Source organism: Pelorhabdus rhamnosifermentans, from assembly GCF_018835585.1.
Lineage (GTDB): Bacteria > Bacillota > Negativicutes > UMGS1260 > UMGS1260 > Pelorhabdus > Pelorhabdus rhamnosifermentans.
The window spans coordinates 1-230,686 of the sequence record NZ_JAHGVE010000001.1; the positions used below are offsets into that span (position 1 = coordinate 1).

General features: G+C 41.7%; 230 protein-coding genes, 1 tRNA gene, 1 pseudogene and 2 other annotated features (1 of these 234 cut by a window edge). Of the genes and pseudogenes, 216 read left to right on the forward strand and 16 right to left on the reverse strand.

Annotated elements, in window-relative coordinates; all coding sequences use genetic code 11:
• The 3 genes and pseudogenes from Ga0466249_RS00005 to Ga0466249_RS00015 all read left to right on the forward strand — a co-directional run.
• Window positions 1–348 (forward strand): annotated as a pseudogene (locus tag Ga0466249_RS00005) (thiamine pyrophosphate-dependent enzyme); the annotation flags it as partial.
• Window positions 345–878 carry a 2-oxoacid:acceptor oxidoreductase family protein gene (locus tag Ga0466249_RS00010; RefSeq protein ID WP_215827382.1) on the forward strand — a complete coding sequence of 178 codons (534 nt, stop codon included), beginning with the start codon at window positions 345–347 and terminating at the stop codon, window positions 876–878. The pseudogene Ga0466249_RS00005 and the gene Ga0466249_RS00010, both read left to right, overlap by 4 nt.
• A gap of 222 nt (window positions 879–1,100) precedes the next feature.
• Window positions 1,101–1,307 carry a hypothetical protein gene (locus Ga0466249_RS00015; protein ID WP_215827383.1) on the forward strand — a complete coding sequence of 69 codons (207 nt, stop codon included), beginning with the start codon at window positions 1,101–1,103 and terminating at the stop codon, window positions 1,305–1,307.
• A gap of 57 nt (window positions 1,308–1,364) precedes the next feature.
• On the opposite strand, the gene Ga0466249_RS00020 is transcribed toward Ga0466249_RS00015, so the two are convergent.
• A tRNA-Ser gene (locus Ga0466249_RS00020) sits at window positions 1,365–1,455 on the reverse strand.
• 174 nt (window positions 1,456–1,629) lie between these two features.
• Here Ga0466249_RS00020 and Ga0466249_RS00025 point away from each other — a divergent pair.
• From Ga0466249_RS00025 to Ga0466249_RS00110, 18 genes are all read left to right on the forward strand, one after another.
• Window positions 1,630–2,289 (forward strand): nucleoside triphosphate pyrophosphohydrolase family protein, encoded by a 660-nt coding sequence (locus Ga0466249_RS00025; protein ID WP_215827384.1) that lies wholly within the window; start codon window positions 1,630–1,632, stop codon window positions 2,287–2,289.
• Window positions 2,290–2,451: 162 nt separating this feature from the next.
• Complete coding sequence (locus Ga0466249_RS00030; RefSeq protein WP_215827385.1) at window positions 2,452–3,483, forward strand: glycosyltransferase family 4 protein; 1,032 nt, start codon at window positions 2,452–2,454, stop codon at window positions 3,481–3,483.
• A 101-nt stretch (window positions 3,484–3,584) separates the two neighbouring features.
• Window positions 3,585–4,748 carry a non-hydrolyzing UDP-N-acetylglucosamine 2-epimerase gene (wecB, locus tag Ga0466249_RS00035; protein ID WP_281422550.1) on the forward strand — a complete coding sequence of 388 codons (1,164 nt, stop codon included), beginning with the start codon at window positions 3,585–3,587 and terminating at the stop codon, window positions 4,746–4,748.
• A gap of 146 nt (window positions 4,749–4,894) precedes the next feature.
• Complete coding sequence (locus Ga0466249_RS00040) at window positions 4,895–5,107, forward strand: AtpZ/AtpI family protein (protein ID WP_215827386.1); 213 nt, start codon at window positions 4,895–4,897, stop codon at window positions 5,105–5,107.
• A gap of 28 nt (window positions 5,108–5,135) precedes the next feature.
• Window positions 5,136–5,525, forward strand: coding sequence for an ATP synthase subunit I (locus Ga0466249_RS00045; protein ID WP_246588349.1), 390 nt, complete (start codon window positions 5,136–5,138; stop codon window positions 5,523–5,525).
• A 21-nt stretch (window positions 5,526–5,546) separates the two neighbouring features.
• The gene (gene atpB, locus Ga0466249_RS00050) at window positions 5,547–6,215 is read left to right on the forward strand and encodes a F0F1 ATP synthase subunit A (protein WP_215827388.1); all 669 of its coding nucleotides are present in this window, start codon (window positions 5,547–5,549) and stop codon (window positions 6,213–6,215) included.
• A gap of 53 nt (window positions 6,216–6,268) precedes the next feature.
• Window positions 6,269–6,520 (forward strand): F0F1 ATP synthase subunit C, encoded by a 252-nt coding sequence (atpE, locus tag Ga0466249_RS00055; protein ID WP_215827389.1) that lies wholly within the window; start codon window positions 6,269–6,271, stop codon window positions 6,518–6,520.
• Between the two features lie 76 nt (window positions 6,521–6,596).
• Window positions 6,597–7,100 carry a F0F1 ATP synthase subunit B gene (gene atpF, locus Ga0466249_RS00060; protein ID WP_215827390.1) on the forward strand — a complete coding sequence of 168 codons (504 nt, stop codon included), beginning with the start codon at window positions 6,597–6,599 and terminating at the stop codon, window positions 7,098–7,100.
• The gene (locus Ga0466249_RS00065; protein WP_215827391.1) at window positions 7,094–7,666 is read left to right on the forward strand and encodes a F0F1 ATP synthase subunit delta; all 573 of its coding nucleotides are present in this window, start codon (window positions 7,094–7,096) and stop codon (window positions 7,664–7,666) included. Before atpF ends, Ga0466249_RS00065 begins: the two co-directional genes overlap by 7 nt.
• The gene (atpA, locus tag Ga0466249_RS00070; protein ID WP_215827392.1) at window positions 7,663–9,192 is read left to right on the forward strand and encodes a F0F1 ATP synthase subunit alpha; all 1,530 of its coding nucleotides are present in this window, start codon (window positions 7,663–7,665) and stop codon (window positions 9,190–9,192) included. Before Ga0466249_RS00065 ends, atpA begins: the two co-directional genes overlap by 4 nt.
• Before the next feature lie 6 nt (window positions 9,193–9,198).
• Entirely contained in the window at window positions 9,199–10,065 is an 867-nt protein-coding gene (gene atpG / locus Ga0466249_RS00075; protein WP_215827393.1) for an ATP synthase F1 subunit gamma, read from the forward strand.
• Between the two features lie 24 nt (window positions 10,066–10,089).
• Complete coding sequence (gene atpD, locus Ga0466249_RS00080) at window positions 10,090–11,499, forward strand: F0F1 ATP synthase subunit beta (RefSeq protein ID WP_215827394.1); 1,410 nt, start codon at window positions 10,090–10,092, stop codon at window positions 11,497–11,499.
• 3 nt (window positions 11,500–11,502) lie between these two features.
• Window positions 11,503–11,916, forward strand: a complete 414-nt coding sequence (locus tag Ga0466249_RS00085) for a F0F1 ATP synthase subunit epsilon (protein WP_215827395.1) — start codon at window positions 11,503–11,505, stop codon at window positions 11,914–11,916.
• Window positions 11,917–12,064: 148 nt separating this feature from the next.
• Window positions 12,065–12,820 (forward strand): YwmB family TATA-box binding protein, encoded by a 756-nt coding sequence (locus Ga0466249_RS00090; protein WP_215827396.1) that lies wholly within the window; start codon window positions 12,065–12,067, stop codon window positions 12,818–12,820.
• A 30-nt stretch (window positions 12,821–12,850) separates the two neighbouring features.
• A complete protein-coding gene (gene murA / locus Ga0466249_RS00095) occupies window positions 12,851–14,116 on the forward strand; it encodes a UDP-N-acetylglucosamine 1-carboxyvinyltransferase (protein ID WP_215827397.1) in 1,266 nt (421 codons plus the stop codon).
• Window positions 14,117–14,222: 106 nt separating this feature from the next.
• On the forward strand, window positions 14,223–15,215 hold the full coding sequence (spoIID, locus tag Ga0466249_RS00100) for a stage II sporulation protein D (protein WP_215827398.1): 993 nt from the start codon (window positions 14,223–14,225) through the stop codon (window positions 15,213–15,215).
• Between the two features lie 48 nt (window positions 15,216–15,263).
• A complete protein-coding gene (locus tag Ga0466249_RS00105) occupies window positions 15,264–15,914 on the forward strand; it encodes a M23 family metallopeptidase (protein WP_215827399.1) in 651 nt (216 codons plus the stop codon).
• A gap of 117 nt (window positions 15,915–16,031) precedes the next feature.
• Window positions 16,032–16,181, forward strand: a complete 150-nt coding sequence (locus tag Ga0466249_RS00110; protein WP_215827400.1) for a sporulation transcriptional regulator SpoIIID — start codon at window positions 16,032–16,034, stop codon at window positions 16,179–16,181.
• Window positions 16,182–16,207: 26 nt separating this feature from the next.
• On the opposite strand, the gene Ga0466249_RS00115 is transcribed toward Ga0466249_RS00110, so the two are convergent.
• Window positions 16,208–17,356 carry a YkvI family membrane protein gene (locus Ga0466249_RS00115; RefSeq protein ID WP_215827401.1) on the reverse strand — a complete coding sequence of 383 codons (1,149 nt, stop codon included), beginning with the start codon at window positions 17,354–17,356 and terminating at the stop codon, window positions 16,208–16,210.
• A 103-nt stretch (window positions 17,357–17,459) separates the two neighbouring features.
• Window positions 17,460–17,698 (reverse strand) — a binding site (T-box leader).
• 197 nt (window positions 17,699–17,895) lie between these two features.
• Window positions 17,896–18,152 (forward strand) — a binding site (T-box leader).
• Window positions 18,153–18,233: 81 nt separating this feature from the next.
• Between Ga0466249_RS00115 and Ga0466249_RS00120 the strand changes: the two genes are divergently transcribed.
• The 4 genes from Ga0466249_RS00120 to Ga0466249_RS00135 all read left to right on the forward strand — a co-directional run bounded on the left by Ga0466249_RS00120 (window position 18,234) and on the right by Ga0466249_RS00135 (window position 22,525).
• Window positions 18,234–19,205: a bile acid:sodium symporter family protein gene (locus Ga0466249_RS00120; protein ID WP_215827402.1), complete on the forward strand. Its 972-nt coding sequence runs from the start codon at window positions 18,234–18,236 to the stop codon at window positions 19,203–19,205.
• A gap of 54 nt (window positions 19,206–19,259) precedes the next feature.
• Window positions 19,260–20,375, forward strand: coding sequence for an iron-containing alcohol dehydrogenase family protein (locus tag Ga0466249_RS00125; RefSeq protein ID WP_215827403.1), 1,116 nt, complete (start codon window positions 19,260–19,262; stop codon window positions 20,373–20,375).
• 411 nt (window positions 20,376–20,786) lie between these two features.
• Window positions 20,787–20,948 carry a hypothetical protein gene (locus tag Ga0466249_RS00130; protein WP_215827404.1) on the forward strand — a complete coding sequence of 54 codons (162 nt, stop codon included), beginning with the start codon at window positions 20,787–20,789 and terminating at the stop codon, window positions 20,946–20,948.
• A 41-nt stretch (window positions 20,949–20,989) separates the two neighbouring features.
• A complete protein-coding gene (locus Ga0466249_RS00135) occupies window positions 20,990–22,525 on the forward strand; it encodes a recombinase family protein (protein WP_215827405.1) in 1,536 nt (511 codons plus the stop codon).
• 125 nt (window positions 22,526–22,650) lie between these two features.
• On the opposite strand, the gene Ga0466249_RS00140 is transcribed toward Ga0466249_RS00135, so the two are convergent.
• Both Ga0466249_RS00140 and Ga0466249_RS00145 read right to left on the reverse strand, forming a co-directional pair.
• The gene (locus Ga0466249_RS00140; RefSeq protein ID WP_215827406.1) at window positions 22,651–23,220 is read right to left on the reverse strand and encodes a hypothetical protein; all 570 of its coding nucleotides are present in this window, start codon (window positions 23,218–23,220) and stop codon (window positions 22,651–22,653) included.
• Window positions 23,221–23,315: 95 nt separating this feature from the next.
• The gene (locus Ga0466249_RS00145; RefSeq protein ID WP_215827407.1) at window positions 23,316–23,777 is read right to left on the reverse strand and encodes a hypothetical protein; all 462 of its coding nucleotides are present in this window, start codon (window positions 23,775–23,777) and stop codon (window positions 23,316–23,318) included.
• A 327-nt stretch (window positions 23,778–24,104) separates the two neighbouring features.
• On the opposite strand from Ga0466249_RS00145, the gene Ga0466249_RS00150 reads away from it, so the two are divergent.
• The 103 genes from Ga0466249_RS00150 to Ga0466249_RS00660 all read left to right on the forward strand — a co-directional run bounded on the left by Ga0466249_RS00150 (window position 24,105) and on the right by Ga0466249_RS00660 (window position 135,236).
• Entirely contained in the window at window positions 24,105–25,280 is a 1,176-nt protein-coding gene (locus Ga0466249_RS00150; RefSeq protein WP_215827408.1) for an ATP-binding protein, read from the forward strand.
• Between the two features lie 177 nt (window positions 25,281–25,457).
• On the forward strand, window positions 25,458–25,625 hold the full coding sequence (locus Ga0466249_RS00155; protein WP_376769287.1) for a sporulation transcriptional regulator SpoIIID: 168 nt from the start codon (window positions 25,458–25,460) through the stop codon (window positions 25,623–25,625).
• 159 nt (window positions 25,626–25,784) lie between these two features.
• Complete coding sequence (locus Ga0466249_RS00160) at window positions 25,785–26,816, forward strand: rod shape-determining protein (RefSeq protein ID WP_215827410.1); 1,032 nt, start codon at window positions 25,785–25,787, stop codon at window positions 26,814–26,816.
• A 69-nt stretch (window positions 26,817–26,885) separates the two neighbouring features.
• Entirely contained in the window at window positions 26,886–27,635 is a 750-nt protein-coding gene (gene flgF, locus Ga0466249_RS00165) for a flagellar basal-body rod protein FlgF (protein WP_215827411.1), read from the forward strand.
• Between the two features lie 54 nt (window positions 27,636–27,689).
• Window positions 27,690–28,478, forward strand: coding sequence for a flagellar basal-body rod protein FlgG (flgG, locus tag Ga0466249_RS00170; protein ID WP_215827412.1), 789 nt, complete (start codon window positions 27,690–27,692; stop codon window positions 28,476–28,478).
• Window positions 28,478–29,440, forward strand: coding sequence for a flagellar basal body P-ring formation chaperone FlgA (gene flgA / locus Ga0466249_RS00175; RefSeq protein ID WP_215827413.1), 963 nt, complete (start codon window positions 28,478–28,480; stop codon window positions 29,438–29,440). The genes flgG and flgA overlap by 1 nt, the downstream gene beginning before the upstream one ends.
• Before the next feature lie 50 nt (window positions 29,441–29,490).
• Window positions 29,491–30,078 (forward strand): flagellar basal body L-ring protein FlgH, encoded by a 588-nt coding sequence (locus Ga0466249_RS00180; protein ID WP_215827414.1) that lies wholly within the window; start codon window positions 29,491–29,493, stop codon window positions 30,076–30,078.
• Between the two features lie 29 nt (window positions 30,079–30,107).
• Window positions 30,108–31,211 carry a flagellar basal body P-ring protein FlgI gene (locus Ga0466249_RS00185; protein WP_215827415.1) on the forward strand — a complete coding sequence of 368 codons (1,104 nt, stop codon included), beginning with the start codon at window positions 30,108–30,110 and terminating at the stop codon, window positions 31,209–31,211.
• Between the two features lie 23 nt (window positions 31,212–31,234).
• A complete protein-coding gene (locus tag Ga0466249_RS00190; RefSeq protein WP_215827416.1) occupies window positions 31,235–31,624 on the forward strand; it encodes a rod-binding protein in 390 nt (129 codons plus the stop codon).
• 98 nt (window positions 31,625–31,722) lie between these two features.
• Complete coding sequence (locus Ga0466249_RS00195) at window positions 31,723–33,144, forward strand: phosphodiester glycosidase family protein (RefSeq protein WP_215827417.1); 1,422 nt, start codon at window positions 31,723–31,725, stop codon at window positions 33,142–33,144.
• An 86-nt stretch (window positions 33,145–33,230) separates the two neighbouring features.
• Window positions 33,231–33,542: a biotin/lipoyl-containing protein gene (locus Ga0466249_RS00200; RefSeq protein WP_215827418.1), complete on the forward strand. Its 312-nt coding sequence runs from the start codon at window positions 33,231–33,233 to the stop codon at window positions 33,540–33,542.
• Between the two features lie 5 nt (window positions 33,543–33,547).
• Complete coding sequence (locus tag Ga0466249_RS00205; RefSeq protein WP_215827419.1) at window positions 33,548–35,332, forward strand: SpoIVB peptidase S55 domain-containing protein; 1,785 nt, start codon at window positions 33,548–33,550, stop codon at window positions 35,330–35,332.
• A gap of 113 nt (window positions 35,333–35,445) precedes the next feature.
• Window positions 35,446–36,213 (forward strand): MlaE family ABC transporter permease, encoded by a 768-nt coding sequence (locus Ga0466249_RS00210; RefSeq protein WP_215827420.1) that lies wholly within the window; start codon window positions 35,446–35,448, stop codon window positions 36,211–36,213.
• 35 nt (window positions 36,214–36,248) lie between these two features.
• On the forward strand, window positions 36,249–37,007 hold the full coding sequence (locus Ga0466249_RS00215; RefSeq protein ID WP_215827421.1) for an ABC transporter ATP-binding protein: 759 nt from the start codon (window positions 36,249–36,251) through the stop codon (window positions 37,005–37,007).
• Window positions 37,004–38,284, forward strand: coding sequence for an MlaD family protein (locus Ga0466249_RS00220; RefSeq protein WP_215827422.1), 1,281 nt, complete (start codon window positions 37,004–37,006; stop codon window positions 38,282–38,284). Before Ga0466249_RS00215 ends, Ga0466249_RS00220 begins: the two co-directional genes overlap by 4 nt.
• A 96-nt stretch (window positions 38,285–38,380) precedes the next feature.
• Window positions 38,381–39,688 (forward strand): TolC family protein, encoded by a 1,308-nt coding sequence (locus tag Ga0466249_RS00225; protein WP_246588314.1) that lies wholly within the window; start codon window positions 38,381–38,383, stop codon window positions 39,686–39,688.
• A gap of 122 nt (window positions 39,689–39,810) precedes the next feature.
• A complete protein-coding gene (locus Ga0466249_RS00230) occupies window positions 39,811–44,229 on the forward strand; it encodes a translocation/assembly module TamB domain-containing protein (RefSeq protein WP_215827423.1) in 4,419 nt (1,472 codons plus the stop codon).
• 28 nt (window positions 44,230–44,257) lie between these two features.
• Entirely contained in the window at window positions 44,258–44,899 is a 642-nt protein-coding gene (locus Ga0466249_RS00235; protein WP_215827424.1) for a sigma-70 family RNA polymerase sigma factor, read from the forward strand.
• Window positions 44,900–45,069: 170 nt separating this feature from the next.
• Window positions 45,070–45,639, forward strand: a complete 570-nt coding sequence (locus tag Ga0466249_RS00240) for a hypothetical protein (RefSeq protein ID WP_215827425.1) — start codon at window positions 45,070–45,072, stop codon at window positions 45,637–45,639.
• Between the two features lie 19 nt (window positions 45,640–45,658).
• Window positions 45,659–47,437 (forward strand): BamA/OMP85 family outer membrane protein, encoded by a 1,779-nt coding sequence (locus Ga0466249_RS00245; RefSeq protein WP_215827426.1) that lies wholly within the window; start codon window positions 45,659–45,661, stop codon window positions 47,435–47,437.
• Window positions 47,438–47,647: 210 nt separating this feature from the next.
• The gene (locus Ga0466249_RS00250; protein WP_215827427.1) at window positions 47,648–48,778 is read left to right on the forward strand and encodes a hypothetical protein; all 1,131 of its coding nucleotides are present in this window, start codon (window positions 47,648–47,650) and stop codon (window positions 48,776–48,778) included.
• Window positions 48,779–48,880: 102 nt separating this feature from the next.
• Window positions 48,881–49,354, forward strand: coding sequence for an OmpH/Skp family outer membrane protein (locus Ga0466249_RS00255; protein ID WP_215827428.1), 474 nt, complete (start codon window positions 48,881–48,883; stop codon window positions 49,352–49,354).
• A 68-nt stretch (window positions 49,355–49,422) separates the two neighbouring features.
• On the forward strand, window positions 49,423–50,379 hold the full coding sequence (locus Ga0466249_RS00260) for a hypothetical protein (RefSeq protein WP_215827429.1): 957 nt from the start codon (window positions 49,423–49,425) through the stop codon (window positions 50,377–50,379).
• Window positions 50,380–50,431: 52 nt separating this feature from the next.
• Window positions 50,432–50,878: an OmpH/Skp family outer membrane protein gene (locus Ga0466249_RS00265; protein WP_215827430.1), complete on the forward strand. Its 447-nt coding sequence runs from the start codon at window positions 50,432–50,434 to the stop codon at window positions 50,876–50,878.
• Window positions 50,878–51,903, forward strand: coding sequence for a UDP-3-O-(3-hydroxymyristoyl)glucosamine N-acyltransferase (gene lpxD / locus Ga0466249_RS00270; protein ID WP_246588355.1), 1,026 nt, complete (start codon window positions 50,878–50,880; stop codon window positions 51,901–51,903). The genes Ga0466249_RS00265 and lpxD overlap by 1 nt, the downstream gene beginning before the upstream one ends.
• Window positions 51,904–52,019: 116 nt before the next feature.
• Window positions 52,020–52,655 carry a YjbH domain-containing protein gene (locus Ga0466249_RS00275; RefSeq protein ID WP_215827432.1) on the forward strand — a complete coding sequence of 212 codons (636 nt, stop codon included), beginning with the start codon at window positions 52,020–52,022 and terminating at the stop codon, window positions 52,653–52,655.
• Between the two features lie 11 nt (window positions 52,656–52,666).
• Window positions 52,667–53,527 carry a lysophospholipid acyltransferase family protein gene (locus tag Ga0466249_RS00280; RefSeq protein ID WP_215827433.1) on the forward strand — a complete coding sequence of 287 codons (861 nt, stop codon included), beginning with the start codon at window positions 52,667–52,669 and terminating at the stop codon, window positions 53,525–53,527.
• Between the two features lie 222 nt (window positions 53,528–53,749).
• Window positions 53,750–56,053 (forward strand): hypothetical protein, encoded by a 2,304-nt coding sequence (locus Ga0466249_RS00285; RefSeq protein WP_215827434.1) that lies wholly within the window; start codon window positions 53,750–53,752, stop codon window positions 56,051–56,053.
• A gap of 28 nt (window positions 56,054–56,081) precedes the next feature.
• A complete protein-coding gene (locus Ga0466249_RS00290; RefSeq protein WP_215827435.1) occupies window positions 56,082–56,861 on the forward strand; it encodes an amino acid ABC transporter ATP-binding protein in 780 nt (259 codons plus the stop codon).
• Between the two features lie 91 nt (window positions 56,862–56,952).
• Window positions 56,953–57,822 (forward strand): UDP-3-O-acyl-N-acetylglucosamine deacetylase, encoded by an 870-nt coding sequence (gene lpxC / locus Ga0466249_RS00295; protein ID WP_215827436.1) that lies wholly within the window; start codon window positions 56,953–56,955, stop codon window positions 57,820–57,822.
• Between the two features lie 4 nt (window positions 57,823–57,826).
• Window positions 57,827–58,279 carry a 3-hydroxyacyl-ACP dehydratase FabZ gene (gene fabZ / locus Ga0466249_RS00300; RefSeq protein ID WP_215827437.1) on the forward strand — a complete coding sequence of 151 codons (453 nt, stop codon included), beginning with the start codon at window positions 57,827–57,829 and terminating at the stop codon, window positions 58,277–58,279.
• Window positions 58,280–58,443: 164 nt separating this feature from the next.
• Window positions 58,444–59,268, forward strand: coding sequence for an acyl-ACP--UDP-N-acetylglucosamine O-acyltransferase (gene lpxA / locus Ga0466249_RS00305; RefSeq protein WP_215827438.1), 825 nt, complete (start codon window positions 58,444–58,446; stop codon window positions 59,266–59,268).
• A 5-nt stretch (window positions 59,269–59,273) separates the two neighbouring features.
• Window positions 59,274–60,077, forward strand: a complete 804-nt coding sequence (locus Ga0466249_RS00310; RefSeq protein ID WP_215827439.1) for an LpxI family protein — start codon at window positions 59,274–59,276, stop codon at window positions 60,075–60,077.
• Between the two features lie 90 nt (window positions 60,078–60,167).
• Window positions 60,168–61,313: a lipid-A-disaccharide synthase gene (gene lpxB / locus Ga0466249_RS00315; RefSeq protein ID WP_215827440.1), complete on the forward strand. Its 1,146-nt coding sequence runs from the start codon at window positions 60,168–60,170 to the stop codon at window positions 61,311–61,313.
• A complete protein-coding gene (locus tag Ga0466249_RS00320; RefSeq protein ID WP_215827441.1) occupies window positions 61,310–63,049 on the forward strand; it encodes an ABC transporter ATP-binding protein in 1,740 nt (579 codons plus the stop codon). The genes lpxB and Ga0466249_RS00320 overlap by 4 nt, the downstream gene beginning before the upstream one ends.
• Window positions 63,050–63,076: 27 nt before the next feature.
• Entirely contained in the window at window positions 63,077–64,354 is a 1,278-nt protein-coding gene (locus Ga0466249_RS00325; protein ID WP_215827442.1) for a 3-deoxy-D-manno-octulosonic acid transferase, read from the forward strand.
• A gap of 28 nt (window positions 64,355–64,382) precedes the next feature.
• Complete coding sequence (gene lpxK, locus Ga0466249_RS00330) at window positions 64,383–65,546, forward strand: tetraacyldisaccharide 4'-kinase (protein ID WP_215827443.1); 1,164 nt, start codon at window positions 64,383–64,385, stop codon at window positions 65,544–65,546.
• A complete protein-coding gene (gene kdsB, locus Ga0466249_RS00335; RefSeq protein ID WP_215827444.1) occupies window positions 65,543–66,274 on the forward strand; it encodes a 3-deoxy-manno-octulosonate cytidylyltransferase in 732 nt (243 codons plus the stop codon). The genes lpxK and kdsB overlap by 4 nt, the downstream gene beginning before the upstream one ends.
• Window positions 66,271–67,095 carry a 3-deoxy-8-phosphooctulonate synthase gene (gene kdsA / locus Ga0466249_RS00340; protein ID WP_215827445.1) on the forward strand — a complete coding sequence of 275 codons (825 nt, stop codon included), beginning with the start codon at window positions 66,271–66,273 and terminating at the stop codon, window positions 67,093–67,095. Before kdsB ends, kdsA begins: the two co-directional genes overlap by 4 nt.
• Before the next feature lie 12 nt (window positions 67,096–67,107).
• Window positions 67,108–68,073: a KpsF/GutQ family sugar-phosphate isomerase gene (locus Ga0466249_RS00345; RefSeq protein ID WP_215827446.1), complete on the forward strand. Its 966-nt coding sequence runs from the start codon at window positions 67,108–67,110 to the stop codon at window positions 68,071–68,073.
• Window positions 68,073–68,636, forward strand: a complete 564-nt coding sequence (locus tag Ga0466249_RS00350; protein WP_246588315.1) for a KdsC family phosphatase — start codon at window positions 68,073–68,075, stop codon at window positions 68,634–68,636. The genes Ga0466249_RS00345 and Ga0466249_RS00350 overlap by 1 nt, the downstream gene beginning before the upstream one ends.
• A 15-nt stretch (window positions 68,637–68,651) precedes the next feature.
• A complete protein-coding gene (locus Ga0466249_RS00355) occupies window positions 68,652–69,539 on the forward strand; it encodes a lysophospholipid acyltransferase family protein (RefSeq protein WP_215827447.1) in 888 nt (295 codons plus the stop codon).
• Window positions 69,540–70,106, forward strand: coding sequence for an LPS export ABC transporter periplasmic protein LptC (gene lptC / locus Ga0466249_RS00360; protein WP_215827448.1), 567 nt, complete (start codon window positions 69,540–69,542; stop codon window positions 70,104–70,106). It abuts the gene before it with no gap.
• On the forward strand, window positions 70,103–70,843 hold the full coding sequence (locus tag Ga0466249_RS00365; RefSeq protein WP_215827449.1) for an LptA/OstA family protein: 741 nt from the start codon (window positions 70,103–70,105) through the stop codon (window positions 70,841–70,843). The genes lptC and Ga0466249_RS00365 overlap by 4 nt, the downstream gene beginning before the upstream one ends.
• A gap of 34 nt (window positions 70,844–70,877) precedes the next feature.
• The gene (gene lptB, locus Ga0466249_RS00370) at window positions 70,878–71,597 is read left to right on the forward strand and encodes an LPS export ABC transporter ATP-binding protein (protein ID WP_215827450.1); all 720 of its coding nucleotides are present in this window, start codon (window positions 70,878–70,880) and stop codon (window positions 71,595–71,597) included.
• Window positions 71,598–71,606: 9 nt separating this feature from the next.
• A complete protein-coding gene (locus Ga0466249_RS00375) occupies window positions 71,607–72,695 on the forward strand; it encodes an LptF/LptG family permease (protein WP_215827451.1) in 1,089 nt (362 codons plus the stop codon).
• Between the two features lie 24 nt (window positions 72,696–72,719).
• Window positions 72,720–73,979, forward strand: a complete 1,260-nt coding sequence (locus tag Ga0466249_RS00380; RefSeq protein WP_215827452.1) for a DUF3084 family protein — start codon at window positions 72,720–72,722, stop codon at window positions 73,977–73,979.
• 66 nt (window positions 73,980–74,045) lie between these two features.
• Entirely contained in the window at window positions 74,046–74,867 is an 822-nt protein-coding gene (locus tag Ga0466249_RS00385; RefSeq protein ID WP_215827453.1) for an undecaprenyl-diphosphate phosphatase, read from the forward strand.
• Window positions 74,868–75,233: 366 nt separating this feature from the next.
• A complete protein-coding gene (locus tag Ga0466249_RS00390) occupies window positions 75,234–76,406 on the forward strand; it encodes an S-layer homology domain-containing protein (RefSeq protein WP_215827454.1) in 1,173 nt (390 codons plus the stop codon).
• 411 nt (window positions 76,407–76,817) lie between these two features.
• Window positions 76,818–77,504: a Crp/Fnr family transcriptional regulator gene (locus Ga0466249_RS00395; RefSeq protein ID WP_215827455.1), complete on the forward strand. Its 687-nt coding sequence runs from the start codon at window positions 76,818–76,820 to the stop codon at window positions 77,502–77,504.
• 393 nt (window positions 77,505–77,897) lie between these two features.
• Window positions 77,898–79,184, forward strand: a complete 1,287-nt coding sequence (locus Ga0466249_RS00400; protein WP_215827456.1) for a porin — start codon at window positions 77,898–77,900, stop codon at window positions 79,182–79,184.
• A gap of 121 nt (window positions 79,185–79,305) precedes the next feature.
• Window positions 79,306–80,901: a peptide ABC transporter substrate-binding protein gene (locus tag Ga0466249_RS00405; RefSeq protein WP_215827457.1), complete on the forward strand. Its 1,596-nt coding sequence runs from the start codon at window positions 79,306–79,308 to the stop codon at window positions 80,899–80,901.
• 37 nt (window positions 80,902–80,938) lie between these two features.
• Window positions 80,939–81,871, forward strand: a complete 933-nt coding sequence (locus tag Ga0466249_RS00410; RefSeq protein ID WP_215827458.1) for an ABC transporter permease — start codon at window positions 80,939–80,941, stop codon at window positions 81,869–81,871.
• A gap of 3 nt (window positions 81,872–81,874) precedes the next feature.
• Window positions 81,875–82,786: an ABC transporter permease gene (locus Ga0466249_RS00415; protein ID WP_215827459.1), complete on the forward strand. Its 912-nt coding sequence runs from the start codon at window positions 81,875–81,877 to the stop codon at window positions 82,784–82,786.
• A gap of 12 nt (window positions 82,787–82,798) precedes the next feature.
• Window positions 82,799–83,803: an ABC transporter ATP-binding protein gene (locus Ga0466249_RS00420; protein ID WP_215827460.1), complete on the forward strand. Its 1,005-nt coding sequence runs from the start codon at window positions 82,799–82,801 to the stop codon at window positions 83,801–83,803.
• Window positions 83,803–84,828, forward strand: a complete 1,026-nt coding sequence (locus Ga0466249_RS00425; protein WP_215827461.1) for an ABC transporter ATP-binding protein — start codon at window positions 83,803–83,805, stop codon at window positions 84,826–84,828. Before Ga0466249_RS00420 ends, Ga0466249_RS00425 begins: the two co-directional genes overlap by 1 nt.
• A 42-nt stretch (window positions 84,829–84,870) precedes the next feature.
• Entirely contained in the window at window positions 84,871–85,287 is a 417-nt protein-coding gene (locus tag Ga0466249_RS00430; RefSeq protein ID WP_215827462.1) for a RuvC family protein, read from the forward strand.
• Between the two features lie 149 nt (window positions 85,288–85,436).
• On the forward strand, window positions 85,437–86,780 hold the full coding sequence (locus Ga0466249_RS00435) for an S-layer homology domain-containing protein (protein ID WP_215827463.1): 1,344 nt from the start codon (window positions 85,437–85,439) through the stop codon (window positions 86,778–86,780).
• Window positions 86,781–86,950: 170 nt separating this feature from the next.
• Window positions 86,951–87,850, forward strand: a complete 900-nt coding sequence (locus Ga0466249_RS00440) for a TP0624 family protein (RefSeq protein WP_215827464.1) — start codon at window positions 86,951–86,953, stop codon at window positions 87,848–87,850.
• Between the two features lie 262 nt (window positions 87,851–88,112).
• On the forward strand, window positions 88,113–89,141 hold the full coding sequence (locus tag Ga0466249_RS00445) for a porin family protein (protein WP_215827465.1): 1,029 nt from the start codon (window positions 88,113–88,115) through the stop codon (window positions 89,139–89,141).
• A gap of 94 nt (window positions 89,142–89,235) precedes the next feature.
• Window positions 89,236–90,156 (forward strand): hypothetical protein, encoded by a 921-nt coding sequence (locus Ga0466249_RS00450; RefSeq protein ID WP_215827466.1) that lies wholly within the window; start codon window positions 89,236–89,238, stop codon window positions 90,154–90,156.
• 147 nt (window positions 90,157–90,303) lie between these two features.
• Window positions 90,304–91,851 (forward strand): LptA/OstA family protein, encoded by a 1,548-nt coding sequence (locus Ga0466249_RS00455; protein ID WP_215827467.1) that lies wholly within the window; start codon window positions 90,304–90,306, stop codon window positions 91,849–91,851.
• Between the two features lie 26 nt (window positions 91,852–91,877).
• Complete coding sequence (locus Ga0466249_RS00460) at window positions 91,878–92,885, forward strand: bifunctional heptose 7-phosphate kinase/heptose 1-phosphate adenyltransferase (protein ID WP_215827468.1); 1,008 nt, start codon at window positions 91,878–91,880, stop codon at window positions 92,883–92,885.
• Window positions 92,872–93,339: a D-glycero-beta-D-manno-heptose 1-phosphate adenylyltransferase gene (gene rfaE2, locus Ga0466249_RS00465; RefSeq protein WP_215827469.1), complete on the forward strand. Its 468-nt coding sequence runs from the start codon at window positions 92,872–92,874 to the stop codon at window positions 93,337–93,339. Before Ga0466249_RS00460 ends, rfaE2 begins: the two co-directional genes overlap by 14 nt.
• A gap of 15 nt (window positions 93,340–93,354) precedes the next feature.
• Window positions 93,355–94,395 carry a lipopolysaccharide heptosyltransferase II gene (waaF, locus tag Ga0466249_RS00470; protein WP_215827470.1) on the forward strand — a complete coding sequence of 347 codons (1,041 nt, stop codon included), beginning with the start codon at window positions 93,355–93,357 and terminating at the stop codon, window positions 94,393–94,395.
• Window positions 94,392–95,429: a lipopolysaccharide heptosyltransferase II gene (gene waaF, locus Ga0466249_RS00475; protein ID WP_215827471.1), complete on the forward strand. Its 1,038-nt coding sequence runs from the start codon at window positions 94,392–94,394 to the stop codon at window positions 95,427–95,429. Before waaF (Ga0466249_RS00470) ends, waaF (Ga0466249_RS00475) begins: the two co-directional genes overlap by 4 nt.
• An 8-nt stretch (window positions 95,430–95,437) precedes the next feature.
• A complete protein-coding gene (locus tag Ga0466249_RS00480) occupies window positions 95,438–96,202 on the forward strand; it encodes a glycosyltransferase family 2 protein (protein WP_215827472.1) in 765 nt (254 codons plus the stop codon).
• Entirely contained in the window at window positions 96,193–97,335 is a 1,143-nt protein-coding gene (locus Ga0466249_RS00485) for a glycosyltransferase (protein WP_215827473.1), read from the forward strand. Before Ga0466249_RS00480 ends, Ga0466249_RS00485 begins: the two co-directional genes overlap by 10 nt.
• A 14-nt stretch (window positions 97,336–97,349) precedes the next feature.
• Entirely contained in the window at window positions 97,350–97,913 is a 564-nt protein-coding gene (locus Ga0466249_RS00490) for a D-sedoheptulose-7-phosphate isomerase (RefSeq protein ID WP_312889675.1), read from the forward strand.
• A complete protein-coding gene (gene rfaE1 / locus Ga0466249_RS00495; protein WP_215827475.1) occupies window positions 97,900–98,919 on the forward strand; it encodes a D-glycero-beta-D-manno-heptose-7-phosphate kinase in 1,020 nt (339 codons plus the stop codon). The genes Ga0466249_RS00490 and rfaE1 overlap by 14 nt, the downstream gene beginning before the upstream one ends.
• The gene (gene rfaD, locus Ga0466249_RS00500) at window positions 98,916–99,887 is read left to right on the forward strand and encodes an ADP-glyceromanno-heptose 6-epimerase (RefSeq protein WP_215827476.1); all 972 of its coding nucleotides are present in this window, start codon (window positions 98,916–98,918) and stop codon (window positions 99,885–99,887) included. Before rfaE1 ends, rfaD begins: the two co-directional genes overlap by 4 nt.
• Window positions 99,881–100,387: a D-glycero-beta-D-manno-heptose 1,7-bisphosphate 7-phosphatase gene (gmhB, locus tag Ga0466249_RS00505; RefSeq protein WP_215827477.1), complete on the forward strand. Its 507-nt coding sequence runs from the start codon at window positions 99,881–99,883 to the stop codon at window positions 100,385–100,387. Before rfaD ends, gmhB begins: the two co-directional genes overlap by 7 nt.
• A 23-nt stretch (window positions 100,388–100,410) precedes the next feature.
• The gene (locus tag Ga0466249_RS00510; RefSeq protein ID WP_215827478.1) at window positions 100,411–101,424 is read left to right on the forward strand and encodes a glycosyltransferase family 9 protein; all 1,014 of its coding nucleotides are present in this window, start codon (window positions 100,411–100,413) and stop codon (window positions 101,422–101,424) included.
• Between the two features lie 36 nt (window positions 101,425–101,460).
• Window positions 101,461–102,516 carry a glycosyltransferase family 9 protein gene (locus tag Ga0466249_RS00515; protein WP_215827479.1) on the forward strand — a complete coding sequence of 352 codons (1,056 nt, stop codon included), beginning with the start codon at window positions 101,461–101,463 and terminating at the stop codon, window positions 102,514–102,516.
• Window positions 102,489–103,508 (forward strand): lipopolysaccharide heptosyltransferase II, encoded by a 1,020-nt coding sequence (gene waaF, locus Ga0466249_RS00520; RefSeq protein WP_215827480.1) that lies wholly within the window; start codon window positions 102,489–102,491, stop codon window positions 103,506–103,508. Before Ga0466249_RS00515 ends, waaF (Ga0466249_RS00520) begins: the two co-directional genes overlap by 28 nt.
• 2 nt (window positions 103,509–103,510) lie before the next feature.
• Complete coding sequence (locus Ga0466249_RS00525; RefSeq protein ID WP_215827481.1) at window positions 103,511–104,497, forward strand: glycosyltransferase family 8 protein; 987 nt, start codon at window positions 103,511–103,513, stop codon at window positions 104,495–104,497.
• 103 nt (window positions 104,498–104,600) lie between these two features.
• Window positions 104,601–105,731 carry a glycosyltransferase family 4 protein gene (locus Ga0466249_RS00530; RefSeq protein WP_215827482.1) on the forward strand — a complete coding sequence of 377 codons (1,131 nt, stop codon included), beginning with the start codon at window positions 104,601–104,603 and terminating at the stop codon, window positions 105,729–105,731.
• Window positions 105,732–105,750: 19 nt separating this feature from the next.
• On the forward strand, window positions 105,751–106,863 hold the full coding sequence (locus tag Ga0466249_RS00535; protein ID WP_215827483.1) for a glycosyltransferase family 2 protein: 1,113 nt from the start codon (window positions 105,751–105,753) through the stop codon (window positions 106,861–106,863).
• A 57-nt stretch (window positions 106,864–106,920) separates the two neighbouring features.
• Window positions 106,921–107,769, forward strand: a complete 849-nt coding sequence (locus tag Ga0466249_RS00540) for a glycosyltransferase family 2 protein (RefSeq protein WP_215827484.1) — start codon at window positions 106,921–106,923, stop codon at window positions 107,767–107,769.
• An 8-nt stretch (window positions 107,770–107,777) separates the two neighbouring features.
• Window positions 107,778–109,148 (forward strand): O-antigen ligase family protein, encoded by a 1,371-nt coding sequence (locus Ga0466249_RS00545; protein WP_215827485.1) that lies wholly within the window; start codon window positions 107,778–107,780, stop codon window positions 109,146–109,148.
• Window positions 109,141–110,166: a lipopolysaccharide heptosyltransferase II gene (gene waaF / locus Ga0466249_RS00550; protein WP_215827486.1), complete on the forward strand. Its 1,026-nt coding sequence runs from the start codon at window positions 109,141–109,143 to the stop codon at window positions 110,164–110,166. Before Ga0466249_RS00545 ends, waaF (Ga0466249_RS00550) begins: the two co-directional genes overlap by 8 nt.
• 22 nt (window positions 110,167–110,188) lie before the next feature.
• Window positions 110,189–111,250, forward strand: coding sequence for a dTDP-glucose 4,6-dehydratase (rfbB, locus tag Ga0466249_RS00555; protein ID WP_215827487.1), 1,062 nt, complete (start codon window positions 110,189–110,191; stop codon window positions 111,248–111,250).
• Between the two features lie 4 nt (window positions 111,251–111,254).
• Entirely contained in the window at window positions 111,255–112,148 is an 894-nt protein-coding gene (gene rfbA / locus Ga0466249_RS00560) for a glucose-1-phosphate thymidylyltransferase RfbA (protein ID WP_215827488.1), read from the forward strand.
• Window positions 112,148–112,699, forward strand: coding sequence for a dTDP-4-dehydrorhamnose 3,5-epimerase (gene rfbC / locus Ga0466249_RS00565; protein ID WP_215827489.1), 552 nt, complete (start codon window positions 112,148–112,150; stop codon window positions 112,697–112,699). The genes rfbA (Ga0466249_RS00560) and rfbC (Ga0466249_RS00565) overlap by 1 nt, the downstream gene beginning before the upstream one ends.
• Before the next feature lie 10 nt (window positions 112,700–112,709).
• Window positions 112,710–113,549, forward strand: a complete 840-nt coding sequence (rfbD, locus tag Ga0466249_RS00570) for a dTDP-4-dehydrorhamnose reductase (RefSeq protein ID WP_215827490.1) — start codon at window positions 112,710–112,712, stop codon at window positions 113,547–113,549.
• A 230-nt stretch (window positions 113,550–113,779) separates the two neighbouring features.
• Window positions 113,780–114,487 (forward strand): polysaccharide biosynthesis/export family protein, encoded by a 708-nt coding sequence (locus Ga0466249_RS00575; protein ID WP_246588316.1) that lies wholly within the window; start codon window positions 113,780–113,782, stop codon window positions 114,485–114,487.
• Window positions 114,488–114,502: 15 nt separating this feature from the next.
• Complete coding sequence (locus tag Ga0466249_RS00580; protein WP_215827492.1) at window positions 114,503–115,846, forward strand: GumC family protein; 1,344 nt, start codon at window positions 114,503–114,505, stop codon at window positions 115,844–115,846.
• Between the two features lie 20 nt (window positions 115,847–115,866).
• The gene (locus Ga0466249_RS00585) at window positions 115,867–117,243 is read left to right on the forward strand and encodes a sugar transferase (RefSeq protein ID WP_215827493.1); all 1,377 of its coding nucleotides are present in this window, start codon (window positions 115,867–115,869) and stop codon (window positions 117,241–117,243) included.
• A gap of 671 nt (window positions 117,244–117,914) precedes the next feature.
• Window positions 117,915–119,438 carry a glycosyltransferase family protein gene (locus tag Ga0466249_RS00590; protein WP_215827494.1) on the forward strand — a complete coding sequence of 508 codons (1,524 nt, stop codon included), beginning with the start codon at window positions 117,915–117,917 and terminating at the stop codon, window positions 119,436–119,438.
• Window positions 119,439–119,442: 4 nt separating this feature from the next.
• Entirely contained in the window at window positions 119,443–120,114 is a 672-nt protein-coding gene (locus Ga0466249_RS00595; RefSeq protein ID WP_215827495.1) for a DapH/DapD/GlmU-related protein, read from the forward strand.
• Window positions 120,115–120,182: 68 nt separating this feature from the next.
• On the forward strand, window positions 120,183–121,508 hold the full coding sequence (locus tag Ga0466249_RS00600; RefSeq protein ID WP_215827496.1) for a glycosyltransferase WbsX family protein: 1,326 nt from the start codon (window positions 120,183–120,185) through the stop codon (window positions 121,506–121,508).
• 121 nt (window positions 121,509–121,629) lie between these two features.
• Window positions 121,630–122,667 (forward strand): EpsG family protein, encoded by a 1,038-nt coding sequence (locus tag Ga0466249_RS00605; RefSeq protein WP_215827497.1) that lies wholly within the window; start codon window positions 121,630–121,632, stop codon window positions 122,665–122,667.
• A gap of 33 nt (window positions 122,668–122,700) precedes the next feature.
• Entirely contained in the window at window positions 122,701–123,834 is a 1,134-nt protein-coding gene (locus Ga0466249_RS00610; protein WP_215827498.1) for a glycosyltransferase, read from the forward strand.
• Between the two features lie 20 nt (window positions 123,835–123,854).
• On the forward strand, window positions 123,855–125,309 hold the full coding sequence (locus Ga0466249_RS00615) for a B12-binding domain-containing radical SAM protein (protein ID WP_215827499.1): 1,455 nt from the start codon (window positions 123,855–123,857) through the stop codon (window positions 125,307–125,309).
• A 27-nt stretch (window positions 125,310–125,336) separates the two neighbouring features.
• The gene (locus tag Ga0466249_RS00620) at window positions 125,337–126,170 is read left to right on the forward strand and encodes a glycosyltransferase family 2 protein (protein WP_215827500.1); all 834 of its coding nucleotides are present in this window, start codon (window positions 125,337–125,339) and stop codon (window positions 126,168–126,170) included.
• A gap of 92 nt (window positions 126,171–126,262) precedes the next feature.
• Entirely contained in the window at window positions 126,263–127,330 is a 1,068-nt protein-coding gene (locus Ga0466249_RS00625) for an ATP-grasp domain-containing protein (RefSeq protein ID WP_215827501.1), read from the forward strand.
• 10 nt (window positions 127,331–127,340) lie between these two features.
• The gene (locus tag Ga0466249_RS00630) at window positions 127,341–127,970 is read left to right on the forward strand and encodes an HAD family hydrolase (protein ID WP_215827502.1); all 630 of its coding nucleotides are present in this window, start codon (window positions 127,341–127,343) and stop codon (window positions 127,968–127,970) included.
• 2 nt (window positions 127,971–127,972) lie between these two features.
• A complete protein-coding gene (locus Ga0466249_RS00635; protein ID WP_215827503.1) occupies window positions 127,973–129,748 on the forward strand; it encodes a thiamine pyrophosphate-binding protein in 1,776 nt (591 codons plus the stop codon).
• A 32-nt stretch (window positions 129,749–129,780) separates the two neighbouring features.
• Window positions 129,781–130,650 (forward strand): NAD-dependent epimerase/dehydratase family protein, encoded by an 870-nt coding sequence (locus Ga0466249_RS00640; protein ID WP_215827504.1) that lies wholly within the window; start codon window positions 129,781–129,783, stop codon window positions 130,648–130,650.
• A 13-nt stretch (window positions 130,651–130,663) separates the two neighbouring features.
• Entirely contained in the window at window positions 130,664–131,071 is a 408-nt protein-coding gene (locus Ga0466249_RS00645; protein ID WP_215827505.1) for a sugar 3,4-ketoisomerase, read from the forward strand.
• Between the two features lie 16 nt (window positions 131,072–131,087).
• Window positions 131,088–132,185, forward strand: a complete 1,098-nt coding sequence (locus Ga0466249_RS00650) for a DegT/DnrJ/EryC1/StrS family aminotransferase (protein ID WP_215827506.1) — start codon at window positions 131,088–131,090, stop codon at window positions 132,183–132,185.
• Window positions 132,186–132,188: 3 nt separating this feature from the next.
• Window positions 132,189–133,640, forward strand: a complete 1,452-nt coding sequence (locus Ga0466249_RS00655) for a lipopolysaccharide biosynthesis protein (protein WP_215827507.1) — start codon at window positions 132,189–132,191, stop codon at window positions 133,638–133,640.
• Between the two features lie 225 nt (window positions 133,641–133,865).
• Window positions 133,866–135,236 carry a phosphohexomutase domain-containing protein gene (locus Ga0466249_RS00660; RefSeq protein ID WP_215827508.1) on the forward strand — a complete coding sequence of 457 codons (1,371 nt, stop codon included), beginning with the start codon at window positions 133,866–133,868 and terminating at the stop codon, window positions 135,234–135,236.
• A gap of 5 nt (window positions 135,237–135,241) precedes the next feature.
• Here the strand turns inward: Ga0466249_RS00660 and Ga0466249_RS00665 are convergent, their stop codons facing one another.
• From Ga0466249_RS00665 to Ga0466249_RS00675, 3 genes are all read right to left on the reverse strand, one after another.
• Window positions 135,242–135,547 carry a hypothetical protein gene (locus Ga0466249_RS00665; RefSeq protein ID WP_215827509.1) on the reverse strand — a complete coding sequence of 102 codons (306 nt, stop codon included), beginning with the start codon at window positions 135,545–135,547 and terminating at the stop codon, window positions 135,242–135,244.
• Window positions 135,548–135,980: 433 nt separating this feature from the next.
• Entirely contained in the window at window positions 135,981–136,238 is a 258-nt protein-coding gene (locus tag Ga0466249_RS00670; RefSeq protein ID WP_215827510.1) for a Txe/YoeB family addiction module toxin, read from the reverse strand.
• A complete protein-coding gene (locus Ga0466249_RS00675; protein ID WP_215827511.1) occupies window positions 136,231–136,488 on the reverse strand; it encodes a type II toxin-antitoxin system Phd/YefM family antitoxin in 258 nt (85 codons plus the stop codon). Before Ga0466249_RS00675 ends, Ga0466249_RS00670 begins: the two co-directional genes overlap by 8 nt.
• Before the next feature lie 640 nt (window positions 136,489–137,128).
• Here Ga0466249_RS00675 and Ga0466249_RS00680 point away from each other — a divergent pair.
• The 27 genes from Ga0466249_RS00680 (at window position 137,129) to ppdK (ending at window position 165,701) form a co-directional block, all read left to right on the forward strand.
• Window positions 137,129–138,766 carry a histidine kinase N-terminal 7TM domain-containing protein gene (locus Ga0466249_RS00680; protein WP_215827512.1) on the forward strand — a complete coding sequence of 546 codons (1,638 nt, stop codon included), beginning with the start codon at window positions 137,129–137,131 and terminating at the stop codon, window positions 138,764–138,766.
• Between the two features lie 21 nt (window positions 138,767–138,787).
• Window positions 138,788–139,468: a response regulator gene (locus Ga0466249_RS00685; protein WP_215827513.1), complete on the forward strand. Its 681-nt coding sequence runs from the start codon at window positions 138,788–138,790 to the stop codon at window positions 139,466–139,468.
• Window positions 139,469–139,705: 237 nt separating this feature from the next.
• The gene (locus tag Ga0466249_RS00690; protein WP_215827514.1) at window positions 139,706–139,933 is read left to right on the forward strand and encodes a hypothetical protein; all 228 of its coding nucleotides are present in this window, start codon (window positions 139,706–139,708) and stop codon (window positions 139,931–139,933) included.
• Window positions 139,926–140,723: a tyrosine-protein phosphatase gene (locus tag Ga0466249_RS00695; RefSeq protein WP_215827515.1), complete on the forward strand. Its 798-nt coding sequence runs from the start codon at window positions 139,926–139,928 to the stop codon at window positions 140,721–140,723. The genes Ga0466249_RS00690 and Ga0466249_RS00695 overlap by 8 nt, the downstream gene beginning before the upstream one ends.
• Window positions 140,724–140,754: 31 nt before the next feature.
• Window positions 140,755–141,417, forward strand: coding sequence for a polysaccharide biosynthesis/export family protein (locus Ga0466249_RS00700; RefSeq protein ID WP_312889676.1), 663 nt, complete (start codon window positions 140,755–140,757; stop codon window positions 141,415–141,417).
• A gap of 47 nt (window positions 141,418–141,464) precedes the next feature.
• Complete coding sequence (locus Ga0466249_RS00705) at window positions 141,465–142,925, forward strand: GumC family protein (RefSeq protein ID WP_215827516.1); 1,461 nt, start codon at window positions 141,465–141,467, stop codon at window positions 142,923–142,925.
• Between the two features lie 2 nt (window positions 142,926–142,927).
• Window positions 142,928–143,620 (forward strand): CpsD/CapB family tyrosine-protein kinase, encoded by a 693-nt coding sequence (locus Ga0466249_RS00710; protein WP_215827517.1) that lies wholly within the window; start codon window positions 142,928–142,930, stop codon window positions 143,618–143,620.
• A 29-nt stretch (window positions 143,621–143,649) separates the two neighbouring features.
• Window positions 143,650–145,560 (forward strand): polysaccharide biosynthesis protein, encoded by a 1,911-nt coding sequence (locus Ga0466249_RS00715; RefSeq protein WP_215827518.1) that lies wholly within the window; start codon window positions 143,650–143,652, stop codon window positions 145,558–145,560.
• A 53-nt stretch (window positions 145,561–145,613) separates the two neighbouring features.
• Complete coding sequence (locus Ga0466249_RS00720) at window positions 145,614–146,822, forward strand: DegT/DnrJ/EryC1/StrS family aminotransferase (protein ID WP_215827519.1); 1,209 nt, start codon at window positions 145,614–145,616, stop codon at window positions 146,820–146,822.
• 3 nt (window positions 146,823–146,825) lie between these two features.
• On the forward strand, window positions 146,826–147,479 hold the full coding sequence (locus Ga0466249_RS00725) for a sugar transferase (RefSeq protein ID WP_512699359.1): 654 nt from the start codon (window positions 146,826–146,828) through the stop codon (window positions 147,477–147,479).
• 10 nt (window positions 147,480–147,489) lie between these two features.
• Complete coding sequence (locus tag Ga0466249_RS00730) at window positions 147,490–148,137, forward strand: acetyltransferase (RefSeq protein ID WP_215827520.1); 648 nt, start codon at window positions 147,490–147,492, stop codon at window positions 148,135–148,137.
• A 23-nt stretch (window positions 148,138–148,160) separates the two neighbouring features.
• The gene (locus Ga0466249_RS00735) at window positions 148,161–149,408 is read left to right on the forward strand and encodes a glycosyltransferase family 4 protein (protein WP_215827521.1); all 1,248 of its coding nucleotides are present in this window, start codon (window positions 148,161–148,163) and stop codon (window positions 149,406–149,408) included.
• A gap of 25 nt (window positions 149,409–149,433) precedes the next feature.
• A complete protein-coding gene (locus Ga0466249_RS00740) occupies window positions 149,434–150,744 on the forward strand; it encodes a nucleotide sugar dehydrogenase (protein ID WP_215827978.1) in 1,311 nt (436 codons plus the stop codon).
• Window positions 150,745–150,786: 42 nt separating this feature from the next.
• Entirely contained in the window at window positions 150,787–151,926 is a 1,140-nt protein-coding gene (locus Ga0466249_RS00745; protein WP_246588362.1) for a glycosyltransferase family 4 protein, read from the forward strand.
• A 22-nt stretch (window positions 151,927–151,948) separates the two neighbouring features.
• Entirely contained in the window at window positions 151,949–152,872 is a 924-nt protein-coding gene (locus Ga0466249_RS00750; RefSeq protein ID WP_215827523.1) for a glycosyltransferase family 2 protein, read from the forward strand.
• Window positions 152,873–152,945: 73 nt separating this feature from the next.
• Window positions 152,946–154,139 carry an O-antigen ligase family protein gene (locus tag Ga0466249_RS00755; RefSeq protein WP_215827524.1) on the forward strand — a complete coding sequence of 398 codons (1,194 nt, stop codon included), beginning with the start codon at window positions 152,946–152,948 and terminating at the stop codon, window positions 154,137–154,139.
• A gap of 35 nt (window positions 154,140–154,174) precedes the next feature.
• Window positions 154,175–155,023, forward strand: a complete 849-nt coding sequence (locus tag Ga0466249_RS00760; protein ID WP_215827525.1) for a glycosyltransferase — start codon at window positions 154,175–154,177, stop codon at window positions 155,021–155,023.
• A 9-nt stretch (window positions 155,024–155,032) separates the two neighbouring features.
• Window positions 155,033–156,451, forward strand: coding sequence for an MATE family efflux transporter (locus tag Ga0466249_RS00765; RefSeq protein WP_215827526.1), 1,419 nt, complete (start codon window positions 155,033–155,035; stop codon window positions 156,449–156,451).
• A 33-nt stretch (window positions 156,452–156,484) separates the two neighbouring features.
• Window positions 156,485–157,579, forward strand: a complete 1,095-nt coding sequence (locus Ga0466249_RS00770; RefSeq protein WP_215827527.1) for a glycosyl hydrolase family 28-related protein — start codon at window positions 156,485–156,487, stop codon at window positions 157,577–157,579.
• A gap of 105 nt (window positions 157,580–157,684) precedes the next feature.
• Complete coding sequence (rfbB, locus tag Ga0466249_RS00775; RefSeq protein WP_215827528.1) at window positions 157,685–158,743, forward strand: dTDP-glucose 4,6-dehydratase; 1,059 nt, start codon at window positions 157,685–157,687, stop codon at window positions 158,741–158,743.
• A gap of 4 nt (window positions 158,744–158,747) precedes the next feature.
• The gene (gene rfbA / locus Ga0466249_RS00780) at window positions 158,748–159,623 is read left to right on the forward strand and encodes a glucose-1-phosphate thymidylyltransferase RfbA (RefSeq protein ID WP_215827529.1); all 876 of its coding nucleotides are present in this window, start codon (window positions 158,748–158,750) and stop codon (window positions 159,621–159,623) included.
• 34 nt (window positions 159,624–159,657) lie between these two features.
• Window positions 159,658–160,209: a dTDP-4-dehydrorhamnose 3,5-epimerase gene (rfbC, locus tag Ga0466249_RS00785; RefSeq protein ID WP_215827979.1), complete on the forward strand. Its 552-nt coding sequence runs from the start codon at window positions 159,658–159,660 to the stop codon at window positions 160,207–160,209.
• A 28-nt stretch (window positions 160,210–160,237) separates the two neighbouring features.
• A complete protein-coding gene (gene rfbD, locus Ga0466249_RS00790; RefSeq protein ID WP_215827530.1) occupies window positions 160,238–161,065 on the forward strand; it encodes a dTDP-4-dehydrorhamnose reductase in 828 nt (275 codons plus the stop codon).
• A gap of 83 nt (window positions 161,066–161,148) precedes the next feature.
• The gene (locus Ga0466249_RS00795; RefSeq protein WP_215827531.1) at window positions 161,149–161,577 is read left to right on the forward strand and encodes a VanZ family protein; all 429 of its coding nucleotides are present in this window, start codon (window positions 161,149–161,151) and stop codon (window positions 161,575–161,577) included.
• A 151-nt stretch (window positions 161,578–161,728) separates the two neighbouring features.
• Window positions 161,729–162,022, forward strand: coding sequence for a hypothetical protein (locus Ga0466249_RS00800; protein ID WP_215827532.1), 294 nt, complete (start codon window positions 161,729–161,731; stop codon window positions 162,020–162,022).
• Window positions 162,023–162,203: 181 nt separating this feature from the next.
• Window positions 162,204–163,043: a pyruvate, water dikinase regulatory protein gene (locus Ga0466249_RS00805; protein ID WP_215827533.1), complete on the forward strand. Its 840-nt coding sequence runs from the start codon at window positions 162,204–162,206 to the stop codon at window positions 163,041–163,043.
• A complete protein-coding gene (gene ppdK, locus Ga0466249_RS00810) occupies window positions 163,044–165,701 on the forward strand; it encodes a pyruvate, phosphate dikinase (protein ID WP_215827534.1) in 2,658 nt (885 codons plus the stop codon).
• Window positions 165,702–165,823: 122 nt separating this feature from the next.
• Here the strand turns inward: ppdK and Ga0466249_RS00815 are convergent, their stop codons facing one another.
• Together Ga0466249_RS00815 and Ga0466249_RS00820 are read right to left on the reverse strand one after the other, a co-directional pair.
• The gene (locus tag Ga0466249_RS00815) at window positions 165,824–166,129 is read right to left on the reverse strand and encodes a type II toxin-antitoxin system RelE/ParE family toxin (protein WP_215827535.1); all 306 of its coding nucleotides are present in this window, start codon (window positions 166,127–166,129) and stop codon (window positions 165,824–165,826) included.
• The gene (locus Ga0466249_RS00820) at window positions 166,122–166,409 is read right to left on the reverse strand and encodes a type II toxin-antitoxin system Phd/YefM family antitoxin (protein ID WP_215827536.1); all 288 of its coding nucleotides are present in this window, start codon (window positions 166,407–166,409) and stop codon (window positions 166,122–166,124) included. Before Ga0466249_RS00820 ends, Ga0466249_RS00815 begins: the two co-directional genes overlap by 8 nt.
• 205 nt (window positions 166,410–166,614) lie before the next feature.
• On the opposite strand from Ga0466249_RS00820, the gene deoR reads away from it, so the two are divergent.
• The 10 genes from deoR (at window position 166,615) to Ga0466249_RS00870 (ending at window position 175,368) form a co-directional block, all read left to right on the forward strand.
• Window positions 166,615–167,550, forward strand: coding sequence for a DNA-binding transcriptional repressor DeoR (deoR, locus tag Ga0466249_RS00825; RefSeq protein ID WP_215827537.1), 936 nt, complete (start codon window positions 166,615–166,617; stop codon window positions 167,548–167,550).
• A 145-nt stretch (window positions 167,551–167,695) separates the two neighbouring features.
• Complete coding sequence (gene deoC / locus Ga0466249_RS00830) at window positions 167,696–168,340, forward strand: deoxyribose-phosphate aldolase (RefSeq protein ID WP_215827538.1); 645 nt, start codon at window positions 167,696–167,698, stop codon at window positions 168,338–168,340.
• A 14-nt stretch (window positions 168,341–168,354) separates the two neighbouring features.
• Window positions 168,355–168,759, forward strand: a complete 405-nt coding sequence (locus tag Ga0466249_RS00835; protein WP_215827539.1) for a cytidine deaminase — start codon at window positions 168,355–168,357, stop codon at window positions 168,757–168,759.
• Between the two features lie 26 nt (window positions 168,760–168,785).
• On the forward strand, window positions 168,786–169,961 hold the full coding sequence (locus tag Ga0466249_RS00840; RefSeq protein ID WP_215827540.1) for a NupC/NupG family nucleoside CNT transporter: 1,176 nt from the start codon (window positions 168,786–168,788) through the stop codon (window positions 169,959–169,961).
• A gap of 27 nt (window positions 169,962–169,988) precedes the next feature.
• Complete coding sequence (deoB, locus tag Ga0466249_RS00845) at window positions 169,989–171,173, forward strand: phosphopentomutase (protein WP_215827541.1); 1,185 nt, start codon at window positions 169,989–169,991, stop codon at window positions 171,171–171,173.
• Between the two features lie 25 nt (window positions 171,174–171,198).
• A complete protein-coding gene (locus Ga0466249_RS00850) occupies window positions 171,199–172,500 on the forward strand; it encodes a pyrimidine-nucleoside phosphorylase (RefSeq protein WP_215827542.1) in 1,302 nt (433 codons plus the stop codon).
• 465 nt (window positions 172,501–172,965) lie between these two features.
• Window positions 172,966–173,325 carry a hypothetical protein gene (locus Ga0466249_RS00855; protein ID WP_215827543.1) on the forward strand — a complete coding sequence of 120 codons (360 nt, stop codon included), beginning with the start codon at window positions 172,966–172,968 and terminating at the stop codon, window positions 173,323–173,325.
• Window positions 173,326–173,859: 534 nt separating this feature from the next.
• Window positions 173,860–174,057 carry a helix-turn-helix domain-containing protein gene (locus Ga0466249_RS00860; protein ID WP_215827544.1) on the forward strand — a complete coding sequence of 66 codons (198 nt, stop codon included), beginning with the start codon at window positions 173,860–173,862 and terminating at the stop codon, window positions 174,055–174,057.
• Window positions 174,058–174,400: 343 nt separating this feature from the next.
• Window positions 174,401–175,015, forward strand: coding sequence for a hypothetical protein (locus Ga0466249_RS00865; RefSeq protein ID WP_215827545.1), 615 nt, complete (start codon window positions 174,401–174,403; stop codon window positions 175,013–175,015).
• Between the two features lie 146 nt (window positions 175,016–175,161).
• Window positions 175,162–175,368 carry a hypothetical protein gene (locus Ga0466249_RS00870; protein WP_215827546.1) on the forward strand — a complete coding sequence of 69 codons (207 nt, stop codon included), beginning with the start codon at window positions 175,162–175,164 and terminating at the stop codon, window positions 175,366–175,368.
• 70 nt (window positions 175,369–175,438) lie between these two features.
• Here the strand turns inward: Ga0466249_RS00870 and Ga0466249_RS00875 are convergent, their stop codons facing one another.
• Window positions 175,439–176,110: a LexA family protein gene (locus Ga0466249_RS00875; protein ID WP_215827547.1), complete on the reverse strand. Its 672-nt coding sequence runs from the start codon at window positions 176,108–176,110 to the stop codon at window positions 175,439–175,441.
• Window positions 176,111–176,360: 250 nt separating this feature from the next.
• Between Ga0466249_RS00875 and Ga0466249_RS00880 the strand changes: the two genes are divergently transcribed.
• The 6 genes from Ga0466249_RS00880 to Ga0466249_RS00905 all read left to right on the forward strand — a co-directional run bounded on the left by Ga0466249_RS00880 (window position 176,361) and on the right by Ga0466249_RS00905 (window position 182,561).
• On the forward strand, window positions 176,361–177,722 hold the full coding sequence (locus Ga0466249_RS00880; RefSeq protein ID WP_215827548.1) for a PTS transporter subunit EIIC: 1,362 nt from the start codon (window positions 176,361–176,363) through the stop codon (window positions 177,720–177,722).
• Window positions 177,719–178,807: a DUF871 domain-containing protein gene (locus Ga0466249_RS00885; RefSeq protein WP_215827549.1), complete on the forward strand. Its 1,089-nt coding sequence runs from the start codon at window positions 177,719–177,721 to the stop codon at window positions 178,805–178,807. The genes Ga0466249_RS00880 and Ga0466249_RS00885 overlap by 4 nt, the downstream gene beginning before the upstream one ends.
• 103 nt (window positions 178,808–178,910) lie before the next feature.
• Window positions 178,911–179,819, forward strand: coding sequence for an N-acetylglucosamine kinase (locus tag Ga0466249_RS00890; RefSeq protein WP_215827550.1), 909 nt, complete (start codon window positions 178,911–178,913; stop codon window positions 179,817–179,819).
• A gap of 39 nt (window positions 179,820–179,858) precedes the next feature.
• Window positions 179,859–180,770: an N-acetylmuramic acid 6-phosphate etherase gene (gene murQ / locus Ga0466249_RS00895; RefSeq protein ID WP_215827551.1), complete on the forward strand. Its 912-nt coding sequence runs from the start codon at window positions 179,859–179,861 to the stop codon at window positions 180,768–180,770.
• A 54-nt stretch (window positions 180,771–180,824) separates the two neighbouring features.
• Entirely contained in the window at window positions 180,825–181,715 is an 891-nt protein-coding gene (locus Ga0466249_RS00900) for a Cof-type HAD-IIB family hydrolase (protein WP_215827552.1), read from the forward strand.
• An 84-nt stretch (window positions 181,716–181,799) separates the two neighbouring features.
• The gene (locus Ga0466249_RS00905; RefSeq protein ID WP_215827553.1) at window positions 181,800–182,561 is read left to right on the forward strand and encodes a transposase; all 762 of its coding nucleotides are present in this window, start codon (window positions 181,800–181,802) and stop codon (window positions 182,559–182,561) included.
• Window positions 182,562–182,692: 131 nt separating this feature from the next.
• Here Ga0466249_RS00905 and Ga0466249_RS00910 read toward each other — a convergent pair whose 3' ends face one another.
• Both Ga0466249_RS00910 and yicI read right to left on the reverse strand, forming a co-directional pair.
• A complete protein-coding gene (locus tag Ga0466249_RS00910; protein ID WP_215827554.1) occupies window positions 182,693–184,027 on the reverse strand; it encodes a glycoside-pentoside-hexuronide (GPH):cation symporter in 1,335 nt (444 codons plus the stop codon).
• A gap of 50 nt (window positions 184,028–184,077) precedes the next feature.
• Window positions 184,078–186,408: an alpha-xylosidase gene (gene yicI, locus Ga0466249_RS00915; protein WP_215827555.1), complete on the reverse strand. Its 2,331-nt coding sequence runs from the start codon at window positions 186,406–186,408 to the stop codon at window positions 184,078–184,080.
• Between the two features lie 217 nt (window positions 186,409–186,625).
• Between yicI and Ga0466249_RS00920 the strand changes: the two genes are divergently transcribed.
• From Ga0466249_RS00920 to Ga0466249_RS00940, 5 genes are all read left to right on the forward strand, one after another.
• Window positions 186,626–187,522 (forward strand): AraC family transcriptional regulator, encoded by an 897-nt coding sequence (locus Ga0466249_RS00920; RefSeq protein ID WP_215827556.1) that lies wholly within the window; start codon window positions 186,626–186,628, stop codon window positions 187,520–187,522.
• A gap of 87 nt (window positions 187,523–187,609) precedes the next feature.
• On the forward strand, window positions 187,610–188,569 hold the full coding sequence (locus Ga0466249_RS00925) for a CHAP domain-containing protein (RefSeq protein WP_215827557.1): 960 nt from the start codon (window positions 187,610–187,612) through the stop codon (window positions 188,567–188,569).
• Window positions 188,570–188,779: 210 nt separating this feature from the next.
• Window positions 188,780–189,715, forward strand: coding sequence for an alpha/beta hydrolase (locus Ga0466249_RS00930; protein ID WP_215827558.1), 936 nt, complete (start codon window positions 188,780–188,782; stop codon window positions 189,713–189,715).
• Between the two features lie 95 nt (window positions 189,716–189,810).
• Entirely contained in the window at window positions 189,811–190,050 is a 240-nt protein-coding gene (locus Ga0466249_RS00935) for a hypothetical protein (protein ID WP_215827559.1), read from the forward strand.
• 37 nt (window positions 190,051–190,087) lie between these two features.
• Window positions 190,088–190,369 (forward strand): HD-GYP domain-containing protein, encoded by a 282-nt coding sequence (locus tag Ga0466249_RS00940; RefSeq protein WP_215827560.1) that lies wholly within the window; start codon window positions 190,088–190,090, stop codon window positions 190,367–190,369.
• Window positions 190,370–190,611: 242 nt separating this feature from the next.
• On the opposite strand, the gene Ga0466249_RS00945 is transcribed toward Ga0466249_RS00940, so the two are convergent.
• Window positions 190,612–190,866 (reverse strand): hypothetical protein, encoded by a 255-nt coding sequence (locus Ga0466249_RS00945; protein ID WP_215827561.1) that lies wholly within the window; start codon window positions 190,864–190,866, stop codon window positions 190,612–190,614.
• Between the two features lie 254 nt (window positions 190,867–191,120).
• Window positions 191,121–191,831 carry a LexA family protein gene (locus tag Ga0466249_RS00950; RefSeq protein ID WP_215827562.1) on the reverse strand — a complete coding sequence of 237 codons (711 nt, stop codon included), beginning with the start codon at window positions 191,829–191,831 and terminating at the stop codon, window positions 191,121–191,123.
• A gap of 491 nt (window positions 191,832–192,322) precedes the next feature.
• On the opposite strand from Ga0466249_RS00950, the gene Ga0466249_RS00955 reads away from it, so the two are divergent.
• The 18 genes from Ga0466249_RS00955 to Ga0466249_RS01040 all read left to right on the forward strand — a co-directional run bounded on the left by Ga0466249_RS00955 (window position 192,323) and on the right by Ga0466249_RS01040 (window position 212,279).
• The gene (locus tag Ga0466249_RS00955; protein WP_215827563.1) at window positions 192,323–193,576 is read left to right on the forward strand and encodes a PTS galactitol transporter subunit IIC; all 1,254 of its coding nucleotides are present in this window, start codon (window positions 192,323–192,325) and stop codon (window positions 193,574–193,576) included.
• 21 nt (window positions 193,577–193,597) lie between these two features.
• On the forward strand, window positions 193,598–195,109 hold the full coding sequence (locus Ga0466249_RS00960; protein WP_215827564.1) for an FGGY-family carbohydrate kinase: 1,512 nt from the start codon (window positions 193,598–193,600) through the stop codon (window positions 195,107–195,109).
• A gap of 18 nt (window positions 195,110–195,127) precedes the next feature.
• A complete protein-coding gene (locus Ga0466249_RS00965; protein WP_215827565.1) occupies window positions 195,128–195,886 on the forward strand; it encodes a 3-oxoacyl-ACP reductase family protein in 759 nt (252 codons plus the stop codon).
• A 17-nt stretch (window positions 195,887–195,903) separates the two neighbouring features.
• Window positions 195,904–196,755: a class II fructose-bisphosphate aldolase gene (locus tag Ga0466249_RS00970; protein WP_215827566.1), complete on the forward strand. Its 852-nt coding sequence runs from the start codon at window positions 195,904–195,906 to the stop codon at window positions 196,753–196,755.
• A 12-nt stretch (window positions 196,756–196,767) separates the two neighbouring features.
• Window positions 196,768–197,811, forward strand: a complete 1,044-nt coding sequence (locus tag Ga0466249_RS00975; RefSeq protein WP_215827567.1) for a 2-hydroxyacid dehydrogenase — start codon at window positions 196,768–196,770, stop codon at window positions 197,809–197,811.
• A gap of 269 nt (window positions 197,812–198,080) precedes the next feature.
• Complete coding sequence (gene nifV, locus Ga0466249_RS00980; RefSeq protein ID WP_215827568.1) at window positions 198,081–199,217, forward strand: homocitrate synthase; 1,137 nt, start codon at window positions 198,081–198,083, stop codon at window positions 199,215–199,217.
• Window positions 199,218–199,243: 26 nt separating this feature from the next.
• The gene (locus Ga0466249_RS00985) at window positions 199,244–201,187 is read left to right on the forward strand and encodes an aconitate hydratase (protein ID WP_312889677.1); all 1,944 of its coding nucleotides are present in this window, start codon (window positions 199,244–199,246) and stop codon (window positions 201,185–201,187) included.
• A gap of 1 nt (window position 201,188) precedes the next feature.
• Window positions 201,189–202,193: an isocitrate/isopropylmalate dehydrogenase family protein gene (locus Ga0466249_RS00990; protein ID WP_215827570.1), complete on the forward strand. Its 1,005-nt coding sequence runs from the start codon at window positions 201,189–201,191 to the stop codon at window positions 202,191–202,193.
• A 313-nt stretch (window positions 202,194–202,506) separates the two neighbouring features.
• A complete protein-coding gene (locus Ga0466249_RS00995; RefSeq protein WP_215827571.1) occupies window positions 202,507–202,809 on the forward strand; it encodes a hypothetical protein in 303 nt (100 codons plus the stop codon).
• 60 nt (window positions 202,810–202,869) lie between these two features.
• Window positions 202,870–204,099: a hypothetical protein gene (locus tag Ga0466249_RS01000; RefSeq protein ID WP_215827572.1), complete on the forward strand. Its 1,230-nt coding sequence runs from the start codon at window positions 202,870–202,872 to the stop codon at window positions 204,097–204,099.
• 155 nt (window positions 204,100–204,254) lie between these two features.
• Window positions 204,255–205,634, forward strand: a complete 1,380-nt coding sequence (locus Ga0466249_RS01005) for a mannose-1-phosphate guanylyltransferase/mannose-6-phosphate isomerase (protein WP_215827573.1) — start codon at window positions 204,255–204,257, stop codon at window positions 205,632–205,634.
• Window positions 205,631–206,617, forward strand: coding sequence for a UTP--glucose-1-phosphate uridylyltransferase GalU (gene galU / locus Ga0466249_RS01010; protein WP_246588318.1), 987 nt, complete (start codon window positions 205,631–205,633; stop codon window positions 206,615–206,617). Before Ga0466249_RS01005 ends, galU begins: the two co-directional genes overlap by 4 nt.
• A gap of 23 nt (window positions 206,618–206,640) precedes the next feature.
• The gene (gene galE, locus Ga0466249_RS01015; RefSeq protein ID WP_215827574.1) at window positions 206,641–207,642 is read left to right on the forward strand and encodes a UDP-glucose 4-epimerase GalE; all 1,002 of its coding nucleotides are present in this window, start codon (window positions 206,641–206,643) and stop codon (window positions 207,640–207,642) included.
• Between the two features lie 26 nt (window positions 207,643–207,668).
• Entirely contained in the window at window positions 207,669–209,135 is a 1,467-nt protein-coding gene (locus tag Ga0466249_RS01020) for a phosphoglucose isomerase-related protein (RefSeq protein ID WP_215827575.1), read from the forward strand.
• Between the two features lie 88 nt (window positions 209,136–209,223).
• The gene (locus Ga0466249_RS01025; protein ID WP_215827576.1) at window positions 209,224–209,775 is read left to right on the forward strand and encodes a hypothetical protein; all 552 of its coding nucleotides are present in this window, start codon (window positions 209,224–209,226) and stop codon (window positions 209,773–209,775) included.
• Window positions 209,772–211,022 carry a type II secretion system protein GspD gene (locus Ga0466249_RS01030; protein ID WP_215827577.1) on the forward strand — a complete coding sequence of 417 codons (1,251 nt, stop codon included), beginning with the start codon at window positions 209,772–209,774 and terminating at the stop codon, window positions 211,020–211,022. The genes Ga0466249_RS01025 and Ga0466249_RS01030 overlap by 4 nt, the downstream gene beginning before the upstream one ends.
• Window positions 211,023–211,047: 25 nt before the next feature.
• Window positions 211,048–211,722 (forward strand): response regulator, encoded by a 675-nt coding sequence (locus Ga0466249_RS01035; protein ID WP_215827578.1) that lies wholly within the window; start codon window positions 211,048–211,050, stop codon window positions 211,720–211,722.
• Window positions 211,723–211,790: 68 nt separating this feature from the next.
• Entirely contained in the window at window positions 211,791–212,279 is a 489-nt protein-coding gene (locus Ga0466249_RS01040; protein ID WP_215827579.1) for a glycosyltransferase family protein, read from the forward strand.
• Here the strand turns inward: Ga0466249_RS01040 and Ga0466249_RS01045 are convergent.
• Complete coding sequence (locus Ga0466249_RS01045; RefSeq protein WP_215827580.1) at window positions 212,240–212,758, reverse strand: hypothetical protein; 519 nt, start codon at window positions 212,756–212,758, stop codon at window positions 212,240–212,242. The two genes, Ga0466249_RS01040 and Ga0466249_RS01045, sit on opposite strands and share 40 nt — an antisense overlap.
• Window positions 212,759–212,893: 135 nt before the next feature.
• On the opposite strand from Ga0466249_RS01045, the gene Ga0466249_RS01050 reads away from it, so the two are divergent.
• The 7 genes from Ga0466249_RS01050 to Ga0466249_RS01080 all read left to right on the forward strand — a co-directional run bounded on the left by Ga0466249_RS01050 (window position 212,894) and on the right by Ga0466249_RS01080 (window position 219,529).
• Window positions 212,894–214,867: an ABC transporter ATP-binding protein gene (locus tag Ga0466249_RS01050; protein WP_215827581.1), complete on the forward strand. Its 1,974-nt coding sequence runs from the start codon at window positions 212,894–212,896 to the stop codon at window positions 214,865–214,867.
• A gap of 176 nt (window positions 214,868–215,043) precedes the next feature.
• Entirely contained in the window at window positions 215,044–215,649 is a 606-nt protein-coding gene (locus tag Ga0466249_RS01055) for an RNA polymerase sigma factor (RefSeq protein ID WP_215827582.1), read from the forward strand.
• 22 nt (window positions 215,650–215,671) lie between these two features.
• Entirely contained in the window at window positions 215,672–215,896 is a 225-nt protein-coding gene (locus tag Ga0466249_RS01060; protein WP_215827583.1) for a DUF1659 domain-containing protein, read from the forward strand.
• A gap of 53 nt (window positions 215,897–215,949) precedes the next feature.
• Window positions 215,950–216,162 (forward strand): DUF2922 domain-containing protein, encoded by a 213-nt coding sequence (locus Ga0466249_RS01065; RefSeq protein ID WP_215827584.1) that lies wholly within the window; start codon window positions 215,950–215,952, stop codon window positions 216,160–216,162.
• A gap of 5 nt (window positions 216,163–216,167) precedes the next feature.
• Complete coding sequence (locus Ga0466249_RS01070; RefSeq protein ID WP_215827585.1) at window positions 216,168–216,308, forward strand: YvrJ family protein; 141 nt, start codon at window positions 216,168–216,170, stop codon at window positions 216,306–216,308.
• Between the two features lie 400 nt (window positions 216,309–216,708).
• The gene (gene recD2, locus Ga0466249_RS01075) at window positions 216,709–218,865 is read left to right on the forward strand and encodes an SF1B family DNA helicase RecD2 (protein ID WP_215827586.1); all 2,157 of its coding nucleotides are present in this window, start codon (window positions 216,709–216,711) and stop codon (window positions 218,863–218,865) included.
• On the forward strand, window positions 218,858–219,529 hold the full coding sequence (locus tag Ga0466249_RS01080) for a ComF family protein (RefSeq protein WP_246588369.1): 672 nt from the start codon (window positions 218,858–218,860) through the stop codon (window positions 219,527–219,529). Before recD2 ends, Ga0466249_RS01080 begins: the two co-directional genes overlap by 8 nt.
• A 22-nt stretch (window positions 219,530–219,551) precedes the next feature.
• Here the strand turns inward: Ga0466249_RS01080 and Ga0466249_RS01085 are convergent, their stop codons facing one another.
• Complete coding sequence (locus tag Ga0466249_RS01085) at window positions 219,552–220,148, reverse strand: HD-GYP domain-containing protein (protein WP_215827981.1); 597 nt, start codon at window positions 220,146–220,148, stop codon at window positions 219,552–219,554.
• A 187-nt stretch (window positions 220,149–220,335) separates the two neighbouring features.
• On the opposite strand from Ga0466249_RS01085, the gene Ga0466249_RS01090 reads away from it, so the two are divergent.
• The 15 genes from Ga0466249_RS01090 to fliD form a co-directional block, all read left to right on the forward strand.
• Window positions 220,336–220,743, forward strand: a complete 408-nt coding sequence (locus Ga0466249_RS01090) for a flagellar protein (protein ID WP_215827588.1) — start codon at window positions 220,336–220,338, stop codon at window positions 220,741–220,743.
• A gap of 147 nt (window positions 220,744–220,890) precedes the next feature.
• Window positions 220,891–221,193, forward strand: coding sequence for a flagellar biosynthesis anti-sigma factor FlgM (gene flgM / locus Ga0466249_RS01095; RefSeq protein ID WP_215827589.1), 303 nt, complete (start codon window positions 220,891–220,893; stop codon window positions 221,191–221,193).
• Between the two features lie 30 nt (window positions 221,194–221,223).
• Window positions 221,224–221,718, forward strand: a complete 495-nt coding sequence (locus Ga0466249_RS01100; protein WP_215827590.1) for a flagellar protein FlgN — start codon at window positions 221,224–221,226, stop codon at window positions 221,716–221,718.
• A 40-nt stretch (window positions 221,719–221,758) separates the two neighbouring features.
• The gene (gene flgN, locus Ga0466249_RS01105) at window positions 221,759–222,214 is read left to right on the forward strand and encodes a flagellar export chaperone FlgN (RefSeq protein ID WP_215827591.1); all 456 of its coding nucleotides are present in this window, start codon (window positions 221,759–221,761) and stop codon (window positions 222,212–222,214) included.
• An 11-nt stretch (window positions 222,215–222,225) separates the two neighbouring features.
• Window positions 222,226–223,731 carry a flagellar hook-associated protein FlgK gene (gene flgK, locus Ga0466249_RS01110; RefSeq protein WP_215827592.1) on the forward strand — a complete coding sequence of 502 codons (1,506 nt, stop codon included), beginning with the start codon at window positions 222,226–222,228 and terminating at the stop codon, window positions 223,729–223,731.
• 24 nt (window positions 223,732–223,755) lie between these two features.
• Entirely contained in the window at window positions 223,756–224,697 is a 942-nt protein-coding gene (gene flgL, locus Ga0466249_RS01115) for a flagellar hook-associated protein FlgL (RefSeq protein ID WP_215827593.1), read from the forward strand.
• 24 nt (window positions 224,698–224,721) lie between these two features.
• Window positions 224,722–225,159, forward strand: coding sequence for a DUF6470 family protein (locus tag Ga0466249_RS01120; RefSeq protein WP_215827594.1), 438 nt, complete (start codon window positions 224,722–224,724; stop codon window positions 225,157–225,159).
• Between the two features lie 12 nt (window positions 225,160–225,171).
• Window positions 225,172–225,564 carry a flagellar assembly protein FliW gene (fliW, locus tag Ga0466249_RS01125; protein WP_215827595.1) on the forward strand — a complete coding sequence of 131 codons (393 nt, stop codon included), beginning with the start codon at window positions 225,172–225,174 and terminating at the stop codon, window positions 225,562–225,564.
• A gap of 6 nt (window positions 225,565–225,570) precedes the next feature.
• Window positions 225,571–225,825, forward strand: coding sequence for a carbon storage regulator CsrA (gene csrA, locus Ga0466249_RS01130; protein ID WP_215827596.1), 255 nt, complete (start codon window positions 225,571–225,573; stop codon window positions 225,823–225,825).
• 240 nt (window positions 225,826–226,065) lie between these two features.
• A complete protein-coding gene (locus tag Ga0466249_RS01135) occupies window positions 226,066–226,878 on the forward strand; it encodes a flagellin N-terminal helical domain-containing protein (RefSeq protein WP_215827597.1) in 813 nt (270 codons plus the stop codon).
• A 271-nt stretch (window positions 226,879–227,149) separates the two neighbouring features.
• The gene (locus Ga0466249_RS01140) at window positions 227,150–227,962 is read left to right on the forward strand and encodes a flagellin N-terminal helical domain-containing protein (RefSeq protein ID WP_215827598.1); all 813 of its coding nucleotides are present in this window, start codon (window positions 227,150–227,152) and stop codon (window positions 227,960–227,962) included.
• Between the two features lie 224 nt (window positions 227,963–228,186).
• Complete coding sequence (locus tag Ga0466249_RS01145; protein ID WP_215827599.1) at window positions 228,187–228,999, forward strand: flagellin N-terminal helical domain-containing protein; 813 nt, start codon at window positions 228,187–228,189, stop codon at window positions 228,997–228,999.
• Between the two features lie 257 nt (window positions 229,000–229,256).
• The gene (locus tag Ga0466249_RS01150) at window positions 229,257–230,069 is read left to right on the forward strand and encodes a flagellin N-terminal helical domain-containing protein (protein WP_215827600.1); all 813 of its coding nucleotides are present in this window, start codon (window positions 229,257–229,259) and stop codon (window positions 230,067–230,069) included.
• A 71-nt stretch (window positions 230,070–230,140) separates the two neighbouring features.
• The gene (locus Ga0466249_RS01155) at window positions 230,141–230,497 is read left to right on the forward strand and encodes a flagellar protein FlaG (RefSeq protein WP_215827601.1); all 357 of its coding nucleotides are present in this window, start codon (window positions 230,141–230,143) and stop codon (window positions 230,495–230,497) included.
• An 18-nt stretch (window positions 230,498–230,515) separates the two neighbouring features.
• Window positions 230,516–230,686 carry the start of a flagellar filament capping protein FliD gene (fliD, locus tag Ga0466249_RS01160; protein WP_215827602.1) on the forward strand. Its footprint extends 1,950 nt past the window's final position, so only the first 171 of its 2,121 coding nucleotides appear in the window; the start codon lies at window positions 230,516–230,518; its stop codon lies off the right edge, out of view.

Sequence of the window (230,686 nt, forward strand, 5' to 3'; positions counted from 1 at the left end):
GAACTCGCCAAAGCCGCCGGAGCCACTTTCGTTGCCCGTGGGACAACCTATCACGCCCAGCAGCTCAGTGACGTCATTGCTGAGGCCATCGCCCATGACGGATTCGCCCTTGTCGAAGCCATCACCGCTTGCCCCATCGGGTTCGGTCGTCAAAACAAAAGCGGTTCAGGAGCAAATATGATGAAATGGCAGAAAGATCACGCCGTAGCCAAAGCAGCCTATGAAAAACTCGCAGCCGAAGAACAGGCCGACAAGTTTGCCATTGGCGTGCTTTATGAAAGTAAGGCTCCTGAATATACCAAAGAATACGACAAACTGATCGAACAGGCCCAGGGGGGAGCAAAATGAAACGATTAGAAATGAGATTATCCGGTTCCGGCGGTCAGGGACTCATCCTGGCAGGTATCATCCTAGCTGAAGCCGCCATACTAGATAAGAAAAACGCCGTTCAGTCCCAGTCCTACGGACCCGAAGCAAGAGGCGGCTCAAGTAAATCAGAAGTGCTTATTTCAGATGAAGCCATTCATTATCCGAAAGTAGTCAAACCGGACCTGCTTCTCGCCATGACGCAAGAAGCATTAGATAAATATGCCCATGACCTGCCAGACGAGGCCATGCTTGTCATTGATACAACCTTCGTTAAAGACATTCCGAATAAATTCACGAATGTCTATCAGCTGCCCATTACAGAAAAGGCCAAAGAAGTTTTAGGCAGAGCCTTGTTTGCCAATATCATTGCCATTGGGGCCATTGTAGCCCTGACAAAAGCGGTAAGCAAAGAGTCGGCCGTGAAGGCCGTACTGGCTCGGGTACCAAAAGGAACAGAAGCTAAGAATGAACAGGCTTTTGAACTCGGGATGTCACTGGTTAACGCGTAATCATTTTGCGGTTGCAGCGAGAACAAAGAGCAGGAGAATCGTTATAGAGATTCTCCTGCTCTTTTTTGAAAGCCTATGATGATTAATCTGATTCCTTCATAAGTAATCAGTAAATTGGGCAGGATTTCATGTAGAAAGCCAGAATAATAGCATGCAGAGGAAAAATGAAATTCTACTGATGATAAAATCAATGTTATAAAATGCGATAAAGGGGGTGCAAGTATGAAAATTGTGGAGCAAGTTTGCCGGATGAAAGCGAGTGCTAGTCTATTAAAAGCCGAATATCCTACGGAGAACTTATTTCAGATTTTCGTGAATGGACGTCTCCAAGATAAATCAACCTGCGTCATTGAAGGCGAAAATATTAATTTCGGATTTGATTGTCTTGTAGCGGGCGATGTGGTACAAATTTTTTACTGCTTGTCATAGACAACAAAAAAGCCTAACTCCTTATGAATAAGGAACTAGGCTTTTGTTTTCTTATAATGGCGGAGTGGCAGGGATTTGAACCCTGGCAGGCCTCACGACCTCTAACGATTTAGCAAACCGTCCTCTTCAGCCACTTGAGTACCACTCCAGTCACGCTTATTTAGTATAGCATGGACGAATAGGACTGTCAAGGATGAAAGCAAAGAGATAAGAAAAATTCTTTGAAAGTTATTAATAGAAAATTCGTAAGGAATAGATAAAAATGGTCTGATTTGTGATAAAATATTGAAGAAAATAAACCAATTGTCATGAGGGAGCTCCTATGAACCCAATTTACTTACCTAAACTCAATTATTTAACACCTACTTTTGATTCTACTTTGCTCAAAGCTGTAGAAGAAGCTGGTGAATTGGCTCGTGCCGTTTTGCAGTTCCTTCCTTATGATGAGTCAAATTTTGACAAGAAGGCCTTGTCTGCTCAAGGGAAGTCGCTGCTTTTAGCTGTGTCGCAAGAATTGCTTGATGTTGCGCAGACTTGTGTTACCATGATTTTTGTTATGGAAGATGAATATCATGTGGATGCCGATCAACTTATTCGCAGTCATCTTGCTAAGCTTACAGTAAAGGGCTATCAGTTTGACGAACGGCCTGTTTATCAGATCACAACGGTGGGGTGTTTTAAGTCGCTCCATTTACCGCGTCTTTATCTTGAAAATGTTACACTTTTAACAACCGTCTGCAAAATTCAAGAAGAACTTGGTGAACTGACGCAGTATGTTGGTAAAAAATCCGGTGCTTCGGGTGAGAGTCACTTTTTAGAAGAATCTGCTGTACTTGCTGGCTGTGCAGCAGAATTGCTTGATGTGGCGCAATGTTGTTTTACAATGATGTATATTTTAGCTGAACAGTATCATGTGAATATCGCTGAGGTTGTAGCTGAACATGTACAGAAATTAGAAAGAAAGGGCTATTTTGGCTCGTAATTGGAATGGCAGTCCAAGAATAGTCGAGAGAAGGGGTTTTGCGACGTAGACTTTGATTGACAAGGTTTCTTCGTTTTTGGTACAATAGGAACGTTGGTACCTGCCTGGATAAATTAATAGTTTATTCAGATTAGGTGCATTAGAAAAACGAGGTGCATGGATATGCAATCCTATGTTGTAGCTTTTATTCTGGCGCTAGTTATTACGTATTTCTTAACGCCATACGTAAAAAATCTGGCCATTCGACTCGGAGCCTTAGATGCGCCTGATGCGCGTAAAGTTCATAAAACTCCTATTCCTCGAATGGGGGGGTTGGCAATTTACGTTGGTTTTGTTATTGCCGTGCTTTCAAGTATGCATTTAAGTCAAGAACTTATTGGTCTACTTACAGGGGGGACAGTAATATTAATTGTCGGTATTATTGATGATATGGTACAGCTTTCAGCAAAAGTAAAGTTGCTTGGTCAGATTGCCGCCGCAGCTGTATTGATTTTATTTGATATTCGTATTGAATGGCTGACAAATCCTTTTGGGGATATGGTTTATGTCGAATATTTATCTATTCCAATTACCCTGTTTTGGGTTGTTGCCTTGACGAATACAGTCAATCTTATCGATGGTCTGGATGGTTTGGCTGCAGGTGTTTCTACCATTGCTGCAGTAACGATTTTGCTTGTTGCGCTTCAGGAAAATTCCCTTATTGTTGCTGTGCTTACGGCAGCGCTTGCTGGAAGTGCTTTTGGATTTTTGCAGCATAACTTTAATCCTGCGAAAATATTCATGGGAGATACGGGTAGCATGTTCCTTGGCTATATGTTAGCGGCAATTTCCGTGCTTGGTGCGGTAAAATCGGCTGCCACGATTGCTCTTATTGTGCCTATTGTGGCACTGGGCCTTCCTATTATGGATACAGCCTTTGCTATTATTCGTCGTTACAGCAATGGTCAACCCATTTTTAAACCGGATAAAGGTCATTTACATCATCGTTTGCTTGAAATGGGACTTTCCCAGAAGCAGGCAGTTCTTCTTATGTATGTGATTAGCGGTTGCCTGGGATTGAGTGCCATTGCTCTTACTGAAGTAAACAAAGGATTAGCCGCTTTGATCATTCTTGCTTTGCTTGCTGTGGCCTTTTTTGGTGCACGTAAAATTGGTGTGCTTAAACAGACAGGGTCGGCACAAACGCATTCTTGAGTAATAGCGCATAAAAGGATAATGGATAATAATAATTACAAATGGAATAATATGGACGGGCGCAAGTCCGTCCATATTACTTCAACGGGAGAGTGGTATGCTTGGCACGTCTCAAAATTATGACCGTTTTTGGCACCCGGCCTGAGGCCATCAAAATGGCGCCAGTAGTATTAGAATTGACGAAGTACCCTGAATTGATTCAACCTAGTGTGACTGTTACAGCGCAACATCGTGAGATGCTTGATCAAGTTTTAGGGCTGTTTTCCATTAAACCTGACTATGATTTGGATATTATGTCGGCGGGACAAACCCTGTTTGATATTACGACAAGGGCTATGCACGGTCTGGACAAAGTGCTAAAACAGGAAAAGCCTGATCTCGTACTTGTTCATGGCGATACAACAACAACCTTTGCTGGCGCTCTTGCTGCCTATTATCATCATATTGCTGTAGGTCATGTGGAAGCCGGGCTTCGTACAGGCAATAAATATTCGCCTTTTCCTGAAGAAATGAATCGTAAACTCACCGGGGCTTTAGCTGATTTTCATTTTGCACCGACAAGCCAGGCGCGACAGAATCTGCTTTTGGAGAATGTCAGCAAGGACCGGTTGTTTATTACAGGGAATACCGTTATTGATGCCCTAAAGGCGACAGTCAAAAAAGACTATGTTTTTGCCGATTCTATGTTGGCAGCGATTAACTATGAACGGCGGAGAGTCATTTTGATTACAACGCATCGCAGAGAAAACCTCGGCGAACCTATGCGTCATGTCTATCAGGCGCTGAAGGATATTGTGGCGGCTTTCCCTGATGTGGAAGTTGTTTTCCCTGTACATAAAAACCCGAAAGTTCGTGAAGTCGTTGAGGCCGAATTGGGTCATTTGGCGCGCATTCATTTGATTGATCCCTTGGATTATGAACCTTTTGCTAATCTGATTGCCCGTTCTTATCTTGTTTTGACTGATTCTGGTGGTATTCAAGAAGAAGCACCTGCATTAGGTAAGCCCGTTCTTGTCCTTCGTGATACGACGGAGCGTCCTGAAGCCATCGATGCTGGAACAGTAAAGTTAATTGGTACAGAAAAACAGCGCGTTTTTTCAGAAACCAAGCTTTTGCTGGAAGATCAGAGTCAGTATGATCAAATGGCAGGTGCTTGCAATCCTTATGGTGATGGTCAGGCTTCGCGGCGCATAGTGCGAAATATTTTGTATCGACATGGGTTGATTGCTGAAGCACCTGAACCGTTTGTTTGTTCAATAAAGTAAATAAGTTTCATGAATCCTTCTAAATTTTTAGAAGGATTTTTTTAATTGTGCAAAGAATTAGTATATAGCATTGCTTTATTGAGTGTTTAGTGATAGATTTTTTCTGTTAGGGGTATAATAGTTCTGCCAGAAAAAGGGATGACGCCATGGATAATCATCATCTTTTGAATGCGATTAGCCGTGTATCTACACTCGGAGTGACACTTGTTTCTTCCATTGCTGTTGGCATGTTTTTAGGGCATTTATTAGATAATTGGCTTAATAGTTCACCTTGGGGAATTATTGCAGGTATTCTGCTTGGTATTGTTGCTGGGTTTTATGGTATCTTAAAAATCGTTCTGGCTAATCAGGATAGATGATTGAAACTGGAAAGGAATTTGTGATGTGATGGTTTTTTGGCAGCAGAAAAAGGTCCAAGCCTATTGTATGGGTCTTGCAGTTTGGTCTGCTGTACTGATTGCCGGTATGTGGCTTGCAGGCCAGGAAGACGAGCTTCCCGGCCTTATTTTAGGTATGGTTACAAGTCTGTTTTATTTTTTCCTGCTTGTTTTGCGTGCGCAGCGCAGTGTTGTGCTTCCTGTTCCAAAGGCTGTGTCATCCATGCGTATTGGGTGGCTTCTCCGTTTGTTTTTTATTTTACTTATGTTGGTTTTGTCGCTGAAAATTCCTGTGTTTCATTTTGCGGCGGCTGTTTTAGGACTGTTTTCATTTCACATTTTTATGATGTTAACGGCCTGCTTGTTTATTTTAAAACAGCGGCTTTTACATAAAATTTAATGAGAAAGGGGTGAATTTTTAATGGGACATGAAATTGGGGCACATCATTTGGCACATTTCGCTGGGTTTACTATTCACATGGATACGATGTATATGACTTGGCTGACCATGGCGATTGTGATCCTTATTGCGCTCCTGGCTACGAGGCGTTTAAAGCTTGTACCATCTGGCTGGCAAAATGTATTGGAAATGGCTGTTGAAGCGCTTTTAAATCAAATCAAAGAGACGATGGGGCCCAAGGGCGTCTCGTTTGCTCCAATGATTATTACGTTGTTTTTATTTCTACTTGTTGGAAACTGGCTGGGTCTTGTTCCAGGGTTATCGTCACCAACGAGTGATTTAAATACTACACTCGGATTGGCTCTCATGGTCATCATTATGGTCCAACTTGTGGCTATTATGAATAAAGGATTAAGTGCTTACTTAGGTCACTTTATTAAGCCAATGGTACTTTTTCTACCAATTAATATTATTGAAGAATTATCTAAGCCAATTACGCTTTCTTTTCGTTTGTTTGGTAATATAATGGCCGGTGAAATTTTGATTATTGTGCTGGGCATGCTTGTGCCGTATGTTATTCCAACAGCATGGTTGGCGTTTAGCGTATTTGTCGGTGTTATTCAGGCTTTTATTTTTACAATGCTTTCCATGTCCTACTTGTCTAGCGGACTAAATGATGAAGGCCACTAAAAATTGATAATATAACCATGAGTATTGAAAGGTTAAAAAGGAGGAAGTTAACTATGGAACACGCAATTATGGTAGCTGCATCGGCGATTGGTGCTGGCTTGGCAATTGGTCTTGCTGCAATCGGTGCCGGTATCGGTGACGGTGTAGTAACAGGAAAAGCAGTAGAGGGAATGGCAAGACAACCGGAGGCAAAAGGAACGATTCTTGTGAATATGCTTATTTCGGTTGGTTTGATCGAGTCAATTCCTATCATTGCAGCTGTTATTGCTATTGTTTTAGTATTTGCTAATCCGTTTATTAAGTAATAAAAAGCAGCGGTATAGGGCGGCGGATTGAACATGTCTGTCGTCTGTTTTACCCGCCAAAAGAGGAGGGTCCTCAGTGGTTGAAATTGATGCGACGCTTGTTGCGCAGATTATAAACTTCTTGATTCTTGTGGCTATATTGACCAAAGTGGCGTATAAACCGCTTGTCAAAGTGTTGGCTGAGCGCCAGCAGCGCATTGAAAATAGTATTGCAGCCGCAGATAAAGAAAAAGCTTTAGCTGAAGAGTTAAAAGCTGAACATGAACGTCAATTAGCTAACGCTCGTACGCAGGCGCAGGCCATTATTGACAAGGCAGAGAAATTTGCCGCTGCCAAGCGGGATGAAGAAATAGAGCAAACTCGTTTGGAATGTGCTCGAATGCTGTCAAAAGCACAAGAGGAAATTACGCGGGAGCGTGATCAGGCTATTGCTGACATGCGCTCTGAAGTCGTTTCGTTATCTCTTGCGGCAGCTTCTAAGGTTATTGGTGAGAATATGACATCTGCAGCCAATGCAAAACTTGTCGAAGGCTTTATTAACAAGCTTGATGAAACAAAGCCAGGTAGTTTGCCATGTTAATGGAACAATTGGCGCAAAAATATGCGCAAGCCGTGTATGAATTGGCAAAAGAAAAACAACAATTAATTGCCGTGGAAGCGCAGCTGAGTATTGTGGATCAAACCATTAGTGGTCATAGCGAGCTTAGCACTTTCTTATATCATCCGCGTGTACCTATGGCAGCTAAGAAAGATTTAATAAAAAATGTGTTTGCCCAGGAAGTAACTGTAGATGTATTAAACTTTTTGTTGCTTATAGTAGATAAGCGGCGGGAAAATTTGTTGCCGCAAATTATTGAGCAATTTGTGGCACTGGCTAATGAAGAGCGTAATATTGCCATAGCTGAAGTAACGACAGTCTTGCCCCTTAGTGAACAGGCAGAAACGGCGCTTATTCAAAAGCTCACAAAAGTAATTGGAAAAAATATTCAACTTAAAAAGCACACAGATCCGTCCATTATTGGGGGCGTTATTGTACGCCTCGGTGATAAACTTATTGACGGTAGTGTAAAACGTCAACTTGATATGATGAAGTTTAAATTGCAGAGTTCTCAAGTGACGAAGATTGGGGTGACAAACGGAGTATGAAAATGAGGCCTGAAGAAATTACGGCTATCATCAAGCAGCAAATAGAAAATTATGAAGTCGACCTCAATGTCGATGACATTGGTACAGTGATTGAAGTCGGCGACGGTATTGCCCGAATTCACGGTTTAGCCAAAGCTATGGCTGGTGAACTGCTAGAATTTCCTGGCGGTGTTTTCGGTATGGTACTCAATTTGGAAGAAGACAATGTGGGCGGCGTGCTATTAAGTGGTGAAACAGCCATTAAAGAAGGCGATATGGTCCGGCGTACTGGGAAAATTATGCAGGTTCCTGCCGGCGAAGCTCTTGTTGGCCGCGTTGTCAATCCATTAGGTCAGCCTATTGATGGTAAGGGACCGATTAACACGACAGAGTTTCGCCCTGTTGAATTTAAGGCACCGGGTATTGCAGATCGTCAGAGCGTAAAAGAACCTTTGCAAACAGGATTAAAGGCAGTAGATGCCCTTGTTCCGATTGGTCGGGGGCAGCGTGAACTGATTATTGGTGACCGTGGTACAGGAAAGACAGCCATTGCTATTGACACTATTATTAATCAAAAAGGTCAGGACGTCATTTGCGTTTATGTGGCCATTGGCCAAAAGGCTTCAACAGTTGCGCGTGTTGTACATACTTTAGAAGCCCATGACGCAATGGAGTATACGATTGTTGTTGTAGCTTCGGCATCGGATAGTGCGCCACTGCAATATATTGCGCCTTATGCGGGTGTAGCTATGGCAGAATATTTTATGTATAAAGGCGGCCATTGTCTGTGCGTTTATGATGATTTATCTAAACAAGCCACAGCCTATCGGGCTATGTCACTTTTACTGCGTCGTCCACCTGGTCGTGAAGCTTATCCTGGTGATGTATTTTACTTACACAGCCGTTTACTCGAACGTGCGGCAAAATTGTCAGCCGAACTTGGCGGCGGTTCCATTACGGCTCTACCTATTATTGAAACACTTGCAGGCGATGTATCGGCTTACATTCCAACGAATGTTATTTCGATTACAGATGGTCAGATCTTCCTGGAAAGCGAACTGTTTTATTCTGGTATTCGTCCGGCTATTAATGTTGGTTTGTCTGTATCGCGTGTTGGCGGTAGCGCTCAGGTAAAAGCCATGAAGCAAGTGGCAGGAACACTTCGCCTTGATTTAGCCCAGTATCGTGAAATGGCTGCTTTTGCGCAGTTTGGATCAGATCTGGATAAATCGACAAAAGCCCTTATTGACCGTGGTGACCGCATGACAGAGATTTTGAAGCAGACGCAATATGCACCACTGCCTGTCGAGGAACAAGTCATTGTCATTTATATGGCTGTCAATGGATTTCTTGATGATGTGCCTGTGGAAAATATTACGAAGCTTGAACAAGATTATTTGAAGTTTATGCGGACGAGTTATGCTGAGATCGGCAAGTCCATTAAAGAAAAGAAAACCATTGATAATGACATAGCAACAGCGCTGAAAAAAGCCATTAAAGAGTTTAAAGATACATTCTTAAGTTTTGAACAGAATGCGGCGAGGTGATAAGAAATGCCTAGTACACAGGACATACGTCGCCGCATTAAAAGCGTAAAAAATATTCAGCAGATAACAAAAGCCATGAAAATGGTGGCTGCTGCCCGTTTGCGTAAAGCACAGGAAAAGGCACAATCCTCCCGTCCTTATACGACGAAAATACGGGAAGTGCTGACAAGCGTAGCGCAACATGTAAGCGATGTATCCCATCCGCTGCTTGAAAAAAGGGAAGCTAAAAATGTTTGCTACCTTTTAATGAGCGCCGATAAGGGACTGGCAGGTGCTTATTCATCGAATTTGATTCGCGAAGTTGTTCCATTAATCAAAAGGCATGAGGCTGTTAGCTTAGTGACAGTAGGACGCAAAATGCGTGATTATTTTCAGCGGCGCAGTTATGATATTGATCAAGCGTTTGCGGGATTTTCAGAAAAACCGGGCTATCAAGATGCCATGGACATTGCACGTTTTATGGCAGATGGTTTTTGTGCTGGTAAGTATGACGAGATTTACATGGCCTATACGCAGTTTATTTCGCCCATTCATCATGTGCCGACGGTTGTAAAATTGTTACCCATGGAAGATATGACGCAGGCAGAACAGGGTATAGCTGAATCTGCCAGTCAGTCTGAATATATATTCGAACCCAATGCAGCCGAAGTACTTGGTGAATTGCTGCCGAAGTATTTGGAATCTACCATTTATGGTGCCCTCCTTCAATCAGCTGCAAGTGAACTAGGTGCTCGTATGACAGCCATGGGGTCGGCTACAGATAATGCCCAAGAACTGATTTCCAAGTTAGAACTCAAATATAACCAAATCCGTCAAGCCACAATTACGCGTGAAATCTCGGAGATTGTCGGCGGGGCAGAAGCGATTAAATAGTTATTCAAAGGAGGGGGGAACCCTGTGAATATCGGTAAAGTAAAGCAAGTTATCGGTCCTGTTGTGGACATTGAATTTTCCCCCGAACAGCTCCCTGCCATTTATAACGCCATTAAAATTCAAGGCCAAGCAGGAGATGTTCAGCTCAGCGTTATAGCAGAAGTGATGCAGCACTTAGGTGACAATACCATTCGTGCCGTAGCCATGTCGTCTACAGACGGTATGACACGCGGCATGGAGGCCATTGATACGGGTGCTCCTATTAAAATCCCTGTTGGCAAAGGCACGCTGGGTCGGGTATTTAATGTATTAGGTGAAGCCGTTGACAATAATTCAGAGGCTGTTCAAGCGGATGATTATTGGCCAATTCATCGACCTGCTCCGTCATTCGAAGAGCAGGAAACATCTACACAAATTTTAGAAACAGGCATCAAGGTTGTTGACCTTATTGCGCCTTATTCTCGCGGCGGTAAAATCGGTTTGTTTGGTGGTGCCGGTGTTGGTAAAACCGTTTTGATTATGGAGCTCATTCATAATATTGCCACCGAGCATGGCGGGTTTTCCGTTTTTGCCGGCGTAGGTGAGCGTACGCGTGAAGGCAATGACTTATGGTCTGAAATGAAAGAATCCGGTGTTATTGATAAAACAGCTCTTGTGTACGGGCAAATGAATGAGCCGCCGGGAGCCAGAATGCGTGTCGGTCTGACTGGTCTTACCATGGCAGAGTATTTCCGTGATGTGGCAGGTCAGGACGTCCTGCTCTTTATTGATAATATCTTCCGCTTTATTCAAGCAGGTTCAGAAGTATCGGCCCTTTTGGGTCGTATGCCATCTGCTGTTGGTTATCAACCAACATTGGCGAATGATGTGGGCGCTTTGCAAGAACGGATTACATCCACCAAGAAAGGTTCCATTACGTCTGTTCAGGCCGTTTATGTGCCTGCCGATGACTTGACTGACCCGGCTCCTGCTGCGACATTTGCTCATCTTGATGCGACGACAGTACTTTCTCGTCAAATTGCTGAGCTTGGTATTTATCCAGCCGTGGATCCTCTTGATTCAACATCAAGAATCATGGACCCCAATGTGCTTGGTGATGAACATTATCGCGTAGCGCGGGGCGTGCAGAAGATTTTGCAGCGTTATAAAGAACTGCAGGACATTATTGCCATACTGGGTATGGAAGAATTGTCGGAAGATGATAAAATTACTGTTGGAAGAGCCCGAAAAGTTCAGCGGTTCCTAAGCCAGCCTTTCTTTGTGGCTGAAGTCTTTACTGGATCACCTGGTAAATATGTCTCCTTAAAAGAAACCATTCGTGGTTTCGATGAAATTTTAAGTGGAAAGCATGATGATTTGCCTGAAGCAGCATTTAACTTGGTAGGTTCGATTGATGAAGCGATTGAAAAGGCTCGCACTCTGAAGGGGGAATAGAAAGTGGCCAAAACGGTTCGCTTGGACATTGTGACTCCTGATAAGTTGGCTTATTCAGAAGATGTTACAATGGTTATTGCCAGAGCAACTGACGGCGATCTCGGCGTCCTGCCTGGTCATGTGCCACTGATTGCAGCCCTTGGCATTTGGCCGCTGCGACTATTCAATGATGATGGCGAGAAACAAATTTCACTTTGCGGCGGCTTTATTGAAGTACAGCCCGACAAAGTAGTTATTTTAGCAGGCTGTGCTGAACTGCCGGAAGAAATTGATGTGCCCCGTGCCGAGCAAGCCAAACGGCGGGCAGAAGAGCGCTTGGCTAAGCATGGCGGCGATGTGGACGTTACGCGGGCTGAGGCCGCCTTGTCGAGGGCCATGATGCGTCTCAAAGTAGCTGGCTTTCAATCACACAAATAAAAATGAATACCTTTTGTGCAAGCTGAACGTAACGTTCAGCTTGTTTTTTTTGTCCTCACGACAGGCTGCATATTCACTGAAAAAAGTGGCAACAATGATTTTATAGCGGCAAATAATAAAATTGAGGTTTATCGTGAGGAGACACTAGGTGAAAAAAGTGGCTTGGAAGTGGTTGAGCTTTGGCTTGATTGCAGTCTATATATGCATCATAGTTACTTATGGGGGACAGCAAAAATGTGCTTTGCCTGTATTAAGCAAAGCTTTGTCAACTACAGGGGCTGAAGTTGCTTTCGTAGATATTCAGGGGTGGGTAAAGCAAGAGCACTTAAGGATGGATGAAGCTGCACTGGAAGAGAATGTGCGAGAAAGTTTCGATAAACTTGGTTATAACGGGAACGATGTACAGATTGAAAAAAAACAAAACTCTTATTTTTGTAAGGTTCGTGGGGAACTTCGTGATCCGAATCTTGTGATTGTTGTTATGAGTCAAATGATTTATGCCAAAGGGATTCAACCTGCTGTGTCTTATACTGCCATAAATGCTGAGATACAGGGCCAAAATGCCTCTGGTGAGGAGTGGGAAAGAAAAATCGGCAAAATTTTAGCAGAAATTGGGCCAAGACCTCGGATAAATACTTGCCTCGTAGGCCGGCTTGATGGTAAACTAAACAAGAATAACTTGGAACATCGTTTATTTCTTGCCTTTCACAGCATACAAGCTGTAGTACAGGAACCGATGTTTGTTGATGATATCGCTAGTTTTACCGGATATACGCCAAATCTGACGGAATTCTTTACAGTGAATGAGCAAAAGGTAAATGTCCATATGGCTGTGCGGTATCATCCGTCTGAAGAGCGAACCTATGTAACCATTGGGACACCGGTGATTACACGGGGGTATTAGTCGTAACGAGTTGGTGTAGGAGGAACTTTTGTGGAGAAATTAGTTATCAAAGGCGGCAATAAGTTATCAGGAATTGTAAAAATTAGTGGCGCTAAGAACGCTGTGTTGCCGATTATTACTGCCTCGCTGCTTGGCACGACTCCCAGTAGACTGGAAGAAATACCAGATCTGGAAGATGTGCGTACAATCAGTGCAGTACTTGCTGCACTCGGCGTGAAAGTGGACGCCAGTGAAAAAGCAACCCTTACTATTGACAGCACTCATATTCGTACTTTAGAAGCTCCTTATGAGCTTGTTCGTAAGATGCGGGCCTCTTTTTTGGTCATGGGACCGTTGCTCGCCCGTTTTGGCCGGGCTAAAATTTCATTGCCTGGTGGTTGTGCTATTGGCACTCGCCCCATTGATTTACATTTAAAAGGCTTTGAAGCTCTTGGGGCTCAAGTGGAATTAGGCCATGGTTTTATTGAAGCCCGTGCACCGGAAGGTGGACTTATCGGCGCACGGTTTTATTTCGATTTCCCCAGCGTCGGTGCTACAGAAAATTTGATGATGGCTGCTAGTCTTGCGAAGGGGCAGACAATTATTGAAAATCCTGCTGAAGAACCGGAAATTGTTGATTTAGCCAATTACTTAAATGCCATGGGAGCTAAGATTCGTGGTGCCGGTACGAATGTAATTCGTATTAATGGCGTCAACGAACTTACGGGAGCTGTCCACCAAGTCATTCCTGATCGTATCGAAGCAGGTACCTATATGGTTGCAGCAGCCATGACGGGCGGTGAAGTGCGTGTTGAGAACGTCCTTATTGAGCATTTAAAACCGGTTATTGCCAAGTTAAAAGAAGCAGGCATTAAGCTTGAAGAAGATACCAGCGGCGTCTGGGTTCGTGCCAGCAACAGGGAATTCCGTTCTGTTGATATTAAAACGCTGCCTTATCCTGGTTTTCCTACGGACATGCAGGCGCAGCTTATGGCACTTATGACAGTGGCTAAAGGCACAAGTGTTATTACGGAAACGGTTTTTGAGAATCGGTTTATGCATGTTGATGAATTGAAGCGCATGGGAGCTAATATTAAGATTGAGGGACGCAGTGCAATCGTAGAAGGTGTGACAGGGCTTACTGGCTGCCAGGTTAAAGCAACAGATCTTCGCGCAGGTGCGGCACTTGTCCTTGCGGCTTTAGTTGCTGAGGGAACAACAGAAATTGGTTATATTCATCATATTGATCGCGGTTATGATGATATTGTTAATAAGTTACGTGGCCTTGGCGCTAATATTTGTCGCGTCGAGCGGTAAGCTTTACAGTAAAGTAATGATTAAAGAAAAACAACCTTCACAAGGGAGGTTGTTTTTTTTATACTTTTTGCATAATATTTAGGGATCAGAAGGGAGAGAGAATCTTGTGAGATCCCTAATTGGCGCCATACTGGCAATTTTAGTCTTAGTCATTATCATACCTGCCTTGGTTGTTCGCAGTACTACGCTGTTTACACCGTCACATTCTCTGAAAAGTCAGTTTGGCAAGCCTGAAACAGTCTTAATTAACGTTTATATTGCCGAGCAAGGCCGTAATACTGAGTTGGAGTTAGAGGACTATATTAAAGGCGTTGTGGCAGCTGAAATGCCAGCAGACTTCGAGCCGGAGGCTCTCAAAGCTCAGGCTGTTGCGGCCCGCACTTATGCCGTGAAAAATATGGTTCGGTTTGGTGGCGCAGGACTCGCCAGTCATGTCGGTTCTGACGTCAGCACAGATACGCGGGAGGGGCAGGCCTGGCAAAGTAGCGAGCAGTTAAAACAAAAGTGGGGAGCAAATTATAGTCAGTATGCCAGTAAAATCAGTCGTGCCGTCGATGAAACACGGGGGATCATTGTTACTTATCAAGGCGAACCGATTCATGCCGTATTTCATTCTACAAGTGGAGAACGTACAGCGAGTGCCAAAGAAGTCTGGGGATTTGATTATCCCTATTTAGTGAGCGTTTCCTGTCAGTGGGATCGACAATCACCACGTTATCGTGATGAAAAGAAATACAGCATTGCCGAACTGGAGCAGCGGTTAGGCAGTGATGCTGGCGTTGTCGCTGCTGTTCAGGGCGGTGGAGGAGCACCAGTTCAGGTGCTGAGTCTGACTGAGTCGGGACGTGTCGATCAGGTGAGATTGGGGACCAAGACCTTTAATGGTCAAGAGCTGCGTGATAAGTTAGCACTTCGGTCAACGAATTTTACTATTGAAGTTCAGGGAGACAGTTTCATATTCCATACTATCGGTTATGGTCATGGTGTGGGTCTGTCACAGTATGGTTCCAATGGTATGGCCAAAGAGGGCATGGATTTTAAAAAAATTCTTACTTATTATTATACAGGTGTTGCCCTTAAAAATATCTATGGATCTTAACTGTTTATATGGTGGCATTCCTGGGAACACTAGTAGTGAGGTGATTTTATGCCGTCTCAATCTGTCCTTTTTCGTAAAATTCTCGCTATTAGTATCTGCTTTTTGCTTGCATTGTTTTTATTAGGGGGAGCAGTTCTTCCGGCTTTTATTGCAAAAACGTCGCAGCAGCCTGTAATTCCTTCAACTGATACAATTAGCGAGTCATTGTCTGATCAGCCTGACACAGCAAGTACACAAGCAGCAACAAGCATTCTCCAAAATTCAGACCCAGAGCCTTCTCGTGCTATCGTCGCGGTCGTTGAGGACAAGCCATGGCTTCATGAAAAACCTCGTCTTCCCCTAGCGGGAAAATTACGACTAGCATATGGATGGGAGATTCATCCTGTTTTTGGTGACTGGCGGTTTCATACAGGTATCGATTTTGATGCGATGCCAAGTGAGGCTGTGACAGCTGTAATGAGTGGCATTGTGACATCCAGTTGTGAAGAGAAACATACAGGACTTACAGTTACCATTGAGTCAGGTCCCAGACAGTTTATTTATGGCAGTCTGGTCCGAACACCTCTCAAGGTGGGGGCTAAAGTAGCACAGGGAGAGGTCATCGGCTATACCGGTCAATGCACGGATGAACCTTATGACCATTTACATCTGGGTTTAAAAGTCGGGGAAGATTATGAGGATCCCCAAAAACTATTTTAAATACGACTTCTCAAAAAATGCATAATTTACGTCAGATAATGCTCTGACAAGTTACGTATTTTTTTTGTTTGTTTGCATATATATGATAGCAAAGTGGTCATGAGGGGAGTTAAAGAGATGAAAGACTATATTCGAAAACGTGTCTTAGACGTTTGTAGTCACATTTTGGAAAGCAAGCATACCGTCAGGCAGACAGCGGTCGTATTTGGCGTAAGTAAGAGTACTGTTCATAAAGAGTTACCAAAAGTGAACGGTGGAAGAATATAGTAAATTCAATGGTTTCTAGGTATTCGCTACGCTTCTTCGATTCCTTGGTCTTTTCGTAGTTTAGCATTCTTTCTGATTTTTATCGTCCCAACAATAATTTCAGGAAGCAACACAAATAATAATCCTATATAACCAACGGACCCGTATCCTTTGACAACGATATTAGTTAATCCAAATACAGAAATACCTGTGCATATTAGCAAAGTGATAAAAGAAATAGTGAGTCTACGGACCCTCAAGTTTTCAAAAATACCTTTTCCAACCCAAACCGGTTCGAATCGGGCAACTGTAGAAAACACGAGGGACACTGCGGTTCCAAGCAATGCAACAAATAGGATAATAGTGTACAAAATTTTTAACCACGGCAGGCTAAGTTGCGAGCAGACGAAATATACCGGGAGCGTCTGGTCGAGAACTTCTGGTGTAAAGCCTAACAGCATAATACAAATTACTACCAAAAAGATACCGTTTAGGAGCATGCCAAAGAGCATAAAAAGATTGCACTCTTTAGTCGTTTTAATGTTATGTGAGACGGAAATGATGGGTAGCACCGTAAAGGACTGGAAACCAACGTAGATCAGCATGAACCAAACTGCATCCCAAAAGCTTTGGCCAAAGGTTTCATTTGTAACCATGACTTGCTGGAAATGAAAAGCACCTACTTGCAGACCTAGTGCACAGAGTATGAATAAAGTAATGATTAGGAAGTAAGTCTTGTAATTTAAAACTTTAATAATTAAATCGCTCCCGAATATAGTCAAAAGTAATAAAATTAGTCCTACGATTACAATACCGATTCCATAAGGAATTCCTAAAGAACTCTTTAACAAGGAGCCTGAGCCTGCGATTGAAGTACTCACTCCACAGGCAATTAACACGATAAACCCAAATTCAAATACAATAGAAAAATATTTTTCATACGGATGAAAAAGAGCATCACCATAACTTTTATAATCATAAGTCTTATAATCCTTCGCTAAAACGAGGGCATTTCTATGTGCCCATCCCAAAAGTATCATGGCAATGATTGGTAGAAAGACTGCATACCAGCCATACTTTACAAAAAAATTAACTTCCTGGTTGCCAGTGGCGAATCCTCCGCCGCAATGCGTTGCAAACCAGACCGCAGCCATAGCAAATGATGTTCCTACAGATCCAGTTTTTTGAAATCCCATATCTATGTTCCTCCTAATTATTTGTTATTGGACTTTTGTGCAGAGCGAAGACAGGTAGATGACTGAGCGAAATAGAAAAGCCCCTATTGACACATAAAATGTCAATAGGGGCGATAATTATCGCGGTACCACCCTAATTTGGCTCATAACTCGACCAAAGCTAACTATATTGGCCAATACCTTAACGCGGATACTCGCTTTTGCCTAATTAAGTCTTTTATATTACTTTTTCAGCAAAAGAATTCCTGGGTGAGTTCACAAAAATTATCTGCACCGGCTTTCAGCAAGCACCGGCTCTCTGAGGCAAAATAGTCTTTGCTTTTTCCCAATCATCATTTTTAATAGATTAACTTTATACGAACTATTACACACCTGCAGGATTAAGTGTAACATTGTTAACATTGTCACAGGTATTGAGATTTTTGTCAAGGTGTTTTTTAATAGAAAAATAGGTTTGACAAATATATTTTCCTGTTGTATACTAAAAAAAGTTTACAGAGTTACAAACAATTTGGTAAGAACAATAGAATATTGTAACATGAAAAGTGATGAAGGAAATAGTTGTATGTAGTATGTTTCAGAGAGCCGATGGTTGGTGCGAATCGGTAACAGAACGATACAATCGTCATTCCTGAACTGCGAAGCTGAAAAATTTAAGTAGGCTGCGCCGGTGTCTGCTCCTAGTGAGTGCAACCGTTATATTGCTAGGGTTGTTAGACCTGATGAGATGTAGTAGTCATTTTTATTGACGCTGCGAAAAAGGGTGGTACCGCGAGATTCATCTCTTGCCCCTTGATTTATTTAATCAAGGAGGTGAGAGATTTTTTATTTCCAGAAATCTAAGAAAAGCATTTCAAATGCAAATAATGGAGGAATAATGATGAATTTATTAGAAAAAATGGCAACCTTCGTGTGTGAAAAATTCACCTTATGGATTATAATTTTTTCATTAATGGCTTTTTTACAACCTGAATCATTTAAGCCAATTGCTTCTCATATTTCTTATCTTCTTGGCTTTATTATGCTGGGAATGGGGCTTACGATGTCACTTCGTGACTTTGAACTAGTATTTAAATATCCCAAAGAAGTTTTTTATGGTGTAGCATTTCGTTACTGTATAATGCCTCTGATCGGCTATAGTGTAGCTAAGTTGCTAGGTTTACCGCCCGCATTAGCAGCTGGTGTGGTTTTATTGGGTGCCTGTCCAAGTGGTACGGCTTCTAATGTTATGTCTTTTATCGCTAAAGGGGATACGGCTTTGTCCGTAACCGTGTCAAGCGTTAATACCATCCTGGCACCTGTGTTGACTCCGTATATATTTTTATTATTAGCTGGAACGCTTATTCCAATCGATGTAATGGCATTGTTTATTGAAATTGTAAAAATCGTCTTGTTACCAGTCGCTATCGGAGTGACGATTCGAATGATTGCCGGTCGGACAGTAGAGAGATTGAATAAGATTATTCCGGCTTTTTCAGTTGTTCTCATAATTTCGGTTGTAGCGGCTGTTGTAGCCGTAAATGCCGGAAAGCTAGCCGCTATGGGCATGGTTGTTATGTTAGCTGTGTTCTTCCATAATAGTTTAGGGTTAATACTCGGTTACGGTGCAGCCCGTGGGGTTGGAATGAGTGAGAAAAAATCTCGGGCAATTACCTTTGAAATCGGAATGGAAAATTCTGGCTTGGCCGTTGCTTTAGCGATGGCGCATCTTGATCCTATGGCGGCACTTCCTGCGGCACTGTGTAGTATCTGGCAAAATATTAGCGGCAGTATGCTGGCGGGCTATTGGGGAGCCAAAAGTGAAGTCATTGACGACACAACTGCTGAATTGGCTAAATTGGAATCTTAAATAGGATTTATGTTTATTGCATAATACAAACTAGGTATAGGAGAGTGAAATTTTGTGAATAATTTAATTGAATGTGTAAATTTTCCTGTTAAAGTATTTCGTGGGTTTAATGCATTAGATAATTTAGGGGATTTTTGTAAAACATTAGGTACAGCTGCATTTATTTTGGGTGGAAAAACTGCTTTAGCGAAGACTGAGCAGAAGATACACACCCAGCTTGAAAAGGCAGGAATTAAGGCTGCAGCTGCCCAATGGTATGGTGGAGAGTGTTCGCGGCGCAATATCAATACCTTAATTGAAGAAGTGGTGAAAAGCCAAGCTAATGTGATCATCGCCGTTGGTGGCGGTAAGGTTCTTGATACAGGTAAAATGGTATCTATGGAGTGCCATTTACCAGTTATAACGATTCCTACGATTGCTGCAACCTGTGCGGCTATTACTCCGTTATCTGTTGTATATAGCGATCAAGGTGAATTTGTTGAGATGGTCTGTTTTGAACAATGTCCGGTTGGGACGGTCATTGATACGGCTGTAATTCTTGATTCGCCTATTCGCTGGTTGGCGGCTGGTATGGGCGACACGCTCGCAAAATGGTATGAGTATCGTGTTAGCATAGAGTGTACTCAACAAACGAGTCTAACATTGGCAGCGCTTGCAAACGGCAAATTGTGTTACGATTTGGTCGAGAGATTTGGCGGTGAAGCCCGGCAGGCATTGGACAAGCGAGAATTCAATGAAGCATTGGATTCGACAGTTGATGCAATTATCTTATATGCAGGACTGGCTTCGATTTTTGGCGGAGAAAAAATTCGCTCTGCAGCTGCGCATGGTCTGCACAATGGTTTAACGAAAATACCAGCAGCGCACAAAGTCGGACACGGTTTGATTGTTGGTTACGGTAACTTGTGTTTATTGGCATTGGAAGACCGCTCGGATGATGAAATTATGGAAGCAATAAAAATTGCTGAACGTTGTGCTATTCCTACGACAATAAGTCAGATCGTTGCATTAACGAAGGAGGATCTTAAGGTAGTGGCTGCCGCGACTATATTGACTCCTGACATAAAGAATATGCCGTTTACAGTGACTGAAGACATGGTGATCAAGGCTATACAACGGGTCGACAATCTGGCAAGTAGCTTCAAAGTAGGAGAATGTTCTGAGCCATAAGATTTCTTGAGTGATGTGCAGATCGTTTAATTTAACACATTGCAGGTATGCTTGATAGCGGTGCCAAGAAAGTTCAGATCCCGATTACATCTGCAGTTGATTTGTGTACTGTCCCTTAGGAATTAATTGGACATTTTAACATTATCTTTTATCAGAGTGAGGAAGATGCTGTGTTTAAGGCACTGGGCGTTGAGTAAGCTTCGAATATAGGGCACTGGCCATGATTTTGGCTAGTGCCTTTTGAATGTTAATCAAACGAATAATAAGATCAGGTCTTAAGAAGATTATCAAGTTGAGTGTTAGTAATTCAGAGGTGCAGGGGATTTTAATTTATTTGCAGTCATATTTCTGGAATTGAAACGTATGATGTATTGAAGATTATGTGCAGTTCATTTGGGGGAGGAATATAAAATGAGTCTGAAAATTACATTTATTAATCCCAATTCAAACGATGAGGTGGACAAGTATTTGCCGAAAATCTTGGCAGAAGCGGTGCTCAATAAGATTTCCAATGAGCTTACTGATGTAGCTTCTGCTAAATATAATGAGTATGATGTAAAGCATTCAGCGTAAGAAACTGGATTTTAATTTTAACGGAAGGGGGGAGTCGTACGATGATTGGAAATGCTGAAAAGAAAAAAGTTGCTGCATACTGCCGGGTGTCTACGGAGAAAGAAGACCAGTTGCTTAGCCTACAGGCACAAAAAGAGTTTTTTGAAGGGTACGCCGCTAAGAATAATTTTGAACTGGTAGAACTGTATGCTGACGAAGGCATTAGCGGTACCAAGCTGAAAAATAGAACGGAATTTAGGCGTATGATGGCTGATGCGGAGCGCGGTAAGTTTGAATGCGTTTATGTTAAGGATGTTTCTAGGCTTGCTCGTAATGTCGTGGACTTTCTCCAAAGTATTCGCACATTAAAAGCGTTAAATATTAACTGCCGTTTTGTGACAGCTAATATGTCTAGTAATGACGGTGAATTGACATTAACCATACTGGCGGCGGTGGCGCAAGAAGAATCCGCTAACCTGTCTAAAAGGGTTAAGTTTGGGAAAAAACGTAATGCTGAAAAGGGGCGCGTGCCTAATCTTGTTTATGGTTATGATAAAACAATCGGGGAATATTTTAGCCTGACTATTAATGAGGCAGAAGCAAAGGTAGTCAAGGGGATATTCGACTTTTACGTGTATAAGCGGCATGGGGCAAATAAAATTGCTCAGCTATTAAATAAGGAAGGCTTAGTAACAAAGCGCAAGTGCCACTGGTCACAGCAAGCTATTTCCACAATCTTAACCAATCCACTTTATATAGGTAAAGTGATTAACGGTAAGGAGTCAGTCAAGGACTTTTTGACAGGTGAAAGGGTTAAGAATGATGAGGATAAGCAGTTTATCGTGGACAAGCCAGAGCTTGCCATTATTGAACAGGAAATTTTTGATAAGGCACAGGTGTTACTAGCTAAGCGAACAAAAAACTTTCGACTGACGAAAAATCGTCAGTCGAATAAGTACTGTTTTAGTACTATGATAAAGTGCGGCGATTGTGGCTATAGTTTTCGGAGAATGCATAGGAAGTATATTAAAGAATATACTCGGTGGTGTTGCTCAGGTCGCAATGCGAATGGCAAGGATTTTTGCAATAATCATACGGTCGTCGATGAACAGGAACTGCTTGATGAGATAAAAAATTATCTGGGTGGCTTGGTATCATCAAAGGACAAGCTGTTAAAACAAACCATTGCTGAATTTAAAAAGAAATATAAACCAAGTAATCATGAGTTATCAGAGTCGTATATTGTCAGTGAACTAACAAGGCTCAAAAGGGCCAAAGCCAAACAGACACAAATGTTTGAGGTGGATGCTATTACTATTGAAGAATTAAAGGAAAGAACGGCTGAATTAAATGGTGCCATTGCTAAATATGAAAATGAGCTTACGGTTTTGCAAGGGAATACCTCAATATTAGGTCGCATTGATGAGAGGGTCAAAAAGTATTGCAGTAGTATTCAAGCTGTACTATCCGCTGATATTATTGATAATGCTATGCTAAGAAAAGTTATTGATAAAATTGTCGTGACAGTAGAAGGAGAAATTCAAGTTTTTCTAAAACTATTTTCCGATCTGGAGATTAAACATGCTGCAGCTATATAAAAGTAACCCTATTGTCCTTTAATAATAAGACGATAGGGTTACTTGTTACATGGATGTCAACGGACGTTAAAATCCGTTGAACTTTCTTTTTTCTCAGATGCCTTCTAGTGACACATAGTCCCCTTCTAAGCAGAAGTATCAATGGAGTTTCCGATGGTTTCAGGTTTTTCCGCGTTGCTCGCGCGCGCTTTATTACCTAGATCATTATATGCAGCTCTCCATGCAGCGGTATATATGGCAGCAAATTTGTCAGTACGTGCGTTTTCAGCCGGGGTACCACTCATTGTCCAACCATTGGTCGGGCAATACGATGCGATTATATTTCCAGTGTTATCACGGAACTCTGCAAATGTTACTTCTCCTTTTTCGACCGATTTACGCGAGGCCGCGGCGATAATGCTTCTTCTGTCAGGAGAAACAACAGAGACAAAACTTTTTTCCAAACTCATAAATTCAAAATTGTTGTTCCCTGAAGTGCTGCATTTTCCGCTGGCAACGTCTTTTTTCGCAAGCTCGATGATCGCTTCCTTGTATTGCTCGTCACTCATTGTGGGAGTAGTCTTTGTACAGCAATCCAATCTGGAAAAATCGGGTTGAGGCAAACTAGTGGCTCTTGGTCTAGCCATGCCTTTAGCCATGCCTTTTGCTCCCAGAAAATATAACAATACTTCACTGTTTGTATCTTGAATATTCATATTTTACTCAGTCTCCTTAACAGTTATCGCTCAATAATGGGCCGGAAGATATTGAGCGATAGTCTTAATCCGGCTGAACCAAGTCGGTTGATAACTTAATAATTATAGTAAATGGTGAGCGTAACGCCTTGGTACCATTTTGCTGAATCATATGAGCTACTCACATTAGTACCCCTGTAGTAAAAAGACCAAGCTCCATTCCCACCAGTGATTCCGGTCGTGAAATTGGTTATGTTACCTGGACCCCAAGGTAAAGTAACATAGTCATTAGTCACGTTACTCTTTAAAGAAGCATTAATGGACAGAATTGCCCCCATCCCGCTGTGTTGTATAATTGTGTCTGCATCTACTCTTGCTTTCGTCACAATGGCACCTGTCGGCAAACCATAAACATTAAAAGTAATAGCGTTCGAGTTTCCGGTTGCACCTGGCGCAAGATACAAACTCATCGTGTCTCTTGAGGTAAAGGTTTTAGAAGCTGAAGAGGCAAAAACGGTTGTTGTCATGGCAACGACCATCATTAGCACAAGTAATATACTAAATAGTCTATTTCTCATTTTTTACCACTCCTTTATGTTTTCTGAATTCCGGTCCTATTAAATATATCGTAATATTTTTCCAGAAGTTTAGTATTTTGGAAAATTTTCTATTCGGTTTCCTAAAATAGGGTATTACTTTTAAAAAGAGAGAGTCAAGGTCATATTTGCACATATTGCATGAGAAGAATATCTAAGGATTAACCATAGAGCACTATGTCCCGCAGTTCGTGGATGAAATTTGGCTTGAGATAAAATCAAGATATAAGTATTTTTTGACGGGAATGTTGATATTTGATGAATATAAGGGTATAATTTCGGTAATAATCGTTTTGAGAGGGTGATTTTATGATAATAAATCCCTATACACCTGGAGCAGGATTAGTTCCAAATTATTTAGCCGGTCGTGATGATACGATTGAGGAAGCAAAAGAAGTTATTTCTTATGTTGCTCATGGATATCCTACTCGTTCTATTGTTTACTATGGGTTACGTGGTGTTGGAAAAACGGTACTTTTAAATAAAATTGAAGAGATTGCAGAAGAAAACGATGTATTATATGAGCATATTGAAGTATCAGAACGGTCTTCTTTTAAAATTTCTATTTCGTTAAATATACAAAAATTAATTAAGCAAATGAGTGTTAAGGAAAAAGCTAAAAATTATGTTCAAAAAGCAATGTCCGTATTAAAGGCTTTTAAAATTACTTATTCCCCAGAAGGGGAGGTAAGTTTTGGTTTAAATGAGGATGTGGCCCCTGCTGTAGGTGTATCTGATACCGGAAATTTTGCAAATGATCTTACCGAATTGCTTGTATCTATGGGAACACTTGCGAAAAACAGCGAAAGTTCGGTGTGCTTATTTATTGATGAAATACAATATTTAAAAGACGATGAATTTGAAGCATTGATTACTGCTGTACATAGAGTGAATCAAAAAGGATTGCCTGTTACATTGTTTGCAGCAGGATTGCCTAAAATTGCAAAGATTGCTGGCGATATTAAGTCCTATGCCGAAAGATTATTTAGTTTTATTTCTATAGATTCTTTAGAACCTAAGGCTGCTAAGTTGGCACTGGTGGAGCCAGCAAAAAAAATCGGCGTAACCTTCACAGATGAGGCGATTGATGAAATTTTAAGAATTACAGCGGGATATCCCTATTTTCTACAGGAATATGGCAAACAAGTTTGGGCTTTTATAAAAAATAAAAATATTGATATTACATCAGTACAGGAAGCATATCCAGTTTTTGAGAAAAGCTTAGATGATAGCTTTTTCAAAGTTCGTTATGATCGAGCGACATCAAAAGAAAAAGAATTTATGCTGGTAATGGTTGAGTGTGGGGAATTGCCCTGTACCATTGCCCAAATAGCTAGTAAGATGAATACTACTGTACAAAGAATTTCACCATTGAGAGCACAATTGATTTATAAGGGGTTTATTTATGCGACGAGCTATGGAGAAGTGGACTTTACAGTACCTCAATTTAATCAGTATCTAAAACGAATCCATAATAGTAAATAATAGAATTTTGATAGTATTGTTGCATTTCTTGCGGAGAAATGTATCATTTATGTTGAAAAATAGTTCTCATTACCTATTTAAAAATCACCTGTCTTGTACTACAATAGAAACAATTAGAGGGGTTAACGGTCTTTGAAAATAGACAGTTAACCCTTTTTATTACCGTTCACTTTTGGTATATCGTTCCATAAAGATATGATTGAAAGATTGCCACTTATTAATAAACGCTTGGCAGCGAAAGTTCGGGGCGTTTTAGAATTGAACAAAGCCGAACGACACATTCGTGGCGGTGAAGCCACGCGAAAAAAGTATCGCGAAAACAAAGAAACTGTAGAAAAGTCCTAGGAAAAGGGACTGAAAAATAGAGGGTTTTGACCAGATTTGTAGAAATAAAACATCACTTATGAATTAACAGTCAGTGGTTTTTTGCAAAATGTCTTATTTTGACTGTTTTTCTTTTTATAAAATAGGACAAGCACTGGACAAGACGAGAGGGGTTAAAGTATGTTTGGAATGTCAATGGATATTGGAGTCGATTTAGGGACTGCCAATGTTTTGGTTTACATAAAAGGAAAAGGTATTGTGCTGAGGGAACCTTCTGTAGTAGCTATTGATCGGGATACAAATCGTGTCCTTGCCATTGGGGAGGAAGCCCGTCGAATGTTAGGGCGTACACCAGGCAATATTATTGCCATCAGACCGCTTCGTGAAGGCGTGATTGCGGATTATGATACAACAGAAAGCATGCTGAGGCATTTCATTCAAAAAGTAGCTGGGAAAAGTAGCTTTTTTAAGCCCCGTATTATGATCTGTATTCCTTCTGGTGTTACGACAGTAGAAAAACGGGCCGTTTTGGAAGCTTCGATACAGGCTGGTGCCAGAAAGACATTTCTTATTGAAGAACCTCTTGCAGCAGCTATGGGAGCGGGATTGGATATTGCCGAGCCTTGTGGTTCCATGGTCGTTGATATTGGCGGTGGCACAACCGATGTGGCTGTGCTGAGTTTGGGAGGCATTGTCATTAGTGAGTCACTTAGAGTTGGAGGCGATAAATTTGATGAAGCCCTTGTTCGCTACGTCAAGAAAGAATATAATATCATGATTGGCGAACGGACGGCGGAACAAATTAAAGTCAATATTGGTACAGCTTACCCTACGGGGCGCGATGAAACCATGGAAATTCGTGGACGTGACCTTGTATCTGGTTTACCGAAAACCATGAGTATCAGTTCCAGTGAAACACGTGAGGCTTTAGCGGAATCAGTAGCTTTAATTGTTCATTGTGTCAAATCCGTTCTTGAGGGTACTCCGCCTGAACTGGCAGCAGATATTATGGATCGCGGGATTGTCATGACAGGTGGCGGGTCACTACTCTTCGGTCTTGATAAATTGATCAATCAGGAGACTGGCATTCCTACTTATTTGGCAGAAGATCCTTTGTCTTGTGTGGCTCTTGGCACAGGCAAGGCGCTTGACGCATTAGAAAACATTCAGGATAGTTTGACAACGCTTAACAAAGCAGGTGCTCGTTCATAATGTTTGGGAGCGCTTTAACGGGGGAGTCTTAGCATTAATGGACTTCTAGTAAAGAGAGGAGTGAGGTAGTTGATTCGTGGAATTTATACGGCAGCATCAGGTATGGTCGCAGAGTCCTTGCGTACCGATACCATTGCAAACAATCTTGCCAATGTGAATACAACCAGTTATAAACGAGATGTGGCCGTAACAGAGGATTTTGATACAATGTTAATGAAACGTATCGATGATGGTCCGAGTAGCCCCAGTACCATTGGTGAAATGGGTTATGGTTCCCTTGTGAATGAAACAGCGACGATTTATGATGAAGGTCAGATTAATCCCACCGGAAATTCTCTGGATTTGGCCATTAGTGGCAAGGGCTATTTCACTGTACAGACGCCGAATGGTCTTCAGTATACACGGAATGGTTCTTTTACACGCAGTGCTCAGGGAGAATTGGTGACAAGTGAAGGTTATCGCGTGATGGGGACGCGAGGTCCTATTCATCTGAATGGGAATCAGATAACCGTTGGCAGTGATGGCAGCGTAAAAGTGGACAATGTACAAACAAATCAATTGCAAATTGTTCAATTTGCCAATGACCGCACGGCACTGCGTAAGCAAGGTTCCAGTTTGCTCGCAGCGACAGGGGCTGAGCAACCCGCTCGGGCGACAGGTAGTGTGGAGCAAGGCGCATTGGAGCGATCCAATGTCAATGCAGTCGCTGAGATGGTTAACTTAATTACAGGATACAGAGCCTATGAAATCAACAGTAAATCCGTACAAGCTCATGATGCCCTGCTTGATAAGGCCGTCAATGAAGTAGGAAAATCTTAAGACAACACTGGATTGAAGTAACGAGTCATTAGCAGAAAAAGGGGACGATTTATTATGATGAGAGCTTTATGGACAGCGAGTTCAGGCATGTCTGCTCAACAAAACAATATTGACGTGGTTGCCAATAATTTGGCCAACGTCAATACAAACGGTTTTAAAACAGTACGTACTAATTTTCAGGATTTAATGTATCAAACTATGCGTCAGGCTGGGGCAGCGACAGGTCCTGATACACAAGTACCGACAGGTATTCAGTTCGGTAGCGGTGTTCGTCAGGCATCTACGCAGCGGATTTATACGGAAGGTACACCTGTTGCAACAGAAAGTCAGTATGACATGATGATTGAAGGCGACGGCTTTTTTCAAATTACCATGCCTGATGGTACAACGTCTTATACGCGTGACGGCAATTTTACTACGGATGGTCAGGGGCGTCTAGTTACATCTGACGGTTATTTTGTGCAACCGGCTATTGCCGTTCCATCCACAGCTACTGAAGTCGATGTATCTGCGGACGGACGGGTATCAGCAAAAATTCCCGGTCAGACAGATCCACAGGATTTGGGGCAACTTCAGATCGCACGTTTTATCAATCCGGCCGGGTTAGATGCTATCGGGCGTAATCTGTTAGTTGAGACATCCGCATCAGGCGCACCTGTTACAGGTAATCCCGGTGCAGATGGTGCCGGAACGATTCGATCCAAGTCTCTTGAAGGCTCCAATGTCCAAGTCGTGAATGAAATGGTCAATATGATTACGGCACAGCGGGCCTATGAAATGAATACCAAAGTTATTACCACCTGTGATGATATGCTGAGTCAGGCTGCTGCACTGAAACGATAATGAACAGGTTTTATAAAATCGGTGTTGCTTTGTTCTTGGAATTGTTATTTGCTGTGGCAGTGGCTTGTGCCTCCGTTACAATCTCGATACCTGAACAGGTCACCTTGGAATCAGCCAATTTGACCTTGGGTGATCTAGCAACACTTACAGGCGACGATGAAGATAAAATTCGTCAGCTCAGTCAGTGGCGATTGGGGAGTTCGCCGCCCCCTGGTCATTCTTTGACTCTGACACCGGAAATTATTACCATGCGTTTGGCAAGCAGTGCTATTGATTTGTCTGATATTACATGGCAGATTCCGTCTGCCATTACTGTAACGACAGCTTCTCAAATTCTTTCAGGAAGTCTTTTGGGTGATCAGGCTGTTGCTGCAGCCAGGCAACAGCTGGTTGGCGTCGATAGTGAGATCAAAGCGCAATCTGTGCAAGATGTTACTTTACCTGTTGGTGCAGTAGATTATAAAATTACTTTTCCCAGCGGTATTCGGTTTGTTGGACTCACAACCGCCCTGATTCCCATTTCTGTGAATCAGCAGCATGTTACGCAAACTGTTGTGAAATTAAATGTTACTATTTATCAATCAGTTGTGGTTACTGCGCGGGCTTTTCAACAGGGGGAGATAGTGAATCCCGCCGATCTCGTGCTTGAACGAAGAAATGTGGGGCCCATGAGTTCCTATTATACAGACAAGGCGAAGGCTGTCGGTCATGTTCTTACACATGCTATGGCGGCAGGTGCGGTGATTAATGATTCCGTGCTTGCCATGCCAAAAGTGATTAAGCAGGGTGATCTGGTATCCCTTGTGGCACGTAACGGGGATATTGAGGTCATGACAACAGGTCGGGCTTTGCAAAGTGGCAGTGTTAATCAGTTTATTCGGGTGCAAAACTTACAATCCAAAAAAATGTTATCTGGTAAAGTCATTGATTCGCATACAGTTGATGTCACGGCGACATATTAATTTTATGAATAACCTGTATTTTCAGCAGGACACAAAGTGAGGCGTAACGGATGGGTTTCCGAAAATATCGAAACGTTCTTGTAGTCTTGATGGCGGTCTGCCTGCTATTAGGCCCGCAGGTTGCGTCAGCTGATTCTTTATGGACAGATTCACCAAGCTTTTTTAGTGACAGGCGGGCTCATGCTGTGGGCGACAGTCTAACGATTTTAATTAGTGAGAGTACGTCAGCGGCGCGAAACGGGAATGCCAGCAATTCAAAATCAGGCAGTTCTTCTATGAATGCCGGTACAGGAATTTTCCATTTTATTGCCAGTGCCAGTGCCAGTGGCAGTGATGCTTTTTCAGCCAAGGGCTCGTTGACAAATACTAATACTGTAACAGGAAAGATTACGGTTCAAGTTACCGAAGTAAAGCCAAATGGCAATTTCATTGTTTCCGGTACGCAAAGTATTAATCAGAACGGCGAAGAACAAAAGATTACGATTACCGGGACGGTTCGTCCTGAAGATATTTCGTCTGACAATACGGTCATGTCGTCGAATGTAGCCGATGCGAAGCTGAAAATTGATGGTAATGGTCCGATCGCCAATAAACAACGCGAAGGCATTTTGACTCAAATTTTTAATTTTTTGTTTTGAGTTTTAAAGCAGGAAAAATGGGGGATTTTATGCGAAAATTTCTAGCAGTCTTGGTGCTCATTGTGGTTTGTTGCAGTATGTTACCTGTTTATGCAGCTCCGTCAACGCGTATCAAAGATGTAGCCAAAGTACAGGGCGTACGTAGCAATCAATTAATCGGCTATGGTCTTGTCAGTGGACTCAATGGTACAGGTGACGGAACGAAGATTATAGAGACTTTGCAGTCTATTGCCAGTATGCTGAAATCATTTGGCGTGAATATTACAACGGCGCAAATGCAGACAAAGAATATTGCGGCTGTCATGGTGACTGCGGATCTACCTCCCTTTGCCAAGCCGGGCGATACTATTGATATGAATGTTTCATCAATTGGGGATGCCAAAAGCTTGCAAGGCGGTGTATTGCTTCAAACACCGCTCAAGGCTGCCAATGGTGCAGTTTATGCTGTAGGCCAGGGGACCTTGGCTGTTGGGGGCTACTCTGTTGGTAGTGGCGGCAGCAGTGTTCAGAAAAACTTCCCCAATGTCGCTCGCGTGCCAGGTGGGGCTATTGTGGAGCGGGAAGTTCCCATGACATTTACGACGAACGGTGAATTGCGCTTATCACTTTCCCAACCTGATTTTACAACAGCCACGCGCATTGCCGAAAGTATTGAAGGCAAGTTTGGCTATATTGCTTCAGCGAAGGACCCAGGGACAGTTGTGATTAATATTCCTGCTGAATATGAATCAAATGTCGTAGCTTTTGTTTCAGCCATTGAAGACTTGCCTGTTTATCCGGACAGTGTTGCTAAGATTGTCATTAATGAACGAACAGGTACCATCGTCATGGGAACAAATGTCACCATTGATGAAGTCGCTGTGGCACAAGGCGGTTTGACAGTGAAAATTGAGCGAAACAATGATGTATCACAGCCTGCACCGTTTTCAAACGGAACGACAGCGCCAGTCAGCAATACTACCGTAAATGCCAATGAAAAAGATGGCCATCTGATTGTTCTGCCTGAAGCATCCAGTGTCGGCGATGTTGTGGGTGCCTTAAATGCAGTGGGTGCTACACCTCAGGATATTATTTCCATTTTGCAGGCCATGAAGGCCGCCGGGGCATTGCATGCCGACTTGCAAATCATTTAAGTGCGAGTAAGCAAGGAGGATTTATGAATATTAATACACAAGTGAGTAGCATACTAACAAATGTTCCATCACCTGCATCTGCGTCGCTTGCGACGGCTGTGTCAAATGGTACGGGCAGTGATTTTGCTCAGAAACTTGACCGGGCGCTTGGAGGTAAGTCGACTGCAGCAAGTGATAAAAAACTGAAAAGTGTCTGTCAAGATATGGAATCTGTTTTTTTGAATATGATGCTTACATCCATGCGTGCCACCGTTCCTAAGGATTCGTTACTTGGTGAAAGTAACGAAGATGATATTATGAAATCCATGTTAGATACGGAGTTGTCTAAAAACATGGCTCAGGCGGGTGGGGTGGGGATTGCTAGTCTTTTATATCGTCAGCTTTCACCGCAGCAATCCCTTACCAAGAAGTGAGAAGACCTAAAGAAGTAACCAGACACAGCTGTGTCTGGTTACTTCCCTAATAGGTGGAAAAAAGTAGATTTTTTATATTTGGTGGGAGGCCAAAAAAAATGAAAAAAATCGTGACGCGTCTCGTTGCACTTGGATTATTTTTACTTATTTTGTCGCAGACCGTTTTTGCCTTTGCAGCGCCTGCTTCACTGCAGAAGATGCGTTATAGTCAGGCAACTGACAAAGTACGTATCGTGCTTGATGTATCGGCTGTTCCATCTTATACAGTCGACACAACTCAAGACGGTCAGATTCGCATTGATTTGCCAGGGACAACGGTTGGGTCCGCTCTTGCGGCCTTGTCTTTTAAGGACGACGCTGTAGATTCAGCCAAATTAATTGCTGTGGATTCAGCGCATCAGCAACTGGTAATTACGCTGAAAAGTACTGTTGTGCCCAAAGTTTTTGTTCTTCAAAACCCTAACAGGCTTGTCATTGATTTAGTAAAAAACAATCGTGTAACGAAAACTGCATTGTTAGGTAAGACAGCTGCAACGGTTGCACCTGGTCTTACCTATACTTCCCTTGTACGTAACAAATCTTTTGGCCCTGTTGTGGCTTATATTTTAGATGCAGATTTAAGCAAGATTAAGGTGCAGCCGGCTCTCTCGAATGGCATGATTGCCGGATTAGAGTCTGTTCAGGATATGGCAGTTCATAATCAGGCCCTTGCTGCTGTAAATGGATCGTATTTTGCCCCGAATGGTGAAATTATAGGTTTGCTTAAAATGAATAATGTGATTGCAAGCATTCCCTATATTACGCGAACAGCTTTAGGTATAACGACAGATAACAAACTTATTTTTGGTCAAGTTGATTATCAGGGAAACATTCGTTTGCCTGATGGACGGGTGCTCGCCATTAATGGCATCAATTGCGAACGAAGTGAAGATGCTGTTACGTTATATAACTCTTATTATGGAAAGTCTACTCAGACCAATGAATTTGGCAAGGAGTACGTCATAACAAACGGAAAAGTCAGTGCTATTTCGCCGCAGGATACGCCGCTCAAGCCCGGAAGTATTGTCTTATCCGCTCATGGCGCGGCAGCTACCGTAATGGCAGGGCTGAAAGTTGGCGATAGTGTTGTCATTGAGCAATCTTTAGGACCAGACTTTGACAAAGTTCCCTTTGCTATCGGAGCGGGTCCCCTGCTTGTCAAAGATGGTAAACCCTTTTTAACAACGAAAGCCGAAGAATTTCCCGATGATATTGCTGTGGGGCGGGCACCACGGACAGCACTAGGTGTTACCAAATCCGGACATCTGCTGATGGTTGTTATTGATGGGCGGCAGGCGGCAAGTAAGGGATTAACACTTGTTGAATTGGCCGATTTCATGCAGGAACTTGGAGCTGATGAAGCCATGAATTTTGATGGTGGCGGTTCCAGCGAAATGGTTGTGAAAGGCAGTGTCATGAACAATCCGTCTGATGGTCAGGAACGGCTTGTTGGAGACGCGATCGTTCTTACTGCCAAATAATGATTTATGTTGCTAAAAGCGGCTAAACAGGTATAATGGAAAGTGAGAATAAAAGAATTAAGAAGCAGCATAAAAGTGAGGTGTTTATGATGAGGACCAGAAAAATTGCCCTTATCACTTTGCTAGTGTTAGCTTTGGCCATGACGTACGCAGCCGCAGCTTCATTGGTAGATCAAAAAGGCGTGCTCACAGGCAAGGTTTTGTCAGAAAGGTTGGTTGTAGCAGGCACAGAGGTGAAGGTGGGAGTTCCCCTTGTGATGATTGAAACGCCAGTCGGACCGGTACCCGCTACACGGGCCAATGTCAACGGAATCGTAAGAGAAGTGCTCGTTCATCCTGGCGATATGATTCATACAGGAGATGTACTCGTTCGCATCGAGCAGGTGCAGCGCAAATAGAAAGGATGATCCGTTTGTTTACCACGTTACGGGTGCTGTTCATAGGACTGCTGGCCGCATGGCTTTTTCCGCTGACGGCAGGATGGGCAGCACCTGCCATTTTGCCTATTAACGAATTGCAGGCAGGCATGCACGGCATAGGAAAAACAGTTGTTCAAGGTACGAAAATAGAGGATTTTGATGTAGAAATTCTTGGCATCATGAAAGGCAAGGGAGCAGCAGGCGGTGATTTGATCCTTGTTCGTACATCTGGGGATGTCATTAATCGCACAGGTGGTATTGCGCAAGGCATGAGTGGCAGTCCTGTTTATATCGGTGGTAAACTGATTGGTGCTATTGCTTATGGTTGGTCGCTAGCGGATCATAGGGTGGGTATGGTTACGCCTATTGCTGACATGCTAAAAAATCTCGATATTACAAAGCCCAGTGTGGAGCTGATTCCACCAACTGAGCCTGACATCAAGGATGAGAAGCTGGAAAACGCAAAGCCGCTTACGACTCCTCTCATGGTGTCTGGTTATAACAGTCAAACCCTCCAATACTTACAGACTCAGCTTGAACCTTTTCATCTTGTTCCATTTGAAGTGGGGGATGTTCCCGCAGGGACCCAATATGGAGCTATCGAACCAGGAAGTTCCATTGGCGTAGAGCTTGTGCGTGGGGACGTCAATATTGGTGCATTAGGGACAGTGACCTATGTTGACGGGGATAAATTTGTTGCTTTTGGTCATCCTTTTTTACAAAAAGGTTTTGTTGATTTTTTAGCGACAAATGCCTATATTTACACGACAGTAAGCAGCCTGGACAGTCCTTTTAAAGTCGGTACGACAGGTGATCTGGTGGGGACAATTAATCAGGATCGTGGTACTGGAATAGCTGGTCAGCTTCATCAATACCCCTATATTATTCCCTTTCGGGTGTCTGTGACTGATCAAGATTTGCAGCGTACAGTAGAGTCTGATTATCAAGTGGTGCGTGACGAAGCCCTTGCGCCTATTTTAGGGGCTACGGGTGTTTATAACACCATTCAAAAGGCTATGGATCGTGATGGTGGCGGAACAGCCAAGGTCAGCTTTGAAATTACAGGTCGCGGCCTTCCTGATGAAGGCGTGAAAAGAGAGAATCTATTTTACACTCCGGCTAAACTAAGTGAGATTTCCGTTGCCGAGCTTCACGAAGCGCTTGACATGTTGACAAACAATCGGTTTAATCCGGTTGATTTATTTGATGTTAAAGTAAATGTAACGGTAGAAAGTGCCCGGAAAACCGCAACGCTGATGTCAGCTAAGGTTGCCAGCAATGCGGTTGTAAAGCCAGGTGACAGTGTCAATATTGATGTCACCCTCAAGCCTTATCGCGGTGCAAGCATTGTTCGAACCATCTCGTATGTCGTGCCAAAAAATCAGTCGACGGGATCGCTCATGTTGGAAGTCCGTGGCGGCGGCATGGTCCCGCTTACACAGATGTTATTAAAACGTCAAGGCATTGATATGGACATGCTCAAGCCTGACAAAAAATTACGCAGTTTTTCCGATCAAATTGATGATTTTGTTCATCGTGACCGGAATAATGATCTTGTTGTTGAAGTTCTTGATACTGGCGCTGAATCCGGTGATACGACAGCTCCTTCATCAACAACAGCCAAAAATAATCATCAGCAAGCAAATTTGGCTCAGACAGCTGTCATGGATCAGAAACTAATAGGGAATGATAAAAAAGACAAAACCTCTCTGGCAACAGATTATGTCATTGATGGTGATGCGCAAGTTGTTTTGAATGTCAGTAAATAACACCCCGTTGGGGTGTTTTTTTTGTTCAGTCAAAAATTGCAGGAAAACTTGTTTGGCATAGGGAATAAATACAAAGTTCATTACTTGCATTTAATGTAGTGAGGATGGCCGTTATGGTGATAAAATTACTTGAGAAAATAGGGAAAGTAGTCCTAAATGTGCTTGAAGTGAGTGGGCGAACGGCCATTATGGTTCGCAGTTCTTTTGCTGTTGTACATACAGTAAAAGCCAAGCCCTTGTTGCGTCAGATGGCTCATCTTGGTGCGGATTCGCTGCCTATTGTACTATTGACGATGTTATTTACCGGCATGGTCATGACCGTACAAATTGCTCACGAATTTATTAAGTATGGTGCTCAATCATCTGTTGGAGGTGTTATTGCTATTGCCATGGGGCGTGAATTGGCTCCCGTTCTGACTGGTGTCGTTGTAGCTGGGCGTGTCGGTGCTGCCATTGCGGCAGAGATCGGTTCCATGAAGGTGACAGAACAAATTGATGCCCTGCGAGTGATGGCTGTAAGTCCAATTGCTTATCTTGTTGTGCCCCGGCTGTTAGCCTGTGTCATGATGATGCCTGTCCTCGTTATTTTCGGCAATGTTATTGGCACAATTGGCGGATATCTCATGGCAACGCAGTATGCCGGTATTACGCATTTTGCTTTTGTACATTCCATCCGGGTTTTTTGTATTCCAAATGATGTTATGGGTGGGTTAATTAAGGCCATGTTTTTTGGCGTGATTATTGCTCTTGTTGGTTGTCATAAGGGTTTGACAACGGAGAATGGCGCCGAAGGTGTTGGTAAGGCTACGACAGGTTCTGTGGTGACGGCCATTATTTTGATTTTTGTTAGTAACTATTTCTTATCACTCTTACTCTATTAACGGTTTTTAGTCCGTAAGAACAGCGAGGGGAAGCTATGATTCGGTTAGAAAATGTCAGTGTCACTATGCGTGGACGGGACATTTTAAAAAATATTAGCCTAACCATTGATACAGGTGAAATTATGGTGATTATCGGAGCGAGCGGTTCAGGTAAAAGCACCTTGCTTCGCTTGCTCATTGGACTTTTAAAGCCAACAAGTGGGAAGATTTATTTTGATGATCGCGAGATTACTTCTTTGACAGAAGACGAAATGAACCAGGTTCGCCTGCAAATGGGGATGGTTTTTCAATATTCGGCTTTGTTCGATTTCTTGACAGTAGGCGAAAATGTAGCTTTTGGTTTGCGTGAACATTCGACGAAAAATGAGGATGAGATTCAACAAATCGTGCGTCGTAAACTGCGGCTAGTCGGTTTGTTCGGTCATGAAAATGACTGGCCGAACGAATTGTCAGGCGGCATGAAAAAACGGGTGAGCTTGGCCAGAGCTGTCGCGAGTGATCCTCAGATCGTGCTTTATGACGAACCTTCAGCAGGACTCGACCCCGTTATGTCGGCTACGATTGATCGTCTCATTGTCAATACGCGGCGTCGTTTGTGCGTTACGAGTATTGTGGTTACACACAATATGGAGAGTGCCTTTACCATTGCGGATCGTATGGCCATGATTCATGATGGTCAAATCATTGCGCTGGGCTTGCCGGCAGAATTTAAAACAAGTGCCGATCCACTTGTTTGGCGGTTTATCCATGGTGTGAGAAAGGCTAAACTGGCGAAAGGGAGGGAGTCCCTGTGAGTTTAAATTCAGAAGCTAAAGTAGGAGCCGTTACTCTATCGGCTATTGTGTTACTGGCAGGCATGTTGTTTGGTCTCAGTCGTTTCAGTTTGGGCGACAAGGGCTATCCCGTTTATGCCATGTTTCATGACGTAAACGGTTTGACCCAGGGGAATCTGGTACGCTTTGCCGGAGTAGAAGTCGGCCAGGTAGAAACGGTAACCATTGCACCTGAGGGCATTAAAGTGCTCGTTCGTATTCATAAAGGCACCGAGATTCCTGACGGATCGCATTTTACCATTGGCACAGATGGTCTGCTTGGAGAAAAATTTATTAGTATTGTGCCACCTGCTGTGGGAAATGGGAGTACCATCGCAGCGGGCGCTATTGTATTTGGTGAAGATCCGCAGGGGATTGCCAACTTGATTAGCTCGGCTGACAGGGTGCTCGCTGATGTTCATGCCTTAGTACAGTCGCTTAATGATATTATTGGCGATGAAAAAGTCAAAGCAGCTCTCAAGGATTCAGCACTTAATATGAAGGTTATTACAGATAACTTCAATGTTTTATCAGCCAGTTTAGCGCGCATGGCAGTCAATAATGAGCAAGATGTTCATCTCATGGTAGCAAATTTGAAAGCCATGGCCGAAAGTTTGAATAGTGTTGCCGGACGGATGGATAGTATGGTGGCCCGCGTAGATAACAATGGACAGACAGCAGCCGACTTGACGGCTGCCGTCCATAATATTAAGCTGACGAGTGAGCGCATTGAAAATATGGCAAAGTCTTTCGAAGGTGTGGCAACAGATCCTAAAACAGCTCAGAATATCAAGGATACTTTGCAAAATGCCAGGGAGGCCAGTGAAAAGGCAAACAGACTTTTAGGTAAAGTCGGCGATATTCATACGACTGGTGGCTTAGATTTTTTCTATAATCCGCATACAGAAAAATATCGCAGTAATGCTGATTTTAAGGTTTACACATCGCCCCAGGATTTTGCTGTTCTTGGGGTGGACAATGTGGGGGAAACGAGTAAGCTGGACTTTCAGATAGGAAGCGAAAATGATGGTCTTGCCCAGCGATTTGGAGTTATAAGCGGTAAGGCCGGTGTGGGGTTAGACACACACCTCAGCGATGATTTACGTTTTTCCGTGGATGTCTATGATCCCAATGAAGTCAAAGTGAGACTTCGGACAGAGTACAAACTATCGGATAATATGGCTCTTGTGGGGCAAACAGACAGTGTCAATCGGCAGGCGGACAAAAATACTTATTTTGGCATTCGCCGCCTGTTTTAATCATTGACACCTTTTATGAAGAGCCCTATAATAAATCTGTATTGACTAAAGAGTCAGCAAGTCGTTGATTACATTCGGGGAGGATTAAAAATAGCAATGAAAGTGAAAAAACAATCTTTTGTAAAAAAAAGTATCGCCTTAATGCTGTTTAGCAGTACGCTGATGTGGAGTGCTTCAACCGTTTGGGCGGCACCTGTAGAAATTTCCTTGGATGACAGTGTAGCCTTAGCACTTAAGAATAATCCGTCAGTGAAAATGGCTGAGACGGATCGTGAGGCGGCAATCGAAACGCTTAACGAAGCTCAAACAGGCTATCAGCCAAAATTAAATTATACTTTTTCAGGCGGGCGTGCCAGTACGGCAGCGTCACAATCAACAAAAAATCAATACATAGTGAGTAATAAATTTGATAATAAAGTCAGTCTGACTCTACCGCTTTATACAGGGGGTTCTGTTGAAGGACAAGTTAATCAGGCTAAACTGGCCTTAAATAGCGCCGATTTAAGTATTGTGTCAACAAAGCAGCAACTTCGGTTAAATGCGACCAATGGCTATTATTCTATTTTGCAAACCAAGAGCCTTGTGAAGGTGAACCAGGAAGAAGTAAATGATTTAGAAGGCCATTTGAATAATGTACAGGCTCAGTTCGATGTCGGAACTGTCGCCAAGTCTGACGTACTTCTTTCTGAAGTCAATTTGGCGAATGCCAGGCAAACTTTGCTTGAGGCACAAAACAAATACGATTTGGCTGTAGCCAGTTTGAATAACATTATTGGTCTTCCTATGGGAACAGAGCTGAAAGTCAAAGAGGAATTACAATATAAGAAATTCTCTACGCCTGTGACGGAATGTGTGGATTATGCTCTTAAGCATCGCCCCGAGAGTCTGCAGGCTGACATTAGTATTGCGAGTGCCAAAGAAGGGATCAGTGTTGCTGAGAGTAACCAGAAGCCTGCTGTCAGTTTAGGCGCAAGTGAAGACTGGAATGATACACATCTGCTTGGTACAGATAATAACAATTGGTCTGTTGGCGTGACTGCCAGCTGGGACATTTTTGATGCCGGTCTTACGAAAGCTAAAGTCAGAGCGGCTACCTCTTCTGTAGACAAGTCAGTGCATCAAGCGAAGCAAACGAAAGACGGCATTGAACTCGAAGTTCGTCAGGATTATTTGAGTCTGAGAAATGCTGAAAAACGGATTGCAACAACACAGGTTACGGTAGATCAGGCATTAGAAAACTATCATATCGCGCAAGTTCGCTATGCGTCAGGTGTTGGTACAAATTTGGATGTTATGGATGCTGAGTCGGCTTTGACTTTGGCAAAAACCAATAATGTTCAAGCTTTATACGATTATAATACAAGTAAAGCACAACTGGACAAGGCCATGGGAATTGGTATCTAGTCGGTTTTAAAATGGAGCTCTCGCTTTTTTTGGCGAGAGCTTTTTTCATGTATGACACAGAGGAGGATGGGAGGGGGGACTTGTCGAATTATCTTTTAATCCGATTCATCAGGAGGTTTATTATGCAGAAGAGAAAGGCATGGCTATTTTTCAGCCTCATCCTTGCCGTGCTTGTCAGTGGTGCACTCATTTGGCATAACCAGAGTCAGCCAGTGCTGCAGAATATTACGACAGACATTGCGCAGCAACTTTCTAAGTCACTGGGGCAGCCTGTAAAAATTGGCAATATTGTTATAAATTCTCCGACGAGCATGACTCTTCAGCAGGTAGAAATTGAAGATTCAGAGGGCCAACCCATTTTAATAAGCCCTGAAGTGAAAGTTTCTTTTTCATTGTGGGAGCTTTTTTGGGGACATGAGCCCGCTATACATATGATTAAAGAAATTCAAATAGCTACTCCGCAGTTATTTGTTACTGAGGGAGCCGATGGCAAATGGAATGTTGATCAGCTTTTGAAGGAGAAGCCAGCAGATCAGCCTTCGCTGCGCAGTTTAATTGATATTGATCAAGGGTCCGTTAATCTAACGCTGCCCCAAGGAAGCTGGACGTTGGATCACTTAACAGGTAAGGTCAACTTAGAAAATGCATCGGCCGCTGCCGTTGATCTTGCTGGGGAGGTAAGCGGCAATGCCTTTACTGTGGTAGGTCGACTGAATGATGGCGGAACCCATCATCTGCGCATTCAGGCGCCCCTGATTGATTTGCAGTCCTTTTTACCTTTGTTGAGTGGTCAGTCTCAATTGGAGAAAATTCAAGTACATGAGGGAAAGCTAGCGAATTTTACACTGTCTGTAGTGAGTGAAAAAGATAAGCCGCTTGTTTTTTCCGGTGAAAGTGAACTGAAGGAAATTGCCGTTAGTCTTGATGGACGTGAACTTCAACAGATTCATGGTTTTGTTACCTTTACGCAAGATTGCCTGGATTTTTATCATACGGAGGCCACATTGGGTGACCAGCCCTTCGCCATTAGCGGGCAGGTGCTGTTCAATACGGATGAGCCTGTTATTCACTTATCCATCACAGGGGTGAATTTAGATCTATCCGCCCTTCCTTTGCCTATCGAAGCCGCAGGACAGCTCAACGTAGCCTTCCAAGTCGCAGGGCGCGTGTCTCAGCCTGTCATTGACGGCACAGTCAGTGTTCAGAATCTGAAGGCCGAAGGCTATGCAGTGAATCAAGGGCGTGCGCATATTCATTTAGCCAATCAAGAATTGTCTGTTCAACATTTGTCAGCCGATCTGCTTGGTGGAACTCTTACCGGGAATGGGCAGGTGGATTTAGCTAGCGCGACAGGTTCCCTGCATCTTTCAGGTCGCCATATTGATAGTGCTGCACTGGGCATTGCTGCCAATATTCCTGTTTCAGGCTATAGTGATTTTGATGCAGACGTAAGCGGTCCTTTCGATCCGGCTCAGGCGGTCGTGTCTGCGCAGGTAGCTATGACGGAAGGAACATTTCAAGCTGTGCCTTTTTATAACTTGCAAACGGCTTTTGTTAAAACCGCTGCCGGCGATATACTGATTGATCAGGCATCAGCCGTTGTAGCAGGGGGAAAGCTTTTAGCTCAAGGTACTGTCGGCAGAGATAATTTGGATCTTTCTGTCATGGCCCAACAGATTCAGGCCGATTCCCTGGCACCGAATTTTACAGATGCGTCTATTAAGGGAGCCGTTACTGTCAATGGGCATGTGACAGGAACTCGAACAGCACCACTTGTTGCAGCTCAATTTTCGGCTGAAAATGGCGAGGTATTGAATCAGCCTTTTGATACTCTTACCGGGGCGTTTACAGCAACATCTCAGCAAGTATCCATTGATCATGCAACGCTTACTTATAATCAACCCTTCTGGAAAAATCAAGCTGATTTCCGTATTCCTCCAGTTATTACGACGCACCAAGTCAGTGGCACCATGGGTCTTACAGGCGATCATGCTGTTCAGTTAGCCATTACAACGCATGCGGCACGAGCAGAAGATTTGGTGAAATTTTTAGCGCCTGATCAAGACATTACAGGCAATGTAGATGCCGATGTTTTGCTGAGCGGTCCATTAGCTAATCCAGATGCTAAGGTAGCTGCTTATTTTACTGATGGCAGTTATCGCGGCTATCTTGTGCGACATGCCGAAGCGTTGCTGGTACGTAAACAAGGGTTGACAAAGATTGATCGCTTGACGGTTCATTCTTTACCAGGCGACTTGGAATTGTCAGGAACAATCGATGACAATCAAGTCATGAATTTTGCTGTGGACATTAAAAATATTCGCATGAACCATTTGGGACTGGATTTTCCTTATCCTCTTACGGGCCGGGCGAATTTCTCCGGACAACTGACAGGAACGCCGGATCATCCTATTTTTGATGGACAGCTGTTAGCTCAAAAACTGACTGTCAAGGGTCAGGAAATTACCAATGTTTCAGGCTTTGTTTTGCTTGATGGTCAAGATATTCGGATACCCGCCTTAGAATTTCATCAAGGTGAGGGACTCGTCCAGGTAAGTGGCGGGATGAATCTTCAGAATAGAACCCTTTCAGGTACAGCGAATTTTAGCAACGGATCAGTTAGCCAATTGGCGCCCTTGTTTGATATCGCTTCAGATAAAGTCACGGGAAAGCTTAATGGCCAAATTCGGGCTTCAGGAAGTCTTGATAATCCGACGGTTTTTCTAACAGGCAATTTGACAGGGGGAACCATCAAAAATTATCCGCTTGATTCCGTCGATTTAGATCTGGAAATGGTAAATCATGTAATTTCAATTAACCAATTTGCGGCTAAGCAAGGGGCCGGACATTTAATTATTACGGGAACCGCTGATCTAAATGGTCCCGTGCATTTAAATGTATATGGAAGTAGCATTGACAGCGGCCTTTTTCCAGCTTGGCTGGATATGAATATTCCAGTTCATGGCGATGCTCTCGTTTCTGTTGAAGTCACAGGAGATATTAAAAATCCTACAGCTGCTGTTTCGGTAGGCGTCCAAAACGGTAGTATTGACAATCAAAAGTTTGATAGTCTCAATGGCAGTTTTATTGTTACAAATAAACTTATTGATATCAATCAGATTACCTTGACCAAGGATGCCTATGTGGTCAGCGCCACAGGCACCATTCCGATACAAAATACTAAGGAACAAGAGTCTCTCAGTCCGTCCTTTAATTTCCCGACTCATTTCAGTTCGATCAGTAACAGGCTGATTGGTAATAATGAAATGGACGTCAAGATCATGTTGGATCAGGCGGATCTCGGTATCCTGCCCTTTATGACGAGCCAAATTGCTTGGGCGGGTGGAGCTACGCAGGGGAATCTGGTAATTAATGGTACACCTAGTCAGCCGAAATTATTTGGTAACTTGGCTGTTCAGAAGGGAACTGTTAAATTTGCGTCATTAAAAGATGCTATGACCGATTTAACTCTTGATATTCACTTTGAAGGTGATAAAATAGTTATAAATACCTTTCAGGGGAAAATGGGTCAGGGTAACTTTACCTTGGCGGGGTCAGCCCTGCTGAAAGGAAAGACACTCACTGATTATGACTTGAAAATGAAACTCAATCAATTGGGTATCAGGCATACGAACTTTAACGGTCCTGTGAGTGGCGAACTTGCCTTAACTTCGGCAAGTGGTCAGCCCTTGCTCAGTGGGAAAATCCGGCTTGAGCAAGATGACATTGATATTCCGGCAATTCCGGAGATCAAACCGGCTGCTTTTGACTTGGCACTGAATGTGGATGTGGAAGCAGGAAAAAATTTGCGGCTTTATAATCCCTATTTGTATGATTTCAATGTAGATGGGAAGGTCAATATTGGCGGGAGTCTCAAGCGGCCCATGCCCACTGGAAAATTCACAGTTAGTCATGGTAAGTTGACCTATTTAACAGCGCCATTTACCATCGAGACAGGAACAGCGGAATTTGTTCCTCATAGCGGGCTGCTAATTCCAGTCATTCATCTCACTTCGAAGTATCAAATTCAACAAACGACGGTCACACTGGCTATCAATGGTCCTGCTACGGAAATGGATTTTAAACTGACATCAAACCCAGCGCTCAGTCAGCCGCAAATTATGTCGCTCTTAACCTTGCGTAATCGTTATTTCGATAAACAGTTTGTGAATGGACGGGATAACAATTTTGGCCGCGATCAAATGGATAGTCTGGTGACTTTTGGATTGGAATCGCAATTATTTAGTCCCGTTGAAAATTCACTCCGCTCAATCTTTGGGTTTGATGATTTTCATGTTGTCCATAACTATGATACAGTGAGCGGATCTTCCAGCCAATCATCCATTACGCAGGAAGTGTATGATCTTGAAGTAAGTAAATACCTTACAGATAAATTACTTGTCAATTATTCGATGGGCATTGATCATACCTCCCAAAAATTTGGTTTCCGCTATGAATTTAATCAGCAGTTTAGTATTGGAACCTCGCAGGATTCACTTCATCACTATAAAGTGGATGCCCTTGCAAAATATCAATTTTAGATCGATTTAATTAGATTGGATGATGAAAATGAATCTTCATGAATATTTGCAGGAATTAAATAAGATTGAACTTTTGTCACCTGATCTTGAGCAGAGTTTATGGCAATCTTATAAAGAGCAAGGGGATGTTCGCTCTCGCGGGCAGCTTATTGAGCATTATCAGCCGCTGGTATTTAAAGTAGTTGCCCGTTTTAAAGCCAGCGAGAACCTTGTAATGGATTTGATTCAGGAAGGGACCGTCGGCCTGATTGAAGCAGCAGAAAATTATGAACCTAAGCGGGGGATTGCTTTTAGTTTATATGCCGTTCATCGTATTCGCGGGCGTATGTTGAACTTTATTCAAAAAGAAGGCAAACAGAATTGTGCCTATATGGAAAGTCCCCTTGAAGCGGATACAGCGTCAGGCACATTGGGCGATTGTTTAGCAGATCTTTCACCAAGCGTTGCGCAGCAGGCAGAACAACATTTTCTTGTCGATGAACTGAAAACAGCTTTGCGCCGTCTGCCCCAAAAAGAACAGCTTGTTGTTAGCGGGATGTATTTAGAAGAACAGGAGCCGAAGGCATTGGCTAATACACTCAACGTGAGCACTTCCCATCTTTATCGGCTACAGAAACAGGGTGTGCGGCGTATTCGCGGCATGATGTCGAAACTTATGCAGAATTGGTAAAGATGAACTTGTAGAAACGCGTGAGAATGCAAAAAACAGCTGTTTGGTAGAGATTGAACGAGCAAATTATTGTTTTTACGCAGTAATGGATAAATATGACCGATTGTCAATCACCAGAATCTGGCCTCTTCCCAGGATTGTATAGAGTGGTTATAATAGAGGTGGTCCATATGGGTGAATTAAAAGGGAAAGTAGTTTCACATTTACGGTCGGCCCAACAATGGCTGCACCGAGCAGAACAGGCTTTTGACAGTGAAAAAGATACACGCGGCAAGCTGGATTTGATGCTGGCCCAAGCGGAGCTGCAGCATCTCCATGAGTCTGCCATCAAGGGGAAATCTGTTCCTTTGATTCGTCAGGCCCTTGCTTTTGCTTTAGCTGGCCTGCTTTTTTCCGGTGGTATTGGTGGCGCTTATTTTTATTTGCATCAAGGTAAGCCGTTGCAAGAAAAGTTAGCCCAAACAGAGGAACGCAAAGTGCCTCCAGCCATGCCAGCCCCTGTTTCTCCAACTTCGCAGCCAGTCCCTTCATCCCCTATGACTGTTCCAGAATCCGCATCCCGGGCTGTTTCTAGTGTGCCGCCCGTATCTACTGCGGAGGTTGTTCACAAAGAAACAAATGTAGTTGTTTCTTCAAGTCCTGCGGCAAGTGACAAGGAAGTGTCTGCTCAACAGGTCGTCAAGCCTGGAGAAATGAACCAACTTATTCGGGCGGCAGGAAAATCATTACGTGGTCAGTAACTTCATAAGGAGGTAATGCATGAATAAACGGCGCTATGGACAACTTGTTGTTGCAGCTTTTTTCTGCCTCGTTTTTGTAATCAATGCTATTGCGCCGGCACTGGCGGCCGATTTTACTGGTAAAACAGTAACATCTGTTACGGTTACAGGCAATACTACCGTTGCTGAAAGCACCATCTTATCAGCAATTAAGGTAAAGCCAGGGGACGTGTTGGCAAGTGCTGCTATCAAGCAGGATATGCAGTCTATTTATGATTTAGGTTATTTTTTTGATGTAGTCGTTAATTTTACGGAAGTGCCTGAAGGTGTGAAAGTCGTCTATACGGTGATGGAAAATCCACCGCTCAGTGATGTTGTTGTGAAAGGAAATACGAAAGTCACGACAGAAAAAATCAAGAGCTTGATTCAGGCTAAAACGAATACGATTATTAACACCAAATCATTAAATGATAATATGCGGGCTATTGAACAGTATTATCATGATCAGGGCTATATATTAGCCAAAGTCAGTGATCTCAGCGTCAGCCCGGCGGGTGTGCTTACTGTGACAGTGAATGAGGGCATGCTTGAGAACATTGTCATTAAAGGCAATGAAAAAACGAAGGATTATGTCATTACGCGTGAAATGACCATTAAACCTGGTGAACCTTTTAATGCCAAACTTGCTCGTCGCAGCATGCAAAAAGTGTACAACCTGGGTTATTTTGAAGATGTTAATATGAAACTCAATCCAGGCAAAGATCCTAATGCAGTTTCCTTAGAAGCTGATGTAGTGGAGCAAAAAACAGGTACTTTCTCCATTGGTGGCGGCTATAGTCAAAGTGATGGTCTTGTTGGTATTATCGAGTTAGGTGATAATAATTTAGGTGGTACAGGCGATAAGGCTAAGATTCACTGGGAATTTGGCGGTAATGCCAGCAGCAAGAACTATGAATTTGATTACACCCATCCCTGGTTGGATGATAAGCAAACATCGATTGGATTCAGTATTTACAACATGACCAATCAATACACCGATTATGGTCTGAGCACGAATGGTTCCTACGATGACCGCGCGACGCGGTCAACGTATGATAAAAATCGTAAGGGCTTTGAGGTGACATTGGGTCGTCCGCAAGGCGAATATTTGCAAAACTATATTACCTTTAAAAATCGTAAAGATTCGTGGGTTAGCCAGGTTTCCGGTCCGATTGATTACTCGAATCCGACCGCAACAGATGCAACTTACGGCAATTACGATAGTTATTTGAAGGACAACTTCGGATTGACACGCAGTGTTACGTTAACGCGCGTTTTTGATGATCGCGACAACGTGTTTAATCCGACGGAAGGCAGCCGTTTTCAGTTGAGCGGTGAATTTGCCGGCAAAGGTTTAGGCGGTGATTTTAATTTTAATAAATATACTGCTGAGGCACGTCACTATTTCAAGATTAATGACGATCATGTCATTGCCTTGCGTGTTGCAGGTGGCTATGCCACAGGTGATATTTCCGAGACTAACCAATTTTCTGTCGGCGGTTCGGATACACTGCGCGGCTATGATGATGATCAGTTTAAAGGAACAAAGATGCTGACATCTTCAGCAGAATATCGGTTCCCGATTGTGAAAAAAGTCCAAGGCGTTGTATTTGCTGATGCCGGTAATGCTTGGAATGGCGAAGGGTACAAGCTTAATGACTTGAAAACGAGCGTGGGTGTTGGTATTCGTGTATCTACCCCACTCGGTCCGATCCGGATTGATTTGGCAAAAGGTGAAGAAGGCAACAAAACGCACTTTAGTTTTGGTGGACAATTCTAAGTTACAAAGTTGAAAGTCAGGTCTATGACCTGACTTTTCTTCTAGGGGGTGACGGTTATCTTTGGAGTGAAGCGATGGGTACTACTTAGTTGCTGCTTGCTGCTTTTGATGGGATTCTCCGTAGTCCAGGCACAAAGCAGTGTTGTAGAAAGTCTTTCTGTCCAGGTCACGTCCACGACAGCGCCACCTCCAGACAAGGTGTCCAAGCGGATGGCTGACAGTATCGCTATGGTTGGGCAGCATATTTTGCTTGGTAAATCACTGGATGAAGTCAACTTAAATAAAGATTCCTACGAAAAAGTAATTCGCGAGGTTTTCGAACGGGTCCTTGTGGGATACTCTGTGCAAAACGTCACGATTATTCCAGACACGGAAACAGGCATCCAAGTGACGATTGAACCATGGGGCGATGTGGTTCATCAGGTGAAGATTGAAACAAATTTTATCGGTCTTTCACCAGAAATGCAAAATCTTGCAGCGAGTCAGCTTACTGCTTTATCAGGTAAAACCGATGATACTCTTGTTGGCTTACCTATTGATGCCGTCGATTGGGCAGGGAGTATTTTAAAAGACAATTTGCGGGAACTTATTGCTGATAGACTGCCGGAATTTAAGGCCGCTTTTGAAATTCAGTCAGGTCCTGTAACAGTCATCAAGATGACATTAAGTCCAGTCGGTGAAGTTATTCAAGCTGTCAATGTCTCTGTCGGGTCAAAAACCCTGCCGAACTTTTTACTGAGCGAAGCCGAGCAATCAGCAGATGAACTGGGTCAAAACTTACGGGGATTACCTATTTCCTTTGTACAGCGCCATAAAGATTACTTCGAACAAAAAATTTTACATGCAGTCACTGCCTTGCCTGTGACAGAGCGGTATGGGTTGGTTTTTAAGCCGGAAATCCTGCCAGCCAGCACGACAAGTATTACTTTGAACGCCAATACGACGAAATATAAATTCTTTGTTGAAGGCTATTTGGATATGGGACGTAAAATCGATAATACATCCGTGAAGATCCATGCAGGTAAATGGATAACACCAAAAGATGAAGTCTTTATGGAAGGCACTTTTATACCCGGTTCCGTACGATGGGTATTTATGCCTGGCTGGGGCCATCAGTTTACGAAGCAAACACAGGCCGGGTTTAAGTACAATATGACAGATGAGCGAAGTCAATTATTTATCGAGCAGGAACTGGGTCCCAATTATAGCCTGCGTATCGAACGAGTTCCCGCCGGTTCTTTTAATGAAGTTGGGCTGCGCTATAAAATTCATGAGTATCTTAGCGCTGAATATGTTTTCAATAGCCATGAAAGCTATCTCAGGCTTGTTGGCAGTCTTTAAGGAACGGAAGATAATGATTGAATGTCTGGCAGGTCCTTGCTATAATGAACTAGAAAAACAAGGTAAGTTTAATCTTGCTTAGGACAGAAAGAAGGGGTTTATATGTTAAAAAACAAAAAAATGGTACGATTGGTTTCCTTGGGAGTTGCCATACTATTCTTAATCGGTGTAGCAGGTATCGCTCTTACGCAAAGTGGTGGGAAAATGGCATTGGCATCAGGCAATCCATCCTCCAACATTGGCGTAGTCAATAGCAACTTAGTTTTTCAACAGCATCCTGATTTAGCCAAAATTGATCAGCAGATGCAAGACGAAGTGGCACAAGCAAAAAAAGATTTTGATGAGAAATCAGCCACAATGAATGACAAAGAAAAGCAAGATTATTATAGCCAGACGCAGCAGCGGCTGCAATTGAAACAGCAGGAACTGATTGCGCCTGTTCGTACTCAAATTGATAATGCTATTAAAGCCGTAGCAGATACGAAAGGGATCACCATTGTTCTTGATAAAAGCACCGTTGTATTTGGCGGTCAGGATCTTACGGATGATGTCATTAAGAAAATTTCCGGCAAATAACAGCACAGGAAAATTAGCCGAGCCGGTGTAAGCTGTGCTCGGTCTTCCTTTTAGAAAGTGGTGATTTGATGAAGGCCAAATTGTTTCCTGTTTCCTTTCCTCTTTTCACCTGCCTGCTGTGTCTTGGGGCCCTTTTACTTCTAAGCAGTTGTGCGTCCAAGACTGTGACCGAGCCGGTCCAGTCCGGGCTCAAGCTCGCCGTCATTGATATGGATAAAGCCCTACAGTCTCATCCGAAGTATCGGGAGCGAGCGGCTTTGCAGAAAGAGTTAAACACCTTGTTATCCAATCAGCAGGTTTTAGCGGAGCAGGCTGCTCAAACTGCGGTAGATCAAGAGGTGCCTGATCAGGCACCTCTTGATATGACGACTGGGTCGGATCAGCAGCAACAGCAATATCAAGCAAAAATGGCCGCGAAACATGCCGAACTCAATGCTGGTTTTAATGAAAAATACGCCGCTTTGCGTAAGCAGTCTTCTGATGAATACGATGCTTATAGTGCCGCGTTAGATAAAGAATATCAGCCTTCTATCTTTGACCTTCAGCTTAAGTTAAAAACTTTGCAGTTATCAAAAGAAGAGGGACAGGCCTTGCAAGATAAACTAGAGAAACTTCGTCAGGAAAAAAGTGATCAGCTGGCAGCTCGGCAGCAGCAGCTTTCGACCGCTTTGACGGCTAAGTTAGCAGAACTGCAACAACAGTCGACAGCTGAGATGGATCGTTATGGGCAGCAAGTAACAGCCGAGCTCGTCCCTGTTGCTCCGCCAGTTGCGCCAACGGCTGCTGACAGGTCTGTTCAAGAACCTCCTGCGGAGTCATCAGGTTTGTCATCTGATGAACTTCAAGCCATTAATCGTTTGAAAGCCAAAATCGCCGCACTCGAGGATTTTATGATTCAAGATATAGAAAATGACTGTGGAAAAATAGCACTAGCCAAGGGATATGAACTCGTTGTGACAAATGTGACTGCGAATATTACTGCAGACGATATTACCGCCGAAGTGATTAGTCAGTTTAGTAAATAAATAAATGGCGTATAATAGAGTTAAGTCACATTGGATTGGAGGAATCGTTTAGATGGGAATAAAATTTTCAGGAGTAATCGTCTCACTATTGCTCGGAACGACCCTGTTGCTTGGTGGTTGCGGCACTCAGCCTGCTATTGGCATTCTTGATGTCAATAAGGTTATGTCAGATAGTCCGCAAGTCAAGGCCTTGCAGGATCAATTGAATGCGAAGGGCAAGGAATTGAGCGATCAGTTAGAAAAAGATAAAACGACGATTAGTGAGGACGAATTTAAGAAACGTCAGGAAGCAGCTTATGGCGACTTTTTAAAAACCAAGCAAGATCTTGAAGGGCAGATTGATAGCAATATTAAGCAGACCTTAGAACAAGTTTCAAAAGACAAAAAGTTAAGCATTGTCATTTATAAAAATAGTATCGCGCAGGGCGGCGTAGATATTACAGATGACGTGATTGCTAAAATGCCGGCAGCACCAGCAACGCCAGCACCAGCAAAGTGATGAGAACATTACAAGAATTAGCTGATGTGGTGGGAGGGAATTTACAAGGTGACGGTTCGTTAATTATTGAAGGTGTTACCAATTTGGATGATGCGGGGGCACGGCAGATTACTTTTGCTGTGCCGCCTCATCTTGAAAAAGCCGTTCGATCTTCGGCTGGCGCTGTGATTATTCCGCCTGAAGCAGCGTCCAATTTTCCTAAACCCGCTATTATTGTAGAAAATCCCCGTGTTGCTTTTATGACTTTATTGGAATTATTTACGCCTAAGCCTGTGATAGAACCAGGGATTCATTCCAGCGCCGTCATTGGAAAAAATGTGTCCATGGGTAAGAATGTAGCCATTTTACCTCATGTTGTCATTGCTGATGACGTCGTGATTGGTGACAATGCCATTATTTATCCGCATGTTTACATTGGGCAGGGTGTGAAGATTGGTCGTTCAGTTTTAATTTATCCCAGCGTCACGATTCGTGAATTTTGTCAGATTGGTCATGATGTCATCATTCATGCCAATACAGTCATTGGCAGTGACGGTTTTGGCTTTGTCACAGTCAAGGGAAAGCATGAAAAGGTTCCGCAAGTGGGCAATGTTGTTATTGGGAATCGTGTAGAAATTGGTGCCAATGTCGGTATTGATCGGGCTACAACAGGCAGTACGATTGTTAAAGATGGTACCAAGATTGATAATCTCGTTCATCTGGCTCATAATGTTGTCATTGGTGAAGATTGTTTTCTTTGTGCCCAGGTAGGCATTGCGGGCAGTGCGCAAATTGGCAATCAGGTGATTTTTGCCGGACAATCAGGCTGCAATGGACATATTACGGTTGGTGATAATTGTATTTTTGCCGCTCGCTCAGCACCTATTAAGGATGTGCCTGCGGGTTCTTTTCAGGCTGGATTTCCAGCACGCTCTCATCGGGAATGGCTCAAAGTCGAGGCGGCTTTGTCGAAAGTTCCAGATTTACTTAAAAAGGTGAAGCAACTGGAGAAGCAGCTTCATGACCTCGAAAACAGGTTACCGTAGGAATTTTCAAACTTAACATTAGGGCCGTGGGATATTCCCATGGCCCGCTCTAATTCATTCATATTCCTGATTATTCCCTGTCCCCCTATTCCATTAATCCATGAAAGAGGTTGTTCATGAATAAAAATTTTATCAATAAAATGATATTTTCCTTAAGTATCGGACTGCTCATGACTGCCACGGCGACGGCCGCACCGAGTTTACAGGGATCTACCGGACTCATCAATACGCAGACAGCTGATATTTTGCAGGAAGGGCAGTTTACTTTGGGAGTGGATCATGTTCATGAGGGTACCGTGCAAAACGTCGCAGTGGGGGTTGTACCGCGTGTTGAAGTGGGTGTGGCAGATCTCCATTATATTGGACAAGCCGATAAAATGTTGTTCAATGCTAAATATTCACTATTGTCGGAACAGATGCTGTTACCCGGTTTATCCGTCGGTGTGGAAGATGCTTTTAACAAAAATCAGCGAACCTCCTATTTAGCAATAAGTAAAACCTTGCCTTTTGGGTTTCGTATTCATGCCGGCTATGGAAATGGACGTTATCATGGTATTTTTGGCGGATTGGAGAAAACCATTAATCCAATTGGTTTTACTGGTGCAAGTACCTTTCCAGCCACCACGTTAATTGCCGAATATGATGGCAGTGCCTTCAATTATGGTGCTCGGTTATCTATTATTCCCGGGCTTAAGATTGAGGGCGGTATTCGTAATCACGCTGGTTATTATGGAATTAACTTTACCATGTAGGAGATGGTTTTTTGTATACTTTCGTGATTATTTTTAGCCGCGTCATTTGCCTCTTACCCCATAGACTTCGGCGATGGATTGGCAATCTGCTTGGGCAGTTTTGTTGGCTCATTGTGCCGACTAAGCGCAAGAATATGGCAGTAAAGAATGCCGAGCTCAGTCTGAACATAACGAAAGCTGAAGCTACAGGCATTGTAAAACAAAGTGTCACCCGTTTTGGGCGGATGTTCATGGAAGTACTTTATTTGCCGAAAATCACGCCGGAAAAAATGCTTACGCATGTTTCAATGGTCGGTGTAGAGCATTTAAAAGCTGCACTGGCCGCAGACAAAGGCGTGGTTCTTGCAACAGCTCATAGTGGAAACTGGGAGATCATGGGGGCTGCCCTTGCAATGCTTGGGTTTCCCCTTGTTGCTGTTGTACAAAAGCAGACGAGTGCGGCCATGGATCGGTTTATTAACGACTATCGAACCTTGGCTGGCATGCATGTGACATATAAAAGTGGTGTCCGTGAAATGGTGCGGCTGCTCGGCCAAGGAATGATTATTGGTTTACTAGCTGATCAAGATGCCGGACAGGATGGTGTATTTGTAAATTTTTTTGGTCGTGAAGCTTCAACGCCGCAAGGCCCTGCTGCACTGGCCCGTTTAAAAGATGCCCCCATTATTCCGGCTTTTATTACCCAAGAGGCTACAGGAAATCACACTATTCATATTTATCCAGCCGTATGGGTTCATAAAACCGCGGATCGTGATGACGATATTGCTGTTGCAACACAGATTGTTACAACAACTGTTGAGCAGCACATTCGTCGTTATCCAGGGGAGTGGTTTTGGCTGCACAACCGCTGGAAAACAAAACGACCATATTAAAAGAAGTCAGAGGCATTGGCCTTTGACTTTTTTTATCTTCGGATTTATTCAATTTCCTTGTTTTACCTCGCATATTTACAGTCATAAGTATAGCTACTAATAGCGATTTGTGATATAATAGCATGGCGATAAAGTATATATAAAATTTATTAATAATATATATTTGCAAGTAGTGAAATGATATAAAAAAAGAAATGTCATTGGAAAAAGAGGTGTGACGTCATGAAGAAAGATATATTGATTCTCCTCATTGTGAGTATTATTATTGGCTCGATTGCGGCAGGTTCTCTCTCTATGGCGTCGAACGCCTATTTCTCCAAAACGCTGGGCAATTTGGTCGGTGATTCAGGTGAATATGATGTCATTATTACGGTGCGCGAAGAGATGAAGCAGGACAGCGCAGACTATATTCAAAAAATTATTCAAGATACCATGCCAAGTGCAATATTTAAAGAGGGTCCAACGCTTTCAGGCAAGACAAGTTTTTTTATTGGACTACCTGAATCACTTAAAACCAAAGAGACTTATGATAATTTGAATAAGATTTTTGGCAGCATTCCCGGCGGCAGTGCCGTTGGTGTATTAACGGAGCCGCGTCTTACCGTTCGCGGCGTGCCTGAGGGAGCCAAGAAGATGCTTATGGCCCGTATTGGCCAGATTGATGGTGTAAAATTTACCTTTAATGATGGCGGTTCGATTGGTGTGCTATTAACGAATGCAAATAAGAATAATTCCGTCACGCAACAGATCAAGACCCTCCTTGATCAGTATCAAGTCATCGAAATCAGCTTTCCTGTGGGCAGTGAACCTGCCAATCCAGTTCGGTCAGGTGAAAATATTGCCCGTGCCATGGAACAGAATCTCAAGCTCGAATTAGCACAGAATGTATCTACTGATGGTAAAAATGATGACATGACGTATATGGTGAGCACCATGATTGAGTTAAAACGATTTCTCACGGCCTATGCCTCTCAAGTTGTTGTGGCGCCTAGCAGTGGCAGCGTCTATCATAAAGGCGATATTCTCGTTTTTCAAGGCCGGGCAGGAGCCCCGCCTGCGTCCGGTGCAGCGCCAGACAAGAATAACGTAATTGTATCTGTGAGTGCTGTACGTAGTGATGGGAGTGCAGAAGGCAGTATTACGCAAGGCGATGCACTTGATCTGACGAATCTTGAGGCCTATTCACTTGTAAATAATGTGGTTGGTAATCCAGTCGGCGTGGCGACCTATCGTTCTCCGCGTAAAGAGCTCGGCAGCGCCCTGGGTGAGACAAGCAAGCTTGTCTCCCAAGTGCCGGGTTTTGCTCAAAATGCTCAAAATATGAGTAAAGTGGCGTTTGGCGTCCTTGATCAATACAACAAAAGCCTTAGTACCATGGATCAAACTCTCGCTGCCATTGAAAATGCGGGTAATACCATGCAAAATGCGACGCGCGGATTGGCGAATATCGATACGACAAGCCTTTCCTCTCAAGTCGATAACTCGGCTAAAGCCATGGGAACGCTTGTCAATACGTTGCAAGTCGTCAAACTTTTAAATGGTGATGTGAACGGGGCCATTAGTAACTTAACTACAACACAGCAGGGATTGAATAATGTAAAAAGCACCTTGAATGCCTTAAGTAACGTAGCAAGTGATGCCCGTCAGGCCAAAGTCGTTGTAGATGATGTCGTAAGTAAAGGTCAGGGAGCTGTTCAGACGCTAAGGTCTTTTGACGCCAACGGTGCCAGGAGCAACCTGAATGATATTAATAGTCAGCTAGCTCAGGTACAGCAGGTGAATATTCCGCTTGTTACAACGCAGCTACAATATATGGCGGCAGCCATACCCAATATGAAAGATGATGAAATCAATCATTCCGTTGCTCTTTTAGACAAGTTTATTGCGGGCCAGGTGATTCCTGGTGCACGTATTCAGATTCTGACCACGAATAATATCAGTACCGAAGCTGTCCAGCCCCTTGTTGAAAGTGAAGTCGGTCATAATAATGCCTCGCTCTATTCTACGGCTTTGGGTGTCATTGAACCCGATCCGCGTGGGCAGATCATGAGTGTGCTTGCCGAAGTAAAAGCCATTTTGGCAGGTCTTACAGCGATTGCTTTTACTGTTGTCTGTTTAGTACTGGATCATACAGCTTTGATGACGGTGTATAAGCGTCAACGTTTGGCCAAAAAGGTGCAGAAAAAGGGCATTTCAAGTATGATTCAGAGTGTGATCCTGTTATTTACTGCCAAGGAGCGTCGGTACGGCATGGCTATGGGGGCAATATTGCTTACAAGCATGTTTATCTTATCTGGTGGTGGCATCCCTTATCTGCCTTGGCTGGGAGTACCTGTTGTTGGTGCTTTCCTGGGCCTTCTTGTGGCTGTTTACACCGATAAGATGAATCCCGTTTCTAATGATGAAATTTTAGCCGGTGAAGCCCTTGGGTTATCGTTTCGTGAGATTATGCGCGAAATTGTTATTCCGAGTGGTCGTCCCGGTTTATGGCAAAAGTTGAATCAGCGCGTCATGAAATTCAAGTAAAATTCCGTAAAACAAGGGAGGGAAAATCATGCTATCTTTACAGCATCTTCGGAAAAACTTTGGTTCCTTAAAGGCCATAGACGATTTAAGTCTTACCGTTTCTAAAGGGCAGACGGTGGTAATCATGGGCCCTTCCGGTTGTGGGAAATCAACAACCATTCGAACAATTAACAGGCTGGTGGAACCTGATCAAGGTTCCATTCTTTTTAATGGCAAAGAGATGCTCACACTTGAGGCGGCTGAACTTAGAAAAATGCGTAAAAAAATCGGGTTCGTCTTTCAGCATTTTAATTTAATTAGCCGTTTATCGACTTTGGAAAATGTAATGCTTGGTTTGGTTATGGATGGATTGGATAAAGAAGAGGCTCGTGATAAGGCATTGCAGGCATTAGAAAAGGTTGGACTTACGAATCACCAGCATCATAAGCCAAGCGAACTTTCCGGCGGACAGCAGCAGCGTGTGGGGATTGCACGGGCTTTGGCATTTGAACCTGAGCTTATGCTGTGGGACGAACCAACGGCGTCTCTTGATCCTATTCTTGTACGCGAAGTGCTTGTAGTTATGGAAGATTTGGCGAAATATCAAGACAGTACCATGCTTGTTGTAACTCATGAGATTTCTTTTGCTCTCCATGTAGCTCAGCAAATTGTGCTTATGGATCAAGGCCGGATTGTGGAACAAGGACAGCCTTCGCAGGTCTTTTTAGCCCCCGCGTCAGCCATTGGTCAGCAATACAAACAACTCATTGAATACCAGCTGAATCAGACGGAAATCACGCTATATGGAAAGCAGCGAGCAGCAGTCTAGGAAACCTTTGCTTTGATGGTGTTTTGAATAATGGTTGCAGTAAAGCTGAATTTCCGGTAAAATGGAATGAGTTAATTGTCAGGAGGATACCATGCAATACCAAACTACACTAGCCGAAGAGGTAACTTATACCGGAATTGGACTGCATTCCGGATTGAATGTAACCATCGTTTTGCAGCCAGCAGCGGCAGATACAGGCATTGTTTTTGTCCGAGCCGACCTTGCTGGTCGTCCTTCTGTTACGGCATTCGCTGCAAATGTAACGAATACAATGAGGGCTACGACGCTTGAAAATGGAGCAGCTAAAGTTTTTACGATAGAACATCTCATGGCGGCTTTTTCCGGCATGGGAGTGGATAATTGCCTTGTCACCATGACTGCACCGGAACCGCCTGTTGCCGACGGCAGCGCCTTGACTTTTGTCCGGCTCATTCAGCAAGCAGGAATTATCGAGCTTACGGCGAAACGACAGATTCTAAAGGTAGCGGCAGAACAGACGGTCCGCGTAGCAGATAAGTTTATTACCATTTTACCTTATGATGGTTTGCGCATTACTTTTACTTCGATTAATGCTCATCCGCTGCTTGGCGTACAATTTGGTGATTACGAAATAACACCGGAACTTTTTTGTCGGGAAATTGCGCCAGCTCGTACCATTGGTTTTATGAATGAAGTAGCAGCCCTGCAAGCCCAAGGCCTTGCCAGGGGTGGCAGTCTGGAAAATGTCGTTGTTTATGATGAGAAAGATGTGCTGACACCGCTCCGGTTTTCTGATGAACTTGTTCGCCATAAAATTTTGGATGTTGTGGGTGATATGGCTTTGGCAGGCTGTGTACAGGGACATATTATTGCCGTGAAATCCGGTCATGCTCTGAACACCGTCTTGGCCAAACAAGTGCTTGCTGCTCACAAGCGGGAGTCGGGCGGTATTTTGTGGATGAGTAATAAGGAGGCAGAGTAAGGCTATGTTAAATTCCGAAGAAATTCAGCAAATTATTCCCCATAGGTATCCCATGCTGCTTGTAGATCGTATTGTTGAACTGGAACCATTGAAGCGGGCCGTGGGAATTAAAAATGTTTCTATAAATGAACCGTTTTTTCAAGGCCATTTTCCTGATAATCCGATCATGCCTGGCGTACTTATTTTGGAGGCCATGGCTCAAGTCGGTGGTGTCGCTATGCTTTACCCGGAAGAATATCGTGGCAAGCTGGCTTTTTTTGCCGGCATTGAAAAAGCCAAGTTTCGTAAAATGGTTGTTCCGGGCGATCAGCTCAGGATGGTTGTTGAAATCTTGAAAATCAAGGGCCTGATTGGGAAAATAAAAGCCGAAGCTTTTGTAGATGACCAAGTCGTAGCCGAAGGCGAATTTATGTTTGCTCTATCACATAAAAAAGCGGAAAAGCAGGTAAACAAGTGATATTCAGTTGAAAAGATGAGAAAATAGTCTCGTTTTACCTGAATAGCCTGAAATATCGCCCTAGGGGCTTAGCAACGGGGCGACTCATGAGTCGGATTATATAGTATTAAATAGCTACGTTCAGTAGTCGTTTTCAAGCAGAACTAGAAGGAGTTGATGTACGGATGAAGGCAGAACCCGTAGTCATACCCATCCGTAAAATACATGAAACAGCAGTCATTCATCCGGCCGCTCGCATTGGCAAAGACGTAGAGATCGGTCCCTATGTTGTCATTGGTGAGAATGTTGTTATTGGTGATGGAACGAAAATTATGGCTCATGCTGTTATTGATGGTTGGACGAGCATTGGTCGAGAATGTGTCATTTTTCCCAGTGCATCCATTGGTGCCGAGCCGCAGGATTTAAAGTTTAATGGCGAAAAAAGTTATGTCTTTATTGGGGATTACACCAAAATACGAGAATTCGCCACAGTCCATCGGGCCACAGGTGAAGGCGAAGAAACACGCATTGGCATGCACTGCCTCATGATGGCGTATACCCATGTTGCGCATAATTGTATTGTTGGCAATCATGTCATCATGTCCAATGCCGCGACGCTTGCCGGTCATGTTATAGTAGAAGATCGGGCCGTCATTGGCGGATTAGCTGGTGTTCATCAATTTGTCAAGATTGGTCGGAATGCCATGATTGGTGGCGCTACCAAGATTGTACAGGATATTCCGCCTTACGTGATTGCTGATGGCAATCCCGCCCGGGTGAGGGGACTCAATAATGTAGGTATGTCGCGGGCTGGTATTAGTCCCATGGCCAGACGCAACCTTAAGAAGGCTTATCGTTATCTCTATCGTTCTAATTTGAGCTTGCCTCATGCCATTGCTGTTATGGAACAAGAATTGGATTCTTGTGAAGAAGTAGAACATTTCTTGCGCTTCTTGCGCAACGCCGAACGGGGCATTTGCCGTGGTCGGCGTGACGAAACGGGAGAATAAAATTGATGAAAACAATTGGTTTATTGGCTGGTGTCGGAAGATTGCCTGTCGAATTTGCCCGTGCCGCTCGCGGCATGGGCTTTGCCGTGATTACCATGGCTGTTGTGCCTGGTACGGACAAAGAACTTTCGGCTGTTTCAGATAAATTTTTTGATATTTCTATTGGTCAATTGGATACAATAATGCTAAAGCTAAAGCAAGAGGAGATTCACGAAGTAACCTTGCTTGGTAAGGTTACGAAAGAGCTTATGTTTACAGGAAAACTCGCTCTGGATGAAAGAATCAAAAAATTATTAGCCGCTTTGCCTGATTATAGTGATGATACGCTCATGCTGGCTTTTGTACGCGAACTGGCTGCTGCTGGGATTCGCGTGCTTGATCAGACACAGCTCATTGCTTCACTCATGCCTCAGCCGGGTGTACTTACAGTACGCAAGCCAACGGCAGAAGAATGTACAGATATGAAATTTGGGTTTGCTATGGCCAAACATATTGGCGCTCTTGACATTGGTCAGACCGTTGTTGTCAAGAACAGCGCTGTTTTAGCTGTAGAAGCCATTGAAGGAACAGATGCCTGCATCAAGCGCGGCGGCAAACTTGGTTGTGGCGGCGTCATTGTTGCGAAGGTAGCCAAACCGAATCAAGATATGCGGTTTGATGTTCCTGGAGTGGGAATTGCGACGATTCATTCCATGCTGGAAGCAGAGGCCGTTGGGCTGGTCATTGAAGCAGGAAAAACGCTCTTGATTGATCAGAAGGCAGTTGTTAAGCTGGCTGATGCCCATGGCATTGCCATTGTAGCCATGTAAAACGAGGGCCGCAGATTCATTGATTCACTGAGAACGTCTTTTCTCTGTGTTTCTTTGCCTCTGTGGCCCTTCTATAGTGGGAGATGTCTTATGAAAATTATGATTTCAGTCGGCGAAGCCTCAGGTGATCTCCATGGTGCTCGTTTGGCTGCCGCTTTAAAACAACTACAACCGGATATTACGCTGCTTGGCATGGGCGGACAGGCCATGCGTGCCGCTGGGGTTGAACTTGTCTATGACATTGCTGATTTGGGTGTTATGGGTATTGTGGAGGTCATCAAGAATTTGCGGCGTCTATTTGTTTTACGTGATGAACTTGTTTGTGTAATGAAACGCGAACAACCAGATGCCCTTGTTGTTATCGACTATCCTGGTTTTAATATGAGGCTGGCAAAGAAGGCCAGGGAACTGGGCATTCCGATCATTTCCTATATTAGTCCGTCCGCCTGGGCCTGGGGCAAAGGCCGAGCCAAAGAAACAGCTGAAATCGTCGATCGTGTAGCAGCTATTTTCCCTTTTGAGGCGAAAGTTTATGAAGAGGCAGGAGCGAAGGTGACTTTTGTGGGGCATCCTTTACTGGATATTGTCAAGTCGTCCATGAGTAAGGCTGCAGCCTATGAATTGTTTGGGACTGATCCCAATCACCCTGTCGTACTGCTTATGCCAGGCAGCCGGGTGCAGGAAATTGATAAGCTTTTGCCTGATATACTTCAGGCAGCCGAATTGATTGCAAAGCAGCTGCCAAGCTGCCAATTTTATTTACCCATTGCTTCTACTATTGCACGAGACAGAATTCAGGGACAATTAGCCAAGCGTAGCGTTTCTGTTACGCTTACGCAGGAAAACACCTATGATTTAATGAATATAAGTAATCTGGCTATTGCTGCTTCAGGAACAGCCACACTGGAAACCTCTCTCATGAAGGTACCTACCGTGATTATTTATCGTGTCAATGCTCTGACTTACTGGATAGGTAAACGACTAGTAAAAATACCCCATATCGGTCTGCCCAATATCGTGGCAGGGCGGCAAGTGGTTCCGGAATTGCTGCAAGCGGATGTTACACCTCAGCGCATTGCTGCTGAGAGTCTGGACATCTTGTTAAATCCCAACCGTCTACAGCAGCTTCAGCTTGATTTAGCTGAGGTTCAAAGCAAATTAGGGGAGTCTGGCGCTGTAGCAAAAGCCGCTGCCGTGATACTCGAAGTAGCTAGTCAAAGTGGAGGAATTCAATGAAAACGTATGTCCGTTTATTAAATTATATCCGGCCCTATATGAAACGTGTCGTTGTGGCGATTATTTGCATTATCCTGGCATCCAGCGCCAACTTGTACGTCCCTTGGATCATTAAGGATGTCATTGATGATGTACTCACAAGCCGTAACATGACGATGCTCAACTTGATTGCAGTCGGAATTGTGATTGTTTTTCTGCTGCGCGGTATTTTTTATTACGGGCAGACTTATCTCATGTCATATATTGGTCAGAAAGTGATTATTGATATTCGGGAAGCCGTCTATCGTCACTTGCAGAAATTATCACTGGCTTATTTCGAGAAACGCCAGACAGGAACCATTATGAGTTATATTACAAATGATGTGGCAGCCCTGCAAAGCGCCATGGTGGAAAATGTTATTGAAATGGTAACAGAAGGCGTCACGCTCATTGGTTCCATGGCAGCGATGTTTTATATTGATTGGCAGCTTTCCTTGCTTACTCTCGTTACTATGCCGCTTGTGGCCAAAACCATTGAGATTTTTGGTGGAAAACTGCGTACGGCGAGTACCACTATGCAGGAACGGGCCGCCGATATTACAGCCGTCTTGCAAGAAACGCTCTCGGCGGTTAGAGTGATTAAGTCTTTTGTCAGAGAAGATTACGAGATTTCTCGGTTTAATCGGGAAAATTATTTTAATTTTCGGGCGCAAATGAAAACATCTCAGCTTATGGCAACATTAACACCGATTATTGAATTTTTAGCTGCGATTGGCGTCACCGTTATTATCTGGTATGGTGGACGGGAAGTCATAGATGGTAATCTTACCTCAGGTTCACTTATTGCGTTTTTAATTTATGTTGTCAATCTTTCGAATCCTATCAAACGGTTAAGCCGGGTTTATGGCAATATTCAACGGGCTCTTGCGGCAGCTGATCGTGTCTTTGAAGTGTTAGATACAGTGCCGGAAATTACTGATGCTGCTGATGCTGAGGCCCTGCCGTCCATTGAGGGGCAAGTAGAATTTGAGAATGTCGTTTTTGAATATAATCCAGGGGAAGTAGTCCTTGATCATATTTCTCTTGTGGCTCAGCCGGGTCAAATGATTGCTATTGTCGGTCCGAGTGGGGCCGGCAAGACAACTATTGCGAATTTGATTCCCAGGTTTTATGATCCCACAGCAGGCCGTGTGTTGATTGACGGTTATGATATCAAACGCGTGACGACTCACTCTGTTCGCGCTCAGATTGGCATTGTTCCCCAGGAAACCGTGCTGTTTAATGGCACAGTCTATGATAATATTCTTTATGGTGATCTGGCTGCGACAGAGGAGCAAGTCATTGCAGCTGCCAAAGCTGCCAATGCCCATCAATTTATTACGAATATGCCTGAAGGCTATCGTTCTATGATTGGCGAACGGGGTGCAAAAATTTCCGGAGGCCAGCGTCAGCGTGTGGCTATTGCCAGGGCCATCTTAAAAAATCCCCGTGTCTTGATTTTGGACGAGGCTACATCAGCCCTTGACACAGAAAGTGAAAATCTGGTTCAGGAAGCTCTGGATAAGCTCATGGTAGGGCGGACATCTTTTGTCATTGCTCATCGCTTATCAACAGTGCAGCGGGCCGATTTGATTTTGGTGATGGAAAGGGGCCTTATTGTGGAACGCGGTACCCATCAGGAATTGTTGGAGAACCGCGGCCTCTATTATAAACTGTATCAAGTGCAATTTTCCGATAAAAAGCAACCCGTTGCTTAACGCAAGTTGTGAAAAGGGGTATCAAGCGTGAGATTTTTTTATAACTTTCTTGCTTCTTTGTTTGTCCTGTGCGCTCTTCCGGTATTCTTTTGGCGTCTCATGAAAGAACCAGGGTTTGGCGAACGGCTGAAGCAATGGTTTGGTTTTTTACCGGCTGAGTCGCTGGAAAGTGTCGCGAAACAGCAGTGTTTATGGCTTCATGCTGCATCAGTCGGCGAAATAGTTGCTGCAAGTCCCATTGTCAAGGAGATGCGGGCGGCTTTTCCCACGCGGAAGATTCTTATTTCTACAGTCACCGTAACAGGTCACGAAATGGCTAAAAAAATCCTGCCTGATGCTGATAGTATTATTTTTTTTCCCTTTGATTTGCCTTGGCTGATCGAGAGCGTAGTGAGAAGAATCGAGCCCGCTCTGTTTGTGCTTGTCGAGACCGAGCTGTGGCCGAATTTTTTGCAGGCTATGGAAAAAAGAAAGATTCCTGTACTGATGGTCAATGGCCGCATTAGTGATAAAAGTATTAAACGGTACCACTACTTATTTTCATTGCTCAGGGAAATGATGCAGTCTGTCAGCCTTTTTTGCATGCAATCCAGCCAGGACGCGTCTCGTATTATTACTATGGGAGCGTTACCGGAAAAAGTGGTAGTGACAGGAAACACAAAATTTGATCAAACTTATACTGTTGTTACGCCTTTAGAGAAAAAACATTTATTAGCTAATTTAGGTTATAGTGAAGAAAATGATTTTCTATTTATTGCCGGCAGTACTCATGAAGGAGAAGAAGATCAGATTTTCGCGGCTTATTTACTTGCCAGACAGTCTGTACCTGCCTTAAAACTTATGATTGCGCCGCGCGACATACGCCGTAGTGCAGAAGTGATTAAAATTGCTGAGGGTTACTCGCTTTTCCCTATCCGGCGCACCGAACTTCCGGATAAAACGGGTGATGTTGTGCTGCTGGACACCATTGGAGAACTGGGGAGGCTCTATAGTCTCGGTAACATTATTTTTGTTGGCGGCAGTTTAATTCAGCGCGGTGGTCATAATATTCTAGAACCTGCAGCTCATGGCAAACCCATTCTTGTCGGGCCTCATATGTTTAACTTTAAAGAATCTTATGCGCTTCTCCAAGGGCGTGGCGCTTGTATGACAGTTCATGATAGTAAAGAGCTGGCTGAAAAGATTGTATTGCTTGTGCAGGATCGAGAGGCAGCTAAGAATATGGGGCGATCTGCTGCGGAAATTATGCGGGAAAATAGTGGGGCGGCCCGGAAAAGCGTCGAATATATGCGGCGTTATGTATAGTAATTTTTTTCCGACAGGAGAATGAGCCATGCAGTTTATGGATGAATTTCAACAATATTTATATACATTAGTCCATAGCAAGCACCCCAGTGGGTTTGATCGAATTTTATTGGGATGTTTACAAATTTTTTCCTATATATATGGGTTAGGTGTCATGATCACGCTGGTTTTATATCGCATTGGTCTGTTGAGACAGTTTCGGTTGCCCTGTCTTGTCATTAGTTTAGGCAATATTACTGTAGGCGGTACAGGGAAAACGCCTACAGCCCAAAAACTTGCCGCGCTCATTCGTGATATGGGTTATCGTGTTGCCATTTTAAATCGTGGTTATCGGGCCGACTGGCAAGGTGATATTGGGACTGTTTCAGATGGCCGTAAGCTATATATGACTGTCAGCGAAGCCGGGGATGAAGCTTATTTGCTTGCCAAGCATGTACCAGGGGCTGCTGTTGTTATTGGAAAAAGCCGCAGTCAAACTGGAGAATATGCTTTTGATAAACTGAAGGCCGATGTGCTTATATTAGATGATGGTTATCAGCATTGGCCGCTTTATCGCGACCTTGATATTGTACTTATTGACGCGCTCAATCGGTTTGGCAATGGCTACTTATTACCGCGTGGTACGCTGCGGGAACCTCTCACAAACCTTAAGCGTGCCCAGGCTTTTTTGCTGACCAAGGTGGACCAATCATCTGAGGGGGCCTGTGAAAGTATTCGCAGCGTGGTGGCGAAATACAATCAGCATGCGCTCATTATGGAAAGTGTTCATAGTCCCCAATATTTTTTAGAGATTCAGGAATGGTATCGCGGCACACGTGAAAAGAGCATTCCCTTGAGCCAAATGAACGGCAAAACCGTTTTATCCTTTTGCGCGATTGGCAATCCTTCGTCTTTTGAACAGACCATTACGGATATGGGAGCAGTTGTTGAACGGGGAATTCGCTATCCCGATCATCATAATTACACCATGCTGGAAATGCAGCATGTTATGGACCTTGCTGTCGAGCAGGAAGTGAATGCTCTCATTACGACGGAAAAGGATGCTGTCAAGATTCCCTCTGAATTTATTTATTCTGATCGTCCTCTGCCGCTCTATGTTCTTGGTATTGAAGTGAAGATTACTTGCGGTGAACAAGAATTTATGAACTTAGTCCAAAAATTAACGGATGAGAAAAGGAAGTTTGTCTTATGAATACACTGTGTATTATTCCTGCACGTTATGCCTCCACCCGCTTTCCCGGTAAACCATTGGCTGATATTGCCGGCAAACCCATGATTCAACACGTTTATGAACGAGCTTGCCGCGCGTTACTCCCGACAGATGTTCTTGTGGCAACAGACAGTGACGTGATCTTGAAGACTGTCTTAGCTTTTGGCGGACAAGCTGTTATGACCTCAGCCAATCATCCGACAGGAACAGATCGCTTGGCTGAAGTTGCGTCCTCGCGTCCTGACGTGGATGTCATTGTCAATGTTCAAGGCGATGAACCTCTCATTGATCCCCAGGTTATCGATGACTTAGCAGCTGCCTTCTTGCACGATGAACAGTTAGCCATGGCAACAGTCATGACGCCTTTAACGATTGAGGAGCAGCGCGATGCCAATGTAGTCAAAGTCGTCACTGATCTTGGGGGCTATGCCCTGTATTTTTCCCGGTCTTTGATTCCTTTTCCACGTCATGAAGCGAGGCTTCCCGTATATAAACATATCGGATTGTATGCTTACAGACGGGATTTTTTATTGAAATTTGCCTCGCTGGCACCGACGCCGCTCGAACAAACAGAGTCGCTAGAACAGCTTCGGGTGCTTGAGCATGGCTATAAAATCAAGGTGCTGCTGGTCGATCGTGCGCCTGTTGGTGTCGATACACCGGAAGATTTGGAGCGCGTCAATCAATTAATATTAGGAGGTACATTATGAATATTGTCAAAGTACAGGATATGTTGATAGGCGGTAAAAACCCTCTGGCACTTATTGCGGGTCCCTGCGTCATTGAAGATTTTGATCGGACCTTACAGATTGGCAAAACCATTAAGGCCTTAACAGATAAACTTCATATTTCTTATATTTTTAAAGCCTCTTTTGATAAAGCCAATCGTTCCTCCATGTATTCTTTTCGCGGACCGGGACTTACAGAAGGCTTAGCCATGCTGGCTGAAATCAAGCAGCAGCTAAAGGTACCTGTTGTCAGTGATATTCATTCCATTGAACAAGTGGCACCAGCTGCTGAAGTGCTTGACATGCTTCAGATTCCGGCATTTTTATGTCGTCAGACAGACTTAGTTTATGAAGCAGCCAAGACGCAGAAAGTCATTAATGTAAAAAAAGGCCAGTTTTTAGCGCCATTAGATATGAAAAATGTTGTCAAGAAGGTCGAAGAAGCAGGTAATCATAACTTGTTGCTTACCGAACGGGGCGTTAGCTTTGGTTACAATAATCTTGTGGCTGATATGCGTTCTTTGCCTCTCATGCGCTCACTCGGTTATCCTATCGTATTTGATGGAACGCACAGTGTTCAGCTGCCAGGTGGTGCCGGTACGACTTCAGGTGGTCAAAGTGAATTTGTGCCTTATTTGACACGTGCCGCTGTTGCTGCAGGGGTAGACGCGCTCTTTTTAGAGGTTCATGATCATCCGGCTGAAGCACTATCTGATGGACCTAATATGCTTGATTTTGCGCAGCTTGAAGCGCTGCTTACGGATGTGCTAGCCATTGACGAAGTGGTGCGTAAGCACAAATAAGGAGGGAATACCATGTTGGAACAGGCTCAAAGGGCGCTCGAAATTGAAGCTAAGGCGATACTTGATCTTATTCCCCGTCTAAACGGGGATTTTACTAAAACCGTTCAGGCTATTTTAGCTTGTAAGGGACGAATCATTGTCACAGGCATGGGAAAATCCGGTCATGTAGGCCGAAAAATTGCGGCTACCTTGGCTTCTACGGGAACACCAGCCTTTTTCATGCATCCCGCCGAAGCTATTCACGGTGATTTAGGCATGGTGACAAGTGCCGATATCATTCTGGCTCTGTCCAATAGTGGTGAGACAAGTGAAGTACTGGCTATTCTGCCTGTACTCAAGCGGATTGGCACGCCTATTATTGTTTTGTGCGGAAACTTTGATTCAACGCTTGGTAAAAATGCCGATTATTATTTAGATGCTGCTGTGGCCAGCGAAGCCTGTCCCTTAGGACTTGCACCTACGGCAAGTACGACGGCAGCGTTGGCTCTCGGGGATGCGCTGGCCATTTCTTTATTGAGCCAGCGCCATTTTACTCGGGATGATTTTGCCCTGTTTCATCCCGGTGGTTCACTAGGACGGAAATTACTGCTTACTGTGGCCGATGTCATGCACAGCGGCGAAGAAAATCCCCTTATTGCCAGCGATAAGACCGTTCAGGAAGCCTTGTTTGTTATGACTGACAAGGGGTTAGGTGCTGTGAATGTTGTCGCTGCCGATGGCAAATTACTGGGCATTTTAACAGATGGTGATATTCGCCGCCGTCTTGAAAAAGGGTATGAATTTTTAAAGCAGCCTGTGGCAGCATTCATGACGCAAACGCCTCAGACTATTCTTGTTGATAAACTGGCGGCTTATGCCTTACACCAGATGGAGCAGCATCAGCCCCGCCCCGTTACGGTCCTTCCAGTTGTTGACAGTGAAAATAAGGCTATTGGTATGATTCACCTTACTGACTTACTCAGGCAAGGAGTGGTATAATGACATTAAAGACCTCCCTGAGCCTTGAAGAGCGGGCCCAGTCTGTCAGAATGATTGTTTTCGATGTGGATGGCGTGTTAACAGATGGTCAGATGTTTTTCAGTCGTGACGGCGAGGCCCTGAAAGCCTTTCATGTGCGCGATGGTCTGGCCATATCTCTGGCACAGCGCGCGGGTCTCGGCGTGGCCATTATTACAGCACGCCAGAGTGAAATGGTCAGATTACGCGGTGCTGAGTTAAAAATCGGCGATATTTATCAAGGATCGCCGGACAAAGTGGTTTCTATGCAGGCGCTAATTGAGAAACATCAGCTTGATCTCAGTCAAATATGTTATATTGGTGACGACCTCAACGACTTGCCGCTTCTTATCAATGTGGGACTAGCCTGTACAGTAGCGAATGGCGCTGAGGAGGTTCAAGCTGTCAGTCATTTTGTGGCGGACAAACCCGGCGGACAGGGAGCCGTACGACAGATTATCGAAATGATCTTAAAATCACAAGGCAAATGGGAGGATCTCGTTGCGGCTTATCGCCGACCGGGGTGCATCGGTCTTTGCCAGTAAGGAAAGGACATCACTATGATAGGATCAGTCCAATATATTTTTTACAAACTTCTTAGTGCATGGATCTGCCTTTTTCCTTATTCCCTGCTGCTTGCTTGCGGCAGGCAGCTTGGCAAGCTTTATTACTGCGTCGCAGCCAAGCAGCGAAAACGGGCACTGCGCCAGATTCAGGAGCATTTAAATTTGTCGCCCAAGGCTGCGGAGCAGATCATTAGGCGAGTTTTTATTAAATTAAGCCAGACCTTTTTGGAAGTACTTTATATGCCTCGGTTGAATAAGCAGAGTGTCAGTAAGTATATGACAGTCGAGAACCGTCCGTATCTTGAAGAGGCGCTAGCAGAAGGTAAGGGCGTGATTTTACTTGCCGCTCATTTTGGCAACTGGGAGTGGCTTGGCGCGGGGCTTGCCTTGTTTGGTTTTCCTTTGACAAGCTTTGCCAAGCGTCAGCCCAATGAAGTGTATATGCGCATTCTTGCAGAACATCGTAGTCAAGCTGGAATAGAGATTTTTTACAGTAAGTCCCTTGATCTCATTAGTGCGGCTAAAGCTTTGAAACAGGGAAAGACATTAGGGTTTATCTCAGATCAAGATGCTGGACCCAAGGGGATTTTTGTCGACTTTCTCGGTCAAAAGGCGTCTACTCCCGCTGGAGCAGCTGTTTTTGCTAAAAAATTTCATTCTCCTGTTGTGCCTACCTTTATTGTGCGTCGTAAAACAGGGGGCCATCAAATTTTACTTGGTGAGCCCTTTTATTTTGAACCGGATGATACCATTCAGTCCTTTACACAGAAACTATCGACAATCACTGAGAACATGATCCGCGAATATCCCGATGAATGGCTATGGTTTCAAAAACGCTGGAATACGAAGGTTCCAGTTGTCGGGAAGGAAGGGGACGCCTAAATGAAACGGCAAACTATTCTTATGGGCGTTGCTTTTGTTTTGATTATTGGCAGTGGTCTGTACTATTTTCTCAAAGAGGAATCCATGGCGTCCCATCCGCAGCCTGCGCAGGATGCCGCTAAACAGCAGCAAGCAGCACTTTCTTTTGAGGGCAACAAGATTACGGAAGAAGAAAATGGTCGGCTCATCTGGGAACTGACGGCTGAGACTATTGAAGTGGACAGTGTGACACAGAATGTCACCTTGCATAAGTTAAATGGAACATTCTACTCAGCCGCTGGGACGACAATGACGATTACGAGTGAGACAGGCAATCTGGATTCTAAAACCAAGGATGTTGTACTTACGGGTTCTGTTCATGGTACAGCAAGCGACGGTGGCGACTTTACGGCAGCTCAGGCCACATGGCAAGATGAAACCAAGCTATTTCATGGCACAGGCGGAGTTCGGGCTGTCAAAGGCGGTACCATTTTGACGGGCGATGTCCTTGATGGCGATATGATGCTTAATAAAATGAAAGTATCGGGTCATGCCCATATTGTGAATAAAGGAGGTCAGATCGAATGACTTATGGTAAAATAAGAACAGTCCTCTGTGTAGGAATGTTTTCTGTGGCTTTCGTTTTGACTGGCGTTGGGGTAAATGGATCCTTTGCCGCCGGTGAAGGACAGCCCATAGAAGTTTCCGCTGACACCATTAATTACGATGCAGCGCAAGGCATCGTTGATGCGCAGGGCAGTATCGTCATGAAACAAAATGACGCTGTGCTTACAGGCAGTTCCGTTCATTATAATATGAAAAGTTTAGAAGGAATCGTTACTGGGGGGGTTAAAGCCGTCAAGGCCGATGCGGTTCTTACGGCAGACAAGGTAGAAACGCATAACAACACCCGCCTTGTTGCCACAGGCGCTCCGGTCCTTGTCAAGGGCGAAAGCACCCTCAAAGGTTCCCTTATTGATTATGATTCAGCGAAGCAATACGCCTTAGTGCCATCTGATGTGACACTTACGACGGCTGAAGGTACTCTGACAACAGATCATTTAGAAGCTTTTTTTGCTGAAGACCGGGCGGTCGGTGAAGGCGATGTTCATCTCGTTAGTTTGACCCGCCAAATTGATGCTACATCGGATCATATCGTTTATTATGGCATGCAAGGCAAGGGCAAGGCTGTTTTGACAGGCAATGCCAGGGCCGTGCAGGAAGGCAATGTTATTGTGGGAGATACGTTAACACTGAACATGGACAGCCAGTCGGCGGATGCTCAGGGCCGAACTAAAGTCATTATTATTCCGAAGTCAACATAAAGCGCTGCACGCAGCGCTTGAAAGGGTTAAAATTATGTATATAGAGACGAATAGCCTTGTAAAAACCTATGGCAAACGTAATGTTGTCGATGGCGTCAGCCTTAGGGTGGATCAAGGCAGTATTGTAGGACTGCTTGGCCCGAATGGCGCAGGCAAAACAACGACTTTTTATATGATTGTCGGTTTGGAACAGCCCAATCAGGGGGCAATTACTGTTGATCATGAAGATGTTACATTTCTCCCGATGTATAAGAGGTCGCGGTTTGGCATTGGCTATCTGCCTCAGGAAGCCTCGATTTTTCGTAAACTGACTGTGGAAGATAATCTGATGGCCATTTTAGAAACAACACCGCTATCAAGCGGGGAGCGCAGAGATAAGCAGGAAGCCTTGCTCGAAGAGTTTCATGTCGCGCATGTGCGGAAAAGCTTTGGTTCAGAGCTTTCCGGAGGAGAGCGGCGACGCGTAGAAATTGCGCGGAGTTTGGCTACAGATCCCGCTTTTATTTTGCTTGACGAACCCTTTGCAGGCGTTGATCCTATTGCGGTGGCAGATATTCAGCAAATCATTGGTTATCTGAAAGAGCGCGGGATTGGTGTACTCATTACCGACCATAATGTGCGGGAAACACTGAGTATCGTTGATAAGGCTTATATTTTAAATGAGGGACAGATACTAATTTCCGGCGATTCAGCGACGATTGCCGATAGTGAGATTGCCAAGAAGTTTTATCTTGGTGAGAACTTCAGCCTGTAGGAGAATTTTATGCGCATACTGGACAAATATATTATCAAAGAACTATTGGGACCGTTTGTGTTTGGCATTGCCGCTTTTTCCAGCGTGTTTATCGGGACAAGTACGCTGTTCCGCATTGCCCAATATGTAACAAAATATGGCGCTTCCATGTGGATAGTGACACAATTGTTTGTATACAGCCTGCCTCCTATTGTCGTACTTACTTTCCCCATGAGTATGCTGCTTGCTTCATTACTGTCGTTTGGCAGACTTTCTGGCTCAAGTGAAATTACGGCGATGCGTTCCGGAGGTATCAGCTTTTATCGCTTGGCAACGCCTGTTTTTATTGTGGCGTTTGGTGTCAGTATTTTTGCTGTTATTTTTAATGAATTTGTTGTGCCTCAGGCCAATGAACGATACAATCATCTTGTACATTATGAAATTGAAAAGAATACGGCACCGAAGTCGCAGGAACATATTATTATTAAAGATATTCAAAGCGATGTTTTGCAGCGGCTGACTTACGCCAAAAAATTTGATGCGGATTCGAACACTCTTGTCGGTGTAACAGTACAGGAATTTGAAAACGGTAGTGTGACGCGCGTGGAAAATGCTGAAACAGCTACCTGGCAGGCGGACCGCTGGATTATGCACAATGGAACGATTCACGATATTTCGGGGGCAAACAATATATCACGGGTGCTCACGTTTACCGAGCAAGTGCTACCTGTCAATCGTGATCCGAAGGCCATTACACGTGATCAGAAGAAACAGGAAGAAATGTCAATGAAGGAATTAAAGCAGGAAATTCGTTTGCTCAAGAGTCAGTATATACCTACTGCTACTTATGAAGTAGAACTTCATCAGCGTCTGGCTATTCCGCTTGCAAGCTTTGTTTTTGCTCTCATTGGGACACCCCTTGGACTTCAGCCCCATCGGTCCAGTTCATCCATTGGACTCGGACTCAGCATTATTATTATCTTCATTTATTACGGGATTATGACGGTGTCAACGGCGCTTGGGCAGGGCGCAGCGATTTCTCCTGTCTTGGCGGCTTGGCTGCCTGATATTATTGGTATTTTTGCAGGGATCTATCTTATCCGTAAATCAGCAAAATAATTGTAGGAAAAAGGAGGGGTTTTGATGTTTGGCGTGGCACTAATTTTTATCATTGCCGTTATGGGTGGATTAATTGCCTATATCGGGGATAAGCTAGGGACAAAAGTCGGCAAACGCAAACTCTCCATTTTCGGTCTCAGACCAAAGCACACATCCATTCTTGTCACCATTATTACAGGCATACTCATTGCTGGCTCCACGCTCAGCTTGCTCGCGTTGAGCTCACATAATGTGCGTACCGCTTTGTTTGGCATGGAAGCTCTCAAAGCTGAACTTGCTGATTTATCACAGAACGTAGCCCTGAAAACAAATGAACTTGCTGCAAGTCAGCAGGCTCTGGCAGTCAAAACAGCAGAATATACGGCAGTCAATGATAAAGTAGCTGAAACAACAGCTAAATTATCAGCTGTGAGCGATGAGCTGAGTAGCGTCACGGCGGAACGCGACCGGACAGCACAGGCTTTAAGTTCGCTGCAGCAGCAGTTTACTGAGGCTGAAGGCAATTTACAAGTGTCCCAGCAACAAATTGCGGTCCTCCAGGATACGAAAAAGCAATTAGATAGTAAGATTGTTACCCTGACAGATGCGAAAGAAGCCATGCAAAAAGACGTTGATCGTTTAAATGAGCTTACAGCCAATTTACGTGATGGGTTGCAGAATGTTCGCAGAGGTACGGTCATTTATCAGGCGAATGAAGTCTTGGTTAATTCTACTATCCCTGCCGGTCTATCTGAAAAAGCAACATCCGATGCCCTTACAAATATTATTTATCGTACAAACCAGGATATTATTAGTAAACTGAATGTGAATGATAAAAATCTGCAAGTTCTATGGATTTCACAGATTGATTTTGATCAGGCTATCAGCCTGATTGCGTCGGCACCGCAAGAGATGATTGTGCGTATTTCCTCCGCAAGTAACGCCGTTTATGGCGAACCTGTCCTAGGAAAACTGGAACTGTTTCCGAACAAACTGATTTATCCGGCTGAAAGTATCATTTATAGTGAAATTCTCGGGCAGACTGCGAATCAGCAGCAAGCAGAAGATGCTGTGCTTGCTTTTCTGCATCACGTGAATGAAGTGGCTAAACAACAGGGCATCTTGGCTGATCCGCTGCAAGGAACAGTCGGCGCTATTAGCGGTGCTCAACTTTACGATGCCGTGGCTAAAGTGAAACATGCCGGCAGTAATGTACAATTGCGCGCCATCAGTGACGGCCCCATTTATTCAGCGGGTCCTTTAAAGATTGAGATTCAAGTGTTGCCGGTTCCTTATGTTCCTTAAGCGGATGCAGTAATTCAGTCAGTCTGTGCCCGTTTATATATAAACAATCAAAGGTGGGAAATTATTTTGACGATTTTTCAGACCGTTGTTTTTGCACTTATTCAGGGCTTGAGTGAACTCTTCCCAGTCAGTAGCGTGGCTCATGGAGTTCTTACGCCTTATTTATTCGGCTGGAGCCTTGATCCTGAATTTCTAAAAGAGCATTTTATGCCGTTTGTTGTCATGCTTCATTTAGGAACGGCTGTAGCTCTGTTGATCTTTTTCGGCAGTGAATGGATCAGCATTATTCAATCTCTTTTTACAGGAAATAGCAAGTATCGTCGATTGCTCAAGTTAATTATTGCCGGTACCGTTCCTGCGGCTGTTATCGGTTTTATTTTTGAGAAAACGATTCGTCATATGTTTAGTGATGTTACAAATGCCGCCGCTTTTTTAGTTATTAACGGCTTTTTGCTCTACTGGGGCGAAAAATTGCGCAATCGCGGTAGGAAAGAAATTGAAGAATTAAGCTACGGACAAGCAGCTGTTGTGGGCTTTTTTCAGTCCCTTGCCTTGATACCTGGATTTTCACGTTCGGGTGCCAGCATGACAGCCGGTTTTTGGATGGGACTCAAGCATGAAGCTTCTGTTCGTTTTTCATTGCTCCTGGCTACACCTATTATTGTAGGGGCTGCAATTTTGGAAGTTCCTAAATTGATGCACACCAATGTGGCTGGTCTTTTTGCTATTTCTTTGACAGGTGGTGTCATATCAGGCATTGCCGCTTTCATTAGTGTTTGGCTTTTGATGCGCTGGTTCCATACGAATGAAATTACTGCCATGCGCCCTTTTGCAATCTATTGCTGGCTTCTTGGTGGCGGTATTGTTATCTCCAAACTCTTTTTCTGATCTATAACTGTTTACCAATCTTGGCAAAAAGTACAAGCAACGAATTCTGCTATTCAGGCAGGATTCTTTTTTTTGTTGTTGAATTATACATTATGTAAAGCTAATAAGCTTTATGCAACTTGCTTGTTAATCGATTTTATGCTTGTTTTTCCAATATTTACACTGAGTTAATAAGCAGGAGTTTTTAAAAGAAAGTAGAATTTATGTAAACTAAGAGCTGTGAAAAGCGACAGCTCCGGAGAGAGTGCTGAAGGTCGAAGAGTTTAAGGAAACGTGGATACTTAAACGAACGTTCGGCTCGGGCTGTACTCATTTCTGAAGGTGACTGACTGGTCATCCGCTGATTAAAATTTAGGGGGATTTTTTGTGAAAAAGAGTTTAGTAAAATTAGCTATCACTTCCGCTTTAGTTGTTTCCTTTGCTGCACCTACTTTTGCTGCAACAGCGACTGTTAATCCATTCTCTGATGTTCCTACCAATAATTGGGCTTATGGCGCTGTGAATCAACTTGCCAAAGCAGGTATTGTAACCGGTTATGCTGATGGTACATTCAAAGGCGACAAAACCATGACACGTTATGAAATGGCTGCAATTGTTGCTAAAGCAATGAACAAAACGATGTCTGCCGACCAAAAAGCCATTCTAGACAAATTGGCTATCGAATTTGGCGCAGAACTAGGCACTCTTGGTGTAAAAGTGGACGGTATGCAAAAACAACTCGATAACCAAGTAAAAATTTCTGGTGATGCTCGTGTACGTTACTTCAATGTCAAAGATACGAATGATACGACAGATTACCGTGCTCGTGTAACTTTTGACGGCAAAATCAATGACAACCTGAAATTCAATGCTCGTCTGACAGGCGGTAGTAACAATGTCAATGGTACTGCTGGCACAGTGAAACTGGATACAGCCAATGTGAACACGAATTTCCTTGGCATGAATACGACCCTTGGCCGTGAAGATTTTAAATTGGGCGCAGGCTATTTAGCTGATACACAGATGAATGGTGTCATTGCTAAAACAGGCGACTTTGCTTTCTTCGGTGGTACTGCAACACAGAACGTTGATAGCACGAAAGCTGAGCGCGTCTATGGTGCCGAATACAAAACAAATTTCTTAGGTGCCGCTGTGACTGCTGATTACCTGAAAGACACAACAGCTAAAACAAGCGTATATGGCTTGAATACTTCCTTTGGTCTTATTGACGGTGTCACTGCCAATGCTGAATACTACAGAAACACTTCCGCCTCTGCTGATAATACAGCGAAAGCTTTCGGCGTAAAATTCAATAGCCTGGGTCTTTCTGCTACGTATCGCAATGTGGGTGCCAATGCTTTCAATACCCTGTCTACGTTAGATGGTGTAACAGGTGTGGCTCAGCTTCCTCAAACAACGGGCTTCAAAGGTATGGAATATCAATATGATCAAGCTCTTGATAAAAATGCAGCCTTGACTGTAAAATATCAAGACTTCAAAGATCAAGCAGGCAACAAAATTGATAATCGTGCCAGTGCCGTTGTCAACGTAAAATTCTAAGCAATAAAATCAGCAAGCGAAAATTATTGAATTGAAAATTGAATAGTTAACGAAGTAACAAAAGAACAACGGGGGCTTTAGCCTCCGTTGTTTTTTTGTTAGTTTATTTTGTCATGTGAATTCATTTCGGATATTATTCAAAATTGAATCATTAAGATATATTGTATACTCGTAAATGTGTAGCCTGTGATACAGTTTTTTCTTTGTATCTAAAGTATAATTAACAAAAAACTTCTAGCACGTCCTAGTTTGTCTTGTAAGTATCCCGGTAATGATACGTTAAGCCGCCCTATAAATGATAAAGGGTTATTCGCTGAATCATTAGGTAGGTGAAATAGAAGAGATACAATCTTATATGAAACGCAATAGGCTAGAGCAGTTGCGTTAATTATAAGCTAGGATGTGAATAACATGTACCAAGATTTATTTGTTGAGGAACAACAGGCTTTTATGAGAAACTATTTCCTTAATAACTTATCAAAGTGTGGCATCGTAAAAAAGTATAAGAAAAAGCAGTTTATTGCTGCCGTATCCCATTATTTATCTATTGCTATCGTTGTCAAGGGGCAAGTGGTAGTAAGCATTATTAGTTCGGAGGGGCAGGAAAAAATATTATATACCCTCATTCCTGGCGAATGTTTTGGGGAAATGAATTTATTTTCCAATAGTCTTTTGAACTATATGATTAGGGTAAAAGAAGATGCGGAAATCTCTTATGTTAGTAAAGCCGTTTTTTCGGAATTTGCAAAGAGCAATCCTGTCGTATACCAATATTTTATGAATGTAATGATAATAAAATTCAGAATTGTACTTCTCCAAATGACGAGTAATGTGTTTAATGATTCCATCGGTAAAGTGGCGGATGCTTTAATTAGGCTTGTTTCAACTTCTAATTCTTTGGAGGCTAATGGGACAAGTAACAGGATTTCAGTTAATTTTACACAAAGCGAGTTGGCGCGTATTGTTGGCTGTTCTAGAATAACGATTACTCGGATATTGAATCAGTTTGTACAGGAAGATCTGATTAGTATGAATCATAAAAAAATTGTTATTAAAAAATTTGATGATTTAGCTAAATATATTGTTTGCGTACAGTAACTTGTTAAGATTTAAGTGTATATAATCATGAGATCTAAAGGATCAGTGAGATTTAGCACTTAGTTGAAATTAAATTTTGCTAGTGATTCTAAAATGAATAATATAATAAGGTAATTGTTGTGATTGACTTAACAGAGTCGTTAAGAGGTCATATTTCATTCATGAGATATGGTCTCTTTATTTTTAATTGGGAGTTCTAAAAAACCATAGTTAAGCTTACTTTCGGCAGTTAATAGAAATTTTGCGCTTTCATAAACTGCTGTGGTTATAAATAATCAAGTATGGGGGAAGAGCTCCAATACACATATGAGAGAAGGGGGTTAATAAATACAATCGTGCAGAAACAATAGAATGAATCTACATAGCAAAAAAATTAGTCCGAGGGGGAGAAGAATGAAGAAAAGTTTCGTTTTAGTCTTTATTTTAGTCTTTATGTTGGGTCTTGGCGGTACTGTATTTGCGGCGGCGAATCCATTCGAACTTGTTCCTATTAATCATTGGGCGTATGCGTCAATCAACAGTTTGGTTCAAGACGGTATATATAAAGATTATCAAGATATTAACTTTCAGAAGGACAGGACATTAACGCGCAATGAATTAGCGACTCTTGTTGCTAAAGCGATGGCGAATGAAAAGAAAGCGACTGCTGAACAAAAGGCAATCATTGATAAATTGGCGGCAGAATTTAAGCCGGAGCTTGAAAGCATCGGTGTTCACGCGAATAGCGTTGCCGCTGAAAATGTAAAATTCTCCGGGTTATACCGTCTCCGTTATCAGTCGTTAAAAGATCAGACAACTAATACAAGCATTTTGCATCAATTTTACAGTAGGATTGAACTTGATGCGAATGTCAATATAACGGATGGCTGGACTGGCAACTTCGCTTGGGAAGCTTACAAAAATTTCTATAATGATGCAGGTAAAACGAACGGTACCTTTTCCAGCGCGTGGGGTACTACCTATAATGGAGCTAACGATGTCACGCTTGCTAGTGTAACCGGGCCAGTGGCTGGCACTATAATGACAGTCGGTAAATTCAACAATACGTTTGGTTCCGGATTGATTTTCGATGATTATGTAAGTGGCGTTAAATTTGAATTTGGTAAAAAGTTAAAAACAAAATTGCTATACGCAGAAGCAGATTCTAACATTGAAGGCAATACGCCATCTTCTACTAGTTATCTTTATAAATTGAACAAAGTTACTTCAGCTGAATTTAACTATGCTTTAAATGAAGCGACTAGCTTAACGGCGTCGTTCCAAAATTGGCAGTCTAAAACCGCCGGGATTGATGACATGCGGGTATATGATCTGAATATAACTTCCGCTCTTAATCAAGATTATTCAGTGTACGCGACCTATGATAAAACGAGCGCTGATACTGGCAATAAAGCGTATGTGCTGGGCATATCCTACAAAAATGCCGACAAAAATAAAGCTGGTTCATACGGTGCCTGGCTCGACTATGAATACTTTGAGAAAAATACGGCTATTGATACTACCAATTGGATGTCGCCGGGCCAAAAAGGGTTTGCGGCAGGCTTTAACTATATTCCGGCAAAAAATATCAAATGGACGAATGTTTTTGTTTATGGCAAAGCGTTGGCTGATAATGATTTAAGTCAAACAACGGGTGAGAAGCAGCAATTTTTTCGGACGCAGTTATATTTTTACTTCTAATTATAAAAAAATTTCTCTTTTATGTAAAACTAATGGCGACAATTGATGCCGTTAGTTTTACATTTGTCACTAATAGAAGACTAGAAATATTTTATTGTGAAAATAGCAGGAGGCGTTTTGCATGATATTCAAAAAGTGGAGTGTACTGGCCATCATGATGGTAATGTTGGGGACAATACTGGCCGGTTGCGGCGGATCAGCAAGCAACGAACAAGTCATGCGTGTAGTGATCGGAGGTGAGCCGGAGACGTTGGATCCGGCTAAAATGACTGGAGTGCCTGAAGGCAACTATGCGCAGGCCATGTTTGAAGGCTTAACAGAGCTCGATGCGCAGGCGCTGCCTGTTGCGGCTGCGGCGGAAAAATGGGAAATTTCGCCGGATGGACTAAAATACATTTTTCACTTACGGGCGAATAAGTGGTCGAACGGCGATGAAGTAACAGCAAAGGATTTCGAATACGCCTGGAAGCGTCTGCTAAATCCGACAACAGCAGCGGAATATGCGTATATGCTGTTCCCAATCAAGGGAGCGGAAGCCTATAACAGTGGTAAAGGCAGTAGTGATGCTGTTGGAGTAAAGGCTGTAGACGATCATACATTGGAAGTTAACTTAGAAAGACCGACTTCATATTTCTTAGCATCACTAACTCACTCATCCACTTATCCCGTAAATCAGAAGGTTGTTGAAGCCAATAACGAATGGGCTACTGATGTGAGTACGCTAATTGGCAATGGACCTTTTAAGGTTTCGGAGTGGGTCCATGGCAGCAAGCTGGTTATGGTAAAAAATGATCAGTATTGGAACAAGGATAAAGTAAAACTGGCAAAATTAGAATGGACACTTGTGGAGGAAATGGGAACGGCATTGTCAATGTTCGAAAATAATCAGCTTGATTTTGCCTATGAGCCGCCGATGACTGAAGTAGAGCGGCTGAAAAAGGAAAACAAACTGCAATTTTCAAAAATTGTTGGTACCTATTACTATGAATTTAATAACAAAAAAGCGCCGTTTGACAATCCTAAAGTACGAAAAGCTTTTTCTTTAGCAATTGATCGCGCGACGTTGGTAAAAAACGTATTGCATGATGTACATAAACCGGCCTATGCGTGGATACCGTTCGGTTTTACCGATCCCACGAACAAGAAGGATTTTCGTGAAGAAGGGGGTGCTCTTTTCAAAGAGAATATTGAGGAAGCTAAAAAACTTTTAGCAGAAGCGGGCTATCCGGACGGACAGGGTTTGCCGCCGATTACGCTACTTTATAACACGAATGAAAATCATAAAGCCATTGCGGAAGCTGTTCAGGAGATGTGGAAGAAAAATCTGGGTGTTAATGTGGAATTGCAAAATCAGGAATGGAAGGTATATCTTGGAGCGCGTAAATCAGGTGATTTCCAAGTAGCTCGTGCGGGGTGGAACGGCGACTATGCCGATCCCATGACTTTCGGGGACGATATCGTGACGGCGAGTGGCAATAACTATGGAAAATATAGTAGTCCGGCGTATGATAAATTTATTGAGACTGCCCAAAATTCCAATGATCAGACCGTGAGAATGCAAGCGCTGCATGACGCGGATAAGACGGTAATGGATGATATGGGAGTCATGCCGATTTATTTTTATACTGACTATTATTGCCTTAATCCCAAGGCAAAAGGTCTTATTGCGTCGCCGACTTCTATCTATAATTTTAAATACGTAACGATTCAAGAATAGTCGCCGTAGCTTCCGTTATATAAAAAGGAGAGAAGTCATGATTAGTTATCTATTGAAACGCATTTTGAATTCCTGCGTTGTTTTGTGGTTGGTCATTACGATTACTTTTTTCCTCATGCACGCTATTCCTGGGGGGCCATTTACGACGGAAAAAAACCTGCCACCAGCCATCATGCAAAATATTGAAGCACGTTACAAATTGAATGACCCGTTATGGAAACAATATACCGATTACCTGGTAAACCTGACGAGGCTTGACTTAGGGCCGTCATTTAAATATCAAGGACGGACGGTCAATAATATTATCGCTCAAGGGTTTCCCGTATCCTTCCATTTAGGGATGAACAGCATCGGGATTGCCGTGCTGCTGGGTATTCCGGCTGGGGTTATGTCAGCCTTAAAACATAATCAATGGCAGGATCGGGCCATCATGTTACTGACGACTTTCGGGGTGGCAGTGCCCAGTTTTGTATTGGCTGCTGTTCTGATCCATGTTTTTGCCATTAAACTATCATTATTACCAGCTGCGATGTGGAATGGCTGGCAATTTCAGGTTTTACCTTCCCTCGCATTGGCTGGTATGCCTACTTCTTATATTGCTCGTTTAACCCGCTCCAGCATGTTGGATGTGCTTGGGCAGGATTATATTAAGACGGCCAAAGCCAAGGGTTTAACGTCCTACGTCATTATGTATCGGCATGCGTTGAAAAACGCATTGATTCCGGTAGTTACCTATATCGGACCCATGGCGGCCGGTATTTTGACAGGAAGCTTCGTTATTGAGACACTTTTTGCTATTCCTGGATTGGGCCGCTATTTTGTAACAAGCATTTATAACCGGGATTATACCGTTATTCTTGGCGTGACCGTCTTTTACAGCTTTCTAGTCATCGCGCTCAACATGATCGTTGATATGATCTATCCGGTGCTGGATCCACGAATTAAATTGGGCGGTAATCAGGAGGAATAGAACATGCAACTGACATCAGAATCGTTCATACCCATTAGGCGAGGTTATGTGGAACAAAATACTACCAGGCCTAGTCTTACTTATTGGCAAGACGCCTGGTTACGCTTGAAAAGAAATAAAACAGCGATGCTGGGTTTATTTCTTATTATTGTGTTGTTATTCGCTGCTATTATTGGCCCCTTATTTTCAGCTACTTCTTATTCTGATCAAGATCTGTCGCTGGCCAATCAGGCACCAGGCAAGGCCCATTGGTTTGGCACGGATAATCTGGGCCGCGATCTTTTTATTCGCGTATTGTACGGAGCTCGCATTTCTCTGTCGATTGGAATTGTTGCAAGCTTGCTTAACTTTACTATTGGGGTGGCCTATGGTGGGATTGCCGGATTTATCGGCGGACGAACAGACCGTCTTATGATGAATCTTGTTGATATTTTATACAGCGTGCCTGTGCTCTTGTATGTCATATTACTGATGGTGGTATTAAAACCCGGGTTGACCAATATTTTTATTGCCTTGGGAATCGCCTACTGGTTGCAGATGGCCCGAATTGTTCGCGGACAAATACTGGTCATTAAGGAGCAGGAATATGTATTGGCGGCTCGTACGATTGGTGCTGGAAAATGTCGAATATTGTTAAGACATTTGATTCCTAACAGTATGGGGGCCATTATTATCACCATGACGTTGGCCATTCCAGATGCCATATTTACCGAAGCCTTTCTCAGCTTTATCGGGTTGGGTGTATCGGCACCCATGGCAAGCTGGGGGGTGCTGGCTTCTGAGGGCGTAAATAGCCTAAGATCTTATCCCTTTCAACTGTTTTTTCCATCACTGGCTATCAGTATAACTATGCTGGCCTTTAATTTTCTGGGCGATGGGTTGCGTGATGCCCTCGATCCCCGCATGCGGCGTTAAGGAGGAGAAAGCATGAAACCGATACTCGAAGTGCAGGATTTAGCAGTAACTTTTAATACTTATGCAGGAGAAGTTAGGGCGGTTCAGCAGGTTAGCTTTGCTGTTCATCCCGGTGAAGCCATTGGCATTGTAGGTGAGTCAGGCTGCGGAAAAAGTGTGACTGCTCATTCCATCATGGGACTGATCCCTCATCCGCCAGGGCAAGTGGTGGGTGGAAAAATATTATTTAATAGTACGGATCTACTGGAACTGTCGGAGCAAGCCATGATTAAAATACGCGGCAATGAGATCGGAATGATTTTTCAAGACCCCATGACTTCTCTTAATCCGGTGTTGACAGTGGGGAAACAGATTACGGAGAGCCTAAAATTGCACAAAAGGATGACTAGCGGGCAAGCTATGGCTAAAGCAGTGGATTTACTGCAAGTTGTGGGCATTCCTGCCGCGGAAAAGCGATTAAAGGATTATCCCCATCATTTTAGCGGGGGCATGCGTCAACGGGTGATGATTGCCATGGCCTTGGCATGCAATCCTAAATTACTTATTGCCGATGAACCAACTACTGCTTTGGATGTAACCATCCAGGCCCAAATTTTGGATTTAATCAAAGATTTGAAGCAGCAATTTAATACGGCGGTGATTATGATTTCTCATGATCTGGGTGTCATAGCCAGCCTGTGCAATCGCGTGATTGTGATGTACGCTGGTAAAGTAGCGGAAGCCGGCTCTGTTTACGATGTTTTTCACAACCCGCAGCATCCCTATACCTGGGGCTTATTAAAGTCGCTGCCCCGACTGGATGCTGATCAAAAAGCGTCCTTGTCAGTTATTGATGGGCAGCCACCTGATCTTTTGCAGCCGCCTAATGGGTGTCCCTTTCATCCACGCTGTCCTCATGCCATGAAAGTCTGTACCGAATGCTATCCGGATACAACACAATTGAATGATGAGCATAGTGTGAAATGTTGGCTGCAACATCCGGCTGCGCCGAAATCCGAGCGGGAGATGGTTCGATAATGAGGACGGAAACTTTGCTGGAAGTACGAAACTTAAAGAAACATTTTGCCGTTGCCACTAATTTTTTTGGCCGGACTACTGCTCAGTTAAAAGCAGTGGATGATGTCAGCTTTTCTATTGCAGCCGGAGAGACTTTGGGATTGGTTGGGGAGAGCGGCTGCGGTAAGTCAACAACGGGACGAACGATCATCGGTCTTTATCAGCCTACTGCGGGCCAAGTATTGTTTAAAGGGCAAGAACTGTTAGGAATGGGAGCTCAGAAAAATTTGTACCGGGAAATCCAGATGATTTTTCAGGATCCTTACGCATCCCTCAATCCACGTATGACAGTGGGGGATATTGTTGGCGAACCGCTCGATATTCACCATTTAGCGCAAGGAAAAGCACGGACAAAGCGCATTCAGGAACTGCTGCAGTTGGTTGGTCTTAATGCGGAGCACGCCAACCGCTTTCCCCATGAATTTAGTGGCGGACAACGTCAAAGGATCGGTATTGCCAGGGCATTAGCTGTTAATCCCAGTCTGATTATTTGTGATGAACCCATCTCGGCGTTAGATGTTTCCATTCAGGCCCAGGTAGTTAATTTATTGGAAAATTTGCAGCGTGAATTAGGATTAACTTATCTGTTTATCGCTCACGATTTGGCTATGGTCAAGTATATTAGCCGCCGGGTGGCAGTCATGTATTTGGGGAAGATTGTTGAACTAGCTGAGACTAACGAATTATATAGCAGTCCTCGCCACCCTTATACCCAGGCGTTGCTATCAGCCATTCCCATTCCTGATCCTGAAATGGAAGCGAAACGGGAGCGTATTTGTCTCCAAGGGGATGTTCCGAATCCGATCCATCCGCCTTCCGGGTGCCACTTTCGCACTCGCTGTCCCTATGCGATGCCTGTTTGTACTGAAAAAGAACCTGATTTTGCTGAGGCGGGTAATGGACATAGCGTTGCTTGTCATTTAATCACTGGATGTGCTAAACATAAAATTTTCCATAGAGTGATTGAACCTGTTATACTTAATTGAGGGCATATGGGTTAAATAGTTTAATCAGCAGAAGGTGAAAAAATGAGTGATATCATCGTTGCCATTGATCCGGGACGGGAAAAATGTGGTTTAGCTGTGTTACATAGGCAGTGCGGTGTGCTTGAAAAGGCAGTTATTGCGTCAGGTCAGCTGTTAGAAACGTTGCAGGATTATTGTACGCGTTATGATGTTGAAGTCGTTGTACTCGGTAATGGCACAAGTTCGGCTGAAAAAGCAGTGTCAATTCGCGATTTTTTGCATAGAATGTGTGCTAGAAGGATATCTTTGCAGCTCATAAATGAATATAAAACGACAGAATCCGCCCGCATTCGTTATTGGCGGGAAAATCCGCCCAAAGGCTGGCGGCGTCTGCTTCCTTTGACCATGCAAGTACCGCCTGTCCCTGTGGATGACGTGGTGGCTGTACTGCTTGGCGAAAAATATTTTAATTTATTTTAAATTTTTTGCTGGAAAAAGAGGAATACTCTTCCTCATATAGAATAGTTATGAAAGAGCCGGAAAGTATGGATGATTTGTGAGGAAACATGGCAACTCCCAAAAAGTCCTCCTCATGGCTCGAAAATGATATTTTTAGGAGGAAACAATTTATGAAAAAGAAAATCGCTCTTGGCCTTGCTTTAGCACTTGCTACAAGCGTAGGCACAACCGCTTTCGCAGCGGCTGCAAATCCTTTCACTGATGTCCCTACAAAACACTGGTCTTATGGTGCTGTTCAACAACTTGCTAAAGCAGGAATTATTGACGGCTACAACGACGGTACGTTCAAAGGTGACAAGACCATTACTCGTTATGAAATGGCTGTTCTTGTTGCTAAAGCAATGGCTAAAGAAGACAAAGCGGATGCTGCACAGAAAGCTACTATCGACAAACTAGCTGCAGAATTCTCCAGCGAACTTGACAACCTTGGCGTTCGTGTAACGAATTTGGAAAACAAAGTGGGTAACATTAAATGGGATGGTTATGCTCGTATTCGCGCTGAGCAGACTCCATCCGGTTCAAATCCTACTGGTGAAAAAGATACGGTTGGCAGAACTCGTGTTCGTTTGAATATGACGGCTCCACTTGATACGGATTGGACTTTCAAAGGCCGCATCCAGTATGATTCACAAGATAACAATAATTTAAATTCAGGCGCAGCTGCAAATGATAATGGTAAAATTGATTTTGCATCCGCTTATGTTACTGGTAAAGCTTTTGGTTTAGACACCATTTCTGTTGGTCGTGCTCCTGTATGGTTAGGTCAGGGCTTTATCTCTGATGATAAAGGCAGTGCAGGTGGTGTTGCTCCAGACGGTATTATTATCGGCAAGAACATTGGTGTAACAAACTTGCAGATCGGTTACAACCGTTCTAACGCGCTCTATAAAGCTTCTTCTGCTCTAAGGCCTTATGGTCTTCCAACAGATCTTACTACAGAATTTGCGGGCTTTACTGCTCCAATTGGAAGCACACTGATTTTTGATGCTTCTTATTTAAAAGATAAAGATAGCCACTATTACAAGACTACTGCTGCTGGCTTGACTTATACTGGCCTGCAAAACTTCACAATTAGCGGTGAATATGGTGAAAACAAATCAAAAGTTGTAAAAGATATTCTTAAAACAGGTAAAGCAAAGGCTTATCAGGCAAAAGTAAAATGGATGGGTGCTGATAAGAGCAAAGTCAATACTTGGGGAACTTGGGTAGCTTACAATAAATTTGAAGCTGGTTTCGATCCAGCTGATTTCACCACGACTGATTTCACCACCTATCAAACTGCGAATTTACAAGATGGTGGGCTGAAAGGCACTGAAGTTGGTGTAGAATATGTACCATTTAAAAATAGTATCTTAACTTTCAAATATGAAGGTTATAAAACTAGTGATATTAAAGCGAATGATTTCAATGCTAACAGTAAAGGCTATATTGCTCAGTTGGAAGTATTCTTCTGATCTTAATCAACAACCGGAACCTAGGAATTTATTCCTAGGTTCTTTTTTTGACTTTTTTAGATTCCTTGCCGACAGCTAGCGTGGGATTTATAGCCTCTCTTCTGTTGTTTTTTGCAGGAATTTTTTTCTTGTACCAGAATAATTCTATAGGAGTAGAAAGGGGAATGGTTATGTTTCGAAAAAATATGATTTGTTTGTTGGCTATCCTGCTTGTTCTTGCGTCTTTCAACGCATTCAGTTTTGCCGCCGAAAATGAGAAGGCCGTTACTCTCGATGACTTTGCTCATCCTGGACATGGTATAGAATCTGTTGCTGAGGGGCATGGCATGATTGATTGGCGACAGGGCGTGATTGAGGTACAAGGCTCTGGCACCGTTCTCGCTGAGTATGCTGCTATGCCGCAAGCTAAGATTATTGCCAGACGAGCGGCTATTGTGGATGGTTATCACAATTTGGCGCAAGCTGTCAAAGAGGTTCAAATTGATGCCCAGTCAACCATGAAGAATATTCAGCTTGCAGACGATAACGCTCGCATGAAAGTGGCAGCACTGATTCAAGGTGCTAGAATTATCAGTGAAAATCAGGCGGAAAATGGTGAGGTTACTGTTGTTATGGCGCTTGATCTTTATGGTGACAACAGTCTGAATAAAATCATTATGGAGAGTTCTCAAAATGTTAAACAGGCATCGATTCCTCAGCCTACTGTACCTATGAATATTTCCGATAGAGTAACAGGGCTTATTGTAAATGCGCGTGGATTAGGTTTGGAACCTGTGATGGCTGTGAAGATTTACGACCAGTCAGGACGCGCTGTTTACGGCAATCAATATGGTGATATCCAATACCAAATCGCCCGAGGTTTGGCTGAGTATGTTTTTACTGATGAAGATAGACAAACTGTTACGGCTGAAAAATCTCGTGCAGGCAGCGCACCGCTGATAATAAAAGCGTTAGGGTTGCGTGATAACAATTGCGACCTTGTTATCAGTAATGAAGATGGCGATAAAATTCTGGCAGCCAATAGCGGAAGAAACTTTATTCAAAAATGTGCTGTTGTTTTAGAAAAATAGCTATATTATAAAAAGAATAAGTGAATTATTGAAAAACTGCTAAAAGTTAGCAGTTTTCTTTATGTTAGAACTTGATTTAATATAAAATTAACAGTATAATTAAGTAAATATTTCCGCAATATCCACTTGGTGGAATTTGCAGAGATATGCATAAAGTGTGGTCAAAGGATAAAGGAGAGTAAGGAAACGTGGATACTTACGTATATCTTTATGCGGCGGCCTTGCTAAATGCACAAAAAACACATTTAGGGAGGAATTAAAAATGAAAAAGTCTCTTCTCGCAACAGCCGTGGCAGCAGCCATGGTACTTTCAACGTCAGCTGTTTTTGCAGCAACAGCTGATCCGTCACCTGTAACCATTGATGGGAGTGCAACTATTCAGTATCGTAATAACACAAATGATGCAGATGCTACTGCACCTAAGAAACCGAACAAAACAACGATTATTTTAAACTTTAACAATGATCTTGGTAATGGTTGGGATGCTTATGCTCGTGCTTCCATTCAGAGTTCAACGAGACAGATTGCAGATTTTAATACAAGTACGTATTCTAATGATTATGCGGCTTCACTTGATCAGTTTGGCTTTAAATATACCAATGGGGATAATCAGTTGAAAATTGGTCGTCAGTCCGCATGGGTTGGCGAAACGGGTCTGTTCTATGATACGACAGGTAAAGTCGGTAGAAAGATTATGGCTGATGGACTGACTTATACAGGGAAAGCGGATGCATGGAGTTATAAAGTCGTTGCAGTTCAAGAAAATGTAGATTATGGTGCACTAAAAAATGGTACGGTTATTGGTGACAGTAAGAATAAGCTGTATGTGGGTCATGTCAATTATAACTTTACACCCGATTTTGTTTTAGGTACGACTTTTGCGAAATATAATTTAGATAAGAAGGCTTCTTATCAAGGGAGTGCTGATGCAAAAGATTCCAATTTATGGGCTGTCAATACTGCTTATACTTTGGGTAATGCTACGTTCTCTGCTGAATATGGCAAAACAAATTATGATATTAACAATAAAGCTTACGATTTCGGTATTGCCTATAACTTTGATGAGAAAAACTCCATTTCAGCTACTTATTTCAAAGTAGAAGATAATGGCGATATTAATCATTACACGACCTTTGATCCGAATGCGAAAGGCATGTATTATAGCTTTACGCATAAATTTAATAAAGCTACTTCACTGAATTTCTTCTATGATGATGCAAAATATATTACTGGTACTGATGCTGATAAGAATTATACTTCCTTCCGTACCACCCTCAACTACAATTTCTAATCTTAGCACAAGACAAAAATCCTGCCGAGTTTCGGCAGGATTTTCTTTATTTTTCCCGAAATAATATCCCTATGAAGTACAAGGGGGTTTTTTCATGAGTCGAAAAATAATTGCGGCAGTTTTATTATTCTGCTTGTTATTCACAGTAGGTGCTTTTGCTCAAGGAACGAGTACGGAATTGACTGCTCTTGACAAATTGACGAGTATTGAAAAGGTTTATTATGGTGCGGAACAAACAGGCTCGTTAGTGGAACGGACGAACAGATTGGAAAAGGATGTTTATGGAAATATAACGAAAGATGCGCTCATGGTCAAAGTGGATCGTTTGTATGACCACACCAAGACAAATTCATCCACGAATCCGTCGTTTATTTTAAAACTGAATGCTGTCGAATGGAGTCTCATGCATAATGTGACGACTCAGCCTGGCAAGGCTAGAATAGAAGATCTGGAAAAAACTTTGACAGGCAGTCCCAGTCAGGGAGCCTTTGACTATCGATTAAATTCTTTGCTTAAGCTGGCTTATAGTGATAGTCATGTTGATGTAGGTGATGCCTCGATCCGGCAAGACAGTTTGATTAAGGTAAAATTGGTAACGCCGCTTAGCAGTAAGGATAGTCGGCCTGGAGACAGTTTTACTTATGCTGTTTCAGAGGATGTCTTTGATAATGGCTTACTTGTTATTGCCAAGGGGGCTATGGGGCAGGGAAGAGTCAAAAAAGTAGATCAAGCAGGTAATTTTGGTCGTGATGCGAAATTAGAATTGTCTTTTGATACGGTGGAAGCAGTAGATGGTACAGTCCTGGATACGTTGCTTGGTGATAAGGCCAAAGAAAAAACCAATTCCATGGCGACAGCAGCCGGTGCATCAGCTGCAGGAATGGTGATACTCGGACCTGTGGGAATTTTGGGCGGAGCGTTCGTACATGGTCACGATGTGGTGATGCCTGTTGATACGGAGCTCTATATTCAAACCAAAACAGAGGCACATGTTTACGGAATTCGACTTAAATAATTGTTTTTCAAAAGTGGGCTTAGTAAAAGCCCACTTTTTTGCGCTTTATTACCAGTCTGGCTATGGCAGGAAAAAGGAGATTGGTGTAGAATCATAGTGATGTAGTTCCATCTTAAATGGGTTAGGTGGAGAGGAATAGGAGATAACATGAGAAAACAGTCCAAACAAGTTGTTGCAATCGCAGTTGCCTGCGGCTTTTTATGGGGAAATAGCTTGAGTGGTGAGGCAGCTGAAACGATCACAGCTGCTGAACAGACCCGGACTCAGCCTTTAACCAATCAAGAGCCTGTAGCAATAGAAAATACAGTCCAACCCGATCCGCAGTCCAGTCCTATAGATAAGAAGACAGCCGAAGTAGCGAAGGCCGACACTGCTAAAGATACCCCAAAAACTAAAAAAGCTAAGACTCAATCAGATGCTCCTGTGACGATAACAGCAGATGAATTATATATGAGCGATTCCACTGGCGATGTTTATGCCAAAGGCAATGTCAAAATGGTTCAAGGCAGTCAACAGCTTCTGACAGATTTGCTTAATGGCAATACGAACCAGCAAGAACTATGGATTGCAGGACAAGCTGATTACACAGATACGGCGTTTAAGGCTCATCTTGACGCGATGGATACACGTTATAATTATCAGACAAAAGAAGGAACGATGGCAGCTGTCAAGGGAAAAGTGGATCGCGATATTATTTCTGGCGAATCAGTAGTCATGGCGCCAACGGAGATATTGATTCATAATGGTACGGTGACTCGTTGTCCTGCTAAGGTGCCTGATTATCACATGAGTGCTGAGCGCATTGAAATGTGGCCTGGAAAAAAGATGGTCGCTTATAATGCGAAGTTTTGGCTTGGAAATATGGTTATTTACAGCTTGCCTGTGTACGAGCAGTCTTTAGAACCAGGTGCACAGGGTAACAATGCTTATCCTACGATTGGCTATAGCAGTCGCGATGGAGTTCATATTCGACAAAAATTGGAAATGCCTGTAGCCAATAAATTTTATGGCTTTGTTAATCTGGATTTTTATACGCATGGCGGGTTTAAACCCAATGGGGGAGTTTCTTATCGGCAGTCAGCGTATTCAGTTGGTGTTATAGACGGATATTATCGTGATGATAATGGTAATTGGATTAAGAAACAGCCGGAATTTGATTTTAATCTTTATTCTCATCGCATTGGTTCTTTGCCCATTAGTTATACTTTTAATGCCGCCTATGGTCAGTGGATCGATTCGTCAAAAACAAGCTGGCATAAAGAATACAATCTTTATTTTAGTCATGATGTTATTCATTTAAATGGCAGGAATGATTTATCTTTAGGTACTGGTGTAGGAATGATTCATGAAAGTTACGATAATTCAACGATTCATGATTTTAAATTTGATACAACGCTGACGCATACCTTTAATGATCGTTGGAGCACTTGGCTGGGATATCATTATACAAAAACCCAGAATAGTTTGTTTGCCTATGATCGACCGGATATGGCCCGTGAATTGGATACGGGCTTTAGCTATAAGATTGACAATAAGAATACCTTCAAGTATAGTCAAAGTTATGATTTGAATAATAAGCATCTCTATGACCAGGATTATACGTGGGTGCATGATTTGCATTGCTGGGTAGGTTCGCTGACTTATCGTGCGAAACGGGATCAGTGGAAATTTGATGTTGCATTGAAACGTTGGTAGATGACGAACCCGAAAGGGAGATTTTTATGAAGCGAATATTTTTAGATCTTATTGATCACATGAAAAACAAAAAAATTATGGTTATTGGCGATATGGTTGCCGATTCTTATTTAGAGGGCAAGATTTCGCGTATTTCCCGCGAAGCACCTGTACTCATTTTAGAGCATACCGGTGAAAAAGTGGTGCCAGGCGGTGCTGCCAATGTCGTGCATAATGGAGCGACATTGCTTGGTAAGGTCTATGCTGTTGGAGTTATTGGCCTGGATTCGGCAGGTGAACTTTTGAATCAAAGACTGCAGCAAGTGGGCGTCAATACGGATGGGTTTATTATTGATGAAGAGCGACCGACTATTTCCAAGCAACGGATTATGGCGGGCGGACTCGCCACAGTGAGACAGCAAGTTGTCCGAATTGACAAGGAAAGCAAGAAACCGCTATCTTCTCATACAGAGCAAAAGCTTCTTGAGTATATAAGAAGAACTTTACCTCACATGGATGCAGTTGTCATGAGTGATTACGGCAGCTATACCGTATTTGATACACTAAAGAAAAACGTGATTGATTGGTGCAATGAACGAAGCATTCCTTGCATGGTGGATTCACGGTATGATATTCTTTCTTATACAAATGTTACTCTTGTCAAACAAAACGAATCAGAGGCAGCAAATGCTGCTGGGCTACCCGATTTAACGGGGCAGCGGCTACAAGAAGCAGGCGAAAAATTGCTTGAGCAGCTTAAAGCCCGGGCTGTTCTGATTACACAAGGTGCAGAAGGTATGACATTATTTGAACAGCAAGGGAAACAGACGCATATTCCTGTTACGAATATCAGCGAAGTTTATGATGTGAGCGGCGCGGGGGATACCGTCGTTGTAACTATGATGCTGGCCATTGCTGCAGGTGCTGATTTTTTTGCGGCAGCGAAACTGGCCAATGTGGCTGCAGGTATTGTGGTGCGCAAATCAGGTACAGCGACGACAAATCCCTTGGAATTAAAGCAAGCGATAGGAGACCAATTTGATGAAACTCGTTGAGCGACAGACTGCGCAGGAACTAGTGCAGCAATTAAAAGCACAAGGAAAAACCGTTGTGTTTACGAACGGTTGTTTTGATATCCTCCATGCCGGGCATGTACGTTATCTCACGGCGGCTCGCGAGCTTGGCGATTGCCTGATTGTTGGACTGAACAGCGATCAATCTGTGCAACGTCTGAAAGGGCCCGCTCGTCCCATTAATCAACAGCAGGATCGGGCTGAAGTGCTTGCCGGTCTTTATGCCGTGGATTACATTGTTATTTTTTCTGATGAGACAGCCGAAAGTCTTGTGGCAGAGCTTCAGCCTGATATTTATGTCAAAGGCGGCGATTATTCTATTGAGCGTTTGCCAGAGGCAGCCATTGCTGCTTCGTATGGCGGAAAAACGATACTCATTCCGGAAGTAGCCGGAAAGTCTTCTAGCCGGATTATTGCCAAGATTGCTGGACAGTAAAGGCGGGAAAAATTCATGAAATTATCGTTAGGCAATGTTTTGGTTGTAAAAATGAGCGCTATTGGTGACGTTATCCACGCTTTGCCTGTTTCGTATGCACTCAAGGAAACCTATCCAGATACGAAAATTACGTGGGTTGTTGAACCGCCTGCTTATGGGCTGCTTAAAAATAACCCTTATATTGATGACATTATCATATTTGAAAAGGCAAAATTTCGCTCACTTCGAGGGCTGGTTACACAGCTGCCCTCGTTTTCTCATATTTTAAAACAAGGTCGGTTTGATGTGGCCTTGGATCTCCAGGGACTGGCGAAAAGCGCTGCTATGGCTTATTTAAGCAAGGCTCCCAAGCGACTGGGCTTTTGCAATATGCGGGAAGGCAGCCAGCTGATTAGTACGCCCGTTTGTGGTTCACATCAGCAGGGCAGCGTTGTTGAGCGGTATCTTGATGTAGTAAGAGCCTTGGGGTGCAGGGTGGACAAAGTTGTTTTTCCTGTATTTCCAACGGAAGAAGAAAAACAGCAAGCACGAATTCTTGCTCAAGAGGCCGGGCTTGATATAGATCAATCCTATATTTTGCTTGTACCTGGCGCGAATTGGCCGAATAAGCGGTGGCCTACGGAGCATTTTGCGTGTCTTGTGGACCTTATTTGGGGATCAGGCAAAGTCCCTGTTGTTGTGGGGGCCGGGAACGATCAAGTGTTGGTAGATGAAGTGATAGCGAAGGCCCGGCGCTCGCCCATCAGCTTAGTTGGAAAAACATCCTTAAAGCAACTCGCTTATATCATGCAGTGTAGCACTGCTCTTGTGGGTGGTGATACAGGGCCGATGCATTTGGCAGCCGGACTGAAGACACCTGTTGTCGCTCTCATGGGGCCGACCGATGTCAATCGAAACGGACCTTATGGTGCGGGCCATAAAACTTTGACGGTCAGTCATGACTGTGCTGGGTGTTGGCAGAGAAAGTGTCCTAAGATGCTAGATTGCTTGGCAGACATCACGCCAAAACAGGTTTTTGGGGCCCTTCAAACGATTATAGACAGGATAAAGCCATGACAAAATCTTTGGAAAACATTCAAAAAATACTTGTGATGAATTTGGCCTTTATCGGTGATGTCGTGTTATCAACACCTGTAACACGGGTGCTAAGAGAAGCCTATCCTCAGGCTGTTATGGATATGCTTGTCGTGCCTGTGACGGCAGAAATTGCTTCTGGAAACCCCTTTGTGAATGAAGTGCTTGTTTATGATAAACGGGGACAGCATAAAAAACTTGGACAGTTGCTGAAGCTGATTTGGGAGATACGCAGTCGTCACTATGATTTAGCTGTATGCACGAATTTCGCCGCACGCGGTGCGATGCTGGCCTGGATAGCCGGAATTCCTTATCGCGCAGGCTATGATCGACAGCATGCCAATCTGTTTCTTACGCATATAGCCAGTGGTGAACGGAGTGAAATATGTCATGAAGCAGAAAATTATTTGGCTGTGTTAAAACCGCTTGGAATTACAACGGCTGATACTACGCTTACATTTCAAGTACAGGAACAAGACAAGCTGAATCTTGCAGCCAAAGTGCCGAAACTGACGCTGGATCAACCGATAGCTGTCGTATGTCCTAGTGGCAGTTATCCGCGTAAAAGTTGGACAATTTCTGCCTATGCCGAACTTATTTGCCGTTTGGCGGAAGAAAGTCAGGTTGTGCTTATTGGGGGAGGCAGGGAAGCTGCTGAATTGAGTAAAATTAGTCAGGCCAGTGCTGATTTAGCCGGAAAAAACGTAGCTTCTGTGCTTGCTGGGGAGCTCAGTCTCGGCGAACTTGCTGCGCTGCTTCAACGTTGTAAGGTTCTCGTATCCATTGATACAGGGCCAATGCATATAGCTCAAGCTGTGGGAACGCCTGTTGTGGCTTTATTTGGCCCGACAGACCCGGCCATTTGGGGGCCAAGGGGGTTAGATGATCACGTTTTTTATGAGAAGCTTTCCTGCTCGCCTTGTTGGGGCAAAGGGGACTGTACGAAAAACCGCTGCATGACAGACATTGCTGCGGAAAAAGTTATTGAAGCTGCGTTGCGTCAGATTAGAAAGTAGGGACAAAGATGAGTTTGTCAGTCATTATTTTGGCGAAAAATGAAGAAAAAAATATTCAAGACTGCATTGAGAGTGCTTTGTTTGCCGACGAGGTGCTTGTTATTGATGATTTCAGCACGGATGCAACCGTTGAGATAGCTACGAAATTAGGAGCCAAGGTCTATCAGCATGCCATGGACGGAAACTGGGGAGCTCAGCAAACTTATGCGATTGATGTAGCGACGACAGACTGGATTTTCTTTTTAGATGCTGATGAGCGGATACCAGAGGTATTGCAGCAGGAGATCAAGGCAGCGGTTACGATCAATGAAAAATTTGCTTATCAAGTACCTCGTCTTAACCATGCCATGGGTGAACCTTTGTATCATGGCGGCTGGTATCCCGATTATGGTTTTCATCTTATGCCGCGCGAAAACTTTCGTGTCGAAGGCTTTGTTCATCCTCAGTTTGTTCATCCTTATCAAGCGCGTAAGCTGAAGAATCACCTAATTCATTACACTTATAGCAGTTGGGAGCAATATTTTAATAAGCTCAATAACTATACAAGGCTGGCTGCGGAAAAAAACTACAACAAAGGGAAGCACGCACTTTTTATAAGAGATATCGTGTTGCGGCCTTGTTTTGCTTTTATTAAAATGTACCTTTTGCAATCGGGCTGGCGAGATGGGCGGATCGGCTTTATTTTGGCGTCCTTTCATTTTTGTTATACTATGGCTAAATATGTAAAGTTGTATGCGTTGGAGTGCGATAAGGGGGCGAAAGTATGCGAATAGCCATCTTTGAATCCATTATTACAACAGGCGGACATGAGGTTGACTTTGATCGGCTCCTTGTGGAAGAATTGGCGCAGCAGGGACATGAGCCGATTCTTTATGTTCCAGAGGGCTTTCCCTTTCAGCATACCTATCACATTCCTATTCGTTATCTTAAAGGACCCGGTGTTTCTTATGCCGGGGCGAAAGGATTAAAAAAGAACTGGTTGAGCTTGGTCCGCGAACACCGCCGTTATCACTGGTTTGAACAGCTTTATCGAGCGGCTGTGGATAGAGAGTTCGATGCGATGATTGTGCCGACTTCGACATACCGGTATTTGAAGGGATTGCGTCGGACGAAACTAAAGAATTCACCTGTGCCGCTTGTGTTTATTGTGCATGGTGTAAATCCCGGTGAAAAACCGAAATTAAATAAAGAAATTGTCAATCTTACAGGCAATTCTACCGTTAAAATCGCTGTGATTCATTGTGGCGGGACGCTGTTTCCAAAGAAATATTCCGAGGTCTGTACAATTAAGCCGCCAACTTATTTGCCGAGGGACAGTGAACTTTCCGCCCAAGTAGCAGTCAAACCTGATTCGCCTTTGACGCTCGGTTTTTTTGGTCAGTATCGCAAGGAAAAAAATTTAGAAGCTTTGCTTGAGTTATTCTTAGAATGCAAGTTTGAACGACCTGTACAGCTGAAAATTCAAGGGGCTACAGTCAAGCCTGAAGATAGAGATGATTTTGATCGAATTATTGATGAGTATAACAAAGAGCAGCAGTTTAGCTTTTTGCATAAGGGACTGTTTGGCAGGGAGTGGCAGCAGGCTATTGCAGCTGTCGATGCGCTTATCATGCCCTATGCTGCTCCGCGTTACCGTTATCATTGGGGCGGTATGCTCTTTACTGCCATTGGTTTTCAAAAACCTGTGCTGTTATCGGAAGATATTAATCCGGAAGTTCTTGATGAATATGATATTGGCATGACTTTTGATGCCAATGATGCGGAGCAACTGAAATGCACGTTGGAAACCTTTGCGAATACGTATGACAGTAAGCAGTCTGTTTATCATAACGAATTGATCAGGGCTGGACAGGATTTTGCACCAGCACGGTTTGTTCAGCAGCTTGTCGAATTTGCTAAAAAATGAGGGGGGATTTACTCGTGATTTTATCAGTCCTTGAACAACATTTGGATACAATCAGTCAATTAAAAGGGTTGACTCAAGAAATAGCAACGATCGCCAAAACATGCAGCCAAGCTCTTAAGGCGGGCAAACGCATTTATCTGATGGGCAATGGCGGCAGTGCGGCAGACAGTCAGCACATTGCTGCCGAGTTTGTCGGCCGGTTTCAAATCGAGCGTCAGCCTCTGCCTGCGCTTGCTTTTACTACAGACACATCATTGCTTACGGCAGTAGGCAATGATTATGGCTTTGATGAAGTCTTTGCTAGACAGGTGAGAGCTTTTGTTCAGCCGGGCGATGTAGTGATTGGTATTTCTACGTCAGGAAACAGTGGCAATATCTTAAAAGCGATGGCTTGTGCCCAGGAGCAAGGCGGTGTGACGATTGCTTTTACAGGACAGGGTGGCGGAAAGCTGGCAAATTGTTGCGATTACTGTTTGGCTGTTCCTTCGCCTGTTACAGCCAGAGTGCAGGAGGCACATATTTTGATTGGCCATATTATCTGCCAGTATGTAGATGAGGTGCTTTATGGTGCTCAGTAAGAAAAGACAAGTCTTCGATTATTTTGCAAATTCCGTAGGTCAGTCACGGGTTACTGTAATTGGTGATATTATGCTTGATAAATATTATATGGGCGAAGTAAAACGTATTTCACCTGAAGCCCCTGTACCTGTTACACGTGTGATAGAACAGAAGAATGTTCTGGGTGGTGCCGGCAATGTGGCTCATAATCTGAGTCGACTGGGGTGTCAGGTACAGCTGATTGGCGTAGTGGGGCAAGATGAAAGAAAAACAACTTTGTGCCACTTGATGCAGTCCGTCGGCATGAGTGAAGACTATTTGATTGTAAGCAGTCGTCGGCCGACGACAACAAAACTGCGGGTAATTGGCGGCCATCAGCAGATGATGCGGCTGGATTTTGAAGATACAGACCTTTTATCAAATAAATTAGAAAATGCCGTACTTCATAAAGTAGAGCTTAGTCTGGAGCAAGGCGCGCAATGTCTGATTCTATCAGATTATGCAAAGGGTTTATGTACGCCTAGACTATGCCGAAAAGTGATCCGCCTGGCGCACGAGGCAGGGATTCCTGTTGTTGTGGATCCCAAGGGCGATAAGTGGAAAAAATATCAGGGTGCTGATTATATTACGCCCAATTTAAAAGAAGTAGGGGAAGCTCTGAAAAAGACGGTTCCTAATGACGACAATCCTGTCGTTGTTGCTGCAGAAACTATTCGCAAACGGTTTAGTATTGGTAACGTTATTGCTACGCGTTCGGAACATGGTATGAGCTTTGTGGGAGAGAACCAGATTTTTCATATCCCGACATTGGCTCAGGAAGTTTTTGATGTGTCTGGTGCAGGTGATACTGTTATTGCTGTGTTCAGCTGTGCTTTGGCAGGAAAATTGAATGTTTTTGATTCGTCTTATGTGGCCAATGTGGCTGCAGGAATTGTTGTAGGAAGAGTCGGTACTTATGCTGTATCACAGCAAGAATTGCTAGTGGCGTTGCATAAGATAGTAGCTGATAAGGAGGGCAAATTATGATTATTGTAACAGGTGGTGCCGGTTTTATTGGCAGCAACCTTGTAAAAGGTTTAAATGACAAAGGTGCTCAGGACATTCTTATTGTTGATAATTTAGGTCAGAGTGAGAAATTCCGAAATCTCGTTGGTCTGCGTTATAACGATTATCAGTATAAACAGGATTTTATTGAAAATTTAACAGCCGGCTGTTTTGACAACCAACCGATTGAGGCTATATTTCATGAAGGCGCGTGTTCCGATACGATGGAATATGATGCGAATTACATGATGAAGAATAACTATGAATATAGTAAGAAACTGCTGCATTTCGCGTTGAAACGGCGCATCCCTTTTTTCTACGCTTCTTCGGCGTCAACTTATGGAAGTGGAACAAATGGTTTTACTGAAGGAGATCATTATGAAGGGGCCCTTAATGTTTATGCCTTTTCCAAACTGATTTTTGATCGTTATGTGCGTCAAATTCTACCATCAGCTACCAGTCAAGTCGTGGGACTACGATATTTTAATGTGTTTGGGCCGCAGGAAAATCATAAGGGCAAAATGGCATCAACAGCTCTTCATTTTTATAACCAATTGAAAATAGGTGATAAAGTTCAATTGTTTTCCGGTTGTGACGGTTATGGTAATGGTGAACAGAAACGGGATTTTGTCTATGTCAAAGATGTTGTTAAAGTAAACCTCGAATTTTTTGAGCGTCAATTGCCCAGTGGAATCTATAACTGTGGTACAGGGACTGCCCGTACATTTAACGACATGGCGAATGCCGTGATTGCCCAGAAAAAAAAGGGGGAGATTGAATATATCCCGTTCCCCGAGGTATTGAAAGGAAAATATCAGAGTTATACGCAGGCTGATTTGAAAAATTTACTTGCTGCAGGATATACTGGCGGATTCCGTTCCCTTGAAGAAGCTGTAGCTGATTATATAAACCACTTGGATGAGAGTGCGGGGTACTACTCGTTATGCTAAAACGGGCCATTTTTTTAGACCGTGATGGCGTGATCAACATCGACAGGGGTTATGTTCATAGGAAAGAAGATTTCTGTTGGGTTGATGGTGCTATTGAGACGGTCCGTCAGTTTAATGAATTGGATTATCTGGTTTTTGTTGTAACCAATCAAGGCGGAATTGCACGGGCCTTCTATACGGAGCAGGATGTGCTTGACTTGCATAACTGGCTTCAAAGTGAACTCAACAAGCAAGGAGCACACATTGATCAATTTTATTACTGTCCTCATCATGTAGAGGGTAGTGTGCCGGAACATAGCCATGTGTGTAGCTGCCGCAAACCTGAGCCAGGGATGATTCTCGCAGCGGCTCAGGAATGGCCGGTGGATCTCAATCGATCGGTCATGATTGGTGACAAGCCTTCAGATATGGAAGCAGCCAAACGGGCTGGAGTCACTGGTTATTTGTTTTGTGGCGGCAATCTGTTTGAGTTTTGCCGAGAAAAAGTGTGGAATTCCTAATGAAGATGGATGGGGGAGAGAACTTGTTAGATGGAAAGAAAATATTGATAACAAGTTGTGGTGGTCTAGGTGATCTTTTGATGTTTACCCCAGCACTTAGAAAATTAAAACAAATGTATCCCCACCTTATCCTGACTTTTTTAACGAATGAGCATAACCGCGATGTTTTATCGGGATTAGCTTATATTGATAAAGTAGTTACTATTCAGCGGAAAAAGGCATTTGGGCGGTTGCGTGTATTACCTGATCTTTATAAACAAGATGTAATAATTTTTACTGATTGGCAGCCGCAACTGCTTGTTTGTGCGAAACTTCTTGGGGTGGAAAATCGTATTGGAATTCCGAAGCCCAATCATTCATTGAATAAATATTTTACAAAAATACTGAAAAATAATGTTATGCATTCGTCTCGTTATGCAGCAGAGACAAATGCCATTATTTTTTCAGAGGCTTTAGATTGTACGATTGATGGCGATATGACAAATTATGATATTTCATTGCCAACTGCAGACAATGTAAAGAGTGTAGATAATATGCTCATGAACTTGGGATTAAAAAGTGATTCAGTATATATTTGTCTGGCTCCTTTTACTGGTATGGAAGAAAGAAATTGGCCAGTTGAGCATGTGAAAAAATTTGTTGAACTTGTTCGAGATAACTTAGATATCCCTATTATTCTCATTGGGCCGTCACACAAAAAAGAAATAGCAAATTCTATTGATACTTTTAACCTTGTTGGTCAGACCTCTGTACTGGAAATGGTAGAACTTATTAAAAGAGCAAAGATCTTTATCGGATCTGATAGTGGTCCAATGCATATTGCTGGAGCGGTAGATACGCCGGTTATTGCGATGTTTAATAAGGACTTACCTTCTCGGTGGGCACCTAAAAATCATTGTAGGGTAATTAAGCTCGATATGCCTTGCTGTCCCTGTACGGATCAAGTGGCTCGCAGTTGTCAGACAGTAGAATGCATGAGAGGGATAATACCTGAAATGGTATTTCAGGTATTATCTGAGAACCTGAATAATGAGTAAGTTACAGGTTATTATGAAATATAGGAGAGATTTATATTGAATAACCCTAAAAATATTTTAGTCTATTCTCTCGTCAATATTGGGGATGTCCTTTTGACTACTAGCGCGATTGCTTTAGTCCGCAAAGCCTATCCAGAGGCCCGTATTACTGCTATGGTTCGGCCGGATTCAGCACCGCTTATGGAAAATAATCCGATTATTGATGAAGTATACATTTATAAATATCGTTCTAAAGAACGTTCAATTTCATCGATGCTTGCTGAGATTAAAAAGATAAAAAATAAACATTTTGATTTATGCTTTGCCTTTGATGGAAAAACTCGTTCTTGTTTACTTACATTTTTAGCGGGTATTCCTATTCGTATTGGCGGGCAAAAAATATTTGATGATAAGTTTAGTTGGTCCACACTTACCTTTACTCAGACGATCCCGATTGACCATGATTTGGCCGTTACGCCTCAAGCCTATACTTTTCAGGCAATTGTTAAAGGCTATACAGGACAGACAGAGGTAGAGAAACCTGTGATTGCTCGAATTACAGACGCAAATAGGAAGGTTGCCAGAGAATTATTAGCCGCTCTTCCAAAGAAAAAATATTCCATTGCACTCTGTGTAAAAGGAACATTTGAACTGAAAAATTGGCCAAAGCAGTATTTCGCAGAATTAGTGGAAAAGTTGAGCAACAGATATGACGCCAATTTTTATATTATTGGTGCGCCAGGGGATAGAGAATATGTCGATTCAGTGATTCAACTTTGTTCGGTACCCATTCAGAATTTTTGCGGTAAAACAGGATTAATTGATTTGGCAGCATTATTTGAGGAATCTGATTTGCTTGTTACAGTAGACACTGGGGCTATGCATATTGCTGCCACCACGCCTGTCCCCATTGTAGCGATGTATGGCTGTTACCCGCCTCCTCGCTGGAAACCGTTGACTGATAAAGTAACTACTTATCATTTAGGACTGCCATGCTGCCCTTGTCATATTGCCGAAAAGGATTGTCTTACTAAAGATTGCTTAACTGGAATCTCTGTGGATGAAGTTTTTAAGGGAGCATGCCAATGGCTAGATCGAAACGAATCCTTGTAACCAATCGTGCCGGTATTGGTGATGTTATTTTGTCGACATCAGTCCTACGGGGGTTAAAGGAAAAATTTCCTGACAGTCATCTCGCGCTGCTTGTGGGTACAAATGTTTTTGACTTGATGGTGGGGTTACCTTTTATTGATGAGGTAATTACGTATGAAAGAGATCAAGATAGTTTATTTCGCATTGTAAAGCAGGTTTGGCGCTACGATGTAGCTATTTGTCTGGATTTTACCTATCGTAGTGCGCTGCTCGCTTTCTTGGCAGCTATTCCGGTGCGTGCTGGATTGCGGCATAAAAGAGGGATATTTTTGACTCATGCTACGGAGCGGGATCCTAAGCAGGAAGAGATCTATGAACCTTATAATTTTGCCAATATTATTAAGCGAACTACAGGCATCGAACTTACAGGTGACTTGACAAAGCTTGAAGTAGGGGCGGCTACGGTTCAGGATCGTCAGAAAGTTGATACGTTATTTACTCAAGCAGGTATTAAGGAAAAAATGCCCGTTATTGCCATTGTTCCATTTAGTTCGGCCAATGCTAAGAATTGGCCCCTTGAGGCGATTCAGCAATTGATTGTTCAGTTAAAGGCTGAACATGATTATACGGTGGTGCTGCTTGGTGCACATAATGAACGAGATCAGGCGGCTGTTTTGCAAGGTGCCGAGAATTGGCTGGGTTTGACCACCCTAACTGAAATGGCCGAGATTTTAAGGCGGTGTCAACTATTTATTGGTCATTGCAGTGGGCCTATTCATCTGGCTGCTGCCGTAGGAGTGCCAATTGTAGCTTTATATGGGGCTACCTCTTCCCTGCATTGGGCTCCAAAGAATCATACGGCGGTTGTGGAGCATCCAATGTCGTGTACTCCCTGTGATGCCACGGGTTTTCAGTGCAGCCATAAACAGTGTATGAAGAGTATTACTGTAGAGGAAGTTCTGAAGGCGTGTGAAAAATTTGGAGTACTGCATGAGGTGCAAGGAGGTATTTGATTTTGCAAAATATTTTAAAAGAAGCTATTGTCGATAAAAAGGTTTTCAGATATTCAAAAGCAAATAATGATTCCATTAATTCGGTCCACATTGCTTTTGGAGTGGATGCTGGATATGTCCTCGGTATGGGAACAGCCATGACTTCCATTGTAGTTAACAATCCGAATATGGAGTTTATTTTTCATGTATTTGTTAGTTCAATTGATACTGATGATTTAAATCGATTAGAACACTTAGCGGAACAATATCAGTTGACGATGAATCTGTATTATGTAAATAATTGCGTTTTTAATCAAATGCCTACTTTTGGATATTATTCTCCTGCTATTTATAATCGTTTATTAATTGCAGAAGCCTTGCGTAATACTGCAGAAAAAGTTCTCTATCTTGATGCGGACATTATTTGTTTAGGTAATATCAAAGAATTTATTGAAACTGATCTGAGTGATCATATTATTGCTGTGGTTCACGATATAGAAAGTACTAGTATGAAACAAATTAAAAGCTTACAGTTAAAACAAGCTCGGTACTTTAATTCTGGTGTTATTTATCTCAACATAAAAAAGTGGAATGAGCATGATGTATCATCTCAAGCAATGGCGCTTATTCAGCAACATTATAGCGAGTTTAGCTGTCCGGATCAAGATGCACTGAACATACTTTTGGCAGAACATACGCTCTATGTTGATAGAAAATGGAATGTGATCTATGATTTAACAGGGAAATACGAAGAGCTACCTGCTGGTACTGTTTTTCTTCACTATACGGCTCGATTAAAGCCATGGTGCAAATGGTGTGTGCATCCGGTAAAGTCCTATTTTATTCAATATTATGAACAATCTCCCTGGGCTAGAATTTCTTTGCCTGATCCAAGTAGTTCTACAGAAATGAGACTTTGTGCCCGATTGCTGGCGCGTGAGCGGAGATATTCCGATGCGATATTTTGGTATTGTCGCTATCTGATTACGAAAATGAAAAACAAACTGTGAGTAGATAAGGTACCCAAAAAAGCAATAGTTATTATAATGCCACAACAGATTTGGACATGATTTTCAACAGCTTATAAATGCTGGGGATAGGGTAGGTGCTAGCATGAAGATATTTTTAGATGGCGTTTCTTTAATTAACAAAGATTTGGGAGGGGTAGGTTATTATTGTTACAATTTAATTAAGCATTTGCAGCAAGTGGATCGAGAAAATAACTATACTGTTATTTATAACAAATCGAAGCTAAAAACATTAGGCCTTATTAAGGCCCCAGAAAAAAAAGTATCTTATCCATATCGAAACATTTTGCGCATATTAGGACCACATTTTTTGTATCATGTACCACTTGAATGTTTTACAGGCAACTTTGATATTTATCATGGTACTGGTTATGTTTTTTTACCAACGCGCAAAGCGAAAAAAGTTATTACTGTTCACGATTTGGTTTCAAAGCATTTTCCAGAAATACTGACACCAAGTAATTTATATTTTCAAGAAAAGCAAGTTCCTTATTATGCCAATAAGGCTGATAGAATTATTGCAGTGTCACAAAGCACCAAAAATGATCTTGTGAATTTTTTGCAGATTAATCCCAATAAAATCGATGTTACTTATTTAGCAGCTGATAAAATTTATCAACCACTGGATATGGAAGACCCAAATTTTACAGTTATCCGAAAAAAATATTCGCTTCCCGAGAAATTTATTTTGCATATTGGAACACTTAATGAAAGAAAAAATATTCCAACTACATTACAATCTTTCTATCGATTATGCATCAAGGGCTGCGAACATGATCTGGTGTTAGTCGGCGGTAAGGGTAATGCCTATGATGATGTAATGGCGATGATTACAAAACTAAGACTGGAAAACAGGGTAAAGTATATTGGCTATACCGATATAGCAGATTTACCTTATTTATATAATTTAGCAGATTTATTTTTACATGTGTCAAAATTAGAAGGATTTGGACTTCCTGTATTAGAAGCAATGCAATGCGGTACACCCGTATTAGTTTCAAATGGGTCATCTTTACCGGAAATTGTCCAAGAAGCGGGCATAATGGCAAACCCGCTGGATGTTGATGATATTGAAAAGAAAATGGAAATAATTCTTCAAGATGAACAGTTGCGAAGGGAACTGTCTCTAAAGGGAATCAGGCAAGCTGAGAAATTCAGTTGGGAGAAAATGGCCCGTGAAACAATTGAGACTTATCAAAAGACATTGGCAGTGTGAGAGACAGGGGATGTAAAATATGATGAATAACTCCGTAATGGTGAGCGTCATTATTGTTACTTTTAACGGTTTAGATCATTTAAAAGAATGTCTGCCCCCTTTACAGATGCAGACATATCCAAAAGATAAATTTGAGGTAATAGTGGTAGATAATGGTTCGAGCGATGGCACAATCCAATATTTAAAAGAAAATTATTCCAACATCGTCGTGATTGAAAATCGAAACAATGAGGGTTTTGCCAAACCTAACAACCAGGCCGCTAATGTGGCTAAAGGGAAATTTTTAGCACTGCTTAATAATGATATGGTCGTGAAAGAGGATTGGATTGAGCAACTACTTGCAACGCAAACTCGTACAGGAGCAGAAGGTGTTGCAGGTATGATACTAAATCGGGACAAAAGTATCGAATATTCTGAAGGAAAAATTGATTGTTATGGCTATAGCTATCATTTTCATGATAGAGTAGCAGAAGAGAAAGAAGTTTTTTATGCTTGTGGGGGATCGCTGCTTATCAATAGGAATATTTATCTTTCGGTCGGCGGACTTGATGAAGATTTTTATCTTTATTACGAAGATACCGACTTATGTTGGCGGTTGTGGCTTTTAGGTTATCGCGTTGTGTTTTCTCCGAAGGCACAAAGCATTCATAAGCACAGTGCAACGGCAGGGACCTTTTCTAGATTGCAAATTGATCTCTATGCTGAACGGAATCATCTATGTATGCTATACAAAAATTATGACGAGCATCATGTGTATAAATTTTTATTTGGCGCAATTATGCTGAGATTTTTAAAAATCATGGAGATATTACGCATCGATAATTTATCTGAAGAGAAGATTATTTTGAAACCCTTATCATTCACTGAGCGAGTGAAAAAATTGATAACCTATTCGAAAATTATTGTTCGCCTATTGCGCAAAATGGATCGATTGGTCACGCAGATTTTAACGATCGCCAGTTTTCTATATCTTTTTCCTGTCATGCGAAAAAAACGTCAGGAACTTCAGATGCAGCGTAAACGGACGGATGTAGAAATCATGGAAAAATTTCATGTAAATTCTAGTTATTTTATCCGATCCCAGTATAAAGTATTGGATAAATATATAGAAAGTTGGAGAACACAAGGATAGGTGTTTAAAATTGCGGAAAAGCATTAAGAATACGTTTTAATGGGGATGGATTTCAATATGAGTAATCCTGCTATATCAGTAATTGTGCATACGCTTAATGAAGAAAAGAATATCAGAACTTGTCTGGAATGTTTGAAATGGGCTGATGAGATTGTCATTATTGACATGTACAGCGATGATGATACCGTACAAATTTCTCTTGAATACACCGATAAAATATTTATGCATGAGAGGATGCGTTATGTAGAGCCGGCACGAAAATATGGCTTAAATCAGGCAAAAAACGAATGGGTTTTAGTCGTTGATGCTGATGAACTAGTACCTGTAGAGTTAAGGGATGTACTATTAAAGATAGCTACGGAAAATAGGTATGATGCTGTTTCGATTCCACGGCGAAACTATTTTTTTGGCCATTATATGCTGCAGACAGGATGGAACGCGTTACAAGATCGGCAACTCCGTTTTTTTAAAAAACAATATATGCATTATACAAGTCATATTCATTCTTCTGTTCAGCTTAGTCCACAGGCAAAGGTTTATGATATCAAGGATGAGAAATGTTCGTTTATTCACTTTAATTATATAGATGTGGAACAATTTATCGATAAACTTAATCGATATACAACGATTGAGGCGGAAAATGGCTGGGATAATCGGGATGAATTTTCAAAAGGACGTGTGTATCGGCATATTTTTCGTGAATTTAAAAATCGATTTATCAGAGATAAGGGATATAAAGATGGATTTCAGGGATTCTTATTAGCTCTCTTGATGTGTACTTATCGGGCATCGGCTGGATTCAAACGGTACTTTATGGAAGAATATAACACGAAAAATGTTTCGGAAGAAATAATAATGCAGTATAATGAATTAGCTAAATTAGAAATAAAAAAATACTCTAAATGAGGGATTTCATGAAAATATTACCTATAACAATTATGCAGTACGAACCTGTTTTCAGAAAGATATTATGGGTATTAGAAATTTTGTGCATGGTTTATGTATTGCACCCAATCAATGCTATTGCTCCTATTACAGGGGCATTTGTTTTGACTTTCCTTATATTATTTCGTCCAAAATTAGAATTGACACCACTTTTTTATGGCGTTAGTTTTTTAGTTTTTTGGTTGCTGGTTTCAGCAGTGGCCAATTATAATTTGTTTTTCAATAAGACAGTTAGCAGATGGTTATGGATATTCGAATATTATCTTAGCTTTGTAGGCTGCTTAATATTGTTGCGCACAAAAGAAGATTTTATAAAATTGCTTCAATGTTTTACTGGTATGACATTGGTATTTGGTTTTTTTGGTTATTTGGAGTTGCTGTTTACGCCAAAATTGGACTGGTTGTTTCACTTATTTAGGGCAGATAATTTGCATGCATATTTTCAAGAATTTATCAGGGTAACATCTACACAAGCTTGGACAAATGTAGCTTTTGCCGGAACAATATTCGATCTGGGTGCTTTTTTGTGTTTGGCGGTTGCATTGAATTTATTTAAAGCAGACAGATATTACTCGGGGATTTTTTGGTTAGGATTAGCTGTTTGTGAATCAGTTTTGGTATTTTATACATTTGAACGACAGCCATTGGTTTTGCTTATTTTTGGATTTATAGGAGAGCTAATATATTGGACTATTATGAATGGTTCAAAATGGAAAATAGCGTTATTTACATGTTTTCTAGTTGGGACAATATTAACTGGAGTTCTCAGTTTTACGCCTGCGGGGAATTCTTTTAAGAGGCTTCAGTCGACTGTTATTTATCACGATCAAACAGCAGAATCTATCAAGCAAGATCCTAGTTCATATGGAAGGTTGAGGCTAACTTATATGGGATGGGTAATTATGCTTGATCATCCCTTGTTTGGCATTGGACTACACAATTTCCAATATATTGTACAAAATACTAAAAAATATAGTGATATCTATCCGGAAGCATTACCAGGCCATTATGATTCAAAGGTTAGCTCCTCTCATAATGTACTTACTCATGCTGGTTCGGATGCCGGTATTCCAGCAATGATTGCCGTCACGTTTATTACCTTCTGGAGTGGCTCTTTATTAATCAAATATTTTCAGGTTATTCGTGCAACTAGTATTTTAAGTGATGCGGCAATTGGAGTAATGGGGATGGCAATATTAGTGATATTGATAGTTCCATTTGATTATTCGCTGATTAATAAGGCGGAAGGAATGGCATTTTTTCTGATATGGGCGTTTCTAACATCATTCGAGAAAATTATTGTTGAAGCTTTATCGAAGGAAGCGATTTTCAATGAATAAAATTCTAGTCGTCAATCTTATGTACATCGGCGACCTCTTATTTGCTACGCCATTCCTCCGGAGCTTGCGGCAGCATTATCCTGAAGTTCAAATTTCCTTACTTGTAGATGAAAAAAATGCTGATGTCGTACGTTTTAATCCGAATATATCAGAGATCATCTTTATCGATAAGAAGGGGTATCATGGAAAAATTCAAAACTTCAGTCGCTTGATCGGTAATTTGCGCAGAAGGAACTATGATTTGGTCATTAATCTGCACCGCAATGAACGATCTTCGGCTTTGGCGGCTTTTAGTGGAGGAAAGCGAATTATCGGGTTTTCTAAGCCGGGGTTTAGCCTGTTTTTTGATAAGGTTGTTGAAGAAAGAAAAGATATCCATCAGGCTCAGGCTTATCTGGAAATTTTGAAGTCAGTAGATATTCCAATCGTTGACTGTGGGCTAGAGATGTGGGTCGATGAAAAATCCACTCAAGCGGCGGCAGCTATGTGGCAGCAGGCATTTCGGCAGGCAGATGGCAGTTATCCTGTGATTGGCCTTAATACAGGTGGAAGCTGGCCGACAAAAAGATGGACGGCGGATGGTTTTGCGCAGTTGGCGGATCAATTGCTTGATAAAGGATACGGTGTTTGTTTTTTCGGCGGTTCCATGGATCGACAAGATGTCGATGTAATTCTTCAAAAAGTGGAACGTGTTGCTTCACCTAGAATTGCTATTTTTACGGGCAAGACGACTTTGCTAGAAATGGCTGCACTTGTAAAGAAATGTGCAGTTGTTGTTACTGGTGACTCGGGTCCAATGCATATTGCTGTTTCCCAACGGGTACCTGTGATTACACTTTTTGGTCCATCAGATCCTGTGCGTTATGCACCCTATCAGCAGCAGGACGCTGTTATTCTATCTGCAAGGGATTGTCTGCGGTGTGGATTGCATGAGTGTCAAGGACATGAGTGTATGAAAGAAATTGGTGTAGATGAAGTATTAAAGAAAATAAGTGAAAAGCTGACCAAAAACCATTGAAATTGTGAGAGGAGAAATTTACTTGAATACTATTTTAGTTACCGGCGGTGCCGGTTTCATTGGTAGCAATTTTATTCATGTGTTGCTAGAAACATGTCAAGATGTTCAGATTATCAACCTGGATAAGTTGACCTATGCGGGAAACTTGGATTCCTTACGTGATATTGAACATGATCCGCGTTATACTTTTGTTCAGGGCGATATTTGCGATGAGGCATTAGTTCGGCAGTTGCTTGCAGATGATCACCCCGATGCCATTGTTCATTTTGCGGCCGAGTCCCATGTGGATCGTTCCATTGACGGGCCTAGCGAATTTATTCAAACAAATATCCATGGTACCTTTAATCTGTTGGAATCTGTGCGACATTATTGGGGGGAATTGGATACTATCCATAAGAAGCAGTTCCGGTTTATTCATATTTCGACAGATGAAGTCTATGGTTCGCTAGGTAAAACAGGCTTTTTTATGGAAGAGACACCTTATGCACCCAATTCACCTTACTCGGCTTCCAAGGCATCCTCAGATCTTTTAGTACGGTCTTATTTTCACACTTATGGCTTGCCTGCCATTATCACGAACTGTTCCAATAACTATGGGCCTTATCATTTTCCTGAGAAGCTGATTCCGTTAATGATCTTAAATGCTTTGGAGGGAAAAAGTTTGCCCGTTTATGGTAATGGACAAAATGTTCGCGACTGGCTGTACGTAGAAGACCATTGCCGAGCGATTTTAAAGGTGCTAGAGAAAGGTCGACTTGGTGAGAAGTATAACATTGGCGGTCATAATGAAAAGACAAATCTTGATATTGTGCATACATTGTGTGATATTTTGGATGATAAGCGTCCACGTTCCGATGGCAAGTCTTATCGGGAACAAATTACTTTTGTCAAAGACCGTCCTGGGCATGATTTGCGTTATGCGATTGATGCGTCAAAAATGCAGCGGGAATTAGGCTGGGTTCCTGAAGAAACTTTTGAAACAGGAATCGTCAAAACTGTAGAATGGTATCTGAGTCATGCTGAATGGTGCAAACGTGTAACAGACGGTACTTACCAGCGCGAACGACTTGGGATAGGAGAGTGATTTTATGGCAGTGACCAAAGGCATTATTTTAGCTGGTGGGTCAGGTACACGACTTTATCCGATTACTAGGGCCGTTAGCAAGCAACTCATGCCTGTGTATGATAAGCCCATGATTTATTATCCTCTATCGACCTTGATGTTGGCAGGTATTAAGGATATTTTGATTATTACGACGCCTTATGATCAGGAAGCTTTTCAGCGTCTGTTAGGATCGGGAGAGCAATGGGGCATCAACTTGTCCTATGCGATTCAACCTAGTCCGGATGGATTGGCGCAGGCTTTTATCATTGGTGAGAAGTTTATTGCTGGTCAGTCGTGCGCCCTTGTACTCGGGGATAATATTTTTTATGGATATTCTTTTAGTCAGAAGCTGCAAAAGGCGGCGCAGCAAAAACAGGGTGCAACAGTTTTTGCTTATTGGGTGAAGGACCCGAAGCGGTACGGAGTTGTGGAGTTTAGTGCCGATGGGCAGGCCATGAGTTTGGAGGAGAAACCCGTACAGCCGAAATCACAGTATGCTGTAACAGGTCTCTATTTTTATGACAACCAAGTGGTAGATTTAGCGAAGTCGGTTAAACCATCAGCACGTGGCGAGCTGGAGATAACCGATCTCAACAGGCTGTATCTGGAACAACATGCGTTGCGCGTGGAAACATTAGGCCGTGGTTATGCCTGGCTGGATACGGGCACGCATGAATCTCTCATGCAGGCGGCGACGTATATTCAAACATTGCAGGATCGGCAGGGGCTGATGGTAGCTTGTCCAGAAGAGATTGCCTATCGCATGGATTATATCGGACGGGAACAGCTGATTTTGCTTGCCGATGTCATGAAAAAGAATGGCTATGGCAAATATTTATTGCAGTTAGCTGGGAATGAAACGAGGAGTGAGTCGTAGTGAATGTGATTCAAACGAAAATACCCGGTATGCTGATTCTGGAGCCAAAGGCTTTTGGTGATGCGCGGGGTTTTTTTATGGAAACATGGCGGCAGGAACGCTATGAAGCCGCTGGACTCAAGGACAAGTTTGTGCAAGACAATCTGTCTTTTTCAAGCAAGGGCGTGCTAAGGGGACTTCATTATCAGTATCCCCATTCGCAGGGAAAACTGGTCTCTGTTGTGCAAGGTGAAGTTTTTGATGTAGCAGTGGATATTCGGCAGGGTTCACCGACTTTTAGTCAGTGGGTAGGAGTATCTTTGTCAGGTGAAAATCATCGTCAGTTCTGGATTCCAGCAGGTTTTGCCCATGGCTTCTGTGTCACGAGTGACACAGCTTATTTTACCTATAAATGCACGGATGTTTATACACCGTCAGCGGAAGGCGGTATTGCCTGGAATGATCCTGATATTGGTGTTGAGTGGCCGCTCAACGATGTGCAACTTTCAGATAAGGATCAGGTTTATGCGAGGTTAAAAAACATTCCAGCCGAAAGATTGCCAAAGTTTTAAGGGGTGACATATGAAAATTTTAGTAACAGGCGCACAAGGACAATTAGGGAAAGAAATTGCTCGTCGAGGCAGTGAACACGAATTCATTCTTGCAGGGCGAGATATGCTGGATATTACGCAGGAAAGTGACGTACAGATATTGTTTCGTCAGGCGAAACCCGAGGTGGTGATTCATTGTGCTGCCTATACGAATGTGGATGGTGCAGAAGCTGACCCAGACGGGGCATTTAAGGTCAATGTGATTGGTTCGCAAAATATGGCTGCGGCCTGTTTAGAAACAGGTGCCAGATTAATCTATGTGAGCACAGATTATGTTTTTGACGGGGCAGCAAACAAGCCTTATCGGGAATTTGATCCGGTGAATCCGCAGTCTGTTTACGGTACAACCAAATGGCAGGGCGAAGAACTAGTACGGCAGATCTTGGGACGCCATTATATTTTGCGTACGGCCTGGCTTTATGGGGATGGCAATAACTTTGTTCGCACCATGCTCAGATTAGCAGATGAGCAACCTTTTTTGAAAGTTGTTCATGATCAAATTGGTTCACCTACGAGTACGGTGGATTTAGCGCGGGCTATTTTCAAATTGTTACAATCCGATGCTTATGGAACGTATCATGCAACCTGTCAGGGGCAATGTTCCTGGTATGATTTTGCCAAGGAAATTTTTCAGCAGGCAGGTAAAAATGTGGACGTTTGTCCCATTACTACGGCTGAATTTCCGCGCCCAGCGAAGCGTCCGGCCCATTCGGTACTTGATAATTATATGTTGCGTATGACCGTGGGCGATCCCATGCGAATGTGGCAGGAAGCTTTACAGGATTATTTAGCATTAAATAAAGTCAATTAATATCAGTTTTTATTACAAAGGCCAGCCGTAAAGGCTGTTTTTTATTATAAGAAAAATTTACGCATTTCTGCCGTTTTTGTAGTAAAATGTATATTGCTAATTATTTTAAAGGAAACCCCATAAAATACCATCTCTCTATTTCCTTGGAAAATAGGGAATTTGAAAGGGTTTTGTTATTTTATGCCGAAATATATTAAAAATGTAATCCAATGATTGAGGTGAATTTTATTTTGTTTTCGCGTAAAGTCATCGCCTTGTTGATTAGTGGTAGTTTAGTTATGGGAACAACTGCCCCAGTTTTTGCTGAAGCATTTTCTGCATCAGCAGATAGCACTTTTGGTCACATGCAGGATAGAAATGAACAAGCAGTTTTTAAGTATGAACTAACCAAATATGATGTGATTAATATTGTCATTATTGGGGTCGCTGATAATTATTTTAATGACATTATGATTGGGCCTGATGGCTATGTGAATTTGCCTTATGCCGGTAATGTCAAATTAGCGGGTCTCACCATTCAAGAGGCTACACAGTTGCTGAAATCAAAGTTAGGCGAGTACATAAAGATTCCTTCCATGTCGGTTATGGTGAAACAATATGGACCACGTAAGGTTTATGTGATGGGGGAAGTTGGTAAACCAGGAGTTTATGAATTAAGTCCTGATTATATGAATGTTTTTGCGGCACTTTCAAGTGCGGGCGGTATTACCAAGCGAGGTCGTCCTAAACATGTCGGTGTGGTACGTATGGAACAAGGACAGGTCCAGATGAAGGAAATCAATTTTGATAATTTTATTGAGAAACAAGATGCGTCACAAAATCCTATGTTACAAGATGGTGATATGATTTATGTACCGAAGTCTAATAAAATTGATCTCAATGAAGATGTCATGCCAATCCTTTCCGGTATTGGACTCTTTAAAGCAATGACTCGGTAAAAAGGGGAAAAGAACGTGGAAGAACAAGATACAATTGATTTGCGGGAACTCTTTAATATTATCAAAAAGTATAAGTTGCGTTTGCTGAGTATTGTTGTTGTTACAACATTAATTGCACTTGTTGTAGCATTTATTTTGCCCAAACAATATGAATCAAGTGTATTACTTCGTGCTAAGTCGCAAAAGCAAAATGGCATTTCGCTTCAGGCTGCGTCGGCATTGTCGATGTTAGGTGGTAGTGTGCCAAATGCTACGCAAAGCTATATAGAACTCATGAAGAGCCGTACAGTACTTGAACCTGTTATTGCGCAAATTGAATGGCCCAAGCAATCGCCAAAGGCTGCTGAATTTGCCAAGAGTAATTTGCAAATTCAAAATGCTAAGGGAACTGATTTAATTGAATTAAAGGCTAAAGGTCGGACTCCTGAAGAGGCACAAACAATTGCTGCAGGTGTTATTGATAATTTTCAGCAACTTTTGACAACACAGAGTCAGTCGGAACAGTCGCTCATGGTGAAGTTCCTGACTGGGCGTTTGGCTGAAGCGAAAAAAAATATGGAACAAGCTGAACAGAATTTAGAAGCTTTTCGGCAACAGGAAAAAGTATATATTCCAGATGAACAAGCCAAGGCAGCTATCAAGAAAATAACAGAATATGATCAGAAGCTTGCTCAGCTTAAGGTTCAAAACGATGCAGACCAGGCTAAGCTGCAAAGCGATAATGATCAGCTTGCCAAGCAGAATATTGCGCTTTCGCAATACGGATTATCGGATAATCCAGAAATCGAAAAGTTGCGTAGCACTATAGTAGAAAAGCAAATTGCGCTGATTGGTTTGCAGCAGAAGTATACGGATAAGCATCCCAATGTTATTTTAGCGCAAAAAGAAATCGAGAAATTAAATAATAAATTACAAAATCAAGTGGACGATTCAATTCAAGCAGGCACGAATACGTTAAATCCCATTCATGCTGGATTGATGAAAGATAAAGTTATGACAGAAACGGAATTATTAGCAGGCCAGGCATCTGTTGATGCAATTCAAAAGATTCAAGGTCAAAATGAGCAGGAAATCAGCCAGCTTTCCGCTAGCAGCTTGACTTATGTTGGGTTGCAAAGACAGGCCAGTATTACACAAGAAGTCTATACGGCGCTTGTTAAAAATTATGAGCAGGCGAAGATTCAGGAAGCTATGGAAAGCATGGATATTCAAGTCATTGATTCAGCTGATTTGCCCGATAAGCCTTCAGCACCGAATAAAAGGTTGATTACTGCAATTGGTGGAGTAATCGGGGTGCTCATATCTTTTGGTTATGCTATGGTTTTATATTGTAAAAGGTCACGAGTGAAACTGCAATAACGATGTGAGGGGGAATTTTGATGAGAAAGAGATTTCCAATGCTGCGAAAGCTGGCATTACTTATGGGTGATATGTCGTTATTGTTTATAGCTACTTATCTTGCTATTTTCGTTGTATCTTATTTTGGACGGCAGCAACTCATCCTAACAAGTTATTTAAACATGTCACCTATTATGGTGATTGCAGCTGGCATTTTATTTAATGTGAATGGACTTTTTTCCCTTTCACGAAAAAAGTATAGTGAAGTGCTACTGAGTTTAGTTGTTTCGATATTTAATTTGTTTATTATAATGATGGCGGCAAGCTTTTTTTTGAGGGAATTTGATTATTCGCGAAGTGTATTAGTGATTACTGCATTTTTTGAATTTACTTTTCTTGCCGCTTGGAAATATTTGTTTTGGCGTGTTGATAAATCGTCCATGCAGCCCAACAACGTACTCGTTGTTGGTAGTCAGTCCAAGAGTTTTCGTATTGTTGCACGCTTAACAGCGCAGCCACATTTGAACTATCATGTTCGCTATGTATGTACGGATTATAAAGAAGATTCGTGGAAAAAGGCAGCAATTGAGATTGACTTGGTGATTCTCTGTTCGGATATAGGATTGGAGGAAAAAGCAGCAATTGTCCATTTTTGCCATGTGCATGGTAAGCAGGTGTTTATCGTACCGGATTTTTATGACTTGTTTTGTAGTGGTTCGGAATTAGATAAGATTGACGATATCCCAGTTTTTCGTGCTCAGTATTTAAAACCTACATTAGAACAACGTTCATTAAAAAGAATATTAGACTTAGTTGTAGCGGGAACTACTATGTTATTTTTATGGCCTCTATTTCTTATCATTGCCATAGCTGTTAAGTTAGATAGTCAGGGTCCGATTTTTTATAGTCAAGTTCGTACGGGACGCGATGAGCGAGAGTTTTCTGTACTGAAATTTCGATCTATGCGGCAAGATGCGGAGCAACTAACGGGGCCGGTACTTGCAGCTGAAAATGATCCGCGGATTACAAGTATAGGAAGGTTTCTGAGAGCAACACGAATGGATGAATTGCCACAACTACTCAATGTCCTAAGCGGTGATATGAGTATTGTTGGACCGCGGCCTGAGCGCCCTGTTTTTGTTGAGCAATTTAAGCAAGAAATACCTGAATATCTATATCGTCATAATGTCAAACCTGGTATTACGGGGATGGCCCAGGTATATGGTAAATATAATACTACGCCGAATAATAAATTGATTTATGATTTAATGTACATACAAAAATGTAATGTGCTTACTGATTTGGTTATTATGTTACAGACGGTAAGAGTACTGGTTACTAAGAGCAGTACGGAAGGTATTGGAGTTCAGCAGAATAAACAAAATTTGTCAAGTTACGAGATCAATGAAATAGGCTGAGTATTAGTAGTTGATCATGATTTCTCAATTATTGGGGTTACCAGGTTTTTACGGGCTACAAGTCTGGTTAAGCTGCCGCAGCGTATAAGTTATCCGGGCTGACACTTGGAGGGCCTAAAAAAGATGCGGTTTTTAAAGAACAGGAATATGTGGATATTTGCAAACGAGTTGAAGCAGAAAGAAAGTTTAGTCTAGCTAAATGGAAATTTGGTATGGGGCTAATTAAACCTATTTGCAAGAGATAATAGAAATAGTTTCTTTATCTAATATAGCATTGTCGATTTTTGCATTAAAACTGAGCAAGGTTTTTTGTGCGCAATTTTTTGGTTTGGTAGTAACTTGGTTATAGTTGATAATTCTTACAAATGATCATGAAAATAGGGCCTCTGTTCAGTAGATTATTACATAGCGATTTCAACTTCTTTTTGGCAAAATTAGGGGTGAAGTCCTTTTTATATTCTTTAGGAGCCCAGTGTTTTCAATGTTTTAAAAATATGAGAATTACTCAATTGTTTATTTGTGAGTTATTTTGGACTTATAGGTGTGATTGATGTTTGTGCTGTGAATTGTTTTTTTTATTAATAATGACTTTATGTAGAAAAATTATTTTTCGGGGAGTGCAACGAAAAATAATTTAATTACAGGTTATATTGAATATTGGAGGTATAGCATTGACTGCTAAAATCACTAAAAAGCAAGTTCAAAATGATTTTAATAAACTCAAAGGTTGGGCCAAAGAATACTTTTCTAAAGAAGATTATTCGCAATCACTATGTATGATTGAAACAGCTAGTAAACTGATGTACACATTTAACTTGGTGTATACCGATGATGATATGGAAAAAATGCTTACAGATATAGCTTTTAAGGTAGTTAATAATAAACCTCAAAAAATTAAAAAAAGTAAAAACAAGAAAATAGTATTTTATGATTATTTTGCAATAGATAATAGAGGACTTACTCAGCAGTATATTAATGCATTAATTGATTTACAATATGAAATATTATTTATTACTTATGATGATCCTAATAAAACAAAATCCGAACGAATATTTATGCAACTAAATGAGTATAAAAAGGCTAAAATACATAGTATTAAAAATAAAAATTATATTGAAGCAGCAAATGAATTATTTAACGTAGTAAATGAGTATGGTGCATCTACTGTATTATTACATACAGCACCTTGGGATGTTACCGGAATATTAACTTGGTCGCTTTTCGAAGAAGTAGAAAAGTACTTAATCAATTTAACAGACCATGCTTTTTGGCTTGGAAAATGTTGTTCAGATTATATACTGGAATTTAGATCATATGGATATAACATCTCCAGATATTATAGAAATATACCTGACAATAAGCTGATTTTACTGCCATATTATCCAATACAGGATAATATGATCACTTTTGAAGGGTTTCCATTTGATGCAAAAGGCAAAAAAATAATATTCTCAGGTGGTGCTTTGTATAAAGTTTATGGTAGTAATGTTTTTTTTAATACAATTAAATATATAGTTACGAAACATAAAGATACAATTTTATTATACGCTGGAAGTGGTAATACTAAGCCGTTTAGGGATTTTATAAAAATAAATAAGCTTGAAGATAAAGTTTATTTAATTTCAGAACGTAAAGATATAGCTTATATTTTTAAAAATTGTTACTTTTATTTAGGAACGTACCCTATTAGTGGCGGGTTAATGACTCAATATGCTGTTGCTAATAAAAAAATACCACTTGCTTATACCGATCCTATCTTAAAATGTAATTTAATTGAGTCTTTATTTATTAATACTGACAATATACAGCTTACTCATACAAATCTAAAAGATTATTATATAACAATTGATAAATTATTGTGTGATTCTGATTATAAGAACACATTAGAGGAAAAAATGGATAATTTACTTATTACACCAAAAGAATTTGCTAATAGTTTATCTAATTGTTTACAATATAAATCAACTGATTTTTCATTTGATAAATTCGATATTAATATTGATGTATTGTCTAAATTATATTTTCAAATGGAAAATAACTATTTACATGAATATTATTTAATGTTTATTAAAAGCAAAAATATTAGGCTATTATTGCACTTTAAGAAAAATTTTATTTTTGGCACTTGGTATTTATCTAAAGAAAAGATAAGAAAGATGAATTTATTATTTGCTAAATATTTTGTTAGGGGTTAATAATATGAATTTATTATATCGCTATACATTTTACCAAGAAAATGGTTTTGTTATTAGCATACAAGATTTGTGGGTAAGCTTTTGGCGTAAGATTTTTAGCTATATTTTACAAAAAAAATGTCCTGGAATATTTGTGGCGCACTCTTCACGTATTCGGGGACTTTCACATATTAAAATTGGTAAGAATTTTTGTGCTGGAACTCATTTGTGGCTTGAGGCTATTACAAATTTCTGTGGTACATATCATAATCCACAAATAATTTTTAAGGATAATGTGATAATAAATGATTATGTTCATATTGCTGCTACTAATTATGTAGAAATAGGCAATAATGTATTGATTGCAAGTAGAGTTTATATTTCAGATCATAATCATGGAATTTATGCTGGAAGTAATCAAACAGATCCTCGTATTTCACCTAGTAGTCGCTCTTTAACATATGATAAAAAAGTAGTTATAGGTGATAATGTATGGATTGGCGATGCTGTCGCTATTTTACCTGGAGTTACAATTGGTGAGGGTAGTATTATTGGAGCAAATTCTGTTGTAACAAAAAATATACCACCAGCTTCTATTGCAATTGGTAATCCTGCACGGATTATTAAGCGGTTTAATTTTATAAAAAACGAATGGGAAAAGGTTAATTCGATCACAGCTTGTGATCGAAAACAGTGAAATTAATAATTTTATTATTAATTCAAGTAAGTAATTATATAGTTTTTTAGGGAAAGTTGGTACAAAGTATGAATTGTATAAAAAAATATATAAAGAAGATATTTTGGAATTTTCCACTTTTCACCGATGAGCTTAAGGAAAATATATATTATTTAATAAGAAGGGTATTATTTAACTCGCAACCACCATCTATAGCATTAGGTGCTAATGATTCAGGTATTTATGAACAATATGCAAAACAAATTTTGTCGATTCCAGAAGCATCAGAAAAAGAATATGTGCCGATAAATCAAAAACCATTCCAACGAACTGAGAAAGATCCTAAAATTATAGCATATTATTTACCTCAATTTTATTCATTTAAAGAAAATGATGAATGGTGGGGTAAAGGTACTACAGAATGGAATAATGTAAGTAGAGCGGTTCCACAATATCTCGGGCATTATCAACCAAGGCTTCCTGGTGAGCTGGGATTTTATGATTTGAGATTGAAAGACAATATAGCTAGACAGGTAGAATTAGCCAAGCTATATGGAATTTATGCATTCTGTTATTATTTTTATTGGTTTGATGGCAAAAGACTTTTAGATAAGCCACTTGATCTATTTTTAGAGTCAAAGGATATAGAATTCCCATTTTGTTTATGTTGGGCTAATGAAAATTGGACTCGGCGTTTTGATGGGAATTCTGGCGAAGTTATTATGCGTCAAAGTGGTACAGAGGAAAGTTATAAAGATTTTATTAGCAGTGTAATTCCTTATCTTCAAGATCAGAGATATATGGATATTGACGGAAAAAAAATACTTGTTATCTATAAACCGTCATTAGTTCCTAACAGTAAGCATGTTATTCAATTTTGGCGGGATTTTTGTAGAAAAAGTGGAATTGGTGAGATTTATATTATTGCGGTAAAAGAATCGGAATATGAAAAAGATCTTTTAGAGTTAGGGTATGACGCAGTGTCTGAGTTTCATCCAGGAACAGTTTTGTATGCTTGTTCTAACATAACTTCAGAAAAAAAATTTGTTCAAAAAAGTTTTTATGGACAAATTTTTGATTATAAAGACCTCGTTAGGAATCAAAGATATTTTGAATATGATACACCTAAGTTATATCGTTCAATTATGCCGATGTGGGACAATACTGCGCGACGCGTTAATAAGGGCCTAATTTTTGATGGCGCAAATCCTGATTTGTATAAGCAGTGGTTAGTGGATATTATTCGAGATACTAGAAATAGAAAAGATTTAGATGATAGTTTGATTTTTGTAAATGCATGGAATGAGTGGGGCGAAGGTGCCTATCTTGAACCCGATAGAGATCATGGATATGGCTTTTTGCAGGCAACCCGTAATGCTATTGAAGACACAAGAGAAGAGCAGAAAAGAATATAAACGTGCTTTCCTTTTAATTTAAGCTCTAAAAATTTATAAATGTTTAAAAATAGTCAGAAAGATATTTTAAATTGAGAAAAGTTTTAAAAAATGGTTAGTATTTTTGTCTAAAGGAGATACAATGTTTATATTTTTTCTTATTTATTCGATATTATTTTTGCTTTTAATTATAGGCATACATTTTCGGGTAAGTAAAGTTGATACTCTTAATATATTTTTATCTGTAGCATTGTTGTTTACTTTTTTTGCAAGTATTAGGTGGGGAATTGGGGCTGATTATTTTGACTATAGAGAGTGGTTTTATTTTCCGCCGGATTACGTAGAAGTTGGCTATAGCATAATAAGTGAAATAGTATATAAATTGTTTGATGCAAACTATCAGATGCTTATAATAGTTACATCAGTTCTTACAAACTTTATTTTTTTTGAATCATGTTGGAAATACAGTAATAAGCAAACGGCTCTTTTAGTAATTTATTTTTATATAACTATTGGAAGTTATTTCTTTTATTTAAACGGAATTAGGCAAGGTATAGCCATTGCTATTCTTTTCTTTGGTTTTAGATTTATTAAAGATAAAAAATTATTAATGTACATTTTAACATGCTTTGTTGCATATTTATTTCATGCAGCAGCGTTATTTGCTATTATTACCTATTTTGTCTGTGAGAAGATAACAAAAAAGAAAATGATAGTATTATATTTATTATCTTTGTGCTTTATATTTGTAGATATTGAAGGTATATTAGCAAAAATAAATATATTGCCGCCAGCATATCAATTATATATTGATGCAGGAGTAGTAGAAAGTTTTCATGAAAATACATCATCAATTTCTTTTTTGAAGCTTTTTATTCCTAACTTATTTTTTATATATTTGTTGAGTAGAGACTATTATCAAAAAGCAAAAAGCGAATTTACTTTTTATTTTTTATATATTTTTTTCTATAATACTGTAAGTATGATTCCAATTATTAATCGAATTATGTATTTTTTTGAACCATCTTTATTAACTTTGTTACCTTATATATATCAATATGAACCGAATTATAAGCTCATTTTTTGGTGTTTAGGGATATATTATTTTATTTTTTCTATTGTGACAATTATTATTTTGAAAACACATCAATGTTATCCATTTACCACAATATTTGGGTGAATTTAGATAAAGTTATTACTTTGGAGGAATTGTGTGAATAAAAACGGTAAAATTTCTGTAGCTTTTGCACGTGCATTTCATATTGATCCAGAACCTAGATTAATGAAGGCTGCTAAATGGATATTAGAAGAAAATAAACAAATTAATATACTAGCACTTGGTTGGGACCGTACAGGCAAAAGTAAAAAAAATGAAGTAGTTGATGGAGTAAATATTAAAAGATTTTTTGCTAAGGGAGAATATGGAAAAGGCTTTAAAAAAAATATATTAGGATTAATATTGTTTAATTTATATCTGCTTTATACATTTTTTATTAATAAAATAGACGTTATACATGCATGTGATCTGGATACTGCGATTCCTGCTATTATTGCTAGTAAGTTAAAAAGGACAAAATTGGTTTATGATATTTATGATTTTTATAGTGATAATCGAAATCTAGGAATATTAGATCCTATTGTTAGAAAATTAGAGTTGTGGATTATAAAAAAGGCTCATGTTGTTATAATTGCGGATGAAAGACGTATAAGTCAGCTAGGTCATTTAAGTGATGATATATTAAAAAAAATTATCGTTATTTATAATACTCCAGACGATTTATCTATTAATAATGATAATGGGAATACCAGCTTTTTAATTGGATATGTAGGAGTTCTTATACCTGATCGACGTTTGATAGAAGCGGCAAAAATTGTAAGCAATATAGAAAATATGAATATTTCTTTTGCAGGGTTTGGTCCATTAGAAAAAGATTTTGTAAGTATAAGTAATCAATATAATTGTATCAAGTATTTTGGTAAGGTTTCGTATGATAGAGCTCTTGAAATAGAAAAACAATCAGTGGCAATACTGGCAATGTATGATCCGAAGCTACCAAATAATAGATATGCAGCTCCAAATAAGCTTTGCGAAGCTATGATGCTTGGTAAACCAATTATTACATCAGATGGAACTTTATGTGCTGATATTGTAAGAGATGAAGGAATTGGATTTGTTATTCCTCATGAGGATATTAATGCAATGAAAGATACTTTTATTTATATTACTCAACATCCTGATGAAGTTAAAAATATGGGAGTAAGAGCTAGAGCTTTATATGATAATAAATATTCTAGCAATAAAATGAAAGAAGTATTACAAAATGCATATCAGCAACTTAATATTTAATAAATAAGGGGAATTAAGAAATGAAAATTGTATTATTAAATCCACCATTTAAACCTGAATACGGAAAATTTTCACGTGCATCGCGCAGTCCGGCTATAACCAAAAGTGGTACATTGTATTATCCTATATGGTTATCATATGCATGCGGTGTTCTTAGCGAAAATGGTCATGAAGTTCTTTTATTAGATAGTTGTGCAGAACAAATCGATTTGAGTGAAACTATAAAAAGAGTAACAGCATTTCAACCTCAGCTCATTGTTATTGATACAAGTACACCTAGTATTGATAATGATATTTTGTGTGCTAATCAATTAAAAGAAATTCAAACAAGACCTTTTATCTGCTTAGTTGGAACACATCCATCCGTATTAACTAATGCGGTTATGAATAGTAGTGCGCAAATAGATGCTGTAGCAAGACATGAGTATGACTATACATTAGTAGATTTAGCTTCATGTTTAGAAAAAAATCAATCGTTAAGTAATGTCTTAGGATTATCTTTTCGAGAAGATGATCAAATTATACATAATAATGATCGGCCATACATCGAAAATTTGGATAATATGCCATTTGTATCTCAGGTATATAAAGAACATTTAAACGTTCATAATTATTTTTTTGCTGCAGGCGAATTTCCCATGGTTATGATTATTACTGGACGTGGATGTCCGTCACGATGCTTTTTCTGCGTTTACCCGCAGACCTTTCATGGTCATAAATATCGTTTACGCAGTGCAAAAAATGTAGTGGATGAGTTTCAATATATAGCAGAACAAATGCCACATATAAAATCTATTGGTATCGAGGATGATACATTTACAGCCAATCCTGCTCGTGTAAGAGAAATATGCAAACTTATTATTGAACGTGGAATTAATAGTAAGTTAAACTGGTGGGCTAATACCAGGGTTAATCTTGATTATGAAACGATGGTAATGATGAAGAAGGCTGGGTGCCGACTAGTTATCCCAGGGTTTGAATCGGGTGACCAAGAAATTTTAAATAATATTCATAAAGGAATAAGGGTAGAGCAATCAATTAAATTTGTCGAAAATGCAAAAAAAGCGGGCCTTTTAGTACACGGGTGTTTTATGGTTGGTAACAAAGGGGAGACAAAGGAAAGCATGAAAAGGACGTTAGAGTTTGCTTTAAAATTAAATCCTGATACGGCACAGTTTTTTCCTTTAATTCCCTACCCGGGGACAGAAGCATTTCAATGGGCTAGAGAAAATGGATATTTGACTACGCAAAAATTTTCAGAGTGGTTAACTGAAGATGGATTACATCAATGCGTTTTGGATTTACCTAATTTGAAGAGTCAAGAGTTAGTCGCTTTTTGTAATGAAGCGAGAAAAAAATATTATTTGCGTCCTAGGTATATAATTTATAAATTGGGTCAAATGATTAAATCAAAAGAAGAATGTAAACGCACAATGAAATCATTTAAACAATTTTATAAATTTTTATTAAAATAAATATATGTCGGAGGTTAACATATCCGAATGCGAAAAAGCCTTTATGAAGATTATGATAATATTGTTTCTATTATAACTCCTGCCTATAATTCTGCTAATTGTATTTCTGCTACAATTGAATCTGTGCTAAGACAAACATATATAAAATGGGAAATGATAATTGTAGATGATTGTTCAGATGATTATACGATTGATGTTGTGCGCACGTATGAACGCTTAGATGACCGAATTAAGTTGATTCGTTTAGATAAGAACCAAGGGGTTGCTAATGCAAGAAATATTGGCATGAAATGTTCTAAGGGGCGTTATATAGCCTTTTTAGATAGTGATGATATTTGGTTGGAAAAAAAATTAGAATGTCAACTTGCATTTATGAAAGAACGGAATATAGGTTTTTCATTTACTCAGTATTGTCAATTTGTTGATGACGTGAAAAAGAGCAAACAAATTATTCATGTACCTGATCGCGTCCAATATAGAGATTTGTTAAAAGGAAATGTAATTGGTTGTTTAACAGTAATTATTGATCGTCAAAAAATACCTCCATTTAATATGAGAAAAGAATATCATGAGGATTATATTGCATGGCTAGAAATTTTAAAGCAAGGATTTGCTGCTTATGGGTATAATGAAGACTTAGCTAGATATCGCATTTCTAGTAGCTCTGTTTCAAGTAATAAGAAAAAAAGTGCATCATGGACATGGAATATTTACCGCAATATTGAAAAATTGTCTATTATTGAATCAATTTATTATTTTTTATGGTATGTTCTGAGAGGAATATCGAAGCATAGAATTACCCCAATAAAAGGGGGGATTTTGAAAAATAGCAGGCTAAAGATAAAGAAAAATTACAAATAACTAGGCTAGAAGGCTTAAGCTTTTAAAGCTAAAATACTGCCATGTAAAGACCATTTTGAAGAAAACGTAAGAATATAGAGGGAGGAATTTAAATGTCTAAAATTATAATAGCTGGTGCAGGTGGTGCACCAGCAGAAAATGTTATTAAATCATTAATAGAGGGCGATAAGAAGAATGAAGTTATTGGTATGGGTAGTGAACCCATGGACTTAATGCTTTCAATGGCAAGAAAAAAGTATTTTGTACCTTATGCAGTTGATGTAAACTATAAGAGTTCTTTGCTAAAACTATTAAACTCTGAAAAACCAGATTTAGTTCATTTTCAAAATGACATTGAGATAAGAGAAGCATCAAGAATGAGAGAAGATATAATTGACACTGGAACTAAAATATATATGCCATCTAAAGAAACAATTGAAATCTGTGTTGACAAATCTAAGTCAAGTTTAATATGGCAAAATGAAGGAATTAAAATACCAAAAACTATTGTATTAAATGAAGAAAAAGATTTAAAAAAGGCCTTTGAAACATTAGCAAATAAGCAAGGAAAAATATGGATAAGAGCTGCTGAAGGTGGTGGCGGCAAAGGAGCACTTCCAGCCGATAATTATGAGTTTGCAAAAATATGGATAGATAGATTTAATGGCTGGGGTAATTTTACTGCTGCTGAATTATTAGCTACAGATACAGTTACATGGTTATCTATTTGGTATGAAGGTGAGTTAGTTGTTGCGCAATCAAGAAAGAGAAATTCATGGAATTTTGGAAATAGAACTTTATCTGGAGTTACTGGAATTACAAGGGTTGGTGAAACTTATTCAGATGAAACTGTAAATAAAGTAGCTATGGATTCTATACTATCAATAGATAAAAAACCTAATGGAATATATGGAGTAGATATGACTTATGATTTTAATGGTTTTCCAAACCCGACTGAGATAAATATATCTAGGTTTTTTACAACTGTATACTTCTTTACGAAAGCGGGACTTAATATGCCACAAATTTTTGCTGATATAGTATTGCACAATAAATTTCCTAAACTACAGAAAAAAATAAACCCGTTACCAGATGGATTAATGTGGATAAGAGGTATGGATAGAGAAGCACTATTAACTAACATGAACGAGATAAAAAGTACTATTGTAGATATAAAGTAGAGGTAAAATTATGAAGTTATTTAACTATATATTTACTGATTTAGATGGTCCAATATTAGATGGAAAATACAAACACTACAATTGCTATAAAGATATAATTACAAATGGAGGAGGCAATGCAATAGATATAGATGAATATTGGGAGATGAAAAGGAATAGGGTTAAAAGAGATGTATTACTTAAAATATCATTATATGGTAAAACGTATGATGATTATCTAAATGAATGGTTAGCTAAAATAGAAGAAATAAAATATTTAGATATGGATTTGCTAAAACCTAATGTAATACATACTTTAAAGAAATGGGAAAAAATAACTGATAATTTATATTTGGTAACAGCAAGGAGAAAAAAAGAAAATTTATATTACCAATTGAATAACAATAATTTATTTGAATTATTTGATAAAATAGTTTGTTGTGATTTTGGAGTTGTCAATTCAAAATATATGAGCTTGAAAAATATCAGTATAGATAAATACAGGGGGGTTTTTATAGGAGATACTGAAGAAGACATGAATACAGCAGAACTTTTACAAATAAAATCTATAGCTATTACAAATGGACTTAGAGAGAAAAAATATTTGAAAGCTAATTATTATTATGATGAAATTAAAGATATAAATATTTCGAGGTGCTAATTATGAAGCTTTCTGATTATGTGATGAAATTTTTGAGCGATATTGAGGTCAAAAATATATTTGGTTTTCAAGGCGGCTCTATTGTACATTTAATAGATTCATTATATAAAAATCCGAAATTAGTTTATGTTCAAAATTATCATGAACAAGCTTCTGCGTTTTCAGCAGAAGCATATGCAAGAATTACTGGAAATATTGGAGTTGCATTGGTTTCGAATGGACCGGGTGCAACAAATTTGGTGACTGGAATTGCAAATTCATATTTTGATTCAGTACCATGTTTATATTTAGCTGGACAAGCAAATACATACGCAATTAAAACTAACAATGACATTCGTCAGCAAAGTTTTCAAGAAACAGATATCGTAACTATTGTAAAATCTATTACAAAATATGCTATAACAATAAAGGATCCTTCAAAAATTAGATTTTATTTAGAGAAAGCAGTATATTTGGCAAAAGAGGGTCGTCCTGGACCTGTATTAGTTGATATACCAATTGATATACAAACAGCAAATATTAGTGAAGATACATTATATAGTTTTTTTGATTCAGAAGAATTTGTAAAATTACAACAAAAAATTAAGCCAATTAATAGTCAGCAAGTTAAAGAAACTATGCAATTACTGAAGGAAAGTAAGTGTCCATTATTATTAGTTGGTGGGGGTGTGAGATTAGCAGATGGGATGAAATTAATACAGGATTTTGTGAGTATTACCGGGGTTCCTGTAGTAACATCTTTGATGGGATTAGATGCATTTCCTCATGATAATCCGAATTTTTGTGGCTTTCTTGGCTCATATGGTAATCGTAGTGCAAATTTCGCTGTTGCAAATGCTGACTTTATTCTAGTTGTGGGTTCAAGACTCGATCCTCGCCAGACAGGAGGAAATGTGAAACTTTTTGCAACGCATGCAAAAATAGTACATGTAGATATTGATCCTAATGAGCTTATGCGTGCAGTACCAGAAGCAATTAGCATCCAATCAAACTTAAAAGAATTTTTTAAAGTTGCTATATCAATAGTTAAAGAGAATCATTATTTATATTCAGCATGGATAGAACAAATAGAAGAATGGAAAAATAAATATCCTTCCTACCCATCACAAAATGATAAAGGTTATATTGATCCAAATGAGTTTTTACATATATTGAGTCAAAACTTAAATCACCATGCAATTATTTGTTCTGATGTAGGACAAAACCAAATGTGGGTTGCTCAATCTTGCTTGCTTACCATTCAGCAAAGGCTTCTGAATTCCGGTGGACTGGGGTCGATGGGATATTCTTTACCAGCGGGTATTGGAGCATATTTTGCTGACCAAGATGCACAGATTATTTGTGTTATGGGCGACGGTGGTATTCAGATGAATATTCAAGAATTACAAACGATAAAAAAAGAAAACATACCAGCCAAGATATTCATTATGAATAATCATTCACTTGGAATGATTCGTAGTGTTCATGAGAAGTATTTCAATGGAGCATGTTATGGTTCGGTCATTGATTATTCAGTTCCCGATTTTTCTAAATTGGCTGAAGCATATGGGTTGGAGTATACGCTTATTGAAACCAAGAATGATTTTTCAAAATTGAAAACTATACTTTGTGATAAAATTTCACGAATCATCGAAGTAATAATTTCTGATTCGTCACAGACATATCCAGAGCCAACACCAGGGCGCGCATTAGAAGATCAATCACCTTTGTTGGATCGTGATGAATTTGATAGAAATATCGATGTGTGTGTTGGGAGGGGAGTAAAATCAATTTATTAATAACAGGTGCAAGTGGTTTTGTAGGAACAAATTTGTTATCTGTATTAAATGGTAGTGATGATTATAGGGATATTACTTGTTTCGCTTTGACTTCTAAGAAAATAGAAAATTGTATTTGTATTAATCACAAAAATTATACATATACAAAAGAGAAACTTTTAAATAGCGGACTTACCCATGTCGATGCGGTTATACATTTGGGTGCTTTTACACCAAAGGATGCTAATGAGTCTGATAATTTAAGGGGGGCATTTGCAAATATTAAAAATACATTACATTTAATAGAGAATCTTCCCAATAAGCCATCAAAATTTATTTTTATTAGTTCTACATCAGTATATCCGTGTTCTGATTCTGTAATAGATGAAAGTGTCAAAGAAGAGCCTGAATCTATGTATGGGGATTCTAAACTTTATTGTGAAAAAATGATTGGGAAGTATTGTAATGATAATAACATCAACTATCAAATATTGCGATTAGGCCCGATATATGGTAAGGGCGAAGAAACATATAAGCGGTTGATTACTATTACTTTAAAGCGGTTGGTAGATAATATACCACCTTATATTGTAAATGGTGGAGAAATAATACGCTCCTTTATTCATGTGAGTGATGTATGTAATATTATTCTAAAATCATTAAAGCTGGAAAAGCCAGTTGGACCAATCAATGTTGTGTCCAATCAAGAATATAAAATTGCAGATTTAATCCAATTATGTATAACTGTTTCCCAACGTAAATTAAAGCCTGAAAATGTACATACGGAAATGCCAGATAAACATCAGCGCTTTAATAATGAAAAGATGTTAAAGTGGCTGGATTGTGAGCATGTTAAAATTTGGGATGGTCTTTACGAAGAATACGCTTATATCTTAAATAAATGCTGCCCAAAAGATAGTTAAGGAGCTTAGTAATATGTATAATTGTTCATTAATTAAGTTTAAAGATATTACAGATAAATATGGGCACCTAACACCAATAGAATCTAAGATTGACATTCCATTTGAAGTAAAGAGAATTTATTATATTACAAAAGTTGAACAAGGAACAACACGTGGTTTTCATTCCCACAGAAAGCTACATCAAGTACTTATTTGTCTCAATGGGTCTGTAAAAATAAAAATTAAAAACCCTAATGAGGAAGAAATTATTGAGTTAAACGATCCATCCATTGGATTATATATAGGACCTTATGTATGGAGAGAGATGTTTGACTTTACTGAAGGAAATGTTCTTTTGGTTCTTGCCTCAGAATATTATGACGAAGATGATTATATTAGGAATTATGATTTTTATTTAGAAGAAGCGAAAAAAAGATATTGAAAGAAGTGGGTAGTAAATGAATATACCGTTTGTAAGTTTTGAACCTATGCACAAAGAAATTGAAAATGAGATACTAAGTAAATTCAAAGAAGTATATAAAAAAAATTGGTTTATACAAGGTGAAGAAGTAGAAAAATTCGAAGAAGAATTTGCCGAGTTTTGTGAAGCTAAATATTGTATTGGTTGTGGAAATGGTCTTGATGCACTTTACCTAATTTTAAGAGGTTATGATATATGTGAAGGTGACGAAGTAATAGTTCCTTCAAACACATATATAGCTACAGCATTGGCAGTTTCATATACAGGTGCTAAGCCAATATTTGTTGAACCAGACATAAATACATATAATATAGATCCAGAACTTATTGAAAAGGCTATAACTAATCAAACAAAGGCTATAATTGCGGTTCATCTATATGGGCAACCCGCTAATATGAATGAGATAAATAGTATAGCTAAAAAATATAATTTGAAAGTTATAGAAGATTCAGCTCAATCTCATGGCGCTTTATATAAAGGTAAAAAGGTTGGAAGCTTAGGAGATGCATCAGGCTTTAGTTTTTATCCAGGCAAGAATTTAGGAGCGCTTGGAGATGCAGGGGCTGTAGTAACAAATAACAAAGAATTAGCAGATAAAATAAGGGCTATAGCAAATTATGGCTCTGATAGAAAATATCATCATATATATAAAGGCACAAATTCAAGACTTGATGAAGTTCAAGCAGCATTTTTAAGAATTAAATTGAGATATCTTAATAAATGGAATGAAGAAAGAAGAAAAACTGCACAGAAATATATTGATGGTATTAAAAGTCCTAAAATAATAAAGCCAGTAGAAGCAGATTATGCAGGACATGTATGGCATTTATTTGTTGTAAGAACAGAAAAAAGAAATGAATTTCAAAAATATTTAAATGATAATGGAATAGGTACGACTATACATTACCCAATACCCATGCATATACAAAGAGCTTATGAAGATTTGAAAATAAGCAAAGGTACTTTCCCAATAGCCGAAAAAATATCTAGTGAAGTTATAAGCTTGCCTATGTGGTATGGGATGAAGGATGAAGAAATTGAATATGTAATAGAGAGAATAAGTAACTGGAGATAACGAATGAGCAATAGCAGAACGAAGCTATTTTTAGAAAATTTTTTTGTATATGGAATAGGAAGTATAATAAGCAAGATAGTTCCATTTATTATGCTTCCTATTGTTACAAGACTTATGCCTAATTCCTTTTATTATGGACTTAACGATATATCCAATATAGTTGTTTCCTTCGGTTCAGCAATAGCAATCATGGGAATGTATGATGCTATGTTTAGAATGTTTTTTGATAAGGCTGATTTAGAATATAAGAAATCCGTATGTTCTAGTGCTTTTTACTTTGTAACAATAACTTCAATAATTGCATTTACTGTGTTAATTGTGTTTAAAAGATTTTTTTCAAATTTGTTTTTTAGTTCCTATGAATATAGTAATCTATTAATAATTACGGCACTGACAATTTTAATAGGAACTACTAATGGAATAATTTCAGCACCAACAAGAATGCTCAATAAAAGAAAAATTTTCTTAATAACAAATACAGTAACACCTGTAATTTCATATTGTATAGCTATTCCACTTTTAATTCAAGGAATGTATGTTTTAGCATTGCCACTTGCCGGATTATTCGCGTCATTGTCAATGTTGATAACTTTTTTTATTTTAAATTCAAATTGGTTTGAATTTAAAAAGGTAGATAAAAAGTTAATAAAGCAAATGCTAAGAATAGGATTACCATTACTACCGAATTTTTTAATATATTGGATATTTAATTCTTTTGATAGAATGATGATAGCAAAATTTATGGGAAATGATAGTGTCGGTATTTATGGCGTAGGTGCAAGAGTAGCTTCTATTAGTCAATTTATCTATATTGCTTTTGCTGGTGGATGGCAATATTTTGCTTTTTCCACCATGCGAGATGACGATCAAGTAGAAATGACATCGAGAATATTTGAATACTTAGGTATAATTTCATTTGTTGCTACGATGGTTTTAACTTCAATAAGTGATTTTATATTTCAATTACTCTTTGTAGGAGATTATGTTAAAGGGTCAATAGTATTTCCATATATGTTCTTATCTCCATTACTTCTGATGTTGTATCAAACGATTGGAAATCAATTCATAGTAACCAAAAGAACAGGGCCCTCTGCTATGATATTAAGTTTTGGTGCAATAACAAATATAGTGGTAAATTATCTTTTAATTCCTGTAATTGGTATAGAAGGGGCTGCCATCGGAACTTTATTAGGATATGTAGTTTCTGTTATAATATGTTCAGTAGTTCTAACGAAGATGAAGCTAGTTAGTATATCAAATAAATTTATTTTAAGTAGTTTCATAGCAGTATTGTTTTTTATTTTATGGAGATTAATATTTAGATATAGTATACTATTAAGTTTATTATTAAGTCTTATATGCTTGATACTTTACTGTTATTTGTATAAAAAAGATTTGAAAATTGCATTTGGAAAATTAAGAAATCAATTCAAAATTTTGTGGTGCAATATCTAATATGGGATTAGATATTGATAAATTAACAATGAAATTAGATGATTTGAAATATAGAGAGTTTAATTAATTCATATAAAAAAGTAATCAATAATTTTGAGATTAATTCTGAAAAATTTTTAGAATTAAAGAAGATAAGAGAAGATTATATCATTGATATATTGAATACACGAAAAAAAATTGTGCAATAACAAAAAAACGATTCAACTTTGCTGGGAGGCATCTACTATGACTTTATCTCGAAAGGCTTTTAAAGCGTATGATATTCGTGGGCGTGTGCCGGATGAATTGAATGAAGAGATGGCTTATCGGATTGGGCGGGCTTTTGTGGAGCTGCTTTCGGCTAGAAATGTGGTTGTCGGACGAGATGTTCGCTTATCCAGTTCTGCTTTGGCTACGGCAGTTACGAAGGGTTTAATAGATGCAGGGTGTAATGTAGTAGATATTGGACTGTGCGGTACGGAACAGATTTACTTTGCTACATCTTACTTGGGACTTGATGGCGGCATTATGGTGACTGCTAGTCATAATCCGATGGATTATAATGGTATGAAGCTGGTGCGGGAAGGTTCCCGGCCCATTAGCGGCGATACGGGGCTGCGGGTGTTGGAAGAAAAAGTTGTCACAGGCGATTTGGCAAGTATTGTGTCGGAGGCTGAGCGCGGTACTGTCACAACGAAAAATATCATGGACGATTATGTACGGCATCTGCTTACCTACATAGATCGCTCGGCTTTGAAGCCGTTACGTATTGTCGTCAATGCAGGAAACGGCTGTGCTGGGCCTGTGCTTGACGAATTAGAGAAGTTTTTACCCTTTGAGTTGATTAAGGTTCATTGCGAACTGGACGGTACCTTCCCGAATGGCATTCCGAATCCGCTGCTCGTCGAAAATCGCGAGAGTACGGCTCGTGCTGTGCGGGAGCATCAGGCTGATCTAGGAATTGCCTGGGATGGTGATTTTGACCGTTGTTTCTTTTTTGATGAGCAGGGCGATTTTATTGAAGGCTATTATCTCGTGGGATTTCTTGCGCAGGCTTTTTTACGGAAGTGTCCCAAGGCCAAAATCATTCATGACCCGCGGTTAATGTGGAATACCATCGAATTAGTGGAACAGGCAGGCGGTCAGGCTGTGGAAAGTAAAACAGGCCATGCTTTTATTAAGGAGCGTATGCGTGCGGAGGATGCTGTTTATGGCGGCGAAATGTCGGCCCATCACTATTTTCGAGATTTTTCCTATTGTGACAGCGGCATGATTTCCTGGCTGCTTATTGTGGAAAGCATGTGTATTATGAATCAGCCACTGTCGACTCTGGTCGCAGACCGGATGGTCCGGTACCCAGTAAGCGGAGAAATCAATCGGACAGTAAAGGATGCGCCGCAGGTTTTGGCTCAGATTGAGAGAAACTATCTGACGCCGGACGCGGATGTGGATCGTACAGATGGGTTGAGTATTGCTTATCAAAACTGGCGGTTTAATGTCCGCATGTCCAATACCGAGCCTGTATTGCGCTTAAATGTGGAAAGCCGGGGCGATGCCCGGCTTATGCAGCAAAAAACGCAGGAAATGCTGGCGCTCATTGATAGCATGAACAACTGATGATTTTATCTTCGGACGGCCTCCCACATGAGGGACTGAGTCAGCAAACTGATGCCATCGGCAAAGCCCTGGTGATAGTAAATATCCTGGGCGAAAAATTCCAATTCTGAAAAGTGGTCTTCTAACTGATGGAGCTTAGCGATTTGTTCTGACGTTAATTCAGCGGCTAATTCCTGTTGTAATTGTTTCAGCTTTTGATGGGTAGCATAGTAATCACCGGAGACACTGTCGAGTTCCCGTAGATTTTCTTCACTATGCATGGCTTCGAGGTCCCGTACGGCTGTTTCAAAAATGTGCATCCCTTTACTCATGATGATTCCTCCTGTAATTTTTTCAGCAGGAAATGAAAAGCGCATGACAGGTCTTTTGGACCTACACATGCGCTTGCTTTATCATTGGCATATACATAAACAAGCATCTACGGAACACCTTGCTTTCCGCTATTGCCTGTTACTTGTTATGCGAATCTGCATACAGTTTTGTCCGAACGAAGTTGGATGACCGAACATACCGTCGCTTGAATCAGAGGCGGCTGCACGGTATAATAGTAAGTATCGTCGTGGGCAGTTAACTGTTACGTGTAGGTGGTAGTAGCACCTGCTCGTGCCTGAAAGTGCGTCAACACTTTCAGGACACGGCGACTTTTTAATTTCCATCTATTTTCATTATAGTCCTTTAACTGAAAATTGCAAGAAAATATGTTTGCGAGATTCGAATTTGATTCAAATTCATGACGGGGTTATATTATTCGTAATGTCCCCTGCATTGTAGTACATAAATATTTTCGTCATCCATTTTATAAATAAGTCTATGCTCTGGACTTATTCTTCTACTCCAATAACCGTTCAATTCATGCCTGAGAGGCTCCGGCTTTCCTAATCCTTCGTTCCCGTTCCGTTCAATGTCTTTAAGTAATTCATTGACTTTTTTTAGAACTTTTTTATCCGTCGTTTGCCAATATAAATAATCTTCCCAGGCAATATCGGTAAAAAACTTATTCATCTTCAATGACCGTTCTGGCCTGAACATTCCCGGCTTTTAATTGTTCTATGGATTTAATTAATCGATCATAGGTCTTTTTGTTACTGCGAACATATAGATTTTCTATTAGGTTATTGTACTCAGCCTCCGATAGCATGACAACATTACCGCCTTGTTTACGAGTAATGACAATAGTTTCAAAATCATTATTTGCTTTATCACAATAAGTTTTAAAGTTTTCTCTTATTTTGGAGTAATTTACGGCTAACATGAAGAACACCTCCTGTACAATATATTGTACGGGATAAGAAGGCTTTATGCAATGTTTTTTTACTAAAATGACCAAGTTCCAGCAGAGAGTTTCTATTTAGATAAGCGTAAATTTTTTTATTAAAGCCCTTTTCACGTGTAGTCGTGAAAGGGGCTGTTAATTTTTTTCGGCTTTTTTGAAAGGAACTGTCACTTTTTTTGTTTTTATTTATTTTCCCTTTAGACAAAATATATGCGGTAAATTATGTAAGATAAGCTTGTTGTAATGAAGTAAACATAATTTTGTCATCTATTTGTCATATACTTGCTATATAATAACAAATATTCCATTTAAAGATATTTTTTCTAATGTATAATACCTCTAAACTTATCAATCTTATGCGTGAATCCGCTAACATATAGGTGTGAACTATCTAAATGGATAGTATACACTATCCATTTAGATAGTTCCTAAGTATGTGAATAATTGGTAAGATGTAAGTGAATAAAAAATCAAGGGATGTGAGTGACAATGACAAAAGAACAGTGGGTGGACAAGTTCAGGGATATCTAGGGCATAGGAGCCGGCTGATGAAACTGACAATGCAGTTATGTATTATTACAATCCAATGGGTAATCATATCTGGATTTATTTATTTGATATGGCGATGATGGAAGCCTTGGCGATTTATACTTGGCAATTTCGTAAATTACCAGGTGCTATGTATTATATCGCTTGCCAGGTGTGTAAAGGTGCCTGGATTTTATTTTTCCTTTTGTCTGATAGAAGCGACGAATTGTCAGTTAAAATGTTTTGGAGTTCTCTTCAAGAAATGGTGGCTGTCCTTTTACCCTATCTTTGGTTTTTGTTTATTTGGCACCTAAGTAAGCAGGAGAATGAAATACTTTATTTAGTAAAGTATGGCTTTCTCGGTATTATTGGCTTTCTGTGGCTGGTCATTTTATCTAATTTTTGGCAGGGGTTGTATTGGAGTTCAGGTTGGGTGGATGGTCAGAACATCGAATTTGGTTTTGGACTTATAAATTGGCTGGTTTTAGGCAATAGTTATCTACTGTGTGTGATAAGCACGGTCTTAAGTGTGCGCTGGGTATCTCTTAACGTTGGTTTGCGCCGACGCCAGGCCTTATGGTTTGTGATGCCCGAATTATTTCCCTGGCTGGGGCACATGATGATGCATATTCCGGCCTGTTGTGTTTTTGTTCCTCCTGCTTTCGGGGTTTTGCTATCAGGAGTTTTTGCAGCTTGGGCTTATTATCGCTGGAAGGTTTACCGCATTCTTCCTCTTGCTCAGGAACTAGCTGCTCGTAACAGGATGGATGGTTGGCTAGTAATTGATGAACAGGACTATCTTGTGGAGATGAATGTTGCTGCGAAAACGATGCTTAACGGTTTACCAGCCGCTATCGGCGCGAGGTTTAGGGAAGTAGTTGCGAGTTGGTCTCACTTGGATGAATTCTACAGAAATTCGGATTTGGAAAACTGTGAAGTGATGCGCGAATATCCTGAAGGATATCGTTATTTTCGATTGAATCGGATTTTCTTAAAGAAAGTCGAGGAGCATTTGCTTGGGCAGATTATTTTAGTAACGGATATTACCCGGCAGAAGCAGGAAGAAGCCAAGCGAATCGGGCAGGAAAAGGCCCAGGCCGTTCTGTATGAACGCAATAGGCTGGGCCGGGAATTACACGATGGGGCGGGGCAGTTTCCTGGCTATGTCAAAGTGCAAACGCAGGTGATTCAGTTGTTGTTACAAAAAGGCCAGTTGTTAGAAGCCAGAGAGCAATTGAAAACCTTATCTCAAGTCGCTGATGCAGCTTTTTCCAATGTGCGAGAAGCAATTAACAGTTTGAAGGGGAATGTTGGGGAATGGAACTTTTTTAATAAATTGCAGGACTGGCTGGAGCAATTCCGCAAAATGACCGGAATTACTATCGTTTCTACTGGTTTAGAAGGGATGTCATCCAGTCGGATGATGCCGGAGGCCGAAGTCCAATTGCTGCGGATTATTCAGGAAGTTTTGGCAAATGTTCGAAAGCATTCCGGTGCCCATAGCATTCAGCTGGCTTTTACTTTTGTCGCGGGGCAGCTTGTCGTTAAAATTTTTGATGACGGTTGTGGATTTGATGTAAAAAAAATGCAAACTGTTCCGGGAAAATTTGGCCTTCACATTATCATGGAACGCGCTGAGGAAATAGGGGGAACCTGTAAGGTACAATCAATTCTTGGCCAGGGCACTCTGGTGACAATTGAGATTCCTTTATGCTATCACGTAAAATAATCGAATAAGGAAATGATAATCATGATAAGAGTATTACTTGTTGATGATCATTCGTTGTTTGTAAGTGGGCTGAAAACTTTGCTTAAAGTGAGTGGTATCGCTGTAGTCGGTATGGCTAAGGATGGTGTGGAAGCGCTCCTGGCGGTTAGAGAACTTCAGCCCGATGTGGTACTCATGGACATTCAAATGTCAGGATGCGATGGCCTGACAGCCACGCGTTTAATAAAAGCTGAATTTCCTGACATAAAGGTTGTAATACTGACTATGATCGATGAGGATCAGCTGGTATGTGAAGCGATTCAAAGCGGTGCTTCGGGATTTTTGCTTAAAAACCTTGAAGCTGAGGCGCTTTTGACGATGTTGGAAGATGTCGTAAAAGGGGAAATGGTTTTTTCGCCGGGGCTGACCAAACGTTTATTGCAGGGGTTTGTGACGAGTCAGAATGGAAAATTTCCAGCGGGGTCCGTCAGTGGTGCAAAAACGGGAAATCCACTGACTCCACGACAGAAAGAAGTTTTAATCCATATCGCGCATGGACAAACTTATAAGGAAGTTGCCGCGGATCTCAATATTAGCGGAAACACTGTGAAGTATCATATGAATGAAATCCTAGAGCGACTGCATCTGGAGAATCGTGTTCAAGCAGTTGCCTATGCAGTTCAGGCTAACTTGACGGTGGCGAACGAGTGGGAACAAAATTAATCACAAACCGGGGAGGAAAATCCCGGTTTTTTTGTTGAGTAATTTACCGAACGTACGTTTCCTCTCTAAAGAGGTAGGTGATATCCTACCTCTTTAGAGAGTACCAAAAAATGTTAAAACTTGCTACGATATAAGTGCAGCAGAAACAACAGAAGTGATAAGATTTTTGTACTTTGCATAAATATATAAGATTGGGTGAAGGTGCTTACAAATTTTTTTGGGGGGGGGGGCTGCCAGATGCATGATCAGTCTTTAACAGTCACGGACCAGGTAAAAAAGCTGATTGATATGGGATATTACCCTTTTCAGGTAAATGGATTTATTCAGGACTGTATTGGGACGACCAAATTGGATCAGCTAAGTGCTACCGAGCTGGAAACATTACGAATCGAATTAGATAATCAAATAAGGTTCGGTTTAAAGTGCCAGACATTAAAAGAGAAGAGGATAAACCGGAATGATTGATAGTCACATTCATATCTTGCCAGGCTTGGATGACGGGGCAAAAGATAGGACGACTGCCATCCAAATGCTAATGATTGCCTCAGCCAGAGGAACCACCGCAATGATTGCCACCCCCCATGTTATCGAAGGTGACTGGCTGCCGGATTGGCAGGATATCGTCAGTCGCTGTCAATTGTTACAGACGGCTGCCAGGCAAGCCGGACTGACACTGGAGTTGTATCCAGGGGCAGAAGTTGCGTTACAATTGGATATTTTGGAACGGATACCCGGGCCAGGTGATTATTGTATCAATGGCGGACAATATTTATTGACGGAATTGCCGGGGTTGGAAATTCCCAGTTACACGGAAGAGTTCTTTTTTAAACTTCAGACTAGAGGAATTACTCCGATTCTGGCTCATCCCGAACGGCATCCAGTTTTGGCACGTCAGCCGGAGATATTGGCCGGATGGATAAGGAAGGGGATCCTTGCGCAAATGAATGGGCCGAGTATTACCGGACGTTGGGGTGAGCGAATTCGAGAGACGGCAGAATTGTTCTTAACTAATGGCCTCATTCATTTGATCGGTTCTGATGCGCATAGCACTCGGGCCCGCAATCCGGATATGCAGGCAATCTGGTATCGAATGATTGAATTGGTTGGTGCGGAGTCAACTAAACAATTATTTGTCATCAATGCCCTGCAAGTTTTGCAGAGCCGAGCCGTGGAAGTAGAGGAAATTGGTGACTTGGTTTTTCCTCAATCAACGAATCGTTGGCAGCGGCTATTGAAGAAATTTACGGGTAGTTAATAGATGTGCAATATTTTCAGGAGGTAGATTAGTGAAGAAAGTTCGGATTTTCACTGTATTTCTTACATGTTTGATGAGTTTCTTGGTCACAAAGGATTTATTAGCGGCCGAGTATCAATTTTCTCCAGGCGATGTGGTAACAGTCAGTGTCTGGGGCTATGACGACCAGTTTCAAGGCAAAAATGCAAGTGCCATCGCGGGTAATGAGCTAGTCATTCGCCCGGACGGGAGAATGAGTTTTCCATTGGTTGGTGAAATCCAGGCAAGCGGACTGACAATCGCTGAATTGACGAACCGCATTACTGCAGGATTGAGTGAATATATTGTCAATCCAAAAGTCAGTGTGAATGTTGTCAAATTTCATACCATTCGGCTGTATGTTCTTGGTGAAGTGGCCAAGCCTGGAATGTATGAGGTGGAAAAGCAGCACAACATTTTAGATGCCATCGGCATGGCTGGTGGCCAAACCAAAGATGCTGCCAAGAAGAAAGTTATGATTATTCGCAGCGGTCAAACGGATCAACCCATCACGGTAAATTTACTTAAATTATTAAAAGATGGCGATATGAGTCAAAATCAGGTATTGAATGACGGCGATGTAGTGTATCTATCCTCAAACGGGCGGCTGGATATTGCAAGGGACATTCTCCCCTATTTGTCTGGGTTATATTATGCAACACATCTGCATGACTGATAGGGTCCTTCGGTACCTTACTGATTTTACAACACGGAGGCAATAGTGTGAATGAAACAACCCTTGATTTAAAAGAGATGCTGAAAATCATTAAAAAACGATACAAGTTGATTAGAAATGTATTTCTGGTCTTTGTCATACTGGCGGTGGTGATTAGCTTGATTATTCCTCCCACCTATGAAGCGGTGACGAATTTACGGGTCAAACAGCCCAAAGGCTTAGGTGATTCACTCCTCGCCGATTTACCTGTGGACAGTTCGGCTCATACCAAACAATTAATGAATACCTATGCCGAAATCCTCAAAGGCCGTACTGTTATGCAAGAGGTTATTGATCAGACTCAAGGCGATAAGGAAGAAGTTCCTACTTATGAACAGTTTTTGAAGCGGATTACGACAGAACCGGTTAAGGACACAGAAATATTGAAGATCAAAGTCACTGCAAGGTCCCCCGAGGAAGCCGAATGGGTAGCCAATACGCTAGTCAATACTTTCTTGGAACGCATGACCTTTTTAGTTCGTGCGGAGCAGTCTAATGTACGGGCTTTTATTGGTCAGCGGCTGCAGGAATCCAAACAAGAATTAGAACAATCGGAAGAAGCCCTTCAAGAATATAAGACGCAGCAAAAAATTGTTGACCCGGCGGAAGAAACGAAAGCCATGCTTACCAAGCTGTCTGATATTGATAAACTGGCGGCGCAAAATAAGGCCGACTTAGCAGCGGCTCAGGCTACTTTCGGTGTTACTCAGCAACAACTGAATCAAGAAAAATCAGGTTTTGTGGCGGACAGTCCGTTGATCCAGCAATATAAAGGCAAGTTGGCTGATGAGGAAGTCCAATTGGTTACCCTCATTGCCAATTATACGGATAAACATCCCCAAGTCGCGGCAACACGCGCTGCTATTGAAGCCACGAAGGTCAAATTAAACACGGAAATTGCCCGTGTCATTAGTGCGGATGCCCCTTCTATGAATCCGATTCATATCGGCTTGGTGCAAGGAAGGATTCAAGCGGAGGCGCAAATTGCTGCCGGGGCTGCTCAGAATCAGGCAATCAATTCGATTGTCAGTGCTAGTGAGCGAGAGCTCGGTACCTTGCCTGTGAAAGAACAAGGCTTAATGAAAGTCATGCGTAACGCATCTGTAAATCAGGAAATCTACATTATGCTTGCCAAGCGCTATGAGGAAGCCCGCATTAGTGAAGTTATGGAACCAACTGAAGTCCAAGTCATCGATGTAGCCATTGCCCCGGACAAGCCCATCATGCCCAAGAAAATCTTGAACGTATTGATTGCGGCCATATGTGGTTTGTTCGTTGGTACAGGCTGGGCATTTTTGAAGGAATACATGCATAAAACGATTAGGACTGCCGAAGACGTGCAGCAGTATTTAGATATGCCAGTCATGGGGAGTATTCCTGATTTTACGATCCGCGATAAAAGGCAGAGGACAGGTAGGTGGAGTAGACTGGCTCAACTTGTTCAGAGAAAATTGCCATGGGGAGGCTAATCATGTCACAACACTACCAATTGATTGTACAACAAGATGCAAAATCGCCAATAGCCGAGGCCTATCGTACGCTGCGGACGAATATCCAATTTGCCAAAATCGATGGTGAATTAAAAACACTGATGTTCACCAGCGCCGGACCTGGGGAAGGGAAATCAACTACTGCCGCAAACACGGCCATTGCTCTGGCGCAATCTGGGAAAAAGGTAATTGTTGTTGATTGCGATTTGCGTAAACCTGTCCAGCATCAGATTTTTAACCGATCCAAACGTGGTGTTACGAACTTTTTGGTGGAAGATCTGGTCGTTACTAATCTTATCCAGGATACGGGAATTGAAAATCTGAGGGTATTGACGAGTGGTCCCATACCCCCGAATCCTTCGGAACTGTTGGGAGCGGCAAGAATGCAGGAATTGTTGGAGGCTTTGCAAGCGCAGTCGGACTATCTTATCATCGATGTGCCGCCAGTAGTGGCTGTTACCGATGCTTGTGTGCTGGCTTCTAAAGTCGATGGAATTCTGTTGGTATTGGATTCTAGTGCCGTGCATCCTCCGGAGATGGCCCAAAGAGCCAAGGAATTGTTGACAAATGCCAACGGACATCTCCTGGGAGTTATTCTCAATCGAGTAGAGATTGAGGAAGAACATGCCTATTATTACTATTACTATGGTAATGAAAAAAAGAAAAAAGCGTGACGCAATAAGATTGGGTGGAGGTGTTTGTTATGCGGCGAAGGTGGTTGTCTATAGTAATGATTATCACAGATATATTGATTGTTTCATTAGTACCATTTCTTGCATTTTTCCTTCGTTTTGAAGGCGTAGTGAGCACGTATTACTATACGCTGCTTTTTCATTACTTACCGGCAATTATTTTGATCCGTTTGGGAAGCTTTTACTTATTTCGTTTATATCATCGATTGTGGCGCTATGCCAGTATTCACGAATTGATGGGAATTATCGGAGCCGTTACGGTCAGTTCGTTGATCCTTGGTGGCTATTTCATGCTGATAGGTTTTACACCACCCAGAAGTATCCAAGTGATAAGCTGGATATTTAATATAGTGTTAATTGGCAGCAGTCGATTAGGATTGCGCGTGCTGCACTATGTATTGCGTCCGACATCTACGAAGCCGATTCAGCAAGTTCTTATTATCGGGGCTGGCGATGCCGGTGCTATGATCGCGCGGGAAATTATTCAGCGTTACTATGAGACAAAAAAACTGATTGGGTTTATTGACGATTCTTCCTATAAAGGGAATCGGATGATGTTTGGCGTGAGAGTATTGGGGACGCAAAACGATATTGAGCGTATTGTTGAGGAGCAACATATTAATGAGATTATTATTGCCATGCCTTCTGTCGGCGGCGACATTGTCCGGTCAATTGTAAAAAAATGCCAGAACATACATTGCAGCGTGCAGACTGTTCCAGGTATTTATGAACTGATCGATGGAAAGGTCAGTTTGCAGCAGCTGCGCAAGGTGGATTTAGAAGATTTGCTCAGGCGGGATCCTGTCCAGCTTAACTTAGCAGAAATTGCCGGATATTTGACGGGTAAACGAGTGCTCATTACCGGAGCGGGTGGTTCTATTGGCTCTGAACTTTGTCGACAGGTGGTGAAAATGTTACCGGAAACACTGGTGCTGCTGGGTAAAGGGGAAAATAGCATTTATGAAATTGACCAGGAACTGAAGAGCAAGCATCCTTTAGTGGCGTTAACGCCCGTGATTGCCGATGTGCGGGATAAAAGGCGTATGGATGAGGTATTTAGTCAGTTTCAGCCGCAAGTTGTTTTTCATGCGGCGGCTCATAAACATGTGCCTCTGATGGAAGCGCAACCAGAGGAAGCCGTACGTAATAATATTTTCGGTACCAAGACGGTGGCTGAGGCGGCTCATGAGGCAGGTGCTGAAGTATTTGTTATGATCTCCACAGATAAAGCCGTCAATCCTACCAGTGTCATGGGCGCAACTAAAAGGGTCGCTGAACTCATTATTCAAAATATCAGTAAAAAAAGTTCGACCAAATTTGCTGTGGTCCGATTTGGCAATGTACTTGGCAGTCGCGGGAGCGTAATCCCTTTATTTAAAAAACAAATTGCTAAAGGCGGCCCCATCACGATTACGCATCCCGATATGGAACGTTACTTTATGACCATCCCGGAGGCTTCGCAATTAGTCCTTCAGGCTGGGGCTATTGCCAAGGGAGGTGAGGTTTTTGTACTTGATATGGGGAAACCCGTTAAGATTTTGGATATGGCCTGTGACCTTATTGAATTGTCCGGCCTTTCGCCATATAAAGATATTCCGATCCAATTTACAGGAATTAGGCCAGGTGAAAAATTATTTGAGGAATTGTTGACAGCCAAGGAAGGGACGACTTCGACGAAGCACGAGAAGATTTTTGTTGCTAATTTGAAAACGGTCGATGAAAAAATTCTGCTGCAAAGATTATTATCCTTGCAGCTGGCCGTGGACAGGACGGAAGTCATTCAGGAACTAGCGAAATTGATTCCAACCTTTCAAAGTGCGCAGCTTCCAAAACGCAAAGTTGTTTATCATGAGGCGGATGTCATAAGCGAACGGGGAAAACATTCTGTGGAGCAGTATCAGACAGTAACCGATGCCAGTTAAATAAAATAGGACTGTTTCAGAATGAAAAATTTGGGAGTGGGGAGAGGATGGAAATGGGTTCAGCTAAAATTTATCTTTCATCACCGCATATGAGTGATGAAGGGTATGAAAAGGTTTATGTCAGAGAGGCTTTTGACACGAATTGGATTGCCCCCCTTGGCAAGAACGTGAATGAGTTTGAAAAAGAATTCTCAGCAAAATTAGGCGCAAAGTGTGCGGCGGCACTGTCTTCTGGAACAGCTGCCATTCATATGGCGCTGAAAGCAGTGGGTGTAGGTCAAGACCAGGAAAGGATTGATCGTCACAACCGAGATATTGTGTTTTGTCCTTCCATGACTTTTTCAGCTACGGCAAATCCGATTATCTATCAGAATGCCGTACCTGTTTTTATTGATTCCGATGAGGAATCGTGGAATATGTCACCTGTCGCGCTAGAAAAGGCGTTTCAGAAATATGAGGGAAAGGTCAAGGCCGTATTAGTCGCTCATCTCTATGGTTTATCAGCTGATTTAGATAAGATATTGGCGTTGTGTAATCACTATCATGTTCCTTTGATTGAAGATGCTGCTGAATCGTTAGGTACGTTATATAAAGGAAAATACACGGGAACTTTTGGAAAATACGGCATATTTAGTTTCAATGGCAATAAAATTATCACAACATCTGGTGGGGGCATGGTTGTAGCGAACGATCCGGAAACGTCCGAAGAGCGCATTGCTAAAATACGTTTCTGGGCTACTCAGAGTAGAGATACAGCCCGGTGGTATCAGCATAGTGAGCTTGGCTACAATTATCGGATGTCAAACGTTGTGGCAGGCATTGGCCGAGGACAATTGAAAGTTTTAGATCAGAGAATAGCAGAAAAGAAAAACATTTTTGCCTTTTATCAGCGGGCGTTTGAAGGATTAGACGGCATTGAAATGATGCCTGTAAATGATTGGAATCAGCCCAATTATTGGCTTTCTTGCATTACGCTGAATGGATCGGTGACGCCGCTCGATGTGTTGCGGGCTTTAGATGAAGAAAATATTGAATCACGTCCGATTTGGAAGCCGATGCATCTTCAACCTTACTATAGTGAGTGTGATTTTATTAGTCAGTGTGAGAGTGATCCTGTCGATGGCGAGCTTTTTAAGAATAGTGTATGTAATAGTGTTAGTGAGAAGATTTTTAAGCAAGGTGTATGTTTGCCAAGCGACACGAATATGAATGAAGATGATTTGGAAAGGGTCGTTAGGATCATGAAGAAGTTGTGGAGATGAAAGATGCAGGTAGAGTCGATCGGATTGTATAGAAAGGTTTTTAAAAGATGGATGGATTTTGTATTGTCACTATGTTCGATCCTAGTTCTATCGCCTGTAATACTTATTATCGCTTTTTTTGTCCGAGTTAAATTAGGTAGTCCAGTATTTTTTAAGCAACAGCGACCAGGGGTACATGAGAAGATATTTAAGATGGTTAAATTTAGAACAATGACAGACGAAAGAGGCGAGGATGGAAAACTGCTTGCTGATGAAAAACGTTTGAATCGTTTCGGTAAGCTATTACGCTCTACATCATTAGATGAACTGCCGGAGCTCATCAACATCTTAAAAGGTGATATGAGTATTGTGGGACCGAGGCCATTATTGGTTCAATATTTACCCTTGTACGATGAATACCAAAGACATCGACATGATGTGAGGCCTGGGCTTACCGGATATGCACAGATTCATGGGCGAAATGCGATTAGCTGGGAAGAGAAGTTCGCATTGGACGTGGAATATACGCAGAGCATAACCTTTCTGGGTGACTGGAAGATCATCATCAAAACAGTGATCAAGGTGTTTAAACGGGAAGGAATCAATTCTGGGCGGGCTGCTACGATGGAAGCGTTTCGCGGTAGAGAGAATAAAGGAAAACAGTCAATAGATTTATAGTGGGGATGAGATGTTGCAAAAATTAGTCATCATCGGAGCCGGAGGTTTTGGTCGCGAAGTTCAGTGGCTCGTAGAAAGAATGAATCAGCAAGAGAAAACATGGAATTTAATGGGATATATAGATGACGGAATGGAGAAGGGAACGATTATTAATGGCCTTCCGGTTTTAGGAAGTATCAATGACTTAATAAAAGTTGAAGAGAAAGTGGCAGTTGCTTGTGCAATCGGTACTTCTGCAACAAGAAAAAAAGTACTTGACCGTTTAAAGAATAACAGCCAAATGGAGTTTCCTAACTTAATTGATCCGAGTGTTTTGGTATCCGGTTTAGTTTGTTTGGGGAAGGGGATTATCATTTGTGCCGGCAGTGTCCTTACTGTAAATATAACATTGGAGGATTTCGTAATTATCAATTTGGATTGTACCATTGGGCATGATTCGAAATTAAGTAGGTTTGTTACGTTGTATCCCAGCGTAAATATTTCAGGAAACGTCTTTGTCGGTGAGGAAACGGAGTTAGGAACGGGTACGCAAATTATACAAGGAATGAAGGTTTTGAATAATAGTATTGTTGGGGCAGGGGCGGTTGTCGTAAAAGACATACCTTCTAAATGTACAGCCGTAGGCAGTCCCGCTAAACCAATAAGATTTTATGAATAGAGGATATTAAGGAGAGTATCGATTTGAAGAATGTTTGGTTGTGGAATCATTATGCAACGAATATGTGTAGTGACCGTGGTGGAAGACATTACTGGTTTGCAGAAAATCTCATTAAACAAGGATATAATGCGACGGTATTTTGTGCAAATACAATTCATAATTCTGCGGAAATCATAGCAGTTGATAGTGGAAAATATACTTCCTATTTATCAGCAGACGGAATCCCGTTTGTATTTGTGAAGACACCATCCTACATGGAAAATGGAAAGCAGAGAATCAAAAACATGGTAGCTTTCTACAGAAATATTTTTCCTGTTTCTAAGGATTATGCAAAAATAAATGGCAAACCTGATGTTATTCTCGCATCAAGTGTTCATCCTCTTACTTTGGTGGCAGGAATAAAAATTGCTAAGAAGTTTAGTATACCTTGTATTTGTGAAGTAAGAGATTTGTGGCCGGAAAGTATCGTAGCGTATGGTATTTTAAAGCGAAGGAGCATCCTAGCCCAAGCATTATATAAAGGTGAAAAATGGATTTATAAAAAGGCGGACTCTATTATCATGACCTGGGAAGGCGGTAAAGATTATATTATTGATCAAGGTTGGGATAGGGATATTGATTTAGCTAAGGTAAAGCACATCAGTAATGGAGTCGTTGTTGACTTATTTGATAAAAATAGTGTGGAAAATCAGATAATTGATTCAGACTTAGATAATAAAAACTATAAAAACATTGTATATGCTGGTTCTATTAGGAAAGTTAATAATCTTGGAATGTTATTGGATGCTGCGAAAATAATTCAAGATCAAGGGAATACAGAAATTATGTTTTTGATATATGGCTCTGGCGATGAAAGTGAAATGCTTAAGAAACGTTGTGAAAATGAAGGTATCCATAATGTTATATTCAAAGGACGGGTTGAAAAGAAGTACGTACCTTCTATTCTTAAAAAAGCTTATATAAATATACTACATAATTCAAGCACTCTTCTTGATAAATATGGTCAAAGCCAAAACAAATTTTTTGAGTACTTAGCAGCTGGTAGATGTATTGTCCAGACATATTCAACAGGATATAGTATTTGCGAAAGAGCTAACTGTGGGATTAGCGCTCCTATACAGAATGCAGAAGAAGTTGCTAAAGCAGTACTTACAGCTTGTAGTAATGAGAAGAAAAACCAGTCAATGGGTGAAAATGCTCGGAAGATGGCCTATGAATTTGATTTTAAAAAATTAACACAAGAATTGATTGATGTTATAGAAATTGTATAAATAAATGGAAGAGATGATTGCGCGCATGAAGTTATATCAAAAGATAGTAAACAAACAAGAAAAAATCTCAGTTGTTGGCTTGGGATACGTTGGTATGCCTATTGCGGTAGCATTTGCAAAAAAGATTAATGTAATCGGATTCGATTTAAATGCTCATAAGATTGAGCAATATAAGAATGGCGTTGATCCTACAAATGAAGTAGGAGATGATGCTATCAAAGAAACCACAGTAGATTTTACAGAAGATGAGACAAGACTGAGAGAAGCTAGGTTTCATATAATAGCTGTTCCAACTCCGATAAATGTCGATAAGACCCCGGATTTGAGTCCTGTCAAGGGTGCCAGTACTATCGTCGGTAGAAATTTAACTGAAGGTTCTATTGTAGTTTATGAATCTACAGTATATCCAGGTGTTACTGAGGATGTTTGTATTCCGATTCTTGAAAAAGAGTCTGGATTAAAATGTGGAGTGGATTTTAAAATCGGTTATTCTCCAGAGCGTATCAATCCTGGTGATAAAGTGCATAGACTTGAGAATATTAAAAAAATCGTTTCAGGAATAGATGAAGAGTCTTTAGATGAAATTGCCAAGGTATATGAGCTTGTCATCGAGGTTGGCGTACATAAGGCTTCTTCAATTAAAGTAGCCGAAGCTGCCAAGGTTGTAGAAAATAGTCAACGTGATATTAACATTGCCTTTATGAATGAACTTGCGATGGTGTTTGCCCGTATGAACATAGATACAAAAGAAGTAGTAGAAGCAATGAATACCAAGTGGAATGCACTAAATTTTTATCCTGGTCTTGTTGGCGGTCATTGCATCGGTGTTGATCCTTATTATTTTGTATATGAGGCCGAGATGTTGGGCTACCATTCACAAATCGTTCTATCCGGTAGAAAGATTAATGACGGAATGGGATCGTTCGTAGCCGACGAAATTATCAAGAAACTAGTGTTAGTGGGGAAAGTTGTCAAAAAATCTAAGGTTGTTATTTTGGGAATTACATTTAAAGAAAACTGCCCAGATACAAGAAATTCAAAAGTTGAGGATATCATTAAGCGATTAAAAGAGTATGGAATTGAGCCGGTTGTCGTAGATCCACACGCTGATACAAAACAAGAGTATGATGTGGATTTAGTTGATTTATCGGAAATTAAAGAGGCCGATTGTGTGGTATTAGCAGTTGCTCATAATGAATTTAAGACAATGGGTCTTAAAAAGCTAGATAGTATGTTTAAAGATTGTCCTAATGAAGAAAAAGTAGTTATTGATGTTAAGAGTATTTTAGATAAAGCAGAATTTCAAAGGTTAGGATACTGTTATTGGAGACTATAACAAATATACTATGTGTTTAGGGAGACATGGCATTTGAAAATAATGATGATTGATCCGTGGGGAATCAATAATATATTTTTTTATACAAATGGGCTGTGCAGCAGCATAGCAAAGTATGAAGATTTAACTTTGGTTACGAATTGCTATTATAAGGCAATAGCTGATGCAAAGTACAATATCATGCCGATTTTTTTCAGAATATCAGAAAAAATGAATAGTAACAAACTCAGAAAGATTATACGCGGCATAGAATATATTTATTCGTATAAAAAAATTATTAATGAATTAAAAAGTAAACACTATGATGTTGTTCACATTCAATGGCTCTTACAATATAAAATTGATATCTATTTTCTTAAAGAAATAAGGAAGTATTGTAAGAAGATAGTGTATACAGCTCATAACGTATTACCTCATATAAATGGAGAGCAGTACATGAATGATTTGAAAATAATATATGGGCTTGTTGATACCATCGTACTGCATGGTGAAAGTATAAAAAAAGAGTTTATCCATTTATTTGGTGAATTTGAAAATAAGATTGTTATCCAAAGACACGGTACTTACTTAAATCAAAATACTCAATATGATATTAATGAGGTAGAGCAAAGCATTATTGACAAGGTTCAAAAGTATCATTGGATATGTATATTTTTTGGTGGTGTTTTTTATAGCAAAGGTGTGGATAGGCTTGCCAAAATATGGCTTGAACACTTTAAAAATGAAGATAAACTTCTTATTATTGCGGGAAGAAAGTATGCAGAATATAAGGAACTAGATGCGTTAGAGGAAGATATAAATAAATGTAGCAACATTTTGTATATCAATAGGTATGTCGAAGATAATTTACTTAACTACTTGATAAACAAGTCAGATATCATTTTGCTACCCTACCGACATGCCAGTATGAGCGGAGTAATATTCACTGCGGCGGAATTTAAAAAGATGGCGTTATTCACAGACACAGGGGCAATCGCTGAATATATAATCGATGGAGAGAATAGCTTTGTTGTTGAAAATCAAGATGAGGTTTTCGGTAAAAAACTTAAATATATATCTTCCCATTTAAGTAAAAAAGTCCTCGCTGCTGGAGGAAATAAATTTCATGAGTATATAATAAATAACTATTCGTGGAATAATATCGCCAAGAAATTAATAGAGGATGCTTATAACGAAATATAATTAGCCGATAGTGGGAGAATGTATGATAACGAGCTGTGTAATATTAAATTATAATGATAGCGAAACTACAAAATTGCTATTAGACAAAATAATAAATTATAATGACCTTCGTTACATTATTGTTGTCGATAATAAATCGACAGATGATTCATTTTCAGTTTTAGAGAAATATAAGAGTGAAAAAATCCATGTTCTTTTAGCGGAACATAATGGCGGATATGGATATGGAAATAATTTAGGAATCAAGTATGCGTACGAAGTTTTAAAATCTGATTATATTTTGATTGTTAATCCAGATGTTTGTTTTTCAAATGAATGTGTCAGAGAGTTGAGACAAGTTCTAATAAATGAAAATGACTGTGTTATTGCAACTCCGGTTCCTTTGAAACCTAGTGGTGATAGACAAGAAGTGGTTGCATGGAAACTTCCTACTGCTAATCAGGAAATATTAAGTGCAAGTATATTCTTAACAAGAATTTTAGGTTCAAAAGTAACCTACAACCCTGAATATTTCGAAAAAAAGAGTTATTGTTCCGTGGATGTTGTGCAGGGGTCTATGTTAATGGTTGATGCACATATTATGGTAAAATACGGAATGTATGATGAAGAATTTTTTTTGTATGGTGAGGAGCAGGTATTAGCTCATAAATTGAAGGAAAATGGATATAAAAGTATATTATTACTAAATCAGTTTTATGTGCATAATCATTCAGTTTCGATTAATAAAACTTATAATTCTTTGGTTAAAACGAAACAGTTTCTGTTAAATAGCAAATTGTTATATCTGAAAAAGTATTTGGGGCTAAAAGGACTGAAACTCTATTTTACCAGAGGGCTATTTAGATTAGCGATTATTGAGATGAGGCTTATTTCTGTGATGAAAAACAGAGTAAGTGAAGTAATTCGACAGAATGTGGATAATCTGTCGAATAGGTCCATGAGATAATGACAAGAAATGATGGTAGTCAGGATATGCTAGAAGATGATGGAGAAGGGTGAAGTTTTTGAGGAGTATTTGTTTGATTTTTTTAGCGCTTAGCCTAGGAACATTAACATCTTTATCTTTTAGTGGTTTTAAGTACAAAATACATGTAGCTGAAGTTATTATACCCCTGATATTCCTTATAATCCTAATACAGTCATGGAAAATGGGCACAAAGTTACAGTTATCTAAAGCAAAGGGAATGTTTTATTTGTGCTATTTTTTGTGCTTTATCTATTCGATTTTTACATATTACTGGTCTGATCTTGGAATATCCGTAATTGCCGGGTCAATCAATTTGTTTTTCGGACTCGTCACCTTTTTATTAGCTGAATACTGCTTCAAATATAATCCCGATAGTTTCATAACAGCCAATCGTATACTTATTATTAGTTTACTTATTCAATTAGCGCTTAGCATGTTTTTTGGGGTGGAACTTAAACCTACTGATCTTGAAACAGAATATAATGACTTCTATTCTTTCAAAGTAACGGCAACAACGCTTTTAGGTGATTCTAATTATATAGCGTTTTTCTTTGGCTTTGGTTTGCTTTATGAATTTATAGCTAAAGATAAAGGCTGGATACTATTTGTAATAATTAATCTTTTAGGAATTATGTTAACTATATCAAGAGGTGCTATCATTTCTATTGCATTTGCGTTCTTTGTATATTTATATATTATGCTATTGAACTCTAAAGTAAAGATGATTACAAAGATTATCATCTTCTGCAATAGTATATTATTATTAGGCAGCTTCTTTTTCTTTTTCCAATATACAGAAGTTGGAATAACATTTTGGAATGGTTTACTATTGGGCTTAGGAGATAGTTCAATGAATTCTAGACAATATTTATGGGATGAAGCAATTACGCAGATTACCTTACAGCCTTTTGGTATTGGCATCGTTACGGTAAATATACCACATAATGTAATTTTAACATCAATTAGAAGTTTAGGCGTATTGTTCGGGACGATATATTTATTGCTTCTTTCTTTTCCAGTATTTTATTTATTAAAATGCAGTATTTCCCATTTATCAAATAAGAGGTTAGCAGCGCTAATCGCTTACCTATCAGTATTTATCCATTCAATGGTTGAGGTTTTTTTCTTCGACACAGAATCGATAATATGGAGCGCCATGATAATTTCTTTTATATTTGCAAACTCACAGCAATTGGTTAATCAAGCGAATAAAGAGGAAAATTGCCAATGTCTGAATTCTTTATAACATTAGCCACGTGTTTACTATGGAGGGGATAGACCATGTCTTTAGCAGGAGTAGTGATATTATACAATCCAGAAGACCATATTATAAATAATATAAATAGTTATGTATCTTATGTAGATGTGCTTTATGTTATTGACAATTCTGATACTGTTAATGAACAGCTCGTGAAGCATTTAATAGCTTGTGCCAATGTACGATATATAAAGAATAAGGAGAATATGGGGATTGCTTATTCGCTTAATGTTGTGCTAAATAAGATTCAGGGTAATTACACCTGGCTTTTGACGATGGATCAAGATAGTTTCTTTTATCAAAGGGACATTGAACTGTATGCCAATATGCTAAAAAATTTTGCTGATAAGCCAGATGTTGTCAGCGTAGCACCAATACTGGTAACTGAAGATACCTATGTAATTGACAATAATAAGGATCAACAGCAGGTAACGCGGTGTATTACATCAGGTAACATAATTAAAGTGAAAACGGCTATAGAAGTTGGTGGATTTGACGAAAAATTATTTATTGATGAAGTCGACCATGAGTTTTGCTACAGGTGTAATAGTAAGGGCTATAAAATTTTTAAGATTAAAGATATTAAATTAATACATCATATGGGAAATCCAACTCGGAAAAAATTTTTAGGAATATATCGGTATTATCCAACTAACCATAATTACATAAGGGATTATTATATTACTCGAAATATGTTTTATGTTTTACAAAAATATCCCAATGTTAGAAATAGGGTATTAATTAATTGGATAAAAAGGATACTCAAAATAGTACTTGCCGAAGATGATAAATATAGAAAGATTAAAAGCATATTTGAGGGGTATAAAGATTATAGAAATAAAAAATTTGGAAAAAAACATTTTGCGTATTGAGAGAAAACAATGAATGTTAAAATAAGAGAAAGCATAAAGAATATCACGTTTTCAGTAGCTGCTAATATGATTTCGATACTTTTTTCAGTGCTAATGATTTTGGTAGTGCCTAAAGTTGTCGGTGTGGAAGGTTACGGTTTTTGGCAACTATATGTATTCTATGCTGCACTTGGATCATGGTTTCAACTAGGCTGGGTAGACGGTGTATATTTGCGTTATGCCGGAATTTCATATAATGATATCAATCGCAATAAGATGGCGACACAGTTTTGGCTTTTATGGCTGTTTGAATTTTTTGTTGCGAGTTTTATTTTCTGTGCAGTTGGTCTTTTATGGGAGGAGACTGACAAGGTTTACATTGTGGGGGCTGCATTTTTGAGTAATATTATATTGACGCCAAGGTCTCTTGTATTATATGTTTTACAGATCACGAATAGGATTAAAGAATATGCAGTGAATACTATATTAGAGAAAGTATTGTTTTTAATATTCTTAGTTGCAGCCTATAGTTTAAGCAAGTTTGAATTTAGATATATTATTATTAGCGATTTGCTTGCTAAGGTTTTGACACTGATGTATTTGATGTTCCTATGTAAGGATTTGGTTTTTACTAAGTTAGAGTCATTAAATTCTGGCATAAAAGAGGCATATAATAACATCGGCGTAGGTATAAAACTCATGTTTGCCAATATGGCAAGTATATTGATATTAGCGATCATCAGATGGGGGATATCCCAAAGGTGGGACGTAGCGACCTTTGGGAAGGTATCGTTGACGTTAAGCATATCTAATTTTTTAATGGTTTTTATTAACGCAGTTAGTGTGGTGTTGTTTCCAATCTTAAAGCGGACGAACGAAACTAAGCTGCCGGAAATATATACAACATTGCGTAATTGTTTATCCGTGGCGTTACTAGGTTTGCTGAGTGTTTATTATCCGCTTAAGACGGTGCTGTCCATATGGCTGCCGAAATATGCCGACAGCCTAGTGTATATGGCGGTGTTGTTTCCCATCTGCCTTTTTGAAAGCAAGGTTTCTCTGCTTATAAATACTTATCTGAAAAGCTTGCGGCAGGAGCGCATATTGTTACGTATTAACAGTATGGCAGTGGTGGTAAGTCTCCTATTTACGTTTGTGACTATATATTGGTTACACGACCTGAATTTAGCGGTTATGTCCATTGTTGTTGTATTTGCCTTCAGATGTGTCATGGCGGAGTATTTTTTAGGAATTCTATTGAATTTGGATTTACAGCAAGATATCTTGCTGGAGCTTGCCATGGTAGTTGGCTTTATAGGTTTCAGCTGGTTTATTGATAGCTGGTGGTCAGTGGTCTTGTATCTGGCGATGTATGTAGTGTACTTGTGGATAAAGCGAGATAATTTATGTGGGGCGGTTTGTGTTATCCGGGAATATGTGAGTAAATAAGAATAGTTAAAACGATAATGGAAGTGGATTATTATGTGCAAGAAGTGGTTAATTACTGTATTTACTATGTTTTGTATGCTGATGGTCATGGTGTTGGCAGGTGCGGCTCCAACGCCTGCGAATTATCCTGATACAGCACAAGAAGCCGACATTATTACCAAAGTTCCATGGGTTGATGTTCGTGCCTTTGGGGCCAGGGGTGATAACCAAACGGATGATGCCGCAGCACTGCAAGCCGCTATTGATGCGTGCACTGAAGGTAGCACAGTATTTATTCCACCTGGCACTTTTAAATGCTCGAAGCAGCTAGTAATCAATAAGGCCATTACACTAAAAGGATTAGGTGCTGATACGAATGGTAGGACAACAATCAATTTTCCGATTACAAATTTATCAGCAGGAATATTGATCACGCATAGCAGTGTTGTGTTAGAGGGTTTTTACCTTAAGGGTAATTCTGCAAGTGCCAATTCAGGGATTGAGGTGGTTGGCACTCCAAGCAGTTTTGTTTCATTCACACGAATTAAAAATGTGTGGTCGGTTGGATTTCTGAATGGTTTTTACACTGACTATGCATATCTTACGGCTTTTGAGGATTGTGTCGGTGCATCCAATGTTAAAAATGGTTTTAGTATTAATCATGGAGCTACTACAACAAGCATTAGAGGAACTTGGGCGCTAAATAATAGTGGGAATGGATATGATATAAATACTGCGGACTATATGGCATTTATGACCACTGCGGCAGATAACAATAAAGGTTATGCGTATTCTTTCTCAAATGTCCATGGTGTCTCTATAAATGGTATTGGTTCCGAGAATAACAGTAGTGGTGCGGTATATGCAAAGGATTCGTCGCTTGCAATTAACGGAATGGTAGGTGTAGGAAATGGTGCAACAGCAACAAATGCTACAATGCTATATAGTGTTAACAGCCATATAACGGCTTATGGGGTTGACGAATGTTCGGTGTATGCAAGTGCCGGCGTGCCGAGTATCGTAATTGACGCTACATCTAGTCTAGTTCTTAATTGTCCAAATCTGCAACGTAGTTATTCGTTTATGGCAGGTGCAAACATTTCAGGAATGTTGCGAGATGGAACGGAACTACACACTTTAAAAAAATAGCAAGAGCAACTATCGATGCCATGTTAATTATTATTTAAGTATGAACCTTATTAATGATTTCTTTACTTGGTATGTTAATTCTATTTCACTTAAGGAGTGTGAAGTATGAAAATTTTAGTTACCGGCGGAGCAGGGTTTATTGGAAGTAATTTTATTCATATTGTATTGAGTCAGCAATCAGATATTCATATTATTAACTTAGATAAGCTTACCTATGCAGGAAATTTAGATTCATTGCGTGATTTAGAAAGTAATGCAGGATATACTTTTATTCACGGTGATATTTGTGATAGGACGTTAGTGGAACAGATATTTGCTGAGCGTCAACCTACGGCTGTTGTACATTTTGCAGCTGAGTCTCATGTCGATCGATCGATTGATGGTCCGACGGCTTTTATCGAGACGAATATTAATGGCACGTTTACTTTGTTAGAAGCGGCTCGTAAGTATTGGAGCTGTCTTAGTGATGAGCGCAAGTCTAATTTCAGATTTTTACATGTCTCAACTGATGAAGTATACGGCTCGCTTGGCGAGAATGGCTATTTTACAGAAGAAACAGCCTATGCGCCAAATTCTCCGTATTCTGCATCGAAGGCTTCTTCCGACCATTTGGTTAGAGCTTATTACCATACCTATGGGCTGCCAGTCTTAATGACCAACTGCTCGAATAACTATGGAGCCTATCAGTTTCCCGAAAAGCTTATTCCACTCATGATTCTAAATGCTTTAGAAGGCAAGGATCTACCAATTTACGGCACAGGCCAAAATGTGCGTGATTGGCTGTATGTAGAAGATCATTGCAAGGCGATAATGACTGTTTTAGAAAAAGGAATAACGGGTGGAAAATACAATATTGGTGGACATAATGAGAAAACAAATTTAAGTATTGTACATATCTTATGTGATATTTTGGATACGAAGCGTCCTCGCACAGATGGAAAATCCTATCGTGAGCAGATTCATTTTGTTAAAGATCGTCCCGGGCATGATATGCGTTATGCCATTGATGCTACAAAGATTCAGCGTGAACTTGACTGGGTACCAGCAGAAACGTTTGAGACTGGGATTGCGAAAACCGTAGATTGGTATTTAAACAATGGACAGTGGTGCCAGCGGGTAACCGATGGCAGTTATCGCCGGGAACGACTTGGGATAGGAGAGTGATCCTATGGCAGTGACAAAAGGTATTATTTTAGCTGGCGGGTCAGGCACGCGGCTTTATCCGATTACCAAGTCCGTTAGTAAGCAGCTCATGCCTGTTTATGACAAGCCGATGATTTATTATCCGCTATCGACCTTAATGCTAGCAGGAATTCGTGATATTTTGATTATAACCACTCCACAGGATCAGGATGCTTTTATCGCGCTCTTGGGTGACGGCAGTCAGTGGGGTATGAACTTATCTTATAAAGTGCAGCCAAGTCCTGATGGATTAGCGCAGGCGTTTATTATTGGGGAGCAGTTTATTGCTGGTGATAGTTGTGCGCTGGTGCTTGGAGATAATATTTTTTATGGTTATTCTTTTAGCCAGAAGCTTAAAAAGGCGGCGCAGCAGGATCAGGGCGCAACAGTCTTTGCTTACTGGGTGAAGGATCCAGAGCGATACGGCGTCGTTGAGTTTAATGCGGCTGGTCAGGCTATGAGTTTGGAAGAAAAACCTGTAAGGCCGAAATCCCAGTATGCTGTGACAGGTCTCTATTTTTATGATGGACAAGTGGTGAATTTGGCCAAGTCCGTCAAGCCGTCAGCGCGTGGTGAGCTGGAAATAACTGATCTTAACAGGTTGTATCTGGATCAGCATGCATTGCGTGTGGAAACATTAGGCCGTGGTTATGCGTGGCTAGATACGGGCACTCATGAATCGCTCATGCAAGCGGCGACATATATTCAGACATTGCAAGACAGACAGGGACTGATGGTGGCTTGTCCGGAAGAAATAGCGTATCGTATGGGGTATATTGCTCGCCATGATTTAATTGAATTAGCGAATATCATGAAGAAAAATGGGTATGGCAAGTATTTGTTGCAGTTGGCAGGAGAATAAGTGCATGAGTTTAAATAAGTCAGGAGTGAGCGCCGTGAAGGTTATAGAAACAAAATTGCCGGGAGTATTGATTATTGAGCCACAGGTATTCGGCGATACGCGCGGCTTTTTTATGGAGCTTTTTAGTCAGGCAAAATATGAACAAGCCGGGATAAAAGGAAGCTTTGTGCAGGATAATTTATCTTTTTCATCTCGCGGAGTATTACGGGGGATTCATTACCAGAATCCTCATTCACAGGGGAAATTAGTCTCTGTGGTTCAGGGAGAAGTCTTTGATGTAGCAGTGGATATTCGTACGGGTTCGCCTACTTTTGGCCAATGGGTCGGTGTGAATTTATCAGGTGAAAATCATCGTCAGTTTTGGATTACGTCAGGTTTTGCCCATGGCTTTTGTGTATTGAGTAAAACCGCATATTTTACCTATAAATGTACGGATGTTTATACTCCGTCAGCGGAAGGCGGCATTATCTGGAATGATCCTGATATTGGTGTTGAGTGGCCGATGGAAGATGTATTGCTGTCAGAAAAGGATAAAGTATATCCAAAGTTAAAGGATGTACCTGTGGAAAAATTGCCAGCTCTTTAGAAGATAAACTTTGGGGGACGTGATAGGTGTGAAGATATTAGTGACAGGTGCCCATGGGCAGCTGGGCAGAGAAGTCGCCAGACAGGGCATGGATCATGAACTTATTTTAACTGACTATGATACGCTTGATATTACAAATGGTGCTGCGGTAGCCAAATTTATGCGTGAGTTAAAGCCAGCTGCAGTGATTCATTGTGCAGCGTATACCAATGTGGATGGAGCGGAAGCAGATTTCGATGGCGCCTTTCGCGTCAATGTCATAGGAACGCAAAATCTTGCTGCCGGCTGTTTGGAGACAGGGGCGCGCATGGTGTATGTAAGCACAGATTACGTGTTTGACGGAGAGAATCAGCAGTCTTATCGCGAATTTGATGCGACGAACCCAAAAACTGTCTATGGCATTACGAAATTACAAGGGGAACAGCTTGTTAAGGAAATATTAGGCCGCCATTATATCATGCGGACTGCCTGGCTGTATGGCGAGGGCAATAACTTTGTGCGTACCATGCTTCGGTTGGCTGAAAGTAATGATATATTACGGGTGGTAGAAGATCAGGTTGGGACACCCACTTCTACTGTAGATTTAACAGCAGCAATTTTCAAATTGCTTGCAACTGATGCCTATGGCACGTATCACACAACTTGTCAGGGACAATGCTCGTGGTATGAATTTGCCTGTCAAATTTTCCGGCTGGCCGGAAAAAATATTCAAGTTGTACCTGTAACGACAGAAGAGTTTCCCCGTCCGGCAAAACGACCCGCCCATTCTGTATTGGATAATTATATGCTGCGCATGATGGTGGGCGATCCGATGAGAAGCTGGCAGGAGGCACTCGCAGAGTATTTGAATAGGTGACATTCCATATGTGCCTATTTTCGCAGCATCCGAACATGTATATTACGTTGTCTTTCATATTATAAAACTGGAGTTGTTTGATTGTGCGTCGTTGGTTGCCTGTTTTTGTTCTTCTTGTCATTATTTATTGCCTGTCGAGTATTCCTTCTTTGCATCTGATGAATGAGCAGTTGCTTCCTGTATGGCTCATGGGGTATCTTAATCAATACACCTTTCGCATCGGGCAGGATGGCTTTTTTTCCTATATGTTTAGCCTGCATCCTGATTTTGTTTTGCATAAGCTTAGCCATGTAGTTGCTTTTGGTACTTTGGGTGTGGCATTGTATTTTGCTACGAAAAAATCATTTTATTGGACGATCTTTTTGACGGCAGTAGCAGCGGGTTGCGATGAATTTCATCAGTATTTTGTTCCGGGACGCAGTAGTCGACTGGGTGATGTGATTTTAGATACATTATCAGCTATTATTTTTGTTATGTTATGGCGCAAATTTAAGAATGGAATTGCTCCCTAACTTTAAGCGTGCTAAAATAGAGTTAGAGTGAAGGGGCGGGAGAAGTATGGAAGAGCTTTTGAAGCAGCTATTAGCGGGCCAGAATAAAATTGTTGATCGTCTGGATAGGATAGACGAACGGTTGGATAGGATGGAAGCGCGCTAGGACAAAATGGACGAGCGGTTTGATAAGATAGAGGCTCGTCTGGAGAGAATCGAAGGACAGTTAGATGAAAATACTCAGCTGATTCGTGGGCTGATGCACAATGTTGAAACTTTAGGTGTAGAAGTGGATGGTCTGAAGGTGACGACACTGACAAAGGAATCTATTGCGCATTTAGCGACAAAAGAGGATATTGTTGCTATTGCGAACGTACAGCAACTGCATACGGAGTGGCTTCGCAAATTGGCTGCTGATTCTTCTCAACATGAAGTAGAGATTCACATGTTGAAGCAAGTAAAATAGTGAAAATAACTTTAACTTCTACTAGAGTTTTATTTAGTAGAAGTCTTTTATTTATCCAAATATTTGTATTTTATCTGGAAATTGATGTATAATATAACCATAATAAAATATAAAAATAGCGGATTGAATTTTTTTAAACATAATTAACTGATTTTTCTAATAGACATAATCTGTAAATATTATGGAGGTGAAAACGATTACACGCTATTCGCATTGTATCGCCGTTATTTATGTGCTATCCGATTCCATCGGGGAGACAGGCGAGGTGGTGGTAAAAGCCGCATCAAGCCAGTTTGACTCAGGGCAATTCGATATTCGACGTGTTCCTTACATAAGTACGACAAAAGAGATTGATGAGGCGCTAAAAGAAGCGGCTCAGGTTGATGCGGCTGTGGCTTATACGCTTGTAACACCGGAACTCAAAAAATACTTGGAAGTAACAGCAGATAAACTTCAGTTAGTTTGTGTGGACATTATGGGGCCTGTCATGGTAATGCTGGAGGATGTTACCAAGCTGGTACCAAAAAATCAACCTGGCTTAATTCGGAAAATTGACGAAGCCTATTTTAATCGCATTGAATCCATTGAATTTGCCGTGAAATTTGATGACGGCAAAGAACCGCGCGGGATTTTGAAGGCTGATATTGTTTTTACCGGCGTATCGCGTACATCGAAAACCCCCTTATGCATGTACATGGCTCATAAGGGATTTAAGGCGGCCAATGTGCCCCTTGTGCCTGAATCACCCATTCCGGAAGAATTGTTTAAAGTACCTGTGCAAAAGATTATTGGTCTTACTATTAAGCCTATGCAGCTTTATGAAATTCGCAAGGAAAGACTTAAGTCCATGAAGCTGTCGGCCATGACGGATTATGCGAATTTAGAACGGATTTTAGCTGAGTTGGAGTATGCCGCAAGGATAATGAAAAAGATTGGCTGTCCCGTCATTGACGTGACAAATAAAGCTGTTGAAGAGACGGCAGCAATGATTATGGAGATTTATCGGAAGGGGGAAAAGTAAATGAAAAAGTACGTTTATTTGTTCCAGGAGGGCCGGGCGGACATGAAGGCGCTGCTAGGCGGCAAAGGGGCTAATCTGGCCGAGATGACGAATATAGGTCTGCCTGTGCCGACAGGCATGACTATTACGACAGAAGCTTGCAATGCCTATTATCAGGCTGGAGGTAAACTTCCGGATGGTCTCAGTGATGAAATTAAGCAAAATCTTGCAATTGTGGAGGAGAAGAGCGGCAAGAAATTGGGTAATCTAGCTGATCCCTTACTTGTATCTGTTCGTTCGGGTGCTATGTTTTCTATGCCAGGCATGATGGATACGATTCTCAATCTGGGGCTGAATGAGCAGACCGTTGAGAGTGTAGCTAAGATTACGGGAAGTCAGGTCTTTGCTTATGACTCCTATCGTCGGTTTATCCAGATGTTTAGTGATGTTGTTCTGGAAATTCCAAAGTATGAATTTGAACATATCTTAGCTTCCCATAAGGAAAAGCAAGGTGTTAAATATGATCAGGAGCTGACGGAAGAGTCTTTACGGGCCATTATTGAGGATTACCAGCAGCTTGTGTGGGATAAAACAGGGAAGCCTTTCCCTGAAGAGCCGCTTAAACAGCTATTTATGGCTATTGAAGCAGTTTTTCGCTCTTGGAATAATGATCGGGCTATTGTTTATCGTAATCTGAATAAAATTTCTCATGACTTGGGTACGGCTGTTAATATTCAGACCATGGTATTTGGCAATCGCGGTGATACTTCCGGTACCGGTGTGGCCTTCACGCGTAATCCTTCGACAGGGGAAAACGTCCTTTATGGCGAATATCTGACAAACGCGCAGGGCGAAGATGTGGTGGCTGGCATTCGGACGCCTCAACCTATTGCTAAGCTTGCTGATGAGATGCCGGAAATTTACAAGCAGTTTGCTGCTATTGCGCGTCAATTGGAAAGTCATTACAAAAACATGCAGGACATTGAGTTTACAGTGGAACAAGGTACTCTTTATATCCTTCAGACGCGTAATGGCAAACGAACGGCTGCTGCTGCCGTTAAGGTGGCCTATGACATGGTGGATTCGGGATTAATTGATAAGAAAGATGCCTTGTTGCTTGTGGAGCCGAATCAGTTGGATCAACTATTGCATCGGGGCATTGATGATTCAGTCAAGCTTGATGTTATTGCGACGGGGCTTCCTGCTTCGCCTGGTGCCGCATCCGGGCAGGTCGTGTTTGATGCTGATGAAGCGGAAAAATGGGCGAAGAATGGCAGCCAAGTGCTGCTTGTTCGCAATGAGACGACACCGGATGATATTCATGGCATTGTGGCAGCGCAAGGCGTTCTGACTAGCCGGGGCGGTATGACAAGTCATGCGGCTGTTGTAGCCCGCGGCATGGGGAAACCTTGTGTATGCGGCTGCGATGCCATTCGTATTGATTATGCTAAAAAGGAATTTACTGTCGGCAATACGACAGTGGCTCAGGGAGATATCATTTCGATTGACGGTGCAACAGGCCGGGTTATTGTGGGTGCCGTTCCGATGCGTGAGCCAACCTTGTCGTCGGAGTATCTGACTGTTCTCGAATGGGCCGATTCTTTTAAAAAACTGACTGTCAGGGCCAATGCCGATACGCCGGAAGATGCGCTTAAAGCGCGTGAATTCGGTGCCCAGGGCATTGGATTGACACGGACAGAGCATATGTTTATGGGACAGGATCGTTTGCCTTATGTGCAGCAAATGATTTTGGCTGAAACGCTTGACGAACGGCAGGCGGCATTGGATCATCTGCTACCGATGCAGGAAGGCGATTTCTATGGAATTTTGAAGGCCATGGACGGCTATCCGGTGACGATTCGGCTCTTGGACCCGCCGTTACATGAATTTTTGCCGAGCCTGGAAGAATTGCTTGTCGAGACAACGGAACTACGGGTACGCGGGAATAATCCGGCGTTGCTGGAAGAAAAGAGCCAGCTGTTAAAGAAGGTGCGCAGCCTTCAGGAATTCAATCCCATGCTGGGGCATCGCGGCTGCCGTCTCGGACTCACTTATCCGGAAATTTACGATATGCAGATGAAGGCCATTTTCCAGGCTGTAGCCCGGCTTGTCAAGGAAGGTTACACAGTGATACCTGAAATTGAAATTCCCCTGCCTATTGATGTGAAGGAAATGCGGTTCTTTATAGAACGTATGGCCGTTCTTGCTGACGAAGTAAAACAGGCGGCAGGCGTTGATTTTTCTTACACGGCGGGTTCCATGATTGAGCTGCCCCGTGCAGCACTGCTTGCGGATGAGATTGCCGAGGTGGCTGAGTTCTTCAGCTTTGGTACGAATGACCTGACACAGACGACGCTGGGCTTTAGCCGTGACGATGCGGAAGGCAAATTCCTGTCGCAGTATATTCAGCATAAAATTTTCAAAGAAAGTCCCTTTATTGCTCTTGACCGCGAGGGCGTCGGTAAGCTGATGAAGATTGCTGTCGCCGGGGGTCGCAAGACTCGCCCGAATATGACGATTGGTATTTGCGGTGAACACGGCGGCGAGCCGAGCTCCGTAGAATTTTGCCATGAAATTGGCCTCGATTATGTAAGCTGCTCGCCTTATCGCGTACCTGTTGCCCGCTTAGCTGCCGCTCAGGCCGCCATTAGCACGGGGGAGAATATCGGAACAAGATAAATAGTAGCAAGATAGCTTGTTAAAGAAAAGCAGGACGGTGTTGAAACGAAAGTTTCAACACCGTCCTGCTATTTTTTAGCAAGCATTTTATTTTGCTATGAATCAGTTGTGACTATTTACCATTACTTTATAATTTTGCTCAAATTCATTTTGGCATAGACGACCCGATGAATTTCAACAACCTGTTCTTTGACCACATAGAAAACAGCATAATTCTGGACGGATAAAAGCCTGTATTCATCTTCCAATACTTTGATCGGTTGATATACCTTGCAGGAATAGGGAAACTGTTCAAGTCTGAATATCGATTGATCTAGTGCATCTAACAAATCTATTGCTGCTTTTGGTGCTTTTAGATAATCTGCAATGTAGGTTGTAATAGCTGTTAAATCTTTCCTTGCCCAAGGCAAATATCTGATTTCAAACATTATCAGAGTTCGACCCTTCAGAAAGTTTTGCTCTTAATTCATCAAACACTTCTTTGTGCGAATATCGCTTATTTGTTGTTTTGGCTTCCAGTTCAGCTTCTTTTAATTTGAAATAAACTTCACTTTCAAATTGGTGACGTTCAAAGGCTTCCATGCTCATAACAACCATGTCTCCATAACCATTTTTGGTCAGGAACACTGGCTCAGCAGTTTCATGAACAATCCTTGAAATGTCAGCAAAGTTATTTCTTAAATCTGATACAGGTCTAATCTGGGGCATGTTTTTCACCTCACAGTTCAGTTTAACGTAATTTTATCATAATTATGCTAACTTATCAATTAGGATTAAGTTTCAACATCCTCCTATTATTTTTTTCGGCTAAAAAATGGAGTGTCTTTGAGAATTTAGATTAAATCGTTTATACTAACAGGGTACGCTTATTTTTTTTTAATAACTGAAGATTACGATAAGTAGGTTGAATAAAATGGATATTGAAAAACAACGGTTAAGTATCGAAGCAGCAAGACTTTACTATCAAGCTGATTATAGTCAGCAACAAATTGCTACACAATTGGGGGTGTCGCGCCCCACGGTCTCACGATTGTTGCAGTATGCTAAGGAACAAGGCTACGTTCGGGTTGATATTATCGATCCGCTTGAAGATCTTGGTGTGTTGGCAAAAAAACTCAAAAAAAAATACCAGCTTGAAACTGTACAAGTGTGTTATGCGCCCATAAATGAATATGAAGAAATAAGAAAGAATATCGGTAAGAAGGCTGTCGAGTTTCTAGGTGAAATTGTTCAAGATGGTGATATCATTGGTGTCACTTGGGGGATGACGATGTATTCTGTGGCACTCAATCTTATGCCAAAGGAAGTCAAGGGTGTTGAGGTTGTACAATTAAAAGGTGGAGTGAGTCATTCCAAAATTAATACCTATGCTGCAGAAACGGTAATTTTATTTGCTGAAGCATTTAAGACGGTGGCTCGTTATTTGCCGCTCCCGGTTATTTTTGAAAGTGCCGACATCAAGCAACTGGTCGAACAAGATCGGCACATCCAACGAATCATCGAAATGGGAAAACAAGCGAATATTGCAGTTTTTACAGTGGGGACGGTAAAAGAAGACGCACTTTTATCTCGACTCGGCTATTTTACGAAAGAAGAATGGAAATTACTGCAGCACACGGGAGTTGGTGATATTTGTTCCCGATTTATTGATGCACAAGGAAATCTATGTAGTGAAGAAATTAATAATCGTACTGTCGGTATCGCTTTATCGGAACTGCACAAGAAAGAGAAATCTATTTTAGTTGCTGGTGGATTGCGGAAAATTGAAGCGATTCGAGCTGCACTTGCTGGCAAATATGCGAATATGCTTGTTACTGACAAATTTACTGCGAAGGCATTATTAGAGTAAAAGATTAGAGAGAGGTCCTGTTAGTAGTTACTAGCAGGATTTTTCATTTGAACAAATTTTCAAAATTCAATTTACATATGTTCATAAGCGCGCTATAATAAAAATGAAAATAGCAAGGATCATAACATTACGAGGGGTTAATAAGATGAATTTAGCAGCGATGATTGATCACACATTATTAAGGGCAGATGCGAATAAAAGAGATATTGAGAATTTAATAGCCGAAGCCAAAAAATATGAATTTGCTTCGGTGTGTATCAATTCCACTTGGGTAGAATTTGCAGCTCAGCAATTGGCGGGTACAAAAGTCAAGGTTTGCACGGTGATTGGTTTTCCTCTGGGAGCAACAACTTCTGAATCAAAAGCTTTTGAAGCGAAAGACGCCATTGCCAAAGGTGCCACGGAAGTAGACATGGTCATCAATATTGGGGCCTTAAAAGACGGCGATTCCGTCCTTGTGGAAAAGGACGTGAAAGCGGTTGCTGAGGCAGCCAAGGGGAAAGCTCTGGTTAAGGTGATTATCGAAACTTGTTTATTATCCGAGGAGGAAAAAATTTGTGCCTGTGAATTGGCTGTGAAGGCCGGGGCTGACTTTGTAAAAACTTCTACTGGTTTTTCTACTGGCGGAGCAACTCTTGAAGATGTGAGACTGATGCGCAAAATCGTCGGTGAACATGTTGGCGTGAAAGCTTCGGGTGGTGTTCGCAGTCTGGATGATATGAAAAAAATGATTGCTGCAGGTGCAACAAGAATTGGTACCAGTTCAGGTGTGAAAATAATCGAAGGGTAGGGAGGAATTTTACAGTGAAAGACCAATTGATTCAAGCGGCAAAGGAAGCGCGTGAAAATGCTTATGCGCCATATTCTAATTTTTTGGTAGGCGCAGCGGTGTATACGAGCAGCCACAAGATTTATCGGGGGTGTAATATTGAAAATGCATCTTACGGATTAACGAATTGTGCCGAGCGGACAGCTATTTTTAAAGCTGTTTCTGAAGGTGAACATAAGATCGAAGCGATTGCTGTTGTAGGCGATACGGAAGGACCGCTTTTTCCTTGCGGGGCCTGTCGTCAAGTGATGGCAGAATTCTGTGATCAAGACACGAAGATTTATTTGGCCAATTTACATGGCAATACGGAGGAATGGACGATGGATCAATTGCTGCCTGGCGCTTTCCGGGCGGGTGATATGGAAAAAAATAAGGGGTGAAAAATTGATTGTCTTAGGAGGAAGCTATGCAATATTTAATAGCAGTTCTAGGATTCATTGTTACATTTTTTCTCGCCTATATTGTAAGCAATGACAAGAAAAAGATCTGTTATCGTCCGCTTGTCATGATGGTGGGGTTGCAGATCGTTTTAGCATTTGTATTATTAAATACCGGAGTAGGCGAGTTTCTTATCAGAGGATTTGCCACCACTTTTGAAAAATTAATTGCTTTTGCCATGGAGGGTATCGGCTTTGTTTTTGGCAGCATTGCGAAAGAAGGCCAAGTCGCATTTTTCTTCTCAGTATTGCTGCCGATTGTATTTATTTCAGTGTTGATTGGAATTTTGCAATATATCAGAGTTTTACCATTATTCATTATGTATAGTGGATTGATTTTAAGTAAAATTAATGGTATGGGAAAGTTAGAATCCTATAATGCTGTAGCTTCGGCTGTTTTAGGGCAGTCAGAAGTTTTTATTTCCTTAAAAAAACAAATTGGTTTGCTGCCTGAGCATCGTTTATACACTTTGTGTGCTTCAGCCATGTCGACGGTGTCCATGTCTATTGTTGGGGCTTATATGAAGATGATTGAACCTAGGTGTGTCGTGGTAGCGTTAGTGCTCAATTTATTTGGTGGATTTATCATCTCGTCGATTATTAATCCTTATAGTGTAGCAGAAGATGATGTTTTGCAAGTGCGGGAAGAAGCTAAGCAATCTTTTTTTGAAATGCTTGGTGAATATATTATGGATGGTTTCAAAGTAGCCGTTATTGTGGCAGCCATGTTGATTGGATTTATTGCTTTAATTGCGATGATCAATGCAATTTTTAAAGGAATTTTAGGTATCTCGTTCCAAGAACTATTGGGTTATATTTTTGCTCCACTTGCTTTTATTATTGGCGTACCGCTGCAAGATATCGTGCCAGCCGGAAGTATTATGGCGACCAAACTAGTGTCCAATGAATTTGTAGCTATGATTGATTTGTCACGAAATGCCAATCTTTCGGGTCGGACAGTAGAAATTGTTTCGGTATTCCTAGTATCTTTTGCCAACTTTTCATCTATCGGAATTATTACCGGTGCAGTGAAAGCCTTGCATGAAAAACAAGGTAATGTAGTGGCGCGTTTCGGGTTACGATTGGTTTATGGGGCAACTTTAGTCAGTGTATTGTCGGCAACGATTGCCGGATTATTTATTTAGGTCAAACAGAACAAGGAGACAGCTAGGATGAAAGCAATAAAATTTAAACGAATTCATTTAGTTGTAATGGATTCTGTCGGAATTGGAGAAGCACCTGATGCAGCAAAATTCAATGATTTTGGTGTCGATACTTTGGGACATATTGTGCGGGAATGCGGCGGATTAAAGATGCCAAATATGGAGCGACTGGGATTTTTTAATATTCGTAAGATTCAAGGGACGCAATCAGTCGCCCGGCCTTTGGCCTATTACACGAAAATGCAGGAAGCATCGCGGGGCAAAGATACACTGACAGGGCATTGGGAGATGATGGGCCTTTATCTGGATACACCCTTCCGGGTATTTGCTGATGGATTTCCAGCAGATTTAATTAAGCGTATCGAAGAAAAAACTGGCCGCAAGGTGATTGGCAACAAGCCGGCAAGTGGAACGGAAATTATCAAAGAACTGGGTGCCGAGCACATGAAAACAGGGGCACTCATCGTTTATACATCAGCTGATTCAGTTTTGCAAATTGCCGCCCATGAATCAGTAGTTCCCTTACAAGAGCTCTATGAAATTTGCGCATTTTGCCGAAAGATTACCCTGGATGATCCTTACCGGTTAGGTCGGATTATTGCCCGCCCTTTTGTGGGGGAACCCGGTAACTTTACCCGTACTGCCAATCGTCATGACTATGCGCTGAAACCGTTTGACCGTACCGTAATGAATGAGTTAAAGGATGCTCACTATGATGTCATCGCCCTTGGCAAAATTGCCGATATTTATGATGGCGAGGGAGTAACCAAAGCTATTCGGACCTTGTCGAATATGGATGGCATGGACAAATGGATTGCCAATTTTGATGAAGAATTTACGGGTATTAGTTTTCTGAACTTGGTGGATTTTGATGCTTCTTACGGACATCGGCGTGATCCTCGGGGCTACGGAAAAGCCTTGGAGGAATATGATGCTCGCCTGCCGGAGGTATTGGCCAAGATGACGAAGGAGGATTTACTGATTATTACGGCTGATCACGGGAATGATCCAACTTATCGCGGCACCGATCATACTCGGGAATATGTACCTTTATTGGTGTATTCGCACCGCTTTGCGCTGGGGAAGGAATTGCCGATGCGGACAACTTTTTCCGATATCGGTGCGACGGTGGCCGAGAATTTTCAGGTGAAAAGGCCGGCATACGGAACAAGCTTTTTTGTGGACTTGCAATAATGAATCAATTTGAGGAGGAATTGTCATGCGAATGGTAGATTTGATTGAAAAGAAACGTGATGGCAAGGAATTAACAACCGAAGAAATATCTTTTATTATTGAAGGTTTTACCAAGGACGAAATTCCTGATTATCAAATGAGTGCATTTGCCATGGCTGTTTTTTTTCAAGATATGACGGAACGTGAACGGGCAGATCTAACGATGGCGATGGTTCATTCCGGGGATACGATTGATTTATCTACTATCGAAGGAATAAAAGTGGATAAACATTCAACAGGAGGCGTTGGTGATACGACAACATTGGTACTTGCGCCGCTCGTAGCAGCTTTGGGTATTCCGGTTGCTAAAATGTCAGGACGTGGCCTTGGACATACCGGTGGAACAATTGATAAACTCGAGTCAATCCAGGGTTTTCATGTGGAAATTAGTAAAGAAGAGTTTATCAATCTAGTTAATAAAGCTAAAATTGCTGTTGTTGGACAAACAGGCAACTTAACACCGGCAGATAAGAAACTTTATGCTTTGCGTGATGTCACGGCTACTGTTAATTCAATTCCACTTATTGCCAGTTCGATTATGAGTAAAAAGATTGCTGCCGGATCAGATGCGATTGTTTTAGATGTAAAAACCGGGGCTGGCGCATTTATGAAAACGCTAGAAGATGCCAAAGAATTGGCACATGCCATGGTCAGCATTGGCAACCATGTGGGACGTAAAACAATGGCTGTTATTTCTGATATGAGCCAGCCTCTCGGCTTTGCCATCGGGAATGCTCTTGAAGTGAAGGAAGCCATTGATACTTTACAAGGCAAAGGTCCAAAGGACTTAGAAGAACTTTGTCTGGCGCTTGGTCGGCAAATGGTGTATTTGGCTAATAAAGCGGATTCGCTGGAGCAAGCAGAGCAAATGTTGAAAGAAGTCATCCAGAGTGGCAAGGCGCTAGCAAAATTTAAGGAGTTCATAGCTAATCAGGGTGGGGACGCTTCGATCGTAGATCATACTGAAAAATTGCCGCAAGCTGCTTATTTGATTGAAGTACCGGCTAAAAAGACGGGTGTGGTGGCAGAAATTGTTGCCGATGCCATTGGAACGGCTGCCATGCTTCTGGGAGCAGGGCGTGCGACAAAAGAATCAAAGATTGATCTGGCTGTAGGCTTAATGCTGAATAAAAAAGTGGGTGATCAGGTGAAAAGCGGTGAGTCTCTTGTAACTATTCACTCGAACCGTCCCAATGTTGACGATGTGCTCAAGAAAATTTACGGAAATATCCACATTGCAGATCAGGGACAATCGCCCGTGCTTATACACGGCATTGTAACAGAATAAATTTTTGTTCCTTTGTAACGAAACAGGACAGTGCTGAAGCGAAAGTTTCAACATTGTCCTGTTTCTTTTTTTGTAGAATCGCAGGGACGGTTCTTTTTAGAATCGCAGGGACGGTTCTTTTGAGTCAAAAATCTAAGCGTAATATATCGTAGTATTGTGCGGGGGAATGAATAAATAGGCACTATTTGAAGAAGGCAGAGAAAATTTAAGAATATAGAAGGAGTGGCAACTCGGAATAGCCAGACTGGCGGGAATAGCAAAGTGTGGTTGTAAAGGCTTGGATTAATTTGTCATTAATTTGTCACAATTATGAGTCATACTTATATAAGTACTTGTTTGCAGGAAATTAAATACGGAATCTTTTGGTATAGAATGTGGATTTCACTTATGCACCGATCGGGGGTGCCTCATATGACGGATTTTCTACAAATATTGTATAAAAATTTATTGACGAGGTGATTTTTAATGTCTAATGACATGTCATTCATACAGAATCAAATTCAAAATGCTGCGCTTGTTCATCATGTCGGTGGTCACGGTCATGGCAAAATAATTAATAACATGTCAGTTACGGTTTGGGAAGATGAAAAAGAAATCAGAGTCAGATCTAAGCCAATTAACTTAACGATGACAGTTCAAATCAATGTAAATCCAGATACTGATTCAGATCAGAAGAAGCAAAAAAAAGAAAATTCTTCACAGGGACAAAAAAAAGACGAGGAAATGGAAGAAAAACCATTTGGGTTAGATTCGTTAGAAATAATCGGTCAAATTAACAGGACAGTTTATACTTTGGCTAATATTAAAAATTTTAATTACCGTTAGACGTGTTTTTTTGAGAATCGCACATTGTTTAACATCTGGTAATGAACACATTTATATCCGAAGAGTTGGTATTGCTACCATGCTTTTGTTATTACGATTAAATGAATATATTTTAGAATATCATCAGGATGAAATTGTAGTCTTAGGACTTTCTATATCTGCGTATCAAAGAATGGATTAATCAGCATTGGAAAATTGAGATGAATAACATGCGCCTGAAAATTCAGGCGCATGTTATTCATCTTTTTTCGGTTTCGGGATGGCCTTGGACCATTTTTCATAATCGTTGAGCGAGGGAACAGCTCTTTTTAGCAAGGCAATCAAGCGCCGTCGAGGACATCGTTTGAGGTCAGTAGAATATCTTTGTGATCGGGATTAGCTGAGCGAAGTATCGCTTGGCTATTTTTGGCTAAATAATGGAGTGTGGGAATGCAAAATTATTCTACGTTTTTACAAAAAATACCATGGTAGACATGTTTAATGTTACATTATTATTGTAATAATTTGAGAGTTATAAAAGAGGGAGGGTACTTGATGATTACGTATACGTTGAAAGATAAGCGTAAGTTGAAAGGAATGACACAAAAACAATTATCGATATATTCTGGGGTGAGTAAAAGTATGATTAGTGCTATTGAAAATGAGAGCAGAAACCCTACCGTATTTGTACTATGCCAATTAGCACGTGGATTAGGGGTTGACATCAAAGAACTTTATAAAGATCAACGATGAAAAATAAATTACTTATCGATGTCAGAAATCATCCCTACAAAAGTAGGGATTTTTTATTTTTATTATTTTTTCCATAAAACACCATAGGGTTTTGGATCTATGTTATCTTGTCATTGTAAGATTTTAAACTTTCAGTATATCGGGAGGAGGTGATGATTTATGGGCAGGGTTTAAAAAAATGATTTTTTACTTAGAAATATCTAACGGTCTGTAATCATTAGAAAAATCAAGACAATAAGATACTGGAGAGTTAAATTCTTACCAAAATAGATTTATTAGCCTATGTGGCCCTTTGAATGGTCATAAGAAGGTTAGTAAAAAAATCAAAAAGGGAGCGATTAATTTGGCTAATTATAGTCTTAAAGCATTGATTGATAGTGAAACGGTTAAACAATTTAATAAATTAAAACAAAAAGTTGTAATTGTAAAAACGGGGGAAGATAGCACAAACAAATTGGCTTGGGTAACATTTTCTCCATTTGAAATTAACACTGTTGCATGGAAGGAAAACTATGGTTTGTATTCCTCTACCAATGAGATTCAGGGAAAGGTAAAGATTACAAAAGCTTCTTTTACAACTGCAGTTGATAAGCAGAGTTATACGTTTGAGAATGGTGTCTTTAATTCTCCGACAGATGACCCAGCACTTGAAAGCAATATGTACGAAATTACCAATAATATGACAGACTATGATGCTTTGGTCTTTGGTTTAGCACAAGATGTAATAGCGAATGGGGTTACGTTTGAAGGAAATCCAGTAAATGCTATAACGGTATTGCAAAACGAGTCAGCCACATTCATTCCACATGAAAAAATCATCATCTACATGGAATCTGATACAGACGACGGCATGGTAATCTCGCATATTAAAAGTCAGGTTTTAGAATTAGACTTTACTACAGATGAAAATATGACGATCAAATATGACTCTAAGGTTGGAAAGTTTGTAAAAATGTAAGGCGGAATTGATTGGCAATGCAAGATTCATATGACGCAGTTAAGTAAATAAATCAAATAGAAAAGGGGAAAATAAAAATGTTACATCCAACAATAGGTAACAATGAGGTACTAGTACCTGGCACTTTGTACTTGTATGAAGGCGAGATGCCAGCATGTGTAAAATTAATGCAAGGTGAAAGCGCAACAGTTCAATTTACCAATCAGCACTTAGAATTTCAATGGTCAGTGGCAGTATTGAACCAGCTGAACGAAAGAGTTCGAATTACACAGGGGGGTATCTTGCCAACAATGGTCAAGGTGACAGATGCGGCGCCAGGAGCTCAGGTGAAGCTTCTAGTCGACGCAGAATAATAAAATATTAATATGAATAATCAAACAAGGAGCAGATCAATTTGCTCCTTGTTTGATTTAAATTTGAACTTTATTCATTTCTTGAGGGCCTTGGACATTTTAATTTGCTGTTCAAGAAACTGTTTGACGAAGGATGGAGAAATGCTATTTTGATTAGCAAGCAGGATGACATCGGACTATTTTTCATAATCGTCGAGAGAAGGAACAGATTTTTTAGTAAGGCAATTAAGACGCCGTCAAGGACATCCTCTCCGGTCAATGGAATATCTTCATGATTCAGATTAGCTGAGCGAAGTATCGCTTGGCTATTTTTTTTGGCTAAAAAATGAAGCGTCAGCACTCCGGCTTCGTTGATTTTATGTGTGGCAATGATCTGACCGGGCTGGGGAGTTTCGGTTTTGCGAAAGAACGCCAGATCTCCTTTGTCGATGCCAATCAGCTTCATATTGTCCTGATTAATTTGACAAGCAAAGTCTGCCTCAATTTCTGGTGGAGAATCCATAAAGGACGCGGTAAGATCATGATTCAAAGTGTCAATGTTGGCGGGGATGATATCGAACACGGGAATCACGTTCTTGTTCTCCGGGTCAGGGCCGGTTCCTTTTAGCAGCCAGTCGGTTGTTACGCGAATCTCAATCTTCCTAATGAAAATGGCGACCACCTTACCTGGTGGAGTAGTGAATATGGTACACTGGATGGTAACCAGGGCTTTAAAGGATATCGCGCCATCGTTGTTCATCATATGAATTCTCAACTTTATCTGGAAACCTGGTATGGCGATTACAAAAATCTAGTTACTCATGACAGAGCTGAAAAATATGGCTGGGATGTAACGACTACCTTTTAGGTAGTCTGTTGAAAAAATTTTTCAACCTGACACAAAATATTATAAAATAACAAGTAAGCTAGAAATTTTCAGTTCATAAATGAGGGACTACTTGAAAAAAACAGTAAATGTTATCTTGATTTGAAATTTTACGGGGGATGGAATCATGGCAAAAGAGAAAGAAATGGCTCAACAAATTATGAATGCCGTTGGCGGAATAGAGAATATTGCCAGTGCAACGCACTGTATGACTAGGCTAAGACTGACACTAGTTAACTTGGAAAAAGTCGATAGGATTAAGCTTAAAGAAATTCCAGGCGTTTTGGGCGTATTGGAACAGACAGGACAACTTCAAATTATTCTCGGGCCGGGTATAGTAAATAAGGTAGCTGCAGAGTTTAGCAATTTGACCAATCGGACAATGGGAGAAGTTACTGATATGAAAGCTGCACGCGATGATAAAAACCGTACTCCTTTCAAATTGTTTTTACAGAAATTATCTAGCGTTTTTGTGCCGTTGATACCAGCCATTGTTGGCTCCGGTATGGTTGCCGGTCTAACGAATATTGCCATTCGGTTTGGCACCGATCCACAGGGTACTTTTATTGCCATATTAAATGTAATCGGCTGGGGCATCTTCTCCTATTTAGGGGTTTTCGTTGGAATCAATACTGCCAAAGAATTCGGCGGGACGCCTGCTATGGGTGGCTTAGCTGGTGTTTTGATTATCAACCCAGGCATTGCTTCTATAAAAATCAATGGACTGGCGTTAGTCCCCGGACGTGGTGGTATTATTGGAGTACTGTTGGTAGCTTGGCTTATGAGCATGCTGGAAAAGCGTTTGCGCAAATTTGTTCCAAATGCTATCGACATCATCGTAACTCCAACATTAGCTTTGCTTATTACAGGATTCGCTACATATTATATATTGCAGCCACTAGGCGGATATTTATCAGACGGCATTGTGGGATTCTTTAAAATCATGATAAGTACCGGGGGTGCTTTCGCTGGCTTTGTTTTGGCCGGAACTTTTTTGCCGATAGTTATGACCGGACTGCATCAAGGGTTGACACCGATTCACATGGAATTTTTAAATACATTGAAGGAGAATCCGCTTTTACCGATATTGGCCATGGCTGGTGGTGGTCAAGTTGGGGCTTCTGTCGCTGTTTATTTTAAAACAAAAAATAAACAGCTCAAGGAAGTAGTGAAAGGAGCACTGCCGGTAGGCTTTCTTGGTATCGGGGAACCACTCATTTTCGGTGTTACTTTGCCTTTGGGACGTCCTTTCATTACGGCCTGCATTGGAGCTGGATTTGGTGGTGCCTTCCAGGCGCTTATGCAGGTTAAGTCCATTGCATTAGGTATCTCCGGGCTGCCATTAGCGTTTCTGATTAAGCCCGGTGGCATTATGTATTATTTAATCGGTATTTTCATTGCTTATGTTGCGGGCTTTGTGATTACTTGGTTTGTTGGTTTTGATGATCCTAAGGATGAAAATTGGCAAACAGGGAGAGGTGATTCATGATGGTAGAAAGAGGTATATCCATTTACGTCGGTATGGGAGACAAGGAAGATGCTATTCGGGAATACTTATTTTCTGCACGTCAATATGGCTATTCTCGGATATTCACTTCCTTACACATTCCAGAGGCTGACAGTCAAAATCTTTTGCGCGAATTTACCAAGTTGGTCAAATATGCAAAGCAGTTAGGATTTCGCATAACAGCTGACATTTCTCCAGTTTCATTTGAGTTGCTGGGGATAACGTCGAACAATATCGATGATTTATTTAGACTCGGTATTGATACGCTGCGTCTGGATTTCGGGTTTAACTTTCAGGAAACTGCCCGATTGGTTAAAGAAAGTAAATTCAATATCGAGCTGAACGCCAGCACAATTGACAATAAGACACTTAGTACTATTGTGAATGAGGGAATCGACATTACCCGTTTGCGGGCTTGTCACAACTTTTATCCTCGTCCGGAGACTGGATTGTCGTACCGCTTTTTTGCCGAGCAGTCACAGCTTCTTCATCATTATGGCATACCGGTAGCCGCTTTTATTGCTTCACATAACAACCCCAGGGGGCCGATAAATGAGGGGGTGCCGTCTTTAGAGCAACACCGATATCTGAATCCGGTTATTGCTGCTAAACATTTTTTGGCCAGTAAACTGGTTGATGGAATCATTTTCGGCGATCCCTTTGCTTCTAATGAAGAGCTAGCCGGAGTGGCTGCGTTAGATGAACACTGTATTGAACTTGCAGTTGAAATAAAACTTGGCATTAGTAACATGGAACGAGCGATACTTTTCGCCAGACATACCAATCGTAATGATCCGGGTGAACATGTTATCCGTTCTCAAGAGGCTCGCGGTTTGTGTCGTGAAACCATTATGAAACGGTCACCTTTACCCCGCGTTCGTGGTGCGGTCACTATTGATAATGTCGATTATCTTCGTTATATGGGTGAATTACAAGTGGTATGCAACGAATTGCCAATTGACGCGAGAACAAATGTGGTGGCACAAGTGATCCAGGAGGAATTATTTTTGTTGGAGTACATTCGGCCCGGCTGCTCATTTTGCTTCAAGGAGGTTACAAAAAAATAAGCATTACGTGAGATGATATGAGGTGCAATTTTTGAACCGATTCAATACAGTAATAAAGATCGTCTTCAACTGATGCGAGATGATAGGAGAGATTTCATAAATAATGGAATGGGTATTAGGGATTGATGGAGGCGGCAGCAAGACCCGAGGGTGGGCTGCGGATCGGAATGGTAAAATCCTGTCGAAAGTAGAAAAAGGACCTTCGAATCATCATGTTATTGGCAATGTTAGATTTCGTCAGCTTATTCGTGACATGCTGGATGAATTTGCGACTACGGGTCTGGAACGCAGTGATTTGCAATTTATTACTTTTGGACTGGCAGGTATGGATCGACAGCAGGATAAGGTGAGTATTGGCATAATATTGGATGATTTGGGGCTAAAAGGACGTTACATGCTCTGCAATGATGCCGAAATTGCTTTGGCTGCTGGAGTTGGTAAGTTGGAAGGAATTGTGGCTATTTCTGGCACAGGTTCCATTGCCTATGGTGTAAATGCACAAGGTGAATGTTTTCGAGCTGGTGGCTGGGGACATGTGGTCAGCGATGAAGGCAGTGGCTACTATATAGCCAGGCAAGCCCTGGTGCGCAGTATTAAAGCGGCAGAAGGGTTGGAGCAGCCTACTATTCTGCTAACTGACATTCTCGCTTTTTTGCAGATCACATCTTTTGATGATTTAATTACTTTCATCTATCATCCGCAGACAACCAAGAATCAGTTGGCTGTACTCAGCAAAGTAGTGGCGAATGCTGCAGAGGCTGGTGATGTGGTAGCTATTGATATTTTAAATGATACAGCGGATCAAATAATAGCTTTGATTGAAGCTGTTATTGCCAGGGGATTTGCTGCTGCTCCGGAGATAAAACTGGTGTTATTCGGCAGTATTCTGCAAAAAATTTTACCGGTACGCGAGCGGGTTATTGCTAAGCTGCAAGACAAAACGGACATTGTATGTTCTGAGGCTGAACCTGTATCCGGCGCGATCATGCTGGCACTGCAAGCTTTGAAGTGAAGTGGTAAGTGATAAGAAATACGAACGAGGTGAAATAGTTTGGCAGGTAATATAGAGAGTTTGATGACAGAACAAAGAAATCCTAAAACGGAGAATATTGATCAGTTAAGGACTACGGAGATGCTACAGTTACTTAGTGATGAGGATAAAATAGTGGCCTATGCTGTGGAAAGGGAAATACCCAATATTGCTATGGCCATTGACAAAGTGGTTGAATCACTGCGGAAGGGTGGGCGGCTGGTGTACATAGGTGCAGGGACAAGCGGTCGGCTTGGAGTCCTGGATGCTTCCGAATGTCCGCCAACCTTTGGGGTTGATGAAAGGTTGGTTATCGGTCTGATTGCTGGCGGCGATCGGGCTTTACGCAAGGCGATTGAAGGTGCTGAGGATGATGAGGAAGAAGCCATTAAACAATTGCGGGCAATCGGTTTATCAGAGAAGGACGTTTTGGTTGGTATTGCCGCTAGTGGGCGTACACCCTACGTTGTAGGCGGACTAAAGTATGCCAACGGACTGGGCGGGACCACCGTGGCAATTAGTTGTTCACCCAATTCGGTCATCAGTGATATAGCCAAGATAGCCATTACACCGTTGGTAGGTCCGGAGGCCATAGCTGGTTCTACTCGTCTGAAAGCCGGCACGGCACAAAAATTGGTACTGAATATGATTACGACCGCCGCGATGATCCAAATGGGAAAAGTGTACGGAAATTTGATGGTAGACGTGCAGGCGAGCAATGTGAAACTTGTGGAACGGGCTAAAAGGATTGTTGCCCAGGCTGCCGGAGTTTCCATAGAGCAGGCTAAGAAATTTTTGGAACAGGCTAACTATAATCCTAAACTGGCAATCGTTATGAGTAAAAAAGCATGTACGATGGAAGAAGCTAAGATACGATTGGAAAAAGCCCAGGGGGTTATTCGTAAGGCATTAAGCGTGGACACAGAAGAATAAAAGAAGGAATCGTTTAAATTGTAGAAGAATATTTTTAATATTGAAGGTGATAGTTTGAGATTAATAGTAACGGATATGGATGGGACATTACTCAATTCAAGACGGGAAATCAGCATGGAAAATGTTGAAGCACTATTAGCAGCCCAGAACAAAGGAATAGAAATTGCTATTGCCACAGGTCGAACCTATGGCAATGCTCTAGCATTATGCCAGAGAGTGGGACTTAACCCTTATATTATTTCTAATCACGGTGCTTTTGTATATACAAAAGAAGGGGAAAGAATTTTAGGTATCGGAATCAACAAGAGTCATGTAAAAGATGCACTAACATGGCTGTCGACTAACAATTATTTTTATAATTTATGTACGGATAGACATTCTTTTATCCCTGCAAATACAAATGAACTCTTTCTTAACGATTATAAAACTGCAAAACATCTTATTTTCCAAGTAACCGAAGAGCGGGTACGCGAAGCAATTAAAATTTATCAGTCCATGGATGGCAGAACTGTAATTAATCAAATGAATGATATTTTGGAGCAGGACTTGACTTTCGGTAGTATAACATCCATTACTTTTGATCAAGACAAATTACGAATGGGAAGGGAGTATTTTAATACTTATCCATACCTTTCGATGACTGTGGCAGGTAAGGATATCTTTGAAATGATTCATACTTCTGTGTCGAAGGGGAATGCGCTGGAACATCTCAGTCAGCATTTAAGAATTCCTATGGAAGAGATCATGGCCATCGGAGATAACTATAATGATATTTCCATGTTAGAAAGGGTTGGCATTAGTGTTGCTATCGGGAATGCCGAGGACGAAGTGAAAAAGATTTGTAAGCATGTATCTTTATCTAATGACCTTAACGGGGTGGCATATATTGTAAATAAGATGCTTGATGAGTTTAGTCCTAACCAATCAATTGTTGAAAGAGGCTGATTGGCTAAAATCACGAAATCACGGGGACGGTTCTATTGAGTCAACAAGAAAGCTGTGATAGAATGTGTTTATGAGGTGATTTCGATGCCTAGACAAGCGCGTCAAAAGAGTCAAAGCGGGAACTATCATATTGTTTTGCGGGGAATTAACAAACAGATACTATTTGAAGAAGAGGAAGACAGGGAAAAATTTATTAGCTGTTTGCAACATTATAAAGGGATTTGTGGGTATGAAATATATGGTTATTGTCTAATGGACAATCATGTACATATTCTGCTCAAAGAAGGAAAAGAAAGTATCGACCAAGTTATGAAAAAAATTGGTGTAAGCTATGTAAGCTGGTACAACCGGAAGTATGATCGAAGTGGACATTTATTTCAAGATCGGTTCAGAAGTGAAGTGGTGGAAACGGAGGAATACTTGCTTGCTGTATTGCGGTATATTCATCAAAACCCGATAAAATCGGGAGAAGTAAAAAATTTGAGAGAGTTTAAATGGAGCAGCTATGGCGAATATATTGACCATAGCCGGATCGTTGATAGAGAATTTATCTTTGGGATATTTGCAAATGAACGAGAAAAAGCTGTTGCTTGTTTTAAGCAGTTTATGAAGGAACAAGTAGAGGATAATTGTATTGAAGCGAATGATCGGAAACGGCTGACAGATCAAGAATTAAAAATAGCCATACAAGAATATGTAGGTATTATGAGACCAATTGAACTGCAGCATATGGAGAAAGTGATGCGAGATGAATTTTTAAGGAAAATAAAAAAAATAGCAGGAATATCGACTCGACAAATAGCAAGACTGACGGGAATTAGCCAAAGTGTGGTTGCAAAGGCCTGAATCGTTAGAACCGTCCCCGTGAGTTCGTTCTTTACAATAAAACAGGACAGTGCTGAAACGAAAGTTTCAACATTGTCCTGTTTTAGTTAGACATTCTGCTAAGTTAGTTCTGCGTAAAGGGGCTGAGTATATTACGAATTCAGTTTTAGTTCAATCAGGATCTTGTTCATAAAGTCGCTACGCAGCGTGTAAGAACGGCTGATAAAGGCACTGATAAAATAGGTAAGAGCCGGTACGATCGTAAAGAGGGCAACGATTCCTTGTAAGGTAAGGGGAGCTTGCGTTGCCGCTCCGGCTTGATAATCTACACCGGCCAGCATCCAGCCAATAAGGGCTCCACCAAGAGCCAACCCCAGCTTAAGTACGAACAACGTGCCGGCAAAACTAATGCCTGTCAAGCGTTTGCCATATTTCCATTCACCGTATTCCACGGTATCGGACATCATAACCCATTGAATGGGAGTAATCAACTGATGCAAGATGCCAATAATAAAGATGAAAACAAACATGATGATTGCGGTGTTCATCGGGATGAAGAACATTCCTAAGCTGAGTATGGCCAGGGTCAGGTTGGTCCAGTAAAATACCGTAACTTTGCAAATATGATCGGTTACTGGTTTCGCCAAGGCGCTGCCCAGCAGGTTGCCTACCGAATAAGTAGCCAGAAAAGCGGTGAAATAACTGGCATTACCGAGTATATAAGTTACATAGTACATCATAGAGCCGCCACGGATAGATACAGCCATGATATTGAGCAGCGTCAGTACCCCTACGATTCGCCACTGATCATTGTGTACAATATTACGAAGATCTTTTCGCATACTGGATTTGCTTGGTTCTGGATTGGCTACTCTTTCTTTGGTAAGGGAAAAGCATACCAGTAGCATGATGCCTGCTAGAGTGGCTAATACGGCGATGCCGCCTTGATATCCCCAGGCGCGGTCATTGCCGCCGATAAGTTGTGCCAATGGCGTCATCAACACGGTGCTCAGCATACCGCCGGCTGTTGCTAATACGAACCGGTATGATTGCAAAGACATACGCTGTACCGGCTCGGCGGTAATGACGCCGCCTAATGCGCAATAAGGAATGTTGACCATCGTATATAGCAACATTAACAGTGTATAGGTAATGGCGGCAAATATCATTTTGCCATGCAGGCCGAAATCCGGTGTGCTGTATACTAATATACAAGACAGGCCGAAAGGAATGGCTCCGATTAACAGATAGGGCCTGAACTGTCCCCAGCGGGTTTTCGTACGATCAGCAATCAATCCCATAATTGGGTCAGAAATGGCATCTAGGCCACGCGCCATCAGGAACATTGTGCCTACAAAGGCAGCGGGGATACCAAAAATATCGGTGTAGAAAAACATCATGTATAACATTACATTATCGAAAACAATATGACTGGCGGCATCACCCAGTCCATAACCAATTTTTTCTTTGCGCGATAGAATGTTCATGATCCATCTTCTCCCATCGTTTTATTATGACGGTGCTTGTTGTCGGCTGATTAAAAATTCAGCTGGAATTGTTGGCTGCCAGGTTTTATAAAAACCCGTACACCGAGCTTTTCCTGGCTGGCGATCATGTCGCTGATCGTTGCAGTGACCGGCTGTGCCATATTTCGCAGCAATAAAGAGCAAGGTCGGGTTAAACCCGCTAGATTTACTTGTAACTGGTTGCCTTTTCTGGTTATGCTGGCTGTCAAGGCAATTTTTCCTTGAAGATCGCGTACTGTCGCCAACGCGGTTTTTCCGTCTGATAAAGCAAACAAGTGCAGTTCGACATTGGCCGTGTAATCATAATCGGGTCGTTGATCGTTACTACCAATTGCCAGCAGGGTATTTTCCCTTATATAGATGGGCAGGCTCATAAAATCATGATGTTCTTCCCGCCAGGTTCCGCCCTGGACTTGTTCGCCAGTAAGCAAGTGTGTCCAGCAGCCTTTCGGCAAATATAGGGCGACATTTCCGTCTTCACTGAAGATCGGTGCGACTAAAATGGAATCTCCCAGCATATACTGCCTGTCTAAATACTCACAACTGTGGTCGCCGGGAAATTCTAGAAGCATTGCCCGCAGGACAGGTAGCCCACGCTCGGCCGCTGTGGCCGCTATATCGTAAAGGTAAGGCATGAGACGGCATTTCCAGTTGGTGAAAAACCGTAAAACGTCAACGGCCTCCTCATCGAATAGCCAAGGCACCCGGTAGGATTTGCTGCCGTGTAACCGGCTATGACTGGACAGCAGGCCAAAGGCGCACCAACGCTTATAGACATGGGACGGTGCTGTAGTTTCGAAACCGCCGATATCATGACTCCAAAAACCAAAGCCGGATAATCCCAGTGACAATCCGCCGCGCAGGCTTTCGGCCATGGATTCGTAAGTGCCTGAACAGTCGCCGCCCCAGTGCACGGGGAAACTCTGACTGCCGACGGTAGCCGACCGGGCAAATACTACGGCATCGCTTGCTCCTTTCTTCTCCTGCAATACGTTAAACACTGTCTTATTAAATAAGTATGAATAATAATTGTGCATTTTTTGTGGATCAGAACCATCATAGTAAATTACATCAGTGGGAATTCGTTCACCGAAATCGGTCTTAAAACAGTCCACCCCCATATCAATCAGGCGGCACAGATGACTGCGAAACCACTTGCAGGCGGCCGGATTGGTGAAATCAATGATGCCTTGCCCTGGTTGCCATTTATCCCATTGCCAGACTTGTTTCTGCTGATTTTTTAGCAAATATCCGTTTTCCATGCCTTCTTTGAATAGAGCGGATTGTTGGCTGATATAGGGGTTAATCCAGACACAAATCTTTAAACCTTTATTTTTTAATCGCGTCAGCATGCCTTCTGGATCGGGAAAAGCCGCAGCGTCCCATTGGAAATCACACCAATGAAAGGCTTTCATCCAAAAACAGTCAAAATGAAATACATGTAATGGTAGCGAACGTTCTTGCATACCGGTAATAAAACGGTTGACCGTGGCTTCATCATAATTCGTGGTAAATGATGTGGTCAGCCACAGGCCAAAGGACCAGGCCGGCGGCAGGGCTGGTCGGCCCGTTAAGCGGGTATAGCGGTCAAGCACCTGCTTAGGAGTAGGACCATCAATGACATAATACTCTAACGCTTCTCCGGCTACACTAAATTGGACTTTAGATACTTTTTCCGAACCTACTTCAAAGGACACCGGCTCGGGATGGTTAACAAACACACCATAACCGTGGTTAGTCAAATAAAAGGGAATGTTTTTGTAGGCTTGTTCCGTACTGGTGCCGCCATCACGGTTCCAGGTTTCTACAGTTTGTCCGTTTTTCACAAAAGCGGAAAAACGTTCGCCTAGACCGTAGACTGTTTCGCCCACGCCTAAATTCAAGCGTTCAAACATATATGTTTGTCCAGTATGAATATCTTTGGCGTATCCCGCTGCTTTGAATTCGCTACCGGTAATAAGTTTGTCGGCATGCAGAAAATCAATTTGCCATGGACGGGATTTTTTAATGCATACCGCAAGTTCACTGCTTTGTAGCATTACTCCCTCTGATGTTTCACGGCAGGTTACCATAGCATGGCTGTCCTGGGTTACGGCAAAATTCGGCGTTGTCGGATAAATACCCTTAAAATGTTCCAAACGAACACCAATGACACCGGACTGCGGTGAGAACAAGCGCAGGGTAAACAAAGGAACGTCCAATTGATTTTCCCGGGCAGTCACATCGCCTGCTCCAATATAGACCAGCAATTCGCGAGCGTTTATCTGTATATCATGGATACAGGTCGGGTTTATAATCGTCAAATTCTCCTGTATTAGCCAATTACCATCACTAATTTTCATGTAGTTTTCCTCCTTATTGTTTTTAAAATCGCAATCATTTTTACAGCTTTTTTCACTTTATTAATTTTTTCAATAGTGTTACTATAATTTATATTATAGGTATAATCTGTAAGGTACTCTTGCATTATATTGATTACTTATAACACAATTTTGATATTTCTGATTTTATTAATTTCCGGGCAGAGCAGCATTCTCTTTAATGGGAGGAGTGGTAGAGTTGGATAAGCTGGGTTTAAAGGAAAATCGGGTCCATGGCAGTGTGATGTTTCCGCTCGGAACCTATACAATGATTTGTCAGCGCGGGGATAAAATTCTGGATTGCCACTGGCATGATGAATGGGAGTTTCTTATGGTAACAGCAGGACAGGCCCTTTTTCAAATTGAGACCTCTTATTATGAAGTACATGCCGGTCAAGCTATTTTTGTCGATGGAAGCAGCATTCATGCCGGTTATTCTCATAATAACTCGCCCTGTATTTATCGGGCGGTCGTTTTTGATCCGGTTATTCTTAGCAGTAATTCTTGCGATAACCTGCAAATTAAATTTATTGATCCGTTCATAAAAAGGCACTACGTATTGCCGAACTTTATAGCAGGCCGGAGCGACTGGGAAAGAAGGATTATCCACCATTTGTCATCCATTCTTAACGTTTGTGCGACTATTCCCCTTGGGTATGAACTAACGGTAAAGGCCAGGCTGTTACTGATATTGTCCGAGTTTGTGAAAAATAATCATGGAATGCAGGCCGATGACTCGCTGGTGAACAATTATAAATCCGAGCAAATGAAAAAAGTTCTCAATTATATCCACACAAATTATAGTCGGAAAATTGTGATTAAAAGTCTTTGTGAACAAATAAGCATGAGTGAAGGACATTTTTGCCGACTTTTCAAGAAGATGATGCGACAAACGCCTATTGAATATATCAATGCCTATAGAATTAATACTGCTGCTCAGCTATTAAAGGAAACAAATCATAATGTCCTGGAAATATCCATGAGCGTTGGTTTTGATAATCTTAGCTATTTTGACAGTCTCTTTAAAAAACGAATGAGATGTACGCCGCTTGAATACCGCAATACGAAACAAGTGTTGCGGCAAAAACTGAATTAATAGCAAAAAAAGACGGTTCCAGTGATTCACTTGTGAATCACTAGAACCGTCCCCTTGAGTCGAGTTCAGTTAGAAGGAGGGAGATCTATGCAACGTAAAATTTACTTTAGCATTTTAATTCTATATTTATGTTTTTCAGCAATAACGGTTGATGCTGCTGATTGGCACCAGTTACCAGATGGTATCTGTGCTAAATACGCGGCTCAGGAATTTGAAAAGATTGCACCACAACCTGGCGTTAACTGGTTAGATGGGAACTATGATTGGGTTTTACATGCTAACAAAGCAGGGTGGGTGACAAAACTTATGGCTAGAGATGTCATGATAGGTGCTATTGCAGAATGGCAAGGCTTTAATAGGGATGGAGGACATGTTGCTATTGTACGAGCAGTCTTGTCAGATCGTATTATAGTAGAGGAGAATAATGTAGGTAAGACAGTTGGAAAGCGTACTTATTCATTTGGTGGAATAAACTATTCTTCTGACGTAACAGAAGGTTGGGGAAAAACAACGATTAGAGCGATAAAATATGATGACATTATAAAAATGGATACTCGCAAATTTATGGGCTATATTTGGCCCGTTCGCCAAACAGACTATGATAAAGACCCGGCAAAATACCAAATATCTTATACAGAACAAATGAAAATGAAAGAGCCTCGCTATAAACATTTTTTGGAATATTGGGCTCCTACCTATATGCTTAAAGAATTTGATAAAATAGCTCCTGAACCTGGCGTAAATTGGAGAGGTAACGTGGAAACTTGGATCATTCATGCACAAGCGGCTGGATGGATTACCAGAACTACACCGCAAGATGTCCGAGTAGGTGCATTAATCATTAGAGATAATCCAGAAACACATAAAGTCAAGGTCGGAATTGTACGTGAGATCAGGAATGATCAAATTGTTGTTAACTCTCGAGCCGGTGATTTATATCCATTAACAGAAATTTTGCAAATAAATGACTTAACGTTAACTGATAAGAATGGCTTTCATTTTATGGGTTATATATGGCCCGTAAGAATTGAATACCTTGCAGAATAGTTATTAGCTATTGGTTAGGGACGCTTTTTATATAAATCCATCTTTTTAATTGATTAATAAAAAAAGATGTGCATGTTATGCAAAAAAAGGAAATAATGATTGTCTAAAGAAAACCTAGAATTTGATTAAAAAATTTCAAGAAAGTAAAGGAGCGTGGAGTCAATTTTGAGGAAAACTAATTGGATCATATTACTGGGAATACTAACATTCATGATATTTCCAGTAAATGAAAAAGCTTTTGGTCAATCTTTCCATGAAGAATCAGTTGAATTGCCAATGGCACAAGGTATCTTAAAAGGTACGTTGGAGTTACCTGAAACAACAGAACCTTGCCCCGTATTATTGATAATCGCGGGATCAGGGCCAACTGATCGAGATGGTAACAATCCTTTTGGCCTTACGCCAAACAATTTAAAAATGTTAGCAGATAATTTAGCACAGCAAGGAATTGCTTCATTGCGATATGATAAGCGAGGAATCGGCAAAAGTATTTTTAATATAAAGGAAAAAGATGTAGTTATTGAGGATTATGTACAAGATGCCAATGCCTTGGTAACTAAATTACGTCAAGATAAACGTTTTTCATCAGTAATTATTGCTGGCCACAGTGAAGGGGCGTTTGTTGGCATATTGGTGGCACAACAACAGCCAATTGATGGGCTAATTTCTTTAGCTGGCCCAGGTTATCCGCTTCAAAAAATAATTTTACGGCAAATCTCCGAACGGCAACCGCAGCTCTACCAAGCTAGCGCTGACATTATTACAAAATTAGAACAGGGAACCCGCGTGAAGGTAAATGACCCGGCCTTACAGAGTCTGTTTCGTTCTAGTGTTCAACCGTTTTTGATATCAGAATTTCGTTATAATCCTAGTACAGAAATCAGTAAAGTCAAAATTCCCATCCTTTTGATTCAAGGAACACGTGATTTGCAATTGCAAGTTGCAGACGCGAAATCTCTGCAACTTGCAAATCCCAATGCAAAGCTTGTTATAATAGACGGGATGAATCATATATTGAAATTTGTTCCAAACGATATTCAATCCAACATTAATTCTTATAGTGATCCGATAAGGCCACTAGCTGCACCATTAATTCCAGCAATAACGGATTTTATAAAGCAAATCTCAATGGATGGGAATAAATAAAGGAAATCACGGGGACGGTTCTATTGAGTCAATAAGAAAGATGTGCTAGAATTGCAAATGAGCCGGAAAAAGCTGTTGCTTGTTTTAAGCAGCTTATGAAGGAACAAGTAGAGGATAATTGTATTGAAGCGAATGATCGGAAACGGCTGACAGATCAAGAATTAAAAATAGCCGTACAAGAGTATGTAGGTATAATGAGACCAATTGAACTGCAGCATATGGAGAACGTGGAGCGAGATGAATTTTTAAGAAAAATAAAAAAGATAGCAGGAATATCGACTCGACAAATAGCAAGACTGACGGGAATTAGCCAAAGTGTGGTTGCAAAGGCCTGAATCGTTAGAACCGTCCCTCTGAGTCCAACCTGGAAGATTGACTGAGAATGAGTTAAAAATCATGGGAAGGCATTCAGAGATCGGATTTTCTATAGTGAAAGATTTGCCTGAATTTCACGATATAGCAGAAGCAATTTTTTATCGTCATGAAAAATTTAATGGTGGTGGTTATCCAACTGGAAAGGGGGGTAAAGAAATCCCATTATATGCACGAATATTAAGCATTGCCAATGCATATGAAACCATGATTTCGAATCGGGTCTACCGTAAAGCACTAACGAAAGAAAAAGCGCGACAAATAAAAAGGGATTCAATTTGACCCAGATATTGTTACTGCTTCTATTGCAATGAAAGCATAGGGAAATCATAATTGCGTGGGAGCTTAGCTCGAGACGAGATAGATAAAGGCCGAATAAAAATAACAGGAGGGTGCTGAAACGAAAGTTTTAACACCCTCCTGTTATTTTTATATAACTTGGATTGTAAAATGAAGTGCAACAAAAGAAAATAGCTCATAAAGCAACCTTCGTGTAGAATGAAGTTACCACTTTTGGAATAGTATTATTTTACGATTTCTAGTTTTTGTAATTTAGTTTCTTGATCAAATAGTCGGTTATTTATAACTTGGATACTAGCTTTAAGATCCGCGATAGAATCTTTGGTAGCAGCTGTTTCCAACATTGCAATAATATCTTTTTGACCTTCTGTCATAGAATGATGAAACATATCTTTTGTTACCATAGAATTTTCAATGTTATTTAATCTTTTTATAATCTGAGCTTGCCCATCCAATATTTGCTGTAAAAGTTCTTCCATCGTAGAACCTCCATCCTATATATAATTTTATTATACATCAAGCGGTGTTATTGTCACAATGTAAACTTAATTTTGAATGTGCTGCTGTGGTTTTTTGATGATGGAATATAATGACGTAGGTGATTCGCATCATTTAAACGCTCTGCGATTTAGTATATTATTCTAAACGGCTAGTGACAAAGGTTCCGATTGTTGTATCCTTTTTGCTTTGAATTACGTTATATGTAATTTATGGAATCATAAACATCTTTTACCTATTTCGGGAGGGTCTTGGACATTTTGATTTGCTGTTCGAGAAATTGTTTAACGAAGGCCGGAGAAATGTTATTTTGATTAGCAAGCAGGATGACGTCGGACCACTTTTCATAATCGTCGAGCGAGGAAACGCCTTTTTTTAGCAAGGCAATTAAGACGCCGTCAAGGACATCCTCTCCGGTCAATGGAATATCTTCATGATTCAGATTAGCTGAGCGAAGTATCGCTTGGCTATTTTTTTGGGCTAAAAAATGAAGCGTCAGCACTCCTGTTTCGTTGATTTTATGTGTGGCAATGATCTGGCCGGGCTGGGGAGTTTCGGTTTTGCAAAAGAAAGCCAGATCTCCTTTGTTGATGCCAATCAGCTTCATATTGTCCTGATTAATTTGGCAGGCAAAATCCGCCTCAAATTCCAGCGGAAAATCAATAAAGGACTCTGTAAGATTGTGTTCCAATGTGTCGGTGTTTGCCGGGATGATATCGAACACGGGAATCACGTTCTTGTTCTCTGGGGCAGGGCCGGTACCTTTTAGCAGCCAGTCGGTTGTTACGCCGAAAAAGTCAGCTAAGGCGATAATGGCATCATAAGAAGGTTTTACGTTGCCTGATTTATAATGGCTGATATTTTTGACGCCCGTATTTTCTTCGATTTCTTTATGTGTTAGGCCACTTTTATTTATTAGATATTTTAGACGATCGTTAAATGACATACAAACACCTCAAAATGCTTTTTATTTTAAGGTAAAATTACATTTAGTACTTGACTACGAGGTAATATTACCTTAAAATAAAAGTGCAATTAAAATTTTAACTGTACAAAATCGCTCTGACCTGTTGTGCAAGAACAGGCCTGCAATAAGTCACGATAATTTGGATCACGATTTTTAGTAGAGAAGAAAAAACGATTACATGCTGGTTGATTACAACAATTGTAGAGTGATTTAAAAAAGAGAAGGTGATGGGTTAGTTGCAGAGAGGTTAACAAGGGGCCTCTTGTTAAGACCTCTGTAGACTGAATAAAGATGTAGGTAATTTAACCGTTAAAATCAGAAAATTTGAAAAATAACAATTGGAAATTATTTTCCTAAAATAGACTACAATTTATTTCCATTATAGCGCAGAAAGCAGTTCGCTTCAATATTGGACGAAAAGAAACGCAACAGGTACGTGATGCGTTGGCAGAATTTTGAGGAGGGGAAAAATGGTTTATATTAAGGTTTTCATTGGGTTGGGACCTTCTGTCATGATGCCGGTGATTTTTTTTATTTTAGCTTTGGCCTGCGGGGTGAAAGTAGGAAAAGCTTTTAAGGCCGGAATGCTTGTGGGTATTGGGTTTGAGGGTATCAGTCTGGTCATTGGATTGCTGCTGAACAGTCTGGGACCGGCAGCAGAGGCGATGGTAAAAAGATTTGGTTTGAGTCTTACTGTTTTTGATCCAGGTTGGCCGGTAGGTGCTACGATTGGCTGGGGTTCGCCTATTGTACCCATGGTGGTTTTTGGCGCATTAGCCATTAATATTCTTTTTTTGATGCTGAATCTTACCAAAACAGTGAATATCGATGTTTTTAATTACTGGCACTTTTTGCTAACCGGCGGGGTCATTTATGCGGCAACAGCTAATGTAATGATTGCTACGCTGGGTGCCTGGATCAGTTTTGTCATCGCTTTATTTATTGCTGATTGGACAGCTCCGAAAATTCAGGAGGCCTATGACCTGAAAGGCGTTTCCTTTGCACATGCGACATCCGCTATTTATGTTCCTGTCGGGATCGCGGTTAACTGGATAATTGAGAAGGTTCCGGGGCTGAGGAACATTCACGCCGATCCGGAAAATATCAACAAAAAATTTGGTGTAATGGGTGAGCCGCTAACCCTGGGGACCTTGCTTGGAATAATACTGGGCCTATGTGCCGGATGGAATGCATCACAGGTTGTCGTATTAGGGGTGAAAGTGGCGGCAGTGATGGTTCTGTTGCCGGCCATGATTAATGTATTAGTCGAAGGGTTAATTACGGTGAGAGATGCCGCAGAAGTGGCTCTAAAACAACGTTTTCCTAACAGAGAATTTTATATCGGATTAGATACGGCTTTGTTGATTGGTGATCCGGCCGTACTGGCTACGGGACTGCTGATGATACCGGCGGCTCTGGTATTGGCAGTATTGTTGCCGGGAAACCGGGTATTGCCGTTTGTTGACCTTGCTTCGCTGGTTTTCTTAATTCCCATGACGGCACCGTATTGTAAAAAAAATATGGTGAGGATTTTTATAACGGGCTTGGTTGTTATTACGTTGGTTTTATATGCTGGCAGTGATATTGCGGCTTATTATACGCAAGCTGCCCAAATTGCCAATGTAGCCATGCCTAAGGGTTCTAGTGAGATGGCCAATATGGTTGGCGGCGCTACAACACCGTTAGGCTGGATCTTAATCAGATTATCCCTATTGTTTTCATAATAAAGGATGAGGGGTGTTGTTATGGCTAAATATTTGCTGGGAATCGATAATGGCGGGACCATGTCCAAAGCCGCGATTTATGATTTGAAAGGCCATGAACTTGCAGTTTCAAGCTGCAAAACGGAGATGCTCATGCCGCAGCCCGGATTTACAGAGCGTGATATGGACGAGCTGTGGCAGGCGAATGTGCGGTCGATAAAAGAAGTAATAGCCAAAGCACAGATTGATGCCAAGGACATTGCAGGTATTGCAACAACGGGACATGGCAATGGCATGTATCTGGTGGATGAGGCCGGACGGCCTGCATACTATGGTATTATTTCCACAGATACACGGGCCAAGGACTATGTAACTCAGTGGTATGCTGACGGGACGTTTGATGCGGTATTACCCAAAACGATGCAGTCTATTTGGGCCGGGCAGCCTGTTGCCTTATTAGCATGGTTTAGGGACCATCAGCCGGAAGTATTGGAAAAAACCAAGTGGATTTTTATGTGCAAAGATTATATAAGATACTGTTTCACGGGTCAGGCTTATGCGGAAATTACCGATATGTCCGGTACCAATTTAATGAATGTCAGAGATGTAAAATATGATGAAACGTTATTAAAAAGATTTGGCTTAGAAAAAGTGTTTGCTAAGCTTCCGTCGCTTAAATATTCGGCTGAAATTTGCGGGTTCGTTACGCCGCAGGCAGCCGCGTTAACAGGCTTGAATGCTGGGACACCTGTTGCGGGGGGATTGTTCGATATTGATGCTTCAGCCATTGCCACGGGAATTACGGATGATGACAAGCTGTGCATGATCGCAGGTACCTGGAGTATCAATGAATATATCAGCAAAAAGCCAATTGTCTCCAAAAATTTATTTATGACTTCCCTCTATTGTATGGAAGGGTATTGGCTGACAACGGAGGCCAGTGCAACTTCCGCCAGCAATTTAGAATGGTTTGTGACTCAATTTATGCGGGAAGCAAACATAACGGAGGTAAAGGAGAGTCCAGGGGTTTTCGACTATGTTAATGAGTTATTGGCTACGACTAGGCCGGAAGAGGCCAATATTATTTTCTTACCTTTCTTATTCGGTAACAATGTTGACGCGGCTGCTAAGGCTTGTTTCGTCGGTTTGAATGGCTGGCATACGAAAGCACATGTATTACGAGCCTTGTACGAGGGCGTTGTTTTCTGTCATAAGGCACATATTGACAAATTATTGGCATACCGCGAAAAACCTAAAGCTATACGTATTGCCGGTGGAGCGGCCCGTTCTAAAGTCTGGGTTCAAATATTCGCCGATGTTCTGCAAATACCAATAGAAGTGACGAACGGGACGGAATTGGGTGCGCTAGGGGCGGCTATTTGCGCAGGCATTGCTACGGGTGATTTTAAATCGTTTCATTTGGCGGCTGATTCGATGGTTCATGTGGCTTACACTTGTTTCCCGAATACGGATCATCAAAAAATCTATCTAAGAAAATATCAGTTATACCAGGAAACGATCAGCGCGTTAACTCCTATTTGGCAACAGTTATAAACGAGGGGAAGGTTGGAAATGAATTTAAAATTGGCAGGAAAATGTGCTGTAATAACCGGCGGGTCACGCGGTGTTGGTAAAGGAATTGCCTTAGCATTAGCGGATGAGAAAGTGAACATTGCCATCAATTATCATCGTAGTGCTAAGGCAGCTGAGAATTTGGTAAAAGAATTAACAGACAAGGGAGTTACAGCGATTGCCATCCAAGCTGATCTGGGAAATGCCGTCGATTGTGCACGACTGATTGATGAGGCTGCCGGGCAGTTGGGGCGGTTGGACATATTGGTCAATAATGGTGGTGTTTGGCCAAAAAATTGGTTGCAGAATATCAGTCTGGAAGAATGGAAAAAAACAGTGGATGTTAATTTGACAGCGGTGTTTTTGACAAGTCAGGCGTTTCTAAAGAAAGCCATTGCTGGAGAACAGGGCGGAAAAATATGCAATATAACATCACAAGCGGCTTTCCATGGAGCGACAACTGGGCATGCACATTATGCAGCAAGTAAAGCAGGCGTTGTTTCATTGACTGTATCCATGGCTAGAGAGCTTGCTAAATATCACATAAATGTCAATGCTGTTGCTTTAGGTTTGGTGGCAACTGACATGACCCAGCAAGCGCTGGCAACAAACCGCGATTATTATTTGCAGAGAATTCCCATCGGCAGAATTGCTATGCCGGAGGATATTGCTTCGATAGTTACGTTTATGGTTTCTGATGCAGCCGGCTATATTACCGGGGCGACGGTTGATGCTACCGGCGGCATGTTAATGAGATAATAAAGGAGAGATTTTCTATGCTAGTTGGATTGAAAGACGTACTTATTCCAGCCAGAGAACAGTATTATGCTGTTCCTGCTATGGATTGTGTAGAAGACATTATGGTAAAAACTATTTTGGATACGACGGAAGAAAAAAGATCACCTGTCATATTAATGGCTTTGGAACGTGATTTAGCGGCAAGAGGCATAGATTATATCGCCTCTGTTGTCAAAGGTGTTGCCGACCAATATGCGCAGCCGGTCGTGCTGCATTTAGATCATGCCACCAATTTTGAGATCATTAAACAGGCGATTAATTATGGTTTTACATCGGTGATGTACGATGGCTCGATGCTGTCCTTTGACGAAAATGTGATGAACACCAAAAAGATTGTCGATTACGCCCATGCCAGAGGCGTTGATGTCGAAGCTGAATTAGGGCATGTTGCTGGAAAAGAACTGGATGGGATTGAAGCCAGCGAAACCATGCTGACGGAACCCAGTGAAGTTTTGGATTTTGTGAATAAAACCAAGGTTGATGCGTTGGCAGTGTCGATTGGTACCGCCCATGGGGTATACACATCTGAACCTAAGCTCAATATTACCCGATTACAAGCAATCAATCAGATAAGTCCGGTGCCGCTTGTTTTGCATGGTGGGTCGGGGACACCTGTTGATCAAGTGCAAGAGGCGATTATTAACGGTATTACGAAGGTAAACTTATACGCGGACTTGCGTATTGCCTTACTAAAGGGCGTAACACAAGCTGTGCAAACACAAAAAAGAATCGATCCGCTGCCTGATGAGTTATTTTATTTTGCCCGGGCATCTTTAAGGGAAGTAATCGTAAAAAAAATCGATATGCTGTTTTCAGCAAATCGGGCATAGGGGGAGAAAGACATGAAGTTATTGGCTATTGGGGATATGTTTATTCCAGCAGATGTCATGCAAAACGGGTTGACAAGCCTTACAAAATACGGGGTGGATATTACCGTAAGAGAATGGAAGCATGAGAATTTAGAAGCTCTTCAAAAGGATAATTTGATCGTGGAGCAACAGGGGCCGGAAGCTGTAAAACTGCCGGATGAATTGACAGCCGGTATGGAGCAGTTTGATATACTCATTGTCCAGTTTGCTCCTGTAGCTCAGAGCTTAATTGCTAAAGCAGGGAAGCTGAAGATGATCGGTGTATTGCGGGGCGGTGTGGAGAATGTCGATTGTGACTATGCGGCTGGCAGAAATATTGCGGTGTTGAATAACGTAGGAAGAAATGCCAGGGCTGTAGCAGAATTTACGGTAGGCATGATTCTTGCGGAAGTTCGCAATATTGCTCGTTCGCATGCGGCGTTACAAAAAGGAATATGGATGAAAGAGTTTCCAAACAGCGGGTCCATTCCCGAACTTTATCATAAGAATGTGGGTATTGTAGGACTCGGGCATGTTGGTAAGCTGATAGCCGGTTACTTACAGGCGTTTGGCTGTAATATACTGGCCTACGATCCATATATCAAAGAAAAAGGGTTGGATCAGATTAAAATAGTCAGCTTAAATGAACTTTTGCAGCAAGCGGATATTATCAGTGTGAATGCCAGATTAACCGAGGATACCTATCATTTAATCGGGGCAGAACAAATATCCCTGATGAAAAAGACAGCGGTTATCGTGAATACGGCCCGTTCTGGTTTAATAGATCAGCACAGTTTAATTAAGGCCTTAAAAGCGAAACAGATTAGGGGTGCTGCACTGGATGTATTTGATGTGGAACCGCTTTTAACAGATGACGAAATACTTGGACTGGACAATATTACCCTTACGTCCCATATAGCGGGTTCGACGCGGGAAGCTTTTACAAATAGCCCCAAATTGATGGCAGGAATTATCGAAAAGGTTCTTTTAAAAAATGCTAATTTACCTAGTGTAAACGGGATAACGCCAGTATTGTAAACAAAAAAATCAGAAATCTCAAGGTAATCTTATTTGTGACTAAAATAGAATATGTGTTGTGTGAATGGACAAATCACTTTTAATTGTTATTTATCACTGTAATATAAACAAAACAATGTTTGTATTGCGGTGTTTTTTTTGTGCTTTGTAATTATTTTTTCATTTTTGGGAAATAAAACGGTTGCTTAATATTTGTTTTAATGTATAATAAACGTATACTTAAATACATTAATACGACGATACATGAATACGTAATGGAGGCGAGGATCATGTCAACGGAACCAGGCAAGCGGGAAATTTTTATGGTGGATACGACTTTGCGTGATGGCGAGCAAACGGCTGGCGTGGTTTTTGCAAATCATGAAAAGCTAGCCATAGCTAAAATGCTGGACGAATTGGGCGTTCAGCAAATTGAGGCAGGCATTCCAGTTATGGGCGGGGATGAGAAAGCAGCGCTCAAAAGTATTGTGAAAGCGAATTTAAAGGCCAGTATTATGGCGTGGAACCGTGCAGTTGTTGAGGATATTCAGACATCGATTGACTGCGGTGTGGATGCGGTGGCTATCTCCATCTCAACATCAGATATCCATATTCAATATAAGTTGCAGTCTTCACGGGAAAGAGTGCTGGAACAAATGGTTCAAGCGGTGGAATATGCCAAATCACAGGGTGTTTATATTTCCGTGAATGCCGAAGATGCTTCGCGTTCCAATGAGGCATTCCTTCACCAGTTTGCTCAGGCGGCTTTGGATGCGGGGGCGAATCGGCTGCGTTACTGTGACACGGTGGGCGTTCTGGACCCTTTTCAAACGTATGACAAGGTCAAACGGTTAATAACGAAGGTTCCGATTGATGTGGAAATGCATACACATAATGATTTTGGCATGGCTACTGCTAATGCGCTGGCGGGGATTCGTGCCGGAGCGCGTTATGTCGGTGTGACTGTGAACGGCTTGGGGGAAAGGGCAGGCAATGCGGCGTTAGAAGAGGTTGCAATGGCGTTAACGCATTTACTTGACTATGACATGCCTATTCAGTCGAAAGGCTTTTTGAAATTGTGCCAGTATGTCGCGAGTGCTTCGAATCGTAAGTTGCCTGTGTCAAAACCGATTGTCGGAAAAAATATGTTTTTTCATGAATCAGGGATTCATGTGGACGGGGCCATTAAGAATTCCCGTACTTATGAAGCCTTTGATCCAGAGGAAGTCGGTTTGGTTCGTCAGATTATCATTGGCAAACATTCAGGCAAGGCAGCGATTAAACGAAAATTTGATGAATTTGGTTTAGCTGTGAGTGACGAACAAGCGAGTTTATTATTGGAAAAAATTCGCCATTTGTCGATTGAACTGAAACGAACTTTGTTTGAACAGGAATTAAGGACGCTTTATCAGGAACTTTTTGCTTAACATCTGAGGAGAGGGGAATGAGGACAGTGGGAAAAAGTTTGACGGAGAAAATTTTACAGCACCACAAAGTGAGTGGCAGTTTGACTATGGGACAGGAATTGGCGATTAAAATTGATCATACGCTCACGCAGGATTCTACGGGAACCATGGCTTATTTGCAATTGGAGGCGCTGGGAGTAGATCGGGTTCAAACCAAGCGGTCTGTGGCTTATATTGATCACAATACACTGCAAGTGGGGTACGAGAATGCTGATGATCATGCTTATATTCAAAGTGTGGCAGCGAAATACGGGATTTATTTTTCCCGCCCTGGCAATGGAATTTGTCATCAAGTGAATCTGGAGCGGTTTAGCATTCCGGGGGATACGCTCTTAGGTTCAGACAGTCATACACCGACTTGTGGAGGTATGGGCATGCTTGCGATGGGAGCTGGCGGACTGGATGTGGCGGTGGCGATGGGCGGCGGCGCTTATTATTTGACTATGCCGGAAATTGTGAATGTCCGTTTGACAGGTTCGCTTCCTGCCTGGTCGTCAGCGAAAGATATTATTTTGGAACTCTTGCGGCGTCTGACTGTGAAGGGCGGCGTCGGGAAGGTTTTTGAATACAGCGGAGAGGGCGTGGAGACGCTGTCTGTACCGGAGCGGGCCACGATTACCAACATGGGGGCCGAATTGGGAGCTACGACTTCGATTTTCCCGAGTGACCACAATACTTATGCTTTTTTGCAGGCTCAGGGGCGCGCGGACGACTGGCAGGAACTTAAGGCTGATGCTGATGCGGTGTATGCACAGGTAATATCAATCAATTTGAATGAAATCGAACCGCTTGTGGCCTGCCCGCACAGTCCGGATCAGGTCGTACAATTGGCAACACTACCGCCGACTGCGGTGAATCAGGTATGTATCGGAAGCTGTACCAATTCTTCTTATACGGATATGATGAAGGTTGCGGAAATTTTAAAGCATCACACCGTTCATCCAGGTGTGAGTCTGGTTATTTCACCGGGGTCTAAACAGGTTTTGACGATGCTAAGTGAAACAGGTGCGCTGACGGATATGATTGAGGCCGGAGCCCGGATTCTGGAATGCGCTTGCGGACCTTGCATTGGTATGGGGCAGGCTCCGGCGACAGAAGGCGTGTCACTCCGGACGTTTAACCGGAATTTCCACGGCAGGAGCGGTACGGCGAATGCTGAAATATACTTATGCAGTCCGGAAGTTGCGGCTATTTCCGCTATCACGGGCCACATTACCGATCCACGGACAATGCAGTTAGCGCCGATTTCAGTACAAATGCCGGATGCTTTTATGATTCATGATAATCTGATCATTCCCCCGGTTGTGGATGGCAGTGAGGGTGCCATTAAACGGGGTCCGAACATCAAACCTTTCCCACAGAATCATGCTTTGCCTGATGAGCTGACAGGTTCCATTCTTCTTAAAATGGGTAACAACATTACGACGGATGATATTATGCCGTCGCCAGCCTGGCTGCTGCCGCTTCGCTCGAATATTCCGGCCTTATCCAAGCATTGTTTGACGCCCATTGATCCGGATTTTCCTGCGCGAGCTGCAAAACAAGGCGGAGGGTTTTTGGTCGCTGGTGAGAATTATGGTCAGGGATCAAGCCGTGAACACGCGGCCTTGGTTCCGCTGTATTTAGGGGTCAAAGGGGTCGTTGCCCGTTCTTTTGCGCGTATTCATGTGGCGAATCTGATTAATTCGGGTATTTTACCCCTCGTTTTTGTCCGTCCCGAAGATTATGATGTTCTTCAGGCGAACGATCAGCTTAGCTTGGATCATTTGCATGATCAGGTGAAACATGGTGATATCCTGGAATTAACCGATCGTACGCAACAAGTAACGATTCAGGTGAAAATTGCTGCGCCAACAGAGCGGCTGAAAGACATTTTGATGGCAGGCGGCCTGCTTTCCTATACAAAAAACTGTCATGAAAGGCGGCAATAAGATGAAAATTACCTTGATTCCCGGCGATGGTATTGGACCGGAAGTGACGGCTGCGGCTGTGGAAGTATTGGCAGCGGCAGGCGCGGATATTGAATGGGAAACAGTTGAAATTGGTGCTGCGGCACTAAAAAATACCGGAGCGGTGCTGCCTGATGAAGCACTGGCGACGATTCAGGCCAACCGTTTTGCTCTCAAAGGGCCTGTGACGACACCCGTTGGCAAAGGGTTTCGCAGTGTCAATGTGGCGCTTAGGCAAACGCTGAATCTTTACGCGAATGTCCGGCCTGTCAAAAGTTTTGCCGGAATACCCTCGCGGTTTACGGATGTTGATTTGGTGATTGTTCGCGAAAATACAGAAGATTTGTATGCAGGCATAGAACATGCCATTGGCGATGTTGCGGCTGAAAGTATTAAATTGATCACAGCCTCTGCATCCGAGCGTATTGCACAATTTGCTTTTGATTATGTCCGGGAACATCAGCGTCACGATGTCACGGCCGTTCATAAGGCAAATATTATGAAGCTGAGTGATGGACTGTTTCTTCGCAGTTGTGAAAAAATTGCCCAGCGTTATGAGGACATTCCCTTTCACAACTGCATTGTTGATGCCATGTGCATGAATCTGGTCCTTCATCCGGAAAATTATGATGTTCTTGTGTTGCCGAATCTGTATGGTGATATTGTATCGGATTTGTGCAGCGGTCTTGTGGGGGGGCTGGGAATGGCGCCTGGCGCGAACATTGGAGCGAACGGCGCGGTATTTGAGGCTGTTCACGGCAGTGCTCCGGATTTGGCCGGGAAGAATCTAGCCAATCCGATCGCGGCCATTCTGTCAGGGGTGTTACTCTTGCGCCATATCGGCCAGAGTGATCCGGCAAATAAGATTGCGGCGGCAGTAGAACAGACCTTGCGTGAACAGCGAGATTTGACAGCTGATTTGGGGGGGACGGCCACGACGAGCCATTTTACAGAGTCACTCTGCCAGTTGATTGCTGAAGCAGATTGAATGAAGAATTTGAGCTTTTTGGTTCTACTGTGAATACTTCGCAACTAGCGAAACTGACGGGAATTAGCTAACGTGTAGTTGCAAAGACGAACTCAATAGAACCGTCCCTTTGAGTTTATTTGATTTAAAGAAGCAGCCGATGAAAATGGGAAAAGTTCATCGGCTGCTTTGTTTTTGTGTGAATGATATTCTTTATATTAAGGAATATATGTTATACTTAAATGACAGGATTCGTCACTATCGTATTTTCTGAACTTGGAATTTTAGAAATATTGAAATATAATGAACTTATAATAATGGTGAGGTGAACACTATGACTAACGAAGAATTTCAGAAAATAGTATTAGAGAAATTAACTGGGTTAGAAAAAATCACGACCAATATTGAACGTATAGAAAGTAAAATTGAAGGCGTAGAAGGTAAATTTGAACGTATAGAAAGTAAAATTGATAAACTTGCTGCTGAGGGGCAAGAAGATATTAAAGCTATGCTCGGGCATATCGATAAAAAACTTGATGCTCAAAACGAAATCATTGATGATAAATTTGATGCGCTTAATGATCGTTTATTTAGCCAAGAGACGCAGCTTCAGCGCCTTAAAAAGCTGGCGAAGTAACCTGCAGTCAATTTGTTTGAGGGCGGCTTTGGTGGTTAATGTGTGGAAAGCAGGTGTTTTATGGAAGGGTTAAAGGAAACCTTGAAAGTAGGAATTTTATCACTTGCTGTATTGAGCAGCAGTGCTCTGGGGTCACAGACAGCAGCTGCGAATGACTGGATTTTCCCAACAATTGGGACAGGTCGGGGTACCTGGGATACGAGTGTCGGATTATTTTTTTGGAAAGATCAATCTCATGTGCGAAATTTGCAATTCCGCAGTGATATCGATTTGGGGCCGGGGGTTCGTTATCATACGCTTGTTCGTTCGAATCGGGAATTTAATAGTCTGAGCGGTTTTGAGCCTCATTTTGACGAAAATTACCTAGAAGGCTATGGTTATAAGGAAGATAATCAGGGGCGCTTCAGCGCCAGCTTGCGCGTGGGAAACATCAGGTATTTGCATTTTCCTTATCCCGATTCCATTGATATCTTTGATCAAGTGCCAGGTATCGGTGATTTGAAGGGAGAAGAAGCAACAGCTGGGAGTGCTACAGGGTATAGTGGTGAACTGTTGGAACTGGATTATGCCCACCATTCTGGTTGGGGAGCTCATGCAACGGCTTTGCGTTGGGATTTCGGCCGGAAAACTGCCGATGAAAATAGTACGAGTCACAACCGTAATGATCTGATTGATAATTATTTATTTTATCGCCATCCGATTGGGGCACTGGAATTTGAAACGCATATTGGGGGACTCGCCGTGCGGACAGAGCCGCTTGGCAGTCGTGCCCTGGGATATAATGTTTATTTGGGGACGAGGTCCCAGCATCCGGGCTTTTCAGCCGGATTGCTTTATGAGAAGCTACATAATCAACCGGCTTATACGGGGGTGTTGGTGACTTTTGCTCTTGACCCTGTTACGAAAGCCATGGGGAGTGTGGCTTTTGATTATGATCGGTCGCCGCAGGGAATTGCCATGCAGATTCCTCTTGTATCAGGCACTTACGGACATTTTGCCAAAGAGGCGCCGAAAGGTGGGATTCTTGTGGGCGAAGTGAAGGCCGAACGGCTTCGCACGTATTGGCAAAATGGACAAGCTCGTAATTATTATGAACATCGTCTGTCGGCCTGGGGAGATACATCAGGCAAGCATACGGTGGTTGTGATGATTGAACAGCCGTGGTATTTGCAGGCTGAGGCGCTTGTCAGTCCGAATAATTTCCATGATTTAAGAAAATGGGAAAGGGAGCGTCAAGGTCCCGCTCAGTTGAGTCAAAGTGTGACATACCAGTATTATGAGGTGAAATGAATAGACAGTCTCTGCTTGATTGGTATTTTCGGCAGAGGCTGTTTTTTATTTCCTTGTTATGGTTTTCTCTTGCGGCAGGATTCATTGTGAAATGAATAGAATAACAGGAATAAAAGGGGTATTTACAATTTTGTAAAGTTATGGGGGGTCATTTCGTGAAGATTATTATTCTTGCTGGTGGCGGAGGTACGCGCCTTTTCCCTTTATCACGCAGTTGCTATCCCAAGCAATTTATGAAAATTGATGGAACGGATTCTCTGCTGATGCAGACGGTGAAGCGATTTATGAAATGCAGTGATCCCGCTGATTTGCTAGTTGTGACGAATCAGGAGTATTTTCATCATGTGAGAAGTGAGCTTGTTCTGTGCCATGCCGAAGACGCTCATATTATTTTGGAACCTGTAGGACGCAATACGGCTCCGGCCATTGCTCTCGCGGCCCGTTATTGTCAGGATGAACTGGGGTGTGATGATGATGAGATTCTGTTTGTGACGCCTTCGGATCATGCCATAAGTAAGGGAGAAATTTTTATTCAGGCTGTTCGTCAGGCTGAGACCTTGGCTGATCAAGGAAAGATCGTGACTTTCGGTATTCGCCCCGTGAGCCCTGAAACAGGCTATGGTTATATTCAGGCTGGGGAGCCGTATCAAACAGGCTATCATGTGGCATCATTTAAAGAAAAACCTGATTTGGCTACTGCGAAGGCCTATGTCGCAGCAGGTAATTACTATTGGAATTCAGGGATGTTTGCTTTTCCTATTTCAGCCATGCTGGCTGAACTCAAGGTGCATCAACCAAGTATCTATGGCTTCTCAACAAGGTCCTATAGTGAAATGAATGAGGCATTTGCTGAGATGCCGAACATATCGATTGACTATGCTGTGGCTGAAAAATCACAGAATGTCGTGACACTGCCGCTTGATGTGGGCTGGAATGATATAGGATCGTGGGATGCCATTTATGATTTGCTTGAAAAAGATCAGTCAGGTAATGCGCTGCAAGGGGACTGTTTGCCTCTTGATTGCAAAAACAACCTCATTCTTGGCCGGAGCCGTCTCATTGCCGGCATCGGTCTGGAGGATATGCTTGTCGTAGAGACAGATGATGTGATTTTAGTTGCTAAAAAAGGTGAATCCCAAAAGGTGAAAGATCTTGTGCAGGAGCTTAAGCAGCGTGGACGCCGCGAGGCCAGTGAGCAGACAACGATGTACCGCCCTTGGGGAAGCTATGAGCAGCTAGGCGGAGGACCAGGCTATAAAATGCGTCGTATTGTTGTGAATCCCGGCGAAAAACTGAGTATGCAGCTTCATTATCATCGCAGCGAGCATTGGATTATTATGTCGGGAACAGCCAAAGTTACCGTGGGTGACAAGGTGCAGATGCTTCACGAAAATAGTGGTATTTTTGTACCTCAGTCGACGAAACATCGCTTGGAAAATCCCGGGCGGATTCCACTGACTATGATTGAAGTGCAAAACGGTAGTTATTTGGAAGAAGACGATATTGTACGATTCGATGAGGAGAAAAAGTTATGACGAATCCACAAATGAAACAGCCAAAAATTCGAAAAGCTATTATTCCTGCGGCGGGTTTGGGTACGCGCTTTTTGCCTGCTACCAAGGCTCAGCCCAAGGAAATGCTGCCGATCATTGATAAACCAGCTATTCAGTATATTATTGAAGAGGCCATTCAGTCAGGTATTGAAGAAATCCTGATTATTACGGGAAGAAACAAACGGGCGATAGAGGATCACTTTGACCGCTCCGTGGAGTTAGAATTGGCTTTGAAAGAAAGTGGCAAATATGATCTTCTGGGACTAATTGAGGAAATTTCTAATGTGGAGATTCATTATATTCGCCAAAAGGAAGCCAAGGGATTAGGTCATGCCGTCTTATGTGCCAAACAGTTTGTCGGGAATGAACCGTTTGCCGTACTGCTTGGCGACGATATTGTCGATGCCGACGTCCCCTGCCTGAAGCAGCTCATGAATGTTTATGAGGATTATCCGGGGACGATTCTGGGAGTACAGGAAGTGGCGAAAAAAAATGTGTCAAGCTACGGCGTAATCAAGCCTGTTCCTGTGAAACATCGCTTGTGGCGGGCAGAGGCGCTGATTGAAAAACCGCGGTTGGAAGAAGCGCCATCGCGTCTCGCTGTGCTTGGCCGCTATATTATTGAGCCAGAGATTTTTGCTGTTTTAGAGCAGACACAGCCTGGTCGGGGAAATGAAATTCAACTGACAGACGCCCTGCAGCAGTTAGCGGTGCGGAAAAGTGTTTATGCCTACGAGTTTGAAGGCCGCCGCTATGATATTGGTGACAAACAGGGCTTTTTGGAAGCAACGGTGGAATATGCCTTGAAGCGTCCTGACCTTCGGGAAAGGTTTTTGCCTTATTTAATGAAAACCTTACAGCCTTTATTGTGCGGGCAAGGGGAAGATGCGGCGACACTGACAGAGCAAGTACTACATGACCTGGAAGAAAAATGTCAGGTTGTCGAGAAAAAACAAAAGAGTTGAGGGTGAAAAAAGGAGTTGGAACTATGAAGATTTTGGTAACAGGCGGGGCGGGCTATATTGGCTCTCATACCGTGCAAACGCTGCTCAAGCAGGGTCATCAGGTGGTCATTTATGATGACCTGATGAAGGGGCATGTTGATGCTTTGCCTGAAATGAGTGAAGGGACTGAGTTTGTACTCGGTGATATTGCGGACAGGGAACTTGTGGCATCCGTTATTAAAGAAAAAAAGATTGATGCTGTTGTACATTTTGCGGCAGTCAGCCTTGTTGGGGAGTCGATGACGGATCCGTCTCTGTATTACAATAATAATGTGGCAGGAACGCTGGCACTCTTGGATGTGTTAGTTCAAACGGGTGTCAAGAAGATTGTTTTTTCTTCAACTGCGGCTGTTTATGGCGAGCCCAAGACGACACCTATTGTGGAAGATGCTGTATTGTGTCCGACGAGTGTCTATGGCCGGACGAAATGGATGATTGAGCAGATGCTTGCCGATTATTCGGCAGCTTACGGACTACAGTATGTGGCACTGCGCTATTTTAATGCGGCAGGGGCGATGTTAGACGGGCTTATTGGGGAAGATCATGAGCCGGAAACGCACCTTATTCCACTCATTTTAAAAACGGCCCTTGGACAAAGAAAAACTATTGCTATTTATGGTACAGACTACCCGACACCAGATGGGACGTGTATTCGTGATTATATTCATGTCTGCGATTTGGCTGATGCCCATGTGCTGGCGCTCAACCATTTGCTTTCAGGGGGCTCATCACGGATTTATAATTTGGGCAGTCAACAGGGCTTTAGTGTGAGAGAAATCATTGCGACAGCTAAAAAAGTGACAGGCATTGATTTTGTTGTGGAGGAAGAGTCTCGGCGTGCTGGTGATCCTGCTGTGCTTATTGCGTCAAGCGAGAAAATCTGCCGTGAACTTCAGTGGCAGCCGAAGCATAGCGATATACAAAGTATTATTCGTTCGGCTTGGGAATGGCATCAATCCTATCCAGACGGCTATGGTGACGACTAAATTGTTGATATAAGGAGCGATTTATTATGACTAATCATGTAAAGCAGCTTATTTTATCTTCCGGTTTTGTGTTTGATTATAGTCATTTAGTTGGGGAGGGAAAGGTTTCTGACGAAGATATTATGGCTCTCACTCAGCGTCTGACTGAGGCCCACTCGGCAGTGACTCAGCTTCGCCTGACAGGAGAAGTACGGGGACATTTATCAAAAGACGGTGAGCGGGAAAAAGTACTGTTTACTGAGTTGCCTTATGTGGCTGAGGGACATTTAAACAGTCCGGCTTCGCTAGCAAGGCTGAAAGAATTCGGACAGTCCCTGCGTTATCATACAGATGCCGTTATTTCTTTCGGTATCGGTGGTTCCTATTTGGGCAATAAAGTGCTGTTTGATGTCCATTGTGGCGATTTTTGGAATAGCAGTGCCAAACGGCGTCAGGGCTATCCAAAGCTTTATTTTAGCGGCAATAATATTGATCCACAGCGGACGACGGAACTTATTGCCCAGATTACGGAAGAGGCCGAGGCTAAAACGGCGAGCGGCGGGCTTTATAAGGTGCTGCTTATTGTTATGTCAAAATCCGGTTCGACCCTAGACACGATGTCCAATTTTTTGGTGGCCTATGATGCGCTACAGGGGAATAAACAGATTGAACTGAAGGTTGTGGCTGTAACAGATCCTGCCGAAGGAGAAAAGGCCACGCTTCTCCATCAGCTTGCCGTAAAGTCGGGCTGGGAGTTGTTTAGTATTCCAGACGGCATTGGCGGTCGCTTTAGTGTGTTTTCTGAGGTGGGACTTGTGACGGCCGCCTGCATAGGTTTTGATATGGAGGGGTTTTTACAAGGGGCAAAGGATATGGATGAAGTATGTCAAACGGATTGTTTGACACAAAATCCCGCCATGCTGAATGCGGCACTGAAATATCTTGCAGCTGAAAAACATGGTCGCCATATTGAGGTATTTATGCCTTACGCCGATTATTTAAAATCGACGGCAGAGTGGTATATTCAACTCCTCGCTGAATCCCTTGGCAAGCGTGTCAGTCGTGAAGGGCAGACCGTTCATTATGGCCGCACGCCTATTGTGGCTGTGGGGACGACGGATATGCATTCCCAGACACAGCAGCATCAGGAAGGTGCCCTGGATAAGGTGGTGCAGTTTGTTGAGGTGAAAGAGTGGCAGACAGACGCGATTATTCCAGACGTATTTCCTTCGGCAGCTAAATTAAAGGATATGGCGGGTTTTTCCATGAGCAGCGCTCTTCATGCAGCACTGGAATCTAATGCCGAGGCGTTAGCCAAAGCAGGTCGGTTCAGCGCGCGTTTTGAGCTGCCCAAGCTCACTGCGTATCATTTAGGGGAACTCCTCTATTTGTTGGCGCTGTCTGTGGCTTACGAGGGAGAACTGGCAAATGTCGATGCTTTTGATCAGCCTGGTGTCGAATCTTATAAGCGTATTCTAGGACCTAAGCTTCAAAATATTAAGAATCGGCAGTAATTTACCTCCAACTAAGGAGGACCTTTGTGTATTCTGTAGAAATTTTACATAGTTAGTCAAATTATGAGCAGTCTGGTGAAGTTCATTGGTGACTGAATGGAAGCAATGGGGAACTAGACAAAAAATTTTTGCTGTCGTTTTGCTGATCATCTTGGTGGGCACAGGTTTTTATTTTTACTCCGTGAGTGGGGAGTCGAAAACTTTTGTGTCGAGTACAGCAGCGCCTGCCCGGACTTTTCCGCCCAAGCAACAGGTTGGTCCAGCTGAGGCCAAGGTTCAGCCTTTGGCTGTACGCAGAGACCCCTTTGTCGTAAAGCGCGGAGCAGCTTCAGTGGGTCCGCCGGCGGAGACGACAAGGACGGTTGCCGTAGGGCAGCAGCCGCTGCAAGGTGGGGATACGGGGAAGACGGAACTTGTAGCGGGTAGAGCGCCAACTGCGTATCCGTCATTACGTTTGACGGGCATTGTCAGTGCCGGGGATGCGAAGGTAGGCATTATTACGTATGGCTCGGTAAGTCGTTCTTATCATCGTCAGGATCATGTGGGTCCTTATGAGATTGTGGCAATTGATGAAAGTTCTGTCACCTTAAGAGGTCCGGAAGGCCAAAAAGTCTTAGAGCTAGGCAAGGCAGAGCCATGACGCATATTGGACGGATGTTGTGGGTGGCAGCAATATCGCTATGGATGGGTATGACGCCTGCTTGGGCTGAAAATGATTGTCTTATCGATATAGCTATCACGGATGCTTCTGTGCGGGATGTGCTGATGTCGCTGGCAAGTGTAGGCCATGTCAATCTTGTTGTCGACGACTCTGTAACAGGGTCTCTTACGGTGCAGCTCAGTCAGGTTTCTTTTGATGATGCCCTGGCCATGATCACCCAGACTAAGGGGCTGTTTGTTGAGCGAACAGGCAATGTTATTCTGGTGGCAGCGAGCAAAAGCAGTACCCATTTTTCTGCCATCCAGGTCGTGAGGCTTCAGCATGTGAAAGCCGAAGATGTGATAGACAAGGTGGCGCTGCTGCTTGGCGACAGTCCACTGAGTCAAGCGGCAGCTCAAAGTTCTTCCCGGCTTTCGTCTAATCGCGTTATGAGCAGCGCGGATAGGGGAGCCATGACAACAAAAAAAATTCTGCCTCATGACGCGATTTGTTATCAACGAACGAAAGTGGATACGATCAGCAATTCCATTGTTTTTCTTGGTTCACAGCGTGAGCTTGAAGAAGCCCGTGCTCTTATTGCTGAGCTTGATGTACCGTATCCCGAGGTACTTGTTGAGGCTAAAATTGTGTCGATGGATCGAACGGCTTCGAAGGAGCTTGGTATCGACTGGACATGGTCTGTTCTTCATCAGGCACCGCTGAAGAATCAATATGAAGCTACGCTTCATGCACTAGAGAAACAAGGAAGTGTCAAGGTTTTAGCTCAGCCCAAGATTTTAGCCATCAATGGCAAGGCGGCTTTTATACAGGTAGGTGATACGCTGCCCATTATTCAGCAGACACAGACCAATATTAGTACGCTGTCGGGTGTGAGCCAATATATTGATTCAGGTATTATTTTGACTTACATACCTTTTATTCATGCCGATCACTCGATTACGGCGCAAATTCAGACCGAAGTGAGCATACCTGCGTGGGTAAGTGATCTGAAGACGTATGAGTTTTCGAAAAAAATTGCTGATACGGAGGTGCGCATGCAAGATGGCGAGACCATCGTGATTGGCGGTTTGATGAATACGCAGGACACGAAGAACTTTGCAAAGATTCCTTTTTTAGGTGATCTGCCTTTCTTAGGCGGGTTATTTAAAAGCATGGCAGATAGCAAAGATGATCATGAAGTGATGATTTTTATTACCGCTCATATTGTAAAGGATGAGCAGAAATAATTTTTTCAGTAAAGAGGGTGCAAGTATGTCAATTAATATTGTCATTGCCGATGATCATATGCTGCTCAGGCAGGGGATTAAAAATGTCCTGGAATTAGAACCTGATATGCATGTTGTTGGCGAAGCGTCTGACGGAGAAGAAACTATGATACTGGCTCAGGAAAAAAAGCCGGATATTATTCTGCTTGATATGAATATGCCGAAATTAAATGGTCTTGAGGTGACGAAGCTTTTAATGATGTCACCATCAAAAAGCAAAGTGGTTGTTTTAACTATTAATGATGATGAAAATTATGTGCTAGAACTCATAAAAGCCGGCGCTTCCGGCTATTTATTAAAAGATATTGAATCAGGAATGCTTGTCCGTGCTATTCGAACGGTGTATGGTGGAGAACCTTTTATCTATCCGGAATTGGCCGAACGCCTTTTTGGCGGCGAACCAGGAGATGAAAGTGATGATACTCAGAATGAATGTGCCAAATTGCAGCCGCCATGCAAACAACAAAAGCTGACTTTCCGGGAAATTGATGTAGTAGAGCTTGTTTGTCAGGGCATGAGCAATCAGCAGATTGCCCAAAAGCTGTTTTTAAGTGAGAAAACAGTCAAAAATCATTTGACGAATATTTTTCGTAAACTTAATGTGAATGACAGAACACAAACCGTTTTGTATGCCATTAAAAATAAGATTGTCGTGCTGTAGACGCATGTGACATCTGCTGAGTTCGTAGCATAAACTATTCTATCTCATAATGAAGGGGGTAGAATAGTTTGTTTTTTTCTTATACGGTCAGTGTTGTTTTGTTGGCCCTTGCTATTTATGGTTTGTGGAATGTTGGCAAGGATTGCCTGGAATGGCTGGCTCAGTCGCGACGGTCTGTACTGTCCAGTATGAGTATCGTTCTTTATGTACGTGATGCTGAACAGGTGATTGAGGATTTGCTAAACTGTGTACTTCACGATATTGACAAAGAGGCACCCTTCATCGATTTATTACTTGTTGACGGTGGTTCACAGGATTTGACACTTGCTATTATGGAAAGAATAACGGCGGAAAGGGAGGAGGTTAGGCTGGTAGCTCTTGCCGAGGCTTATCGGTCTGTTCATGACGTATTACCTCTTTGCCGCGGGGCGTCTATTCATTTATTTGACGTGGCGAATCGTTTGACTCCCGGAGAATGTGCGGCTGCGATTCATTGTTTACTTATGATGCACCGTCACTATAGTTTTCGTAACGTCAGCAATAGTTCGATACATTGATGGATTGCGAGGAACATGTCGCTATTTTCGTCTGGAGAGGAGACAGCCAGCGTGGCTTCGCGCATGTTTTGCAGGATGGTTTTTGGAGTCCACAACGAATAAAGATGATGACCCCCTGTGAGGAGAATTTCTGTCCGGTAAGGGGATTTAGCCAGGGGACGGATTTTTTCAATGGCGTATTTATTTACATAGCCCAGGGTGAAGTCGCCAGCTATTCGTGCTGTCCGTACCTTCGCAGTGATGAGCAGCAGTCTGTTGGAAAAAGGGAGTGGCTGCTGCTGTTTATGCCCCGTTCTTTTGCTTGATTGGTTGCGCAGTGCAATTAAATCAAAGGTATAAAAGGATGCCATGTTCTGTAAAAAGGCGTGAACTTTTTTCGGAGATTTTTTAGTTATTCCGGTTTTGAAAAATAGTTCTGTTTGTTCTCCTGTTTCGGTATAACGGGGAAAAATAGCACTTAATTCATCAAAATTTTTCATAACTATAACTTCCTCCTTAATTGATATAATTGAATATTCTTTTATTTTACCATGAAATGCAGTTACTTAGACAAGGACTTTTTTATGCTATAATACGGTTAATAAGCAAGATTGAATGGATAGATGAGGTGCAATATGGGTGTTATTCAGATAAAAGATCTGGCAAAATATTTTGGTATTGTACGTGTGTTTGAACATGTTTCGGCCGAAATTCGCTCGGGTGATCGCATCGGGCTTATTGGGGCCAATGGTACAGGAAAAACGACATTTTTATGCTGCTTACTGGGGCTGGAACATTTTGATGAGGGGGAGATGAGTCGTCCACAAGGGGAAACCTTCGGGTATGTAGAGCAACAAGCAGCTATGGGTACGGGAACGCTTTACGAGGAACTTTTAACTGCTTTTGATGATTTGCTTCAAAAGAAAGCGAAGATGAGCTGCTTGGAAGCGGCTATTGCTCAGGCGAAGGGGGCGGAACTTGAGGAGCTTATGAAAAGCTATGGTACTCTAGCTCAGGCTTTTGAAGCAGGCGGCGGTTATGAATATGAACAGCAAATCCAGCGTGTCATTACAGGACTTGGCTTTTCATCAGAAGAGGTAAATCGTTCTGTAGCTGCCTTTTCAGGTGGGCAGAAGACGCGTATTGCTCTGGCTAAGGCGCTTGTTCGCCAGCCGGACTATCTCTTTTTAGATGAGCCCACGAATCATTTGGATTTGGCTATGGTGGAGTGGCTGGAAAATTATTTGGCCTCTTATCGCGGCGGGCTGCTCATTATTTCTCATGATCGTTATTTTTTAGATCAAGTGACAGAAAAGACTTGGGAGCTTGAAAGCGGTACTTTGTATGAATATCAGGGCAATTACAGCACTTATTTAGAAAAAAAAGCCGCTCGTCGTTTGGCAGACGAACGGGCTTTTGCGAAGCAGCAGGCTTTTATTACGAAGACTGAGGATTATATTCGGCGTTATCAGGCCGGAATTAAATCTAAGCAGGCCCGAGGCCGTGCCAAGCAGCTCAGCCGTTTGGAACGCATCGAACTTGCAGGCGAGGATTTGCAGTTCGATTATTTTCACTTTAATCCGCTGGGTGATTCGGCGCAGCGGGTGCTGGAGCTTTCTGATGTGGCAGCGGGTTATGGCAGTCATGTGCTGTTTAAGGATTTGTCACTGCTCATTCGCAAGGGCGAGGGTGTGGCTCTCATTGGCCCGAACGGCGCAGGCAAGACGACGTTGCTCAAGCTGATTACAGGAGAACTTGATGCTAAGCAGGGTCATGTCAAACTGGGAAGCCGGGTGAAAGTAGGCTATTTTGCCCAGCAGCATGAAAATCTTCATCCGGAGTGGAAGGTCATTGACGAGCTCATGCAAGAGTATGGGTTTAGTGAGGAACAGGCCCGCCATTATTTGGGTGCCTTTCTGTTTTCTGGTGATGATGTGTTTAAACAGGTCGGTACCTTGAGCGGCGGCGAGCAGGCGCGGTTGGCGCTGCTGAAGCTTATGTTGACAGGTGCGAACTTCCTAATTCTTGATGAGCCGACAAATCACCTGGATATTCCGGCGAAAGAGGCTGTGGAAGCGGCACTTAACGCCTTTCCGGGTACCTTTTTAACGGTGTCTCATGACCGTTATTTTTTAGATAAAGTGGCTGATCGTGTTGTTGAGCTTGCCGATGGGAAAGTGATGGATTATCCCGGCAATTACAGTGATTATCGTCAGAAACAGCTGAAAATTGCACAACAGGTTCAGCTAGACAGCCAGCAGGACAAGCTAGACGCTGAGATTAAGCGAAGTGGCGCTGCGACTGGAAAAGGCACTGTTCAGGCTGTTAGGCCGAAGGGGGCGGCAGTTCTGCCGTCAGACAAAGATCAGTCGACAGACTTCGGTAAGTCTTCAGCGTCGAATAAACGACGGGGCAGTGCTCCGTCGCTGGATAAGCTGGAACTGACCATTCGTGAGCTGGAAGCCATGATTAAGTTTAAAGAGCAAGAAATTAACCGGCCGGAAAATCAATGTGATGCTGCGCGCTGTGCTTTATTGTACGAAGAACAGCAAGCATTGCAAGCTGAACTTGATGAAGTCTATGAGACTTGGCTCGCATGCCAGGAGTGAGCTTGTAGTAAGATAAAAGGCAGTACTGAAACGGATGTTTTCAGTACTGCCGCTTTTTTTCAGCGATTTGTACAGCCAGTCCGTGTGAGTTAGTTTTTGCTTAGCATGAAGATTACCGCTATGCTGGGGATAAGCGCTAATTTAGAAGTAACGTTACTTCACTGTCAGGTGAAGTCATGATGGCCCTAAAGCAGTGGCAAGACAGGAAACAGCTAAACTGGGCGGAGTTAGTAAAGCTTGCTCAAGCAGGGGATGAAGAGGTTTTTACTCAGTTATGCCAAAGGTTTGAACCGGTCGTTCAGAGGTACGCCCATCGCGCGCACCTTCGTTCGCTTGGCGAAGATGCCTTATCTGTAGGGCGTCTTGCTGTCGTTGAAGCCATTCGAACTTATGATGAGAAGGCAGGTGTTCCATTTGGAGCCTATCTGGAGCGGCATATTCAGTTTGCCCTGTGGAATTTGTTTAAAAAGGAACGCAAAATTTGGCAACGTACCCTTTCTTATGACGTTTCGCGAGGAGAAGACGAGAGAGGTGAGTGGCGAGATTGTTTGGCCGATGATTTTAATTTGGAAGAGAGAGTCATGAAAGAAGAATTTCAGGTTGCGTTAAGTGAGCAATTTCAGGCTTTGCCTGAGCATCAACAGGCGGTGTTGCGTGAGATTCTCACGGATCATAGATTGACAGAAATTGCAGAAAAACTGCATATTTCGCCGCAAGCTGCCTATCAAATAAAAATTCGTGCTCGAACCCGTTTAAAAAAGGCTTTGTCTGGAATGGAGTAAGACATAAGGAGGTGAGGTCAAGATGGCTGTCAGTAAAGTTCCTTCCGTAAGCAAACTGATTTTGAAAGTGCAAGTGGGAGTCAATGCTTCAGGCAAGGCCGCTTATAAACAGCGGGTGTTTGCCGGCCTGAAAGCGGCGGCAGTGGATGACGACGTTTTTACTGTTGCCCAGGAAATGGGAAGTTTGCAAAAGTACACAACGTTTGAAGTGCTGCGCCTGAATGAAGATGTTTTAGCCAAAGCCTAAAACACGGTGAGATGTAGTAAGGGAAAAATCCAGTAAGAAAGGAGGTCTTTTTCATGGCAAAGACGCTGCAAATGATATTTCGGGATGAAGCAGGTAAGCGTGTCACCCTAAACTTGGCTGAACCTCGTGACAACTTGACGATGGCGGAAGTCAAGACGGTTATGCAGGACATTGTGGCCAAAAATATCTTTTCATCGAAAAGTGGCAGCCTCGTTCAGAGTGTTGACGCGAAAATTATGGATCATGAAGCCACGTCCTTAAGCTAATGTCTGTGGAACAGTTACTTGCTTATGCCGCCAACTATGGGTTTGCCATGGTGATAGCCATTTATCTACTCGTGCGGATTGAGGGTAAACTGGAAGCTCTCACTGCCAGTATCAACAGGCTGACTCAGGTATTATCAGCGAAATAGCAAAAAAAACAACGCTTTCTCGTGAGAGGAAGCGTTGTTTTTTTCATTTAAAGAAAATAAAGATGGTAGATATGAGATAAGCTGTGCTGCAAAGGAGAACGGCAGATAAGAGATAATTTTCGGGGTGTAATTTTTTTGTGATTTCACGTTTTTTAAAATAATGATAGGTGTACATGTTTTCTTGCGTAGACAGGTCTCGCATAGTTTTTTTATCTCCTAACAAGCGATTACATACAGAATACAAAATGTAAATTACTACAAATTATATAAAAATCCTGCTAAAATAAGTCGAATTTCCGAAAATATTTTTTTAGCAGGATTTCTCCAGAGTATTTGCGAAATATAGGGATAAGCGAACGTATGTTGGGTGACTTAGGTTTGCGGGTAAGGCGGGATGCATATGGAACAATTGAAAGGCGTTGTTGCTGCGATTACCTTTCAAAGTCCAGACGGTGATTTTACCGTTTTTAAAGTAAACAGTGAAGAAAAATCCGGTACGGTAAATGTTGCAGGACGGGTTGCCGCGCCGTTGCTTGGCGAGCAAGTTGTGCTCATCGGCCGCTGGGTGGAACATATAAAATTTGGCCGGCAGTTTCAGGCTCAGTCTTGTCAGCGCATTCTGCCGACAACATTGGCAGGAATTGAACGTTTTTTAGGTTCCGGTGCTGTACGGGGTATTGGCCCAGCTATGGCGGCACGTCTTGTCAGTCATTTTGGTGAGAGTGTTTTAGATGTCCTTGCGGCAGATACGCAGCGCCTTGTTGAGGTAGAGGGAATTGGCGCCAAAAAGGCGGCCATGATTCGTGAATCTTATGCCCTGCAGTCGGAGCAGCGTGAAGTCATGCTGTTTTTGGAAATGCACGGCGTTTCCGGGTCTTATGCGGCGAAAATTTGTGCTGCTTATGGGAGTGAGGCTTTATCCGTTCTCGAGAGTGATCCTTATCGCTTGGCCAAAGACGTGGCAGGTATTGGTTTTCGAACGGCTGATCAGATTGCCGTGTCGTTGGGGTTTGATAGAAATCATCCCAGCCGTTTGGAGGCAGGCGTGGATTTTGCCTTGTACCAAACGGCTCAGGCCGGTCATTCCTGTGTGCCTGAAGAGCTTCTTGTCAAAGAGACAGCCAAGCTTCTTGGTGCGGATACCTTTGAAGTGGCTTTTTTAATCAGCAATTTAATGAAGAATGGATCGCTGTGCGTGGAAGACTGGCGCGGTACCCATCTTATTTATCTATATTCCTTATATACAGCCGAGCGCACCGTGGCCAGTCGGTTGCTTGAATTACAGAGTCAGGCCAAGCCCATCGACTGTGCCGATATTCATGAAGCTGTGGCGCAGTGGGAGAAGCAGGCTGAACTTGCTTTGGCTACGGCGCAGCGCGCGGCCCTTGTGGGTGTTTTGGAACACGGTATCCTAGTGTTGACAGGCGGGCCAGGTACAGGCAAAACAACAACGGTCCGTGGCATCCTTGAGCTGCTGAGTGCGCAGGGGTTTAAAATTCTGTTAGGCGCCCCGACGGGGCGTGCCGCAAAAAGACTGAGTGAAGCAACCGGACGGGAAGCCATGACGGTGCATCGTTTGCTGGAATCAACCGGCGGTTCGAAGGGGGCACCGTACTTTGCCCGAAATGAAGACAATCCCCTTGATGCCGATGCCGTCATTCTTGATGAAGTGTCGATGATGGACATCCAGCTGATGAGTCATTTCGTACAGGCTCTCCCGACAGGGTGTCGTCTTGTACTTGTCGGTGATGTTGATCAGCTGCCTGCCGTCGGTCCGGGCAGTGTCTTACAAGATATGATTCGCTCTGAAGCTGTGCCTGTTGTGCGCTTAACAGAAGTTTTTCGCCAGGCGGGAGAAAGCCAGATTGTTGTCAATGCCCATCGCATTAATCAGGGACTCATTCCTCAGTGTAACAGCGCTGATTTTCAGTTCATTGAGCAAAGGAATGAGGCTGAGATTGTTCGGGAGATTGTCGCACTTTGCGCTAGTGAATTGCCCCAGGACGGCTATGACTGGGCCAGAGAAGTGCAAGTTTTGTCTCCCATGCATCGGCTGGAGTGTGGGGTGGAAAATCTCAATAAACAGCTGCAAGCTGTGTTGAATCCCATGACACCTGATAAGGCCCAGATTGTGTCGGACGGTCAGCTGCTGCGCAGCGGTGATAAAGTTATGCAAATTCGCAATAATTATGAGAAGAGCGTTTTTAACGGGGATATTGGCTATATTGAACATCTTGACAGCGAAAAGGCGATTGTCACTTATCCCGAGGGAACGGTTGTTTATGATAAAAGTGAGTTAGATGAACTCCATTTGGCGTATGCCATGAGCGTGCACAAAAGCCAGGGCAGTGAGTATGCCGTCGTTGTCATGCCGCTCACAGCGGGACATGTTCGTATGCTGCAGCGAAATCTTCTTTATACGGCTGTGACGCGGGCGAAAGAAAAGGTTATTTTGCTTGGTACGAAGGCTGCGCTGAATACAGCTGTCGCCAATGACCGGACAAGGCGGCGTTATTCATTGCTTGCCGAGCGGCTTCACGGTGAACCGTATGAATAGCTGGCTGGAAGCTTTAATGGATCTGTTATTTCCACCCCGTTGTCCTGAATGTGGAAAAGAAATGCCGTTGCTTGGCGAGTGGTGTCCTGACTGCTTGAAACGCTATCAGCTGAATGTGACTTTAGACGCGGCGGAACAGGGCCTTCGTTATCTTGATGAAGTCATCATTTTTGCCGATTACAGCCGTGCCGTGCGAAAGTTATTGCAAAATCTAAAATTTCGGCATGAAAAAGCAGCTGCTCAGTATTTACAGGCGCTGTTGCCACGTTCTCTGGCCAAAGCATTTGACAACCTTTCCATACGCTACTGTCCAACGCTTGTTGTGCCTGTACCTGTGCATCGCAAGCGGCTGCGTCAGCGTGGTTATAATCAGACAAGCCTGATTTTTAAGGCCTGGGCTGAGCGGCAGGGGTTGTTGTGGCGCGACGTTTTGCAGCGAATCAAGCCGACTTTGCCTCAGTATTCCTTAAATCCCGAAGAACGGCGCAGTAATATAAAAGACGCGTTTATTGTCACGCGTCCTGAGCTGATTATGAATCAGTCTATTTTGCTTGTAGATGATATTTTTACATCAGGCATTACCTTGGATGAAGCGGCTCATCAGCTTCGCAGGGCGGGTGCCAAGCAAATCAGCGGGGCTGTTTGCGCCAGTAGCGCCAGATAACAGGAACCCTTAAACCCCTTCTTTAGCCAAGTGATTCAATAAAGGCGCGGACAATTTCCGGGTCAAAAATTGTGCCTGAATGATTATTGAGTTCTCGAATAGCATCTTTTTTGGTTTTGGCCCAATTTTGTGTACAGGGATTAATGTAACGGTCATAGTCATTGGCTACGGCAATAATGCGTGCTCCCAATGGAATATTAACACCTTTCAGACGCTTGGGGTAGCCTTTGCCGTCAAAACGTTCATGATGGAACCGGATGTAGGGGACGATTTCCTGACAGGAGGAAATATTTTCTAACATAAAAGCACCGGCGTTGCAATGGTTTTTAAAGACGCTCATCTCGCGTTTGGACAAATAAGGCATTTTGGCCAGAACTGTATTGGGTACGGTTAAATGGCCAATATCGTGCAGGATAGCGCCAACGCGAATCCGTTCAATTTCTTCACGAGGCAGCCGCATTTTCGCTGCAATGCTTACGGCATAGTTCGCCACTTGCTTACTATGTAGATACAGATTGGAGTTTTTGCGTTCCAGGAGGTGTAAAAGTTGTACAAGGATGGCTTGAACTTCGACTCCGATTTTTTCGTAAAGTTCTGGTGTTTGCATGAGTGTTGGCATATACACGATAAACTGCCTTTCGTGATAGATTTATTATATTTTTAGCTAAAATGTTGTCAAAATCCTGCCTTCTAAAAAAAAAAGTGTCTATTTTCAGGAAATTGAGTAGAATGACTTAGCAAAAAGGTGTAGATGAAACAAAAATTATAGTATAATAAAATGGATTGAAGAAAATGGGGGGAGTCTTATGGGTTTGGCGAATTGTCAACAATGTGGAAAGCTATATATGGAAAATGAGTTTGGAATATGTGTTGATTGCATTCGTTTGCAACAAGAAGATGAAGCCAAAGTGGGGGCTTATTTACGGGATGTTGTCGATCATGCATCAGTTGCGGAAATTCACGAAGCCACAGGGGTAAAAGAACGCGTGATTATGCGTATGATTCGTCAAGGAAGAATTATCGGCGGAGTAAAGGTTTTCTATGCTTGTGAAACATGTGGTGCGCCGATTGCAAACGGACGGCTTTGTGAAAAATGCAACCAGAACATAGTGTCACAAATGGCGCATCTTGAAATTAACAACTCCGCTGATGAGAAACTGAAAATGGCGACTCGCGGTGTTCGGATGTATTCGAAAGAAAAGGGAACGAAGTAATTCTGTTGATAAATATTCGTATGAAGGTCTGAAACCCGTGGGGAGTTCAGACCTTTTTTTGAGATATTTCCGGCAAGGCATTAAGTTTTGCCGCTTTTATTCGATAAATATAATAGATGAAGTTTTTTTATTAACGAGGTGTGCAAAATGATTATTTCAACGAACCAGATTCAGCAAGCGACGAAAGTCTATGGCGATACACAAAAAGCACTCAAAACAGCAAAGAAGGATTCAAAAACTGTTCAGACACAAGGTTCTGACGAAGTTATCTTATCGACAAATGCTCAGGAATTTGGTGATTTATTGCGCAAATTGCAGGCTTTGCCAGATGTTCGGGAAACAAAGGTACAGGTGCTTCAGGATCAGGTGGCTCAAGGAACGTATAAAGTGGATTCCTATGCTATTGCAGATAAAATAACAGCTGCGAGTCATTTTGATCGGCAAGGATAATGTTGATACACTCAGAAAGGTAGAATGATTATGAAAAATTGGCAACAGCTTCAGAATTTGATGTTCGAACTACTCCGTGTATATCAGCAGATCTTAGTTTTAAGCAAACAAAAAAAAGATCTTCTTGTTGCTGGCAAGCCTGCCGATTTAGAAAAAGTCGTCAATCAAGAGGAAGTTTTGTTGCGCAAGGCAGTTAAAGTGGATGTTGCCAGAAAACAGATCATTCAAATTTTATCGAAACAGCTTGTAGGTGCAACGGATTCTTTAACAGTAGAAGAACTGATCGCTTTTGCACCGTCTGACATAATTGAAGAACTCAGTAAAATTGGCCAGGATTTGAATACGGTTTTGCTGGGATTAAAAGAACAGAATGAGCTAAATAAACAGCTTATTGAGCAGGCACTGAAGATTGTGAACTATAATATCAATCTATACTCCAGCCGAATGGCGGGACCGACCTATTCGCCACAGGATGGCGATGAAAAGAATTTTCACCATCGAGCAACCTTGGATTATCGTGGCTAAAAAATGGCATCAGTAAGGTGAACAAGAAGGTGGGGGACGAATGACGAAAAAAGGGCAAGATATGATGGAAAATCTTGCGACTATACTGGAAGGAATGCTTGCTATCTATAAGCAATTGATCATATTGGGACAAGGCAAGCGTGACGCGTTGCAAACAGGTAATTTGCAGCAACTCAAGCAACTGGTTGCTGAAGAAGAACGACTTGCCATTCAAATAAATGATTATGAACATAAACGAGTGGAAATGACACAGGATTTGCCTGATGTTAACCCCCTAGAGCAGCCTTTGGTGAAATTATATAGTGAGTTGCGTAGGGTGTGTCATGAAGTTGCAGCGTTAAATAAAGAGAATAATTGGGTTGTAACGCAGTTTATGAATTATCTGAATTACCATTTTGATAATCAACGCCAGGTTGTTGCTACAGGCAGTTATGATTATGGTGGCAGTGAAGGTCAGGCCGTAATAGGTCGCAGCTTGGTTGATAAAATTATTTAGGAGAGTGGATTATGCCTTCAACTTTTGGTGGAATTAATACAGCAACATTAGGTTTAATGGCGCAACAAGTTGCTCTGAATACGACGGGACATAATGTTGCGAATGCCAGTACAACGGGTTATTCCCGTCAGACAGCGAATTTAGCTACGACACCCGAACAGACTATTTATGCCGGTAACGGAGCGGTAATGCTCGGTACGGGTGTTGCAGTTGATTCGATTACCCGGGCTCGTAATGCCTTCGCGGATAAGCAATATTGGCAGCAGTCGGCCGATAAGGGTTATTGGCAGAATGAGTCAGATATGCTGGGGAAAGTGGAAGATGTTTTTACGGATACAGATAAGACAGGCGTTCAGGCTACAATGAATAAATTTTGGTCTGCCTTGAGCACATTAGCATCGAATGCCAGCGATACGGGAAAAGTGGGTGTGGGGGCACGGACAAACGTAAGGGAAACAGCCAATTCTTTTGTTCAACTGCTGCAGCAAGATGCCAGTACGCTACAAGCCACCGCAAGTGATATAACTACTCAGATTTCAACAGAAGTCACGAATATTAATAGCATTAGTAAACAAATTGCTGACTTAAATCAGCAAATTGTGGCCCAGGAAACAGGGCAAGGACAAAAGGCCAATGATCTTCGCGATAAACGGGATAATTTGGTTGATCAGTTGTCTGCTCTAGGCACAGTCAATGTTTCAGAAGACGCTATGGGTAATTACCATGTTAGTATGGAAAGCACCGTCCTTGTCAATGGTCAAAAATCTTATCCGCTTGCTGTTCAGCAAAAATTTGATTCGCTCAATAATTATACGACAAGTACCGTTGTGACGACAGATAAGCCGCCGCAAGTCGTTACGTTTAGTACCGGGAAGATGGCAAGCTTGGTCAAGTCACGTGATCAAATTACAGATTATTTAGGTAACCTGGATAATATGGCTAAATTTTTAATGCAGGATTTTAATACCCAGCACAAGGCCGGAAAAGATGGCGATGGCAATGCCGGGGACAATTTTTTTGGCGTTTCAGGTGTGGACTATACTGCGGTTGCGAATGATCCGACGACAGGAACTCCGCCGCTTAGCTGGCTGAGCAAACTGTGTGTGAATGCAAAGCTTTATGGAATAGGCGGGGAAAAATATATTGCAGCAAGTGATGGGTCGGCTGGCTCAGGTACGGCTAACGGTCAAAATGCCTTGGCTCTAGCCAATGTGATGCAAAATGGAACGACGCCTACTCCACAGAATGCTTTGGGAAACGTTAGTTTATCTGCTTATTATAGTTCCATGATTAGTGAATTGGGTGTTTCATCCCAACAAGCGGGAGCCATGAATAAGAATCAAGGAACATTATTAGCTTCTACACAGAATTGGCGGCAAGCTGAGTCAGGCGTGAGTCTTAATGAAGAATTGACCAATATGATTAAGTTTCAGACAGCTTATGGTGCAGTATCCAAAGTGCTAACAACGATGGATTCTATGCTAGAGACACTCATTGCGACCAAGGCGTCTGCTTAAAGCAATAGAAAAGGGGGAAATATTGTGCGCGTTACGAATGACATGTTTAGCAATCAATTTTTGACGAATTATAATGATTCTTTGACGAATGCGTTAAATCTGAATAATCAATTGTCAACTGGAAAGGCTTTTACTAAACCATCAGAAGCTCCGGTTAAGGCTGTTCGAGCCTTGACATTTCATACTAGCGGCGATGTGAATGATTTATATACACAAAATGTGGATGACGCTATATCTTGGATGAATACAAGTGATACTGCTGTGTCTGGTATTATAAAAAGCGTAACCCAAATTAGGACACTTGTGAATAATGCGGCGACAGGTACGAATACACCCGCATCTAAGGCTGCGATTGCCAAGCAGATTAATGCCCTGATTGATGAATTGGTGACTGCGGGCAATGCACAAATCGGGGATCGCTATGTCTTTGCTGGTCAAAATGATACGGTTCAGCCTTTTACGAGAAATCCGTCAACAGGCGTTGTTACTTATAGTGGTACGTACAGTACGGGAGCTAATCCTACGGCGGGTGTTATATCGATGCAAGTCAGTCCAGGCAAGGCTGATCCACTCAGGGATCAGGTCAATTTGGATGGTCAGCAATTATTTGGAACCATTGATGGAAGCGGCCAGCCGCAAATTTTTAAGGATCTTTTAAAAATTAAAAATGATGTGCTTACGGCTGATTCGGCAACGATTAGCAGTGATTTGGGTACTATAGATACTGATTTTAATACCATTACAAATGGTCAAACTTCTTTGGGCGCCAGACAAGCATCTTATACAAACGTCAAAACTGCGTTGACGACCGATAGTGTGACGATCGCAGGCGCTACCTCTGATAATGAAAATGTCGATGTAGGGAAAACGAGTATCTATCTTCAGCAAGCCATGAATGTTTACAATGCGTGCTTGTCTGTTGGGGCAAAAGTTTTACCTGTATCTCTTGTAGACTATTTGAAATAGCCGGGTTAAGTAAGGAAGGTGCCGATGATGTTACGTGTTACAAAACCTGATGTGAAGGTGGATATTAAACCACCTCGTATGGATTTAAAGCTGGTTCCAGCTGAAATGAACATGCATACGACGTCTGCCGAAATTTCGATTGATTTGCAGCCTTCTTTTAACACCATGGGACTTCAGGATATAGAGTCTCTGTCAGAGGAATTTGGGGCTGAAGCAAAACAAGCGGCTATGGAAGGCATTGAGCGGCGGGTGTCGGAAGGGGAGTCTCTTGCCAAGCCGCATGGACCGAGTATTGGACAGGTAATGTCCAATGCGGCAACGCATCCCCGTGAAAAACAACTCGTGGTTGCGGCTACTCCGTCTGTGCCGCCGGCTATTTCGGCGACGTTGGGGAAAGTAGAAGTGCAGGTTGTGCCAGGACGAGTTGCTGTTATCAATACCAATCTGGACGTTAGCATATAGGTGGAGGATAGGATGGATGATGTGATTACTTTTTCCGAGGGCCTTATTGGGCTAAAAGAGTATCAGCAGTTTATCATCAAAAGCATTCCTGAACAGGAGGCTTTTTTGTTATTGCAAAGTACGGAAGATGAAAATTTTGGCCTCATAATTACACCGCCTTTTTGGTTTAAGCGGGACTATGAATTTGAGCTGTCAGATCATTATGTTGAGCAGTTGGGTGATAAAGAAAGTTTAGAAGTCTTTGTTGTTGTCACTTTGGCTGATTTGCCGCAAGCTGTGACAGCCAACCTGCTTGGTCCACTTGTGATGAACCGTAAAAAGGGGATTGGATTTCAGGTACTTGTGCCGGATAGGGGCTATACGACCAAATATAAACTTTTGTCTGAAGCCTCGGTAGGAGGTTAAAGCGGCATGTTAATTTTGACGCGAAAAAAGCAGCAATCGGTGCGGATTGGTGAGAATATTGTTGTAACCGTTTTAGAGGTTAAAGGAGATCAGGTTCGTTTGGGGTTTGAGGCTCCTCGTGAAGTGGCGGTACTACGTCAAGAGGTGTATGAAGCCGTGAAAGAATCCAATGAGCAAGCGGCTTCCATGCTGAAAAAAGTGGATGTTACGTCGGCTTTGCAGCAGGTAAGCCAGGTAAATGCTACTTTTGAGAAAAAGTAATATTTTGTGAATAACACTTCGTATGAATAGGTCAACTGAATTTCTGGTTGACCTATTTTTTTTTATAACTGTGAATAACTACTGATTGATCGAAAAATGTAATATTTTGTCGAAAAAACGCTTGAGTAGGTGGTTAATCTTTACGATATATTAAATGACAGTGTGAAACTGGGGAGGATGGACATGCTGTACAAAGAAACTTAGCATGGATGCTAAGTTCAATTCAGGGAGGAATTAAACATGGTTATCAACACAAATGTCGCTTCGTTAAACGCATGGAGAAATCTTGAAAATCAGAGCAATACACAATCGGCTTCGATGGCGAAACTTTCTTCAGGCAAAAGAATCAACAAAGCAGCGGATGATGCTGCAGGTCTTGCAATTTCAGAAAAAATGATCAGTCAGATTAACGGTTTGGATCAAGCTTCAAGTAATGCTCAAGATGGTATTTCTTTAGTACAGACGGCTGAGGGCGCATTGAATGAAACAACTTCCATTATTCAACGTCTGCGTCAATTGGCTGTTCAATCTCGCAATGGCACTGAAACAGATAATGACCGTGTTCATATTCAAAAAGAAGTGGGTCAGTTACTTTCTGAAGTAAATCAGATTGCCAGTACGACACAGTTTAATACAATGAACTTGTTGAATGGCTCTACTACAAGCGTGACGTTCCAAATCGGTGCTAATCAAGGTCAGACGATGGCAGTGTCTATGCCAACTGTAAAAGCCAGTGATCTGAGTATTGATACCATATCCTTGGCGACTGCTGCTGGTGCTTCAGCTGCTATTAAATCACTTGATGCAGCACTGAGCACTGTTTCAGGCGCACGGGCTAATTTGGGTGCTGTCCAAAATCGATTGCAACATGCTATCAATAATTTGCAGGTTGCTTCCGAAAACTTGAACTCCGCAAATTCTCGTGTCCGCGACGTGGATATGGCGAAAGAAATGGCAAGCTTCAGCAAAACGCAGGTTCTTGTTCAGGCAGGTACTGCTATGTTGGCACAAGCTAACCAGATGCCACAGTCCGTACTTAAGTTACTGGGCTAATAGTTATATTTATTATGAAAAATCGGTCGGCAAATATTGCCGGCCGGTTTTTCATAATAAAGGAAGGGTTGTTTGCAGTATTGCAGTATTGAAAATTCTCGTTTGTGGTCGATTTCAAGAAAAAAATGTAATTTTTTTTAAAAAATGCTTAAGTAAATAGCGGATTGTTACGATACATAAAATGGCAGCGTAAAATAGGTAATTAGTCTGATAGACATGCTGTACAAAAACTTGGCATGGATGCTAAGTTCAATTCAGGGAGGAATTAAACATGGTTATCAACACAAATGTCGCTTCATTAAACGCATGGAGAAATCTCGAAGCACAGAGCAATGCACAATCGGCTTCGATGGGGAAACTTTCTTCAGGTAAAAGAATCAACAAAGCAGCGGATGATGCTGCTGGCCTTGCAATTTCGGAAAAAATGATCAGCCAGATTAACGGTTTGGATCAAGCTTCAAGTAATGCTCAAGATGGTATTTCTTTAGTACAGACGGCTGAAGGCGCATTGAATGAAACAACTTCCATTATTCAACGTCTGCGTCAATTGGCTGTTCAATCTCGCAATGGCAGCGCAACAGATAAGGATCGCGCTCACATTCAAAAAGAAGTAAATCAGTTGCTTTCTGAAGTAAATCAAATTGCTAGTACGACACAGTTCAATACGATGAACTTGTTGAATGGCTCTACTAAAAGTGTGACATTCCAGATCGGCGCTAACCAAGGCCAGACGATGTCAGTGTCTCTGCCAAGTGTAAAAGCCAGTGATCTGAGTATCAATAGCCTGTCACTTGGCACTCAGGGCAACGCTTCGGGTGCTATTAAAACACTTGATGCAGCACTGAGCACTGTTTCAGGCGCACGGGCTAACTTGGGTGCTGTTCAAAATCGCTTGCAACATGCTATCAATAATTTGCAGGTTGCTTCCGAAAACTTGAACTCCGCAAATTCTCGTGTCCGCGACGTGGATATGGCGAAGGAGATGGCAAGCTTCAGCAAAACGCAAGTTCTTGTTCAGGCAGGTACTGCTATGTTGGCACAAGCTAACCAGATGCCACAGACCGTACTTAAGTTACTGGGCTAATAGGTATATTTATTATGACCGGTCGGCAAATATTGCCGACCGGTTTTTTATCGCTTGTGACGATTTAAAGAAAAAAATGTAAATTTTTTTTGAAAAATGCTTAAGTAAATGGCGAATTGTTACGATACATAAAATGACAGTGTGAAAATAGGCAATAGATCTTATGAACATGCTGTACAGAATTTGGCATGGATGCCAAATGGATTTCAGGGAGGAAATAAAACATGGTTATCAACACAAATGTCGCTTCATTAAACGCATGGAGAAATCTCGAAGCACAGAGCAATGCACAATCAGCTTCGATGGGGAAACTTTCTTCAGGTAAAAGAATCAACAAAGCAGCGGATGATGCTGCAGGTCTTGCAATTTCAGAAAAAATGATCAGCCAGATTAACGGCTTGGATCAAGCTTCAAGTAATGCTCAAGATGGTATTTCTTTAGTACAGACGGCTGAAGGCGCATTGAATGAAACAACTTCCATTATTCAACGTCTACGTCAATTGGCTGTTCAAGCTCGCAATGGCAGCGAAACAGACAAGGATCGCGCTCACATTCAAAAAGAAGTGGGTCAGCTGCTTTCTGAAGTAAATCAGATTGCTAGTACGACGCAGTTTAATACAATGAACTTGTTGAACGGATCTACTACAACTGTGACATTCCAGATCGGTGCTAACCAAGGCCAGACGATGGCAGTGTCTCTTCCGACTGTAACGGCAACTAAACTGGCCATCAATACTATATCCTTGGCGACTGCTGCTGGTGCTTCAGGTGCTATTAAATCACTTGATGCAGCACTGAGCACTGTTTCAGGCGCACGGGCTAACTTGGGTGCTGTTCAGAATCGTTTGCAACATGCTATCAATAATTTGCAGGTTGCTTCCGAGAACTTATCTTCCGCAAATTCTCGTGTTCGCGACGTAGATATGGCGAAAGAAATGGCAAGCTTCAGCAAAACGCAAGTTCTTGTTCAGGCAGGTACTGCTATGTTGGCACAAGCTAACCAGATGCCACAGACCGTACTTAAGTTACTGGGCTAATAGGTATATTTATTATGAAAAACCGGTCGGCAAACATTGCCGACCGGTTTTTCATAATAAAGGAAGGGTTGCCTGCAGTCTTGAAAGTTTTCGCTTGTGTCGATTTTAAGAAAAAAGAGTAATATTTTTAAAAAAAATGCTTAAGTGAGTGGCGGATTGTTACGATATAATAAATGACAGTGTGAAACGAGTAATGATGGACATGCTGTACAGAGTTTTGGCATGGATGCCAAATAAAATTCAGGGAGGAATTAGACATGGTTATCAACACAAATGTCGCTTCATTAAACGCATGGAGAAATCTCGAGGCACAGAGCAATGCACAATCAGCTTCGATGGGGAAACTTTCTTCAGGTAAAAGAATCAACAAAGCAGCGGATGATGCTGCAGGTCTTGCAATTTCAGAAAAAATGATCAGCCAGATTAACGGTTTGGATCAAGCTTCAAGTAATGCTCAAGATGGTATTTCTTTAGTACAGACGGCTGAAGGCGCATTGAATGAAACAACTTCCATTATTCAACGTCTACGTCAATTGGCTGTTCAAGCTCGCAATGGCAGTGAAACAGACAAGGATCGCGCTCACATTCAAAAAGAAGTGGGTCAGCTGCTTTCTGAAGTAAATCAGATTGCTAGTACGACGCAGTTCAATACAATGAACTTGTTGAACGGATCTACTACAACTGTGACATTCCAGATTGGTGCTAACCAAGGCCAGACGATGGCAGTGTCTCTTCCGACTGTAACAGCAAATAAATTGTCCATCGATACCATATCCTTGGCGACTGCTGCTGGTGCTTCGGGTGCTATTAAATCACTTGATGCAGCACTGAGCACTGTTTCAGGCGCACGGGCTAACTTGGGTGCTGTTCAGAATCGTTTGCAACATGCTATCAATAATTTGCAGGTTGCCTCCGAAAACTTATCTTCCGCTAATTCTCGTGTTCGTGACGTAGATATGGCGAAAGAAATGGCAAGCTTCAGCAAAACGCAGGTTCTTGTTCAGGCAGGTACTGCTATGCTGGCACAAGCTAATCAGATGCCACAGACTGTACTTAAATTACTGGGTTAATAGCCATATTTCTTATGACCGGCCGGCAAACACTGCCGGCCGGTTTTTAATAATAAAGGAAGGGTAGTCTGATGAAAATTGATGCGGGGCATGTACAGTCAGCCGTTGATTTGAATAGTGATAGTGGCAGGGCAATGATATCGACGGCTTCACAGACCACTTCTCATGAACAAGCCGATCTTCATAAAGAAGCCAATCCTGCCGTTGATAAACAGCAACTGCAAAAAGTGGTGGATCAGTGGAATCAAAATGCTGAGAAAAAAAATCAAGAATTGCGGCTGGCTATTCATGAAGAAACAAACAGGATGATTGTGGAAGTCGTAGATTTAACGACGAAAAAAGTTATTTCTACATTTCCACCTAAACAAATTTTGGCTTTAGATGATGCTTTGGAAAGAGAATGGAAGTTATTAGATAAAAGAATTTAAACAGAAAGGGTGAATAGAATGTCATCAGTCTCTTCCGCTTCTTTGTCTTCGACGGGTTTTCTGCATATGAATAATCTGTCCGGGATAGATGTTGATGCTTTAGTCAGCGCCACTATTATGGCTGACAGCATCCCAATTACACTCTTGAAAAATAAGAACACATTGCTTCAGACACAATCCAGTGATTAC

Excerpts from the sequence above, each read along its gene's own strand:
- Ga0466249_RS00995 (WP_215827571.1), top strand. The coding sequence starts at position 202,507 with ATGACTAACGAAGAATTTCAGAAAATAGTATTAGAGAAATTAACTGGG.
- Ga0466249_RS01055 (WP_215827582.1), top strand. The coding sequence starts at position 215,044 with ATGATGGCCCTAAAGCAGTGGCAAGACAGGAAACAGCTAAACTGGGCG.
- Ga0466249_RS00140 (WP_215827406.1), bottom strand. The coding sequence starts at position 23,220 with ATGAATATTCAAGATACAAACAGTGAAGTATTGTTATATTTTCTGGGA.
- Ga0466249_RS01120 (WP_215827594.1), top strand. The coding sequence starts at position 224,722 with ATGATGTTACGTGTTACAAAACCTGATGTGAAGGTGGATATTAAACCA.
- Ga0466249_RS00760 (WP_215827525.1), top strand. The coding sequence starts at position 154,175 with ATGTCTTTAGCAGGAGTAGTGATATTATACAATCCAGAAGACCATATT.
- Ga0466249_RS00540 (WP_215827484.1), top strand. The coding sequence starts at position 106,921 with ATGAGTAATCCTGCTATATCAGTAATTGTGCATACGCTTAATGAAGAA.
- Ga0466249_RS00135 (WP_215827405.1), top strand. The coding sequence starts at position 20,990 with ATGATTGGAAATGCTGAAAAGAAAAAAGTTGCTGCATACTGCCGGGTG.
- fabZ (WP_215827437.1), top strand. The coding sequence starts at position 57,827 with ATGTTAAATTCCGAAGAAATTCAGCAAATTATTCCCCATAGGTATCCC.
- Ga0466249_RS00200 (WP_215827418.1), top strand. The coding sequence starts at position 33,231 with ATGATGAGGACCAGAAAAATTGCCCTTATCACTTTGCTAGTGTTAGCT.
- Ga0466249_RS00945 (WP_215827561.1), bottom strand. The coding sequence starts at position 190,866 with ATGGAAGAACTTTTACAGCAAATATTGGATGGGCAAGCTCAGATTATA.
- Ga0466249_RS00595 (WP_215827495.1), top strand. The coding sequence starts at position 119,443 with ATGAATTTATTATATCGCTATACATTTTACCAAGAAAATGGTTTTGTT.
- Ga0466249_RS00585 (WP_215827493.1), top strand. The coding sequence starts at position 115,867 with ATGAGAAAGAGATTTCCAATGCTGCGAAAGCTGGCATTACTTATGGGT.
- Ga0466249_RS00025 (WP_215827384.1), top strand. The coding sequence starts at position 1,630 with ATGAACCCAATTTACTTACCTAAACTCAATTATTTAACACCTACTTTT.
- ppdK (WP_215827534.1), top strand. The coding sequence starts at position 163,044 with ATGAAAAAGTACGTTTATTTGTTCCAGGAGGGCCGGGCGGACATGAAG.
- Ga0466249_RS00630 (WP_215827502.1), top strand. The coding sequence starts at position 127,341 with ATGAAGTTATTTAACTATATATTTACTGATTTAGATGGTCCAATATTA.
- recD2 (WP_215827586.1), top strand. The coding sequence starts at position 216,709 with ATGGAACAATTGAAAGGCGTTGTTGCTGCGATTACCTTTCAAAGTCCA.
- Ga0466249_RS00695 (WP_215827515.1), top strand. The coding sequence starts at position 139,926 with ATGATTGATAGTCACATTCATATCTTGCCAGGCTTGGATGACGGGGCA.
- Ga0466249_RS00425 (WP_215827461.1), top strand. The coding sequence starts at position 83,803 with ATGAGGACGGAAACTTTGCTGGAAGTACGAAACTTAAAGAAACATTTT.
- Ga0466249_RS00650 (WP_215827506.1), top strand. The coding sequence starts at position 131,088 with ATGAATATACCGTTTGTAAGTTTTGAACCTATGCACAAAGAAATTGAA.
- Ga0466249_RS01045 (WP_215827580.1), bottom strand. The coding sequence starts at position 212,758 with ATGAAAAATTTTGATGAATTAAGTGCTATTTTTCCCCGTTATACCGAA.
- Ga0466249_RS00010 (WP_215827382.1), top strand. The coding sequence starts at position 345 with ATGAAACGATTAGAAATGAGATTATCCGGTTCCGGCGGTCAGGGACTC.
- Ga0466249_RS00925 (WP_215827557.1), top strand. The coding sequence starts at position 187,610 with ATGCAACGTAAAATTTACTTTAGCATTTTAATTCTATATTTATGTTTT.
- Ga0466249_RS00620 (WP_215827500.1), top strand. The coding sequence starts at position 125,337 with ATGCGAAAAAGCCTTTATGAAGATTATGATAATATTGTTTCTATTATA.
- Ga0466249_RS00955 (WP_215827563.1), top strand. The coding sequence starts at position 192,323 with ATGGTTTATATTAAGGTTTTCATTGGGTTGGGACCTTCTGTCATGATG.
- Ga0466249_RS00350 (WP_246588315.1), top strand. The coding sequence starts at position 68,073 with ATGACATTAAAGACCTCCCTGAGCCTTGAAGAGCGGGCCCAGTCTGTC.
- fliW (WP_215827595.1), top strand. The coding sequence starts at position 225,172 with ATGGATGATGTGATTACTTTTTCCGAGGGCCTTATTGGGCTAAAAGAG.
- Ga0466249_RS01150 (WP_215827600.1), top strand. The coding sequence starts at position 229,257 with ATGGTTATCAACACAAATGTCGCTTCATTAAACGCATGGAGAAATCTC.
- Ga0466249_RS00030 (WP_215827385.1), top strand. The coding sequence starts at position 2,452 with ATGCAATCCTATGTTGTAGCTTTTATTCTGGCGCTAGTTATTACGTAT.
- flgA (WP_215827413.1), top strand. The coding sequence starts at position 28,478 with ATGAACAGGTTTTATAAAATCGGTGTTGCTTTGTTCTTGGAATTGTTA.
- Ga0466249_RS01020 (WP_215827575.1), top strand. The coding sequence starts at position 207,669 with ATGACTAATCATGTAAAGCAGCTTATTTTATCTTCCGGTTTTGTGTTT.
- Ga0466249_RS01000 (WP_215827572.1), top strand. The coding sequence starts at position 202,870 with ATGGAAGGGTTAAAGGAAACCTTGAAAGTAGGAATTTTATCACTTGCT.
- kdsB (WP_215827444.1), top strand. The coding sequence starts at position 65,543 with ATGAATACACTGTGTATTATTCCTGCACGTTATGCCTCCACCCGCTTT.
- yicI (WP_215827555.1), bottom strand. The coding sequence starts at position 186,408 with ATGAAAATTAGTGATGGTAATTGGCTAATACAGGAGAATTTGACGATT.
- Ga0466249_RS01080 (WP_246588369.1), top strand. The coding sequence starts at position 218,858 with ATGAATAGCTGGCTGGAAGCTTTAATGGATCTGTTATTTCCACCCCGT.
- Ga0466249_RS00880 (WP_215827548.1), top strand. The coding sequence starts at position 176,361 with ATGGCAAAAGAGAAAGAAATGGCTCAACAAATTATGAATGCCGTTGGC.
- Ga0466249_RS00545 (WP_215827485.1), top strand. The coding sequence starts at position 107,778 with ATGAAAATATTACCTATAACAATTATGCAGTACGAACCTGTTTTCAGA.
- Ga0466249_RS00460 (WP_215827468.1), top strand. The coding sequence starts at position 91,878 with ATGAAGCGAATATTTTTAGATCTTATTGATCACATGAAAAACAAAAAA.
- Ga0466249_RS00285 (WP_215827434.1), top strand. The coding sequence starts at position 53,750 with ATGAAGAAAGATATATTGATTCTCCTCATTGTGAGTATTATTATTGGC.
- Ga0466249_RS00455 (WP_215827467.1), top strand. The coding sequence starts at position 90,304 with ATGAGAAAACAGTCCAAACAAGTTGTTGCAATCGCAGTTGCCTGCGGC.
- Ga0466249_RS00265 (WP_215827430.1), top strand. The coding sequence starts at position 50,432 with ATGGGAATAAAATTTTCAGGAGTAATCGTCTCACTATTGCTCGGAACG.
- Ga0466249_RS00535 (WP_215827483.1), top strand. The coding sequence starts at position 105,751 with ATGATGAATAACTCCGTAATGGTGAGCGTCATTATTGTTACTTTTAAC.
- Ga0466249_RS00365 (WP_215827449.1), top strand. The coding sequence starts at position 70,103 with ATGACTTATGGTAAAATAAGAACAGTCCTCTGTGTAGGAATGTTTTCT.
- Ga0466249_RS01135 (WP_215827597.1), top strand. The coding sequence starts at position 226,066 with ATGGTTATCAACACAAATGTCGCTTCGTTAAACGCATGGAGAAATCTT.
- Ga0466249_RS00890 (WP_215827550.1), top strand. The coding sequence starts at position 178,911 with ATGGAATGGGTATTAGGGATTGATGGAGGCGGCAGCAAGACCCGAGGG.
- Ga0466249_RS00445 (WP_215827465.1), top strand. The coding sequence starts at position 88,113 with ATGAAAAAGTCTCTTCTCGCAACAGCCGTGGCAGCAGCCATGGTACTT.
- Ga0466249_RS01035 (WP_215827578.1), top strand. The coding sequence starts at position 211,048 with ATGTCAATTAATATTGTCATTGCCGATGATCATATGCTGCTCAGGCAG.
- Ga0466249_RS00885 (WP_215827549.1), top strand. The coding sequence starts at position 177,719 with ATGATGGTAGAAAGAGGTATATCCATTTACGTCGGTATGGGAGACAAG.
- Ga0466249_RS00415 (WP_215827459.1), top strand. The coding sequence starts at position 81,875 with ATGCAACTGACATCAGAATCGTTCATACCCATTAGGCGAGGTTATGTG.
- Ga0466249_RS00805 (WP_215827533.1), top strand. The coding sequence starts at position 162,204 with ATGGAGGTGAAAACGATTACACGCTATTCGCATTGTATCGCCGTTATT.
- Ga0466249_RS00205 (WP_215827419.1), top strand. The coding sequence starts at position 33,548 with ATGATCCGTTTGTTTACCACGTTACGGGTGCTGTTCATAGGACTGCTG.
- Ga0466249_RS00740 (WP_215827978.1), top strand. The coding sequence starts at position 149,434 with ATGAAGTTATATCAAAAGATAGTAAACAAACAAGAAAAAATCTCAGTT.
- waaF (WP_215827480.1), top strand. The coding sequence starts at position 102,489 with ATGGCTAGATCGAAACGAATCCTTGTAACCAATCGTGCCGGTATTGGT.
- lptB (WP_215827450.1), top strand. The coding sequence starts at position 70,878 with ATGTATATAGAGACGAATAGCCTTGTAAAAACCTATGGCAAACGTAAT.
- Ga0466249_RS00770 (WP_215827527.1), top strand. The coding sequence starts at position 156,485 with ATGTGCAAGAAGTGGTTAATTACTGTATTTACTATGTTTTGTATGCTG.
- Ga0466249_RS00440 (WP_215827464.1), top strand. The coding sequence starts at position 86,951 with ATGTTTCGAAAAAATATGATTTGTTTGTTGGCTATCCTGCTTGTTCTT.
- csrA (WP_215827596.1), top strand. The coding sequence starts at position 225,571 with ATGTTAATTTTGACGCGAAAAAAGCAGCAATCGGTGCGGATTGGTGAG.
- Ga0466249_RS00990 (WP_215827570.1), top strand. The coding sequence starts at position 201,189 with ATGAAAATTACCTTGATTCCCGGCGATGGTATTGGACCGGAAGTGACG.
- Ga0466249_RS00800 (WP_215827532.1), top strand. The coding sequence starts at position 161,729 with ATGGACGAGCGGTTTGATAAGATAGAGGCTCGTCTGGAGAGAATCGAA.
- Ga0466249_RS00105 (WP_215827399.1), top strand. The coding sequence starts at position 15,264 with ATGCCGTCTCAATCTGTCCTTTTTCGTAAAATTCTCGCTATTAGTATC.
- waaF (WP_215827486.1), top strand. The coding sequence starts at position 109,141 with ATGAATAAAATTCTAGTCGTCAATCTTATGTACATCGGCGACCTCTTA.
- rfbB (WP_215827528.1), top strand. The coding sequence starts at position 157,685 with ATGAAAATTTTAGTTACCGGCGGAGCAGGGTTTATTGGAAGTAATTTT.
- rfaD (WP_215827476.1), top strand. The coding sequence starts at position 98,916 with ATGATTATTGTAACAGGTGGTGCCGGTTTTATTGGCAGCAACCTTGTA.
- atpA (WP_215827392.1), top strand. The coding sequence starts at position 7,663 with ATGAAAATGAGGCCTGAAGAAATTACGGCTATCATCAAGCAGCAAATA.
- Ga0466249_RS00235 (WP_215827424.1), top strand. The coding sequence starts at position 44,258 with ATGAATCTTCATGAATATTTGCAGGAATTAAATAAGATTGAACTTTTG.
- Ga0466249_RS00180 (WP_215827414.1), top strand. The coding sequence starts at position 29,491 with ATGGGTTTCCGAAAATATCGAAACGTTCTTGTAGTCTTGATGGCGGTC.
- Ga0466249_RS00910 (WP_215827554.1), bottom strand. The coding sequence starts at position 184,027 with ATGAACATTCTATCGCGCAAAGAAAAAATTGGTTATGGACTGGGTGAT.
- lptC (WP_215827448.1), top strand. The coding sequence starts at position 69,540 with ATGAAACGGCAAACTATTCTTATGGGCGTTGCTTTTGTTTTGATTATT.
- lpxC (WP_215827436.1), top strand. The coding sequence starts at position 56,953 with ATGCAATACCAAACTACACTAGCCGAAGAGGTAACTTATACCGGAATT.
- Ga0466249_RS00245 (WP_215827426.1), top strand. The coding sequence starts at position 45,659 with ATGAATAAACGGCGCTATGGACAACTTGTTGTTGCAGCTTTTTTCTGC.
- kdsA (WP_215827445.1), top strand. The coding sequence starts at position 66,271 with ATGAATATTGTCAAAGTACAGGATATGTTGATAGGCGGTAAAAACCCT.
- Ga0466249_RS00150 (WP_215827408.1), top strand. The coding sequence starts at position 24,105 with ATGATAATAAATCCCTATACACCTGGAGCAGGATTAGTTCCAAATTAT.
- Ga0466249_RS00625 (WP_215827501.1), top strand. The coding sequence starts at position 126,263 with ATGTCTAAAATTATAATAGCTGGTGCAGGTGGTGCACCAGCAGAAAAT.
- Ga0466249_RS01030 (WP_215827577.1), top strand. The coding sequence starts at position 209,772 with ATGACGCATATTGGACGGATGTTGTGGGTGGCAGCAATATCGCTATGG.
- Ga0466249_RS00745 (WP_246588362.1), top strand. The coding sequence starts at position 150,787 with ATGATGATTGATCCGTGGGGAATCAATAATATATTTTTTTATACAAAT.
- Ga0466249_RS00485 (WP_215827473.1), top strand. The coding sequence starts at position 96,193 with ATGCGAATAGCCATCTTTGAATCCATTATTACAACAGGCGGACATGAG.
- Ga0466249_RS00930 (WP_215827558.1), top strand. The coding sequence starts at position 188,780 with ATGATATTTCCAGTAAATGAAAAAGCTTTTGGTCAATCTTTCCATGAA.
- waaF (WP_215827471.1), top strand. The coding sequence starts at position 94,392 with ATGACAAAATCTTTGGAAAACATTCAAAAAATACTTGTGATGAATTTG.
- Ga0466249_RS00240 (WP_215827425.1), top strand. The coding sequence starts at position 45,070 with ATGGGTGAATTAAAAGGGAAAGTAGTTTCACATTTACGGTCGGCCCAA.
- Ga0466249_RS00405 (WP_215827457.1), top strand. The coding sequence starts at position 79,306 with ATGATATTCAAAAAGTGGAGTGTACTGGCCATCATGATGGTAATGTTG.
- Ga0466249_RS00215 (WP_215827421.1), top strand. The coding sequence starts at position 36,249 with ATGATTCGGTTAGAAAATGTCAGTGTCACTATGCGTGGACGGGACATT.
- Ga0466249_RS01065 (WP_215827584.1), top strand. The coding sequence starts at position 215,950 with ATGGCAAAGACGCTGCAAATGATATTTCGGGATGAAGCAGGTAAGCGT.
- Ga0466249_RS00435 (WP_215827463.1), top strand. The coding sequence starts at position 85,437 with ATGAAAAAGAAAATCGCTCTTGGCCTTGCTTTAGCACTTGCTACAAGC.
- Ga0466249_RS00710 (WP_215827517.1), top strand. The coding sequence starts at position 142,928 with ATGTCACAACACTACCAATTGATTGTACAACAAGATGCAAAATCGCCA.
- Ga0466249_RS00480 (WP_215827472.1), top strand. The coding sequence starts at position 95,438 with ATGAGTTTGTCAGTCATTATTTTGGCGAAAAATGAAGAAAAAAATATT.
- Ga0466249_RS00395 (WP_215827455.1), top strand. The coding sequence starts at position 76,818 with ATGTACCAAGATTTATTTGTTGAGGAACAACAGGCTTTTATGAGAAAC.
- gmhB (WP_215827477.1), top strand. The coding sequence starts at position 99,881 with ATGCTAAAACGGGCCATTTTTTTAGACCGTGATGGCGTGATCAACATC.
- Ga0466249_RS00130 (WP_215827404.1), top strand. The coding sequence starts at position 20,787 with ATGAGTCTGAAAATTACATTTATTAATCCCAATTCAAACGATGAGGTG.
- Ga0466249_RS00605 (WP_215827497.1), top strand. The coding sequence starts at position 121,630 with ATGTTTATATTTTTTCTTATTTATTCGATATTATTTTTGCTTTTAATT.
- Ga0466249_RS00820 (WP_215827536.1), bottom strand. The coding sequence starts at position 166,409 with ATGCCCCAGATTAGACCTGTATCAGATTTAAGAAATAACTTTGCTGAC.
- Ga0466249_RS00430 (WP_215827462.1), top strand. The coding sequence starts at position 84,871 with ATGAGTGATATCATCGTTGCCATTGATCCGGGACGGGAAAAATGTGGT.
- deoC (WP_215827538.1), top strand. The coding sequence starts at position 167,696 with ATGAATTTAGCAGCGATGATTGATCACACATTATTAAGGGCAGATGCG.
- Ga0466249_RS00645 (WP_215827505.1), top strand. The coding sequence starts at position 130,664 with ATGTATAATTGTTCATTAATTAAGTTTAAAGATATTACAGATAAATAT.
- Ga0466249_RS00380 (WP_215827452.1), top strand. The coding sequence starts at position 72,720 with ATGTTTGGCGTGGCACTAATTTTTATCATTGCCGTTATGGGTGGATTA.
- Ga0466249_RS01060 (WP_215827583.1), top strand. The coding sequence starts at position 215,672 with ATGGCTGTCAGTAAAGTTCCTTCCGTAAGCAAACTGATTTTGAAAGTG.
- Ga0466249_RS00145 (WP_215827407.1), bottom strand. The coding sequence starts at position 23,777 with ATGAGAAATAGACTATTTAGTATATTACTTGTGCTAATGATGGTCGTT.
- Ga0466249_RS00320 (WP_215827441.1), top strand. The coding sequence starts at position 61,310 with ATGAAAACGTATGTCCGTTTATTAAATTATATCCGGCCCTATATGAAA.
- Ga0466249_RS00975 (WP_215827567.1), top strand. The coding sequence starts at position 196,768 with ATGAAGTTATTGGCTATTGGGGATATGTTTATTCCAGCAGATGTCATG.
- Ga0466249_RS01145 (WP_215827599.1), top strand. The coding sequence starts at position 228,187 with ATGGTTATCAACACAAATGTCGCTTCATTAAACGCATGGAGAAATCTC.
- atpG (WP_215827393.1), top strand. The coding sequence starts at position 9,199 with ATGCCTAGTACACAGGACATACGTCGCCGCATTAAAAGCGTAAAAAAT.
- Ga0466249_RS00720 (WP_215827519.1), top strand. The coding sequence starts at position 145,614 with ATGGGTTCAGCTAAAATTTATCTTTCATCACCGCATATGAGTGATGAA.
- atpE (WP_215827389.1), top strand. The coding sequence starts at position 6,269 with ATGGAACACGCAATTATGGTAGCTGCATCGGCGATTGGTGCTGGCTTG.
- Ga0466249_RS00045 (WP_246588349.1), top strand. The coding sequence starts at position 5,136 with ATGGTTTTTTGGCAGCAGAAAAAGGTCCAAGCCTATTGTATGGGTCTT.
- rfbA (WP_215827529.1), top strand. The coding sequence starts at position 158,748 with ATGGCAGTGACAAAAGGTATTATTTTAGCTGGCGGGTCAGGCACGCGG.
- lpxK (WP_215827443.1), top strand. The coding sequence starts at position 64,383 with ATGCAGTTTATGGATGAATTTCAACAATATTTATATACATTAGTCCAT.
- Ga0466249_RS00850 (WP_215827542.1), top strand. The coding sequence starts at position 171,199 with ATGCGAATGGTAGATTTGATTGAAAAGAAACGTGATGGCAAGGAATTA.
- Ga0466249_RS00185 (WP_215827415.1), top strand. The coding sequence starts at position 30,108 with ATGCGAAAATTTCTAGCAGTCTTGGTGCTCATTGTGGTTTGTTGCAGT.
- Ga0466249_RS00725 (WP_512699359.1), top strand. The coding sequence starts at position 146,826 with ATGCAGGTAGAGTCGATCGGATTGTATAGAAAGGTTTTTAAAAGATGG.
- Ga0466249_RS00730 (WP_215827520.1), top strand. The coding sequence starts at position 147,490 with ATGTTGCAAAAATTAGTCATCATCGGAGCCGGAGGTTTTGGTCGCGAA.
- Ga0466249_RS01090 (WP_215827588.1), top strand. The coding sequence starts at position 220,336 with ATGGGTTTGGCGAATTGTCAACAATGTGGAAAGCTATATATGGAAAAT.
- Ga0466249_RS00750 (WP_215827523.1), top strand. The coding sequence starts at position 151,949 with ATGATAACGAGCTGTGTAATATTAAATTATAATGATAGCGAAACTACA.
- Ga0466249_RS00655 (WP_215827507.1), top strand. The coding sequence starts at position 132,189 with ATGAGCAATAGCAGAACGAAGCTATTTTTAGAAAATTTTTTTGTATAT.
- Ga0466249_RS00970 (WP_215827566.1), top strand. The coding sequence starts at position 195,904 with ATGCTAGTTGGATTGAAAGACGTACTTATTCCAGCCAGAGAACAGTAT.
- rfaE2 (WP_215827469.1), top strand. The coding sequence starts at position 92,872 with ATGAAACTCGTTGAGCGACAGACTGCGCAGGAACTAGTGCAGCAATTA.
- lpxB (WP_215827440.1), top strand. The coding sequence starts at position 60,168 with ATGAAAATTATGATTTCAGTCGGCGAAGCCTCAGGTGATCTCCATGGT.
- Ga0466249_RS00765 (WP_215827526.1), top strand. The coding sequence starts at position 155,033 with ATGAATGTTAAAATAAGAGAAAGCATAAAGAATATCACGTTTTCAGTA.
- nifV (WP_215827568.1), top strand. The coding sequence starts at position 198,081 with ATGTCAACGGAACCAGGCAAGCGGGAAATTTTTATGGTGGATACGACT.
- Ga0466249_RS00530 (WP_215827482.1), top strand. The coding sequence starts at position 104,601 with ATGAAGATATTTTTAGATGGCGTTTCTTTAATTAACAAAGATTTGGGA.
- deoB (WP_215827541.1), top strand. The coding sequence starts at position 169,989 with ATGAAAGCAATAAAATTTAAACGAATTCATTTAGTTGTAATGGATTCT.
- Ga0466249_RS00860 (WP_215827544.1), top strand. The coding sequence starts at position 173,860 with ATGATTACGTATACGTTGAAAGATAAGCGTAAGTTGAAAGGAATGACA.
- Ga0466249_RS00120 (WP_215827402.1), top strand. The coding sequence starts at position 18,234 with ATGATGAATTTATTAGAAAAAATGGCAACCTTCGTGTGTGAAAAATTC.
- Ga0466249_RS01050 (WP_215827581.1), top strand. The coding sequence starts at position 212,894 with ATGGGTGTTATTCAGATAAAAGATCTGGCAAAATATTTTGGTATTGTA.
- Ga0466249_RS00670 (WP_215827510.1), bottom strand. The coding sequence starts at position 136,238 with ATGAATAAGTTTTTTACCGATATTGCCTGGGAAGATTATTTATATTGG.
- Ga0466249_RS00290 (WP_215827435.1), top strand. The coding sequence starts at position 56,082 with ATGCTATCTTTACAGCATCTTCGGAAAAACTTTGGTTCCTTAAAGGCC.
- Ga0466249_RS00875 (WP_215827547.1), bottom strand. The coding sequence starts at position 176,110 with ATGATGAACAACGATGGCGCGATATCCTTTAAAGCCCTGGTTACCATC.
- Ga0466249_RS00355 (WP_215827447.1), top strand. The coding sequence starts at position 68,652 with ATGATAGGATCAGTCCAATATATTTTTTACAAACTTCTTAGTGCATGG.
- lpxA (WP_215827438.1), top strand. The coding sequence starts at position 58,444 with ATGAAGGCAGAACCCGTAGTCATACCCATCCGTAAAATACATGAAACA.
- Ga0466249_RS00015 (WP_215827383.1), top strand. The coding sequence starts at position 1,101 with ATGAAAATTGTGGAGCAAGTTTGCCGGATGAAAGCGAGTGCTAGTCTA.
- Ga0466249_RS00040 (WP_215827386.1), top strand. The coding sequence starts at position 4,895 with ATGGATAATCATCATCTTTTGAATGCGATTAGCCGTGTATCTACACTC.
- deoR (WP_215827537.1), top strand. The coding sequence starts at position 166,615 with ATGGATATTGAAAAACAACGGTTAAGTATCGAAGCAGCAAGACTTTAC.
- Ga0466249_RS00690 (WP_215827514.1), top strand. The coding sequence starts at position 139,706 with ATGCATGATCAGTCTTTAACAGTCACGGACCAGGTAAAAAAGCTGATT.
- waaF (WP_215827470.1), top strand. The coding sequence starts at position 93,355 with ATGAAATTATCGTTAGGCAATGTTTTGGTTGTAAAAATGAGCGCTATT.
- Ga0466249_RS00870 (WP_215827546.1), top strand. The coding sequence starts at position 175,162 with ATGCCAGCATGTGTAAAATTAATGCAAGGTGAAAGCGCAACAGTTCAA.
- lpxD (WP_246588355.1), top strand. The coding sequence starts at position 50,878 with ATGAGAACATTACAAGAATTAGCTGATGTGGTGGGAGGGAATTTACAA.
- Ga0466249_RS00815 (WP_215827535.1), bottom strand. The coding sequence starts at position 166,129 with ATGTTTGAAATCAGATATTTGCCTTGGGCAAGGAAAGATTTAACAGCT.
- Ga0466249_RS00840 (WP_215827540.1), top strand. The coding sequence starts at position 168,786 with ATGCAATATTTAATAGCAGTTCTAGGATTCATTGTTACATTTTTTCTC.
- rfaE1 (WP_215827475.1), top strand. The coding sequence starts at position 97,900 with ATGGTGCTCAGTAAGAAAAGACAAGTCTTCGATTATTTTGCAAATTCC.
- Ga0466249_RS00110 (WP_215827400.1), top strand. The coding sequence starts at position 16,032 with ATGAAAGACTATATTCGAAAACGTGTCTTAGACGTTTGTAGTCACATT.
- Ga0466249_RS00310 (WP_215827439.1), top strand. The coding sequence starts at position 59,274 with ATGAAAACAATTGGTTTATTGGCTGGTGTCGGAAGATTGCCTGTCGAA.
- Ga0466249_RS00195 (WP_215827417.1), top strand. The coding sequence starts at position 31,723 with ATGAAAAAAATCGTGACGCGTCTCGTTGCACTTGGATTATTTTTACTT.
- Ga0466249_RS00685 (WP_215827513.1), top strand. The coding sequence starts at position 138,788 with ATGATAAGAGTATTACTTGTTGATGATCATTCGTTGTTTGTAAGTGGG.
- rfbD (WP_215827490.1), top strand. The coding sequence starts at position 112,710 with ATGAAAATTTTAGTAACAGGCGCACAAGGACAATTAGGGAAAGAAATT.
- Ga0466249_RS00250 (WP_215827427.1), top strand. The coding sequence starts at position 47,648 with ATGGCTGACAGTATCGCTATGGTTGGGCAGCATATTTTGCTTGGTAAA.
- Ga0466249_RS00905 (WP_215827553.1), top strand. The coding sequence starts at position 181,800 with ATGCCTAGACAAGCGCGTCAAAAGAGTCAAAGCGGGAACTATCATATT.
- galU (WP_246588318.1), top strand. The coding sequence starts at position 205,631 with ATGACGAATCCACAAATGAAACAGCCAAAAATTCGAAAAGCTATTATT.
- Ga0466249_RS00160 (WP_215827410.1), top strand. The coding sequence starts at position 25,785 with ATGTTTGGAATGTCAATGGATATTGGAGTCGATTTAGGGACTGCCAAT.
- Ga0466249_RS00210 (WP_215827420.1), top strand. The coding sequence starts at position 35,446 with ATGGTGATAAAATTACTTGAGAAAATAGGGAAAGTAGTCCTAAATGTG.
- Ga0466249_RS01155 (WP_215827601.1), top strand. The coding sequence starts at position 230,141 with ATGAAAATTGATGCGGGGCATGTACAGTCAGCCGTTGATTTGAATAGT.
- Ga0466249_RS00420 (WP_215827460.1), top strand. The coding sequence starts at position 82,799 with ATGAAACCGATACTCGAAGTGCAGGATTTAGCAGTAACTTTTAATACT.
- Ga0466249_RS00675 (WP_215827511.1), bottom strand. The coding sequence starts at position 136,488 with ATGTTAGCCGTAAATTACTCCAAAATAAGAGAAAACTTTAAAACTTAT.
- Ga0466249_RS00665 (WP_215827509.1), bottom strand. The coding sequence starts at position 135,547 with ATGAGTAAAGGGATGCACATTTTTGAAACAGCCGTACGGGACCTCGAA.
- Ga0466249_RS00600 (WP_215827496.1), top strand. The coding sequence starts at position 120,183 with ATGAATTGTATAAAAAAATATATAAAGAAGATATTTTGGAATTTTCCA.
- flgN (WP_215827591.1), top strand. The coding sequence starts at position 221,759 with ATGACGAAAAAAGGGCAAGATATGATGGAAAATCTTGCGACTATACTG.
- Ga0466249_RS00660 (WP_215827508.1), top strand. The coding sequence starts at position 133,866 with ATGACTTTATCTCGAAAGGCTTTTAAAGCGTATGATATTCGTGGGCGT.
- galE (WP_215827574.1), top strand. The coding sequence starts at position 206,641 with ATGAAGATTTTGGTAACAGGCGGGGCGGGCTATATTGGCTCTCATACC.
- Ga0466249_RS00935 (WP_215827559.1), top strand. The coding sequence starts at position 189,811 with ATGAAGGAACAAGTAGAGGATAATTGTATTGAAGCGAATGATCGGAAA.
- Ga0466249_RS00225 (WP_246588314.1), top strand. The coding sequence starts at position 38,381 with ATGAAAGTGAAAAAACAATCTTTTGTAAAAAAAAGTATCGCCTTAATG.
- Ga0466249_RS00450 (WP_215827466.1), top strand. The coding sequence starts at position 89,236 with ATGAGTCGAAAAATAATTGCGGCAGTTTTATTATTCTGCTTGTTATTC.
- Ga0466249_RS00230 (WP_215827423.1), top strand. The coding sequence starts at position 39,811 with ATGCAGAAGAGAAAGGCATGGCTATTTTTCAGCCTCATCCTTGCCGTG.
- atpB (WP_215827388.1), top strand. The coding sequence starts at position 5,547 with ATGGGACATGAAATTGGGGCACATCATTTGGCACATTTCGCTGGGTTT.
- Ga0466249_RS00345 (WP_215827446.1), top strand. The coding sequence starts at position 67,108 with ATGTTGGAACAGGCTCAAAGGGCGCTCGAAATTGAAGCTAAGGCGATA.
- Ga0466249_RS00255 (WP_215827428.1), top strand. The coding sequence starts at position 48,881 with ATGTTAAAAAACAAAAAAATGGTACGATTGGTTTCCTTGGGAGTTGCC.
- rfbA (WP_215827488.1), top strand. The coding sequence starts at position 111,255 with ATGGCAGTGACCAAAGGCATTATTTTAGCTGGTGGGTCAGGTACACGA.
- flgG (WP_215827412.1), top strand. The coding sequence starts at position 27,690 with ATGATGAGAGCTTTATGGACAGCGAGTTCAGGCATGTCTGCTCAACAA.
- Ga0466249_RS00260 (WP_215827429.1), top strand. The coding sequence starts at position 49,423 with ATGAAGGCCAAATTGTTTCCTGTTTCCTTTCCTCTTTTCACCTGCCTG.
- Ga0466249_RS00635 (WP_215827503.1), top strand. The coding sequence starts at position 127,973 with ATGAAGCTTTCTGATTATGTGATGAAATTTTTGAGCGATATTGAGGTC.
- Ga0466249_RS00065 (WP_215827391.1), top strand. The coding sequence starts at position 7,094 with ATGTTAATGGAACAATTGGCGCAAAAATATGCGCAAGCCGTGTATGAA.
- Ga0466249_RS01140 (WP_215827598.1), top strand. The coding sequence starts at position 227,150 with ATGGTTATCAACACAAATGTCGCTTCATTAAACGCATGGAGAAATCTC.
- Ga0466249_RS00965 (WP_215827565.1), top strand. The coding sequence starts at position 195,128 with ATGAATTTAAAATTGGCAGGAAAATGTGCTGTAATAACCGGCGGGTCA.
- Ga0466249_RS00400 (WP_215827456.1), top strand. The coding sequence starts at position 77,898 with ATGAAGAAAAGTTTCGTTTTAGTCTTTATTTTAGTCTTTATGTTGGGT.
- Ga0466249_RS01085 (WP_215827981.1), bottom strand. The coding sequence starts at position 220,148 with ATGCCAACACTCATGCAAACACCAGAACTTTACGAAAAAATCGGAGTC.
- Ga0466249_RS01100 (WP_215827590.1), top strand. The coding sequence starts at position 221,224 with ATGAAAAATTGGCAACAGCTTCAGAATTTGATGTTCGAACTACTCCGT.
- Ga0466249_RS00615 (WP_215827499.1), top strand. The coding sequence starts at position 123,855 with ATGAAAATTGTATTATTAAATCCACCATTTAAACCTGAATACGGAAAA.
- Ga0466249_RS00115 (WP_215827401.1), bottom strand. The coding sequence starts at position 17,356 with ATGGGATTTCAAAAAACTGGATCTGTAGGAACATCATTTGCTATGGCT.
- Ga0466249_RS00715 (WP_215827518.1), top strand. The coding sequence starts at position 143,650 with ATGCGGCGAAGGTGGTTGTCTATAGTAATGATTATCACAGATATATTG.
- Ga0466249_RS00410 (WP_215827458.1), top strand. The coding sequence starts at position 80,939 with ATGATTAGTTATCTATTGAAACGCATTTTGAATTCCTGCGTTGTTTTG.
- Ga0466249_RS00375 (WP_215827451.1), top strand. The coding sequence starts at position 71,607 with ATGCGCATACTGGACAAATATATTATCAAAGAACTATTGGGACCGTTT.
- flgK (WP_215827592.1), top strand. The coding sequence starts at position 222,226 with ATGCCTTCAACTTTTGGTGGAATTAATACAGCAACATTAGGTTTAATG.
- Ga0466249_RS00680 (WP_215827512.1), top strand. The coding sequence starts at position 137,129 with ATGGCGATGATGGAAGCCTTGGCGATTTATACTTGGCAATTTCGTAAA.
- Ga0466249_RS00960 (WP_215827564.1), top strand. The coding sequence starts at position 193,598 with ATGGCTAAATATTTGCTGGGAATCGATAATGGCGGGACCATGTCCAAA.
- flgM (WP_215827589.1), top strand. The coding sequence starts at position 220,891 with ATGATTATTTCAACGAACCAGATTCAGCAAGCGACGAAAGTCTATGGC.
- Ga0466249_RS00855 (WP_215827543.1), top strand. The coding sequence starts at position 172,966 with ATGTCTAATGACATGTCATTCATACAGAATCAAATTCAAAATGCTGCG.
- Ga0466249_RS00275 (WP_215827432.1), top strand. The coding sequence starts at position 52,020 with ATGAATAAAAATTTTATCAATAAAATGATATTTTCCTTAAGTATCGGA.
- Ga0466249_RS00950 (WP_215827562.1), bottom strand. The coding sequence starts at position 191,831 with ATGTCATTTAACGATCGTCTAAAATATCTAATAAATAAAAGTGGCCTA.
- Ga0466249_RS00190 (WP_215827416.1), top strand. The coding sequence starts at position 31,235 with ATGAATATTAATACACAAGTGAGTAGCATACTAACAAATGTTCCATCA.